This is a genomic window from Enterobacter sp. R-1.6.2, assembly GCF_035064085.1.
In the GTDB taxonomy this organism is placed as follows: Bacteria; Pseudomonadota; Gammaproteobacteria; order Enterobacterales; family Enterobacteriaceae; genus Enterobacter; species Enterobacter asburiae_B.
This window is the reverse complement of sequence record NZ_JASEYI010000003.1, coordinates 213,292-377,569: the sequence shown is the minus strand read 5'-3', so window position 1 is coordinate 377,569 and position 164,278 is coordinate 213,292. Positions and strand designations below refer to the sequence as shown.

Below are 164,278 nucleotides of genomic sequence, written 5' to 3'. Positions count from 1 at the left end.
GGTAAAACTGGACATATCAGGTATCTGTCCGGTACCTGTTCCGACATTCTTCGTTGCCGCTGTTCCCAAACCAAGGTTTGTGAGAGCAGTAGAAATCGCCGCTGCACCATCTGATTTGATATCGGCAAATGGGTTTGCACGGCTCAGTGTCAGTTTTTGAATGGCTTTTAAAACCTGAGTCATATCGTTAATGTCGAGCGCCAATCCTGCTGACTCTACGATATGCGCTAATTCTTCCTGCATGGCGTTAAACGCTGCAGCCCGCAGCCTCGTTGCGGCAATACCACCAGCAACACTTCCATCAGTATATTTGCCATCCTGCGTTGCAGTGGCTTCGACTTGCCCGATTCGGAGCATAGTTAATCCTCACTTAGTGTTAAGCGATAAAATCAGAGGGGGAAATATCAGTTATGAATAATTGAAAATGATGTTCAGATGGGATGGGGCAATTTTGTTGATTGAACACTCCAGTTGTTTATTGCCCCACGATGCGAGCGGATCGCCGCAGTAGGACGCGCCAGCAAGCGAATACTTGATTGTTGTTTGTGGCGCATTTATCCGCCAGGTAAATGGCCACTCGTCACCGTTAAGCGCATCACCGCATACTGACATGCCACTCATAGCGGGGCGGAACTGTGTGATAGTGATGGTATAACCAAGAGCTGCGGCCACCCGGATGTAGTAATCGCGGTTCAGACCGCCGGTGCTGATTAACTTTGCTACCACGGCGCGCTGGCGATCGCTGACGCCACCGGACTCACCAATCGCGCAATCATCTGGCAGCCCCAGAGAGCTTTCCCATTCTGGCAACATTACCGTCGCTGTAGGCGGAAAAGCGCCAGTAATCAGGCTTTGCGCATCGCTGTCAGAACGCTGAAACGAGCTACCCAGTGCCCGTAATACCGCAGCCTGTACCGTTCTTTGCGACCGGGGCCACGCCCTGCCCGTCGGTAGCAGCGCACCAAGCGCACCGGCATAATCATTTTTTGAAAAGAGGCTCATACAAAATTCACCCCGCCAAGCACCGGAATTTCGCCAACAGCAAAGGTGATATTGGTCGTCGGAGAGTTAAGAATATAGCCCGTCGTGCCGCTAACACCGCCGATACTCCCGTTAATATCAGAGAGGTAAACTTTCCCGGAACCATCAGGGTTAGCTTCATCAAAAAACAGCGCCGTCAGCGCGTCTTTTATCCCCTGAACTGTGGTGCTGTCGGCATTTTTGATCCCAGAGATTTCAATATTGATGACTTTCTTGATCGGGGAACATACGAAAACAATGGCAGTGTCTGTCTGCTGCGGATAGATGTGGTCGGCGACAGCGAGCTGGTCTCCGGATGCTTTAACAGCCCCCCAGTCCTCAAGTTGGGATATTCCGTCGGTACCGACCGGAAACCCACCATTGTCATTCCGATCACACATGATATACACGCCAACGGTCCCGGCCCCGTTCAGACGCCGCTTTACCCACGCGCGGGTGACGCCCGAAACCTCAAGCGCCCATTTTTTATAATCGGCGTCGCTTCCACCCTGAGGCGGATTCTGCCATGCCAGCAAGCCACGACTGCGAAAGTCCTCTTCCGTTTCAATATCGGCTCCGCCGGTCGCAGCGGACAGTAACGTTACCTGTGGATCCACGCCAGCAATATTCGCGTCCAGGGTCATTATGGTCCCGGCATCAGCGTTACCGCGCGCGCCTCCCCCCGTTACATCACTGGTAATATCCGGCAGTATGGCCGTCACCGCGACGATACCAAATCCATCTGCCTGAATTTTAAGATCTGCATCCGTCCGGTACTGGTATCCGTCCCCGCGGTTTATGATCGATCCAGCAGGGATAATACTGTCAACACTGCCACTAGCCTGTACCGCAGGCGACTTCGCCGCTGCAGCTGGTTTTCTGAATACCTGCTTAAGGGCCATCCACCCGGCGAGATACTCATCGGTAGAGGTAAACGGGTTTGTCTGCAGGGCAATATAGTCAAGGTAGGCGTAATGCAGATGCCCCATCCCCGCATCCATGTCAGCCAGCACCTTTAGGTTCGCGAAGCGCAGGAGCGCACCAACATCCTCAAGCTCCGCCTGCATAAATTTCCGGTTTCCGTCGCGGAGTTCGCTCAGCGTCGGTCGTTTAAACGGCATATTAACGTTGCTCCCATATCCAGTAAAACCTGAATTCCTGCCAGTCCTTCCCCGGTGCCTGATAGCGGATAATGAGATTGAGCCGGTCAGGCAGGACGATCCTGGCAACAGGAATAACCTCGCTGACAACGCCATCAACCTTTAACCAGTTGAGCGCTTCACTCGAGTATTCCTCCGCTTTTTTTGCTACATCCGGGGTCAGTTTTTTCCGCCGTAGCAGCCACAGCCGGGATCCCAGTTGGGATTCCTCCCCGGAATCCCCCCACCAGCCGCGGCGATCGCTATCCTCATAATCATCGTCAGCGCGCGCCAGCCTGTCAGTAAACAGGCTGTCCAGTATTGCAGTCTGTAAATCGTTCCCCGTGGTGAGTTCGCCCAGCCCTTTCTGCCAGTCAGCAAACATCTCATCCACATTCCAGAATGAAGCGATGTCACTCATGTCACCTGATCCTCTGTTTTTTGGCTGCGGATATTGTCATTGCCACTCTGGGCATTTTTAACCACATGATCATGGTCATTATGTGCATCCCGCAGCTCTTTCAGTGTTCGGGTATTGGTTTCACAGTTATCAACAATGTCACCCGTGCACCTCAGGATCGGGGTATTTGCAAGAATCCCCTGGCTGGCATTGATGGTCACGTTAGTGGCGTTATTGACCTCAACATTCTGGCCCTTTGCATCCAGGAAGATCCCCTTCTCCGTCAGGAGAATATTAAGACCCCACTGGTTATACATGACCGTTTCGCCCGCTTTCAGGCCTGTATGACGGAACCCCTGATGGTTGGAAGCAATTACCACCGCGCTGGAACGATCACCGCCAATAAAAGCCAGAACCACGTCAGTCCCTGATGGCAGACCGGATGAAAAGCCAAATTCTGCCATCCGCGGTGCGCTGGCCACCTCCAGCGGAGTCTGGTACTGGATTGACTGCACCACCCCACCATCTTTCATAGCCGTGATCCGGCCAATCCCCAGCATGCCGGCGATCCTTGTCGCTGCATGTTTAAATAGTTGCTTCATGTATTGAATCCCGCCAGGTTCTGGTAGAAGGCATATGGCTGAACGGCGAATGCTTCAGGCGGCATCAGCGTCATGCGTGCATGGGTGCCGTAGTCATCGCGCATATAGGTGACTTCTGCCAGTAGCAATTCAGTCTCCGGCAACCGTAAGGTGGGAAGATCAACGGGGATCAATGTGTTTGGTTCCCACAGTTTCCCGTCTTTATCCCGCCACGAATCGATGGTTACCGAGAGCTGTTTTGAACGTCCGTACCGCCGGTTCATTTCCCAGTCGATCGCACTTTGTGCCTGTTGAGTAGCCATCAGGGTACTTTCCACAATCGATATATGTTTCCGGTACCGCATGCGGGCGGCCTCCGGATCTCTCGCCGTCGCCAGAGTCACAGCGTCATAGGCCGTATCAGGCGAATACCCTGCAATTGGAGAAACGCTCATTGATACACCGACATAGTCTGAAAACCTGTCTGCCATCGATTTGCGGTAGTACGCCTGTTCGACATTTACCCCTTCGGCTATTCCGCTCGCTGCACGGCGTGTTCCCACCCGAGTCAGTAACAGGTTTCCATCGGGCTGATCGTAGTAAAGCAGAGCTGACCATCTGGCCACCCGATCGATGACTTCTTGCGGAGACTCACCCCAGTTCAGAGTGAATTTGGGTACCTTCACAAGTTCATCAACATCCGTGGTTACGGTGATGCCGTAGTAGGATGCCAGGCGAGAAGCAATTTCAAGCGCATTACTGGCATTAATGACGTTGTTAGGCCACTCAGCTGAGCAATCCACCAAGTCCTGACATTTGCTCCTGCCCGTGGCGCGGACCTCATGGCGGGAGCGCGATAGTGCGGGTTCCCAGTCATCAACATATCCCGTCAGTGTCAGATCATCTCCGATACGAACTTCACAGGACATTCCCTCTTCAACGAGTTGACGATCTTCGTTGCCAGGGAAGTAATCCATTAGCCCAAGATCGAAATCAGATGGAAAACGCTCAATACCCCGCGTTACCCGGACAGAATCCCACCCATCGATGATTTTGCCGTCGACCGTCAAAGAAACAACATCCAGATCGCTGTCTGCATTCATTGCCTCAGTACCTTCATGGTTGTCGGCATAAACGCCGGATGCGGTACGCGCGCTTCCTGCACCAGTTCATCTGCACGGGTGGCATCCTGGTATAATCGGTTTGCCAGCGTCAGCGCCGGAAGCGGCTGAGCGGTAGTAACCTGCAGAAGCTCGCTCAGACCAGAAGCACGCTCACTCATCGTAGAAAGGAATGCCGATCTGACGGCGAGAAGCGCGTTATACATATCATCGTCAGCGCGGTCTCCAGCCAGAACCAGCGCCGTATCAAGTTGCACAGAAACTCGTTGAGTTAACTCTTCTGCCTCGTCTGTACTGGCAGGTCTGGAGTCCGCAGCGGCACTGGTCATGGCACCAGTACATAGCACAACAATCAGCGTGTTCATGGTCGCCGAAATCGCTTTGCTGCTGTCGGACTGCTGGTACTCCGTGCTGATTGAATTAGCCAGTTTTTCCAGCGCAGTGATTCGGTCATTAACGCTGCCGGCGCTGTTAAGAATTGCGTTTACCACGTCGGCGACGCCCTGGACAAACTCATCAGGCGTGTTGGAGCGGCTAAGCTGGCTCGACATGTCGGTAACATTTTTCCGGTCCATTACCGACTGGGCTGTTACCTTGTCAGCCAGTGCTCTCTCATCATCCACATCAGCAACTGACGATTTGCCAGCAACAGCAGAGGAACTACCGCCCACAGAGCCTTTACTGTAACGTCCGTACCGGGTATTCCCGAACGTGGACTTCAGGACATTACTGAGATTCGTTACCTGGCTGATGGTATTGTTGACCATGTTAGTCCAGAACGTGACCGTGCCTCTGATGGTGTTTATAGCCTGTGTGACACCGCGGATTTCACTTTTAACCCTGGCAATCGTACTCAGCACAGCAGTGCTTACCAGTTTCAGATAGTTTGTTTTCACCGTAGCGCCTGCAACGGTACTGCCCGTGACGGCAAACACTTTAAGCCCTGATTCAATTGCCATCAGAGTAAATTCAAATACTCGCCCGTTCTCCATCGACCCGGAAATACGCAAACCATTTTCAGGGATGGAAACCGTTAATTCGCCCAGTGTCGGATGGACAAGCGTACCGCTACCTTTTTGTTCACAGGCTTCAATCAGTGACTGGCGCTGTGTGATTGCATCGCCGCCGCCGTAAACCTGGCTGTTCTGGATCAAGAAACCGCGAATAACAAATCGCCGTGTTGCCCGCCCGATATCCTCTATCCAGGCTGTATCACGGTAGGGATATTCATGTACCGCCTGGCGTCGACCGTGGCTACCTTCCTCAGCAACAATTGCAAATGGCACGCCTCTGAATGAGCTGGGCCGTAACTGCCCCTGCCAGTCATCGCTGGCATCTCCCCCCAAAAGAGAAGTTATTGCATCCTGAATAATTGACGGCATCGCGCCTCCAGAAAGAATAAGCCCGCGTATAAACGCGGGCTTATATTGAAATTTAATATTGTCGTTTAGGTTAGAGGTTATCAGTACACAACTTATTCGCTATTGCATAAGCTTGTTTGAAACCGTTTAATGAAAAATACATATTAGATGAACCTTTCACTCTTTTGTCACCACTAGAAGGGATCCAGACAGCAAGATTCCCATTACCTGGCGAACTCATTAGTTTCTGAACTGTTAACTGTTGGAATTTGAAAAATGCAAATTGATCATTTTTTTGCATACTCGTGTCGACCACCTCCACATCCTCTTTCCCTCCAGGGATTTTGAATGCCATAGGGACCTTGCCTCCATCAAGAGCATCATTATACCCCCCCATAAACATAACTATTTCAGCGGTTGTAGGCTTACAACTCTGTGGAGGCGTAAAATAAAAGCTAAGATATGTTTCTTTGAGGTTTTTATTTATGGCCTCTGTCGCCATCTTATAAACAAGCTGTTTGTCAGCAGCGAACTCAACAACAACCCAATCACCAGCCTGATAAGATTTAACTGCCTTATTGCTAAAATCATCCGAGTATGAGCGGAAAGGCAATGAACAAAATAACAGAGTAAAAATAAAAACAGAGAGCTTTGACATATATAACCCATCCAATATGAAATATTATCGTGCTCTATAATACCGCCTTAGTACGGCATTGGAAGCGTTATCCTCCCGCCGTTCTGTGTACTGTATTCTTTTCTGCCCCCCTTACTGTCAACCATGGTGATTTCAAGCTTCAGCTTTTGATCTTCGACAGCGCTTTTAAATGAGCTGGTGAGTTTATCGGCCAAAGCCTGATTTTGTTCTGTGCCAGGCTGTGGGGGCTGGATAATTCCCGTACCAGTCGACTTACTTTTAACCTCGCCATCAGGAGAAGCCGATTCTTCACCAGGTTGAACTGGAAGGTTAATACCCATAGCTGTTGATTGCTCATTAGCATGATTTTCAGGGATAGCATCGCGGGTCAGAGGTTCTTCATTAATGATTTTCTGATAGTGCCCAAGAACCGCCCCAGGATAAGCCCGGTTCTGCGGCCCCCAGCGACTTGTATCATAACCCCCGTTGTAATAACGAAGCGCCAGCGGGATATTACCACCAGAACTTTTCAGATTTTCGGCCATGATTTTTGCCCCGGCCATAATATTCTGCCGAGGGTCAGTCCAGTCTGTTACGCCGGTCGAACGGAAATTGGACGGCATAATTTGCATCAATCCTTTCGCACCAGCACTACTGATAGCATTGGGATTTCCACCAGATTCCTGAGTCATAATGGCTTTCAGTAGACGGGGATCAACACCGTATTGCTGTCCAGCTTCATTCAGCAAGTCATCGTACTGGCCATTCTGGCGGTAAGGCACATATTTGCTTCCGGCAGCACGTGGGCCCGTTACTGCAGCCATATCATTCTGCAATTGAATCGCAGAATCGGTCGCGCGGTAATTTGCATCGTACCGCTTTCTTACAGCATCAGTCATGAAACCCGCGTCAACCTGCCCACGTTCACTGCGGGGTAAACTGTTATAAAGTTCCTTATCGTTCTGAATGCGCCGTAGTTTCTCAGCATCATTGCTGTTGATAAAACCGAGAGCATGAGACAGCCCAGTAAAATCACCATTAGTGAACAGATCGGTAACACCTTCAAGGCCGTCTTTGACTGAACCATCCGAGAGAATGGTCTTAAGTGCCTTGTTTTTTGAACGTTGCCACAGACCATCCCAGGATGCGCTGAGCTCATTCATCGTGCCGTTCACTTCACTCAATTGCTGATTCAGTGCCGGATCCACAGTCAGACCAAATTCATCCGATTTCGCCAGCAGCTTTTTCATGCGCTCACCGTCACGCATTAGCGCCAGCAATTCGGGCGTCAGCCCAAGTGCATCAGCGGCGGACTTCTGCTGTTCAGGTCGCAAGGTTGGAAAAATTTTTGCGATAGACTCCAGTGTTTTAAGGGTATTTACTGAACCATCGCTGTTTTTTTGGATTTGCGCACCAATTTGCGCCATCGCGGCCATAACCCCCTCGTTTTTACCGCTGGCAGCCTCATTGAATGCTTTGAAAATACCTTCTATTGATGCATTAGCGCTCTCGCTGTCTGCTCCAAGAATACGCATTGCCCCGGAAAGTCGGGTAAAATCGTCAACGCGCATTCCCGCATTTTTTGCCGAGACATCAAGATTATAGGCCTGACGGGATGCCTCCCGAAATCCATAAGCGACCTGTTTCAGTCCGTAGCCGGCAGCACCGGCTAACCCCAGCGCCCCCATCTTCCCCGTGAGCTCCCCCACCATTTTCAGTGGGGGAACCATATCGCCAATAAACTGCACGTTATCCCGCGCGCTCTTCGACATATTCTCGAGGCGAGAAATAAAACCGCTCAGTCCGTCAGCTGTTTCCTGACCGCCTAACTTGAGCCCTTCTTTAGTTTTATCTAGCTTCGGCTCCAGGTCACGGACAGCCTCATTAATGCGGTCTATAGCCTCGCTAACCTGGTCGCTGGCCACCAGCTCAAAATCAAAAGAATTACTCATCGTCTTCAGGTTTCCTAAGCTTGTTTATCCGGGATGCCTGCGCCACCCACCATTTCAGCCGGGCGCGGGTCATTCCCCACGCCCTGTCCTCAGACCAGCGGAAATAGAAGGTGACGTCAGCGGCCATTTCCTGCCAGGTTGTCAGGGCTTCCAGGTCAAAAAACTGAGCAGATACTCCTCACACTTACGGAAGTCGAGAAAATCCATCGGCTGCAGCACGCTTTCACGCGTACCGGAAACCAGCGCAATAAGCAGGCGCATCGCCGCGAGCGACGTTGACGCAGCCTGTTTCTCATAAAACTGCTCCGCCTGGCTTAGCGTTGGCGCTTTCAGCTCCAGTTGCGTATAGGTGGTCTTCTCCGCGGCATCATCCAGCGCTACGGTTAAGGGAATAATTTTGACGCGTTCAATCTCAGCCATCTTAGTTCTCCGTTACGTCGCGGCCTTCCCAGCGAACATCAAATACTGCATCTTCGCTTTCCACTTCCTGGACGTTGACCGTCCAGAGTGAACGCCCAATGATAGTTTTCCCGTTAGCCAACTCGGCGATCACGTTGACGTTCGTCTGCTGGTTAAAGCCCTGCACATTCGTTCCGCCACTGTCACGCAGTCGGGCAGAAATGTATGGCGCCACAGGTTTTTCCTTATATCCGTGCACACCATCCATCCCTGTCAGGGTGGAACGGTTTACGGTGGCAGCCTGGTATTTAAACGAGCCCTCCACCATTACCGTCACACCGTTAACAGTGACATAGGCGGTTCCCGCCAGGCGGTTAGTAGTATCACCTGCCATCGTTTAAGCTCCTGTTGATTCAGCCCGAGTGCGGAACTGATTGAGCAGCGCGAAAATGCGCAACTGGTTCATGAGGGTTCCCGGCCACAGCACATCGACGCGGTTCGGATTTTTGGCGTTCTGCTCGACGATGATGTTTTTTGCGAATGCCTCCGCATCCTGTGCATAACCGTTCCATACCAGAGTCTGGTACTCGGCAATCTGATCGGCCTTGATGATGTTTGGCGTGACGATCGCCGCGCCAGGTGCAAATCGGGTCCCGTCCGCAGCAAGCTTCATGCGGCCAAACTTGCTGGTCACCGCCGTTCGCAGGTAGCGGGTCACAAACATCAGGCTGAACAGCGTCTCCACTTCCAGATAACTATCATCTGCATCGCCATAGCTGTTTTTCTGATAGGTGGTGATCAGGTTTTCAATGCGCACCGTGCCATCGTCATCGACCGTAAATGTCGAAATGCCGCTGTACAGCAGATTGTTACGCTCGGTCAGCTCAAAGCGATCCTGCAGTTCTGGCGCAAGTATCCCCTGAACAGCGAGCGACTGTAGCGGGCGGCCAGGGTCATTACGCAGACTCACCGCCGCTGCGCCGGTGTAAGCTGCAGACCATGCCCAGGAAGGGGACGGCGATTTATTTACGCCCAGCAGGGTCTCATGCTGGTTATTGCGCAGCTCACCTTTGGTACCGAGCTGGGCGTAAGTCCCAGTGGTGGTACCAAAGGAATGGCCATAAAGCTGCTTGTCCCATGCCCAGCGACCGCCTGTATCTGACAGGAACTCCTTCATCACATTCAACGAGGTTGTATCGTCGTAAGGGTTGATGATGAAATCGAATGTCCGATCCTGCAGGTTAGCCAGCGCGCCGGTAATATCCGGAGCCCCGACTCCGTTAGACATAGCAGTAATCGTCAGTTCCAGGCCCGCAGGTGTCGACTCGCCTCCCGGTAAGCCGAGGAAGTTCAGGCGAATGTCGATCCCGTTACCCGTAGCACCAAGGTTCTTCGCGGTCAGGGTTACGGTATCGGTAGCCGCGCTGGCGGTTACAGGTAGCGTGGTTTTTGCGTTAATCGCCGCGGCCAGAGAGGTGGCGATCGCTGCCACCGTATCTGTTGCTACAACGGTCAACTGAATGCGTTCACCAGCAATATAAAGGGAGATCACTCCGGTTGCCGTCGGTGCGCTGCTCACTTTAATGGTGCCGGTTGCAGCCACCATGGAATCGGAGTCTTCCTCCAGCGGCAGGATCCAGACTTCGGCTGCGGTATCATTTTTTTGATACGCCGCCATCATGGCCTGCAGAATTCCCCCTTTTCCGGTCAGCTCACCGACGGTATCCGAAGAGGAAACTCGCTGCGGAATACCTGGGGGGGTTGAGCCGGTACTGAGCATCCCACCGATAAGCAGGGTGCGCTGCGTGGCAGTGGCGTTATTCGCCATTGAGTTATCAAACTCAACGAAGAAAAGCCCTACCCGCAGGTTATCGGGAACACGAGCGAAAGGTACGGTCATTCATTTTCTCCCGTTTTTTTAGGTAAGGATTGTTTCTCTGGCGCGCCCTCATCCTTTTTAGAGAGGATCACGTCCCCATCGCTCAGACGGCGACGCCAGAAAATATTGTCAGGTACTTCCGCACCCTCTTTAGGCAATGGGATGCCCTTGACAGGGCAGCGAACGCTGAGCCCGTTGTTCGGCTTAACAAACATGGATTACTCCTGAAGATTGAGGCTGATACCCGGTTTAACTGTGCCGTCTGGCATGTCGACCGCAATATCCATGCCCTCAAGGGAAACCGACTGGACAGGATAAAAATCTTCCGGCCCCTGGTAATGCTCTATGTCGATCTCGAAAAGAAGCTGCCCCATATGGGCCTCCCCTTCTGAATCAACATTGATGGTTGAACGAACTTCCGCGTATTTCTGAATATTCCGCGTCAGTTCGTAGCTGTTGATCACCGCGCGCTCCACCTGCTCGCGAAGGCTTTCAAGCGCCAGCTCTGCCCGCATGGATCCATCATCCACTGTATCGCCGTCATACTCCTGAACGCGCCCAGTGATCCTGACAGTGGTGAGGGTGGTAAAAGCAGGGGTATTACGCCCCTGTGATTTTTTCTGTTCAAAAGGCGTCTGAACCAACAACACAGGATACATATCTGGTGAAGTTGACCAGTCGCGTGGAGAGAATACGCGGTCGCCCGCGCTGGTTGTCCCGGTTAGTGCAGTGACAACCATTTGCCGTATCGCTGCTGAATTCATCGCGGTTTTACCACATTGAGGACAAGACGAGATCCGCCATGACTGTCGGGTTCGACGTTTGACACAACAAATAACTGATTGATGATGTGACCACCGACCGTCTTTATAAATACCCGGTCAGATACAGCAGGTTGCGATTTACCCAGCTTGCGAAATTCAGCATCGCGCACACCCAGCATCGGGCTGGAGGTGTTAATTTCTGAATCGCCATCAAGGTTTTCAGCAACCTGCGCATAACCACGGTCAAAAATCCCGTTAATTGTAAAAGGAGTACCGTTACGTGGACGGTACTCGTGCTCATCGCCAAAGACATCATGCAGCGGACTCAGAAGATGAGAATCCCAGTCCACGCCCATGTCATTACCCTGTCGTAACTGAAACTGATGGCTGAGAAGCAAGAACTCGCTTACGAAGCACATCAACATCAGCAATAACGCCGGACTGCAGAAGACGCTCAGCATCTTTGCCGGTTACAGGGATGCGCATATTTTCGCGGTACATCTCCCCGTCATGACGAATGCAATTCCCTTTCAACACCACATACTCCTGCGATTCAGTGTCTCCGGATTTTTCGTCACCACCATCGTCATCAACAGACGATTCGGCATCATCTGTTTTGCTCAAAGGCTGTTTTTCCTGGGTGTTATCGCCCGCATTCAGGTCGTCAACGCTCAGGCCGTCTTTGGCAGATCCTTCTGCATTCAGATCATCAGCCAGCCCGGTATTAGGTTGTTTTGCCATATCAGACCACCGTTGCGCAGAGGGATGCATTTACCCGGCTCGGAATAACCAGCGGGGAGGATTGCATCAGGATAAGACGCTGGGCTGGATCTTCTTTCACCCAGGATTTTGGCGCATAAGCCAGCGGACCATAGTTGAAAGCCGGGTCCAGGATAACGCCAAAGGCGCGGGTACCCATCAGATCGGCACCACTCATAATGACAGCGCCATCGGGGATCATAGGCTTCTCGACGTTGTCCAGCGGGTCAATAAACCAGTCGTTATATAACCAGAGGTCAAAGTTACCCCAGCGCCCTTTATAAATTGCGCCCTTCATCACCTGTGGGCCGGCGTTAATCTGGTTACCAAACGGGCTCAGCGCCGGGAATGTAATGGCGTTATCCTTGATGGTGGTATCCAGTCGGAATGCACGCCATGACTTATTCGTAAAGACCAGATCCGTGGCGACAGAGCCGGACTCTTTCAGGAAAGTAGTCTGCCAGATTTCAATGTCATCTGATGGCTGGGTATTGGTAGCGCCTGCTGCAACGGTCAGTGGCCATTTATCCGAGCCGCTAAGAGTGATGGTCAGATCCGAAGCACGCCCGAAATCCACCACCTGAGTTTCATAGCCCTCCCCGGCGACGGTTACGGTCCCGGACACCAGCGCACTGGCCGCCATCCATTCCAGACGACGGTTGATCATGTCAATCTGGTCAGTCATTTCAAACTGAAGGTTCAGCATTTCGCGCTCGGCAGCGGTATATTCCCCGCCAATACGCTCACCAATCTGGCGGCGGATAGGTTTGCGCAGGTCCGGCGCGCGCTTATCTTTGATGTATGCCGGTTTGAAGGTATTGGTCTGGTATTTACGGGATTCGACCAGCTTACCTTCCACCAGCGGGGAGACGAACGGCGCCATACGACGCAGGCCGACATCAACATCAATCGCCACTTCTTCAGTCTCGTAAGTCACGACATTCGGGAAGAAGCGATCGAGCAGCCAGTTCTGACTGGTTTTCAGGTTAGGAACAACCTGCACCAGCACGCTGGTATCAAAAATATTTTCCATATTCAGTCTCTTGATAGTGCCAGCCGCAGCTGGCAAAAAATTTTAAACGAGCCAGCCCCTGCCGGTTAAAGCATTCGTCAGGAGAGCCGCGGGGGAAATCAGGAGGTGGTTACAGGTGCCTGGTCACTGTCTTTCAGGAAGATAGCCAGCGGTCGGAGCGCTTTTTTCAGGTCAGCTGTCGTCCAGGAGTTATCAAAAATAATTCGGTGCTGGTTGAATTCCCCCATCAGATACAGGCCGCCGTTCTGATCGGAAGACGATGCATCAACATCATCAACCAGAATAGCAACGGGTAACTGACTGCCATCTTCAGCCGTTTTCACACATTGCGTGTATTTCCCGCTGGCAGCCACCAGGCCCAGGACCGTACCACGCTTAAAGGCACCGCCCGTAATGATCCCGGTGTCAGTCACCAGCTGGAGCGTGCCAGCGACAAGCTGATCCGGAACAAACAGCGCGCTCTTCATGCCAGGCGCAAACGCATTCTGACCAAACTGATCCATTATTTCTCTCCTCTTGTGGAGTTGTAGAGGCCGGTCATTTTACTTACCAGCGCAGACTTTCCGGTCTCTTTCTGTCCGCTATCCGGATTAAGCCGGACCTGGTGGCTTTCCTGCATACGCTGATCGAGAGAGCGTTTACGGGATGGCTGAGATGCGGCTGCGGCCGGAGCCGAAGAGGCCAGGACATTAATTGCTGCCGCAGAACTCATCCCGGTATTGAAAGCCAGTGACGCGGCCAGCGAAGGATTCGTAGCTGCATGCTTACTGCCGAAAATACGGGCGCAGCGTTTACGCTCAGCAGCGCGTGCATTTTTTACCGCCTTACTCTCTTTGCGATCGTCGTCGCCGTCGTCTTCAGAATCATCATCTTCTGACGCATCCGGATCATCGCCGTCATCTTCAGCATCATCGTCGCGTTCGTCTTCTTCCGCGTCGTCGTCGGGCTCATCATCATCGGCATCATCTTCACGCTCGTCCTCTTCCGCGCGACGGGCTTTCGCTTTTTTGGCTTTTTTATCCTCTTCTTCCTCAGAAGCGGAAGGGCCAAGACCAATGAGGTGAGCAAAACTAAACGTCTTTTTCTTTGCCATTTCAGGCTCCTGTTTTTTCAAGTAAGTTTTTGAACGCAGCGTCAGGAGGACACACCTCATCAGCCAGTCCAATTTCTACGCCATCAGCAGCCATAAAACAGGCGGCCTGGGTACTTTTTATAACCTTTGCGCTAATCCCCCGGTTTCTGGCAACGGTGTTCACAAACAATTCGCCCATGGTGTTAATGTCCTGCTGGATGGCGGCCAGCGCTTCATCTGACAACTCTCTCAGCGGCGAACCTTCAGCCTTGCGGGATCCATAGGTGATGATCGTAACTTTAAGACCGTCATCTTTAATCCGCTGCGTCCAGTCAAGGTGCATGGTGATCACACCCACAGAACCCACTCCGCCGGTGCGCGGAACAGAAATCCGGTCCGCTGCACTGGCAATGGCATACGCAGCGGAATAAGCGCTTTCCGTCAGAATGGCATGGATAGGCTTTTTCCCCCGGGAGCCGTAAATGACATCAACCAGATCGAAGCATCCAGCGACCTCGCCGCCGGGTGAGTCGATATCCAGGCAAATGCCCGAAATGTCGGGATCTTCCATCGCAGTAAGAAACGCCTGACGAATGCCGTCATACCCTGTCATTCCACTGTACGGACGCAGACTGCCCAGTTTTTGCACCAGCGTTCCGCATATCGGGATGACGGCGACACCCAGCACATTGTCATAACCCGGATCACTACGGGATTCACGTCCCCGGTTATCGTCATATCCGTACCAGTCATCCTCCATGGCAAGAGAAGATTCGATTTTACTGATACCAAATCGGTCCATTACGGATGCCATGATGACTTCGGCTTTACTCGGGTGCAGCGCCAGCGGGGTGTTAAATAATCGCTGGGCCAGATGGGGTAGATTCACTTTTCCTCCGGATCGGTAATGGTCTGGCTCGCAAACTGGTCAGCCTGTGCCCAGCTCGGAAGCGGTAATCCGCGTTTAAGACATGACTCAATTTCTCTCTGGCGCTGATCAAGCACTTCTTCCCAGTCTTCACCGACGTTTTCACCCACCTCAATCTCGAGGGTGGAAAGTCCGGCATCCAGACCAAGAATGGCGCCTTTTTTCTCTGCAACCGGATCCACCCAGCCGCGCCCTGGCCCCATCCAGCGCGCGCGGGAATACGCGGCTCTGGCGTCAACAAAATCAGGTGCGCCTGCGGGCAGGGGTAAATCCTCATTGTCGTGAACTTCTTCAACAAAGGCGGTGAGAATGGGCTGAGCGAAGCCGGTAGAAAAATCGTCCCGGCGGCGAGTCAGTGTTTTCCATGCCTCCAGCAACGAGGAGCGTGCAGAACTGTAGTTAACGTCAGACCAGTCCTGGGTGACCTGCTGCGGGGACAACCCTGTTCCTGAAGAAAAATTACGGAGAACAGCAGATTCGAAGACTTCAAAATTGCTGTAGGGCCGCGCCGCGTTAACCGTCGTGATTTTCTCACCAGGATAAAGAATGGGCATTCGGGCACCATTCTGAAGTGTCAGACGCCGATCGTTATGGAACTCAACACGCCCGTCCTGATAAGTGCCTAACTCCGACTCGTCATAGGTCTCGCCCAGGGCAGACTGAACCATCGCAGGGTCATAGGGTGACTCAATGTAAGCGGCGAATATGGCATTAAGAATTGCTGCCTCAAGCTCACTCTGGTCATACTTCACCAGCATTTTCAGACGCTGAATAACCGGAGTCAGGATGCCGTTACCGCGGTGCTGCGCGCCACGCTCATGATCAAAATCGTGAACCACATGCGGGCGGCCCCAGTCAGTTTCACGCGGGATACGCTGCCACGTCATGGTTTTAGCCCCGCTCCACCAGTCACCGATATGGGCCTCCCTGATGTGGTAAGCAACCGGCGCACCGTCCGCATCAATTTCAACGCCACCACGGACATTTGGCATATCGAAATTCTGCTGAGGATTACTGAGGCGGTCAGGATCGACAATCTGTACCGTGGTGGCGTAACGCCCTCTTCCGGGACCAAGCCTGTCAGTTCTGTACTGGAGAATGGCCAGAGCATCCCCGTCAATAAGCTTGTGACGAAATCCCAGGCGTAACATCTGCGACACGGTGAGTTTTCGTTCAACATCACAATACCGGCCAGGATCGTTACTCCAGGTCCGCCAGTGCCCGTCCAGTGCTTTTCCGTACTCTTCCGCCCAGGACGCATCAAACGCCTTGTTTCCGGTGATCATTCTGAGAACACGGTAATCGGGTTTCATGATGGGGCGGAAGTTGGCACCAACCGCATTATCCAGCAGACGTGTGACCGCACCGTTTGCCCAGCCGTCATTACGGACCAGATCGCGTGCGCGGGACACGATGCGATCCCGGTAAATGTTAATTTCATTGTCCGGGGACCACAGCGCGGGTTGCCAGTTCGCCAGTTGATCGCTGAAAGAGTCAGCTGCGTCATAAGGTACGCGGCTCCCCCCCACCAGCATAGAGGGACGCTGCTGTCGCAACGGCTGCCCATCAGAGCCCAGTATCTGTACTTTATTCATCAGAATCTAAACCTCGCTGGTTTCCGGGGACGAGAGATAATCCCCAGTTGCGCCTGCAGAAGTTGAATCAGGGCCAGCAGATCAGCCAGGGTGCTTTGCTGATAGGACACTGATCGCGTCCCGTCTCCCTGCGTATAGGAAAACGAAACACCGTGGCTCCCGGTTGCTAAATCAATGTACGCCTGCTGAGCTTTCGCAAGCGCATCCCTGAGCTGATCGTCAGTCATTGCGCCGGCAAGCAGGCTGGTGTTCCGGTTGAACATGATTTTCCTTATTTCGGCAGGAGTTGCGATATTCGCTTACGTTTGACCGGCGCTGGTTCTTCAATAACCGCACCCGGCAGCTCGTAATTGATTTTTTCTTCCTGTCCAACTGGCGCTGGCAGGAACTTATCCGGATCGGCTTCGAGGTTGGCGGCCCGGACGTTGAGTTTTAACCCCATATGTTTGAGACCGCACAGCGCGGCATAGCTGTAAACGAGGCAGTCAAGCGCTTCGTTAGCTCGTCCTGGTATTGCTTCCCAGATACTGTACCGCTGCCCGGAAATGACTTTGTAAACCAGTCGCTCCGCCAGCAGCTGATTGAAGTACCCGAGATCGCGATCGTCAGGAAAATGCATATAACCCGCAGCGGCGGCGCCAGGTTTGGGTGGCTCAAGATGCAGGCGACCGCGTATCACGTCTTTCGCTGAGTTAACCCCCAGAATGACAGGGCGGAAACTGGCTTTGCTTTTCGATGATGGTCGTTTGGTCGGCCAGACAGGATTGCGTTTGCCTCCCTGTGCAGACTCCCCCTTAATTGCCCAGACACGACGGCCAAGACGCTCTTTGGCGAATTCGTATACCTTCTGCGTATGGTGGCCGCCGGAGTCCATGCACGTTGCCATGATATTCAGGCCGCGCCCGTCACCACGTCGCCAGATCTGTTTCAGGTATGCATCCAGTCGCTTCCAGGGTTCTTCCGTCTCAAGGTCACCATAAATAACGTCATGCGCGACCGACCACGATTCTTCATCTCTCCCCCAGCCGGTGATCGTAATTTCGAAGCGATCGTCCTGGGTATCAACTCCAGCTGTTAACAATGCCACCCCGTCCGGAACGACGGCCGGAAATATTTCCCGGCGCGCCAGCAGAACATCAACAGGGAGCTGTTTCCCATGATTAGGTCGGTGCGGAAGCCCCATCTGGGTATTCCACCACGCCTGTTCCTTATCCGGATCGCCCTTCGCATCGATATATTTTTTCGCAATATCCGACGGCTTATCTTTTTGCCAGGGGCTGAAAAGCTTGGATGCCTGGTACCCCGCGTGGTGGTTATCGACTGCCTCCTTTCCACAGGAGGGGCAGATTGCCCGATAGACCGCATGCCGTTCCGACTCTGACCATTGCCAGACCTTTTCAACGCTGCCCTCGTCTGCCGCCCGCCAGGCAAGGTCATAATCCATCAGCGGTGAATGCCGCTCCCCGCAGCACTCAAATGGGCGCGTCTGATGCCATCGGATAGTGTGCAGAGCTCTGAGGCGCTGTCCTTCGGACCAGCCACTACCACAGCATTCGCAATAGAGCATCGCCGATTTAGTCAGGTGTTTATCCCCCTCTTTCGGCCACTGAACGTGTTTGAAAAAGTCGGGGAACTGGCGGTGGCCACAGTGCGGGCAAACCACAGATGCCCGGCGCTGATCGGAGTCGGCGTAGCTGTCAGCAATGCGGCTCTCATCCTCCACCGTCGGCGAACAGGCGCGTACAGACAGCCAGGTAAGGCCAAATGTCGCTGTACGCTCTTCGGCCAGAGCAATTGGATCGCCTTCGCGTGTTATCGGGTACTTGTCCACTTCATCCGCCAGCAGGACACGAATCGGACGACGCGCAAGGTTATCAGGGCTACCAGCACCCGCCAGCGCCAGAAATCCGCCAGTGAATGCCTTGTAAAGAATGGTTTCTTTCGAGCTTTTCTGTTTCGAATCACCGATGATTTTACGCAGTACCGGCGTCACCCTTACCAGCGGGCTAATACGCTCTTTCGAAAACTGTTCAGCGGCTTCTTCTTTCGGCTGCAGCAGCAGTATCGGACAAGGATCGAGGTGGGCAAAATAGCCAAAAAGGTTTTCCAGCAGTGCTGTCTTCATCAACTGGGTACAGCACATTACAGTGATGATATGAACCCCGGACTCCGTCGCGGCAAGCATCGGTCCGCGGGCAATTTCTACCGTCGATGTTTCCCAGTTTCCCGAAGTGCTCCCAGCCTCTTTTGCCAGCTTACGATAGTCATCTGCCCACTGCGGCACACTGATACGCGGCGGGGGTGTCCAGCCTTTGCGGACGCTTAATTCAAGACGCTCAATCTTCTGCCGGGTTAAACTCTGGCTCTCCGAGGACTGAGATGTGTTTGTGGACATGTTCAATCAGCACCTCTGTCATCCTGTCCGCCGGTACATCCAGATCAGCAGCCATTAGCGGCGCCACCCTGGACGGCCAGTTAAGCCAGGCATCACGCTGTTGGCGAAAGGCGTTGAATAAAACCTCCTCGGCTGCTGTCAGCTCAATAAGCTGGCCGCTGTCTTTTTCATACTGCAGCTTTGCCTGCAGGGCCATGTAATTCTCGCGGATACGTCCCGCTTCCTCTCTCGAAAGATCTGCCCCTTCAGTGAGCATTATCTGGCGGACAGTTTTATTGATTTCATCACCGTCATCATCGTTATCGCTAACGACGGGAGTTTTCTTTTTCTTCGCGTTCGAGGCGCGCGGGTCTTTGCCATCGCGGTTTTTCTTCAATGCCGCATCGCTGGCCTCTACGTCAATCAGGTCTCCGTCCATCACAATGAAGCGCCCGGCTTTAATCCACCGGCCAATTGTTTTGCGATCCACACCTGAATGTTGTGCGTACTGACTCTGGTTCATCGTGGTCATGGGACATCACCTGGGACATTTTCTGGGGTGGGACATTCGCCTGGGACATTTTTGCCATGTCCCACCAGAATGTCCCACTGGAATAAACTGGAATAGCCAGAGCTGGCGAGGTGTCCGTAATGATCGCCAGAGGTGGGACATGGGACACAAATCTGAAAGTTGTAGCTAGGAAAACACCGCGGCGCGCAATGCCCGTACCTTACAAAAGTCTCAGGAAGGACCCATTTTTTTAATGGCTTCGACCATTCGCTCCGACTATGATTATTCCTATTCAATACAAGGAGAATGTAATGGGTAACAATATAATCAAAATAACTTTCGTAGCCGCAGTGCTGGCATCACCAATTGCTCATGCCCAGTGGGTAACTAATACTGAAGATGACCTTTTCTCTGGTGGTAAGAAAGCAATGATGCTTGGCGAGGTTTCATCCGACAATGGCGCCATTGTGTTTGACTGCACTAAAGAAAAGCTATCGGCGGCATACGTTGAAATGGATAAAAGCACCGAATCACTATCAGAGGTACCAATGGACCTGATAATGAAGGTCGACGGGAATACCGCAGTGAAGCTCGATGCTACCCTTTCAAGACGTAATGTTCAGAGCCTCCAGATTCAATCGGATGACGCGGACCAACTAAAAACAGTGCTTAAGCAGCTTCAGGGGGCGAAATCCAAAGTGTTAGTTGGTGTGCAAACAAAGGATGGCGGAAACCAGCATTCCATGTCAGCCAATGTTTCTGGATCGACAACTGCAGTAAACAGCTTCATAAAAGCTTGCGAAATTAACTTATAAGTTACTGCTTTTATTTTGCCGTCCTGATGGCTTCTGCTATCGCCTGATTTAAAGCAGACGGTAGCAGTGCGTTCGCCATGGTACGGGCCCTATCCATATACCCCAGCACTGGAGTCACAGGTAGCGCATCACCAAACCGGATCAAAAGCTTTGGAGAACGCTGTTTACGTTTCGGTCTTCGCGTCCCATTAGCGGAGCGCTTGGCCCGTCGCTTCTTAGCTTTCATCGGTTTCTTACGCTGCCAGACAGCGTTAACGCCATCCACCTCACCTACGAATACATTTTCCTTTGCTTTGAGCTGAGAGAGCTTATTACGCGGCAGGTTGCCGTATTTATTAAGCTTTATGTCTTTCGGGTTAAGCAAAGCACTACCATTGAGCTTATGCTCTCCGCCGAACTCGAAAGGTTCTAGGTAGCCAGCAGCAGTATCACGAACAAACACCTTTGCACGAAGGCTGTTTTTCCTGGCACCAACTGACCCTACCGATTTAACTGTAAAAGGTGTTGGATTATCCAGATGCCGCTCAAATGCTGTTTTTTGGGCTACCTCTATCTGGCGAACCACTTTAGTCATCGCCTGGGCAGTCGCAAACGGTATCTGCTTCTGCAGCTGTCTTAACTGACTGGAAAGGTCTTTAAGCGTCGCCATAACAGTCTCCGTAAGTATTGCCATTATCAAGCCCACTACTTGATGGGACTGTGATGTACGTATTAGCTCGGGTGTGCCGATCTTTAACCGGATAGCCATCGTAAAGGTGCGCTCGCCTTTTCCTTCTTATTTGACGATTAACACGTACACCACAATTCGTCATTATCGCAGGCACTCAGTGAATGCCTGCTGTAATGCGATGGTGAAGGCAATACAAAAGTTATAGTGGTTCTGAGACGCGTCTATGGTTTGAAATCCAACGGAAACTCCTCACCGATAAGGTCCGGCGTAAGGGGTAATAAACCATCATCACTGGCGGTCTGTATAGCTTTAACTGCCGCTTTACACAATTCCGGGTTCCCTTCTACTACATGCATATTGTTGATTTTATTTGTTCCTTTCGGCTGATGAACACGGATAGTGCATGTATCTCCGACATATCTACTGGCATATGGAAATCTACTTTCAACTGCCTCTTTAAATTTTACAGCCCATTGATTGATTATGGGGAACTCCTGTCTCTGCTTTGGTGTTAATGTTTGTTGTTTTGGCCCCTGACATCCCACCAGGAATAATACGAGGAAACATAAAAACTTACTCATTCTGCGCTCCTTACTAAATGTTTCCGAAGTTATAACATATATACAAACGAAGAATGAACGAGCTATTCTTGCTTTGTATTGCAGGCATCTACACAGGGCCTGATGTAATGCTTAACAGTCGGCAACTAGACGCTCTACAGCACGACATGCCCACCAGCAGGCGAGCTTTGTAATGGCTACGATTCCACCGCGTTATGCAGCACTTCCTGACGGTAAATATGCTCGTAACGAGATACCGTCTTCCCGTTCTGGTTCATCACGTAGGCGACCTCACCGGGTTTAAGGAAAACATTTTTGTCCATTCCAGATACCGCGATGCTCTGCTGTTTGGGATTAAAGCCAACGCTCAGGCCGCAATGAATCTCTTCGCCGCCGCCCGGCGACATCACTTTTACTGTTAACACGCTTCTTCTCCTTCTTCTGCTAATAAAAAGCCCCGCTATTGCGAGGCTATTGGTTACCCTGTTCGATGGGGCAGCGCGGGTTGTCACGAGGTTTATGGCGGAGAGTTCATTTAGGCCAGTTGATGAGAAACAGCAAGCCAATGAAGGCACAGAAAATAGCACCAATACCCGCAATGCCCATTATCAACCAGACCAGAATTGTTCCGATGGTTGCGATCACTTTGACCTCACTTCTTTTTGTTTCTGACAATTCGCCTGCCACGCTTTGTTATGCGCCAGGATGTCTTTCTTCGTCTGGCGGTCCATAACGTTGATGTCGTGATCAGTCAGGTAGACTGGCTTTACCCAGTCACAGCTGGTGTCGATGACTTCAACCTTTGCGGGTCCAGTTTCCGCGCAGCTCGCGATCAACATCGTCATCAGGCATACGGTTAACAGTTTGTTGTACATTGCTGGCCTCTTTGGTGGCTTGTACCCGGCGTTCTGCTGCTGCTTCAGTGGCAGCGGCCTTGTCTTCAGTGCGCTGCTGGTCTGCTTTGGCTTCCGCTTTACTGGCACCGCGTGAATGACCAATGCCAAAAGCTGCGGCGATAGCGCCAAGAATGGCTACTGCTACCGTGATGATTAACTGCACTGTGCTCATGCTTCCACCTTCGGTTCAAAGGATCGAACGTTCATGGGTTCCCCTGACGGGAAAGACCAGTTCAGCCAGGTGAAGGTCTTGAGCTCACACATACCGTCAAACATCTCGCCGGGATCGATATCTTCGTAGCTGCAGACGATATGAAGCTCATTACCTTGTGCCTGAAGAACAACCGTATCTGTCTCCCATCGCGGGAGTAAGATGCGCAGCCACTTTTTCATACCAGCACCGTTTTCGCTTGCCCGAAGCGTGCGCGACGATCTTCAAGTCCGTTCGTGCCGCCGTTAATAATCTTCGTCACCTGTATCAGGTCGCCGGAATACTTCAGGCATCCCTTAGTAGCAAAGAACCACGCTGCGCTTCTGGCTGCATAAATGGGCTCAGCTAACAGCTCAGGCTGTTGAACCAAATCTACCTTCAGGGCATTTCCGCAGTCACGATAGTTATCAAGGAACGTGATGCCGATGAGTCCACGCCCTCGGTATTTCCATCCATCACCAGGCGCATTGTTACCGTAGCGTTTGCTGTAGACCAGGTTTGCAATGGCACGCTGGCGCTCAATCGGTAATGCTCGTTCTTCAGGTCGACGGCCAAGCTCATTAGCCTGGTCTTGTGTGATGCGTCCTGCTCGAATGAAGTTTGCCAACCCCACTACGCTGTAGTTGAAGTTTTCCTGTAGTCGGGTGAAACCTAGCGACTCATGCCCAGCCTGAGCAATGAACATCGCCTGGTCTACCGGCTTGGTGATGCCGAACTCTTTCATCGCATCGCTCACTGGCTGAAACCAGCGCGCAGCTAACTCGGCGCTTAGCCCAGCCGCCTTTTGAAATTGTGATTGGTTCATTAGTGCCTCAGTGCGTCAACCAAGCGCGCAACGTTTCCCCGAGCCCATAGAACGGCGGCGCATATCAGGACGTTCACCAGCACCACGAACCAGTGCGATTCATGGTACAGGCCGAACAGGTAACGGAAAGGGACGCTGGCGTATACCAGCACCGTGAAATAAGCCATCAGCGATATCAGAGGGCGATGTCTCGCCCCGCCGCGCTGGTAGAACATCAGTGCAATAACGATCACAGCAGAGATAATTGCGTTTGCCATCGCACTCGGATCACTTGTTACCATTGCTGGCCCCTCCACCACGTAAACGCGAGAGAATTCCAAACAGGCTACCCAAATCCTGACTGTTGACGAACGTCAGCAGCTTAATAGCAATAGCGGCTACGATTACCGCGCCCAGCGCATCAAGTGGCCTGTCGCTATACCCCGTCCATTTGGAGAAGTAAGAGCCAAGCAGTGGAGCGCCGATAACGCCGAAGATGAATGAGGTGATGAAGTAGCCCACCAGCTTAAGGCGACTGATATTAACCGCCGTAGCGACGTAGAACACCGCACCAGCGAATGCGCCAAACACCACACCGTAATCTATGCCGGTTGCCAGGCCGAACATGCTGGCCCCCATCAGACCACCAGCCGCTACTGTCGTGCCAGAAACAGGATCGGACATCTAGTCCCCCTCTTATTGCCGTGAATCCTCTCAGTGATGAGGGGAATAAAAAAAGCCCGCTTTTGAAGGCGGGCTAATGAGTGACTATTAGTAAGTAAGGTAGGTAGTCGTGAGTCTTGCTAACTGACCTGAGTGAGACAGTATCGGGCTGGTTCACAACGGTTCAGGAGAACCATCAGGCAATTACCTTCAACACACATTTCAAGCGTAGCAGCAGTTTGCAAATTCATAAAAAAAGGCCTGCTTTTTACGGCAGGCTCTCAAGGAATTTGAAACTGTATTGTTGTTGTCATGGTGCCGGGTGCCTCCCGGTGACTCTACCCCAGTCAGCAAAGCCGCGCGCATACCTGCAGATAGCAGTTGACTGGAACGCCCTTTCGCTTAGAAAGGATTCACCACAATAATAAGTTACAACTAATCCATTCTAGCGGTCAATACATCATCGCCGTGAGTCCTCTCAGAACGAGGGGAAACAAAAAAGGCCGCCATTTGACAGCCCTTAGAAACAACAAAACCCCGCCGTAGCGAGGTTTTTTTTATATTTTCTTTCTAACCGTGGACATACAAAGCCATCGTTAGTGTCAAATTACATCAAAAACGGCAACATTGCAAGAAACGTGACGTTAAATTACGCGATATCCGTCAAATTATCGTTTCTTGTTACTTTTTTCAGTTGGGTGTTTGAATAGCTCTCTTCCTGAAAGCAGCGAGAAACAAGCATTTCGTAGAATGGCTTCCAGCTGTAACGCCAGGTGCGATCAGGAAGACTTGGCAGCTCAGAGAATATTCCCCGGTAAGCAACAGATGACTTTGGCCTGCTGTAACCGCGCCCTTCACAGCGCTTGCATTCCTTATAAACAGGTACGCCTTGCAGCTCCGTTGCTTTACGGTCCAGTGTCTTTCCTGTTCCTCCACACTGGCAGCGCTTACTTATTTTCCCGATACCGTTGCATTTTGCGCAGAGTGATTGCTCCACGTTCTTCACCTCCCGCTTCTTTTCGAAAGAAGATGGCGACTGTCCAAGGTCTTTTGCCCACTGAGGAATTCTCATTGTGTAATGGCTTTTGGTGACCGTACCGACTTTTTCAATAAGACCTTTACCGTTGCATTTTGGGCAATCGGATAAATCAGCGGCTGACGATGCATAGTCGTTATAGGCGAACTTAGCGAGGATAAGCATGCAGAGAGGGAATTTCTTTCCGGCGAGACGGCGTACTGCAAAAGGCGCGGATTGTTTGGCGTATTCAGCAAGCCAGTTAATCGAGGCGTCTCTGTCCTGCTTGCTTACACCTGCCTTGCCCAGATACATGGCAAGACCAATTCCGGCGTCTGCCTGTGTCATGCCCAGCGCAGCCATAACATCAGTCACCGTCAGCTGTTCGCTGGCAGTAGCGCGCACACTGTCGGAAATATGCATTCCCTTCGGGGCAAAAAATTTAACAACGTTATCGAGGTCCATGAGCGTCTCCACTTACGCCAGTACGCCGATTTCCAGCGCACGATCTAAAAACCGAAACAACAGCTCCAACTGGTCGCCGTGCTTCGCTTCAAATGCCACAGGATCAGCGTGCAACTCATCGTGATGCGCTCTGCACAGCGGTATCACAAACAGGTCATGCGCTTTAGTACCCATTCCACCCTGCCCGTGGCCTATCAGGTGGTGGGGGTCGTCTGCCGGGTTATTGCAGCAACTGCACTGCTGCGACTTCACCCAGCGGGTGTACTTATCGTTCTCCCAGCGGCGGCGCTTTGGCCTCAGCATGAAAGATTCGGGTGATTCAGGATCGACCTTCACCGAGACTATCTTCTTCACTTTCTCCTGGAGGATTTCAGTCGCCGGTAATGACGGAACAATGTCGCTTTCCCGCATCACTGAGCTGTGCGATTCAGGCTTAATCCTGAGTGCCAGGTTAGCCACTGATTCAGGAATAAGGTCAGCCAGATCGTTACGTACCATCCACCAGCAGAACTCCGGCAGCGTCAGGGTATGGTCAGCGCTGAAACCCAGCATAATATTTACTCTTTCGAGCAGCCATTTTACCAGGTTCTGCATGGCAATTCCTGCCAGTCTTTCAGTGGTTTGTTCACGCAGTTGGTTATCGCATCCCCAGCACAGGCGAATGCTGCCGGGGGCGTGGCGTAGCAGAGTGAAGTCCTTTGAGTGCCATTCGTTGTGCGGCCACTGACATTCGAATTTACGTTCCAGCCAGGCATCAAGGCCACTCAGTCCACCAGCACGCTGAATAATTCTCTCATTCAGGAAAAGTTCCTGCACACTGACATCATCCGTCAGTGGCTGGTGCGCTTCAGGAATCAGTCCAGATGGCAGGTGCTTGATTGCTTCGGAAGGCGTTTCAATCACCACCCGGCCACGACGAAACAGCCACAACAATTCGTTACCAGGGCGAAACAGCACCACCCCGGACAATGGCGCGACTTCAGGTGTCAGTATGGCTCTCACGCAATTTGCCCCTTAGCAATATGTTCAGCCCACAAGCCGCCAATCCAGCGCACGCCCTTTGCAGTAAAGCGGGACTGATTGAATGCGTAGTTAGTCTGGTTGGTAGTCCCTGTCTTAACTTCGAAGCGCCCTGCTTCGATGTGCTTGCTCTTTGGTGTAAGCACACGGTTTAACCGGTACATGATGCCGTTTTCAATGAGGAACATCGCGAACTCTGGTTCTTTGGCGTTAAGGAGCTTGGCAACCTGCCGGAACGTCATTGAGCCAGTGGCTTTGACATAACGATCAACAAATTCAGCCTTAGGCGCTGCTATGGCCAGTTCTTCACTCAGGCGTTGCTTCTGTTCGGCAAGGTCGGCAGCGAGGCGAAGTGCTTCAGGTAGTGTTTGCGGTACCACCAGCCCTGCCCCGCTCTCCAGTTCCTGCCAGCGGTCAACCAGACGGGCGGTAAACTCCGGGCACAGCTGCGCGACGATCACATAGCTGTCTCGCTTGTTAACTTCGTAGTAGTGGTAAACCTGCTGGTTCTGAGGGTGGGTGTACTGCAATGCAGCATACCCCCCAATTACGCCAGAATTCATGAGGCGCTCGATGGTTACACAGACGTTGCTGTGGCGCGAGTCGACCAACTTTGCAATCTCACGGCTGGACATCGTTATTTGCTGCCCCATGGCTGCGGCGTGGTGAGTCGGACACATTACGGTGATATTCATCTGATTCATGCTCTTCTCCACTTATCAGGCGGCTGCACCCGCCAGAGGTTCATGTTTCTTGATCGATATCTCTACTCGTCCACCAGGTACTTTCGGCCCCCACTCCACCAGCATTCTCTGCACCTGACTGTCATCCTCCCAGATGCCAGCGTGAGTAAGCGCGTCAAAGAGAGCCTTGTTGTAATTGTCGATGTCGCGGCGGCGTGCATCTGGTGGAAAGAGAAGTATCTCCACCGCAGCTGGTGACGATGATGGTTTTGGAAGGCAACGCAGCTGCTCAATAATCGCTGCACATGCCGCACTCTGATATGCCCTGCCTTTCTCACTGATAAGATGGCGGCCTTTTAACGGCCCCTTATTCGGGGCTCGCCAGTAGGTGTTTACGCTCGGAGGGAACGGGAGCACCAGTTTCATACAGTCACTCCCTGTTTTTTCAGCCATTCAACAGCGTTAACTCTTGCCTTGTCTCCACCGGATAACAGACCTTTAATGATCGCTACCGGATCAGCATCCAGTTCTGTTTTGACGACGGTAATGCCCCTGGCAGCGCCAGGAGCAATGGATAGGTAACCTTTTTTCTTTAGCGCCTTCACATGCTCAGCAGCAGCGTTCTGCGATGAGCAACCAATCAGTTCAGCAAGTTCGGACAATGTTGGTGGGAAGCCAACCCTTTCGATGTGAACCTTGATAGCTTCATATACTTCACTTTGGCGCGGCGTTAATTCGATCATGACTCGACTCCATAACGCCCGTTCAGGCGCCCGATTACGCTGTTGAACATCACCAGGCTTACGCCCATCGGTTTAACCTTCTCGTGGTACTCCTTCAGGATCGGAGGTACAACGACATTCCAACTCGGCTTAGGCTTTTTCTTCAGGGCTTTTTTAATGGCATCTGAGCATTGACGGGCAACGTCACGAACCGCGTTCTCCTGCTCGGTTGATAGTTTTATCATGCTGCATGCTCCCGGTTATTTGTGACAGGAACAGCAACACCGGGAATCAACTCGACTGCAGCTGACTCGGCCTGATTACCCCAGTGGTCCCAGCCAGGCGCACCACAGCGGCTGAACAGTTCGATTCGCGGAACGTCCCCGTAAAGCTTCTCCAGACGGAAACGCGCCTCGGCTGGCTTTTGGCTGTGCTCCCCGAGTGGGCTGTAGATTACCTGCTTGATGCTGGCGCACTGCCGTTCAAGTCCATTCCCCCTGGAGGCGATCAGCATGTCTTCGGTATTGGCTCGGGTGTAGTTGCCGCCGTTCATGCGGGTCTGTACGTTCAGCAGGTCGAGGAAGTCGTAAAAGTCCTCCACTCGACCAGCCTGAAGGGCTTTGTTGATGTGCTGCTCTGCCAGCTGGTTGAACTTAACCCAGGTGAATCCCTTCATAGTGCGGACCTTAAAGCCCCACGCCTCAGCCAGTTCGATTGCCTCGCGGGTGTGTGTACCTGTGAACCACATAGCCAGAACAGCATCATCGGCAGCAAGGTCCCACACTGGAAGGCGCTTCATGTCGATAAGCTTCATCGTGCCGTAGTGATTGGTGGCAGCGCCATTGCTGACAGTGTTGCCATATTCCCAGGCTGGGTCAGCGTAAATCAGAGAGTATTTCATCAGACGTTCCTCGCTCGGCCAGCCAGACACCATCCATCACCAGATGGTTTGGCACGCTGAACCATGTTCAGGCAGCGCTGGCGCTCCTCCATAATCTTTTCCCGCATCTCTTCGCTTTTGGAGCGGTTGAAGGCATCCATCAGGACAGTGGCGGCACGCAGATAAAGTCCCTTGTCAGATAACTCTTTAGCCTTGTCCATCATCGCAATGACAGCAGGGTTTGGTGCGCTTTCCTGTTTTGGCTCAGGCATCACTTCAGCTTTTTCTACCGGGTAGCGCGGGACAATAGGCCCAATTGGACCAACAGGTGCCTTTGCGTAGTAACGGAAGTTAGGACGCACACCTTTGCGCTCAGCGCGGTTAAGCATGACCAGGCGGCATACCGCACGCTGAACACTGTGCAAGGCATACTCCGGGAGTGCTGCAGCGATCTCTTTGTTCGTCAGTCCAGGGTTATTGGCTACGAATAACTGAATTGTTTTCAGAAAGCTCATTGAGTACCTCCGGAAACACGGAAACCTGAGTTGGCTGGAACGCTGTAATCAACGTTCTGGAAGTTGGCCTTAAAGTTTTGGTCAGCGCTACCGCCGAGTTGCCAACGCCCTTTGACACACGCAGGCCTTCCGCGCTTTTGCCATTTCTGAGCCTTGTCAAAATACTCAACGCAATTTTCTGGACCAAAGAGAGTGCTCGGGCGAAGGTAATCATCCATTTTTGGATCATCAGCCCATTTTGCTGTGAGATAGTCCACCACCAGCATCAGGTCTTCAGCGCTGTAGTTTTCTGACAGTCTCCCCCTGATGTATCCCAAAACGGTTTTATTGCGCCCGCCCTTCCCGTATGACGATCCAGTAACCTCGTTGAAATGGGATAAGACACGAATTGCCGGATCGATGTCGTCTGGTTGCGGCGCAACCGGACAAATAGGTTTTTTAATATCTGTAGTATTCTCTGTTGTATTCTCTGTAAGAACATCAGTGCATTTTGACCTGATGAGAGCGGTTCTTTTTGACCCGATGGAGCGTTCCACTTTGACCTCTTCCATCGGTTCATTTTGACCTGATGGAAGAGTGCATTTTGAACTCTTCGATTTGGTCACTTTGACATCATCTAAAAGCTCGCTTTCGTAGTTGATCGTGTAGTAGTTCGTCATGTCGCGCTGAGACTTGTTCAGCTGCTCAACTTTGAGCACGCCGAGGTTCTTCAGGCGGGTGAATGTGCGCTTCAGCGTAGACTCAGACCAGAACGGGAACTGCTCCAGCCACTGCTCGTTGGTGTTGTAAATCCAGCGCACGCCGTCACGCTCCAGTCCGGAGGTGGTTTCTTTAAGCCAGTAGTTAACCTGCTGCAACGCAATGGCCTCGTTCAGGCCAATGCTGTATGCAAGGTCAGGGTTTATCACTATCGGCCGGGATGGCATCAACAGGCTCATGGTAGTCCTTTAACTCTGTAAATTTACGCTGGAATTGTTCAAGAGGGCTGAAGCACTCATGATCGTACCCTTCGCGAAGGTATATAACGCGTCGGGTCTGTGGCTCCCATCTGATGACACGGACCGGGACGCCGTAGTGGTCTTTGAATCGCCGGTTAACTTCAGCCATTCCTCGCGCCCCTTCTCGTTCATCTGAGAAAAAGCCTCTACCATCGCGTTCTCAGGCTGGTAGTTGTTCGCACCAGTCTGGTCGTTTAATCTCTCCACATAGCCGAACGGGGAGTCTTTTCCCACCACTGGAAGGCATCTGAATTGCTTCGCTGGTCTCAATCGGTTTAAACTGTTCATGCGTTAGTTTCTCCACTGAATACGACACGCCAAGACGCCCGGAGCTGCACACTCGCGGGCGTCACTTTTTTTGGCTTTGCTTACGGCTAAACAGCGCGACAATCGCGCGGATTTCTTCTTCACGAGCAGCCAGGTGACGGCGGTGATATTCGTTAATTTCTTCCGCTTCATGAGGTTCTATCACTCCGTCTTCCAGTGCTTTTTGAATTACGGTATCGACACGTCCGCGTGCTGCTGATGTACGCATTGCGCGATCAAACAAGTCGACACGATCCAGGTCTTCCAGATGCGGTACGTCCACCAGCAATGCGCCGCGACGACGTGCAAAGTAATCTGCCAGGAGAGACGTGTTTGAAATGTCCTCCATCGCTTCCAGCTCGTTCACTTCGAAAAAGCGGCAGCCGTTCTTCTCGTACAGGTTGTTGTTGAACTGCGTCACTGACATGCCAAGAGCACCGGCCATAGCTTCACGGCCACCGGGGTACGCTTTGCACATCGCTTTGACTACTTCTTTCAGGCTTGGCTCTACCATGTTGTTTTTCCTTTGGTAGTTTTCAGACGGCTGCTTTCGCATTACGATTGCCTTTACCCGATGCGTCATCAGCAACCTGGTAGCGGCTCGGGTATAAAATATGTAATTCGCTGATCTCGCCTTTGAAGAACTTGGCTAAACGTTCTGCCAGTTCAACTGATGGAACCTGTTCACATCTTTCAATGCGACTTAAAGTTGCCGGGTCGACCTGTACGCCTGTTGCAACATGCAACAAGGTCATACCGTGCGATTTACGCAATTTTCTTAACGGTGATTGCATAAAGCCTCCTTTATTTGCGTATTACGCATGTTATTCCATGCAGGCGAATTGCGCAAGTTGCTTTGCACGACACGCAAAAAACACTTGTAATGGACGCATGAATATAGGATCTCGCATCAGACAACTTCGCCTCGCGAAGAACATGAAAATCGCAGAGCTTGCTGAAACTGTGGGGGTTGATGCTGCCAACATTTCCCGCCTGGAAACAGGCAAGCAAAAGCAGTTTTCAGAACAAACACTTAACCGACTTGCTCACGCTTTAAGCGTAAAAGTCCCTGACCTATTTACCTCGGCAGAAAATGAGGCTACTGTATATTTAAACAGTGAAAGTGATTCATCATCACGTAGGATTGGTGATGTTTATAGAGTCGAGGTACTTGATGTGAGCGCAAGCGCCGGAGCAGGACACATACAGAGCAGTGATGTTATTGATGTCATACATGCTATTGAATACAGCAATGATCAGGCATTAACTATGTTTGGAGGCAGGTCATCTTCTGGCGTTAAAGTTATTAACGTTCGTGGTGACAGTATGGCGTCAACCATCGAGCCAGGAGACCTCATTTTTGTTGACGTCAACATAAATGAATTTGATGGCGATGGTATATATGTGTTTGGTTTTGATGGAAAAATATACGTAAAACGGCTCCAGATGATTCCTGACCAGCTTCTTGTTATCTCTGACAATCCAAAATATCGGGAATGGAGTATCACAAAAGATAACGAGCATAGATTCTACATTTATGGAAAGGTTTTAATAAGCCAGTCGCAATCCTTTAAACGGCACGGCTAGCAAGATTTACAGGAAAAAAAGACCTCACGTGAGGTTTTTTTTTGCCCACAAAATTGCGTAATATGCATTTTAATACTTGCGTTACTCGCAATTAATGATTATCTTCTAGTCATCGGCATATGGCACATGTGCCGCAGCGGTCTGGGGATTCCTTAGGCAGTATCCCGATCCAGCGGGCAGCCGGAATGTGCAAGCCAGTTGTGTACGACAGCCAGAGACGTTTCACCAGCGTGGCGATCAGGTGACAGCCCAGACGATATCTGAGTGGCTTAAAAAACAGATGGGAGCCGGTGGAATCCCGGCACATAACATGAAAGCGCATTCCATCAACTATCGGTTGTGGATGACAGGTAAGTAAACAGGCGGAGTGCGCTTCCAGTTGTGATGAATTGCAGCCCTTTGAGGCAACCAGAAGATAAGCACCTGGCGTCACAGCACTATTGAACATGGCGAAAGCCGAAAGACTTGAAGGCGGTTTTCTCAGGTTGCGCGCTAAAGAATAGCGGGGAGAACCTGGGGCGGAGAGCAAACCCCGCGATGCAGGACTTGAAATACCTCACAGACCAATAAGCCGTCAGGCAGCGTAACTGCCCTTTACATCAGCCCCAGCGAGGTGGCGCCGCCGGACCGGGGCTGGTGAATCGCAACACAACATGAAAGCGCATTCCTCTTTTCACTGATGGGGATCGGTTTGTTACCTGGCGGAGTGCGCTTCCAGTTGTGGTAATGCGGCTCTGCGCACGTGACGAGGCCAATAAGTTTATTTCAACTTTGAAATGAATACGTTTCTTAAGGTGTAGCGTCGCCGGTTCTGGCCGGTCCGGCAGGTGGAGGCACCACCGCCACAACAAATTCATTGCTGTGTGTAGTCTTTGCCCATCACATCGATGGGCACCTTTTTTACACAAGAGACAAGGGCATCACCGGGCGACGGGCTCATTCCCCAATCCACCCGGGCGCAGAAATGGTGGTTGCAGCCGTCAGTGATACGCAGGTGCCCTTTTCTGTTGTGTATGGAGAAGTTCCACTGGCGGTGGCAGCCGCCTCACTGAGGGTTAAACCATGAGTAATGACCGCATGACCGTAGTGCCCGATTTCCTGGGCGAACTGGATGCCGGCGTGTTCATGAACAAGATCGCGGCAGCTTTAAACACTACCGCGCTTGGCGTTCTGAACAACGGTACCAAAGGCAAAGTAGTCCTCACCTTTGATATTGAGCGTATGGGTAACTCCGTCGAAGAGAAGCGCGTCAAGATCAAGCACAAGCTGAACTACGTCACCCCAACCCCGCGCGGTAAAGCCTCCGAAGAAGACACCACCGAAACACCAATGTGGGTTAACAAAGGCGGCAAGCTGACCATCCTGCAGGAAGATCAGGGGCAGCTGTTCGGGATCAACGGCGGCGTTGACGGAAAGCTTAAAGCGGCACAGTGATCCGCAGCAGACAAATCACTGATATCCCTTTGACCACATATTAAGGAAATTTTATGTCCCAGATTTTAGACGGCAATGCCCTGCAGCAGGTGAAAGACCTGGTTCTTTCCGGTTACCACCTGGAAGCAGCAAAAGTTACGGCATGCCCGACTGCCCTGCTTCCTCAAGGGGTTAACGTAGAAAGCCTCGAGCGTTTCGGACTGGAGCGTTTTCGCTTCCGTGGCGCCATGACCACAACCAGTATTCCTGATTTTGTGCGTTACGCCGCAGGCTACGCCAAAGCCGACGAACCAGCACGATGCTTTATCGATGCTGACAACATGACCGCACGCTCAGTGTTCAATATCGGTACGCTGGCTAACCCTGGCCATGCTGATAACGTCGCATCTATCACCCTCAAAAAGACAGCGCCATTCCGAGCCCTACTTCAGGTAAATGGCGATCGACTGGGCCAGAAAGAAATCGCTGAGTGGCTGGAAGACTGGGCCGACTACCTCACCGCATTTGATGCCGAAGGGAAGGTGCTGCCCATCTCACAAGCAGCTGGGGCTGTTCGCCGCGTCAACATTAAACAAGTCTCAGAATCAGCTCATGAAGACGAAGACTTTGGCGGCAAAAAGTCCCTGATGCAGAGCGTTGAAGCCAGCAGTAAAGACGTCATGCCGGTGGCCTTTGAGTTCAAATGCGTGCCATATGAAGGACTGGGCGAACGCCGCTTTAGCCTGCGTAACAGCCTGCTTAAAAGCGGGGAACCGGTGTTTGTACTCCGCATCGTTCAACTGGAAGCCCAGGAAGAAGCTATCGCCAACGAGTTCCGTGACCTGCTGATCGAGAAGTTCACCGACAAGCCGGTTGAAACCTTTATCGGTAACTTTAAAGCGTAATTTCTCTGCATTAAATCCCCGGCGCTGCGGGGATTTATTGAAGCGTAATTCCCTTTATTAATCGCCAATGGCGAGGGATTCGTACAACCAAAATCTGGCGCAGGTGCAGCTGCCAAATATGGAGAAGAAAAGACGATGAGTTATATCCAGACACTTTCAGGAAAGAAATTCGATTACCTCAATTCAACCGCTGACGATGTGGAGATCGAGGATATCGCGACCGCACTTTCCCACATCTGCCGCTTCACTGGTCATCTGCCGGAATTTTACAGCGTGGCCCAGCACTCGGTGCTGTGCAGCCAAATTGTGCCGCCAGAGTTTGCCTTTGAAGCCCTGATGCATGACGCGGCCGAAGCGTATTGCCAGGACATCCCTGCTCCTCTCAAAGCTCTTCTGCCGGATTATCAACGCATCGAAACGATGGTTGATGACCTGATCCGCACCAAATTCAGCATAACCTCTGATATGTCAGCGGTAGTGAAATATGCCGATCTGGTGATGCTTGCCACTGAACGCCGCGATCTGGATATCGACGACGGTTCACTCTGGCCTTGCCTCGAAGGTATTCCGGCCAGCGACATTATCCAGATCGTTCCTCTTCGCCCAGGCCAGGCATATGGCTTGTTCATTAACCGTTTCAATGAGCTTACGGAATCACGCGCATGCCTCGCATGAAGATAAAAGAACTGGTAGCCGCAGCCCATGCTGCGGCGGGGAAACTGCCACCAGCAGAAGCCTCTCTGATGCGTGAGGTAGCCACTCGCCTGGACGTTACATTTGCCGCCTTGACGGAATCGATGGACCAGCGAATGAGCCTTGACGCCGAAATTAACCATCTTCGTCAGGAGTCCGTCCAATGACCACCAACAAATACGCGACTCTCCGCGGCACAATCGCCAGAGCTAAACGCAACGACTGCCAGAAGGTAGTGATGCGTGTGACGTTAGTTGAAGAACTTCTCCTCCAGCTGTCAAACGCTGAGAAGCGGATTGCTGAGTTGGAGGCGAGCCACCGCAACCTTCGTGAGGCAATGGCTGGCATTCACAACACAATCACTGGCGGTGGGGCTCATACGCCGCTGGCGGCCATTCTGAATGCATCCAAACGCGCATACGAAGAGTCGGCCGCCGCAGCCGGCAAAGGAGAGGCATCATGATCACCTTCACCAAAGAACAGCTTATCGCTTCTGCGCACGCGCGTATTGAGTTTGCAGAGATGATGCTGGCTGGAGAGTTAGAGCCCCTCAAAGAGCGCACATGGTCAATTGAACTGGAGCTGGCGCGTATCGCGCTGGCATCGCTCGAAGCGGAGGCTGTGGCATTCAATCCTGCAATTCTGGATGTGGCATCTGAACGCCAAAGACAAATGTCCATCGAGGGATGGACTTCTGAGCATGACGACGCCTATCAAAATAGTGAGCTGGCAGATGCGGCAGCTTGCTATGCGATTAACGCACACAATCAAGGCTTCTCAACGCCTGCGCATTGGCCGTGGGATCCTGAATGGTGGAAGCAATCTGGGGCTCGTCGTGACCTTGTGAAAGCAGGTGCACTTATTCTGGCTGAAATTGAACGCATAGACCGAGCAGCCAAAGGAGAAAAGTGATGCTAACTGATTTAGATACATTACGCCTTCGATTCGAAGCTTCTGAGCGTGAGTCAGAACATGGATTTAACCTGCACAAATACGGTATTGCATACGCCGATGAGGCAACACAAGCAAGATGGGAAGCGTGGGTAGCCTGCCGCGCCGCCATGCTTCAGGGTGCCGATGGCAACTCTCTGGTGATTCCGGATGGTTGGGTGATGGTGCCGGTTGAGCCGACGGAGAAGATGGTTATCGAAGGCTTCGAGTCGGAGCCAGACGAATTCTTCAGTAAATCTGAAGTGTGGGAGGCGTATCAGAAAATGAGTGGCTGCGAACAAGCAGCGCATCGGGCCAAGTTATGCTGGGCAGCGATGCTCTCAGCAGCACCACAGCAGGAGATGAAGCTGTGACTAAATCAGAATTCCTCCAGAAGGTAGCGGTGCTGGCCGGTGAATGCCATAAGCTGGCCTGTGAGCTGGACATAGGCGATGAACGAATAGAGATGTTCGAGATTTATGAAGTGCTTCGCCGAATCCAGCGGAGTGGTGCAGCCGGTGAAATGCTGGCTGCAACAAACCCTTTACTATCCCCTGGAATACCTGAGGACACTGAATGGGTAAATTTCCATAAAGAGGATGATGCCTGATGCCTAAGACAATCATCATAACCATCGAAATTGATGTTCCGGATCACGCTACCGATAGCGACATATCAGATTGGGTAGACGTCGAGTACGGGCAGTGTGGTGGACAAAAATTAGATAACCCCTACCGTGGCGATGCCACTGAAGTAATAAACCATTCATGGAAATTTGAGAGCTAACGATGAACGATTTAATGATTGACCTCGAATCAATGGGGAAAAAGCCAAACGCGCCGATCGTCTCAATTGGTGCCGTCTTTTTTAACCCCCAAACAGGTGAACTTGGCCAAGAATTTTACACGGCCGTCTCGCTTGAAAGCGCAATGGCTCAAGGCGCGGTACCGGATGGAGATACAATTCTTTGGTGGCTAAAACAAAGCCCTGAAGCGCGCTCAGCTATTTGCGTTGATGATGCGATGCCTATCACTGATGCACTGTCGGAACTTAGCCATTTCATTCACCGGCATGCATATAATCTCAAATACATGAAGGTCTGGGGTAACGGGGCCACCTTTGACAATGTGATTCTGCGCGGAGCTTACGAACGCGCCGGACGCATTTGCCCGTGGGAATTTTGGAACGATCATGATGTACGCACGATTGTTACCCTCGGTCGCAGTGTTGGTTTCGATCCGAAGCGTGACATGCCTTTCATTGGCGATGTTCACAACGCCCTGGCTGATGCGCGCCATCAGGCAAAATATGTGTCAGCAATTTGGCAGAAAATTATCCCTGCCACCAGCACCAACGAGTAAACCACTCAGCCCGGGTGCAGCCGGGCTTTATGGAGAAGGAAACCATGGCAAAGCTAATGAAAGCGAGTCTCTGGAGTAAGCGCGAATTTACCAAAGACTCCATTCCTGACAACCGTACAATTAAACGTTGGGTCGAAAACGGATTACTCATGGGAAGGATTGTAGATGGTTCAGTTTTTGTCTATGAAACCGAAAAGTGGGGAGTTGACTCAATTGTTAATCAGGCGGTACGTCAGTTAATAATTGAGGGTTGACCATGGCAGCAAGGCCACGAAAAAAAGAATACCGCCATCTTCCTGATTATCTTTTTTTTGATAAAGATCGTGGCGTGTATAAGTTCACGCTTATAACTGGGAAAAAGAAAACTCTCGGTTCGGATCGAGTAATGGCTATCGCCATCGCCCGAGAATATAACCTGAGGATGCGCCCTGAAAATACACCATCGATAGATTCATTAATTCGGGAATCGGGAGGGCTGAATGGTGAAGCCCACCCGTTTTCTGAACATGTTGATCGCATTATGGAGAGAGCGATCAAAGATGAGCAGCCGTCTAAAAGCACACTTGACGATTGGAATAATGATGCCATCAGGGTTAAAGAATTTTTTAATAACATACCCGCATGCGACATTGAGCTTGAGCACGTAAATGCCTACATACGAAATTATCATTCTGAATCGTCGGCCAATGTTCAGAACCGAAAAGTTAGCTTCCTGAAAAAGCTATTCTCTTATGCTGTTGATGAATCGCTAATGATGGATAACCCTGCAACACGGAAAAAAATGCGGCGTGTCGATAAAAAGGTCCGCCGGCGACTTACTTTGGAGCAGTTCCTGGCCATACATGCAGCTGCTGAACCTTGGCTGAAGACTGCAATGGACCTTGCAATACAAACTACGCAAGCGCGCCTGGAAGTTTCCCGGATCCGGTACTCGATCAAGGAACCTAAAGAAGGGGTTTGCGGCTGTGTATGGTTCGATCAGGAAGAGGCTGGCATATTCGGAACGCTTTACATTCATCGGCAAAAAGTGCAGCACAAAGAGGCCTCACACGTAGCTATTCCGATCGGCATGGCCCTGAAAGAGATCATCGACAACAGCAGAGACAATGTGGCCAGTCCTTATGTTGTTCACCGGCTTCTGGAAAAGAGAAGCAATCCTATAAGCAAGGAAGTTAACCACCCAACACAGGTGGCCCCTGATTATTTGAGCAGGGCATTTTCAGAGCTGCGGGACCGGATAGGTGTAGCGGCAGAATTACCTATCAAAGAAAGGCCAACTTTCCACGAGATTAGAGCGCTGGCGGCTCATATTTTCGAAAGACAAGGTATCGATCCGCAGGCAAGGATGGCCCATAGTGATGCAAAATCGACAAAAATTTATACCCAGAACCATGTTGAATGGGTAGAAGTTCCTCATGCTGAAATTGTCTTTAAAGCCGGGTGATGTATGGGGAAAAACCTACCCGTAACTCATTGATGTATATAGTGCGGATTTTGCAAAAAATGCACTGTTTGCATATACAGTCAAACATGCCGTAGCACCAGTATTTACAAGGGTTGCAGCGGCTTTAACGCAGTGACATGGGGTGTCGGGGGTCGGAGGTTCAAATCCTCTCGTGCCGACCAAAAACATATTGAAAACCAGCCTGATGGCTGTTTTTTTTATTTCGCCTCGTCCGGCGTTTTGCGCAGATACACAAGCGTAGTCAGACAAATCACCGCTCCGGCATAAAACGTATATTCCGCGCCAAACGTTTCCCATATCGCGCCGGCTCCCACGCTGGCGATTAATAATCCCACGCCGCTGACCAGACTAAAAATACCGAAAGCCGTGCCGCGCAGATCGGGCGGTGCGGTTTTAGCGATCATTGCCGCCAGTAGTCCCTGGGTCATACCCATATGTATTCCCCAAAGCGCGACGCCTAAAATGCCCCCCATCCAGTGGCTGCTCAGCGCCAGAACAACATCTGCACCAATCAGCACCATTAGCCCCCACTGCAGAAGCCGGGTGTGGCTCATGCCATCAGAAAGTTTGCCAAAAGGGTATGCGGAAAGGGAATAGAGTACGTTCATGACCACCATCACCAGCGGAATAAGGGCCAGAGGAACGCCCGACTGCTGCGCACGAAGGACGAGAAAAGCCTCGCTAAACCGGGCAAGCGTGAACACTGCACCAAGGCCAATCACCCACCAGCACGCTTTACCCAGCCGCCTTAAATTCTCTCGTTTAATGGGATTAGTACGTTTATGTTCGAGGGGAGTTTTCGGCTCCTGAAGGCCAAAATAGAGCAAGGCAACTGAAAGCAGACCGGGGATAAGGGCTATCCAGAAAACAGTGCGAAAGTCGTTGTCCAGCAATAGCATTAAGCTTACGGCCAGTAATGGGCCAAGAAATGCGCCTGTGGTATCCATTGACTGACGCAGACCATATGCCGCACCACGCATTTCCGGCGGCGTGACGTCTGCAACCAGTGCATCCCGCGGTGCGCCCCGTATCCCCTTCCCCGTACGATCTATCAGACGTGCGCCTAAAACCATCCCGGAAGAGGAGGCTAATGCGAAAAGAGGTTTGCTTAGCGCCCCCAGGCCATACCCTAGCAGGGCCAGCCCCTTACGTTGACCCAGGTAGTCGCTTATCGCCCCCGAAAAGACCTTAATAAAAAGCGCAGTGGCCTCCGCCAGCCCTTCAATCAGGCCGATAAACAGCACGCTCGTACCGAGGGTGGTCATCATAAAAAGTGGCAGCAGGCTGTGAATACTCTCTGACGAGATATCCATCAACATACTGACGCCTCCCACAACCCAGACGCCTTTGGGGATCTGGCTGAGCACTGGAAATCTGGAACGCATCTACTGCTCCTGCTTTAAAAACAGTTGCCTGAATGCTTACAGGATAGGATATCGCGGATTAAAAAAACCTGAGGAGAGTGGGATGAGACCATAAAAAAAGCCATCCGGCAGGATGGCTTAGTTATCGCAGGTCGACGCCTAATGCTTCTCACGTCCGCCCAGGAAGAAAATGCCCAGCGGGATGGCCAGCAGAACGGTGAACACCAGGCTGTAGACGAAGATCATCGCCGACTGCAGGACATACATGCTGGTTGTCCAGGCTGAGAGGGGAATATTGTACTGTTCGATAACGCCAACAATGGTTGCCCGCCCTACGCACGCGGCTGCAATCATAAATACGACCAGCAGCGCCAGGAGGAACTTGCGGCCTTCAGGCGTTTTCAGTTTTGCACGAACCATCTCTCTTCCCTTTTACAGATGAATAACAATATATAGGGTCTAAAATAACACGAACTGGCACCCGACTCCACACCAGCATAAACAACCACTAAACAGGTAAATTAAAAGCGCATAACGCTACCTATAGTGAAAATGTAAGTAAATAACACCAATCATTCATCATTGTTATGTTAACCTGCGCAAGATCGTTTTGACATAAAGGAATGACAATGAAAAACGCACCTAAATTTGCCATCGCCCTCATCGCCGCCGCGTGCGTCAGCAGCAGCGCTTTCGCCAGCGAAACCCCAAAACAGCAGCCGCTGGAAAAAGTGGCTCCGTACCCGCAGGCGGACAAAGGGATGAAGCGTCAGGTGATTCAGCTGCCGGTTCAGCAGGATGAAGCGAACTTTAAAGTGGAACTATTAATTGGCAAGACGCTCGAAGTGGACTGCAACCAGCACCGCCTGGGCGGTCAGCTGGAAAGCAAAACCCTGGAAGGCTGGGGTTACGACTATTACGTCTTTGACAAAGTGACCTCTCCGGTCTCTACCATGATGGCCTGCCCGGACGGCAAGAAAGAGAAGAAATTTGTAACGGCGTATCTGGGCGACAACAGTCTGTTGCGCTACAACAGCAAGCTGCCGATCGTGGTCTATACGCCTGAAAACGTGGAAGTGAAGTATCGCATCTGGAAGGCTGATGAGAACATCGGACAAGCCGTAGTACGTTGAAATTAAGTCGGGTGGCGGCTTCGCCTTACCCGACCCCGAAAGGGTGCGCTCTGGTGCCCTCACCCCGCCCCTCTCCCACTGGGAGAGGGAGAAAACACTAAAAACGGTAACGGATGTTACCGTTTTGCTTTTATCTTACAGCGCGATATCCGCAACCGGTTTGTTTTCCGGCTGAGGCTTCAGCTCCGCTTTTGGCGCCGCATCCGCAGCCTGTGGCTTGATGTACTGCAGCTGCAGTACGCGGCTGGTGTATTCCAGCTCCTGCTCCGTCGCGCTCACGTTGCCGTTCAGCTTCGTGCCGTAGGATGGAATAATGGTTTTCAGCTTCGCCTGCCATTCCGGGCTGGCGACTTTATCTTTAAACACTTTTTCCATCAGGTGCAGCATGATTGGCGCAGCGGTAGACGCGCCCGGCGACGCACCCAGCAGCGCGGCGATGGTGCCATCCTTATCGCTTACCACTTCGGTACCCAGACGCAGCACGCCACCCTCTTTCGGATCGCGCTTGATGATCTGTACGCGCTGACCCGCCTGCCACAGACGCCAGTCTTCTTTTTTCGCCTGCGGATAGTACTCTTTCAGCGCCTCGAAACGGTCGTCGTCAGAGAGCATCACCTGGCTAATCAGGTATTTCACCAGGTCGAAGTTATCCAGACCCACGTCCATCATCGGCTTGACGTTAGAGGTGGTCGTGGCGCTGAGCAGATCCCACAGGGAGCCATTTTTCAGGAACTTGGTGGAGAAGGTCGCGAACGGCCCAAACAGCACCACGCGTTTGCCGTCAAGCATACGGGTGTCGATATGCGGAACAGACATCGGCGGTGCGCCAACGGAAGCCTGGCCGTACACTTTTGCCAGATGACGATTCACCACTTCCGGGTTATCGGACACCAGGAACTGGCCGCCCACCGGGAAGCCCGCGTAGTCGTCCGCTTCCGGAATACCGGACTCCTGCAGCAGCTTCAGCGCCGCGCCGCCCGCACCGATAAAGACAAACTTCGCCTTGATGACGTGCTCGGCTTCGTTGTTTTTCAGATCGGCGACGGTCACGCTCCAGCTGTTATCCGCGTTGCGCTTGAAACCGCGCACTTCGGTGCTGAGCTGCAGGTTGAAGTTCTCTTTTTTCTTCAGAGACGTCACCAGCTGACGGGTAATTTCGCCGTAGTTAACGTCGGTACCAATTTCGGTACGAGTTGCCGCCACTTTCTGGTTCGGGTCACGACCTTCCATGACCAGCGGAGCCCACTCTTTAATCTGCGCGTGGTCTTCAGAGTATTTCATCCCGCGGAACAGCGTGCTCTGCTGCAGAGCGGCGTAGCGCGCGCGCAGGAAGTTAACGTTCTGCTCACCCCACACAAAGCTCATGTGCGGCACGGTGTTGATGAAGGAGTGCGGGTCGTGCATCACGCCGCTGTTGACCTGATGAGACCAGAACTGGCGAGAAACCTGGAATGCTTCGTTGATCTCTACCGCCTTCTCGATACTAATGGAACCGTCCTTTTTCTGCGGCGTATAGTTCAGTTCCATGAGTGCCGAATGTCCGGTACCGGCGTTATTCCATCCGTTCGAACTCTCCTGCGCCACGCCATCAAGGCGCTCGACCATGGTCATAGACCAGTCCGGCTGCAGTTCTTGCAGATAGGTTCCCAGCGTGGCGCTCATGATACCGCCACCAATTAAAAGGACGTCCGTTTCCTGCTCTTTTGGTGCGTCAGCTTTCGCCGCCATGGAGACGGTGTTAAGCCCCACGGCCAGAGAAAAGAGCATGGCAGTCATTTTTTTCATAATTTATGCCTTAGTGTAAAAGTGCTTGATGCGTGGAAATTGCAGGTGAAAAAAGCTGCGGGGGCACGGTAACAACTTTTAAATATTGTTTAAAGGTTACGAAATTATTGTAATTGTGAAATTTAATGATGGATTGTTTGTGAGGAATTATCGATGCGTCTGGTAAAGCGCGGTTTTACTGGCTAATATGTTGCGTTTTGTGATCGCGCGCACGGAAGCCTGCCCTAACCAGCGAACTGTTATGTCCCTACCCCATTCTGCTGTATCCCCCGAAGACCGCGTAGCCAACGTGTTGCGTTCCCCAAAGCGGCTGACGCGTGAAACGCTGGCAGGCGTGATTACCGCCCTGGCGCTGATCCCCGAGGTTATCTCATTTTCGGTGGTGGCGGGCGTTGACCCGAAGGTCAGCCTGATCGCCTCCGTGGTGCTGTGTCTTGCCCTGTCTGTACTCGGGGGCCGTCCGGCGATGGTCACGGCAGCGGCCGGTTCCGTGGCGCTGGTCATTGGCCCGATGGTGCATCAGCACGGCGTACAGTACATACTTCCCGCCGTGCTGATGGCGGGCGTGATTCAGATTCTGTTTGGCGTGCTGGGCATGGCAAGGCTGATGCGCTTTATACCTCAGTCGGTCATGACCGGATTTGTTAACGCCCTGGGCATTTTGATCTTCTTCGCTCAGGTGCCGCATTTCTGGAGCCGAAGCCCGCTGATTGTGGGCCTGTTCGTCCTGACGCTGCTGATCGTGCTGTGGGTGCCGCGCTATATCAAAAGCATCCCTTCCCCGCTGATTGCGATTGTTGTGCTTACCTTGTTCACCGTTTCAACCGGTCAAACCCTGCCGACCGTGGGCGATGAAGGCTCCATGAGCGGAGGTTTGCCGGGTCTTACCGAGCTGCTGGTCCCGCTCAATGTGCAGACGCTGAGCATTATCTGGCCGTGCGCGCTGAGCATCGCGTTTGTCGGCCTGCTGGAATCCCTGCTGACGGCAAAGCTGGTGGATGAGCTGACCTCGACACCGTCAGGTAAACGCCGCGAAAGCATTGGACTAGGCGTCGGCAATATTCTGGCCGGATTTTATGGCGGGATTGCAGGCTGCGCGATGATCGGACAAACCATCGTCAACGTGGAGATGGGGAAAGGTCGAAGCCGCATTTCAACCTTTGCGGCGGGCATTGTGCTGCTGATCCTGGTGACGGCGCTCAGCGATGTGATGGACAACATCCCGATGGCGGTGCTGGCGGGTATTATGGCGATTGTCGCCGTCAAAACCTTCAGCTGGCACAGCCTTCAGCCAGCCACGGTGAAAACGGCCCCGATAGCAGAAACGGTCGTCATGCTGGTCACCGTTGCCGCCACGGTATCAACCGGCAATCTGGCGATTGGCGTGCTGGGCGGGATTATCGTCATGGCACTCCTCCCCGCCCGCATTAAGCGTCGACTTAAAGCAGAAAAATCGTCGCCAGCCCAAGAAAAATAAAGAAACCGCCGGTATCGGTGATGGCGGTGATCATCACGCTCGACCCCACCGCGGGGTCGCGCCCCAGTTTGGTCATCGTCAGCGGGATAATGACCCCCATCATTGATGCCACCAGCAGGTTCAGCACCATCGCCAGCATCATCACCCCACCCAGGGCCATATCGTCGTACAGCCACCAGGTGATGCCGCCCATAATCCCGCCCCACACCAGGCCGTTGATCAGCGCCACGCCCATCTCCCTGAAGATCAGAAAGGCGAAGTTACCGGGCTGAATATTTTCCAGCGCCAGCGCGCGGACGATCATGGTGATGGTCTGGTTTCCGGTGTTGCCGCCAATTCCGGCCACAATCGGCATCAGCGAGGCCAGCGCCACCAGCTGCGAAATGGTGTGTTCAAACCCGTCGATCACGCGGGAGGCGATAAACGCGGTACACAGGTTAATGGCCAGCCACGCCCAGCGCGTTTTCACCGCCTTGCCGACGGAGGCATGGACGTCATCTTCGGCGCTGATCCCGCCGAGCGCGCGCAGGTCGTTGTCGGTTTCTTCGTAGACCACATCAACGATCTCATCGATGGTCAGACGCCCCATCAGTTTGCCGACGGAATCCACGACGGCGGCACTCACCAGGTCGTCACGCTCGAAGGTACGCGCCGCTTTCTCCGCGTCGTCTTCCGGGGAGAAGACCATCGGCTCGTTTTCCATCACCTCGCTCACCTTCCGCTGGGTGCTGTTGAGCAGGATGGTTTTCAGCTCCAGCTCGCCAAGCAGGGTTTTATCCCGGGAGGTGACAAACAGTTTATCGGTGTTGTCCGGCATTTTACCCAGGCGACGCAGGTAGCGCTGCACGGTACCGAGCGTCACGTCCGGGCGCACCGTGATAACGCCGAACTCCATGATCGCGCCGACGCTGTTTTTCTCGTAGTGCATCACCTGACGCACGCGCGCCCGCTCCTCCGCAGGCAGCGACGCCAGCAGGCGACCGGTCAGGTTTCGCGGCAGATGCTGAACGAGGTAAATCTGCTCGTCGATATCCAGGGTTTGCAGAGCGTCGAGAATATCCCGGTCGCTCATCTCGTCGATCAGGTCGTCCCAGACGTTTTCGGAGGCCTCAAGCAGCACCTGCCCGCGCTCGTGATCCTGCACCAGACGCCACAGGGCGTGACGTTCTTCCGAGGGAAGCGCTTCAAGGGTATCCGCCAGATCCGGCGGGGGTAAATGAGCAACCAGCGCACCTACCTCAGCAATATCGTCGGCCAGGGTGCCGACATCATATTGCTCAGCCAGGGTGAGTTTGCCTAAAAGCGTAGAAGTGACCGCTTTATCGGTCGTGAGAAGCCAGATGAGTCGCGCGCGCTCCTGGTCACGCTGTCTGGCGCTGTTTTTCTTTAATACCGACATCAATCATAAATCCATTAAATGAGTTGGGGTTAAGCATAGCGCGGGGATATGTAAATAAGAATAAACAACGCGGCGGGATGGAGAAAAAAGCGGCATCGCGGCCACGATTTATCCCCTCTCCCAGTGGGAGAGGGCCAGGGTAAGGGCATCAGGCCGTGCGCGCTACCGCGTCACGCGAGGCCGCATCGCGCTCTTCACCGGTCAGCTCGCTCAGCTTGCCGTCACGCATCTCCAGCAGGCGGTCAGCATGAATGAAGTAGTGATCGTCGTGGCTGATGGCGAAAATGGTTTTGCCCATCTCCTGCATCAGCGGCAGCAGCACCTGATAAAACTCGCGGCGGAAATGCGGGTCCTGATCGGCCGCCCACTCGTCCAGCAGGATGATGTCACGCTCTTCCGCCAGCGCCAGCAGCAGCGCCACGCGCTTTTTCTGCCCTTTGGACAGCTTCAGGTTGAGGATCTTCCCGTCCTGTAACTCCAGCTTGTGCGACATCTGCAGCTGCGCCAGCCATTTTTCCACCAGCGCAGGATTGGCCGGTTGCCCTTCCGGCCCCAGCAGTTGGTCAAACAGCCAGACGTCGGTGAACACCGCCGAGAAAAGCTTGCGGTAATCCTCGGGCTTCTCCGCGCTCAGCGCCCTGCCGTCCAGCAAAATCTCGCCCGACTGCGGCTGATAGAGTCCGGTCAGCAGCATCGCCAGCGTAGATTTACCGCTGCCGTTGCCGCCGATGAGGAACAGCAGTTCACCGCGGCGGAGCGTCAGGTTGACCGGCCCCACGGAGAAGGCGCTGTCCTGATAGCGAAACGTGACGTTACGCAGCTCCAGCGTCTGCCAGTTCGGGAAGGTCTGCGGGCGCGGGAATTCGGCTTTAAACGGCGCGAGATCGAATTTTTTGAGCTTATTAAAGGCCACCTGCGCACTCAGCAGGGTGGGCAACGCACCGACCGCCGAGAGCAGCGGCGTGCGTAAAAACAGCAGCGTCAGCGAGTAGGTTGCCGCTACGTTGGTGTCCGCCCAGCCCAGGCCGTTCGCCATCCAGAATACCAGGCCAATGGCACCCAGCATCATAATGTTTGACCAGTTCACGGCGCTCAGGTGGAAGGTGTCGGCGCGAATAATATGATGACGGTATTCGCGCGCGTCCGGGATATAGAGATGATTAAAAATATGCTCGGCGCGCTCGCGGTTCAGGGTGAGCTCTTTGCGCCCTTCCAGCACCGTCTGGTAATCGTTATAAAGTTTATCTTCGGTTTCGCGCAGCACCGCCATGTGTTTATAGACGCGCGACACCAGCATAAAGCCGCCCCAGATGGTAATGGCAATCCACAGGGCGGTCACCGCCAGCATTTTGCTGGAGAGCCAGGCGAGATAGGCAGCCGATCCAAAGGTCAGAACGATCCCCTGCACCAGCTCCGGCAGCCGAACGAACGCGATGGTGATGGCGCGCACGTCGCTGGTCAGCCCCGCCAGCAGGGATGCGCTGCCGAGCTGCTCAACGCGCTCAACCTGAGTATCGAGGATCCGCTTGATAAACTCACTGCGCAAACGGAAAACGAAATGGTGCCCGAGCGCGGTCAGCGCCAGCTGGGAACCGAGCGTAACCGCCATCAACAGGAGCAGCAGGCCGAGAAACTCCGGCAGAACGGAGAGCGAGGTATCGACCATTTCAATCAACCGCACGTTAATAAACGCGATCAGGCCAATACCCAGCGCGGCGCTGGCGAGGCTTAACGCCATTACTGCAATGAAGGGCCAGCGATACTGACGCCAGACGAGGAGAAGTAGTTGCATGCAGGCAATCCGGACAATAAAAATCAGCCAGCAGTGTAAACTGCCCTGCGTGTACATCAAGAATAATTCTTATTTTAGTTTACTGTACCCCGCCTGACGAAAGGTCAGGTTATAACGGTACTCGCCCGTGAGCGGGTGAACCCCGGGCTTCAGCGGCTGAATGCCGTGATAATACAGCCGCGACTCCCTGCCCCACACCACCACATCGCCATGTTCCAGCATGATGCGCTTGAGCGGGTCGTTGCGGCGTAATCCCCCAAACTGGAAGACGGCAGGCAAACCTAACGATACCGAAACGATAGGCGCGCGCAGATCGGGTTCATCCTTGTCCTGATGCAGCGAGAGCTTCGCGCCAACGGCGTAGCGGTTGATCAGGCAGGCATCCGGCCGGAAGTCAGGATACTGCGCTGCTACGGCGGCCTCGTGGCAGAGAGCCTGAAAAACCGCGGGCATCGGGGGCCACGGCTGGCCGGTAGCGGGATCGTTAGGGGCATACAGATAGCCCCGCTCGTTCGTCGCCCAGCCCAGTTCCCCGCAGTTGGCCATGGCTACCGACATGATGTAGCCGCCCGGCGTCACCATATGGCGAAACGGCGAAACCGCCGTCACCTCGTCGATACCGGCCAGCAGCGCCGCCGCACGGGAGAGCGCAAAGCGGCGCAGGATCACAGCCCCCGGCGCAAGCGGCTCCTGCCAGGGTTCAGCATCCGCAAAAAGATCGAGCATTATCCCTCCTGGCGTTTCGCCTCGCGTTTCAGTAATAGCGCTTTTCGCGCCGTCCCCCAACGGTAACCCGACAGCGCGCCGTCGTTACGAACCACGCGATGACAGGGGATCACAATCGCCAGCGTGTTTGCCGCACAGGCTCCGGCAACGGCGCGTACCGCACTGGGCTGGCCAATCGCCTGCGCCACCTGCTGGTAACTTGCCGTTTCGCCGCAGGGAATGTTGCGAAGGGCCTGCCAGACGCGCTGCTGGAAAGCGGTTCCGCGAATATCCAGCGGCAGCGCAAGCGGTACGTCGCGGTTATCAATACTGGCAATCACCTGCTGGACCCGCTGCGCGAAATCCTCTTCCAGCGGCGCATGTGCTGCTTTTGGAAATTGCGCGGCAAGCTCTTCGGCTAATTCTTCATCGCTGTCACCCAGCAGGATCGCGCAGATCCCCCGCTCGCTTTCTGCCACCAGACAGCGTCCTAACGAACAGTCGCTGATGGCATAACGCACCGCCACATCCCCTTTGCGGTACTGCTTCGCCGTCATGCCCAGCGCATCGTTGGCTTTACGATAATAGCTGCTGCTGTCGGGAAACCCCGCTGCCAGCACGGCGTCGGTAATTTTGTCTCCCTGTGCAAGCGCGGTGCGCAGTCGCTGGCCTCGCGCCGCCTGCTGCCAGGCTTTTGGCGTCATGCCGGTCACGGACTTAAACAGACGGTGGAAATGGAAAGGACTCATGGCGACCTGCTGCGCCAGCCCCTCCAGGGTTAGCGTGGGATCCTGCTCCAGAAGACGGCAGGCGTGTTCCACTTTTGCCAGCTTCTGCTCCTGCGGATCGCGTTTGTCCGGCATGCAGCGCTTGCACGGGCGAAACCCTGCCTGTACGGCGTGGTGGGCATCGGGATAAAAGCGGACGTTTTTACGCAGCGCGTGGCGGGCACGGCATGACGGACGGCAGAAAATTCCCGTCGTCTGCACGGCGAAGACAAACCGCTCGTCAGCGCGCGGATCGCGGGCCAGCACGGCCTGCCAGCGATCCTCATCGGTAATAAAGGTCGGGTTTCTCATTATCGGCTCCTCATGTAAGCATACATAGAGCGTGCCTGAGCGCCAGTGATAAAAAACCCGCAACCTTGCTTTTTAATTTTTGTCGTGCACCAGGAAACTCTTGAACTGCGGCGAGCTCCAGGTTTTGAACCCGTCGCCCTCTTTGGTGATCATATAAACCGCCAGTCCTTCCTGGCGAACCACCTCTTTGGCTTTTTCCGGGCCGAGAACCATTAATCCGGTATCCCAGGCATCCGCTTCCAGCGCGGTGGGGGCAATGACCGTCACCGAGACCAGATTATGCGTGATGGGACGGCCGGTCTGCGGATCGATAACATGCGAAATACGCTTCCCGTCAAGCTCGTAATAGTTACGGTAGCTTCCGGAAGTACTGATGCCGTGACCGTTGATATCCACTATCGCCTGCACGGCATTTTGCCGATCGGTCGGTTTTTGAATCGCTACGCGCCACGGCTTATCGCTGGCGTTCATCCCCCGGCTGACTAACGCGCCGCCCACGGAGACCAGATAGCGGGAAATGCCTTCCTGGGCCATCAGCGCAGCAAGATGATCCGCCGCATACCCTTCCCCAACCGTCGACAGATCGACAAACAGATCGGGGATATCTTTTTGCAGGTACTGTTGCCCGTACTGATTGATCACCGTCAGATGCTGCAGCCCTGTCCGGGCGCGGGCGTCATCAATGGCCGCCTGTTCAGGCGTTGTCATCGGCTGTTTGTTAGGGCCAAATCCCCAGAGGTTCACCAGAGGTCCGACGGTCACATCCATCGCCCCGTTGGTTTTGTAACCCACGCGTATGGATTCGGTCACGATATCGGCCATCGCTTCGCTCACCGGCCACAGGGAGGTACTGGTGGAGAGATTAAAGCGCATCAGCGCCGAGTCATTTTTATAGGTTGAGAGCAGCTGATCGTCGGCATCCAGCTGAGACTGGATTTTGCCGCGAAGTTCATCTGTGCGCGTTTTATCGAGGTTCATCACGCTGACGCGCCAGAAGGTGCCCATCGTTTTGCCTTCGAGCACCGTCGCGGCGGGTGCGTCGGTTTTCGCCACGGGAGTGGGATCGTTACACGCGGTCAGGAAAAAAAGCATAGCCAGAAAGCTGGCGCGTAAAAAAGTCATGTCCATTCATTATTATCCTCATGCCAGGGCGGCAAGAGTACACCAAAACGGGTGAGTTGTGAGAATCCGGGAAGCACAAAAAAGGGGCCATCAGGCCCCTTACGTCACACGGTGAAGCGATTAGAACTGGTAAACCAGGCCCAGCGCGACGATATCGTCAGTACCGATACCCGCCTGACGGGTGAATTCATTTTCATCAACCAGGTTGATTTTGTAATCCACGTAGGTAGACATGTTTTTGTTGAAGTAGTAAGTCGCACCAACATCAACATATTTCAGCAGATCCTGATCGCCGTAACCTTCGATGTCTTTTCCTTTAGACTGCAGGTAAGCCACGGATGGACGCAGGCCGAAGTCGAATTGGTACTGAGCAACCACTTCGAAGTTCTGCGCTTTGTTAGCGAAGCCGTAAGCGGTAGTCGGGCTGCTGCCGTTAGAGGTACCGAAACGGGTTGCGTTGTAGGTCTGGGAGTACTGCGCTGCCAGATAGATGTTGTTGGCATCGTATTTCAGGCCACCAGAATAGACTTCTGCGTTATCGCCATGACCGTAAACGCTTGCGCCGTTCTGATCGGCGGTACGTTTGGAGGAGGACATTGCGCCGCCCACGCTGAAACCTTCGCCCAGGTTATAGGTCACGGATGCACCGTAGCCGTCGCCGTTCTGTTTCAGCAGGCTACGGCCACCTACGTTTTCACCGCTTACGCTGCCGTTTTTACCCTGATACTGCAGGGCAAAGTTCAGACCATCCACCAGACCGAAGAAGTCCTGGTTACGGTAGGTCGCTACGCCGTTAGCACGGGACTGCAGGAAGTTGTCTGCGCCGTAGGTATCGCCGCCAAATTCTGGCAGAACGTCAGTCCAGGAGGTTACGTCGTAGATTACGCCGTAGTTACGACCGTAATCGAAAGAACCCGCGTCACCGAATTTCAGACCCGCGAACGCCACACGCGTCCAGGCATCGTTTTCGCTTTCGGAGGTGTTGCCCTGGATCTGGTATTCCCACTGGCCGTAACCGGTCAGCTGATCGTTAACCTGAGTTTCGCCTTTGAAGCCAAGACGCATGTAGGTCTGGTCGCCGTCGGCACCCTTGTCGTCAGAGAAATAGTGCAGACCATCGACTTTGCCGTACAGATCTAATTTGTTGCCATCTTTGTTATAAATTTCGGCCGCATTTGCTGCGCCTGCCACCAGGAGTGCTGGTACCAGGAGGGACAGTACTTTAACTTTCATTTTATTAACCCTCTGTTATATGCCTTATAATTGCCACTGCTTACTGGTTAACCCTCATTAACCAGTCGGCAATTTCATTCTCCTCAAAATTACAGAATAATCCAATGCGAATATGATACGAAAACTTTGAAGATGTTTCATTTATCTATAAACATGTTTCAAAATGTAAATATCAAGGAACTTTTACAAAGCACAAATAGCTTAGAAAATTAGCACTTATAATCAAACGAAAAAACACCCCATAAACATCAGTAAGTTACAATAAAATCCGTTACAGCACTGAATGACAAAACAAGATCGCAGCTAATCTCTAAAATAACTCTCGCTATCATCATTAACTTTATTTATTACCGTCATTCAGTTTTGAATGTCTGTTTATCCCTAATTGAACCGGATGCTTCGCATTCGGTTTTTTTTTACCTTTCTTTACGTAACTTCTCTTTTTTTGTGCTACCGCACCGTAATTGTAACGACTATTAACTAAATTCTCGTCGGGTATTCTTCGAAGTCCATAAATTGGTGCAAAACTTAATTTCTTGTTAATTCGTGCTATTTATTGACGGCGTGGGTCGATTATTTGTACGCGCATGGCGAGTTTGTACATGTTTTCTGCACTCTCCGCCGCCGATATTGCCCGGAGAAAAAGTCGCCTCTTCCAGGACAGTCGCGCTGGAAATTCAGTTATTACCCTTTATACTGCCCTATCGCCACAGAGCACGACCATAACGGGTTAAAGATATCAATGAGTCAGACTGAAACTACCGCCCCGAGCAAATTCTCCCTTCTCCCCGGGAGCATCACCCGTTTCTTTCTTCTTTTGATCGTTGTGCTGTTAGTCACCATGGGGGTGATGGTACAAAGCGCGGTTAACGCCTGGCTGAAGGATAAGAGCTATCAGGTCGTTGATATCACTCATGCCGTGCACAAGCGCATAGACACCTGGCGCTACGCCACCTGGCAGATTTACGACAATATCGCGGCTGCCCCGACCTCCTCATCCGGGGATGGACTTCAGGAGACGCGGCTTAAGCAGGATGTCTATTATCTCGAAAAACCGCAGCGTAAGACCGAGGCTCTTATTTTCGGTTCTCACGACAGCGCGACGCTTGAGATGACGCAGCGTATTTCGACCTATCTGGATACCCTCTGGGGTGCCGAAACGGTACCGTGGTCGATGTATTATCTGAACGGTCAGGATAACAGCATGATCCTGATCTCAACGCTGCCGTTAAAAGATCTCTCGTCCGGCTTTAAAGAGACAACCGTGGGCAGCATCGTCGATTCCCGTCGGGCAGAGATGCTGCAGCAGGCGAACGCCCTTGATGAACGTGAGAGTTTCTCTTCCCTGCGTCGTCTGGCCTGGCAAAACGGCCATTATTTTACCCTGCGTACCACGTTCAACCAGCCCGGACATCTGGCGACGGTGGTGGCCTTCGATTTACCGATTAATGATTTAATCCCGCCGGACATGCCGCTCGACAGCTTCCGCCTGGAGCCAGACACCAGCACCCAGAACATGCGTGCGGCGTCTGACAAAGAGGCCGCAGAGAGCGTATCGATCTCCTTTAACGGCTCGAAAATCGAAATTGCCTCATCGCTGAACTCGACCGGTATGCGCCTGGTGTGGCAGGTACCGTTTGGCACGCTGTTGCTCGACACCCTGCAAAATATCCTGCTGCCTCTGCTGCTGAATATCGGTCTGCTGGCGCTGGCCCTGTTTGGCTACAGCACCTTCCGTTTCCAGACGGGTCGTCAGAGCGACGCCTCTGCGGTTCCGGCCGGCACCAGCAATGAGCTGCGCGTATTGCGTGCACTGAATGAAGAGATTGTTTCCGTGCTGCCGCTTGGGGTCCTGGTTCACGATCAGGAGGCGAATCGTACGGTGATGAGCAACAAAATTGCCGACCATCTGCTGCCGCATCTTAACCTGCAGAACATCACCACCATGGCGGATCAACACCAGGGGGTGATTCAGGCCACCATCAACAATGAACTGTACGAGATCCGTCAGTTCCGCAGCCAGGTGGCTCCCCGCACGCAAATCTTCATTATTCGCGACCAGGATCGCGAAGTGCTGGTCAATAAGAAGCTCAAGCAGGCGCAAAGGCTGTATGAGAAAAACCAGCAGGGGCGCGCCGCATTTATGCAGAACATTGGCGATGCCTTCAAGCAGCCGTTAAAAACGCTGGCGACCCAGGCGGCGGCGTTAAACACCTCTGAAAGCCACCAGCTTGCCTGCCAGGCCGATTCGCTGGTCAGAATGGTTGATGAGATCCAGCTGGCGAACATGCTGGAGAATGATTTCTGGAAGGGAACGCCAGCCCTCTTCTCCATTCAGGATTTGATCGATGAAGTGGTGCCTGAAGTACTGCCCGTCATCAAGCGCAAAGGGCTGCAGCTGCTGATCAATAACAATCTCCCTGCGAATGACGAACGCCACGGCGATCGCGAAGCGCTGCGCCGCATTCTGCTGATGATTATTCAGTACGCCGTGACCACCACGCAGATCGGCAAGATCACCCTTGAAGTCAGCACCGAGGAGTCAGCAGAAGACCGTCTGACGTTCCGCATCCTGGACACCGGGGAAGGCGTCACAACGAGCGAAATTGATAATCTGCACTTCCCGTTCCTGAATGACACGCAGAGCGATCGCTACGGCAAGGCCAATGCCCTGACCTTCTGGCTGTGCGATCAGCTGGCGCGTAAGCTCGGCGGCCACCTGAATATCAAAGCCCGTGAATCCCTCGGCACCCGCTATTCTCTGCACGTGAAAATGGCGGCCAATCCGCAGGAAGAAGATGAGGAACGTCTGCTGGATGATGTCGTGGTGATGGTCGACGTGACCTCGAACGAGATCCGCAATATTGTCGTTCGTCAGTTAGAAAACTGGGGAGCGGCCTGCATCACGCCGGATGAAAGACTTGCAAGTCAAGAATTTGATCTGTTTTTAACTGATAATCCGTCTAATCTTACTGCCTCCGGCTTGCTTTTAAGCGATGATGAGTCAGGCGTGCGGAAAATCGGCCCTGGCCAGCTGCGCGTCAACTTTAATATAAGCAATGCGATGCAGGAAGCTGTACTACAACTAATAGAAGAGCAGCTGGCGCAGGAAGAGATAACGGAGTCACCGTTAGGCGGCAATGAAAATGCCGAGCTTCACGCCAGCGGATACTATTCACTCTTTGTTGATACAGTACCAGATGATGTTAAGCGGTTGTATACTGAGTCCGCTGCGAATGATTTTGCAGCGCTGGCACAGACAGCACACCGGCTTAAAGGGGTGTTTGCCATGCTTAATCTGGTTCCCGGCAAGCAGTTATGTGAAACGCTGGAACATCTAATTCGTGAGAAAGATGCCTCTGGCATTGAAAAATACATCAGCGACATTGACGCCTACGTCAAAAGCTTGCTGTAGCAAGGTAGCCTTATACATGAACAATATGAACGTAATTATTGCCGATGACCATCCGATTGTACTGTTCGGTATTCGCAAATCACTTGAACAGATCGAGTGGGTGAATGTAGTCGGTGAATTTGAAGACTCTACAGCACTGATCAATAACCTCCCAAAGCTTGATGCGCACGTGCTCATTACCGATCTCTCCATGCCTGGAGACAAATACGGTGATGGGATCACGCTCATCAAATACATTAAGCGTCACTTCCCGGATATCTCGATCATTGTTCTGACCATGAACAATAACCCGGCGATCCTGAGCGCGGTGTTGGATCTGGACATCGAAGGGATTGTGCTGAAACAGGGCGCCCCGACCGATCTGCCAAAAGCGCTCGCTGCGCTGCAGAAAGGCAAGAAGTTCACGCCTGAGAGCGTCTCTCGTCTGCTGGAAAAAATCAGCGCGGGTGGCTACGGTGACAAACGCCTGTCCCCGAAAGAGAGTGAGGTTCTGCGCCTGTTCGCAGAAGGTTTCCTGGTAACCGAGATTGCCAAGAAGCTGAACCGCAGCATTAAAACCATCAGCAGCCAGAAGAAATCAGCGATGATGAAGCTGGGCGTGGACAACGATATTGCTCTGCTGAACTATCTCTCCTCCGTTACGCTGAGCGCAACGGACAAGGATTGATCCCGGACGGGTGTGTGGCCTGATGCCCTCACCCCGTCCCTCTCCCACGGGGAGGGGGTGAAAAAACGAAAAGGCCCTTGCGGGCCTTTTTTATATTCTGGTTTTTCTCACGCGATCCGCGTAAATCGACAACGTCTGCTTCAGCACGTCCAGCGTCACCGGTTTCGACAGACAGCTGTCCATGCCTGACTCCAGACAACGCTGTTTCTCTTCCGCCAGCGCGTTCGCCGTTACGCCCACTACCGGCAGCGTCAGGCCAAGCTGTCGGATGCGCTGCGTCAGACGGTAGCCGTCCATGTTTGGCATGTTGACGTCGCTAAGCACGATATCAATATGATTTTTACTCAGCACATTCAGCGCATCCACGCCGTCATTGGCGGTTTTGCATTGGTAGCCCAGCGATCCAAGCTGGTCAGCCAGCAGGCGACGGTTAATCGGATGGTCATCCACCACCAGAATCATCATATCGTCATTCACCGACGCCAGAGACTCCGGTGACGGCAATCCGCCCGCGCCGTCGCGCTCTTCCAGCTCCACTTTGTAGATGCGCGCCAGCAGGCTCAACAGCTCGTGCGGCGTTGCAACACTGTGTACCCATTCCCCGGGCGCGCGCTCGACAGGAATGCCGATGTGGCGACGGCAGAAGAGCACCGACCCTCTCCCCTGCCACGGCTGCTCCGGCATCTCGTCGGCGATCAGCACATCGTCCACATCCGGCGTTTGACCTTCATAGAGACACACCCTCACGCCGCTGTGGGCAAGCAGCGCCGTCAGGTAGTCATTCAGCGAGGCGTTATGCACCGCCAGCCAGCAGCGCTTGTCGCTCAGCCCGTCCACCGTCGCTTTTGCCGGATACTGCGCCGAATAGAGCGGAATACGGATGGTGAACTGGCTGCCCATGCCGGGCTCGGTATCCACAGAGATATCGCCGTCCATCATGCTGACGAGCTTCTCACAAATCGCCAGCCCCAGTCCGGTGCCCTGGAAGTTACGCTGCACGCCGGTCCCGACCTGGAAGAACGGGTCGAACAGGCGAACCACTTCCTTCGCCGGGATGCCGACACCCGTGTCGCGCACGCGAATGCTCAGGTAATCCCCCGCCCGGCAGACGTGCAACACGATACAGCCAACGTCGGTGAATTTGATGGCGTTGCTGAGCAGGTTAGAAATGACCTGCTGCAGACGCATCGGATCGCCGTGCAGCGTCAGCGGCACGTCAGGTTCAATGAAGCAGTAGAGCCCCAGCTGTTTACGCACCACCAGCGGCAGATAGTTGGCGCTGATGTGGTTCATCACCTCGCGCGGCGAGAACTCCCGCGGTTCGATTTTCAGCTGCTCAGACTCAATTTTAGAGAAGTCGAGAATATCGCTGATGATTTTCAGCAGCAGGCTGGAGGAGTTGTTCATTGCCGTCACCAGCCTGTCGACCCCTTTCGGCAACTCTTTGGTCTGCAGCAGGTCGAGGTTACCGATGATCCCGTACAGCGGCGTTCGCAGCTCGTGGCTGACGGTGGCAAGGAACATGGATTTCGACTGGCTGGCCTGCTCCGCGGCCTGCGCCATCTCCTGCAACGACTCTTCCATCTTCACGCGCGCGGAGACATCCACCAGCACGCAAATCGCCACGTTTTCATTGCGATAGCGGGAATGCACAAAGCTGATCTGCAGGTTGGTGTGCGTGCTGGTGAGCACATCGACAAAGTTAACCTGCTGACCGCAGATAATTTGCGTCAGCCTCTGGCGGTCCTCGTGCGTCAGCATGTTAAGGTAGTTATGCGCCAGCTCGTTACTCAGGATGTTGGTTCCGTCCTGGGTACGCAGAATGCAGATCCCCACCGGCGCCGACGCGACAATCTTACGGTTAAACTGCTCGTGTTCCTCCAGCCGCTGGGCGTCGCTTTCGGCCGGAATAAAGATTTTCCGCTCATACATGCGCGCCAGGGTAAACAGCGCCCCGCCCGCGATCAGGTTCAGCAGAATCGCATTCATGATGAGAATACGTATCCGCTCAAGCACCATATCCACCGGCAGCGAATAGACAATACTCAGTGACGAAGGCGGCAGGCTCTTCTTCAGCACCAGCTCGCGGAAGCCCGAGGTATAGCCAAACCACGACCGCTCCTGCATCCAGTGCGGTTCAACGTTTAACCGGTTATCCGGCCCGGCGAGTGAGATCAGCTGATGACCGTTTTCATCCAGAATGGTCACCCCCATAGGCAGGCTGCCCGGAGTGAAAAAGTTTTCCATACGAATGGTCTGCTCAATCCCCAGCAGCGCCTGCAGGCGATTGCCCAGATACACCGGCGTCAGGGCGTAGAAATAGCCCACGCCCGGGCGCGGGCCCTGGCTAACCCAGAAGATGTTATTCCCGCGCTCGTCCTGCGGCGCATTGCGGTATTTCACAATACGTTCATGCAGGCTTTTCAGCGCATCGTCACGCTCAACGGGCACGTCGCGCAGGCCAAAGTCAGCCATGCAGAGATTTTCACTGCCAATCAGGAATACGCGGTTCAGGTCATAGGCGGCGGAGAAATTGTCGCGCCAGTAGCGCATAAACCAGGCAAGGGATTCCAGCGACCCGCGCCAGGTATTGCTCATGGTGGAGCAATCGGAATCCGGGAACAGCGGCTGGAAGTCCGGGACTTCGGTTTTGTCGTTACGCCCGCGAAGCGCAAGGATGCCGTTTTCCGCCGTCAGACGATTTTCGGCAATATACTTCAGCTCCTTCATCACGTCAGACGTTCGCTGAATGTAGCGCTGGGCCTGGTCGGAGCTTAAGTTAAACTCCTGGCGGATCTCCGCTTCTTTCTGGTGTAGCGCGTTAACGATGTAAAACACCGAGAACAAGGCCACCAGCAGCCAAAGCAAGAGCGCCAGCGCCCGAAACAGATAGCGAGAAACTTTCAGCGTAGTACGAAAGGAGACGAGGTATTTCAAGGGGGCGAGGCTCCGCCGTCGGGGTCAAAAGAATGTGGTTAAGGTAGCGGTAAACGCGCCAGGTCGCAACGTTGACTTATCTGCTTGTGCAAAAGAAAAGGGCCGGAATCCGGCCCTTTTTTGCATCAGGAGACATTACTCGTCAGCGTCATCCGCTACGTCATCGTCGGTGTCGGCTTCCGGCGCGATATCATCATCGCCTTCCGCAACGCTACCGTCGATGGAATCGAGCTCTTCGTCATCCACCGGCTCAGCAACTCGCTGCAGACCCACCACGTTTTCATCTTCCGCTGTACGGATGAGGATCACGCCCTGGGTGTTACGCCCCACCACGCTGATCTCAGAGACGCGGGTACGCACCAGCGTACCGGCATCGGTGATCATCATGATCTGATCGGCATCGTCTACCTGCACCGCGCCCACAACGGAACCGTTGCGCTCGGTCACTTTGATAGAGATTACGCCCTGCGTGCCGCGAGACTTGGTTGGGTATTCCCCTTCCGCCGTACGTTTACCGTAACCATTCTGCGTCACGGTCAGGATAGCCCCTTCACCGCGCGGAATAATCAGAGAAACAACGCTGTCTTCGCCAGCCAGTTTGATACCACGAACGCCCGTAGCGGTACGACCCATTGCACGAACGGCGTTCTCTTTAAAGCGCACCACTTTACCGGCCGCAGAGAACAGCATCACCTCATCAGAACCGGAGGTCAGATCCACACCGATCAGCTCGTCGCCTTCGTTCAGGTTCACCGCGATGATCCCGGCGGAACGTGGGCGGCTGAACTCGGTCAGCGCGGTTTTCTTCACGGTACCGCTGGCGGTCGCCATAAAGACGTTCACGCCCTCTTCGTACTCGCGTACCGGCAGGATGGCGGTGATACGTTCGTTCGCTTCCAGCGGCAGCAGGTTAACGATTGGACGGCCACGCGCGCCACGGCTCGCTTCCGGCAGCTGATAGACTTTCATCCAGTACAGACGACCGCGGCTGGAGAAGCAGAGGATCGTGTCATGGGTGTTCGCCACCAGCAGGCGGTCAATAAAGTCTTCTTCTTTAATGCGTGCCGCAGATTTGCCTTTACCGCCACGACGCTGTGCTTCGTAGTCGGTCAGCGGCTGATACTTCACATAGCCCTGGTGAGACAGGGTGACCACCACATCTTCGCGGTTGATCAGATCTTCAATGTTGATATCAGAGCTGTTAGCGGTGATTTCGGTGCGGCGCGCATCGCCGAACTGATCGCGGACCAGTTCCAGCTCTTCACGAATCACTTCCATCAGACGCTCTGCGCTGCCCAGGATATGCAGCAGTTCAGCAATCTGTTCCAGCAGCTCTTTGTATTCGTCGAGCAGTTTCTCATGCTCAAGGCCGGTCAGTTTCTGCAGGCGCAGATCCAGAATCGCCTGAGCCTGCTGTTCAGTCAGGTAATACTGACCGTCACGCACGCCGAACTCAGGTTCCAGCCACTCAGGACGCGCTGCGTCATCGCCCGCACGTTCCAGCATCGCGGCGACGTTACCCAGATCCCACGGACGGGAAATCAGGGCGGCTTTCGCTTCCGCCGGGGTCGGCGCACGCCGGATCAGTTCAATGATCGGGTCGATGTTGGCCAGCGCAACCGCCAGCGCTTCAAGGATGTGCGCACGGTCGCGCGCTTTGCGCAGTTCGAAGATGGTACGACGGGTCACCACTTCACGGCGGTGACGCACGAACGCGCTCAGGATCTCTTTCAGGTTCATGATCTTCGGCTGACCATGGTGCAGCGCAACCATGTTGATACCGAAGGAGACCTGAAGCTGAGTCTGGGAGTACAGGTTGTTCAGCACAACCTCACCCACCGCGTCGCGTTTGATCTCAATCACAATGCGCATACCGTCTTTGTCAGACTCGTCACGCAGCGCGCTGATGCCTTCAACGCGTTTTTCTTTTACCAGCTCGGCGATTTTTTCAATCAGACGCGCTTTGTTCACCTGATACGGGATCTCGTGAACAATGATGGTTTCACGGCCGGTTTTAGCGTCCGCTTCCACTTCGGCGCGGGCACGGATGTAAATCTTGCCACGGCCGGTGCGGTACGCTTCTTCAATACCGCGACGACCGTTGATGATCGCCGCCGTCGGGAAGTCCGGACCCGGGATGTGTTCCATCAGCCCTTCAATGCTGATGTCTTCATCGTCGATATAGGCCAGGCAGCCGTTGATCACCTCGGTGATATTGTGCGGCGGAATGTTGGTTGCCATACCGACCGCGATACCGGACGAACCGTTAACCAACAGGTTCGGGATCTTGGTTGGCATCACATCAGGGATGCGCTCGGTGCCGTCGTAGTTATCGACGAAATCAACGGTCTCTTTTTCCAGGTCGGCCATCAGCTCATGAGCGATTTTCGACATACGGATTTCCGTATAACGCATCGCCGCAGCGGAGTCGCCGTCGACTGAACCAAAGTTACCCTGACCATCTACCAGCATGTAACGCAAGGAGAATGGCTGCGCCATACGAACGATGGTGTCATAAACGGCGGTATCACCATGCGGGTGATATTTACCGATGACGTCACCGACGACGCGGGCAGATTTTTTATAGGCTTTATTCCAGTCATTGCCCAATACGTTCATGGCGTATAGTACGCGACGGTGTACCGGCTTAAGGCCATCGCGGACGTCCGGCAGCGCACGGCCAACAATGACCGACATCGCATAGTCCAGATAGGAGCTCTTCAGCTCTTCCTCGATGTTAACCGGTGTAATTTCTCTCGCAAGGTCGCTCATCTAACCGCTATCCCTCTACTGTATCCCGGATTCAAAGGTCGCAAATTATAACACAGCCGAGGTGATTGAGGTAAACCTATACGCTTTATTCACGGGGATTGCCTGATATACTCCTTTGTCTTGCTAAATAAGGAGTAAAAGCGCCCATGAATGCCGAAAAATCCCCGGTGGCTCACAACGTTGACCACGAAGAGATTGCCAAATTTGAAGCGGTGGCGTCCCGCTGGTGGGATCTCGAAGGTGAGTTCAAACCGCTGCATCGCATTAACCCGCTGCGTCTGGGCTATATCGCGGAGCGTTCCGGCGGTCTGTTCGGTAAGAAAGTGCTCGACGTCGGCTGCGGCGGCGGCATCCTGGCTGAGAGCATGGCGCGCGAAGGGGCGAATGTTACGGGCCTGGATATGGGCTTTGAACCGCTGCAGGTGGCCCGCCTTCACGCGCTGGAGTCCGGCATACAGGTGGAATACGTGCAGGAAACCGTGGAAGAGCACGCGGCGAAACACGCCCATCAGTACGATGTGGTGACCTGCATGGAGATGCTGGAGCACGTTCCCGATCCGCAGTCGGTGGTGCACGCCTGTGCAAAACTGGTGAAACCGGGCGGCCAGGTCTTCTTCTCAACCATCAACCGTAACGGTAAAGCCTGGCTGATGGCCGTTGTCGGCGCGGAGTATGTACTGCGCATGGTGCCGAAAGGGACGCACGACGTGAAGAAATTCATCAAGCCTGCGGAACTGTTAGGCTGGGTTGACCAGACGTGGCTCAAAGAGCAGCACATCACCGGCCTGCACTACAATCCGCTGACCGATAAATTCAAACTCGCACCGGGCGTTGATGTTAACTATATGTTGCACACAACCGCCAAAAACGACTAACGTCATTCGTTATTCTTATAAAGATTGCGCGACATCATGTTGCGCAATTCTGACCTCCCGTTGAAGAAATCAGCACTCGATCAAATTTTGAATTTTTTTTCTTAATTATTGACATGTCTTCCAGGCCTTACGGTACGAGGACTTAGCCTTTTTTACCCTTTCACAACCTCAATTTAACGCCAAAATCAACCCTTGTGCTGAAAAGATTCGATACTAGAATACTCACCATATAGCGTTTTTCTTATCGCAAACCCCCTACATGTAGTATTTATCCACAGAGTTAGTCACAAGGCGGATCTGTGGATAAACGGGGGATATTTTTTATTTCACGGACAGGTAAAACCCACATGAATCAGAGTCTGCTGGTGACAAAGCGCGACGGTACTACCGAGCGTATCAATCTGGACAAAATCCATCGAGTTCTCGACTGGGCAGCAGAAGGACTGAACAACGTATCTATCTCCCAGGTTGAACTGCGTTCCCACATTCAGTTCTACGACGGCATCAAAACGTCTGATATCCACGAAACAATCATTAAAGCAGCGGCAGACCTCATCTCCCGCGAAGCACCGGATTATCAGTACCTCGCTGCACGTCTGGCGATTTTCCACCTGCGTAAAAAAGCCTACGGCCAGTTTGAGCCGCCGAAGCTTTACGATCACGTCGTGAAAATGGTTGAGCTGGGCAAATACGACACGCATCTGCTGGAAGACTATACGGAAGAAGAGTTCGAGCAGATGAACGGGTTTATCGATCACTGGCGCGACATGAACTTCTCCTACGCGGCGGTGAAGCAGCTCGAAGGCAAATACCTGGTTCAGAACCGTGTAACCGGTGAGATCTACGAAAGCGCCCAGTTCCTCTATATTCTGGTGGCCGCCTGCCTGTTCTCTAACTACCCGCGTGACACCCGTCTGGAATACGTGAAGCGTTTCTACGATGCGGTATCCACGTTCAAGATTTCTCTGCCGACGCCAATCATGTCTGGCGTGCGTACCCCAACCCGTCAGTTCAGCTCCTGCGTACTGATCGAGTGTGGTGACAGCCTGGATTCCATCAACGCCACCTCCAGCGCCATCGTGAAATACGTCTCCCAGCGTGCCGGTATCGGCATCAACGCCGGTCGCATCCGTGCGCTGGGCAGCCCGATTCGCGGCGGTGAAGCGTTCCACACCGGCTGTATCCCGTTCTATAAACACTTCCAGACGGCAGTAAAATCCTGCTCTCAGGGCGGCGTGCGCGGCGGTGCTGCGACCCTGTTCTACCCGATGTGGCACCTGGAAGTGGAAAGCCTGCTGGTTCTGAAAAACAACCGCGGCGTGGAAGGCAACCGCGTGCGCCATATGGACTACGGCGTGCAGATCAACAAGCTGATGTACACCCGTCTGCTGAAAGGCGAAGACATCACCCTGTTCAGCCCGTCAGACGTTCCGGGCCTGTATGACGCGTTCTTTGCCGATCAGGACGAGTTCGAGCGTCTGTACAACAAATACGAAAAAGACGACAGCATCCGCAAGCAGCGCGTGAAGGCGGTAGACCTGTTCTCCCTGATGATGCAGGAACGTGCCTCTACCGGCCGTATCTACATCCAGAACGTGGACCACTGCAACACCCACAGCCCGTTTGATCCAGTAGTTGCGCCAGTGCGCCAGTCTAACCTGTGCCTGGAGATCGCCCTGCCGACCAAACCGCTGGAAGACGTGAACGACGAAAACGGTGAAATCGCGCTGTGTACGCTTTCCGCGTTCAACCTGGGCGCAATTAAGAGCCTGGACGAGCTGGAAGAGCTGGCGGTGCTGGCGGTTCGCGCGCTCGACGCCCTGCTGGACTACCAGGATTACCCAATCCCGGCCGCTAAACGCGGTGCGATGGGCCGCCGTACCCTGGGTATCGGCGTGATCAACTTCGCCTACTGGCTGGCGAAAAACGGCAAGCGTTACTCCGACGGCAGCGCCAATAACCTGACGCACCAGACGTTCGAAGCGATTCAGTACTACCTGATGAAAGCCTCTAACGAGCTGGCGAAAGAGCAAGGCGCGTGCCCGTGGTTCAACGAAACCACCTACGCGAAAGGCATTCTGCCAATCGACACCTACAAGAAAGACCTGGATGCGATCGTCAGCGAACCGCTGCACCTCGACTGGGAAGGCCTGCGCGAGTCCATCAAGACCCATGGCCTGCGTAACTCTACGCTCTCTGCCCTGATGCCGTCTGAGACCTCTTCGCAGATCTCTAACGCCACCAACGGTATTGAACCGCCGCGCGGCCACGTCAGCATCAAAGCGTCGAAAGACGGCGTGCTGCGTCAGGTGGTACCGGATTACGAAACGCTGGGTAATAACTACGAGCTGCTGTGGGAAATGCCAAACAACGACGGCTACCTGCAACTGGTGGGTATCATGCAGAAGTTTATCGACCAGTCGATCTCTGCCAATACCAACTATGACCCGACGCGCTTCCCTTCCGGCAAGGTACCGATGCAGCAGCTGCTGAAAGACCTGCTCACCGCCTACAAATTTGGCGTGAAAACGCTGTACTATCACAACACCCGTGACGGTGCGGAAGACGCGCAGGACGACATGGTACCGTCAATTCAGGACGATGGCTGCGAAAGCGGCGCATGTAAGATCTAATGAAGGGCGGGGATATCCCCGCCTTTATTTCGTAAGACAGGACACACTCATGGCATATACCACCTTTTCACAGACGAAAAACGACCAGCTCAAAGAGCCGATGTTCTTCGGCCAGCCGGTCAACGTGGCACGCTACGATCAGCAAAAATATGACATCTTCGAAAAGCTGATTGAAAAGCAACTCTCCTTCTTCTGGCGCCCGGAAGAAGTGGACGTCTCCCGCGACCGTATTGACTACCAGTCGCTGCCGGATCACGAAAAACATATCTTCATCAGCAACCTGAAGTACCAGACGCTGCTGGACTCCATTCAGGGTCGTAGCCCGAACGTGGCGCTGCTGCCGCTGATCTCCATTCCTGAGCTGGAAACCTGGGTGGAAACCTGGGCGTTCTCCGAGACGATCCACTCCCGCTCTTACACCCACATCATCCGCAACATCGTGAACGATCCGGCTGTGGTGTTTGACGATATCGTCACCAACGAGCAGATCCAGAAGCGCGCGGAAGGCATTGCCCACTACTACGACGAGCTGATCGAGATGACCAGCTACTGGCATCTGCTGGGCGAAGGTACGCACAACGTGAACGGTAAAACCATCACCGTGAACCTGCGCGCGCTGAAAAAACAGCTGTACCTGTGCCTGATGAGCGTTAACGCGCTGGAAGCGATCCGCTTCTACGTGAGCTTCGCATGCTCCTTCGCCTTTGCAGAGCGCAAGCTGATGGAAGGCAACGCCAAAATCATTCGTCTGATCGCCCGCGATGAAGCCCTGCACCTGACCGGTACCCAGCACATGCTGAACCTGCTGCGCAGCGGGACGGACGATCCGGAGATGGCGGAAATCGCCGAAGAGTGCAAGCAGGAGTGCTACGACCTGTTCGTGCTGGCGGCTCAGCAGGAGAAAGAGTGGGCAGACTACCTGTTCCGTGACGGCTCCATGATTGGCCTGAACAAAGACATCCTGTGCCAGTACGTTGAGTACATCACCAACATCCGCATGCAGGCTGTCGGTCTTGACCTGCCGTTCCAGACGCGCTCTAACCCAATCCCGTGGATCAACACCTGGCTGGTGTCCGATAACGTGCAGGTTGCGCCGCAGGAAGTGGAAGTCAGCTCTTATCTGGTCGGTCAGATTGATTCTGAAGTCAACACCGACGACCTGAGCAACTTCCAGCTCTGATGTCACGCGTCACGCTACGTCTTTCCGGCACTGAGGTACTGTGTCGGGAGGAGCACCCTTCTCTGCTGGTGGCGCTTGAGGCGCATCAGGTAGAAGTAGAGTACCAGTGTCGTTCCGGCTACTGCGGCTCCTGCCGCTGCCGTCTGGTCGCCGGCCAGGTGGACTGGCTGACCGAGCCACTGGCCTTTATCAACGAAGGGGAAATTTTGCCCTGCTGCTGCCGGGCAAAAGGCGATATAGAGATCGAGATGTGATGTTGTCCTTATCCCCTCTCCCGGTGGGAGAGGGTTAGGGTGAGGGTATCAGGCCGCAGAGCCTGATTGTCGGGTGGCGGCTTCGCCTTACCCGACCTGCCAAACCTACTTCCGGTGAATGAATTCGACCGCTTTATCCGGGAAATCCGTAAACAGTCCGTCCACGCCCGCCTGGTTATACAACACCTCATAAAGCTGATTCACGTCCGTGGCATACGGCGGCAGCTGGTCTGCACGCACGGTATACGGATGCACCTGCATCCTGCTGGCGTGCGCCTCTTTCACCATCGCCGTCAGCTTCACGTGGCCCGGCGCTGAGCCTTCCGCCACCAGCATGTGGTAATCCGGCCCGATGCCGTCGGCGTACTGCGCAATCTGCTTCATCGCGCCCGGCTTAAACATCCAGTCGTAGCTGTAGTTCACCCACTTGCCGTCCGGCTGCTTCTCCTGGGTTTCATTCCAGTCGGTATAGGCAATCAGCTGCACCAGATTGAGGTTCATGCCCATCTTCGGCTCCAGCTCGGTTTTGATGCGCTTCAGCTCGGCGGCGTCAAAACACTGCAGGTAAACTTTGTCCTTCTTGCTGGTGTAGCCGTACTGTTTCAGCACCTCCAGCGTCTTCGCGGCAATATCTTTGCCTTCCTGATGGTGGAACCACGGCGCTTTGATCTCCGGGTAGATGCCGATATTTTTACCGGTTGAGTGGTTCAGCCCCTGAACAAACTCAATCTCTTCCTGGAAGGTATGGATCCGGAAGTCAGATTTGCCCATCGGGAAACGTCCCGGATAGACCTGCACCTTCTTGCCGTTTTCAATCTCAAAGCCTTCGGTAAACTTCAGGGAACGGATCTCCGCCAGCGTGAAATCAATGGCGTAGTAGCGACCATCTTTGCGCGCGCGGTCCGGGAAACGCTCCGCCACGTCCGTCACGCGGTCCAGATAGTGGTCATGCAGGACGACCAGCTGGTCGTCCTTGGTCATCACCAGATCCTGCTCCAGATAATCCGCGCCCTGGGCATAGGCCATCGCCTTCGCCGGAAGCGTATGCTCCGGCAGATAGCCGCTGGCGCCGCGGTGGGCAATAACGATTTTATCCGCCGCCAGCGCGGAGCCTGTCATCAGGCCTGCCAGCAGCAGGCCGGTTGTTACGTAAGATAATTTCATCGCAATGCTCCTTATTGACGACGCGCCAGCACTTCCGCGTGGTGACGTTTCTCACCGATCATGACCACAATGAGCAGCAATACCGCCAGCACGCTGCCGCCGATCATCACCATAAAGCCGCCGTCCCAGCCGAAGAAGTCAACGGTGTAGCCCACGATGGCGCTCGCCGCGACCGAACCGCCCAGGTAACCGAACAGACCGGTAAAGCCTGCCGCCGTGCCTGCCGCTTTTTTCGGTGCCAGCTCCAGCGCGTGCAGACCGATCAGCATCACCGGACCGTAAATCAGGAAGCCGATGACGATCATGCAGGCCATGTCTACTGATGGGTTGCCCGGCGGGTTGAGCCAGTAAACGACGGTCGCGATGGTGACCAGGGTCATAAAGAACACGCCCGTCGCGCCGCGGTTGCCTTTAAACACCTTGTCCGACATCCAGCCGCAAAGCAGCGTGCCCGGGATCCCGGCATATTCATACAGGAAATAGGCCCAGGAGGACTTATCCAGCGCGAAGTGCTTCACCTCTTTCAGGTAGGTCGGGGACCAGTCCAGAATGCCGTAGCGCAACAGGTAAACGAACACGTTCGCCACCGCGATGTACCACAGCAGCTTGTTCGGCAGGACGTACTTCATGAAGATCTGTTTTGCGGTCAGCTCTTCTTCGTGCTCCTTGCTGTAATCATCCGGATAGTCGTTTTTGTACTCTTCAATCGGCGGCAGGCCGCAGGATTGCGGCGTATCGCGCATCAGCGCGAAGGCGATAATCGCCACGACGATGGCGCCAAAGGCAGGCATATAGAGCGCAGCGTGCCAGTCGTTGAACCAGGCCATCCCCAGCAGGAACAGCAGCGGCGGAATACCGCCACCGACGTTATGCGCACAGTTCCACACCGACACGATACCGCCGCGTTCCTTCTGCGACCACCAGTGCACCATGGTACGTCCGCACGGCGGCCACCCCATCCCCTGGAACCAGCCGCAGAGGAACAGCAGCACGAACATGACGGCGATGCTGGAGGTTGCCCACGGCACAAAGCCCATGAACAGCATGACCGCAGCCGCCAGGATCAGGCCGGCGGGCAGGAACACGCGCGGATTCGAGCGATCCGATACCGACCCCATGATGAATTTGGAAAAACCGTAGGCGATTGAGATCCCCGACAGCGCGAACCCCAGATCGCCGCGGGAGAAGCCTTGCTCCACCAGATACGGCATGGCGAGCGCGAAGTTTTTACGTACAAGGTAGTACGCCGCGTACCCGAAGAAGATCCCCAGGAAAATTTGCCAGCGCAGACGGCGGTATAGCGGATCAATTTCTGCCTCTGGCAGACGCGCCCTGTGCGGCGCAGGTTTGAAGATACTGAGCATAACAGCCTCCGTGGCCTTGAATTGAATGGGCAGGTGGCTCGCACCTGAATTCCAGAGGCGGGGATGTTAAGAAATCACGGTGATTGTTACTGTGAATCAACGCACAGATTGTTACAGAAATATGACAGAATGCGCAAAAAAGCGCATGAAATCACGTTCCACTTTCGAATTTCGCGCGTTTATGTTCGAAATCAAACAAACCACACTATTGGTATGGCTAAATGATAAAAAAACGAACATAGAGGGTAAACAATGACCATTCACGATCCTCGCTACAGCGATGTGATAATCATTGGCGGTGGCGCAACCGGCGCCGGGATCGCACGCGACTGCGCCCTTCGCGGCTTAAGCGTCACGCTGCTGGAGCGCCACGATATCGCCACGGGCGCAACCGGGCGTAACCATGGTTTGCTGCACAGCGGCGCGCGGTATGCGGTTACCGACGGTGAATCCGCACGCGAATGTATTGCTGAAAACCAGATCCTCAAGCGTATCGCCCGCCACTGCATTGAGCCGACCGACGGCCTCTTTATTACTCTTCCCGAAGATGACCTCGCCTTTCAGGACACCTTTATTACCGCCTGCACTGCGGCGGGCATTCAGGCTGAGGCCATGGACCCGGCGCTGGCGCGGCGGCTGGAACCGTCGGTTAACCCGGCGCTTATCGGCGCGGTAAAAGTGCCTGACGGCACCGTTGACCCCTTCCGCCTGACCGCCGCCAATATGCTGGACGCCCGCGAGCATGGCGCGCAAATCCTGACCGGGCACGAAGTGACCGGGCTTATCCGTGAAGGTCATCGCATCTGCGGCGTGCGGATCCTTGATACGCAGTACAACGAACACAGCGAGCTGTATGCCGCCGTGGTGGTCAACGCGGCGGGGATCTGGGGGCAGCGCATCGCGGAATACGCGGACCTGTCGGTGCGCATGTTCCCGGCAAAAGGCTCGCTGCTGATCCTCGACCACCGCATCAATAACCACGTGATCAACCGCTGCCGCAAACCGTCTGATGCCGATATCCTCGTCCCGGGCGACACCATTTCGTTAATCGGTACCACCTCAACCCACGTCGACTACAGCGAGATTGACTACAACCGCGTGACCGCTGAAGAGGTCGACGTCCTGCTGCGCGAAGGGGAAAAACTGGCCCCGGTGATGGCGCAGACGCGTATTCTGCGCGCCTACGCGGGCGTGCGTCCGCTGGTCGCCAGCGACAACGACCCGAGCGGACGTAACGTCAGCCGGGGCATCGTGCTGCTCGATCACGCCGAGCGCGACGGCATGGACGGGTTTATCACCATCACCGGCGGCAAGCTGATGACCTACCGCCTGATGGCCGAGTGGGCGACCGATGCCGTCTGCCGCAAGCTGGGCAATACCGAACAGTGCGTGACGGCAGAACAAGCCCTGCCCGGCTCGCGTCAGTCCACCGAAAAAACGCTGCAAAAAATCATCTCCCTGCCCGCGCCGCTGCGCGGATCCGCGATTTACCGCCACGGCGACAGAACGCCGCAGTGGCTCGGTGAAGGACGCCTGAGCCGCAGCCTGGTGTGCGAGTGTGAAGCCGTCACCGCCGGTGAGGTGCAGTACGCGGTGGAGAGCCTGACGGTCACAAGCCTGCTCGATCTTCGTCGCCGCACCCGCGTGGGAATGGGTACCTGTCAGGGCGAGCTGTGCGCCTGTCGTGCCGCCGGGCTGCTGCAGCGTTTTCATACCACCACCGCCACCCAGTCGCTCGATCAGCTCAGCGCCTTTTTAAACGAGCGCTGGAAAGGCATTCAGCCTGTCGCCTGGGGCGATGCCCTGCGCGAAAGCGAATTTACCCGCTGGGTCTACCAGGGGCTTTGCGGTCTTGAGAAGGAGCAACGCGATGAAATTTGATACCGTAATCGTCGGCGGCGGGCTGGCAGGCCTGCTCTGCGGCATCAAGCTCACGAAGCAGGGGCTGCGCTGCGCCATTATCACCCGGGGCCAGAGCGCCCTGCACTTCTCGTCGGGCTCGCTGGATCTGGTGGACGAAGCGTACCGCGATAAGCTCCCGCCGGAGCATCCGTATCACCTGATTGGCGCCCAGCATATTGACCGCTTTGCGCTGGAAGCCGAAGCGCTGCTGGCGGACTGTGGCGCGCGTCTGAAGGGAAGCGCCCGGCTCAATCACCAGCGCGTCACGCCGCTCGGCACCCTGCGCTCTGCCTGGCTCAGCCCGGAAGAAGTGCCCGTTGCTCCCTTCAATGCCGCGCGCGTGCGGGTCGTGGGCATTAGCGGCTTTCTGGATTTTCAGCCCCATCTCGCGGCAGCGTCGCTCTGTCGCCAGGGCGTTAACGCCGAAACGGCAGAGATAGAGCTGCCTGAGCTTGATGTCCTGCGCGACAACCCGAGCGAGTTTCGCGCGGTGAATATCGCCCGTTTTCTGGATAACGAGGACAAATGGCCGCTGCTGTATGACGCGCTCAGGCCCCTCAGCGACAGCTGTGACGCCCTGCTGATGCCCGCCTGCTTTGGTTTACGCGACAACCGGCTCTGGCGCTGGCTCTCGGATCGTCTGCCCTGCTCGCTCGGCCTGCTGCCAACCCTGCCCCCTTCCGTCCCCGGCATTCGCCTGCACACCCAGCTCCAGCGCCAGTTTGTCGCGCTGGGCGGCGTGTGGATGGCGGGTGATGAGGTGAAAAAAATCACCCTGACCGACGGCGCGGTGAGCGAAATCTGGACGCGCAACCACGACGATATTCCGCTTCGTGCCCGCTTTACGGTGCTGGCAAGCGGCAGCTTCTTCAGCAACGGGCTGCTGAGCAGCCGGGAGGGGATCCGGGAAGCCATTATGGGGCTGGATGTTCGCCAGCGTGCCTCCCGCGCGGACTGGTATCAAAGTGATTTCTTCTCGCCGCAGCCCTGGCAGCAGTTCGGCGTGATTGTCGATAACCAGCTACATCCGCAACTTTCAGGTAAGCCCGTCAGTAATCTTTTTGCCATCGGCTCGCTGCTGGGCGGGTACGATCCGATTGCCCAGGGATGCGGTGGCGGGGTCTGCGCCGTCACGGCGCTGTATGTGGCAGAGCAGATTAGCCAGCGCACGGAGGCTGAACAATGAACGACACCCGTTTTGAAAGCTGCATTAAATGCACGGTGTGTACCACCGTCTGCCCGGTGAGCGGCGTGAACCCACGCTATCCCGGACCAAAGCAGGCCGGGCCGGACGGCGAGCGTCTGCGGCTGAAGGACGGCAAGCTGTACGACGAGGCGCTGAAATACTGCATTAACTGCAAACGCTGCGAAGTCGCCTGCCCGTCGGATGTGAAAATCGGCGATATCATCCAGCGCGCCCGGGCGCGCTACAGCACGCAAAAGCCGACGCTGCGTGACGCTATTCTGAGCCACACCGACCTGATGGGCAGCGTCTCGACGCCCTTTGCCCCCATCGTGAATGCCGCGACCTCTCTCAAACCGGTGCGCCAGCTGCTGGATGCCACGCTGAAGATAGACCATCACCGCAGCCTGCCGAAATATTCTCACGGCACCTTCCGCCGCTGGTACAAATCCGTCGCGGCGGAGCAGGCGCAGTACGCCGACCAGGTGGCCTTTTTCCACGGCTGCTATGTGAACTACAACCACCCGCAGCTGGGCAAAGATCTGCTGAAGGTGATGAACGCCATGGGAACGGGCGTTCAGCTACTGAACAAAGAGAAGTGCTGCGGCGTACCGCTGATCGCCAACGGGTTTACCGATAAAGCGCGCAGGCAGGCTCAGAGCAATGTCACGTCACTGCGCGAAGCGATTGTCGATAAAGGTATTCCGGTGCTGGCGACCTCGTCCACCTGTACCTTCACCCTGCGCGATGAGTACCCGCATCTGCTGGACGTGGATAATACCGGCCTGCGCGGGCACATCGAGCTGGCGACACGCTTCCTGTGGCGCAAGCTCGATAGCGGGCAGACGTTGCCGCTGGGGAAATTGCCCCTGAAAGTGGTGTATCACACGCCGTGTCATATGGAGAAAATGGGCTGGTCGCTCTATACGCTTGAGCTGCTGCGGTTAATTCCGGGCCTGGAGCTGACGGTGCTGGATTCGCGCTGCTGCGGGATTGCGGGAACCTACGGCTTTAAGCGTGAAAACTACGAAACGTCGCAGGCGATTGGCGCCCCGCTGTTCCGTCAGATTGAAGAGAGCGGCGCGGATATCGTGGTAACGGACTGCGAAACCTGCAAGTGGCAGATTGAGATGTCCACCAGCAAGCGCTGCGAACATCCAGTCACCCTGCTGGCGAAGGCGCTGGGCTGAACACGGCCGGGGCGAAACGCCCCGGCCAAGGTTTTACTCCACGAACAGCGACTCGACAACGTTAATCCAGCCGTGCTCGCTGGCAACCTCTTTGCCATTCAGCCAGCGGCGCAGCATGTTCAACGCCATCATGGCGCAAACCTCCTGACGCACCGCCAGGCTGTGGCGGGTAATGCTCATTTTTACCCGCAGGGCCCAGGTGCCTTCCGGCGTCGCCAGCGCGAAGTTAAGGTGTTCCTCATCCAGCCCCCCGACAAACAGCGCCAGACCGGCAAAATGCTTCACCCTTCTCTCGGAAGCCCAGCGGGCGGTCTGCGCCAGGGTCTCCTGCTGGAACGGCACCACTTCGCTGGCCAGCAGCGGCGCGTTGACGCGCGACAGCTGCAGCGCCAGCAGGCCACCGGTGAACTGCTCGCTTAAGGTCACGCTCAGCTGACGCGACTGCAGATGCGTCGCAATCTGCGTGGGCAGCCCTTCCGTCCCTTCAAAGATCAGGCTTTCGCCCGCCACGCGCTGCACCTCGGGCCACAGGGCCAGCATCGCCTCTTTCTGTTCGGCCGGACCTGTCAGCTTGAGCTCAATGATCGGCATGGAGGAGCGGTAGCCCATGGAGACGCCCGGCGGCAGCGGGAGAGGGTCAAGGCTCTGGGCCAGATCGCTTTCCGAGCGGCCAAAGGTGGTCAGACGCAGGCACAGCGGCGGTTCAGGCAGGGTAAAACGATCGCGAAGGCGCGGCAGGATTTGCTGCTCGACCATCACTTTAAATTCTGAGGGCACGCCCGGCGTGAAGAACATCAGGCAGCGGTTCAGCTGCATGGCAAACCCGCACGCGGTACCCACCGGGTTATCGACCAGCTCGGCGCTGGCGGGAATTTCAGCCTGTTTGCGGTTGCTGGGGGCCATGACGCGACCACGTTCGGAGAAAAAGCGCTCCATCTGCGAAAGCCACGCCTCGTGCAGCACCAGCCCTTCGCCTTTTGCGGTCGCGGCGGCCAGCGCGCTGAGATCGTCACCGGTGGGGCCGAGTCCGCCATTCACAATCAGCACGTCACAGTGTTCGCTGCGCTCGCGCAGAATAGCGACCAGCGACTCAAGATTGTCGCCCACCGTATTGCGGCGCGTTAACGGTAATCCTTGCTCAAAGAAAAGATCGGCAAGCCAGGCAGCATTGGTATCAATAATTTGTCCATGCAGCACTTCGTCGCCGGTGGATAACATCTCCACGTTAATCATTATGTTCTCCCGCTTATTTGGTCAAAACACTATAGCGCAAACGCGGGGTGGAGAAGAGAGAAACTGGCGCGACAGAACGCCGCGCCGGAGTGATTAGAAGCCTGCGCTGACGCCCACGTACGGGCCGTCGGCCAGCGCGTTGTCGCGGTTGCCGTCTTTGCCGGCCAGGTTCAGATAGCGATAGCCCGCTTCGATGGTAATCGGACGCATGATGGTCCAGCGCGCGCCGGCGTTGGCCTCTTCATAGCTTTCGATACCGCTTGAGAGGGAGTCCGGCGAATAGTAGTACTCACCAAACAGGCCGAAGCTGTCGCCAATTTTCCACTGCAGGCCGCCGCCCACTGCCGCCGCGTACCCTTCGTCACCGTCATTTGGGTTGGTGTAGATACCTTTACCGCCGACGGTGGCCAGGAACGGGCCAAGAGGAACGTTCAGACCCAGGCCGAGGCTCGCCGCGTCGCCGTCGTCATCGTTATGCGTCCAGCCGCCGGTCATTGCCAGACCGGAAGTCTCGGTACCCATGCCAAAGCCCAGGTGGGTATAATCCTGACCCGCCGAGCCGTTAATGCTGATGGCGTTAGCCGCCGCAGATACAACCATCAGGCCGAAGCCCACGAATGCCACTTTTTTCATTGTCGTGATCCCGCACAATTATTATAAAGAAGTCCCAAAACCGCGAGATTTTAACCGGAGTCTCCCGGGGATCAAGCACTCTGCGTGCGGCAGGTCAGTAGATTGTAATTATTTGAAACGGCTATTATCCCTTCAGCGAAGCGTTCACCCACTGCTGCAACGCGCGGCGCGAGACTTTAATGCCGCCATTTTTGAGTTCGGTCGGCAACAGCAGCCAGCGGACGGGTTGTTCAAAACGCGCCACCTTATCCCTGACCCAGTCAGGTAAACAGGTGATATCCGTTCCCGGCTCGCACTCCACCACCGCCACCGGACGCTGTCCAAACTCGGCGTCGTCCAGCGGGACGATAAACACCTGGTTAATCTGCGGATGGCGGGCGATAACGCGCTCAAGGCTTTCCGGCTGGATCCCTTCTCCGCCGCTAAAAAAGAGGTTGTCCATGCGGCCCAGGATCGTCAGGCGGCCGTCATGCCATTCCCCGCGATCGCGGGTAGCGAACCATCCCTGCGCGTTGGTCAGCGGAACCAATTCGCCGTTCCGCCAGTAGCCTGAGGCCATACTCTCTGCCCGGATCCAGACTTCACCGTCAACCACCTGCACCTCTCTGCCCGGCAGCGCATAGCCTACGTCCGGCTCGCCGTCCGCCGCTTTCGCGCAGACGGTAGAGGCAAACTCGGTCAGGCCGTAGCCGCAGAAGGTGCGAATCCCCTGCTCGCGCGCCTGCTGCGTCAATTCCACAGGGATGGCGGCCCCGCCCAGCAGCACCGCTTTCAGTGCGACAGGCTGGTGGGTGTTAAGCAGACGCCAGAGCTGGGTCGGCACCAGCGAAGCGTGCGTACAGCCGCGCAAAGCCTGCGCCAGCGGCTGTTTCTCGCGCACGGTTAACCGCGCGCCGGCCTGCAGCCAGCGCCATAAAATCCCCTGGCCGGAAACGTGAAACAGCGGCAGCGAAAGCAGCCAGTCGTCGTCTTCGCCGTAGGGCATCAGCGCCAGCACGCCGCGCGCGCTGGCGAGATGGGCGTCGCAGGTATGCACCGCCGCTTTCGGCAGCCCGGTGGAGCCGGAGGTTAGCGTCATCGACGCCAGCCGCGCCGGCTGCCACGCAACGCGATATTCCCCGGCGCGCTCGCGCATGCTCAGGGCAGGAAGACCGTCGCAGGTACCGTCCAGCGCCAGCGCAAAGCGCAGCGTCATCTGCGGGAGCAACACGTCCAGCAGCGGGCGAGGCAGCTGCGGATTGACGGGAAGAATGCGCGCCCCGCACTGGAGCAGCGCCAGCCACGCCAGCAGGGTTCGCGGATGATTATGGGCCAGCAGCAGCACGCCGTTGCCCTCCTCCACGCCCTGCAGGTGAAACTCTGCCGCAAGGCGGTCGACGCGGGCGCACAGCTGTTGCCAGCTGAGCACCTCGTCGTTCAGCCTGAGGGCCGGTTTATCAGCAAACTGCGCGCGCCAGTGCCGCCACGGCCAGTCGGTAAAACTCATAACAACGGCTCCAGCGCCGCGACGTTGAGGCACGGCAGCGCGCTGTCCGGCCACCTGCGGATAAGCTGAGCCTGCATCAGGTTCAGCGTGTCGAGGCCAGGGATCGTATCCGGCGTTAGCCAGGCGGCAATGCGCGCCAGCTGGGTCAGCCCAAGGCTGGACTCAATCGACGAGCTGATGACCGCCGTCAGCCCTGAGGCATGCGCTGCCGCGACCTGCTCTCGCACCTTCGCCAGGCTGCCGGTCAGCGTTGGTTTAATCACCACCGCGCTGACGCCGGGCTCGGCGACAAATTCAAATTCGTCCTCGCGCAGGCTTTCATCCCAGGCGATGGCAATCCCCGTTTCGCGGGCAAACGCGCGCGAATCGTCGCGGGTTTTGCACGGCTCTTCCAGGAAGGCAATGCGGCTGCGGTACGCCGGGTTGACGTACTTTGCAAACTGCTGCGCCTTGAGCGGCGTCCAGGCGCGGTTAGCGTCCAGACGCAGATGAAGGTCGGGGATCGCCTCCAGCAGCAGGTTAGCGACCATGCCGTCGCGCACCGCTTCGTAAAGACCGACTTTAATTTTCGCCACTTTCTCGCCCGGCATGGCGGAGAGCAGCGCGAACAGCTCGTCAGGGTCGCCCGTACAGAGCGGTGCCGCGCGGTAGTTAGCCTCTTCAGGCAGGCTGCCGTCGAGCTCCGCCAGGGCGCAGCTGATGCCAAAAGCCGCGGAAGGCACGTCCGGCAACGCCGGATCCGCGCCCTCACGCCACGCGTCTGCCCACGCCAGCAATACAGACTGCGCGTCATCCAGCGACTCCAGGCTAAAGCCCGGCAGCGGCGAAATCTCGCCCCAGCCTTCCCGCTCGTCCTGCTGCAGATGCACGACGAAACCGTCACGGGTTTTTAACCGCCGTTCACGCAGCACCACGCCCGCGTCCATCGGTATCTGCCAGCGGTAAACCTGCGCGCGACGCATTACGGATTCCGTTTGTATTTGCTGAAGTCCGGCTGGCGTTTTTCGTTAAACGCGTTGCGCCCTTCCTGACCCTCTTCGGTCATGTAGAACAGCATGGTGGCATTGCCCGCCAGCTCCTGCAGACCCGCCTGACCGTCACAGTCGGCGTTGAGAGCGGCTTTGAGGCAGCGCAGCGCCATCGGGCTGTTTTGCAGCATTTCGCGGCACCAGCGAACGGTCTCTTTTTCGAGATCGGCAATCGGAACCACGGTATTCACCAGGCCCATATCCAGCGCTTCCTGAGCGTTGTACTGACGGCACAGGAACCAGATTTCACGGGCTTTTTTCTGCCCGACGATGCGCGCCATGTACGAGGCGCCCCAGCCGCCGTCGAAGGATCCCACTTTCGGACCGGTCTGGCCGAAGATGGCATTTTCTGCGGCGATGGTCAGATCGCACATCATGTGCAGCACGTGACCGCCGCCGATGGAGTAGCCCGCTACCATCGCCACTACCGGTTTCGGACACGTGCGGATCTGACGCTGGAAATCGAGGACGTTCAGGTGGTGGGTACCCGCATCGTCCTGGTATCCGCCGTAGTCGCCGCGCACTTTCTGATCGCCGCCGGAGCAGAACGCTTTATCGCCTTCGCCGGTCAGGACAATCACGCCGATGTTATCGTCGTAGCGCGCATCCGCCAGAGCCTGAATCATCTCTTTCACGGTCAACGGACGGAAGGCGTTACGCACCTGCGGACGGTTGATGGTGATTTTGGCAATGCCGTCGGTAGATTTGTGGTAGCGAATGTCGGTGTAGCCTTCGGAGCAGTCCTGCCATTCAACCGGGGCGTAAAGCATGTTTTCATCAGGGTAGATCATAGAGTGTCCTTTATTCGATAACGCAGTATCTGAGCCAGACTCGCGATAACCGCATCGGGGTTTTCCCGGTGGGCGTTGTGTCCGGCGTCTGGAATGGCATGGCGAACGGCGTTCACTTCCGCGGCAAGGGCCGCGAACTTCTCATCCCGTTCGCCATAGAGATAGTCAAAAGAGAAATCGCGTGCGCTAAGCGCGGCACGCAGGTCAGGCTGCACGGCCAGCGAGGTCGTCTCAAGCATCATCGCCAGCGTCGCGCCGTTGTTCTGGCTTCGCAGGGTAATAAGCGCATCGCGCTGGGCGTCCGTGAGGGAGGCGAACACGGGCTGTTGGTACCAGTCAGCGAACACCTTCTCCAGCGGTTCGGTGCGAAAACGCGTTGCCCAGCGGCGGTCGGACGCCAGCCGCGCATTTCGCGCATCGGCATCCTGCAGGCCCGGATGTCCACCTTCAACAATCACCCCGAGCAGCCCCTTCGGCTGCTGGCAAGCATGGAACATCGCAATGCGGCCGCCGAGGGAGTACCCGATGAGCCAGAATTTAAGTATGTTGTAACTAAGAAGGGTTCGGGTGAGCAACGTGCTCATCTCGTCAAACCCCGTCACGCCCAGATTCCGGGATCCACCGTGACCCGGCAAATCCAGATACAGCCGGGGATAATCGCTGAGCCCTTCACCGACCCTCTGCCACTCGCGGCGGTCGCCTGAAAAACCGTGCAAAAAGACCAGCCAGGGATAGCCGGGTTTGCCAGCCTGCTGCACGCCAGAGAGGATCACAGCTGGCTCACCTGCGCCAGCAGGCTTTGCAGAGCCTGGGCACCGTCAGCCTCGTTCACCACCAGCTCAATCAGCGTCGCGCCCGGCTGTTTCCAGGCGCTGCTTAACGCCGCGTCCAACTGTTCCCAGCTTTCCGGGCGATGGTATTTCAGGCTAAACATCGCCGCGGCGTGTTCGAACTGCACGTTCTGCGGCATCAGATAGAAGCGCTCGCGCTCGCTCTGCGGCGTTGGCAACAGGGAGAAAATCTGCCCGCCGTTGTTGTTGACCACAATCAGCACAAACGGGGCTGACGCCTGACGCAGCAGCGCCAGCGCGTTGAGATCGTAGAGCGCGGAGAGATCGCCCACGATCGCCAGCGTCGATTTCGCGCTGGCGCGCTGCACGCCCGCCGCCGTGGAGATCAGCCCGTCGATGCCGCTGGCACCGCGGTTGCTGTACACCGGGTAGCCCGCGGGCAGCTTCGAGAAAGCGTCAATCAGCCGCACGACGAGGCTGTTGCCGACAAACAGCTGCCCCTGTTCAGGCAGGTACTGGCGAATGCGGTGCGCCAGCCCGGCTTCGCTAAACGCTTCGCAGTGCGCTTTGGTCAGTTCCCACGCCTGGCGCGAAAGGTCCGGTATAGCCACCGCCCAGGGCTTGCGTTTCTCAGCCGGATGAAGCGTCAGCCAGGCGTCGATACTGCTGACCAGACGACGGCCGCGGTGGTGCGCCGGGTCAAGCCGCCCTTCCAGCGAATCCACCAGCCAGTACTCTTCCGGCGTGCAGGTGGCCTGCCACTGCAGTAACCGTTTGCCGGTCAAACTCGATCCAAGCTGGACCACAATCTGCGCCTGCGCCAGTTCGGTGACCGCTTTCGCATTACCCAGCCAGAGGTCGGCGCACGGCAGCGGCTGACCGGTCTGGGAAAGCACGTCGCCAATCAGCGGCCAGCCGAGGGTTTGCGCCCATTCGGCGACCAGCTTGCCTTCGGCGGCGCTCATGCGCCCGGCAATCACCACGCCGCGCTTCTGCCGCCAGAAGAACCAGTCGCGCTGTTTCGCGCTCTCAAGATGCGTCTGCTCGCGTAGCCACGGTTTTTCACTCTGCCACCAGTCGCCGAGGGACTGCTGCCAGTCAAGACCGGTGTCGTCCAGCTCGCCGTAGAGCGGCTCGGCAAACGGGCAGTTGATATGCAGCGCCCCGCTGCGCAGCGTCTCCATGGCGTGATCGACAGTGGAGACCAGCCAGCTTGCCGGAATATCCTGGGTGGGACGCGGTAACGAAATCGTCTGCGAAGGATGCGAAGAAAAGAGCCCCGGCTGGCGAATGGCCTGATTGGCGCCGCAGTCGATAAGCTCAGGGGGACGATCGGCCGTCAGTAAGATCAGTCTTTCACCCGTTAACCCGGCTTCAATCAGGGCCGGATAGAGGTTCGCCACGGCGGTACCGGAGGTGACGATCACCGCCACAGGTTCTTTGCTGACTTTCGCCAGACCCAGCGCCAGATGGCCGAGGCCGCGTTCATCAAAGTGGGTGTGGTGAATCAACGCCCGGTTTTCTGCGGCCGCCAGCGTCAGCGGCGTTGAGCGAGAACCCGGTGCAATACACACGTGCCTGACGCCATGGCGCGTCAGGGCTTCAAGGATCACCGCCGCCCAGCGTCGGTTAAAAGAACTTACTGACATGAGATTGTCCGGTATCAAGAATGCGACACAGTATAAATAATAGAAAAAATTGGAATTTTGATATGAATCGGGATTGCGCGAATCTGTATTAATCCCTTAGGAGCAGAGAGCGCAATCCGGCGGCTTTATTTTCAATCTCCTGCCACTCCTGCTCCGGGTCAGACCCGCTGACAATACCGGCACCGGCGTAGAGCCGCAGGGAGTCCTCCTGAACGCGCGCGGAGCGCAGCGCCACGCAGAACTCACTCTGTTCGGGGGATAAGTACCCGGCCGAACCGGCATACCACTCGCGGTTAAAGGGTTCAACCTTCTGGATGAACTCGCGCGCGGGCTGTCGGGGTAATCCGGCAACGGCCGCGGTCGGCTGTAACATGAGCAGACACTGCTCGTCGTCGGCCTGTTTCAGCTCGGTCCAGATACAGCGGCGCAAATGCTGCACCTTACGCAGGCGTACCACCTGGGGCGGCAGTACCTCAAGCGTCTGCGTAGAGTGCTGAAGACGCTGGCAGATATCTTCCACCACCAGCATATTTTCGCGCTGGTTTTTATCATCGTTCAGTAGCCACTCGCCGAGACGCTGCGCCTGGCTATCATCGGTATGGCTGGCGACGGTTCCCGCGAGCGCTTCCGTGCGCAGCAGCTTGCCGCGCCGCCGCCAGAGACGCTCGGGCGTAGAGCCGAGAAACGCGTTGCGGGCGTCGAATACCATGCAGAAATGATAGCAATGTAAATTCAGGGCGCGGCTGGCGGCCATCAGCGCGACAGGGTTAACGCGCTGTGTGAACTGCAGATCGGTTGCCCGGGCGAGCACAACCTTTTCAAAATCACCGCGCGCGATGGTCTCCGTCGCCCTGCGGATAAGCTTCAGCCATTCGGCCTGCTGCGGCTGATGGGTTTCGTGCTCAACATGCACGGAGAGCGGACGGATAGATCTCGCAGGACGGAGCCGCTGTAAAAAATCCTGCGCGACGCGGGCATCCTCCACAAGCGAGCGGTCGCTCCAGAGCTGCAGGCGCAGCGTGGCGTGGCCGGCGGTACGTCGCCAGAGCAGTCGCGGTAAAAAGAGGCTCCCCTGTTCGGGATTAAAGGCGTTCAGGCCGCAGATGCGAGTATCTTGCGCCGCATTTTGCTCGCGCAAAAACTGCGAGGCTAATGCCAGAGAGGAAAATTGGTTGACCGCCCCCAGCGCGGCCAGCTCTTCATCGCCGTTACGCTGCTGCCAGTAAAACTGTGGATAACACTGCTGCTCGCCCAGCCAGGCGAGGGGATCGAAGGCGTCGTTTAACGGGAAAGAGACGTCGAAATGACGTATGCCGGGTGCTGCGGGTAACGCTTGCGATAGCTGGGTACGCAGTTGCTCCAGCGCGAGGAAAATCGAATTCACGCGAACCTCTCCCTGTTAAAACCTCGTATTATACGGGGTACTGGCCATAAATAGCAGTACCCACGTATAGGGAGTGGTTAAGCGGCTTAACGACGGGCTAACAGCAGCCCCAGCACCAGCCCAACGGCAGCACCCACCCCAATACCCTGCCACGGTTTTTCATGCACGTAATCATCGGCACGATACACCGCTTTTTTGGCACGGTAGTAGTAAGTATCTGACGCATGGCTGACGCGGTTTTTCACTTCATGCAGCGCCTGCTCGGCACGGGCTTTTAGCTCAATATATTTCTGATCGGCAGGGTCGCCGGAGGAACGTAACACCTCTTCCAGCGTTTCGCTCAGCAAGGCCAGGTCGTCGTCGATACGGGTATCCCAGGATTGAAATGACATATTTTTCTCCATGTTAGTACACCAGTCCGCTAACTATAGCCAACGAGATGCCATTACGCCTGTTTCACTTCTCGCGCCATGCCGACGTGCGGAATGCCATCTTCATCGTATACCTCCGTCACTGGCGCAAAGCCAAAGTGCCCGTAAAAGGATTGAAGATGCGCCTGCGCGCCGAGGTATAACGCCTTGTCCGGCCACTGTTTCCGGCACGCCTCCAGCGTTTTTTCCATCAGCTGATAGCCCAGTTTTTCCCCTCGCGCTTTGCCGCTAATGATGACGCGGCCAATGACGACGGGCTCAAAATCGTCTTCGCTTTTCAGAATCCTCGCATACGCCACCAGCTCGTTATCCCGCCAGCCGAGGATATGGCGGTTCTCACCGACAAGGTCATCGCCATCGATGTCCTGATACGGGCAGGTCTGTTCCACAACAAACACTTCACAGCGCAGCTTCAGCAGGGCATAAAGTGAATGAACGGTGAGTTCGCTATGATGTAAATCTTGCCACTGGATCATGTCAGTCTCCTTCCTGGGGTTCATCACGTTATACTAAACACCTCCCCGTTCGGCAAAGGGCTGATTGCGTTATGGAACTGATTTTTCTGGGTACGTCCGCTGGCGTGCCAACCCGCTCACGAAACGTGACGGCGATCCTGCTGGATCTTAAGCATCCCACCCGCGGCGGGCTGTGGCTGTTTGACTGCGGTGAAGGGACGCAGCATCAGCTGTTACACACCGCTTACCACCCCGGCAAGCTGGATAAAATTTTTATCACCCATCTACATGGCGACCACCTGTTTGGCCTTCCCGGCCTGCTGTGCAGCCGCTCGATGGCCGGTAACGCCAACCCGCTGACGATTTACGGGCCAGCGGGTATTCGTGAATTTGTCGAAACTACGCTGCGCCTGAGCGGGTCATGGACAGATTATCCGCTGGAGGTCGTTGAGATTACCGAAGGCCTGGTTTTTGATGACGGGGATTATCGGGTTACCGCTCAACCGCTCAATCATCCTGTGGAGTGCTATGGCTACCGCATTGAGGCGCATGACAAACCCGGCGCGCTGGATGCCGCCGCGCTGATGGCCGACGGCGTAAAACCCGGGCCGCTGTTCCAGCGTCTGAAGCACGGAGAGACCGTCACGCTGGAGGACGGACGCGTCATTAACGGCCAGGATTATCTCGCCGCACCGCAGCCCGGCAAAAAACTGGCGATTTTTGGCGATACGGCCCCGTGCCCAGCGGCGCTCACGCTGGCCCAGGGCGTGGACGTCATGGTGCATGAAGCGACGCTTGAAACGGCAATGGAAGAGAAAGCCAACAGCCGGGGCCATAGCTCCACGCGTCAGGCGGCGCAGCTTGCCCGTGACGCGGGCGTCGGGCGGCTCATCGTCACCCACGTCAGCTCGCGCTACGACGCGCGGGGATGCGCAAACCTGCTGGCAGAGTGCCGCACGCTGTTCCCGGAATGTGAGCTGGCCGAAGATTTCGCTCAGGTTAGCGTTTAGTCCTTCATTTTTCCCTCAGGATGCCGATAACGATTAAAAGGTCAGCATTTCTCTCGAGGGTAGAATGGATAATTTCCAGAAAGATATTGATGACAGGGCGAATCTGACCCTGTCGAACCGTTTTGAACTGTTGCTGTTCCGTCTTGGCACCTCTCTGAACGAAAATAAATCCGAGCTGTTTGGCATTAACGTCTTTAAGCTGCGTGAAATTGTGCCGATGCCGGAGTTCACGAAACCCGCCGGGATGAAGTCACCTCTGATGGGAATGGTGAATATACGCGATCAGGTGATCCCGGTGATTGACCTGGCCGCCGTGGCGGGCTGTAAGCCCACCACCGGGCTGAACATCCTGCTGATCACCGAATATGCGCGCAGCGTGCAGGCGTTTGCCGTGGAATCGGTTGAGAACATCATGCGTCTGGACTGGAAGCAGGTGCATGCGGCGGAAACCGCCGTCAGCGGTCGCTACATCACCAGCATCGCGTGTCTTGACGAGAAGACCGATACCAACGATCTGGCGATGGTGCTGGACGTTGAGCAGATCCTGTATGACATCACCCCGGCCAATCACGATCTGCACGCCACGAACCTGAAGACCACCAAATTCCATATCAAACCGGGCGCTGTCGCCATCGTCGCGGAAGACTCCAAAGTGGCGCGCTCGATGCTGGAAAAAGGTCTGCAGGCCATGGAGATCCCGGCACAGCTGCATATCACCGGCAAAGACGCGTGGGAAAAAATCGGCGTGCTGGCGGCGCAGGCCCAGGCTGAAGGGGTTCCCATCACCGATAAGATCGCTCTGGTGCTGACCGACCTCGAAATGCCGGAGATGGACGGTTTTACGCTGACGCGCAAAATCAAAACCGACCCGATATTGAAGGACATTCCGGTCGTGATCCACTCTTCCCTTTCCGGCAACGCCAACGAAGACCATATTCGCAAGGTGAAGGCGGACGGGTACGTCGCGAAGTTTGAGCTGAACGAGCTGTCGTCGGTGATTGAGGAAGTGCTGGACCGCTCGATGAAGAAGATTGACGGGCCGTTGATTAGCCGGAAGCAGCTGGCTTAGTCGGGTGGCGCTACGCTTACCCGACCTACAAAACCCGTAGGCCCTGCAAGCGTAGCGCCGCTGGGCAAACCATAAAAAAACCCGCCGAGGCGGGTTTTTTCGTTACGTGCGGGCTGGTGCCCTCACCCCGTCCCTCTCCCACCGGGAGAGGGCGCAAACATTAAAAAAGGCAACTTTCGTTGCCTTTTTGCTTTCACCTTACATCAGCGGCATCGCGCGCTGCACGATATCAATCAGCGGCTGCGGATAGATACCGAAGATCAGCACCAGCAGTGCGGAGATAAGCACGACGATACCACCGGCGCTGTACTGCCAGTTGGTTGGGGCATCACGGTTGAGCTGCTGAGGCGCGCTCAGGTACAGGCTCACGGCAACACGCAGGTAGTAGTAGAGACCAATCGCGGAGCCGATAACCACGCCCGCAGTCAGCCACCACAGGTGCGCCTGCACACCGACGGCCAGCACGTAGAACTTACCGATGAAGCCAAGCGTCATCGGGATACCTGCCAGAGAGAGCATCATCACGGTCATTACCGCGGACAGGATCGGACGGTGCCAGAACAGACCACGGTAGGAGAACAGTGAATCGGCATCCGGGCCACGGTACGGGCTGGACATCAGGCTCACCACACCGAAGGCGCCGAGACTGCTGAACAGGTAACCGGCCAGATACACGCCCACGGTTTCCATCGACATCTCGCCGCTCTGCAGCGCAATCAGCGCCACCATCAGGTAGCCCAGATGAGAGATAGACGAGTAGCCCAGCAGACGCTTGATGTTGGTCTGGCTCAGCGCCATCAGGTTACCGAAGATGATGGAGACGAACGCGATAATGCCCAGCACCACGCGAACCGCTTCGCTGTCACCCACTGGCGCGTACAGGAACAGACGCATGACCACACCGAAGATAGCGATCTTGCTCGCCGTCGCCAGGAAGGTCGATACAGGAGCCGGAGCGCCCTGGTATACGTCTGGCGTCCACAGGTGGAACGGCACCAGAGAGAGTTTGAAGCCAAGGCCAACAATCATCATGCCCAGACCTGCCAGCAGCAGCGGCTCATGCAGCATGCCGTCACCGAGGCTCTTGCCGAGCGCCATGAAAGAGAGGTTACCGGACTGTGCGTACAGCAGCGCAATACCAAACAGCAGGAACGAGGACGCAGCAGCAGACAGAATGGTGTACTTGATGCTTGCTTCCAGGGAGCGCTTCTGACGGAAGGCGTAACCAATCAGGCCGAACAGCGGCAGAGAGATCAGCTCAATACCGAGGAACAGAGCGGCCAGGTGGTTCGCATTCGCCAGCAGAATGCCGCCCAGCGCGGCAATCAGAACCAGCAGGTAAAACTCTTCTTTGTTGTCGTTGTAGCCTTCGAGCCACGGGTACGCAAAGGTACAGGTTGCCAGGCTCGCCAGCAGCACCAGACCGGTATACAGCATGGCGTAACCGTCAACGCGCATCAGCGGGGTGACGTCCATCGCCCCACCCTGGCCAACAAACCAGAGAGAGACTAACGCGGCGTTCAGGCCGATGACCGACAGCGTGGCATTCAGGAAGTGATTGCGTCGCCACGCAATGGAGAGCATCACAACCACCACCGTCAATCCGACGATCAGCAGCGGTAGCAGCGCGATCAGTTGTTGTGGAGTTATTGTCATGGCGAATTACGGCCTTGTAGTAGAAGCAGAATTAACAAACCACTGCTGGATGTTACCCATCGCGCTATGCGAGGTATCCAGAATCGGCTGCGGGAAGAAGCCCAGCAGCACCAGCAGTACGACCAGCAGCAGGATGATGAACAGCTCACGCAGCGACATCCCCGGCAGTTCTTGTGCAGCAATTTCGCTCTTCGCTTTACCGAAGTAAGCGCGATGCAGCATCGCCAGCGAGTACACGGAAGCGAACACCAGACCAAAGGTGGAGATCACGGTAATCACCGGAACCACTTTGAAGCTGCCGAACAGAATCATAAATTCGCCGACGAAGTTACCGGTACCCGGCATCCCCAGGGTAGCCACCGCGAAGAACATGGACAGCGCTGGCAGCCATTTAATTTTGCTCCACAGGCCCCCCATCATACGCATGTCGCGGGTATGCAGACGTTCGTACAGCTGACCGCACAGGATGAAGAGGCCGGCTGCGGACAGACCGTGCGCAATCATCTGGATCACCGCGCCCTGGTACGCCAGCTGGCTGCCGGTGTAGATAGCAATCAGCACGAAGCCCATGTGGGAAACGGATGTGTAGGCAATCAGACGCTTGATGTCGTACTGCGTGAAGGCCATCCAGGCACCGTAGAAGATACCGATCACACCCAGCCACATGGCAATCGGTGCGAACTCTGCGGAGGCATTCGGGAACAGCGGCAGTGCGAAACGCAGCAGACCGTAGGCCGCCGTTTTCAGCAAGATACCCGCCAGGTCAACGGAACCCGCCGTTGGTGCCTGAGAGTGCGCGTCTGGCAGCCAGCCGTGCAGCGGAACGACCGGCATTTTCACCGCGAACGCGATGAAGAAGCCCAGCATCAGCAGGTATTCAACGCCGTGGGACATTGGCGTTTTCAGCAGATCTTCGTAGTTGAAGGTCCAGGTTCCGGTCGCGTTGTGGTGAACAAACACCAGCGCCAGAATAGCAATCAACATCACCAGGCCACTCGCCTGGGTATAGATGAAGAACTTGGTTGCCGCCGTGATACGCGTTTTACCGTCGGACGCCTTGTGGCCCCACAGCGCGATCAGGAAGTACATCGGCACCAGCATCATCTCCCAGAAGAAGAAGAACAGGAACATGTCGATGGCAAGGAACACGCCGATCACGCCGCCCAGGATCCACATCAGGTTCAGGTGGAAGAAGCCCTGGTATTTTTCGATTTCTCGCCAGGAGCAAAGTACCGCCAGAACGCCGAGCAGACCGGTCAGCACCACCATCAGCAGCGACAGACCGTCAATCGCCAGGTGGATCGTAATGCCGAAACGCGGGATCCACGGCAGGATGAACTCAGACTGCCACTGCGGAATGCCCGCAGACTGGGTCAGTGAGTAACCGCCCTGCAACCACAGTTGCAGGCCAAGCGCGAGCGTCAATCCCATGGTGATCAGCGCGATCCAGCGCGGCATCTTCACGCCAAAGCGTTCAGTCTGCCAGCACAGGAAGCCGCCGATGAAGGGAATTAATATTAGCCAGGGTAGTAACATGGCGATTTACATTCCTTTTTAAGGCCCCCAGCAGGGGCCTGATTTTCAACGAATTCGAATAAAATTCACTTAACGATCAACGCAACACCATCAGCAGCGCCAGCACGACAACCGCACCGATGCTCATGGACGCCACATACCAGCGCAGGTAACCGTTCTCGCTGTACAGCAGGCCTTTACCTGCAAAGCGGGAAAGGATCGCCGGGATATTCATCAGGCTGTTCAGCGGGTCGCGCTTCAACAGCCACGCAATGCCCAGGAACGGCTTAACGAAGATCATGTCGTACAGCCAGTCGAAGCCCCACGCGTTGTACCACCAGGTGCCCAGCAGACGGCCCGGCGCACTGTTGGCAACGGCAGTCACCAGCGTACGTTTGCCCAGCCACAGCCATGCTGCAATCAGGATGCCCGCGATAGCGACCACACCGGAGGTGATTTCAAGCGTCAGAACGCGACCGTGCTCAAGCTCGGTGGTGTCTGGCAGTACGCCCTGCAGCGGTGGCACAATCATCGCGCCAACGAAGGTGGACAGTACCAGCAGCACAATCAGCGGCAGGTGGTGGGTGATCCCCTTCCCTGCGTGAGCGTGAATTTGTTCTTTACCGTGGAATACGATGAAAATCATACGGAAGGTATACAGGGAGGTCATGAACGCACCGACCAGACCCGCAACCATCAGATTGATATGACCATTCGCCATGGCACCCGCAAGGATTTCGTCCTTACTGAAGAAGCCCGCGGTGATCAGCGGCAGTGCCGCCAGCGCCGCGCCGCCCACCAGGAAGCAGACATACACCAGCGGAATGGACTTACGCAGTCCGCCCATCTTGAAGATATTCTGCTCGTGATGGCAGGCCAGGATCACGGAACCGGATGAGAGGAACAGCAGCGCTTTAAAGAACGCGTGCGTCATCAGGTGGAAAATGGCTGCGTCCCACGCCTGAACGCCCAGCGCCAGGAACATGTAACCAATCTGGCTCATGGTGGAATACGCGAGAACACGTTTGATGTCGGTCTGCACCAGCGCGGCAAAGCCTGCCAGCACCAGCGTGACCGCACCGACGATACCCACCAGATGCAGAATTTCCGGGGTCATCAGGAACAGGCCATGGGTACGCGCAATCAGGTAGACACCGGCGGTTACCATGGTCGCGGCGTGGATCAGCGCGGAGACAGGGGTTGGACCCGCCATCGCGTCGGCCAGCCAGGTCTGCAACGGCAGCTGCGCGGATTTACCCACGGCGCCACCCAGCAGCATCAGCGTTGCCCACCACAGCATGTTGTTGCCAGCAGCGAAGTGCGCCGGTGCCAGTTCCACCATTTCGCGGAAGTTCAGCGTGCCCAGTTCGTTGTAAAGAATGAACAGAGCGAAAGCGAGGAAGACGTCACCCACGCGGGTCACGACGAACGCTTTCATGGCCGCTGCGCCATTCTTCGGATCGGTGTAGTAGAAACCGATCAGCAGGTAAGAACACAGACCTACGCCTTCCCAGCCCAGATACATCAGCAGCAGGTTATCGGCCAGCACCAGAACAACCATGCTGGCGATAAACAGGTTGGTGTAGGCGAAGAAGCGGGAGTAACCCTCTTCACCGCGCATATACCAGGAGGCGAACATGTGGATCAGGAAGCCCACGCCGGTGACCACGGAGAGCATGGTCAGCGAGAGGCCGTCCAGCACCAGGTTGAAGCCGATATTGAAATCACCGACCGACATCCAGGTCCACAGCGGCACGCTGAAAGGCTGACGCCCGTTGTTAAAGAAGTCGATACCCGCATACGCCGTCACCAGCGCAGCCAGACCGATGGAGCCAATGCCCACGGTCGCAGACAGATTCTCAGACCAGCGGCCGCGAGAAAACGCCAGCAGCACGAAGCCAATCAGCGGAAAAATAATGGTTAAGGCAAGCATGTTCATCCACGCAACTCACTTACTGAATCGATGTTCAGGTTCTGGCGGCGACGATGGAGCTGCAGCAACAGCGCCAGGCCAATACTCGCTTCGGCAGCCGCGAGGCTGATGGCGAGAATGTACATCACCTGACCATCGGTCTGGCCCCAGTAGCTTCCGGCGACCACGAAGGCCAGCGCGGAGGCGTTAATCATGATTTCCAGACCGATCAGCATAAACAGCAGATTGCGGCGGATAACCAGACCGGTCAGACCCAGAACGAATAAAATCGCAGCGAGGATCAGTCCATGTGTTAAGGGGATCATGCGCGCTCCTCCGTTTTTCTTTTCGCGCGGTCGTCAGTGCGGTTGCTCAGCACCTCGCCAGCACGCTCTTCGCGGCCAACGTGGAAAGCAACAACCAGACCTGCCAGCAGCAGCATTGAGGCCAGTTCAACCGCCAGAACGTATGGGCCAAAGAGGGTAATACCGACCTCTTTAGCGCCAATCGGCGTGCCGTCGATGCCCTGATCGTTGACGCCCAGAATGGCGTAAACAATCACCGCCAGCATGATGGCCGACAAAATTGCCGGGCCAATCCACACCTGCGGTTTTAACCACTGACGTTCCTGCTCAATTTCAGAGCCGCCCAGGTTCAGCATCATCACCACGAACACGAACAGCACCATGATGGCCCCGGCGTAGACGATGATTTCCAGCGCACCGGCGAAGTGCGCGCCCAGTGCGAAGAACACCCCGGAAATGGCCAGCAGCGAGATGATTAAGTACAGCAGCGCATGCACCGGATTGGTGTGCGTAATCACTCGCAGCGTAGCCAGGATGGCGATAAGGCCACAGATATAAAAAGCGAATTCCATTGCCCTCTCCTTACGGTAACAGGCTCTTGACGTCGATAGGCTTAGCTTCGTTCTCTGCTTCGCCCTTATCTTTGCCGTCGATTGCCATACCCGCCATCCGGTAGAAGTTATATTCCGGGTATTTGCCCGGACCGGAAATCAGCAGATCCTCTTTCTCGTACACCAGGTCCTGACGCTTGTACTCACCCAGCTCGAAGTCTGGAGTCAGCTGAATCGCCGTGGTTGGGCACGCTTCTTCACACAGACCGCAGAAAATGCAGCGTGAGAAGTTGATGCGGAAGAACTCAGGGTACCAGCGGCCGTCTACCGTCTCTGCTTTCTGCAGAGAGATACAGCCGACCGGACACGCTACCGCACACAGGTTACAGGCAACGCAGCGCTCGGAACCGTCCGGGTCGCGCGTCAGCACGATACGGCCACGGTAGCGCGGCGGCAGATATACCGGCTCTTCCGGGTACATCCGGGTTTCGCGTTTGGCAAACGCGTGCAGGCCGATCATCCAGATACTGCGTACCTGGGTACCAAAGCCTACCAGTAATTCTTTTAAGGTCATGGTCTATAGCCCCTTATGGCTGCTGCCAGAGAATGACAGCCGCCGTTACCAACAAGTTGACGAGCGTCAGCGGCAGGCACACTTTCCAGCCGAAGGACATTACCTGGTCATAACGCGGACGCGGTAACGCTGCGCGAATCAAAATGAACATCATCATGAAGAACGCGGTTTTCAGCGCGAACCAGATGAACGGCGGTAAGAACGGGCCATGCCAGCCACCGAAGAACAGCGTTACCATCAACGCGGAAATGGTGACGATACCGATGTACTCGCCCACGAAGAACAGACCGAATTTCATACCGGAATATTCGATGTGGTAACCGTCGGCCAGTTCCTGTTCGGCTTCTGGCTGGTCAAACGGGTGACGGTGACACACCGCCACGCCCGCGATAGCAAAGGTAATAAACCCAAAGAACTGCGGGATAACGTTCCAGATGTCGGCCTGGTTGTTGACGATGTCGGTCATGTTAAATGAACCGGCCTGCGCCACCACGCCCATCAGGGAGAGCCCCAGGAATACTTCGTAGCTCAGCGTCTGCGCGGAAGCACGCATTGCACCCAGCAGCGAATATTTGTTGTTACTGGACCAGCCTGCGAACAGCACCGCGTAAACCGCGAGGCCTGCCATCATCAGGAAGAACAGAATGCCGATGTTCAGGTCAGCGACTACCCAGGTCGGGCTGACCGGAACGATAGCAAACGCCAGCAGCAGCGAGGTGAAGGCGATCATCGGTGCCAGAGTAAAGATCACGCGGTCCGAGAAGCGCGGGATCCAGTCCTCTTTAAAGAACATCTTGATCATGTCCGCGACCAGCTGGAGTGAACCACCCCAACCCACGCGGTTCGGTCCGTAACGGTTCTGGAACAGACCGAGCAGACGACGTTCACCAAAGCTCATGAACGCGCCGCAGGTGACCACCACCAGCAGGATAACAATCGCTTTCAGAATGCTCAGCAGGATGTCGATAAGATCCGGCGTTAACCAACTCATGCTTTTGCCTCCTGCAGATTATCAAGACGCGCACCCGCCAGAACCGGCGCGATGCCAGGCATACCCATCGGCAGACCCACCTGCCCTGCTGTCAGACCTTCGGAGATAATCAGCGGCAGGCTGATTGTCTGGCCGTCATAGCTAAAGGCAATGTTTGCGCCCGCGTTTACGCCAAGCTTCGCGGCATCCGCCGGGTTAAGCTTGATGTAAGGCTGCGGCATACGGGTCTGGAAGACCGGTGAACGCTGGGACAGCTCGTCGCTACCGAACAGATGGTAGTACGGCGCGATACGCCAGTTACCTTCCTGCGCCTGGAAGCTCGCCGGTACGGCGGTGAAGAAGTCCAGACCGGTTTCGGAGGCTTCAATCAGACGCACGCCCGGATCGCCGTGACGCAGGGAGCCACCCACTTCAGCCTGGAACTTGTTCCATGCCTGCGGGGAGTTCCAGCCTGGCGCCCATGCAAATGGGATTTGCGAACGCGGCGCAGACGGCTGGTTGTTCCCTTCCATAGAGAAGGCGAACATGGTGTCTTTATCCTGCGGCTGGCGCGGTTCGTGCACGCTGATATTGGCGCGCATCGCGGTACGGCCGCTGTAACGGTGCGGTTCACGCGCCAGTTTCTGGCCGCGAATGCGGAAGCTTGCTTCAGGCGCGGCATCTTTAATGCCTGCCAGCTGAGGCAGTTTTTCCACTACCGCGTCGATAACGTGGTCGAGCTGCGTCCAGTCCACTTCACGGCTCTGCACGGTGCTGTGCAGGGAGTGCAGCCAGCGCCAGCTTTCCAGCATCACGGTGTTGCTGTCGTAGTACGCCGGGTCGTAAACCTGGAAGAAGCGCTGTGCGCGGCCTTCGTTGTTAATAACAGTACCGTCGCTTTCTGCGAAGCTTGCCGCAGAGAGCACCAGGTGCGCTTTGTCCATGATCGCGGTGCGCTGATGGTCAATTACCATCACCAGCGGCGCTTTGGAGAGCGCGGCGTCAACGCGAGCGGCAGAGGCGTGGCGATGCAGGTCGTTTTCCAGCACCACAACGGCGTCAGCGGCACCGGACTCCAGTTCGCTTAACGCTTCTTCCAGCGAGCCGCCGCCGATCATGCCCAGACCAATGCTGTTCACCGCACGGGCAATCATGGTCACGCCGACGTCCGCACCGCGGCCTTTCAGGGCTTTGGCAACGTTGGCTGCCGCCTGAATGATCTCCGCGCTGCCGGCGTTGGTACCGGAAATAATCAGCGGTTTTTTCGCACCCGCCAGGGCCTGAACAATCACGTCAACCTTGTTCTGCAGGTCACGATCCAGTTCAACGGCCGGCGAGCTGCTGTCCAGCGCGTGGGCAATGGCAAAGCCGAGGCGCGCCTGATCTTCAACCGGCGCGCAGTAGGTCCACGCCGCGATATCGTCCAGACGGGTGTTGTCGACGTTGGTCACAAACAGAGGATGCTTCGCGCGCTGGCCGATGTTGAGGATCGCCGCAATCTGCCAGTCAGCCACTTTCTGCGCCGCTGCCATTTCACGTGCTTTACCCTTCACCGCCTGACGAACCGCCAGAGCCGCACGTGCGCCCGTCTGCGTCAGGTCTTCACCCAGCACCAGGACCGCATCATAAGATTCGATTTCGCGCAGCGCAGGGGTATGAATACCGCCTTCACGCAGCACTTTCAGTACCAGCTGCAGACGTTCCTGCTCGCCCTGGGCGATACCGGTATAGAAGTTTTCCGCGCCAACCAGCTCGCGCAGCGCGAAGTTGCTTTCGATGCTGGCGCGCGGGGAGCCGATACCGATCACTTTCTTCGACTGGCGCAGAATATCTGCCGCGCCCTGCATCGCCTGTTCAGCGTTCAGGGTAATGAAGTCGTCGCCACGGCGCTGAACCGGCTGACGCGGACGGTCTTTCAGGTTCACATAGCCATAGCCGAAACGGCCGCGGTCGCAGAGGAAGTAGTGGTTAACGGTGCCGTTGTAACGGTTTTCGATACGACGCAGCTCGCCGTAACGCTCACCCGGGCTGGTGTTACAGCCGAGGGAACACTGCTGGCAGATGCTTGGCGCAAACTGCATGTCCCATTTACGGTTGTAACGCTCGGAGTGAGTTTTATCCGTGAATACACCGGTCGGGCAGATTTCTACCAGGTTACCGGAGAATTCGCTTTCAAGCGTACCGTCTTCCGGACGACCGAAGTAGACGTTATCGTGCGCGCCATATACGCCCAGATCCTGACCGTCTGCGTAGTCTTTGTAGTAACGCACGCAGCGGTAGCAGGCGATGCAGCGGTTCATTTCGTGAGAGATGAACGGCCCCAGGTCCTGGTTACGGTGGGTACGCTTGGTAAAGCGATAGCGACGGAAGCTGTGGCCGGTCATCACGGTCATATCCTGAAGGTGGCAGTTACCGCCCTCTTCACAGACCGGACAGTCGTGCGGGTGGTTGGTCATCAACCATTCCACAACGCTTTCGCGGAACTGTTTCGCTTCTTCGTCATCAATCGAAATAAAAGTGCCTTCGGTGGCTGGCGTCATACAGGACATCACCAGGCGACCACGCGTGTCTTCCGCGTTTTGATATTGCTTCACCGCACACTGGCGGCAAGCACCGACGCTGCCCAGCGCCGGATGCCAGCAAAAGTACGGAATATCGAGGCCAAGAGACAGACAAGCTTCCAGCAGGTTGTCCGCCCCGTTGACTTCGTATTCTTTGCCGTCTACATGAATCGTAGCCATTAGCATGCTTCCAGTTGGCTCGGTCGAAACCGAGCGTTAATCAAAATTCTTGTCGTTACCAGCGCGCTTTAAGCAGGTTCGGCTGAATCCCATTAATCGCATGGGTATTGCTGAACGGCTGCTTGATGCCTGCTTCGAACTCGTCGCGGAAATATTTGATCGCGCTCTGCAGAGGTTCGACGGCACCCGGTGCGTGGGCACAGAAGGTTTTACCCGGGCCTAAGAATCGACACAGTTGCTCAAGCGTCTCGATATCCCCAGGCTGGCCTTCACCACGTTCGATTGCACGCAGGATCTTCACGCTCCACGGCAGGCCATCACGGCACGGTGTGCACCAGCCGCAGGACTCGCGGGCGAAGAACTCTTCCAGGTTACGCACCAGCGAGACCATGCCGATCTCGTGGTCGACGGCCATCGCCAGCGCCGTACCCAGACGGCTGCCTGCTTTACCAATGCTTTCGAATTCCATTGGCAGGTCAAGATGGGCTTCGGTCAGGAAGTCGGTCCCTGCCCCACCCGGCTGCCAGGCTTTGAATTTCAGGCCATCGCGCATGCCGCCAGCGTAGTCCTCAAGAATTTCACGTGCGGTGGTACCGAACGGCAGTTCCCAGACGCCAGGATTTTTAACGCGACCAGAGAAGCCCATCAGCTTGGTACCGGCATCTTTGCTTGAGGAGATGCCCTGATACCACTCCACGCCGTTGGCGAGGATAGCCGGAACGTTACACAGGGTTTCAACGTTGTTTACGCAGGTCGGTTTACCCCATACGCCGGAACTTGCCGGGAACGGTGGCTTGGAACGCGGGTTCGCGCGGCGGCCTTCCAGGGAGTTAATCAGCGCGGTTTCTTCACCGCAGATATAACGCCCTGCGCCGGTGTGCACGAACAGTTCAAAGTCAAACCCGGTGCCAAGGATGTTTTTACCCAGCAGGCCGGCTTCAGTGGCTTCGGCAATCGCGCGACGCAGGTTTTCCGCCGCTTCAATGTACTCACCGCGCAGGAAGATGTAGCCACGGTACGCTTTCAGCGCAAACGCGGAGATCAGCATGCCTTCCACCAGCAGGTGCGGCAGCTGTTCCATCAGCAGGCGGTCTTTATAGGTGCCCGGCTCCATTTCATCGGCGTTACACAGCAGGTAACGGATGTTCATGGATTCGTCTTTCGGCATCAGGCTCCACTTCAGACCCGTGGAGAAGCCCGCACCGCCGCGCCCTTTCAGGCCGGAGTCTTTCACCGCATTAACGATGTCGTCCGGCGCCATGCCGCCAAGGGCTTTACGCGCGCCGGCATAGCCGTTTTTGCTCTGGTATTCGTCGAGCCATACCGGCTGTTTGTCATCGCGCAGACGCCAGGTCAGCGGATGCGTCTCAGCAGTACGAATTACAGTTTTCATTTGTACTGCTCCAGCAGGTCAGGAATCGCTTCCGGCGTCAGATGGCTGTGAGTGTCCTCATCAATCATCATGGTCGGCCCCTTGTCGCAGTTACCCAGGCAGCAGGTTGGCAGCAGGGTAAAGCGTCCATCGAACGTGGTCTGGCCCGGCTTGATATTGAGTTTTTTCTCAATCGCAGCCTGAATACCCTGATAACCGGTAATGTGGCAGACAACGCTGTCACAGTAGCGGATCACGTGGCGGCCGACCGGCTGACGGAAGATCTGGCTGTAGAACGTGGCTACGCCCTCTACGTCACTTGCCGGAATACCCAGCACTTTCGCGATCTCATAGATCGCCCCATCCGGCACCCAACCACGCTGTTTCTGTACGATTTTCAGCGCTTCAATGGACGCCGCACGCGGGTCTTCGTAGTGGTGCATCTCGTGCTCAATCGCGGCACGTTCTGCTTCACTCAGCTCAAAAGCCTCGGTTTGTGGTTGTTGATTCTCGTGCATAATTAGCGGTCCACATCTGACATAACAAAATCGATACTACCCAGATACACAATCAGGTCGGAGACCAGACTGCCGCGGATGGCGGACGGGATCTGCTGCAGGTGCGCAAAGCTCGGCGTACGCACGCGGGTACGGTAGCTCATGGTGCTGCCGTCACTGGTCAGGTAGTAACTGTTAATACCCTTGGTCGCTTCAATCATCTGGAAGGATTCTTGCGCCGGCATGACCGGACCCCAGGAAACCTGCAGGAAGTGGGTGATCAGGGTTTCGATATGTTGCAGCGTGCGCTCTTTCGGTGGCGGCGTCGTCAGCGGGTGATCCGCCTTGAACGGGCCTTCCGGCATGTTGTTGAGGCACTGCTCAAGGATGCGCAGACTCTGGCGCAGCTCTTCCACTTTCAGCATCACGCGGGTGTAGCAGTCGGAAACGCCGCCGCCCACCGGGACTTCAAAGTCGAAGTTCTCGTAGCCAGAGTAAGGACGGGCTTTACGCACGTCGAAATCAATACCGGTCGCACGCAGGCCTGCACCTGTCGTACCCCACTCCAGCGCTTCTTTCGCGCCGTAGGCAGCAACGCCCTGGGAACGGCCTTTTAGGATGGTGTTACGCAGCGCGGCTTTCTCGTATGACGCCAGACGTTTTGGCATCCAGTCGAGGAACTCACGCAGCAGACGGTCCCAGCCGCGCGGCAGATCGTGTGCCACGCCGCCGATACGGAACCAGGCAGGGTGCATACGGAAACCGGTAATCGCTTCCACCAGATCGTAGATTTTCTGACGGTCGGTAAAGGCGAAGAAGACCGGGGTCATCGCGCCGACGTCCTGAATGAACGTGGAGATGTACAGCAGGTGGCTGTTGATACGGAACAGTTCTGACAGCATAACGCGAATCACGTTAACGCGATCCGGCGTAACGATACCCGCTAGTTTCTCAACGGCCAGCACGTATGGCATTTCGTTGACGCAGCCGCCGAGGTACTCGATACGGTCGGTATACGGAATGTAGCTGTGCCAGGACTGACGCTCGCCCATCTTTTCAGCGCCACGGTGGTGGTAGCCGATGTCCGGAACGCAGTCGACAATCTCTTCGCCATCAAGCTGAAGGATAATACGGAATGCACCGTGCGCAGACGGGTGGTTTGGACCGAGGTTGAGGAACATGAAGTCCTCGTTGTCGGTACCGCGCTTCATGCCCCAGTCTTCCGGCTTGAAGGTCAGCGCTTCCATTTCCAGGTCCTGTTTGGCTTTGGTCAGCTCAAACGGATCGAATTCGGTTGCACGCGCAGGGTAGTCTTTACGCAGCGGGTGGCCGGTCCAGGTCTGCGGCATCATGATGCGCGTCAGATGCGGGTGGCCGTCGAAGGTCATGCCGAACATTTCCCAGGTTTCACGCTCATACCAGTTCGCGTTCGGGAAAAGTTTGGTGATCGTCGGCAGATGCATGTCGTTTTCAGACAATGCCACCTTGAGCATGATATCCGTATTACGGTCTATTGAGATCAGGTGGTAGAAAACGGAAAAATCCGCAGCAGGGAGACCCTGGCGGTGGGTACGCAGACGCTCGTCCATGCCGTGTAAGTCAAACAGCATGACGTACGGTTTTGGCAATTTCTTGAGGAAATCGACAACTTCCAGCAATTGCTCACGCTTCACCCAAACAACGGGTACCCCGGTGCGGGTAGCCTGAACAGTAAAGGCATCCGGCCCAAAACGGTTGCGCAGTTCGCCAATGACTGGGTCATCCAGATGATCCCGGGTCTGCCAGGCGGCTTCTTGCGCGGTTAAGTCGGTCATATTGTTCACCATTGCAAATGGTCCGTGGTGACTGTTGAGCCTGGCTTCGCGCTATTTGAGTAGTGATATGCGAAGGTGTTCTCCAGGCCTACAGGCGCAAATTAAATTTCGTCAGGCGTACGCAGATTGGTGACGGCAATACGTTCACCACGTTTACGCTCGCGCTCAGACTGCATGTTCGCGCGATACACACCCTGATCGCCAACAACCCACGACAGTGGGCGACGTTCTTTACCAATAGATTCCTGCAGCAGCATCAGCGCCTGCATGTAGGCTTCCGGACGTGGCGGACAACCCGGGATGTACACATCCACTGGGATAAATTTATCTACGCCCTGCACGACGGAATAAATGTCGTACATACCGCCAGAGTTTGCACATGCGCCCATGGAGATAACCCATTTTGGCTCCAGCATCTGGTCATACAGACGCTGAATAACCGGGGCCATCTTGGTAAAGCACGTACCGGCAACCACCATCAGGTCAGCCTGACGTGGGGAAGCACGGAGTACCTCGGCCCCAAAACGCGCAACGTCATGCACCGCAGTGAATGACGTCACCATTTCAACGTAGCAGCAAGAAAGGCCAAAGTTGTAAGGCCAGATGGAGTTCTTACGACCCCAGTTGACCATATCGTGCATGGCATGTTCGAGTTTGCCCATGTACACGCTTTTATTGACTTCTTGCTCCAGGGGGTCGGTTACGATCTCCTGTTTTTGCAGGGGGTAACGGTCATTCTCACCGTTAGGATCTATGCGGGTGAGCGTATAATCCATCTTATTGCCTCGCTGTTACTGCTGACGATTAGAGATACTGTTTTCCGGGTTGATGTGTTCACGACGTGAACGCGCAGGCGTCCAGTCAAGCGCGCCAATACGCACCAGATAAACCAGACCGGCCAGTAGCACTAAAATGAAAATTGCGGCCTCGACAAAGCCCACCCAACCACTTTCGCGGATGGACGTTGACCATGCGAAAAGGTAAAGCGCTTCCACGTCGAAGATGACGAAGAACATGGCTACCAGATAGAACTTGGCAGACAGGCGTAAGCGAGCGGAACCTACTGAATCAATACCTGATTCGAAAGGTGTGTTTTTGTGCCTTGCACGGGCGCGACCGCCCAGGAACCAGCCGCCGACTAACATCAGGCAGCACAGGCCAATGGCTACAATAAGAAAGATTGCGAATGCCCAGTGATGAGCGATGACTTCTGTGGATGTTGACATACTCATTGCTTACTCATCAAAAGTGATACCAACGACACTGCTCTTGCTGGCAGATGGGCATCACATCGATTCATGGGGAGGAACAAATAACCTTACACTAACTGTCAGAAATGAGACGTAGACAGCAAAATGATGGGGTTTTTTACTCCTTTCTATAACCTATTGTCAACTTTAACAAAGGTTTCTTCACATTAAATTACATCGAGCGATTCTCATTAACATTTGGTGCCCTTTAACCCTGGTGGGTGCATGACTTTCCGTCAAATGTATGTTGTTGAATCGTGTCCGTTTCGGAAGTAAAAAAAATAACCCTCCTATTTTGACAGGATTTGCCAACGATTCCTCCCCCCAAATAGGAGTATTTTCTTGATCTGCGACACGCTTTTGTTAATTCAACATGGAAAACGGCAACATATTTCCTGTTTTTTTAACATGAGAGGGATATGGGCGAAGTTAGAACGGAAAACGGACAAGTTTTAAGCAAAAGCATTCAGCTTATTGATAAATAAGAGAGTATCCTGAAAACCCTTGCGCCATAAGCGGGTATTATTGCGTAAAAAAAGCCACTGCATGTGAAAATCACACGAGTGGCTGTTTTTTACACTTACATTTTGTTACCAGAATATTGAGCTATCGATCACTCAAAATCCCCTTCGACGATCAGGGAGTCATCCCCCCCTTCGGAGGTAACGCGCTCGAATTGCCACGGGTTATGGTAGTTTTCCATCGCCTCGAACACCACTTTGGCCAACTCGTTATGGCTGGACGAATTGTGGCAGAGCAGATACTCCGTATCCGGCAGCGCAGGAAGACCGTCGGATTTCCCCAGAACGCGCAGATCGGGGCTCATCATCTCTACCGGACGGGCCGTTACGCCCAGACCGGCCTTCACGGCGGCACGAACCGCTGGCAGCGTGGAAGCCACATACGCCAGACGCCACGGAATGTTGGCCTCATTCAGCGCCGTGAGCACCATATCGCGGAACGGGCTCGGGTCATCCAGCAAGACCAGCGGAACCGGCTCCCCTTTTTGCAGCACGTACTCGGCTGCGCAATACCAGTGTGTAGGTGATGTGCGCAGCGTCAGGCAATCAAACTGCCCGGGACGATGCGTCGTCACCACAAGGTCGACTTTGTGCTCATTTAACATCTCAACCATAAAGGCATTACGTTTTACGCTAACGTCCAGCGCAAGCTTCGGATAAACCGAACTAATACGGTTGAGAAGAAACGGCAATATAGTATCCGCTGACTCATCAGATGCACCTAACGTTAGCACCCCTTGAAGGTTGCTAAACATTAATGACATACATGCTTCATCATTAAAGCGAAGAATTTTCCTGGCATAACCCAGTAGCTGAATACCGTGTTCCGTTAAGAGCTTATTACGCCCGTGACGTGCAAAAAGCTCTTTACCAACCAGTTGCTCCAGCCGCTGCATTTGCTGGCTAACGGCGGACTGAGTTCGGCAAACGGCGGCAGCAGCTGCTGCAAAAGTGTTGAGATCGGCGACCGCAACAAACGTTCTCAGCAGATCGAGGTCGAGATTCATTATCGGACGATTTGCATTTATCATATCTATTCACTTTCAGGTTGCTCGTGCGGAGCTGCCCGGGTTGAAGCTGTGTGTAACAGTTAAGCAATTCCCTCTGAAGGTTTTCCCTCGCATCCCGGCCCGGCAGACTGCCTGACAGATAGTTATTGTGCTGCTTTATATCAACAGTCAGAAAGCACGTTTCATGACGTTATTTTTATTCTCTTAAACGTTCAGGATATTTAGATGTTCGCAGGTTTATGTAAATTACATTAAAGGTATAACACCTTTTCTGCCATCTTTATCGCAGCGCTGTCAACGTAGCAGGAGATGTGCGACACATTCCAGCCAGAGATAACTCCAACAATAACAATCAATTAATTCGAAAAGTCAGTGCCAGATATACAAAATTCTTGCATCTGTCCTCTGCTTTCCTGAAAGACATCTTAACCCAAATCCACTTTATTTATAAGTCTTATTGCAATATTGAGGATTAAAGAAGAATGTTAAGCTTCTAAACTAATTTTATTAAAATTAACTAAAGTTGCATTTTATAGGTTAATAATAAATAAATTTTAATTTAGATTAAGACCATTCATTAATGGCACTTAACATTAATTTCACATGAGTAACTTTTAGCCACATTACGCTTTTACAGGAACATGTATCAAGCATTCAGGTTTTACGAAAAGTCACGCAGGGTGATTGCTACCCTTGTCAGGTTCACCACTTATTTTTACCAGCACAATATACAGAATTCTGACAAATGAATAGCACATTTAACCTATCATCGTGCCATACGCACAACTTTAAAACAGTAAAAAAGCTAACGCACAGCGAAAAAGATTTATCAAAATTTTGCTCCCGGCACAAAATCTTCTACTGCACACCCTTCAAAACGAAGCGAGGGGGGAGTACATTATTCCGTGCTGACTTCCACGGCAGGGAGCGGCAATAATAGCGAAAAGGTTAAAGGTTCATGTCCCCTATCGAAAAATCCAGCAAGCTAGATAACGTCTGTTATGACATCCGCGGCCCGGTTCTGAAAGAGGCAAAACGCCTTGAAGAGGAAGGCAACAAGGTTCTGAAACTCAACATTGGTAACCCTGCGCCATTTGGTTTTGAAGCGCCGGATGAAATTCTGGTTGATGTGATCCGCAACCTTCCTACTGCACAAGGCTATTGCGATTCAAAAGGACTTTACTCCGCACGTAAAGCCATCATGCAGCACTACCAGGCACGCGGTATGCGCGATGTTACCGTTGAAGATATCTATATCGGCAACGGCGTTTCCGAACTGATCGTGCAGGCGATGCAGGCGCTGCTGAACAGCGGAGACGAAATGCTGGTTCCCGCGCCGGACTATCCGCTGTGGACGGCTGCCGTATCACTGTCGAGCGGGAAAGCCGTGCATTATCTGTGCGACGAGTCCTCCGACTGGTTCCCGGACCTCGATGATATTCGCGCAAAAATCACGCCCCGTACGCGCGGCATCGTGATCATTAACCCGAACAACCCAACGGGCGCGGTGTACTCAAAAGAGCTGCTGATGGAGATCGTCGAGCTCGCCCGCCAGCACAACCTGATCATCTTTGCCGACGAAATCTACGACAAGATCCTGTACGACGCGGCACAGCACCACTCAATCGCCGCGCTGGCCCCGGATCTGCTGACCGTCACCTTTAACGGCCTGTCTAAAACCTACCGCGTGGCCGGTTTCCGTCAGGGCTGGATGGTACTGAACGGCCCGAAAAAGCACGCCAAAGGCTATATCGAAGGGCTGGAGATGCTGGCCTCGATGCGTTTATGTGCCAACGTTCCGGCGCAGCACGCGATCCAGACGGCGCTCGGCGGCTATCAGAGCATTAGCGAGTTCATCGTTCCCGGTGGTCGCCTGTATGAACAGCGCAACCGCGCGTGGGAGCTGATCAACGATATTCCGGGCGTCTCCTGCGTGAAGCCGAATGGCGCGCTGTATATGTTCCCGAAAATTGACGCGAAGCGCTTCAATATTCATGACGACCAGAAAATGGTGCTGGATTTCCTGCTTCAGGAAAAAGTGCTCCTGGTTCAGGGGACGGCGTTTAACTGGCCGTGGCCGGATCACTTGCGCATCGTGACGCTGCCGCGCGAAGATGACCTCGAAATGGCCATCAGCCGCTTCGGGCGCTTCCTCTCCGGATACCATCAGTAATCTTAAAATCAGGCTACTTCGGTAGCCTGATTTGCATCTTTCCTCCCCTCCCCGCACAATGAACGCCTGTCGCAGTGAAGACAAAAGGTAACCTATGAGTCAGAGTCATTTCTTCGCCCACCTCTCCCGCCTGAAACTCATCAACCGCTGGCCGCTGATGCGCAACGTGCGCACTGAGAACGTGTCAGAGCACAGTCTGCAGGTTGCCATGGTTGCTCATGCGCTCGCCGCCATTAAAAACCGCAAATTCAACGGCCAGGTTAATCCAGAGCGCATCGCCCTGCTGGCGATGTACCACGATGCGTCAGAAGTGCTGACCGGCGACCTGCCCACGCCGGTGAAATATTTCAACTCGCAAATTGCGCAGGAATATAAGGCCATCGAGAAAATTGCCCAGCAGAAGCTGATTGACATGGTGCCGGATGAGTTGCGCGACATTTTTGAGCCGCTCATCGATGAGCATCAGTACACGGAAGATGAAAAGTCGCTGGTCAAGCAGGCCGACGCGCTCTGCGCCTATCTGAAGTGTCTGGAAGAGCTGTCTGCGGGGAATAACGAATTTTTACTGGCAAAAACGCGTCTGGAAAAAACGCTGGAATCCCGCCGCAGCGAAGAGATGGACTATTTTATGCAGGTGTTTGTGCCGAGCTTCCATCTGTCGCTGGATGAGATTAGCCAGGATTCACCGTTGTAATCTGTTTGCCCAGCGGCGCTGCGCTTGCAGGGCCTTCGGGTAGTAGGCCGGGTAAGGCGCAGCCGCCGCCCGGCAAAATTATCAGAACGGGAACAGGACCGGTATCAATACCACGCACACCACCATCACCAGCACGGTGAACGGCACGCCCAGCTTCACGAAATCACTGAACTTATAATTCCCGGGCCCCAGCACCAGCGTATTCACCGGTGAAGAGACCGGCGTCATAAATGCCGCGGAGGCCGCCATTGCGACCATCATCGCAAAGGGATACGGCGACACGCCCATGGATTTGGCCATCGCCAGCGCAATCGGCGCCATCAGTACCGCCGTCGCGGTATTGGAGATAAACAGACCGATGGTGGCGCACATAATGAACAGACAGACCAGCATCATGTACGGCCCATACCCGCCGCCAACGTCCATTAAGCCTTTAACAATCAGATCCACCCCGCCGGTTTTTTGCAGCGCCAGGGCGAAGGGCATCATCCCGACGATCAGGATAATGCTCGGCCAGTGAATGGCTTTATAGGCGCTTTCGGCGTCAATGCAGCGGAATTTGCCCATCAACAGGCAGGCGATGATTGCCGCGACCGGATTGGGAATTTCATCGGTCAGCATCAGCGCCACCATCAGCACCAGACAAAAAATCGCGTGGGGCGCCTGGCTGTGCGCAGGCGACGCGTCGCTCTCCTCGACAGGCATGTTGAGCACCACAAAATCGCGCCCTTTTTGCCCAAGCTGGCTAATTAGCTTCCAGTTACCAACAACAAGGAAGATATCGCCCAGCAGGATCGGCTCATCCACCACCGCCCCTTCCATCGCTACGCCATCGCGCTTCAGCCCCACGACATTCAGGCCATAGCGGGTTCGGAACCCCATTTCCCGCACGGTTTTACCCAGCAGTTCCGATTCCGGGATCAGCGATACTTCTGCCATGCCAACATCCAGCGCCTGATCGGAGAAATACTCCCCGCGCAGCACCATCGGTTCCAGCAGCTGCTCGCTGCAAAACTCGCGCAGATCCACGTCCGCGGTGGACATATCAATCAGCAGGACGTCCCGCGCGCGGAACTCCGACACCCCGTTGACGTTGACAATAACCCGGCGAAAACGACGCCAGCGCTCTACGCCAATCACGTTCGCGCCATAGCGCTCACGCAGCTTCAGGTCGTCAAGACGCTGTCCCACCATCGGCGAGCCGGGACGAATAGCCAGACGGCGCGCGCGCCCGGTGAGACGGTACTCTTTAATCAGATCGCGGAAGGTGCGTCGCTTCCACCCTTCTTTATTTTTGTCCTGTTTTTCACCTTTCAGGGCAAACCGGGTCAGCAGCATGTAGACCACGCCCATCACCAGAATGACCAGCCCAAGCGGGGTGACGCTGAAAAAACTGAAGCCCTGGAATCCTTCCCGGATCAGCTCGCTGTTGACGATCAGGTTCGGCGGCGTTGCCACCAGCGTCATCATGCCGCTAATCAAACCGGCAAAACTCAGGGGCATCATCAGGCGCGACGGCGAGATCTCCATCCGCATGGAGACGCTCAGCACCACCGGGATAAAGATGGCGACCACGCCCGTTGAGCTCATAAACGCTCCCAGCCCGGCGACGGTCACCATCAGGTAGATCAGCATTTTGGTTTCGCTGCTGCCCGCCACCTTCACCAGCCACGACCCCATGATGGTCGCCACGCCGGTACGCACCAGCCCATCACCAATAATAAACAGGGCGGCAATCAGGATAACGTTAGGATCGCTAAACCCGGAGAAGGCTTCCGGCAGCGTGAGCGTACCGCTCAGCACAAACGCGACGATGACAAACAAGGCGACGGCGTCCATGCGTACCTTGCCCGTTGCAAAAAGAAGGATGGCGATTAAAAGCAGGCTCAGGACCCAAATCAGTTCACCGTTCACAACATGTCCTTGTCAGTGGGAGATGAGGAATTTTGCCATAAAAAAGCCCCAGCAATGTGGGGCTATATCATGTGATTACATTTTTAGCGAGACGGTTACAACCCCGTCAGAGGCTTTCGAAACAGCCAGCGCCGTCAGGGAATCCAGCACAAAGTCTGCTTCCTCCAGACGGGGAGATCCCGCCGGAACATTCACCGCGATAACGTGGCTTCCGGCGTTCAGCCCGGCCAGTACGCCAGCGGCCGCGTCTTCCACCACCACGCACTCTTCAGGCTCGAGGCCCAGCAGTTCAGCGCCCAGTAAAAACGCGTCGGGCTCCGGTTTACCGCGCTTTACGCGCTCCGCCGTGATAAACACTTCTGGCGTCGGCAGACCTGCCGCCTTGTGACGGGCGTGGGCGACGGGAATGGAGCCTGAGGTAACGATAGCCCACGGGATCTGCGCTTCGTTCAGATGCTCAAGCAGCTCGCGCGCGCCCGGTAAGGCTGTGATGCCGTCCGTATCCGTGGCTTCAATATGTTCCAGGTATTTGAACTCCGCCTGAATTTCGTCCTCAGAGCGTCCGGCCAGGAAGTGCCGTAGCGAGGTGATGGCCTGTTTGCCATGGATAAAATTCAGCACGTCCTGATGGTCGATGCCATGTCTGTCAGCCCAATGGCACCAGGAACGCTCCACAACCGGCAGCGAATCCACCAGCGTACCGTCCAGATCAAACAGAAAACCTCTACACTGCACACGCACCTCCGTCAGGCATTAATGATTTGTTGAATTTCGTTGCTGCTTAAATGGTACTGGCGCGGGCAGGCGTGCCACGCGCTTAGCATTCGCTGATATTTATCCCACATAGGGGTCTGCGCGTTGAAGCCGTGGGTGCCCGCGTCAAAGTGGGTATAGCGCCCTTCTGTATTCACCATAAAGCGAACATAGCTCAGATAACGCGCTTCCGTTGCGGCATCAAAGCCTAAGAAGGTCACGCGGCGCTCGTCGATGGACTGCTGATCTTTGAGATTCGTCCAGGACACGTGCAGGGCGTGATACATCTCCATAATGTCGATCACGATGCGACAGGTTTCTTCTTTCAGCTCGCCAAACTCGCGGTCCAGTTCGCGCATTTGCAAACCAAAACCGCGTTCGACGATGGTTTGCAGGCGGCTGTAGCGCGCAGCGTTATCGGGATCAAGCATAGTCATCATCTTGTACTGGTTGGACAAAATCAGACGTTGAGCATGGGTCATTTCCATCTTTCGACTCCTGTAGCGCATTGCACTTTAAAAAAAAGACACGGTAACTGATTGTTACTGTGCCTTCTTTTCGTCGTCGTTTCGATGATCAATCACAAATCATCGAGGAATGTTTTATCCAGTTGCTTAAAAGCGCGCTTTAACGTGTCCGCCAGCGCCTGGTAGTCCGGCTTGCCTTCGACCGGGGCGAGCGCCTGTCCGGCCTCCTCCAGTTTTCCGCGCACTTCATAAAACCAGTGTAAAATAGAAGGGGGAAGCGGAGTGATGGACCGTTTACCTAACCACCACAGGCCCTGCATCGGCAGGCTTAAGGCGAAGAGCGCCGTCGCGACTGCAGGACCAAGCTGCCCGCCCAACGCAATCTGCCAGCACAGCGTAAAGACAGCGACAGGCGGCATAAAGCGAATCGCATAGCGCGTGGCGCGAATGGTGCGATTCTCAATGAACATCGGCGCAAGGCGCTTTTCCATCGGCCACGTCTTTGCGTAATGCTGTCCCCGACGAAACAGACTAAAGAAATTTACGGACGGGTTCTCTGGTGTCGACATGGCTGTACCTCAACTTCACATATAAAAATTAAAATTTTCGTGCAAAACCACAACAAGCTATGACAACGTTCAAAATATTTTGTCATCTCTACCCCGTATCGGGTATCCTGTGCCAGCCTGATAGGGCCCTAGACGAGAATCATTAACTCGTCAAATTATTGCACATTATGCCATTGGCTGAAAATTGTGCAAAATGGCATAAAATCATAGTTATTTCTTCCATCATGCCACAATGTTCGTTTGGCATGATGTTAATCATAAATGTCTGAGTCCTCATGCGTTACGCTGTTAGACTCACTGACGTTTTTTTAGCCACGTATCAATAATAGGTACTTCCATGTCGAGTAAGTTAGTACTGGTTCTGAACTGCGGTAGCTCCTCACTGAAATTCGCCATCATCGATGCGCTCAACGGTGACGAATACCTCTCTGGTTTGGCCGAATGTTTCCATCTGCCTGAAGCACGTATCAAGTGGAAGATGGACGGCAGCAAACAAGAAGCGGCTTTAGGTGCAGGCGCCGCTCACAGTGAAGCGCTGAACTTTATCGTTAACACTATTCTGGCACAAAAACCAGAACTGTCTGCTCAGCTGACTGCGATTGGTCACCGTATCGTCCACGGCGGCGAAAAATACACCAGCTCCGTCGTGATCGACGAATCTGTGATCCAGGGCATCAAGGACTCTGCGTCCTTCGCACCGCTGCACAACCCGGCTCACCTGATCGGTATCGCTGAAGCGCTGAAATCCTTCCCGAATCTGAAAGACAAAAACGTGGCCGTATTCGACACCGCGTTCCATCAGACCATGCCGGAAGAGTCTTACCTCTATGCCCTGCCATACAGCCTGTACAAAGAACACGGCGTACGTCGCTACGGCGCGCACGGTACCAGCCACTTCTATGTGACTCAGGAAGCCGCAAAAGTTCTGAACAAGCCGGTTGAAGAACTGAACATCATCACCTGCCACCTGGGCAACGGTGGTTCTGTTTCTGCTATCCGCAACGGTAAATGTGTTGATACTTCCATGGGTCTGACCCCGCTGGAAGGTCTGGTGATGGGTACCCGTTCCGGTGACATCGACCCGGCGATCATCTTCCACCTGCACGACACCCTGGGCATGAGCGTTGACCAGATCAACAAAATGCTGACCAAAGAGTCTGGCCTGCTGGGTCTGACCGAAGTCACCAGCGACTGCCGTTACGTTGAAGACAACTACGCAGAGAAAGAAGACGCTAAACGTGCAATGGACGTTTACTGCCACCGTCTGGCGAAGTACATCGGCTCTTACACTGCGCTGATGGAAGGCCGTCTGGACGCGGTTATCTTCACCGGTGGTATCGGTGAGAACGCGGCAATGGTTCGTGAACTGTCCCTGGGCAAACTGGGCGTTCTGGGCTTCGACGTTGATCACGAGCGTAACCTGGCTGCCCGCTTCGGCAAGTCTGGCTTCATCAACAAAGAAGGCACCCGCCCTGCTCTCGTTATCCCAACTAACGAAGAACTGGTCATTGCGCAAGACGCGCACCGCCTGACTGCCTGATTCCACACCGCCAGCAATGCTGGCGGTGCTGTTTTGTAACCCGCCCAATTGCGGCGGTAACGAAAGAGGATAAACCGTGTCCCGTACTATTATGCTGATCCCTACCGGAACCAGCGTCGGCCTGACCAGCGTCAGCCTTGGCGTTATCCGTGCTATGGAACGCAAAGGCGTTCGTCTGAGCGTCTTTAAGCCAATCGCCCAGCCACGTGCTGGTGGCGATGCGCCAGACCAGACCACCACCATCGTTCGCAAGAACTCCAATCTGCCAGCGGCTGAACCGCTGAAGATGAGCCACGTTGAGTCTCTGCTGTCCAGCAACCAGAAAGACGTGCTGATGGAAGAGATCATCGCTAACTACCATGCTAACGCGCAAGACGCGGAAGTGGTGCTGGTTGAAGGCCTGGTCCCGACGCGCAAACACCAGTTTGCCCAGTCTCTGAACTTTGAAATCGCGAAAACCCTGAACGCAGAGATCGTTTTCGTGATGTCTCAGGGCACCGACACCCCAGAGCAGCTGAACGAGCGTATCGAACTGACGCGCAGCAGCTTCGGCGGCGCGAAAAATACCAACATCACCGGCGTGATCGTGAACAAGCTGAACGCACCGGTGGATGAGCAGGGACGTACTCGCCCTGACCTGTCCGAGATTTTCGACGACTCTTCCAAAGCGAAAGTCATCAAAGTTGACCCGGCTAAGCTGCAGGAATCCAGCCCTCTGCCAGTACTGGGCGCGGTGCCATGGAGCTTCGATCTGATTGCAACCCGTGCAATCGATATGGCGCGTCACCTGAACGCTACCATCGTTAACGAAGGCGACATCAACACCCGCCGCGTGAAGTCCGTGACCTTCTGTGCGCGCAGCATTCCGCACATGCTGGAACACTTCCGCGCAGGTTCCCTGCTGGTAACCTCCGCAGACCGTCCTGACGTACTGGTTGCCGCCTGCCTGGCCGCGATGAACGGCGTGGAAATCGGTGCGATCCTGCTGACCGGTGCCTACGAGATGGACCCACGCGTCAGCAAGCTGTGCGAACGCGCGTTTGCGACCGGCCTGCCGGTCTTCATGGTGAATACCAACACCTGGCAGACCTCCCTGAGCCTGCAGAGCTTCAACCTGGAAGTGCCGGTTGATGACCACGAGCGTATCGAGAAAGTTCAGGAATACGTTGCGGGCTACATCAACGCAGACTGGATCGAATCCCTGACTGCAACCTCCGAGCGCAGCCGCCGCCTGTCTCCTCCAGCATTCCGTTATCAGCTGACCGAGTTGGCGCGTAAAGCGGGCAAACGCGTTGTTCTGCCAGAAGGCGACGAACCACGTACCGTTAAAGCGGCTGCTATCTGTGCAGAGCGCGGCATCGCGACCTGTGTGCTGCTGGGTAACCCGGATGAGATCACCCGCGTTGCGGCGTCTCAGGGCGTTGAGCTGGGCGCTGGCATCGAAATCGTTGACCCTGAAGTGGTTCGCGAGAGCTACGTTGCTCGTCTGGTTGAGCTGCGTAAGAGCAAGGGCATGACCGAAGCCGTTGCGCGCGAACAGCTGGAAGACAACGTGGTGCTGGGCACTCTGATGCTTGAGCAGGACGAAGTTGACGGTCTGGTTTCCGGTGCGGTTCACACCACGGCGAACACCATCCGTCCACCGCTGCAGCTGATCAAAACCGCGCCAGGCAGCTCTCTGGTTTCTTCCGTGTTCTTCATGCTGCTGCCTGAACAGGTTTACGTTTACGGCGACTGCGCGATCAACCCGGATCCAACCGCAGAACAGCTGGCAGAAATCGCTATCCAGTCCGCGGACTCCGCGATTGCCTTCGGTATCGAACCGCGCGTAGCAATGCTCTCCTACTCCACCGGTACTTCTGGTGCTGGTAGCGACGTAGAGAAAGTACGTGAAGCGACCCGTCTGGCGCAGGAAAAACGTCCTGACCTGATGATCGACGGCCCGCTGCAGTACGACGCCGCCGTGATGGCCGACGTTGCGAAATCCAAAGCGCCGAACTCGCCGGTTGCAGGTCGCGCTACCGTGTTCATCTTCCCGGATCTGAACACCGGTAACACCACCTATAAAGCGGTGCAGCGTTCAGCAGACCTGATCTCCATCGGGCCAATGCTGCAGGGCATGCGCAAACCTGTGAACGACCTGTCTCGTGGCGCGCTGGTTGACGATATCGTCTACACCATCGCGCTGACCGCGATCCAGTCTTCGCAGCAGCAGTAATGTTAAAAAGCCCGGTGGCGCCAGCGCTTACCGGGCAACAAAAAGGCGACCACTTAACGGGTCGCCTTTTTTATTTACAGCAGCTCTCGCGCCGCCGATACAATGTCATGTGCCGTCAGGCCATACTCCTTCTGCAGGAAATCCTGTGTCCCCACCTGGCCGTAACGCTCCTTGACGCCCACCCGCCGCATCGGTACCGGGCAGGTTTCCACCAGCACCTCCGCCACCGCCGATCCCAGGCCGTTGTGAATACTGTGGTTTTCACAGGTGACGATGCGACCGGTTTTCTCGGCGTAGTTTTTCACCAGCATCCGGTCGATGGGCTTCAGGGTAAACATGTCGATGACCGCCGCGCTGACCCCCTCCTGCTCAAGCTGGCGCGCCGCTTCCAGCGCTTCCGCCACCATGATGCCGTTGGCAATCAGGGTAATATCGGTTCCTTCGCGCAGCACGTTGCCTTTACCAATGGTGAAGGTTGAGCCCGGGGCATACACGCTCGGCGCCTGCTTACGGATGGTGCGTACCCAGTAGAAGCCTTCGAGGTCGATAAGCTGGCGCAGCACGTCCTCAAACATCACCGCGTCGGTCACCTCCAGCACCACCGAATGCGCCAGACCGCGTACGATGCCCATATCCTCAAACGACATATGCGTCCCGCCGTTATGGCAGGCCGTCACGCCCGCATCCGAGGCAATCACCTTCACGTTGTTGCGCTGATAGTCCAGGGACATAAACAGCTGGTCGAAGCAGCGACGGCTGGCAAACGCGGTGAAGGTATGAACGAACGGTTTACGCCCGGTAAGCGACAGCCCCGCCGCGGTGCCGATGACGTTGGCCTCCATAATGCCGCAGTTAATCACGTGCTGCGGATAATCGCGCGCCACGCCGTCCATCGCCATCGAGCTCATCAGATCCGCTTCCAGGGCGATAATCTCGCTTCCTGCCTCAATCTGCTTTGCCACGAAGCCCGCGTAGACCTTACGCATCTCAACGGCGTCTTTCTCTCCTGCCGGTGCAACCTTAATCATGTGAAGCCTCCAGTTGGCGAATCGTCTCGTTGAGGGCCGCTTTGCTCTCCGCGGTCAACCGCAGGTGGTGCGAGTTGCTGAGCTGTTCCAGGTACGGCACCCCCTGCCCTTTGATGCTGTCGAGGATGACGACTATCGGACGCGCGTCGGCAGCCGGGACCCGCGACGTCACCGCCAGCAGGCCCGGGATGTCGTCGCCCTTCACCGTCGCCACGTCAAAGCCAAAGGCGCGGAATTTCCCCTCCAGGTCGAACGCGCTGATAATTTCGTCCAGCTCGCCGTCGAGCTGCTGTTTGTTCCAGTCCACGAACACCGTCAGGTTGTTAAGGCGATGATGAGCGATAAACTGGAAGGCTTCCCAGCACTGCCCCTCGTTCAGCTCGCCGTCACCGACGATGCAGAAGACGCGGTTCGGTCGCCCCGCCAGCCTGTGCGAGAGCGCCATACCGCCGGCAATTGAGATCCCCTGCCCCAGCGAACCGGTGGTGGCGTCCACCCCGCGCGTTTTCAGACGGTCCGGGTGGCTTGGCAGGCGCGTGCCGTTCTGGTTCAGGGTGATCAGCTCTTCCACCGGGAAGTAGCCCTTGATCGCCAGCGTGCTGTAGAGCGCCGGGCCCGCATGGCCTTTCGACAGGACAAAATAGTCTCGCTCCGGCCAGTCCGGATCCGCCGGGTCGATTTTCATCACCGCGCCGTACAGCACGGCCAGGGTTTCAACCACCGACATACTGCCGCCATAGTGTCCAAAGCCCAGCTGCGTCAGGGATTTAAGCGTCTCAAGACGGATCTGACGCGCGAGTTCGGTTATCTCTTTCTCATTCATGATTTGGCTCCGGTGTTTTCCTGCGCGTTACCGCCCGCAGGTTTGTTTTTCGCGAAGACGTTGTACGCCACCAGCAGCGCGAACAACGCCACAACCAGTCCGGTGATGGCAAGCGGCGACAGGAAGCGCGCCAGGTTGCCGAGCACAATCCCGACCGCGCCGAAGTCGGCGTCCGAGAAGGTGGTGTTGGCAAAGCCAATTGCGCCCAGCACCGGCAGCAGCAGGACCGGCAGGAAGGTGATCAGCAGGCCGTTAGCAAAGGCGCCCATCATTGCCCCGCGGCGTCCGCCGGTGGCGTTACCGAACACGCCCGCCGTTGCGCCGGTGAAGAAGTGCGGCACCACGCCCGGGAGGATCAGCACCCAGCTAAACTGACCGCAGATGAACAACCCTACAATCCCGCCGAGGAAGCTGAACAGGAAGCCAATCAGCACCGCGTTTGGCGCATACGGATACACCACCGGGCAGTCCAGCGCAGGACGCGCGTTCGGCACCAGTTTTTCCGAGAAGCCGGTAAAGGCCGGAACGATTTCCGCCAGAATCAGGCGCACGCCCTGCAGGATGATGAACACGCCCGCCGCGAAGGTGATCGCCATGATGATGGCGTAGACCAGGTAGTTCTGACCGCCGCTGAAGGTGGCCTCCACGTACTCACGCCCGGCGCTCACCGCCAGGATGAGGTAGATAATCATCATGGTCAGGGAGATCGAGATCGAGCTGTCGCGCAGGAAGCTCAGGTTCTTCGGCAGGTTCATCTCTTCGGTTGAGCGGGAGCCTTTGCCAACCTTGCTGCCAATCCAGCCGGACAGCACGTAGCCCAGCGTGCCGAAGTGCCCGAAGGCAATCTCATCGTTGCCGGTAATGCGCTTCATGTAGCGCTGGGCAATCGCCGGGAAGAAGGCCATGATCAGGCCGAGGATCAGCGAGCCGGTAAAGACCAGCCCCACGCCCTCAAAGCCCGCTACCGTCAGGATCACGCCAATCATGCACGCCATATAAAACGTGTGGTGCCCGGTCAGGAAGATGTACTTCAGGCGGGTAAAGCGCGCGACGATAATATTCGCCACCATGCCGAAGGCCATAATAAGCGCGGTCGCTGCACCGTATTTTTCCAGCGCAATTGACACAATCGCTTCATTGTTTGGAATAATGCCCTGAATCGTAAAGGCATGCTCAAACATACCGCCCAAAGGATTTAATGACCCCACCAGCACCGTGGCGCCGCCGCCCAGCACAATAAAGCCGAGAATGGTTTTAATCGTCCCTTTCACCACGTCCGAAAACGCTTTTTTCTGCGCAACCAGACCAATTAGCGCAATTAAGCCGACCAGCACCGAAGGGACTTTTAAAATATCAACAACGAAATTCAGCGTTTCAAGGATAAACATATCCACCTCGCCTTATCAGGGTTATTGTCTTTCGAACCAGGCGCGCAGCTGCGCTTCAAGTTCGTTGATGTCGATGATGTTGTTAATCACCACCAGCTGGCTTTCCGGCACGCTGGCGCTGGCCGCAATGTCTTTTGCCATCACGAACAGATCGGCCGCGCCCGGCGTGGCCGAGGAGAGATCGGAATGTTCAACCTCAGCCTCAACCTCCAGCTTTTTAAGCACCTTTTTAATATTCATTTCGACCATAAAACTGCTGCCCAGGCCGGAGCCGCAAATAGCCATGATTTTCATTGTTGTCCCCTTATTTTGAGTAGAGCACGCCCCATCACGCTGTCGCGTAATGTTGTGAATAATCGGATTAAAGAATTAAATCAGAAGCGGTCAATAATCGTTTTAATTTCCTCCAGGGTATTCGCCTGATGCAGTTTCTCCATATCCTCATCGCTGGAAAATAATTCTGCGAGTGCGGATATCATTTCGATATGGCTATGTTTATCCGGTGCCGCGAGCATAATAATCACATCGACAGGGTCAAACTCACCGGCACCAAACGAGACGCCCTGTTTTAGTTTTAATAAAGACAAACCCAGTCCTTTGGCGCCTTCCTCCGGCCGCGCATGCGGCATCGCCAGCCCTGGTGCCAGCACATAATAGGGTCCTAACGTGTGGTGCTGCTGGATGATGGCCGTGACGTATTCAGGCTCAATCACCTGCAAATCCAGAAGCGGCTTCGCGCACAGCTCCAGCGCCTGCGGCCAGTTTTCCACGCTATCCTGTAGCGTGATGGTTGTATCATATATCCATTTTTTGAGCACTTTTCACTCCCGCTACACGCTAAAGATGAACAAACTTTATTCAACACATCGCTGGATGACTGCGATCGCGATCACAAAGATAGCGCTACCAATGGTTAACATGCAGAAATGTGATAGCGCTATCAAATTGCAATCACGGCGCTAAATCACAGCAAAAAAAGGGATTTAAGGCGTATACTGCCTGTCACGTGAAGCGAAGGAAATGATGAACGCGTCTGGTCAGCAGGAAGGTGTATGTCTCTAACCCGAAAACGGCGCAGTACCGGTAAAGTGACACTCGCCGATGTCGCACAGCTTGCCGGTGTGGGCACGATGACCGTGTCCCGTGCACTCCGCACGCCCGAACAGGTTTCCGATAAACTACGTGAAAAAATTGAAGCTGCCGTGCAGGAGCTGGGTTATATGCCTAATCTTGCCGCCAGCGCGCTGGCCTCGGCGTCGTCATGGACGATAGCCATGGTGGTGCCTAATCTCTCCGAAGCCGGCTGCTCGGAGATGTTCGCCGGACTACAGCAGGTGCTACAGCCTGCCGGGTATCAGATCATGCTGGCTGAATCCCAGCATCGTCTTGAGCAGGAGGAGAAATTGCTGGAGACGCTGCTGGCGTCGAATATTGCCGCCGCAATCCTGCTCAGCGTTGAACATACCGATACCGTTCGCCACTGGCTGAAAAACGCCTCTATTCCGGTGATGGAAATGGGTGCCATGCGCGCCGACCCGATCGATATGAATATCGGGATTGATAACGTAGCGGCCATGTATGAACTCACGGAAATGGTGATTAAGCGCGGCTACCAAAATATTGGCCTGCTGTGCGCCAACCAGGAGCAGTGGATTTTCCAGCAGCATTTGCAGGGCTGGTACAAAGCCATGCTTCGCCACCATATGTCGCCGAACCGGGTCATTAACGCGGCGATGCCGCCGAGCTTCTCGACCGGCGCGGCACAGCTGCCTGAATTCCTGCTGGCGTGGCCGGAGCTGGATGCGCTGGTATGCGTCTCTGACGAGCTGGCCTGCGGCGCGCTGTACGAGTGTCAGCGCAGGCGAATCAAGGTGCCGGACGATCTGGCGGTGGTCGGCTTTGGCGATAGCGACGTGAGCCGCGTCTGTCAGCCGCCGCTGACGACGATGGCGGTGCCGCATCGTAAGATTGGAATTGAAGCCGGGAAAGCGCTACTGGAGCGTCTGAATGACGGGGACTGGCGCGATCAAAAGCCCATCGCGTCCAGTCTGTGTCTGAGAGAGAGTTGCTGACGCTTACTCAGCCTCTTCCTCTTTCTCTGATTTGGTCGATTCGTTTTTGGCGTTGCGGGTCATCCACAGCGCCAGCGCTTTTAACGAATCCGGCGTGAACTCGTCGCAGCGCGCGGTGATCTCTTCTGGCGTCATCCAGCTGACTTCACTCACCTCTTCTTCCTGGAGAGCGAACGGGCCGTGGGAGACGCAGCTAAACAGCCCGCCCCAGACGCGGCAGTTTTCGTCTTCGAAATAGAACTGACCGTGCTCGGCAAACGGCACACCGGCGATGCCTAACTCTTCTTCTGCTTCGCGACGTGCGGAATCCAGCAGCACTTCATCTGCCTGAACAACACCGCCAGCGGTGGCATCCAGCATACCCGGGAGAAAATCTTTGGTGTCCGTGCGGCGCTGGACCAGAATTTTGCCCATCCCGTCATGCACAACGATGTACGTTGCGCGGTGGCGCAGACGCTCCGCACGCATTTGTTCGCGGCTGGCCTGCGCGATCACTTCATTCTCTTCGCTGACAATGTCAACCCACTCTGTACTTGCCAAATGACTCTGCTCCACCATCGGGAAACCTTCTCTTCTAAGCGCTCTTTCGGCGCGTTTGCAGTTGAGGTGTAACTTACGGATTAATCGCTACCTGCGCAATAACTTGCTGATCATTAAGTGCGATAACGCTCAGGGTATTTCCATCCAGCATGCCATAGCTCGCAGGATAACCGCCTTTCGGTATGCTGACCGAACCCGGATTGAAGTGATAAATCTCACCGCGTTTTTCAGCAACCGGAATATGAGTATGACCGTAAACCAGGACATCGCCAGCCGCGAGCGCCGGGAGATTATCCGGGCTAAAAAGATGCCCGTGCGTCAGGAACAGGCGGCTTTGTTCCAGCAGCACCTGTTGCCATGGCGCGGTAAGGGGAAAATGCAGCAGCATCTGGTCCACCTCGCTGTCGCAGTTGCCGCGAACGGCGACAATGCGCGAGGCAAACGGGTTGAGCTTTTCCGCGACCTGCGCAGGGGCGTAGCCCTCCGGCAGCGCGTTGCGCGGGCCGTGGCTGAGGACATCCCCCAGAATAATCAGCCACTGCGCGCCGCTTTGTGCAAACAGGGAAAGGACACGCTCGGTAGCGGGCAGCGATCCATGGATATCCGACGCAAACATCAGTTTCATCAGTCACTCCTCGGGAAAACAGACTGCCCCCATCATACCTGAAGCGTCAGGGCTTATCAGCCCGCGCGCCTGGCAGATAGTGCCACATAGCGCTGCACGGAGGCGCGTTGCCACTGAAACGCGGCATAATCCACCAGCAGCTGCGGCACCTCATCGCCGTTGAGGATCAGGCGGTTTAGCATCAACGCCAGATCGGCGTCGGCGATGCACCACTCGCCGAACAGGTTCGGGTTGCCGTGTGCGAGGAGCGAGGTGGCGGTTTCAATCAGTTTTTGCGCGCTTTCACGGCCTTCAGCGCTGAGCGCTGGCTTTTTGACCCCGGCAAACACGACATCAGTTGAGCGTTCCACGCGAATGGGCACCAGATCGCTCCGCAGCCACGCCTGGATCTGCCGCGCCCGCGCGCGTTTTTGCAGATCGTGAGGATAAATGCGCTCCCACTCAGGCGGCGCGAACCGATCTTCCAGATATTCATCGATCGCCGACGATTCGCTCAGGGCAAAACCGTCGATCTCCAGCACCGGCACGCGTCGGGTCAGGTCGTAGCCCTGCCACTGCGGCTTGAGATGTTCACCGCCGTCAAGATCGACGGTCTTCAGCGTAAAAGTGAGCCCTTTTTCGGCCAGCGCAACGTATACGCTCATAACATAGGGAGAAAAGAAATTCGCATCGGACCACAACATGATGACGGGCTGGTTCATAACATCCTCATAGGCTGATCGGTTTTTACTCAACATATAATCTCTTTGCCTCGCTGTCACTTGATGAAAACTCACGATTTACAACAACCACCTATACTCATTTGTCATGGCACCACTCTTAGCATGGACAGGAGTTGAGAATGATCGACCTTTATTACGCCCCTACCCCAAACGGCCATAAGATCACCCTTTTTCTTGAAGAAGCCGAGCTGGATTACAGGATCATTCGCGTGGATATCAGCAAAGGCGATCAGTTCAGCCCTCTCTTTCTGGCTATCTCGCCGAATAATAAAATCCCGGCCATTATTGATAACCACCCGGCGGACGGAGGCAGGCCGCTGAGCCTGTTTGAGTCCGGTGAGATTTTGCTCTACCTGGCGGAGAAAACCGGCAAACTGCTGAGCGGCGAACTGCGCGAGCGTCACCATACCCTGCAATGGCTCTTCTGGCAGGCAAGCGGGCTGGGGCCCATGCTGGGGCAAAATCATCATTTTACCGCTTACGCCCCGCAGCCCATTCCTTATGCAATAGAACGCTATCAGGTTGAGACTCAACGGCTGTATGACGTTCTGAACCGTCGGCTGGAGAAAACGCCGTGGCTCGGGGGCGATCATTACAGTATTGCCGATATCGCCTGCTGGCCGTGGGTGAATACGCATGAAAAACACCGAATTGACCTGGCCGCTTACCCGGCGGTGAACAACTGGTTTGAGCGCATCCGAACCCGCCCGGCCACCGAGCGGGCGATGCAAAAAATCCAGCAGATTTAGCCCTCTATGAGGCTGGGTGCCCGCGAGCCTCTCATGTATGATGAGCGTGAAATACTGACACGGAGAAGACCTGCAATGTCACAGCCAGACGCTATTATTCGCATAAAAAATTTACGCTTGCGCACCTTCATCGGCATCAAAGAGGAAGAGATCGCCAACCGTCAGGATATTGTCATTAACGTGGTAATTCACTATCCCGCAGACAAAGCGCGGGCCAGCGAAGACATCAACGACGCGCTGAACTACCGCACAATAACCAAAAACATCATTCAGTACGTGGAGAATAACCGCTTCTCTCTGCTGGAAAAATTAACTCAGGATGTGCTCGATATCGCACGCGAACATCACTGGGTCACTTATGCTGAAGTTGAGATCGATAAACTTCACGCCCTGCGCTACGCCGATTCCGTCTCCATGACGCTAAGCTGGCGACGCCAGGCGTAATCCTGGAGGTTGTATGAAGATTTTGCTGACCGGCGGCACGGGCCTTATTGGTCGTCACCTCATTGCGCGTCTGCAGGCCTTGCATCACGACATTACCGTGGTCACGCGCAGTCCGGAGAAAGCGCGCCAGGTGCTCGGGGCGGGTATCGATATCTGGAAAAATCTGGCCGAGCAGCAAAATCTGGACGGCTTCGACGCCGTCATTAATCTCGCGGGTGAACCCATCGCCGATAAGCGCTGGACGGAAGAGCAAAAACAGCTGTTATGCAGCAGCCGGTGGAACATTACCGAAAAGCTGGTCGAGCTGATCCGCAATAGCCACACGCCGCCTTCGGTGCTGATTTCGGGTTCAGCCGTGGGCTATTACGGCGATCTCGGCGAGGTGGTGGTGACCGAGGAAGAGCCGCCGCATAACGAGTTTACCCATAAGCTCTGCGCCCAGTGGGAGCGTATCGCCTGCGCGGCGCAGAGCGATCGTACCCGCGTCTGCCTGCTGCGGACCGGCGTCGTGCTTGCGCCGAAGGGCGGCATTCTGGCGAAGATGCTTCCCCCTTTCCGGCTTGGACTCGGTGGGCCGATCGGTAATGGCCGTCAGTATCTGGCCTGGATCCATATCGACGATATGGTCAACGGGATTCTCTGGCTGCTGGATAACGATCTGCGCGGGCCGTTTAACATGGTTGCGCCGTATCCGGTGCGTAACGAACAGTTCGCCCACGCGCTGGGTCATGCCCTGCACCGCCCGGCGATTTTGCGCGTGCCTGCCACGGTCATTCGCCTGATGATGGGTGAAGCGTCTGTGCTGGTATTAGGCGGGCAGCGGGCGCTGCCAAAACGGCTGGAAGCGGCCGGCTTTGCGTTCCGCTGGTATGAATTAGAAGAGGCGCTGGGGGATGTGGTGCGGTGAATATGTTACAGTGACAGGCCATGTTCCGAAGAAATGGCGTAACAATGGCAACCATCACCACACCCCGGCTTCACCTCACTCCTTTCGAACCCACTGACTGGGCCTTCTTCCGTTCGCTGCGTGAAGATCGCAGCATCATGCGCTACATGGCCGCCATCGCGCCGGAAAAAGAGACCCGACGCACGTTTGCCGCTCGGCTCACTGCTGCCCATGTGTTTGTTATTCGCTTGCGGGATGATGATACGCCGCTTGGCGATATCGGCCTGCAAATCAGCCCTGAGAATCGTGAAGAGGCCGATATCGGCTACACGGTTGTGCCTGCCGCGCAGGGAAAAGGGATTGCCAGCGAGGCGCTGCGCGCGGTGTGTGATTACGCGTTTAACCAGACCAGCGTGAAAGCGATTAACGCGTACGTGCTGGCAGATAACGGCGGTTCGGTGCGCGTGCTGGAGAAAGCCGGGTTTGTGCGTACGCAGGTGCTGGAAAAGGCGTATGAAATTGACGGCGTGCGCTATGACGACTGGGTGTATCGGCTGGAGTGCAGTGCGGCCTGATGCCCTCATCCCAACCCTCTCCCACAGGGAGAGGGAGAACACCCAGTCCGTAGGCCCGGTAAGCGAAGCGCCACCGGGCGATTGGGCTGCACTGCGGTCTGATGCCCTCACCCCGCCCCTCTCCCACAGGGAGAGGGGGAAAGGCAAAACCTACTTCAACGACCCTTTCAGGAACTGCTGCAGGCGCGGGCTTTGCGGGTTCGCCAGCACCTCGTCCGGGTGGCCCTGCTCTTCAATTTTCCCCTGATGCAGGAAGATAACGTGGTTCGAGACGTTACGGGCGAAGCCCATCTCGTGCGTCACCACCACCATCGTTTTGCCCTCTTCGGCCAGCTTCTGCATGATGCGCAGCACTTCGCCAACGAGTTCAGGGTCCAGCGCGGAGGTCGGTTCGTCGAACAGCAGCACCTCGGGCTCCATCGCCAGCGCGCGCGCGATGGAGACACGTTGCTGCTGACCGCCGGAGAGATGTACCGGGTATTTCATCTGCTGGCGCTCGTCGATACCCACTTTCGCCAGGTATTTCACCGCACGCTCGCGGGCTTCCTGCTTGCTCAGGCCCAGCACCTGAATCGGCGCTTCCATCACGTTCTCCAGCACCGTCATGTGGCTCCAGAGGTTGAAGTGCTGGAACACCATCGTCAGGCGCGTACGCAGCAGTCGCAGCTGGTGTTTATCCGCGACCTTCAGCTGGCCGTCTTTGTCACGGACCAGGTTAATATTCTGCCCGCTCACCACAATCGAGCCTTCGCTCGGCTTTTCGAGGAAGTTAATGCAGCGCAGGAAGGTACTTTTACCCGAGCCGGATGAGCCGATAATACTGATCACGTCGCCCGCATTCGCCTGCAGCGACACCCCTTTCAGCACTTCATGTTCGCCGTAGCGTTTGTGCAAATCAATAACGTTTAATTTGTTCTCAGCCATCATCTTTCTCAGTGCGTCGAAGAAGGTTTTATATGCTGCAACCAGCGTTTTTCAGCCTTACGGAACAGGCTAATCAGAACATAAGAGATAATTAAATAGAGCACCGCCGCAATGCCAAACGCGGTAAACGGCTGATAGGTCGCGGAGTTAATATCGCGCGCGATTTTGAGCAGATCCGGCACCGTCGCGGTAAAGGCGAGCGCGGTGGAGTGCAGCATCAAAATCACTTCGTTACTGTACGCCGGTAACGCGATACGCAGTGCCGACGGCAGAATAATGCAGCGATAAAGTTTCACCGAGGAAAAGCCGTACGCGCGCGCCGCTTCAATCTCACCGTAAGGGACAGAGCGAATTGCCCCGGCGAAAATCTCGGTGGTGTAGGCGCAGGTGTTGAGCGTCAACGCCAGCACCGTACAGTTCAGGCCGCTGCGGAAGAACGCATTCAGCATCTCAGTGCCTTTTACGATCTCAAGCGTATACATCCCCGAATAGAACACCAGCAGCTGCACGTACAGCGGCGTACCGCGGAACACGTAGGTAAACAGCCAGATCGGGAACTGGATAAATTTATTGTTCGACACGCGGCCAATGGCAAGAAACACCGCCAGAATGCCGCCCATCACCACGGAGGAGATCAGCAGCCAGAGCGTAATCGCCACGCCGGTAAAGCGGTAGCCATCCGTCCACAGCAGCGATTTCCAGTATTCCTGAATAATCTCAATCACAGGTCAGCCCTCTTCACACCCACGGAGTAGCGACGCTCGAGCAGAAGCAGCACACCATTGGAGGCGGTCGTAAAGACCAGATAAATCACGCCGCAGACCACCGCAAAGTAGAACGGCTCCCAGGTGCTCTTGCCCGCCAGCTGAGTCGCTTTCACGACGTCTTCCAGACCGAGCAGCGAGACCAGCGCGGTGGCTTTGAGGATAACCTGCCAGTTGTTGCCGATGCCCGGCAGCGCATAGCGCATCATGGCCGGGAACATAATCCGACGAAACGTTTGTGAAGAGGTAAAACCAAATGCGGTTGCCGCCTCAATGTGGCCTTTCGGAACGGCCATGTAGGCACCGCGGAAGGTTTCGGTGAAGTAGGCACCGTAGATAAAACCGAGGGTAATAATACCGGCCACCATCGGGTCTATATCAATTTGTCCCATGCCCATCGCGTCCGTTACGCTGTTCAGCGCAATCTGCAGACCGTAAAAGATAAGCAGCATCAGCACCAGATCGGGAACCCCGCGAATAAGCGTGGTGTAGCCTTCAAAAATAAGCGCCAGCGGTTTGTTAGCCGAAAGCTTCGCCCCTGCGCCTGCCAGACCTATCAGCACCGCCAGCACCACGGAGCTGATAGCCAGCTCAAGGGTGACAAGCGCGCCCTGTAAAATAACGCCAGAAAATCCGTACAGCATACCGCGAGCCCTGTCGTATCGTGAGTGGTGGAACCGTGTCTTTTCCCCTCCCGCACCGGGAGGGGCCGCACGTTATTTGACGGGGCGATTAGCCGCCGTAAACATTAAAATCAAAGTACTTTTTCGCCAGCTTGTCGTAGGTACCGTCAGCACGCATTTCAGCAAACGCTTTGTTCAGCGCCTCACGCAGCTCGTTGTCTTCTTTGCGCAGGCCCATGCCGGTGCCCACACCAAACAACTTCACGTCCTTAATGGACGGGCCGCCAAACTTGTAATCTTTACCCACCGGCGTTTTCAGGAAGCCTTCGCTTGCCGCGACTTCATCCTGGAATGCCGCATCAATTCGGCCTGCCGTCAGGTCAGCGTAGATATTTTCCTGGCCCTGATAGGAGACGATTTCAATCCCCTTCGGCGCCCAGTGTTCGTTGCCGTAGGTTTCCTGCGTGGTGCCCTGCAGCACGCCGACGCGTTTGCCTTTCAGGGACTCCAGCGTTGGCTGAATGTCAGAAGCTTTAGCCACCACCAGACGAGAATCGGCCGCGTAGAGTTTGTCGGTGAAGGCAATCTCCTGCTGGCGTTTTTCGGTGATGGAGAGCGAGGACATAATCACGTCGATTTTTTTCGCTTTCAGGGACGGGATCAGCGCATCCAGCGGGTTCTCAACGTAGGTACACTGTACTTTGATGCGTTTGCACAGCTCATTGGCCAGATCGATGTCAAAACCGACCAGTTCACCCTTTGAATTCTTCGATTCGAACGGCGCATAGGTTGGATCGGTACCAATCCGAATTTTCTGCGGAATGGCTGCGAATGCCGCGGTGGCGCTGGAAAAGGCCAGCACCAGAGATAGTGACAACACGAGTTTTTTCATATTTGTCCTCAACAAACTGTCTTCATACGGGATTTTTACGACGACGGGGTGGTGCTAATGTGCCATTAATCCACTCTTTCAGGCAAAGACTAATGCCCTTAAGGCGGGAATTTTTGCATTATAAATGCGTAAGTATGCACAAAGCGATCCAATACGGTGCAATAAATGCACCGCATTGGGTCAACCGCTCCCGGAACGCACCTTTGCGGTGCGTTAGCGTCAGGCATTATTCACCGTATACGTTGAAGTCGAAGTATTTCTTCGCCAGTTTGTCGTAAGTCCCGTCTTTACGCAGCTCTGCAAAGGCTTTGTCGAAGGCGGCTTTCAGCTCGGTATCATCCTTACGCAGGCCAATACCGGTGCCGTCACCAAAGTATTTTTTGTCTTTTACCGACGGGCCCGCAAACGCATAGTCTTTACCCGCAGGCTGTTTCAGGAAGCCTTCGCTCGCGGCGACTTCATCCTGGAATGCCGCATCCAGACGGCCTGCGGCCAGGTCAGAGTAAATCAGATCCTGGTTCTGGTAAGCCACCACGTCTACGCCCTTCTCACGCCAGGTCGCATTGGCATAACCTTCCTGCGTCGACCCCTGAAGCACGCCAACATGCTTGCCTTTCAGCGAGTCGATGGTGGGCTTAATCGGGGAGCCTTTCGGCGCAATCAGGCGAGAATCCGCGGCGTAGAGCTTGTCAGAGAAGGCAATCTCCTGCTGGCGTTTTTCGGTGATGGAAAGAGAAGAGATAATGGCGTCGATTTTCTTGGCTTTCAGCGACGGGATTAACGCGTCAAAGTCGCTGCCCACCCATGTGCATTTCACCGCAATGCGTTTGCACATTTCATTTCCCAGATCGATATCAAACCCCACGAAATCGCCTTTCGCATCCTTGGAAGAGAATGGCGCGTAGGTTGCGTCTGTACCGATACGAACCGTCTGTGGAAGCGCTGCGTAGCTACTTGCTGCCGCACTTAACCCCACGAGCAAAGACAGAGCCAGAACCGTCTTCTTCATACATTTACCCTCAAGTACCGTGATTTTATTATGTATTGTGTTGTGTGTTGTGTTGCAGGCTTCATCTTGCAGGTCTTATGCCACATTGCCGTCTGGTCAAAACTTCGACGTTAAATATGTTAATAAAACGTTGCGATATTGCCTTAATGGTGAAAGATAGCAGGTCTGCCGAACGAACCGGAAAGAGAAAAAGGGAAAAAACGAATTAAATGTCGAGGATATGATCGCCGTTGCATAATTGCCCTGAACCAGGGCAACGTCTCTTTTCATGCACTCTGTTTGTGCACAGATTCAGGCCCCTTGCCAGCGGGTGAAGAGATCTTCAGGCAGGTCGATGTCAAACTGATCCAGCACGCGGTTGACGGTCTGATTAATCACGTCGTCCAGCGAGGTCGGGCGATGATAAAACGCCGGAACCGGCGGCATGATGATGGCCCCAAGCTCGGCGGCCTGGGTCATTAAACGCAGATGGCCGAGATGCAGCGGCGTTTCCCGCACGCAGAGCACCAGAGGACGACGCTCCTTCAGCACCACATCCGCCGCGCGCGTCACCAGGGTGTCGGTATAGCTGTTCACAATGCCGGAGAGCGTTTTAATCGAACAGGGCAGGATAACCATGCCGGCCGTTTTAAACGAGCCTGAGGAGATGCTGGCGGCGATATCACGGGCATCGTGAACCACGTCCGCCAGTGCCTGAACATCGCGCAGGGAGAGATCGGTTTCCAGAGAGAGGGTCTGCCGTGCCGCCTGGCTCATCACCAGATGGGTCTCGACTTCCGCCACGTTACGCAGAACCTGTAACAGACGTACGCCGTAAATCGCGCCGCTGGCGCCGCTGAGCCCAACAATGAGTCGTTTCATGATTTTCGCCCTTACTGATTTCAGGGCAGACTGTGCAGGATTTTGCGGGGAGTTGCAAGTGAGGGCATTCGCCCTCACCTGCCGGAGCATCAACCTTCGTTGTGCATCTCTAAGCTTTCAAGATCGTTCTGCATCTGAACGGCTTTCGCATCGTCGTTGCGCAGAGAATCAAGATAGTCGAGGTACTGCTGGTCAACGTCTTTGGTCACGTAAATACCGTTGAACACGGAACATTCAAACTGCTGGATTTCCGGGTTCTCGGCACGCACCGCGTCGATGAGATCGTTTAGATCCTGGAAAATCAGGCCGTCGGCACCGATGATCTGGCGAATTTCATCCACTTCACGGCCGTGAGCGATCAGCTCGTTGGCGGTTGGCATATCGATGCCGTACACGTTCGGGAAGCGAATCTCCGGCGCTGCAGAGGCCAGGTAAACTTTCTTCGCACCCGCTTCGCGCGCCATCTCGATAATCTGCTCAGAGGTGGTGCCGCGAACGATGGAGTCATCCACCAGCAGCACGTTCTTGTCGCGGAATTCCGCGCGGTTGGCGTTGAGCTTGCGGCGCACGGACTTACGGCGCAGGTGCTGGCCCGGCATGATAAAGGTGCGGCCAACGTAGCGGTTCTTCACGAAGCCCTGACGGTATGGCTTGTCCAGAATGCGGGCGATCTCCAGCGCGATATCGCAGGAGGTTTCCGGAATAGGAATAACCACATCGATGTCGAGATCGTCCCACTCGCGGGCAATCTTCTCGCCCAGCTTGGTGCCCATGTTGACGCGCGCGCTGTAGACGGAAATCTTGTCGATGAAGGAATCCGGGCGGGCAAAGTAAACGTATTCAAACAGGCACGGGTTGCTGACCGGGTTATCGGCACACTGGCGGGTAAACAGCTGGCCCTTCTCGGTGATATAAACCGCTTCGCCCGGCGCAACGTCGCGCAGGAACTCAAAGCCCAGGGTATCCAGCGCCACGCTCTCAGAGGCAACCATATATTCGGTACGGCCATCGCCAAGGTCGCGCTTGCCGAGCACCAGGGGACGAATGCCGTTTGGATCGCGGAAGGCAACCATGCCGTGACCAATGATCATCGCTACGCAGGCGTACGCGCCGCGGATCTGGCGGTTGGTCGCGGCAATCGCAGCAAAGATGTTGTCTGCTTCCAGCGGGTAGTGACGGAAGTTATCCAGCTCGCTGGCGAACACATTGAGCAGAATTTCAGAATCAGAGGTGGTGTTAATGTGGCGACGTTTCTCTTCGAACAGCTTTTTACGCAGCTCATGCGCGTTGGTCAGGTTGCCGTTATGAGCAAGGGTGATGCCATACGGTGAGTTGACGTAGAAAGGCTGTGCCTCAGAGGCGCTGGAACTGCCAGCAGTAGGATAACGAACGTGACCGATCCCCATATTACCTTGCAGACGCTGCATATGGCGGGCTTCAAACACATCGTTTACCAGGCCATTCGCCTTGCGTAAACGGAAGCAGTTGTTTGCATCAATGGTGATGATACCCGCAGCATCCTGCCCACGGTGCTGAAGCACCGTTAACGCGTCATAAATCGACTGGTTTACCGGCATGAAACCGGCGATACCGACAATACCGCACATTCGTCTTTTCCTCGTTAAGCCACATCTCAGGGTTTATGCCCTGGGCAAAAAACTCGACGAGCTTTGCAGATAGTCAAAGAACCATCTGATGATGAAGCTGAACTCTGGAATGAGCTGCGATTTCTGCCAGTCTTCGCTTTTGGAGAACCCGGTGAAGGTATCCAGGAAGAACAGGATCGCGGCCACAATCAGCACGCCTCGTAACGCCCCGAAACAGATCCCGAGCACCCTGTCCGTTCCTGACAGACCGGTTTTCTCGACCAGCTGACCTATCACGTAATTCACGATAGCGCCGACAATCAGCGTTGCGATAAACAGCACCGCGATGGCAATTCCGTTTCGGACCAGTTCATCTTCAAAGCCCGTGAACCAGACAGACAGGTAAGTGTAGTAATGACTGGCAACAAAGAAAGCACAACCCCAGGTTACCAGCGATAACGCTTCACGAACAAAGCCACGGATCAGGCTAACCAGACAGGAAAAACCAATCACCGCAATGATGGCGTAATCAATCCAGACCATATGTGTCCCACGATTTAACGCCCTGTCATCCAGTTCGGGGCGAATTCTAACAGAAAAAGAAAACGTTTGCGTAGGGATTTCCTTCCCGCGCGTAAATAAAAAAGGCGCTGAAAAAATGTTCAACGCCACGGTCCATTTGACGTCTCTGTGGACGTCTGCTCCCCCTCACCCCGGCCCTCTCCCTCAAGGGAGAGGGAGCAAACCACTCCGAGGTTGGGTAAGATCTTATCAGTTCGCGCTGTAGCCCATCACCACACCGCTCAGGCCGGAGATCTGCTTCAGCTCGCCGAGCGAACCTTTAAGCTTATCTTTGGACGCTTCTGGCCCCACGAGGATACGGGTAATTTTACCCTGCACCGGCGTGGAAGGTGAAGTGTAAACACGATATCCCGCACTGCGCAGTTTGCTCACGACCTCGTTAACTTTGTCGGCGTTTTTCAGCGCGCCGAGCTGCACAACGTACGCTTTTCCGGTCGGTGCAGCGTCTTGTTTTGCCGGCGGTGGGGTTTCTGATGCGGCAGCCAGCTGCTCTGCAGCTTTATCCCGCTGCGGTTTCGGCTGCGGCTTCTCAACCGGCTTCGGTTTTTCAACGGGTTTAGGCTGCTCTACCGGCACCGGATCGATATCGCTGCTGCTCGCTGCCGCCAGACGAGACGGATCGAGCGACGGTGCGGCGGCATCGCCTGCACGCACCTCTTCCGCCGCACCTTCCGGCGGCTGAGCAGGCAGCGCCTGCGTCGCCGCTGGCAGCATATCCGGCTCATCGCGGTCACCCGGTTTCGGCACCAGCGGAATAGCGGCAAACTCGTCCTGATAATGCTTTTTCTGCCCGTCGAGCAGACCCGGGAGAATAATCACCCCGAGCGCGACCAGCACAATGGTTCCTGTTAAACGGTTCTGAAACTTACTCGCCACCGGTTCTCCCCGCGTCCATCACTTCCATGACATGTGCCACCGTGTGGAATGAACCACACACCAGCACGGTATCTTCTGGTTTAGCATCCGCCATCGCGGCATGCCAGGCCTGAGCCACGCTACTATAGATTGCGCCTTTGCCGAGATGTTCCATCAATTGCTCAGCCGTCGCGCCGCGCGGCCCCTCCAGAGGAGCACAATACCAGCTATCGACCACAGTCTCCATGCAGGCCAGCGTCCCGCCGATATCTTTATCATGAAGCATACCGATAACCGCCAGCACGCGCCCGGTTTTTGGTAACGATTTGAGACGTCCCGCGAGATACGCCGCTGCATGCGGGTTATGCGCCACGTCCAGAATCAGGCGCGGTGACTCGCTGACAATCTGGAAACGCCCGGGCAGAATTGCGCTCTGAATGCCGTCACGAATTGCCTGCTCGCTGACCACGAGGCCGCTGGCGCGCAGTGCCGCCAGCGCGGTTGCCGCGTTCGGCTGCGGCACCTGCGGCAGCGGCAGATTGTCCAGCGCGCCCTGGGCATCGCTAAAGCGCCAGCCGTTATCCTGAACCTCATACTGCCAGTCAACGCCGCGGCGCAGCAGACGCGCGCCCTTCTCATTTGCCACGTCAGCAATGGTGTGCGGCATGTCCGGCTCGCCGACCACGGCGGGTTTATTCGCCCGGAAAATACCGGCCTTCTCGCGGCCAATGCTTTCACGATCCGGTCCCAGCCAGTCGATATGGTCCAGCGCGATGCTGGTGACCACCGCCACGTCCGCATCCACCATATTGGTCGCATCAAGACGTCCGCCGAGGCCAACCTCAAGAATCACCACATCCAGCTGCGCCTGTTTGAACAGCCACAGAGCCGACAGGGTGCCGTATTCAAAATAGGTTAATGAGATCTCACCGCGCGCGGCTTCAATTTCCGCGAACGACGCCGTATGCGCCGACTCCGGCAGCTCGCTGTTCTGCACGCGAACCCGCTCGGTGTAGCGGACCAGGTGTGGAGAGCTGTAAACGCCTACCCTGTAACCCGCGGCCATCAGGACAGATTCCAGCGTGCGGCAGGTGGTGCCTTTACCGTTGGTACCCGCGACGGTGAACACGAAAGGTGCCGGTTTGAGCACATCAAGACGCGCGGCGACCTGGCTTACGCGCTCAAGCCCCATATCGATGGTTTTACTGTGCAGGTTTTCCAGATAAGAAAGCCACGCGGCCAGGGGCGACGTGGCTTGGGGAATGCTTTTATTTTCCATAATGCCCGGTTGTCATTAACAGATTAGAAAGCAAAAGGGCAGCGCCAAGCGGCCCTGCCCTTTTCAGTTATCAGGCCTCGGGTTCCTGATCCGGTACCACCACGCCTTCGCGCGGCTCATCCGGGTTCGGCGCTGGCAGATTCATCAGCTTCGCCAGAATGCTCGCCAGCTTCAGGCGCATTTCCGGACGGCGGACGATCATATCGATAGCGCCTTTCTCAATGAGGAACTCACTGCGCTGGAAGCCCGGCGGCAGTTTTTCACGAACGGTTTGCTCGATAACGCGAGGACCCGCAAAGCCGATCAGCGCTTTTGGCTCAGCGATGTTCAGGTCGCCCAGCATCGCGAAGCTCGCGGAGACGCCGCCCATGGTTGGGTCGGTCAGCACGGAGATGTACGGAAGACCGCGCTCCTGCATTTTCGCCAGCGCAGCAGAGGTTTTCGCCATCTGCATCAGCGACATCAGCGCTTCCTGCATACGCGCGCCGCCGGAGGCTGAGAAGCAGATCAGCGGACAGTTGTCTTCCAGCGCCTGCTCAACGGCACGCACGAAGCGCGCACCGACCACGGAGCCCATTGAGCCGCCCATAAAGGAGAACTCAAAGGCAGCGGCGACAACCGGCATCTCATGCAGGGTGCCTTTCATGACGATCAGCGCGTCTTTCTCGCCGGTCTCTTTCTGTGCAGAGGCCAGACGATCTTTGTATTTTTTGGAATCGCGGAACTTCAGCACGTCTTTTGGCTCGAGTTCGCTACCCAGCTCTACCAGAGAGCCTTCGTCCAGCAGGCTATGCAGGCGGTTGCGCGCCGACATACGCATATGGTGGTCACATTTCGGACACACCTCAAGGTTGCGCTCCAGCTCTGCGCGATACAGAACCTGACCGCAGCTATCACACTTCGTCCATACCCCTTCAGGAATGCTCGCTTTGCGCGTTGGGGTAATGTTGCTTTTAATTCGTTCAATCCAGCTCATTGATAACCTTTCTGCCTGAACCTGGTCGTATGCCAGTTTTGCTATAAGAGGCGAATAATGCCATTTTTGCCTCCAACAGACCATGAATGTTGCACATTAAAACATAACAGCCCGAAACTTTGGATAAAAAAGTGGTCGAACCGCCAGTGTGCATTTACTTCGCTTGTTTTGCCGCCGCACGTTTGTGACGAATGATTTCGATAACGCCAGGCAGTACGGAAAGCACAATAATCGCTACAATCAGTAACTTAAGGTTTTCCTGCACCACCGGGAGATCGCCAAACAGATAGCCTGCGTAGGTAAACAGCAGTACCCATAGCAGCGCGCCAACCACGTTGTATGCCGCAAAATGACGATAGGACATATGCCCCATTCCCGCCACAAACGGTGCAAATGTGCGCACAATAGGCACAAAACGCGCAAGGATAATGGTTTTCCCGCCATGGCGTTCATAAAACGCATGGGTTTTATCTAAATAGCTGCGACGGAAAATTTTCGAATCAGGATTGCTGAAAAGCCGCTCACCGAACACCCGTCCAATCGTATAGTTGACCGCATCACCGACAATGGCGGCAATCACCATCAGCACAACCATAAGATGCACGTTCAGATCGTTAGTGGGTAACGCCGATAGCGCCCCGGCAACGAACAGCAGTGAATCCCCTGGCAGGAATGGGGTAACGACCAGACCGGTTTCACAAAACAGAATGAGGAACAGAATGGCGTAAACCCAGACGCCATACTGCGCGACCAGCTCCGCCAGGTGAACATCAATATGCAGAATGAAATCAATCAGAAAACGTATTACGTCCATATTGTCTAAGCCCTAATTGCACCTTTGTTTAGTCCGCTAAAAACAGCGGGCCCATTGGCGGTTTCGGCAGGTCAAATCGATCCGGATAGTCTACTGAGACCAGATACAATCCTTCCGCTTTCGCCGTGGCTGCCGCAAGCGTTCTGTCCTTCGCTGCCAGCAGGTCTGCAATCCAGCTCTCCGGCTGGTGTCCGGCACCCACTTCCATCAGGCTGCCCACAATATTCCTAACCATATGATGTACAAAGGCATTGGCTTTGATATCCACCACCACATACGCGCCAAAACGGCTGACGTTTATGTGCATGACGTTGCGCCACGGCGTGCGGGACTGACACTGCACCGCACGAAACGACGTAAAGTCATTTTCACCAATCAGACACTGCGCCGCTTGATGCATACGTTCTGCATCAAGCGGTTCATAAAAATGCGTGACGCCCTGGCTTAACACCGCCGGACGCAGGCGCTGGTTGTAGATGACATAACGGTAGCGACGCGCCGTGGCGCTGAAGCGCGCGTGAAAATCATCCGGCACAGCTTTTACCCAACGCACCGCAATGTCACCAGGCAAATTCGCATTTACACCCAGCGTCCAGGCGGCATCCTTACGCACGGCGGTGGTTTCAAAGTGCACCACCTGCCCCGTGCCGTGAACTCCCGCGTCCGTACGTCCCGCGCACAGGACGTTAATCGGCTCGTTTGCCACCTGAGAGAGCGCTTTCTCCAGCTTCTCCTGGACGCTGCGCACCTCGTTCTGACGCTGCCAGCCATAATATTTACTGCCATCGTACTCAATTCCGAGAGCAATTCTATGGACCGGCTTTTGTTCCACGTCTGACATCAGTACAGGTACTCCTGCACCAGTTTTTCAGCGATTTTGACCGCCATCAGCGCGCCGCCGAAGCGAACGTTATCGGCAACGGACCAGAACTGAACCTGCTCCGGCATCCCGTAATCGTTACGCACGCAGCCAACGGAAAGATGCGCGCTGCCGGTGGCATCGCCAACCTGCGTCGGAAACTCGCTCTCTTCAGAGAGCACGATGTCTTCACCGCGGCCAAACGCGTCGCGCGCCTCTTCAGCCGCCAGCGGACGGAGGGCTTCAAAGCCGACCATCTGCGCGTGGCCGTAGAAGACCGGAGACTGCACGACGTTCGCGGAAATCATCAGGCCATCGTCCTGCAGAATTTTGCGCACTTCATCGACGATACGACGCTCTTCGCGTACAGACCCTTCGCGGTCCGGCAGCAGCGGCAGCATGTTGAACGCCAGCTGGCGGCCAAAGAAATCATCTTCGTCAATCGGGATACCGTTCAGCAGCTTCGCGCTCTGCCCGGCCAGGGCGTCAACGGCCTTTTTGCCGTTCGCAGACGCGGACAGCAGGCTGGTGACGGTAATGCGCGACAGGCCGCCGTCGTCGATCAGCGGTTTCAGCGCGGTCAGCAGCTGGCTGGTGAGGCTGTTCGGAACCGCAATGACGTTACGGTTGCGGTAGTCAGCCAGCACAAACGGGTTCACGTCCGGCACCACCAGCGGCACATCCGGCTCCATTGAGAACAGACCGCTCAGGTCGATCACCAGGCAGCCAGCGTTGGTCGCCTCTTCAACGTACGCAGCCGTCGCTTCAGCCCCCGCGGCGAAAAACGCCAGCTGCGCCTGCGTCCAGTCGAACGCGGCCGCGTCCTGGACCATGACGGATTTACCGTTAAAACGCAGATGCTCACCTGCGCTGTCGGTACGGGCCAGCGCATAGATATCGCCCACCGGGAACTGACGCTCAGCAAGGGTTTCGAGCAGGGCTTCGCCCACGGCACCCGTGGCACCTAAAATGGCAATGTTCCAGCCTTCAGACATGGTGGTTTACTCCAGAAATAAAAAAGCGTCCCTGTCGGAGTATCCGACAGGGAGCATTAAGAAGACATTAATGCGCCGGGTGATGAACGGCGTTAAATCCCAGCTTATGCAGCAGCGTCGCCGCCGACGCGTCGTCGCATATTACATACAGGGAAGACCACTCGCGGCGCTCAACGTAGTTCTTGCGCAGCTTATCAAACTCACCCGGGATCCCCGCCACTTTACGCAGCAGCGCATCATCGCGGCGCACATCATACACCAAATGCACCAGCCTTTTCAGCGTTGCCTGATCGAGCGGACCGTGCAGGGTAATGCGGCCAAATTCAGGCGCGGGGAGTAAGGTATCCAGCGCCACCTGCTGCGGATGGCCGATAAAAGCGCTGTAGGCTTCGAAGACCTGCGTCGTGCCGCGCGCTTTCCCCTCGAGGGTATAACCGGCGATATGCGCCGTGCCCACATCTACCTTGTTAAGCAGTTCAACGTCGAGATCCGGCTCCGGCTCCCAGACGTCCAGCACCACGCTGAGGTCTTGTCCTTCGTTCAGGCATGTCAGCAGCGCGGCGTTATCTACCACCGGACCACGGCAGGCATTTATCAGAATAGTGCCAGCCTTCAGACGACGGATCAGCGCCTCGTCAGCAAGATGCAGCGACTTATACGGCCCCTCTTTAAACAGCGGCGTGTGGAACGTCAGCACGTCACACTGTTCAACCAGCTCATCCAGCGAGCGGAAATCCCCGTCATCGCCGTTATCTTTACGCGGCGGATCGCACAGCAGCGTGCGGATCCCTAACGCTTCAAGGCGCTTTTGCAGGCGCCCGCCGACGTTACCCACGCCGACAATCCCCACGGTGCGGTCCTTCAGCGCAAACCCGTCGCGCTCGGCCAGCATCAGCAGGGAGGAGAAAACGTATTCCACAACGGCGATGGCGTTACAGCCCGGCGCGGCGGAAAAACCGATTCCGGCCTGCTTCAGCCATTTATCATCCACATGATCGGTCCCTGCCGTTGCGGTTCCGACAAACTTAATCGCTTTACCGGCGAGCAACGCCTCATTTACTTTGGTCACCGAGCGCACCATCAGCGCGTCTGCGTCATCCAGTTCGTTGACCGGGATCGGGCGACCAGGGACAGCCTTAACGTTACCCAGGCGGCTAAAAAGCTCACGGGCGTAAGGCATATTTTCATCAACGAGGATTTTCACGTCTGAGTACCTGTTTGAGAGGAAGAAAACCTGCCAAGTGTGCCATAATCTGGCCGCCAGGCATATATGTATGCCTGGTTTACGCTGAGTTTTGACTTTAAGGATTTTTGACGATGCAGCCCATTTCAGGTACGCCGCCACGCCCTCCGGGTGAAGGCCCCGTCACGCCAAACGTTGCCGGTGAACAACCGCTATCCACGCAACAGCGCACCGTGCTGGAGCGACTGATCACGCGCCTGATTGCGCTGACTTCACAGCAAAACGCGGAAGTCTGGGCCGGGGTAAAGCATGATTTAGGCGTGAGGAACGACGCACCGCTGCAGTCGCGCCATTTCCCTGCGGCCGAGCAAAACCTGAACCAGCGTATTAATACCGCGCAGCAGAACCACACCACGCGCCAGATTGTCGCTCAGCTGACCGAGCTGCTGGGCCAGGGCAATAACCGGCAGGCGGTGAGCGATTTTATTCGCCAGCAGTATGGTCAGACCGCGCTGGGCCAGCTGACGCCCGACCAGCTCAAAACCGTGCTGACCCTGCTGCAGAACAACGAGCTGTCTATCCCGCAACCTCAGGTGCGCCCGGCGACCGAGCGTCCGCTGCTGCCTGCCGAGCACAACACGCTCAAGCAGATGGTGACGAAGCTGGCTGCGGCCACCGGCGAACCGACGAAGCTTATCTGGCAATCCATGCTAGAGCTGTCCGGCGTGAAGGCGGGTGAGCTGATCCCGGCCAAACAGTTTACGCATCTGGTGACCTGGCTCCAGGCGCGCCAGACGCTCAGCACCCAGAATGCCCCAACCCTGCATACCGTCCAGGCGGCACTAAAGCAGCCGCTTGAGCCGCACGAGTTTGAAGTCATTCGGGATTACGCCCAGCAAAACTGGCAGGCCACGCCGCAAACGGTTCTGACCACCGCGCAGGTGCAGGATCTGCTCAATCAAATCTTCGTTCGCCGCGCCGAGCGCGAGGGCGGCGTGCCGGAGGTGAGAAACATTCAGCCGATCTACAGCCCGCTGTTTGCGCCGGTCGTCGAGACGTTCAGAACGCTCTCTGCGCGTCCGGGATTGATGTTTATTGCGTTACTGATTGCGCTGGCGATTTTCTGGCTGGTTGCTTAACACTGCCGGGTGGCGGCTTCACCTTACCCGGCCTACGGCTAGTGCGATTGTAGGCCCGGTAAGCGAAGCGCCACCGGGCAAAAACTACGATCTGCGAAACGCCACCAGCGTCACCACGATCCCAACCACTGCAGAAACCGCACCGGCCAGAAAGACGGACGGATAACCAAACGAGGTGGCTAACACCCCGGCCAGCGGCCCGGTTACCCCGTATGAGATATCCTGAAAGGCCGCATAGCCGCCCAGCGCCGTACCGCGCACCTGTGGGGCCACGCGCTTCACCACTTCAACGCCCAGGGCCGGGAAGATCAGTGAACAGCCGCACCCGGTCAGCGCCGCACCAAGCAGCGCAACGGAGGCCACGGGTGCATTCCACAGCAGCAGCAGACCGATGGTTTCAATCACCAGCGACGCCACCGCTACCTTCACGCCGCCAAAGCGATCCGGCATCCAGCCGAAGAAAACGCGCATCAGCACAAACGCGCCGCCAAACGCGGTGAGCGTAAAACCGGCCATCGCCCAGCCGCGGCTCATAAAATAGAGCGAGACGAAGGTACCAATCACCGCAAAACCCACGCCCTGCAGCGCCAGGCCAAGACCCGGCTGCCAGATTTGGCCAACCACGCTCCACAGGGAAGGACGCTCGCCTTTGTGCGCGGGCACTTTACGCACCGAGCCGTTAAACGCCCACGCCAGCAGGGGTAAAGCCATGGTGGTGGCAGCCAGCGTCGCAAACCCAAACTGGCTATTGATCAGCAGCCCAAGCGGTGCGCCTGCGGCCAGCGCGCCATAGATGGCCATACCGTTCCAGGACATCACCTTGCCGGAGCGTGCCGGCCCCACCAGCCCCATTCCCCAGGTCAGGGTGCCGGTCAGCAGCTGGCTTTCACCGAATCCAAGGATTAAACGGCCCAGCACCAGCAGCGCGAATTTATACGCGGCGTCTACCGGCAGCAGAGCAGCCAGCAGCCATGCGCCGCCCGCCAGCCCACAGGCAAACATCCCCTGTAGCGCCGAGCGTTTTGCACCGTGTTGATCCGCCAGCCGTCCGGCGTAACCGCGGGTCAATACCGTGGCTAAAAACTGAATGCCCACGGCAATGCCGACCATGGTGTTGCCATAGCCCAGCTCCTGATGAACGAACAGCGGAATCACCGGCAGCGGCAGGCCGACGGTCATATAGGTCAGAAATACCGCGAAAGCGATACGGAACAGCGAGACGTTCGCTGAAGGGGTTGTTTCTGTTTGAGTTACTGCAGTCATGCTTTACTCCGAAATGAAGAGTAAGGCGAGGAAATGCCACGCCCCCTCTACCTGATTATCAGGATTAAGGTGCGTTGGTTGACGTTAAACGCTTACGCATTATCGTGAGGATAATGTTGAGGGGTGAAGTTTGCCTGTGAGATCAGCCGCTTGTCAATGCATAAAAAAAGGGAGCCTTATGGCTCCCTTCCGGAATCAAACGTAAAACTTATGCTTTCAGCTTACGCATAACCAGCGTGGCGTTGGTGCCACCGAAGCCGAAGCTGTTTGACATGACGGTGGTCAGCGTCGCTTCCGTTGGTTTGGTCACGATGTTCAGGCCAGCAGCCTGCTCGTCCATCTCATCGATGTTGATGCTTGGCGCGATAAAGCCGTTTTCCAGCATCAGCAGAGAGTAGATCGCTTCCTGCACGCCAGCCGCACCCAGAGAGTGACCGGTCATGGCTTTGGTCGCAGAGATTGCCGGGCTGTTGTCGCCGAAGACTTCACGGATCGCACCCAGCTCTTTCACGTCGCCTACCGGAGTAGAGGTACCGTGGGAGTTCAGGTAGTCGATTGGGGTGTCAACGCCGTGCATCGCCATCTTCATGCAGCGCACCGCGCCTTCGCCGGATGGCGCAACCATGTCGGCGCCGTCAGACGTTGCACCGTAGCCCACGATTTCAGCGTAGATGTGCGCGCCACGTGCCAGGGCATGCTCCAGCTCTTCAACCACAACCATACCGCCGCCGCCCGCGATAACGAAACCGTCACGGTGTGCATCATAGGTACGGGAGGCTTTATCCGGGGTTTCATTGTACTTGGTGGACAGTGCGCCCATCGCGTCGAATTCACAGGCCATTTCCCAGCCCAGCTCTTCGCCGCCGCCAGCAAATACGATGTCCTGTTTACCCAGTTGGATCTGCTCAACAGCATTACCGATGCAGTGCGCGGAAGTCGCACACGCGGAGCTGATGGAGTAGTTCACACCGTGGATTTTGAATGGGGTCGCCAGGCACGCGGAAACCGCAGAACCCATGGCTTTGGTGACCACGTACGGACCTACTGCTTTCAGACCACGCGGGCTACGCATTGCGTCAGCGCCGAATACCTGCGCTTTTGATGAGCCGCCAGAACCGGCGATCAGACCCACGCGCGGGTTGTTCTGATAAACCTCTTCGCTCAGGCCGGAATCTTTGATCGCTTCCTGCATGGAGAGATAAGCATAAATAGAGGCATCGTTCATGAAACGAACCACTTTGCGGTCAATCAAACCGGTGGTGTCCAGTTTGACGTTACCCCATACGTGGCTACGCATACCTGAATCTTTAAACTCTTCAGAGAAAGTGATCCCGGAGCGTCCTTCACGCAGAGATGCCAGGACTTCCTGCTGGTTATTACCGATGCTGGAAACAATGCCCAGGCCAGTAATCACTGCACGTTTCATTCAATACCTCTGTAAGTCGCACTATAGTAAGTTTCGAGTCGCACAATAGCGTACACTTGTACGCCGAACAAGTCCGATCAGACATTTTCTGCGGAAATTTGCACCGATGGACTCACATCGTTAAGATCGTGCCACTGCCTGTCAGACGAGTAACTTACGTGAAACAAAACGCTATACAACCCGCCAACCTCAAATTCAACGCTGAGGGTACACCTGTTTCCCGAGATTTTGATGACGTCTATTTTTCTAATGATAACGGACTCGAAGAAACTCGCTATGTTTTCCTCGACGGAAACCAGCTCAGCACCCGCTTCCCGGAGCATCCGCGGAGCCTGTTTGTGGTCGCGGAAAGCGGATTCGGCACCGGGCTCAATTTTCTGACCCTTTGGCAGGCGTTTGACCAGTTTCACGCTGCCCAACCTGAGGCTACGCTACAAAGATTACATTTCATCAGTTTTGAAAAATTCCCGCTCACCGCGCACGATCTGCGGCTCGCTCATCAGCGCTGGCCAGAGCTTGCAGCCTGGGCGGAGCAGCTTCAGGCGCAGTGGCCACCCCACATTGGCGGCTGCCACCGTCTGATTCTGGACGGCGGACGCGTGACGCTGGATTTATGGCTTGGCGACATCAATGACCTGACCGATACGCTCGATGACTCGATGAATCAGACGGTGGACGCGTGGTTCCTTGACGGCTTTGCCCCCGCCAAAAACCCGGACATGTGGAGCCAGCATCTGTTTAGCGCGATGGCGCGGCTGGCACGCCCGGGCGCAACGCTTGCCACCTTCACCTCGGCAGGCTTTGTCCGCCGCGGGCTGCAGGAGGCGGGCTTTACAATGCAGAAAACCAAAGGTTTTGGCCGCAAGCGCGACATGCTGGTCGGCAGAATGGAGCAGACGCTGGACATCCCCGCAAGTGCCCCCTGGTTTGCACGCAGCGCCAGCGCATCCCGTGAGGTGGCGATAGTCGGCGGGGGGATCGCCAGCGCTCTGCTGTCTCTCGCGCTTCTCCACCGCGGCTGGCAGGTCACGGTCTACTGTGCTGACGACGCGCCAGCAAGCGGCGCGTCCGGCAACCGCCAGGGGGCGCTCTATCCGCTTTTAAGCGCGCACGACCCGGCCCTGTTCCGGTTTTTCCCGGCGGCGTTTACCTTCGCCCGTCGCCTGTACGACGCCCTGCCGGTGGCGTTCGATCATGACTGGTGCGGCGTGACGCAGCTCGGCTGGGATGAAAAGAGCCAGCAAAAAATCACGCAGATGCTGTCACTGGGCCTGCCTGACGAGATTGCACGCGCGGTAAGTGCGCAAGAGGTGGCAGACACCGCTGGCGTGGAAACCGGGTGTGGGGGCATTCAGTATCCGCTCGGCGGCTGGCTGTGCCCGGCTGAACTGACCGCGGCGGTCATTGCCCTGGCGCAGTCGCGCGGGCTGACGGCGCATTATGCTCACAAGGTTGAATCGTTGAGCCGGACAGAACGCTGGAATCTGCGTTTTGCTGATGGCAAAGAGGCGAGCCATGCCAGCGTTGTGCTGGCAAACGGACATAACATCAGCCAGTTTATCCAGACAGAGACGTTGCCGGTTTATCCGGTCGGCGGCCAGGTAAGCCATATTCCTTCCGCGCCCGAACTGAGCAAACTGCGTCAGGTGCTGTGCTATGACGGCTATCTGACGCCGCAAAATCCGTCTAACGGCCACCACTGCATCGGGGCCAGCTATCATCGTGGCGAAACGGATATGCGCTACAGCGACGCGGATCAGGCCCAGAACCGCCAGCGCCTGATTGACTGTTTCCCGGATGCGGCGTGGGCGAGAGAGGTTGACGTCAGCGAGGGTGACGCGCGCTGCGGCGTGCGCTGCGCCACCCGCGATCATCTGCCGATGGTGGGAAATGTGCCGGACTACGACGCGACGCTTGAGGCCTATCAGGATCTTGCTGATAACCGGGATAACGCGGTAAGCGCGCCGGTTTATCCGGAGCTGTTTATGCTGGGTGGATTAGGATCTCGCGGGCTCTGTTCCGCACCGCTACTGGCAGAAGTGTTAGCCGCGCAAATGAGCGACGAGCCGATTCCGCTGGACAGGGTTACGCTTGCGGGGCTGAATCCGAATCGATTGTGGGTACGGAAACTGCTGAAGGGGAAGAAGGTTAAGTAAGGTGCGGTCTGGTGCCCTCACCCTAACCCTCTCCCACAGGGAGAGGGGATATTCACAGGCCCGGTAAGCGCAGCGCCACCGGGTGAAATACGATGACTTAGCGTTTAGCCTGCTGGAACAAAGTGTCCCACATGCCCAGCACCAGAGACTGATCGCGCGGCGAGAGCTCCCCGGCCAGAATGGCTTTTTCCAGGCTGCGAGTGACTTCAGCGTGAACGGCGTCGGCAGAGTGATCGTCCCCCGCTTCCAGCTCGGCTACCGCGAGCGTCAGGTGACCACGCAGATAACCGCTGGCGAACAGCTCATCATCACTGGCGTGTTCCACCATGTCATCAATTAACGCCAGAATGCGTGATTCAAATTCTGCGATCATCTTCTTTCCTCTGTTAAAGATCTTCCGGCCAAGGGAAGCATTCCGCCGTGATAACCGGCGTGTGGTAATAATTCTGTAAGGCCTCGATCAGGCGTGCCGGACGTTCCGGGATGCCTTTCTCAAGATATTCCATCACCTGCGCGTGAACGCGGCGCTGGAAGACGATACGGTCTGGCTCGAAGTCGCCTTCGAGGTTGTCACAGCTGACGTTGAACGGGAAACCCGCCGCGACGCAGAATAGCCATTCCAGCGCCTGCGGCTTCACTTCCACATCTTCAAACTGGCCCTGAGTGGCGGCATCACGTCCATCGGGGCAGTACCAGTAACCGAAGTCCACCAGCTCGCGCCGCGCTTTCCCCGCAATGCACCAGTGCGAAATCTCGTGCAAGCCGCTGGCATAAAAGCCGTGGGCAAAGACGATGCGGTTATACGGAACCTCCGCATCAGCAGGAAGATAGATCGGTTCGTCGTCGCCTTTAATCAGACGGGTATTAAAATCGTCAGCAAAACAGCCGTCGAAAATCTCAATCAGCTGTTCGTATTTATGCGTACTGTTCATTAGTGCATCCCCAACCAGGTGAGGATCTCCTGTCCATGGCTGTCATAAAGAAGTTTGGCGCTCATTACGGCCGAGACGATGACGATCATCGGGCGAATAAGTTTTTGTCCTTTGCTTAATACCAGACGCGAGCCCGCGCGCGCGCCCAGGAACTGCCCTGCCATCATCACAAATCCGGTTGCCCAGATAACCTTGCCGCCGATGATAAACAGCAGCAGGCCGCCGACGTTTGAGGTCGCGTTGAGCACTTTGGCATGGGCGGTGGATTTGGCGAGGTTAAACCCGGCCAGCGTCACGAACGCCAGCGCATAAAATGAACCCGCCCCCGGCCCGAAGAAACCGTCGTAAAAACCCACGCTGCCCCCGGCAATCAGGGCAAACGGCAGGCCGTACAGGCGACGCTGGCGGTCTTCTTCACCGAGCTTTGGCATCAGCAGGAAGTAAAGCCCGATGCAGATGACCAGAATCGGCAGGATCTGGCGCAAAATATCGGACTGCACGTGCTGAACCAGCAGCGCGCCCGACGTGGAGCCGATAAAGGTCATCAGGATATTGAGCTTCTGATCGGCAAGGCTCACCACCTTGCGGCGGATAAAATAGAGCGACGCCGAGAGCGAACCGCCGCAGGCCTGCAGCTTGTTGGTGGCAAGGGCCTGCGCCGGGCTCATGCCCGCCGCCAGCAGCGCGGGCACGGTTAACAACCCGCCGCCGCCCGCGAGCGCGTCGATAAAACCAGCCAGCATGGCCACAAAGAACAACACCACCAGCAGCAGCGGCGACACCATAAACAGATCGACGAAATTATCCATTAAAGTACATGCTCATCCAGTAGCGCCTGGCAGGAAGGCGGCAACGGAGGCGGTGTCTTCTTCTCAGGCTTAGAGGTTCCAGGTTTTGCCGGCTCAAACCAGCTTTGCAGTTCCGCACCGCAGCCATCGCCTGGCGGTGGTAGCGGCTGATCTTCACATTCCAGGCTATTCGCCGGGCAGCGCAGACGAACGTGCATGTGCGCACGATGCTGGAACCACGGGCGCACTTTGCGCAGCCAGTCGCGATCGGTTCCTGCATCCAGGCAGAGCTGCTGCTTGATGGCCGGGTTAACGAAAATCCGCGTGACGTCGTTATCTTCTGCCGCCAGCTTGATCATGCTGGATACATCCCGCGTCCACAGGGACGGCACAACGCGCTTACCGTCGCTCGCCACCAGATCCAGCGCCTGCGGTTTCAGCAGTTGGGCGGAGGTCCAGCGCGTTTTCGGCAGCTGCAGGAAGATATCGACATCCAGTCCGGTCTGGTGGCTGGCGTGTCCACCGTTAAAGCGACCGCCGGCAGGCATCCCCATATCGCCAATCAGCATCGTGCCCAGCCCAAGGTTATGCACCTGGTTTCCCAGACGCTGGATGAACAGCACCAGGTCCGGGTGGCCGAAATAACGCCGCTGATCGGTGCGCATCACCTGATAGGTATCAGACTGGAGAGGAAGCTCCTGGGCACCGACGATACAGCCGTTGGAAAAGGCGCCAATGGACTGCGCGCTCCCCGCCACAGGGTGGGTGATTTTTTGCCATGGCGTCGCGGCCAGACTGGCTCCACTGGCAAGCAGCGCCAGCAGAGCAATTGCGGTTTTTTTCATGTTTACCAGCGTGGAATGGTGGTCGTCACATCCGCATTCTGCGCGCGCTGGCGCAGGAAGTGATCCATCAGCACGATCGCCAGCATCGCTTCTGCGATCGGCACCGCGCGGATCCCCACGCACGGATCGTGACGTCCTTTGGTGATCATCTCAACTTCTTCGCCATCGCGGTTAATCGTGTGGCCCGGCACGGTGATGCTGGAAGTTGGCTTCAGCGCGATGTTGGCAACAATCTGCTGCCCGCTGCTGATACCGCCCAGGATGCCGCCCGCATGGTTGCTCTGGAAACCCGCTTTCGTAATCTCATCGCGGTTCTGGCTGCCGCGAAGCTGAACCACGTCAAAGCCGTCGCCAATCTCAACGCCCTTCACTGCGTTGATGCTCATCAGCGCATGGGCAATGTCGGCGTCGAGACGGTCGAATACCGGCTCGCCCCAGCCAGCCGGGACACCGTCAGCTACCACGGTCACTTTCGCGCCAATGGAGTCGCCCTCTTTTTTCAGGCCACGCATCAGTTCATCCAGCGCCTCAAGCTTGTCGGCATCGGCGCAGAAGAACGGGTTTTGTTCAACCTGATCCCAGTCTTTGATCGCCAGCGGAATGTCGCCCATCTGGGTCAGACAGCCGCGGATAACGATGCCAAATTTCTGCTGCAGGTATTTCTTAGCAATCGCCCCTGCCGCCACGCGCATCGCGGTTTCACGCGCGGAAGAACGTCCGCCGCCGCGATAGTCGCGGAAGCCGTACTTTTGTTCGTAGGTGTAGTCGGCGTGGCCCGGACGGAAGACGTCTTTGATGGCGCCGTAGTCCTGGGAGCGCTGATCGGTGTTTTCGATCAGCAGGCCAATGCTGGTCCCGGTAGTGCGCCCTTCAAAGACGCCGGAGAGAATTTTGACCTGGTCCGGCTCGCGACGCTGCGTGGTGTAGCGAGAGGTGCCCGGGCGACGACGGTCGAGGTCGTGCTGTAAATCGGCTTCGGTCAGTTCGATGCCTGGCGGTACGCCATCAACGATACAGCCCAGCGCCAGCCCGTGCGACTCGCCAAAGGTGGTCACGCGGAATAACTGTCCAATACTGTTTCCTGCCATCACGGCTCCGATGTTGTAGTTTGTGTTTGAGCGTTGTGAAACGGGCCGAAGCCCGCTGGATTAATCTTTATAGATGCTGAAGTGTTCGCGCGCGTCGAGCAGCTGCGCTTTAGTCAGCATAAAGACGCCGTCACCGCCGTTGTCGAACTCAAGCCAGGTGAACGGCACATCCGGGTACTGCTCTATCAGATGTACCATGCTGTTGCCCACTTCACAAATCAGAACGCCGTCGTCGGTCAGGTAATCCGGCGCGCAGGCCAGAATGCGGCGGGTCAGCTTCAGGCCATCAGAGCCTGACGCCAGACCCAGCTCCGGCTCGTGACGGTATTCGTTCGGCAGATCGGACATGTCTTCCGCATCGACGTACGGCGGGTTGGTGACGATAAGATCGTACTGCAGCGTCGGCAGATCGCGGAACAGGTCGGAGCGAATTGGCGTAACGTGATGGATGAGCCCATGCTCTTCAATGTTGTGCTCGGTCACGGCCAGCGCGTCGGTGGAGATATCGACGGCGTCCACTTCCGCTTCCGGGAAGGCGTACGCGCAGGCAATCGCGATGCAGCCGCTGCCGGTACACATATCGAGAATGTGCTGCGGCTGATGGCCAATCAGACCGTCAAAGTGGTTGTTGATCAGCTCACCAATCGGCGAGCGCGGCACCAGCACGCGTTCATCAACATAGAACTCGTGGCCGCAGAACCAGGCTTTGTTGGTCAGATAGGCGACTGGAATGCGCTCGTTCACGCGGCGGATCACGCGCTCAACGATGCGGTGTTTTTCGCTGGAAGTCAGGCGCGCGGTGCGCATGTCTTCCGGAATGTCCAGCGGCAGGTAGAGAGACGGCAGCACCAGCTGTACGGCTTCATCCCACGGGTTATCGGTACCGTGACCGTACCAGATATTAGCGGCGCTGAAGCGGCTAACCGACCAGCGCAACATGTCCTGTATGGTATGCAGCTCGTTTACTGCTTCATCGACAAAAATTTTATCCACTCTTTCCTCCAGGGCATGCTCGCATAATTTTCGGCGGCTAGTTTGCCATGAAGACGGCGATAAATCAGCAATGACGCGTCGCGCTTGAGGTTAAAAAATGCGTTTAGTCGGGTACACTGTCGGAAATACGAGATGAGAATGACGAATGAAAAAGAAAACATCGCTCAGCGAGGAGGATCAGGCGCTCTTCCGTCAGCTGATGACCGGGACGCGTAAAATCACGCAGGACACCATCGTCCATCGCCCGCTGCGTAAAAAAATCAGCGAAGTACCGGTCAAGCGTCTTCTGCAGGAGCAGGCCGATAACAGCCACTATTTTTCAGATGAATTTCAGCCGCTGCTCAACACGCAAGGGGCTGTGAAGTACGTACGCGAAGACGTCAGCCATTTTGAGCTGAAAAAATTACGCCGCGGGGATTATTCGCCGGAGCTGTTTCTCGATCTGCACGGTTTAACGCAGATGCAGGCGAAACAAGAGCTGGGGGCGTTGATCGCCGCCTGTCGCCGTGAACATGTTTTTTGCGCCTGCGTGATGCACGGCCACGGTAAACATATCCTCAAGCAACAAACGCCGCTGTGGCTGGCCCAGCACCCACACGTAATGGCTTTTCATCAGGCACCGAAAGAGTACGGCGGAGATGCCGCGTTGCTGGTGTTGATTGAAGTGGAAGAGTGGCAGCCGCCAGAGTTGCCCTGACAGAATGGCGGGAAGCACATTGCGCCCCGCCATATCGCACGTCACGTCAGATAGCTTTTGCCATCTTCAGGTTGCACGGACTCATTTGCCAGTTGAAGACACCTTTGCCCGTTTCGTCGAGAGAAACATTGGCAATGGCGGATGTCGTGAACATCGGCGGGGTCTCGCCCGGGCACAGCTCAGAAACCAGATAGCCAACCAGTGGCAGGTGGGAAATGACCAGCGCGGAAGCGACACCTTCATTGCACAGCGCCTGAAGATAAGCGCTGACAAGGCCTACATCGCCACACGGGGTGAGTTCAGGCAGAACATCCACACTGGTCGGCAGGTTCATACACTCCCCTACCACATCCAGCGTCTGTTCTGCACGCAGGAACGGACTCACCAGAACGCGTTCGATGTCCACTTTTTGACCGTTAAGCCAGGTCGCCATCAGACGAGATTCGTCGCAGCCACAGACGGTCAAAGGACGTACTGAGTCACTGGCGGCATCGAGTGCCGCGTCGCCGTGACGCATGATAAAAACTTGCATATTGCACCGCTTTTGTTAACCAGAATCACCGGCGTTAACTACCCGCGATAAATGCTAAGAGGTAGAAAACCCGATGGCCGGGCATTGTGCCTGATCCATTCGGTGAATGAAACGCTGTTTTTTACCTCAATGGCGTAAGTATAGTCAATCTCTGTTTACAAAATCGCCAGAACAGGTCCATTCACTTCAGGATTTACCCTTCTTTGACCTCAGCTTACGAGGACAGTTTCCCTTGCAGGCCAAAATGTCTGGCCGCGTTCCGCCATCTGCAATAATTCGTCACACGGCGTAAACCGTGGACCATATTGCGAAGCCAGACGTTGCAGGATAGCAACCACTTCACCCGCGCCGAGCGTATCCATGTAACGGAACGGGCCGCCAAGGAACGGCGGGAAACCAATGCCAAATACCGCGCCGATGTCACCATCGCGTGCACTCTTAATCACCTGCTCATCAAAGCAGCGCGCCGCTTCATTGAGCATCATCATCACGCAGCGCTCAGCGCACTGAACGGCGGACAGTTTTCCCTGACCTGTGGTCGAAATGAGTCCATATACCGAAGGGTCGACCTGTTTCCTGCTTTTACGCCCTTTCGCGCCGTAAAGATAGAAACCGCGTTCATTTTTTCTGCCTTTGCGATCGTCCTTCAAAATCGCAGAAACAATGTTTGCAGGTGGGCTAAAACGATCGCCATATGCAGCTTCCAGCACTGGTATAATTTTAGTGCCGGTGTCTATTCCCACCTCATCCAAAAGTTGGATTGGGCCAACGGGGAAACCAAACTTTACCAGCGCCTCGTCGACGTGCTCAATCTTCTCCCCTTCCGTCAGCAACCGCATTGCTTCATTAATGTAGGGAGCCAGAATGCGGTTGACGTAGAAGCCAGCTTTGTCCGCTACCACAATCGGGGTTTTGCCCTGTTTTTTCGCCAGCTTCACCACGGTGGCAACAGTTTGCGAACTGGTAGTCGCGTGCGGAATAACTTCCACCAGCGGCATTTTTTCGACCGGGCTAAAGAAATGCAGCCCAATCACCTGCTCCGGGCGCGCGGCTTTCGCCGCGATATCGCCAATCGGTAATGACGACGTATTGGAGGCAAAAATGGTATGCGGGGCGCAATGTTGCTCAACGTCTGCCACCATCTGCTGTTTAAGCGCCAGATCTTCAAACACGGCTTCAATCACCAGATCGCGGTGCGCAAAACCGCTGTAATCCGTCGTACCGGATATCATCGCCAGGGTTTTGTCGCGCTCGCTTGCCTTGATATGGCGGCGCTTGACCTTTTGATCAAGGTTCTGCCAGCTGTACTGCAGCGCGTGATTGATCCCCTTAGGATTAATGTCTTTGATTCGTACAGGCAATTTGCCTTTGCTGGCGGTAACAAAAGAAATTCCGCCACCCATGAGCCCCCCACCCAGTACGCCAATCGCACGCAGCGGCGCAGGCTGCGCCTCGCTGCCCGGATCTTTTTTCACTTCCGTGCTGGCGAAGAAGATGCTGCGTAGCGCCTGCGACTGCGGCGTCATCGCCAGTTCGCCAAAGGCTTTGGCCTCCGCGGCATAGCCGCTGCTGCTTCCCTGCGACAGCCCGGTCTCGATCACTTCGAGGATCCGCTTTGCCGCCGGGTAATTGCCTTTGGTTTTTTGTTCGGTCTTTTTGCCCACCATGTTGAACAGGAGCGTTCTTCCCAGCGGGCCGGCCAGCACGCGCTCACGTACCGGCAGAGGACGTTTTGCCTGACGCCCTTTCAGCGCAAGCTCAACGGCGGCCTCCAGCAAAATGGACTGCGGCACGACGTCATCGACCAGACCGGCTTTCAGCGCCTGACGGGCGCGCAGCTGTTTACCGGTTAAGATCATCTCCAGCGCCGTGCTGACGCCCACCAGGCGCGGCAGCCGTTGCGTTCCGCCGGAGCCAGGCAGCAGGCCCAGCTGCACTTCCGGCAGACCCAGAATCGTTTTCGCATCGTCGGTGCAAATCCGGCTGTGACAGGCCAGCGCCAGCTCAAGCCCGCCGCCCAGACAGGCACCGTGGATCGCGGCAATAACCGGGATCGGCAGACCGTTGATCTCCGCCATGACCTGCTGGCCCTGACGCGCAAGCTCTTCGGCTTCCAGAGCGCTTTGCGCCCGGGCGATCATGTTGATATCCGCGCCGGCGATAAAGTTATCCGGCTTGGCAGAGATAAAGACCAGACCACGAATCGCTTTGTTGTCGCGGATCTGCTTTAGCATCGCGCGCACCTGAACACCAAATTCGGCCTTCAGGGTATTCATCTTTTCATCAGGCACATCGATCGTGATAACGGCCACGTTATCGAGGCGAACCGTCAGATTAAATGCAGATGGCATATCCATTATTCAGCCTCCAGAACCATTGCTGCGCCAAGGCCACCCGCCGCACAGGCGGTAACGAGGCCAAACCCGCCGCCACGGCGACGGAGTTCATGTAAAGTTTGCGTGATCATCCTCGCCCCTGTGGCGGCAAACGGATGACCGTAGGCGATAGAGCCGCCCAGCACGTTGAATTTACTCTGATCCACTTCGCCCGTGGCATGGGCACGGCCCAGCACATCGCGCGCGAAACGCTCGCTTGCCAGCAGCTGTACGTTTGCCAGGGTTTGCGCGGCAAACGCTTCATGCATATCAATCAGGGTTAAATCAGCCAGCGTCAGCCCCGCGCGCTCCAGCGCCAGCGGCGTGGACCACGCCGGACCTAACAGCATGTCCTGCCAGACATCAATTGCGGTGAAGGCATAGCTGCGTAAATAGCCGAGGGGAGTGATGCCCAGCTCCTTCGCGCGGGATTCGGTCATCAGGATCACGGCGGCGGCGCCATCCGTCAGCGGCGTACTGTTCGCCGCCGTCACCGAGCCGTGTTTGCGGTCAAACGCCGGGCGCAGTTTGGCGTAATCCGCCAGCGTTGAGGTGCCGCGAATATTGTTATCTTCCACAAGCGGTTCACGGTAGGGGGGAATATAGGCGGTCATGACCTCGTCGGCCAGCTTGCCTTCCGACCAGGCTTTTGCCGCAAGCTGATGTGAACGATGCGCCAGGGCATCCTGCTGTTCACGCGTAATGCCGTACGTTTTTGCCATCTGCTCGGCGGTATCGCCCATGCGCAGGCCAGTGGAGTATTCCGCTACGGCAGGTGGTACAGGCATAAGGTCGCGCAGGCGTAAACGCGAGAAGAGTTTGAGTTTCTGCCCCGTCGTGCGGGCTTTATTGGCATCCACCAGGATGCGAGCCAGCTTTTTACTGACCCCAATTGGCAGCACCGAAGAGGAGTCCGCTCCACCCGCAATCCCGGCGCGAATAGTGCCCGCCATCAGGCTTTCAGCGACGTTAGCCACAGCCTGGAAGCTGGTTGCGCAGGCGCGGCTGACGCTGTAGGCATCGGTATGCACGTTCATCCCGGTACCGAGGACGATTTCACGCGCAATATTGGGGGCTTCAGGCATCTGCACGACCTGACCGAATACCAGCTGTTCGATGACCTCAGGCGGAATTTCGCTGCGAGCCAGCATCTCCCCCACTACCATTTTCCCCAGGTCGACGGCCGGTATGCCATGAAACGCCGTTGCCTGACGCGCAAATGGCGTGCGCAATCCACTGACTATGGCAATGCGATCGCCCTGACGGGTAATAAGCGGTAATGCCTGACTCATAACACTCCCCTGTAAAAAATTTTCGCAAACATAAAGTGGTCTGACCTGATAATAGTCTTAACCATTTTTTTACATTCAGCCAATCGGGGAAACGAAAAAGTGCGAGCTAAAACACAGAGAAGAAAAAGAAAATGCCCCCAAGGAAAAAGCAAAACGGTAACCCATAGGTTACCGTTTTTAGTGTTTGCACCCTCTCCCGTGGGAGAGGGCTGGGGGGAAGGGCATCAGGCCGCAGAGATTAACGCAGGCCCAGCTGGAAAATCAGCGTTTCTGCTTCACAGGCAAAGACAAAGTCGATGTCCAGCTTCACGCCGCCTTCCACTTCGGTAAAGGTAGACTTGATTTCACACGGATCGGATTCAACGTCACGCGCACGCTTGCTCAGCGCGGTCAGGGTCTCTTCCGCTTCGGCACGGTTGGTGAATACACGGCTGTAAGAGGCGGTGCAATCGGTGTTGTCCATGATGGTCCCAACATCCATACAGCAGCAAACCGGGGTTTCATCAGCACTGCATTTACTCATAGCTCAATTTCCTCTGTATTCGCGCAGCGCGCGAGATAGACACGATGCTGATATTTTACGCCCCGGAGCGGGCGCTCTCCAGCCGTTAATGGCGCAAAATCGGAGAAGTGACCAATATCACACTAAAAAATGATCTAAAACAAAAACCACCCTTTTGGGTGAGTCGTGATGGTCACAATTTTGCCAACCAGATCTCGTTTCACGAAACATGTTTGAAAATATTAATAAACAAACTTGCAACATTCCGGCTGGTCAGACCTATACTCTGGCCACTGGTCTGATTTGTCTGTCATACCTCAGACCCTACACTTCGCGCTCCTGTTACGGTATGTAACAATTATTGAATAAAAATAACTCAATGAGGTTATGGTCATGAGCCAGAAAACCCTGTTCAACAAGACTGCGCTGGCAGTCGCAGTGGCACTCGTCTCCACTTCCGCCTGGTCAGCGGGCTTTCAGTTAAACGAATTTTCTTCCTCTGGCCTTGGCCGTGCGTATTCCGGGGAAGGCGCTATCGCTGATGATGCGGGTAACGCGAGTCGTAACCCCGCGTTGATCATGATGTTCGATCGTCCGACTTTCTCTGCCGGTGCGGTTTATATCGATCCTGATGTCAACGTTTCTGGTAAGTCGCCTTACACGGGTGCGAGCCTTAAAGCGGACAATATTGCCCCAACAGCATGGATCCCAAACCTGCACTTCGTTGCGCCTATCAACGAACAGTTTGGCTGGGGTGCATCCGTAACGTCTAACTACGGTCTGGCTACCGAGTTCAATAACAACTACCCGGCTGGTGAATACGGCGGTAAAACAGACCTTACTACGCTGAACCTCAACCTGAGCGGTGCGTATCGCCTGAACGATAACTGGAGTTTTGGCCTGGGCTTTGATGCCGTCTACGCTGATGCCAAGATCGAACGTTATTCCGGGGAACAGACTGCTCGCCTGCCTAAAAACAGCAATAAAATTGCCAGTCTTGAAGGTGATGAGTGGGGCTATGGCTGGAACGCCGGTATCCTGTACGAGCTGGATAAAAACAACCGTTGGGGCCTGACCTATCGTTCCGAAGTGAAAATTGACTTCGACGGCGATTACAAGAGCGGTATCCTGACGCCTGTGAACAATCTGGTTCCAGGTGCGGGCACTACCATTCCTTGGGGAACGTCCAACCAGACCGTTCCGGGTTCACTGTCGCTGCATTTGCCAGAAATGTGGGAAGTCTCCGGTTACAACCGCGTTGCACCACAATGGGCTATTCACTATAGCCTGGCCTATACCAGCTGGAGTCAGTTCCAGGAGCTGAAAGCGACCGGTACCAATGGTCAAACGCTGTTCTATAAGGACGAAAGCTTCCACGACGCCTATCGTATAGCGTTGGGTACCACCTACTACTACGATAAGAACTGGACTTTCCGCTCCGGTATCGCATTTGACGACAGCCCGGTTCCGGCAGATAAACGTTCCATTTCCATTCCGGATCAGGACCGCTTCTGGTTAAGTGCTGGCGCGACCTATGCGTTGAACGAGAATGCATCCATCGATGCGGGCGTATCTTATATGCACGGTCAGAAAGTGACGTTCAAGGAAGGTCCGTACGAGTTTACCTCTGAAGGTAAAGCCTGGCTGTTCGGTACGAACTTCAACTACGCGTTCTAATCGCGCTGGAATCAAAAAAGGTGAGCATTGCTCACCTTTTTTATTTACTCCGAATCGATATCTTTTAGTTCGTTTTCGATCGCCTTCGCGTTTGGATTCTCTTCCGGCTTCAGCTTGCCGCCGTTGGCAATAAAGTCATGATTCTGGAAGTACGCTTCACGCACCATAATGTACGGGTCAGAAGACTGGCGCAGCAGACCATCAGAGTCGAGCAGTTGCGCGCGGGTTTCAATCCCTTCCACCGTCCATTTACCCACCGACAGCGGCCAGGTCAGCCACGAAAGGACCGGATACAGCGTATCCACCATATCGCCGCCATCATCACGGAGGGTGAAGCTACCATAGAACGGTAAATGCACGTACGGACCATACCCGACGCCATAGTGTCCCATCGTGCTGCCGAAACGGTGTGGCTGTTCACGCTGCAGTTTCTGGTTAGCCATACCTGCAACATCAATAAAGCCACCCATACCCAGAATGGAGTTCAGGAAGAAGCGGGTAAAGTGGACCATCCCCTGATACGGGTCGCCCTGCAGGAAGTAGTTCACCATTACCGCAGGCTCTTCGAGGTTGCTGGTAAAGTTACTTAACCCGTTACGCGCGGGTTGTGGAACATAATCGCGCCATGCTACTGCCACCGGACGAACCACATACGGGTCCAGTACGTTGTAGTTGAAGCTATACATTGAGCGGTTAAATCCTTCGAGAGGATCGGAGCGTCCCGTTTGCTCACCGGAGCTGGCGCAGCCCACAAGCATCGTCGCGCCAAGCGCAAGCGCCGACAGCCGAAGTTTCATAAATATCTCCCTGTTCAGTATGGCTATCGTTGATTGCCATCCGTAACGGAGCCGTTGACGCTCCGTCTGTAAACGTGCAAGCGATTGTAACAGCACGTTTACCGATGTCTATGAGCACAATTACGGGCAGTAACCACCGTGACTCTGATCTCAGCATAGCCTGGCTTTTGGAATTCGTTTCGCTGGCAATTTTATAATGACTTTGAAAGAGATGTATCACCTTTGTTGTCATTGCCGCCAATTTAAGAGCATCCCCACAGGCATCCCGATAAAAGCCGCTACGCTTAACAGAAAGATCAACCTCCGGGAGCAGATATGAAAGATGTAGGCGAAGAAAAAATTGGCGAGAGCACTGAGGAGCTTGAAATTGAAAGCGAGGAGAAAGCGCGCGGCGAGAAGATAGAAATTGATGAAGATCGCCTCCCCTCCCGCGCAATGGCCATCCACGAGCATATACGCCAGGATGGTGAAAAAGAGATGGAGCGCGACGCGATGGCCCTCTTCTGGTCAGCCATTGCTGCCGGACTCTCAATGGGCGCATCTCTGCTTGCGAAAGGGATATTTCATGTGCAGCTGGAAGGCGTACCCGGTGGATTTTTACTGGAAAACCTCGGCTATACCTTCGGCTTTATTATTGTCATCATGGCCCGCCAGCAGCTGTTTACCGAGAACACGGTGACCGCCGTTCTGCCGGTGATGCAAAATCCCACACTCGGTAATTTCGGTTTATTGATGCGGCTCTGGAGCGTGGTTCTGCTGGGTAATATCATCGGCACGGGCATCGCGGCATGGGCGTTTGAATATATGCCGATCTTTGATGAACCCACCCGGGATGCGTTTGTGAAAATCGGCATGGACGTAATGAAAAACACGCCGGTCGAGATGTTCTCAAACGCCATCATCTCAGGCTGGATTATCGCCACGATGGTCTGGATGTTTCCTTCAGCGGGAAGCGCCAAAATTGTGGTGATCATATTGATGACCTGGCTGATTGCGCTGGCGGACACCACGCATATTGTGGTCGGTACCGTTGAAATCCTCTATCTGGTCTTTAACGGTACGCTTCACTGGAGCGATTTCTTCTGGCCGTTTGCCCTTCCGACGCTGGCAGGAAACATTTGCGGCGGAACGTTTATCTTCGCGCTTTTAAGCCATGCCCAAATTCGTAACGACATGTCGAACAAACGCAAAGCTGAGCTTAAGGCACGGGAAAATGATGATAAATCGACAAAAAAATCGACCTGAATGGTGACTCTTTGAGCAGTCAGGCGGCGATGTGCTTAACGCAAAGTGTAAATAAGGCTATACTCGTGCCGCCTCGTCCCCTTAGTTAAATGGATATAACGAGCCCCTCCTAAGGGCTAGTTGCAGGTTCGATTCCTGCAGGGGACACTTTACCCTCCCGCTTTTTCCAGCACATTCGTCTGTCTACCGCCAGAATTCACTGAGCAGAAGAATCCTGTTTTATTTGAGCGTAACGCGTTGCCAGCTGTTTAAGACGCAACTCCAGTTGAGTCTTTTCTGCTTCAGGAAGCGCATCTCCTGCTGGATGCTGTGACAGGCGCCTGAGTTGTTCTTCAGCCGGTATCGTCTGGTTAAATGACTGTATAGTCGAAAAAACCACCGATTTAAGCTCGCTTACCGTGATGTATTTTCCTTTTTGCTCATCCAAACTACTCAGCCGATGACTCAGTTGCTGAAGCGTCATCATTCCCTGATACCAGCTGTTCATTGCGTCGACAGGTAACGCTGCCGCGTTAAATTTTTGCTGCCACTGCATTGTGAGCGGTTTCGCCTCCTCCGGCCATAATGTCTGGAGCTGCTTTAACAGCTGAAGGCTGTAGGAAAGATTCCAGTCAGGAGGCAGTTTATCCAGGCGGGCAAGCTGCTGCTGCGTGTCTGTAATAAACGTGGACGGTAAAGTACCTCGCAGTGTTAACGCGTCTTGCTGCACAGGCGTGAGCACTTCAGGTAACGGAGCAAGAGAGGCAAAAGCCTGAGTCGCCAGGGGGTCGGGTCTGGACAAAGAAACCCATCCCCACGCCACAGCGATACAAACCACCAGCGTGGAACACATCCCGGTAATAAAGGGCTTCCACTGTCTGACAGGCACGGGGGCTGTCGTACGATCCTCCCCATTCGGCTGATTTTCCTGATGCACAACATATACCCATTTCACTTCTTCGATCGGTTCGGCTTTCTCCAGAGTCGATTCGCTATCGGGATTCATGTTCACATTCAAATCGGACGTGTCATTACTGCTTTCCAGCCGTTCAGTACTTGAACGTATCAACGTTCGTAACGTATCGAACTGGCTAAGGTGTTTAAGCTCAAGGCGCTGGAGCACCGCGCTCAGGCTGGTAAGTAACGCTTCAGCACGATAAAGCTCACTAAGATGGCTGCTGTTGAATGGCAGCATACGCATGCGCTGCTGCAGGCGCTGGCTAAGGCCGCTAAGGATTTCCATACGAGCGTGTTGCGTCTTCGGCCATAAGATGTCCCACTGGTGGCTAATCAGGGCCTCCAGAATCGCCAGCCCTTCATTCAGGCCAGCTAATCCAGACAGGTGAGTACGAGCAAGGGTGTACCAGGCTGCTGTCTGCAACTCCACACCGTTCTGTTCAAACATTGAGAGACAGAGTCTTTGGACATATTGCCAGTTCACATCAGGGCGAGCAGGATGTGTAAGCTTACTGAGTTCGTCGCGGAGGGCGGTATAATCTGGCAGCGTACGCGGGTCGCCGCCGGTTTTTAACGTTATATGTGTGGTCATTCTGCAGGGCCTGCATATCCGTGTCGGTTAATTTCGTCAGTTGATGTGTAAGGCAGTTTTGCGTGTAGAAACGCAATGACGAATAAAGGAATGAATGTTATTGCTATGACAGCAGCGCTAAAATCAGATCGAAAAAAACACCTTCATCAAATAGTTTTCCTGACTGAGGTGACCTATCAGGGGGAGTAAAGATCCAGTCATTTACGCTCCCCACCCGCATGAACAGGCGTCCTTGAGAAATCGCGCTGTACCCGGAAAAAAAGTCACCTCGACACAGCCTGCAACTCCCTGTCCATACAGAAATATCGGCATAAACTTAACCGCCCGGTAACCATAACGCAGGACAATACCGGAAATATCAAAAGCCCCGCCCTCCACCAGCAGGTCAGGAACGTATACCGTCAGTGGCTCTGCATTCAGTCCGGTATCTGTCAGCCACGCGTCCATTTGCTCCTGAAGCTGAGCCATTCGCATGCGAAACTCTGCAATATCGGCTTGACTCTTGCTAACTGCGGGAACAGGTGAAGGTTGTCGCGCCTGCAACTTCTTCAGGAACTGTGATTTTACTGACATGGTGTTAACTGACCTTATATACGAGGTGTTGTTTCGAGATACTGCTGTTGCCTGAGATGCCGCAACAGGACCCGTCCTTCGGGCATAAACTCAGTCCCATAACGCACCAGGCCAATCCCTTTAAGTTCAGCATCAATGGCATAGCGCAGCTCGCCGGGAATGTTCTGCTCCAGCAGAACAACGTCTATCTTTTTCAGGCGCGGTTCATACTTGAGCAGGACGGCAGACAATGTGCCCATGAGCTCATGGGCCGTTCCCGGCATGCCCTGCAGGATTTTTGTCATATCGGGCAGCCCGTAATCAGGCAGGTGCGCCAACGTGCCGGCGCGACAGTTGAGAACGCGCTGCATGTTGTCCAGAACCGAAAGGATGACCTGATTTTCTTCACTGACCTGTTTAAGGTCGAGGCCACCGCTAAAATTTCCGGTTAGCATTTCATACAGCGAAGGCGTGTTATGTCCCTGGGGCATCAGTCGTCCTTAAGCGGTTGCAGCGTCAGATGGTTCTCGCCGGCTTCCAGAATGCGCGGTTTATCGGGATCCAGATCGCTGCGCTTGATAACCTGCTTCCAGGTGTCGTTGGTCATGTCCGGATGGCGGAACAGCCCTACCACCGCGACAAACTTCGCCTCTTCTTCCATCGGCATATCAAGGCTTGCATCACCCCCCGGTTTTACCACGATATTACGACTGGCCAGCATGTCGTCTTTCAGAATACTGACATCATCCTGAAGCAATTGCTGATAAACCGTCTTATCAAAGGTTTTGCGGTCTTTGAGTTGGTAAACCCTAACCACGACAGGCTCAGACAGCGAGTTATTTTCGCGAGAGTCGGTGTTCAGAGCTTCGCGCGCGGTGAAATCCAGATGCAGGATTTTAATTTTTTTATAGAACACAGAATTAAACGCCGATTTGGTACCGTCGGTAACGCTCTGCGTCACCCCGCAACCGGTCAGAATAAGCGCCATGAGAGGCATCATCCAGCGCGCGGTTTTAGTTAAATTTGTACGTGACACGTCGGTTTCCTTGTTGTGGTTTCGCGGGCTCCAGCCCGCTGTAATAGCCCAGTTCTGTCGTAAAGGTTTCAGGAATGTCATCAGGATGGCTATCATCTTCTGCTCCCAGCACGCCGTTCATTCCCAGCCAGAAAGGGTTCTCACCCAGCGGGGGTACGGCCAGCAGTCGAACAGACGTCGTCAGGGTTATTCTGGCCTTAAACCGCCAGCCCAGATACACCCGCAGCATCACCAGGAAATCCATGTACAACTGGCCATCCGGTTTCCAGCCTTGCGCCTCATGTTCGTTGTCCGTCGCAAGCGCAATCAGCAGCTGGCTGCCGGCATCCATCGCTTCGTCACCCAGCGGCGTATTGCCATCAAGCAGAAAATCTTCGTCACCGTAAAAACCCAGCGGCCTGTCGATCTCTACAGGCCGCAGACAATACGGACTCACCTGCACCGTCGTATCGGGGGCCAACAGGCTCACCAGTGCCTGCATCCCTTCCTGAGTTTTGCCCGGTTGTTGCAGAACTCCCAACAGGGCCAGAAAGCGCGACACTGGCGTGGCAATGTGATTTGCCGTGCCCGGTATTCCAAGCCCCACCAGACCCAATAACGACTGCGAAATGTTGTCGGTTCCGCCGGGCTCAAACGTGGCCGGATACCAGCAGTTGATCCTTACCCGTTTTATTGGCGGCCTCGGCCAGCATCGCGAGGGAAAGTGGCAAGGCCATCTCTCCGGGAGGTCCAAAGGAGAGATCGATAGAATGCAGAGGTCTTTTCTCCGGCAGCGGCCAGTGATGAAGAGTTGCATATTGCATTATTTCTGTAGCAGCTTTTTGAGTCGCTCCCAACAGCCAAACGTATTCCAGACTCTGCTTATCGGGCTGAACATATTCGAATAACATATCTAACTCATTGTTAAGCTTACCCTCTTCCAGTGGCATCGTACGAGTTATGCCAGCGATAACAGGCAATGAATGCTGATGAGCATAAGCAGATGACGTAAGGAGCTGAGCAGAAATAAACTCACTTGACTGCCCGCTGCGCCGATGAGGCCAGTCCTGAAGACAAAGCATTAATACCAGCCCATCAAAATTCTTTTCATCATAGAAAGAATCTAGAGTCTTCATGGAATAGATTAAATTGGGAAGAAGATCCCATTGTTGAGAAATTAACTCAATGCGTTTTTCATCAATCCTATCTGGCGACTGGTAAACATAAACAGAGTGCAGGGAATAACGATATCCGGGATGTTGTAACTCCAGCTTTCTGTCTGTTTCCTTCATAAAATCTTGAAAGCTATGCTGGCAGTTGAATAATGGCCGAGCTTTTTTAGGAAATGCAGGAACCTTTTCCAACTCGTCCAGTAGTGCCTCCATTCCTTTCTCTTCCGGAGAAAACAAAACATTACCAACCACGGCAAGCTGCTGTCGACTCCAGTTGCGCCATTCAGCTTTGGTTTGTTCTCTTTCGAAATCCCAAGCCCGACTAGCTGCGACAGACTGCTCGTAGCGATTAAACAGCACCCCGAATAAGCATAACCAAATCAACAATGCGGGGAGAGCACCGTAGAAGAAAACTTCAGCATAATTTACCTTATTCCAGATCCATAAGCTGGAAATGGCCCCCACTATCAACATCAGTACCAATACTATTATCCAGAACCAGAACTTTGGTGGTGGAAGAGATTTTTTATCAGGAATATCAGGTATAGGCCATGCCATAGTAAAACTCGATATTTGTATGTTTTATTAAAGACTAAAAAAGAATTTAAAAAAATCATGCACAACGTTCCAGATTAACTGAATGTCATGCCATTCATTAAAAACTCAAATAAAATATTAACCATACGTTATTTTAGAGCTAGCGCTGTAGCGTTTCATTTTTCAGAGTAAGCCATTCTTTCCTGTAAGTTATCTTGAGAATATACACGAGAAGCTTATGCTTACACTTTTCGGCAAAACCGTTTTATTTCTATAGTCGCAAATATCAATCAATAACGCTTTTTTATCAAACCCACTCCATACCGAAGGTTCTGGGATCATAAGATTCGTGAAGCAAATGGGGCAACTTATTCAAATAAAAGCTCTTCAATTATAGTAACAGGGAAATTTTTCGCCATTGAGGAAATGTAATTGAAATCAACTTAGTTATCTAAAAATGTACCTGATAGTGCGCCACATAAATCGAAGTAAACTAGTTTATATTCCACGTTGTAAACTTCTCATTTTCCTTCAACGGACTACCTGCCGCTCAGTACGGATCTCTGCCCTGCTCATTACTTGACTGCCAGTGAACATTAGATTCCTTTTTCTCTGCAATCTCTATCATTTAATAATCTCAGGCTAATTTTGATATCTTTATTTTCAATTTCAGGAATTTGTAATGGATGACCATATTTATCCAGACGACCATAACAACCTTTATTTTCAGCAGTTATTTTATAGCATTGCCCATCAGGGCTTGAACCCGAGAATGGATTAACTATCTGAATGTTTTTATTACGTTCAACGGTGACCACTTTCGTTTGGCAAGCGGTGATGAAAATCAGAGATATCAGGCCGGCAAGCAATAAACTATATTGAGATTTACCCTTCATTAATCATTCCTTTTTATCTTCCACCTCAAGGGATGCAGTATTTGAATTTTTCAGTGGAGATGTTTTTTTTTCAAATATCCTTATATCTTCCTTAGGCCTTAGAATAACTATCCGGAATACCAGGTATAAATTTCGCGTGACATGGGCAGGAACTAAAGCTGTCAAGTGACCCTGCCAGAACCTGTCCTCCATCGAATGTATCTGCAGCTCCGCCTAAGATTTTGTACGTTCCCGGATGCTTACCGCAGTTAACCATATCTCCTTCTCTGGCAGCAGAAACGCCATACCATTGAAATGTTGGATCGCCGGTAAGGATCTTCCCACCACAGGTGGTGCTATCACCGACTCTTAAAAAATAACCGACACTCATTTCGCATCCTCTATTTTCAAATATTGTGGCTGTATACGGAAAGCATGACTAATTTTACCAGCGCTACTTATAACGAAGGGAATTCACTAGCCTGTCCCAGATTTCAATCATCTGCGCTTCGCTGTAACGCGTTTTTTTATACTCGCTGGTGAGTCCAATACCAAACCTTGGCTTATCTGCTGTAGCAGCATGCTCATTGGCTTTAAAATCAAAATCATAAAATGTATTTTTTTCATCCTGCCCCGTCGCCGGATTTCTGATGGTTTGGATACCACCAAACAACCATGATTCCGCCGGAATACCGTTCGGAGAAAGAGCTATTTTCTTTATGGTGTACTGATTTGAGGTTTTAAGCGCTTCATTAATTTGTGCGCTACGATTAAACAGGGTGTCCTCAGAACCAGGATATTTATTGTTTGTATATACACCTAAAATAAAGTCGTCATTTTCATAACTAAATGTAATTTTTTCCAGATGTTTTCCGCCATCATCCCGGATAAACCCATTCGGTATACACACACCTTTAGCAGATGGAATATCCTCATCTTTTCTGCCGCTTAACCGTGATATCAAAGACTGCATGGCCGCCAGCTTGGCTGGCTTCTCATTCATTTGAGCCTCGGTAAAACCAGCTTTAGTGTATGTTTTTTTCTTTCCCTATATTTAGGACTGGATAAATCAAGTATTTCCGTCGTAATAATAAAAGCTGTTGCATTTACAAATACATGTGCCTCTAAAACTCTTCCGAGGTCATCTCCCCCTGAAATATTTCTGTCAAAAATAACCCCATTACCATCAGGCAACGCAATTTTTTCTTTTATAAACGGTGCATTTACAGACTCATTTTCAGGCTTATTTATAGCATCACTCAGTTCCTGCTCTCTTAATTGCACCCGCTGTTTAAATGCAGGCGGATAGAGAGGTTTACTTTCAATTTTAAAATCATCGATAAAAATCATATCGTGAAGCCGGTTGTTAAACGACTCGGGAACGTCAATCACATAGCGCCCGATGCACTGTGGTTTGGTTTGCGCAAACAAAGTATTTATCACTGGGCTGTCCTTCTGCACTGGCGTGGATGCCGTTACAGGGGTAATACAAAGCATCCCGACAGCAACAAGCGCTAAGGCCATAAGTTTACAAATACATTGCATGGTGAGAACTCCTTTTCTGTACGCCTGGCGGGCTCTTCGGAAGAGACGGAGTGCAACGCCAGGCTCCATCTTTACCTGTCATTTATAGCGCAGGGAATTTACCAGCCGGTCCCAGATTTCAATCATCTGCTCTTCGCTGTAACGCGTTTTTTTATACTCACTGCCGAACCCAATGTTAAGATTCGGCTTATCCGGTGTGGCATCGCGCTCATTAGCATAAAGCATAAAATTATAGAATGTGTTCTTTTCATCTTTTCCCGTTGCCGGATTCCTGATGATTTGGACACCACCAAATAGCCATGACTCCGCCGGAATACCGTTCGGTGTGAGTGCAACTTTCTTTATGGTGTACTGATTTGATGTTTTAAGTGCCTCATTAATTTGCGCACCACGGTTAAACAGGGTGTCTCCCGAACCCTTAATTGTATTATCCATATCGACACCAAAAACAAAATCATCATTTTCATACCGAAATGTGAGACTTTCTTTATGCTTTCCGCCATCATCCCGGATAAACCCATTCGGTATACACACACCTTTAGCAGATGGAATATCCTCATCTTTTCTGCC

Annotated in this window: 173 protein-coding genes, 1 tRNA gene and 2 pseudogenes; 42 read left to right on the top strand and 134 right to left on the bottom strand. The window is 55.0% G+C overall.

Features of this window, described 5'->3' with window-relative positions:
• The 25 genes and pseudogenes from QMN93_RS05620 to QMN93_RS05500 form a co-directional block, all read right to left on the bottom strand.
• Positions 1-357 (bottom strand): annotated as a pseudogene (locus tag QMN93_RS05620) (hypothetical protein); the annotation flags it as partial.
• 51 nt (positions 358-408) lie between these two features.
• Positions 409-1,002 (bottom strand): YmfQ family protein, encoded by a 594-nt coding sequence (locus tag QMN93_RS05615; RefSeq protein WP_023294058.1) that lies wholly within the window; start codon positions 1,000-1,002, stop codon positions 409-411.
• On the bottom strand, positions 999-2,141 hold the full coding sequence (locus tag QMN93_RS05610; RefSeq protein WP_193139730.1) for a baseplate J/gp47 family protein: 1,143 nt from the start codon (positions 2,139-2,141) through the stop codon (positions 999-1,001). Before QMN93_RS05610 ends, QMN93_RS05615 begins: the two co-directional genes overlap by 4 nt.
• A 1-nt stretch (position 2,142) precedes the next feature.
• A complete protein-coding gene (locus QMN93_RS05605; protein ID WP_001279799.1) occupies positions 2,143-2,580 on the bottom strand; it encodes a phage GP46 family protein in 438 nt (145 codons plus the stop codon).
• Positions 2,577-3,161: a phage baseplate assembly protein gene (locus tag QMN93_RS05600; protein ID WP_023568807.1), complete on the bottom strand. Its 585-nt coding sequence runs from the start codon at positions 3,159-3,161 to the stop codon at positions 2,577-2,579. The genes QMN93_RS05605 and QMN93_RS05600 overlap by 4 nt, the downstream gene beginning before the upstream one ends.
• Positions 3,158-4,243: a phage baseplate assembly protein gene (locus tag QMN93_RS05595; RefSeq protein WP_323619158.1), complete on the bottom strand. Its 1,086-nt coding sequence runs from the start codon at positions 4,241-4,243 to the stop codon at positions 3,158-3,160. Before QMN93_RS05595 ends, QMN93_RS05600 begins: the two co-directional genes overlap by 4 nt.
• Positions 4,240-5,643 (bottom strand): DNA circularization protein, encoded by a 1,404-nt coding sequence (locus tag QMN93_RS05590; protein WP_193139734.1) that lies wholly within the window; start codon positions 5,641-5,643, stop codon positions 4,240-4,242. Before QMN93_RS05590 ends, QMN93_RS05595 begins: the two co-directional genes overlap by 4 nt.
• A gap of 70 nt (positions 5,644-5,713) precedes the next feature.
• The gene (locus QMN93_RS05585; protein WP_126287316.1) at positions 5,714-6,280 is read right to left on the bottom strand and encodes a hypothetical protein; all 567 of its coding nucleotides are present in this window, start codon (positions 6,278-6,280) and stop codon (positions 5,714-5,716) included.
• 47 nt (positions 6,281-6,327) lie between these two features.
• Complete coding sequence (locus QMN93_RS05580; RefSeq protein ID WP_193139735.1) at positions 6,328-8,211, bottom strand: transglycosylase SLT domain-containing protein; 1,884 nt, start codon at positions 8,209-8,211, stop codon at positions 6,328-6,330.
• Positions 8,204-8,338 carry a hypothetical protein gene (locus tag QMN93_RS05575; protein WP_000718562.1) on the bottom strand — a complete coding sequence of 45 codons (135 nt, stop codon included), beginning with the start codon at positions 8,336-8,338 and terminating at the stop codon, positions 8,204-8,206. Before QMN93_RS05575 ends, QMN93_RS05580 begins: the two co-directional genes overlap by 8 nt.
• Before the next feature lie 14 nt (positions 8,339-8,352).
• Positions 8,353-8,631, bottom strand: a complete 279-nt coding sequence (locus tag QMN93_RS05570; RefSeq protein ID WP_023294065.1) for a phage tail assembly protein — start codon at positions 8,629-8,631, stop codon at positions 8,353-8,355.
• 1 nt (position 8,632) lies between these two features.
• The gene (locus QMN93_RS05565; RefSeq protein ID WP_193139737.1) at positions 8,633-9,004 is read right to left on the bottom strand and encodes a phage tail tube protein; all 372 of its coding nucleotides are present in this window, start codon (positions 9,002-9,004) and stop codon (positions 8,633-8,635) included.
• Between the two features lie 3 nt (positions 9,005-9,007).
• The gene (locus QMN93_RS05560) at positions 9,008-10,510 is read right to left on the bottom strand and encodes a phage tail sheath subtilisin-like domain-containing protein (RefSeq protein ID WP_094644870.1); all 1,503 of its coding nucleotides are present in this window, start codon (positions 10,508-10,510) and stop codon (positions 9,008-9,010) included.
• On the bottom strand, positions 10,507-10,704 hold the full coding sequence (locus tag QMN93_RS05555; RefSeq protein WP_323619161.1) for a DUF2635 domain-containing protein: 198 nt from the start codon (positions 10,702-10,704) through the stop codon (positions 10,507-10,509). Before QMN93_RS05555 ends, QMN93_RS05560 begins: the two co-directional genes overlap by 4 nt.
• A gap of 3 nt (positions 10,705-10,707) precedes the next feature.
• Complete coding sequence (locus tag QMN93_RS05550; protein ID WP_193139739.1) at positions 10,708-11,253, bottom strand: ATP-binding protein; 546 nt, start codon at positions 11,251-11,253, stop codon at positions 10,708-10,710.
• On the bottom strand, positions 11,250-11,609 hold the full coding sequence (locus QMN93_RS05545; RefSeq protein ID WP_000537794.1) for a hypothetical protein: 360 nt from the start codon (positions 11,607-11,609) through the stop codon (positions 11,250-11,252). The genes QMN93_RS05550 and QMN93_RS05545 overlap by 4 nt, the downstream gene beginning before the upstream one ends.
• Before the next feature lie 4 nt (positions 11,610-11,613).
• Positions 11,614-11,994 (bottom strand): hypothetical protein, encoded by a 381-nt coding sequence (locus QMN93_RS05540; protein ID WP_226852655.1) that lies wholly within the window; start codon positions 11,992-11,994, stop codon positions 11,614-11,616.
• Between the two features lies 1 nt (position 11,995).
• Positions 11,996-13,045, bottom strand: coding sequence for a major capsid protein (locus tag QMN93_RS05535; protein WP_000427679.1), 1,050 nt, complete (start codon positions 13,043-13,045; stop codon positions 11,996-11,998).
• A 98-nt stretch (positions 13,046-13,143) separates the two neighbouring features.
• Positions 13,144-13,548, bottom strand: a complete 405-nt coding sequence (locus QMN93_RS05530; RefSeq protein WP_001472189.1) for a head decoration protein — start codon at positions 13,546-13,548, stop codon at positions 13,144-13,146.
• Positions 13,548-14,138 carry a hypothetical protein gene (locus QMN93_RS05525; protein WP_193139743.1) on the bottom strand — a complete coding sequence of 197 codons (591 nt, stop codon included), beginning with the start codon at positions 14,136-14,138 and terminating at the stop codon, positions 13,548-13,550. The genes QMN93_RS05530 and QMN93_RS05525 overlap by 1 nt, the downstream gene beginning before the upstream one ends.
• A 1-nt stretch (position 14,139) precedes the next feature.
• Entirely contained in the window at positions 14,140-15,006 is an 867-nt protein-coding gene (locus tag QMN93_RS05520) for a S49 family peptidase (protein ID WP_001052909.1), read from the bottom strand.
• Positions 15,003-16,640 (bottom strand): phage portal protein, encoded by a 1,638-nt coding sequence (locus QMN93_RS05515; RefSeq protein WP_001045359.1) that lies wholly within the window; start codon positions 16,638-16,640, stop codon positions 15,003-15,005. Before QMN93_RS05515 ends, QMN93_RS05520 begins: the two co-directional genes overlap by 4 nt.
• Positions 16,640-16,903, bottom strand: coding sequence for a gpW family head-tail joining protein (gpW, locus tag QMN93_RS05510; RefSeq protein ID WP_000483309.1), 264 nt, complete (start codon positions 16,901-16,903; stop codon positions 16,640-16,642). The genes QMN93_RS05515 and gpW overlap by 1 nt, the downstream gene beginning before the upstream one ends.
• Before the next feature lie 8 nt (positions 16,904-16,911).
• Complete coding sequence (locus QMN93_RS05505; protein ID WP_001515591.1) at positions 16,912-19,035, bottom strand: phage terminase large subunit family protein; 2,124 nt, start codon at positions 19,033-19,035, stop codon at positions 16,912-16,914.
• Complete coding sequence (locus QMN93_RS05500) at positions 18,977-19,546, bottom strand: hypothetical protein (protein WP_000210383.1); 570 nt, start codon at positions 19,544-19,546, stop codon at positions 18,977-18,979. Before QMN93_RS05500 ends, QMN93_RS05505 begins: the two co-directional genes overlap by 59 nt.
• Before the next feature lie 290 nt (positions 19,547-19,836).
• Here QMN93_RS05500 and QMN93_RS05495 point away from each other — a divergent pair, with 290 nt between their 5' ends.
• On the top strand, positions 19,837-20,340 hold the full coding sequence (locus tag QMN93_RS05495) for a hypothetical protein (RefSeq protein ID WP_001472855.1): 504 nt from the start codon (positions 19,837-19,839) through the stop codon (positions 20,338-20,340).
• A 10-nt stretch (positions 20,341-20,350) separates the two neighbouring features.
• Here QMN93_RS05495 and QMN93_RS05490 read toward each other — a convergent pair whose 3' ends face one another.
• From QMN93_RS05490 to QMN93_RS05390, 21 genes are all read right to left on the bottom strand, one after another.
• A complete protein-coding gene (locus QMN93_RS05490) occupies positions 20,351-20,989 on the bottom strand; it encodes a hypothetical protein (protein WP_045888937.1) in 639 nt (212 codons plus the stop codon).
• A gap of 242 nt (positions 20,990-21,231) precedes the next feature.
• Positions 21,232-21,591, bottom strand: coding sequence for a cell envelope integrity TolA C-terminal domain-containing protein (locus tag QMN93_RS05485; protein ID WP_045888909.1), 360 nt, complete (start codon positions 21,589-21,591; stop codon positions 21,232-21,234).
• 176 nt (positions 21,592-21,767) lie between these two features.
• On the bottom strand, positions 21,768-21,995 hold the full coding sequence (locus tag QMN93_RS05480) for a hypothetical protein (protein WP_045888911.1): 228 nt from the start codon (positions 21,993-21,995) through the stop codon (positions 21,768-21,770).
• Positions 21,996-22,101: 106 nt separating this feature from the next.
• On the bottom strand, positions 22,102-22,257 hold the full coding sequence (locus QMN93_RS05475) for a hypothetical protein (RefSeq protein WP_158002600.1): 156 nt from the start codon (positions 22,255-22,257) through the stop codon (positions 22,102-22,104).
• Positions 22,258-22,365: 108 nt separating this feature from the next.
• Positions 22,366-22,638, bottom strand: coding sequence for a hypothetical protein (locus QMN93_RS05470; RefSeq protein ID WP_049015390.1), 273 nt, complete (start codon positions 22,636-22,638; stop codon positions 22,366-22,368).
• Positions 22,635-22,859 (bottom strand): hypothetical protein, encoded by a 225-nt coding sequence (locus QMN93_RS05465; protein WP_049015387.1) that lies wholly within the window; start codon positions 22,857-22,859, stop codon positions 22,635-22,637. The genes QMN93_RS05470 and QMN93_RS05465 overlap by 4 nt, the downstream gene beginning before the upstream one ends.
• Positions 22,856-23,482 carry a glycoside hydrolase family 19 protein gene (locus QMN93_RS05460; protein ID WP_049015383.1) on the bottom strand — a complete coding sequence of 209 codons (627 nt, stop codon included), beginning with the start codon at positions 23,480-23,482 and terminating at the stop codon, positions 22,856-22,858. Before QMN93_RS05460 ends, QMN93_RS05465 begins: the two co-directional genes overlap by 4 nt.
• A complete protein-coding gene (locus QMN93_RS05455) occupies positions 23,482-23,763 on the bottom strand; it encodes a phage holin family protein (RefSeq protein ID WP_022648766.1) in 282 nt (93 codons plus the stop codon). Before QMN93_RS05455 ends, QMN93_RS05460 begins: the two co-directional genes overlap by 1 nt.
• Positions 23,750-24,145 carry a phage holin family protein gene (locus QMN93_RS05450; RefSeq protein WP_022648767.1) on the bottom strand — a complete coding sequence of 132 codons (396 nt, stop codon included), beginning with the start codon at positions 24,143-24,145 and terminating at the stop codon, positions 23,750-23,752. The genes QMN93_RS05455 and QMN93_RS05450 overlap by 14 nt, the downstream gene beginning before the upstream one ends.
• 628 nt (positions 24,146-24,773) lie before the next feature.
• On the bottom strand, positions 24,774-25,604 hold the full coding sequence (locus tag QMN93_RS05445; RefSeq protein ID WP_049015381.1) for an antitermination protein: 831 nt from the start codon (positions 25,602-25,604) through the stop codon (positions 24,774-24,776).
• Between the two features lie 12 nt (positions 25,605-25,616).
• Positions 25,617-26,606, bottom strand: coding sequence for a DUF968 domain-containing protein (locus tag QMN93_RS05440; protein WP_049015378.1), 990 nt, complete (start codon positions 26,604-26,606; stop codon positions 25,617-25,619).
• The gene (locus QMN93_RS05435; protein ID WP_338417353.1) at positions 26,603-27,319 is read right to left on the bottom strand and encodes a phage antirepressor KilAC domain-containing protein; all 717 of its coding nucleotides are present in this window, start codon (positions 27,317-27,319) and stop codon (positions 26,603-26,605) included. Before QMN93_RS05435 ends, QMN93_RS05440 begins: the two co-directional genes overlap by 4 nt.
• A 24-nt stretch (positions 27,320-27,343) precedes the next feature.
• Entirely contained in the window at positions 27,344-27,733 is a 390-nt protein-coding gene (locus tag QMN93_RS05430; protein WP_023293909.1) for a RusA family crossover junction endodeoxyribonuclease, read from the bottom strand.
• Positions 27,730-28,050, bottom strand: coding sequence for a LexA family transcriptional regulator (locus QMN93_RS05425; protein WP_086527745.1), 321 nt, complete (start codon positions 28,048-28,050; stop codon positions 27,730-27,732). The genes QMN93_RS05430 and QMN93_RS05425 overlap by 4 nt, the downstream gene beginning before the upstream one ends.
• Complete coding sequence (locus tag QMN93_RS05420) at positions 28,047-28,274, bottom strand: hypothetical protein (protein ID WP_049015371.1); 228 nt, start codon at positions 28,272-28,274, stop codon at positions 28,047-28,049. The genes QMN93_RS05425 and QMN93_RS05420 overlap by 4 nt, the downstream gene beginning before the upstream one ends.
• Positions 28,271-28,930 carry an MT-A70 family methyltransferase gene (locus QMN93_RS05415; RefSeq protein WP_323619167.1) on the bottom strand — a complete coding sequence of 220 codons (660 nt, stop codon included), beginning with the start codon at positions 28,928-28,930 and terminating at the stop codon, positions 28,271-28,273. Before QMN93_RS05415 ends, QMN93_RS05420 begins: the two co-directional genes overlap by 4 nt.
• The gene (locus QMN93_RS05410; RefSeq protein ID WP_323619168.1) at positions 28,930-29,424 is read right to left on the bottom strand and encodes a hypothetical protein; all 495 of its coding nucleotides are present in this window, start codon (positions 29,422-29,424) and stop codon (positions 28,930-28,932) included. Before QMN93_RS05410 ends, QMN93_RS05415 begins: the two co-directional genes overlap by 1 nt.
• The gene (locus tag QMN93_RS05405; protein WP_049015364.1) at positions 29,421-30,362 is read right to left on the bottom strand and encodes a conserved phage C-terminal domain-containing protein; all 942 of its coding nucleotides are present in this window, start codon (positions 30,360-30,362) and stop codon (positions 29,421-29,423) included. Before QMN93_RS05405 ends, QMN93_RS05410 begins: the two co-directional genes overlap by 4 nt.
• On the bottom strand, positions 30,319-30,531 hold the full coding sequence (locus QMN93_RS05400) for a DUF4222 domain-containing protein (RefSeq protein WP_075202225.1): 213 nt from the start codon (positions 30,529-30,531) through the stop codon (positions 30,319-30,321). The genes QMN93_RS05405 and QMN93_RS05400 overlap by 44 nt, the downstream gene beginning before the upstream one ends.
• A 240-nt stretch (positions 30,532-30,771) precedes the next feature.
• A complete protein-coding gene (locus QMN93_RS05395) occupies positions 30,772-31,242 on the bottom strand; it encodes a YmfL family putative regulatory protein (protein ID WP_049015358.1) in 471 nt (156 codons plus the stop codon).
• A gap of 22 nt (positions 31,243-31,264) precedes the next feature.
• Positions 31,265-31,522: a helix-turn-helix transcriptional regulator gene (locus tag QMN93_RS05390; protein ID WP_032675104.1), complete on the bottom strand. Its 258-nt coding sequence runs from the start codon at positions 31,520-31,522 to the stop codon at positions 31,265-31,267.
• A gap of 97 nt (positions 31,523-31,619) precedes the next feature.
• Between QMN93_RS05390 and QMN93_RS05385 the strand changes: the two genes are divergently transcribed.
• From QMN93_RS05385 to QMN93_RS05325, 13 genes are all read left to right on the top strand, one after another.
• Complete coding sequence (locus tag QMN93_RS05385) at positions 31,620-32,315, top strand: helix-turn-helix transcriptional regulator (protein WP_119312194.1); 696 nt, start codon at positions 31,620-31,622, stop codon at positions 32,313-32,315.
• Between the two features lie 1,062 nt (positions 32,316-33,377).
• Positions 33,378-33,749 carry a hypothetical protein gene (locus QMN93_RS05380; RefSeq protein ID WP_016247397.1) on the top strand — a complete coding sequence of 124 codons (372 nt, stop codon included), beginning with the start codon at positions 33,378-33,380 and terminating at the stop codon, positions 33,747-33,749.
• 53 nt (positions 33,750-33,802) lie between these two features.
• Positions 33,803-34,633 carry a YfdQ family protein gene (locus tag QMN93_RS05375; protein ID WP_193139756.1) on the top strand — a complete coding sequence of 277 codons (831 nt, stop codon included), beginning with the start codon at positions 33,803-33,805 and terminating at the stop codon, positions 34,631-34,633.
• 135 nt (positions 34,634-34,768) lie between these two features.
• Positions 34,769-35,308 (top strand): hypothetical protein, encoded by a 540-nt coding sequence (locus tag QMN93_RS05370; RefSeq protein WP_061091835.1) that lies wholly within the window; start codon positions 34,769-34,771, stop codon positions 35,306-35,308.
• Positions 35,296-35,493 (top strand): hypothetical protein, encoded by a 198-nt coding sequence (locus tag QMN93_RS05365; RefSeq protein WP_016247400.1) that lies wholly within the window; start codon positions 35,296-35,298, stop codon positions 35,491-35,493. Before QMN93_RS05370 ends, QMN93_RS05365 begins: the two co-directional genes overlap by 13 nt.
• Positions 35,490-35,789, top strand: a complete 300-nt coding sequence (locus QMN93_RS05360; protein ID WP_226852658.1) for a hypothetical protein — start codon at positions 35,490-35,492, stop codon at positions 35,787-35,789. Before QMN93_RS05365 ends, QMN93_RS05360 begins: the two co-directional genes overlap by 4 nt.
• A complete protein-coding gene (locus tag QMN93_RS05355) occupies positions 35,786-36,238 on the top strand; it encodes a hypothetical protein (RefSeq protein WP_226852651.1) in 453 nt (150 codons plus the stop codon). The genes QMN93_RS05360 and QMN93_RS05355 overlap by 4 nt, the downstream gene beginning before the upstream one ends.
• On the top strand, positions 36,238-36,630 hold the full coding sequence (locus QMN93_RS05350) for a hypothetical protein (RefSeq protein WP_193139760.1): 393 nt from the start codon (positions 36,238-36,240) through the stop codon (positions 36,628-36,630). The genes QMN93_RS05355 and QMN93_RS05350 overlap by 1 nt, the downstream gene beginning before the upstream one ends.
• Positions 36,627-36,866: a hypothetical protein gene (locus tag QMN93_RS05345; RefSeq protein ID WP_063157278.1), complete on the top strand. Its 240-nt coding sequence runs from the start codon at positions 36,627-36,629 to the stop codon at positions 36,864-36,866. The genes QMN93_RS05350 and QMN93_RS05345 overlap by 4 nt, the downstream gene beginning before the upstream one ends.
• Positions 36,866-37,042 carry a hypothetical protein gene (locus QMN93_RS05340; protein WP_193139762.1) on the top strand — a complete coding sequence of 59 codons (177 nt, stop codon included), beginning with the start codon at positions 36,866-36,868 and terminating at the stop codon, positions 37,040-37,042. Before QMN93_RS05345 ends, QMN93_RS05340 begins: the two co-directional genes overlap by 1 nt.
• Before the next feature lie 2 nt (positions 37,043-37,044).
• Positions 37,045-37,617, top strand: coding sequence for a 3'-5' exonuclease (locus tag QMN93_RS05335; protein WP_016240149.1), 573 nt, complete (start codon positions 37,045-37,047; stop codon positions 37,615-37,617).
• 44 nt (positions 37,618-37,661) lie between these two features.
• Positions 37,662-37,871 (top strand): hypothetical protein, encoded by a 210-nt coding sequence (locus QMN93_RS05330; protein ID WP_001515618.1) that lies wholly within the window; start codon positions 37,662-37,664, stop codon positions 37,869-37,871.
• 2 nt (positions 37,872-37,873) lie between these two features.
• Positions 37,874-39,061, top strand: coding sequence for a phage integrase Arm DNA-binding domain-containing protein (locus QMN93_RS05325; RefSeq protein WP_167818416.1), 1,188 nt, complete (start codon positions 37,874-37,876; stop codon positions 39,059-39,061).
• A 218-nt stretch (positions 39,062-39,279) separates the two neighbouring features.
• Here the strand turns inward: QMN93_RS05325 and QMN93_RS05320 are convergent, their stop codons facing one another.
• Both QMN93_RS05320 and QMN93_RS05315 read right to left on the bottom strand, forming a co-directional pair.
• On the bottom strand, positions 39,280-40,467 hold the full coding sequence (locus QMN93_RS05320) for an MFS transporter (RefSeq protein WP_182383818.1): 1,188 nt from the start codon (positions 40,465-40,467) through the stop codon (positions 39,280-39,282).
• A gap of 138 nt (positions 40,468-40,605) precedes the next feature.
• Complete coding sequence (locus tag QMN93_RS05315; RefSeq protein ID WP_008500962.1) at positions 40,606-40,866, bottom strand: DUF2534 family protein; 261 nt, start codon at positions 40,864-40,866, stop codon at positions 40,606-40,608.
• Between the two features lie 209 nt (positions 40,867-41,075).
• On the opposite strand from QMN93_RS05315, the gene eco reads away from it, so the two are divergent.
• Positions 41,076-41,579 (top strand): serine protease inhibitor ecotin, encoded by a 504-nt coding sequence (gene eco, locus QMN93_RS05310; RefSeq protein ID WP_033146052.1) that lies wholly within the window; start codon positions 41,076-41,078, stop codon positions 41,577-41,579.
• Between the two features lie 135 nt (positions 41,580-41,714).
• Here eco and mqo read toward each other — a convergent pair whose 3' ends face one another.
• Positions 41,715-43,364, bottom strand: a complete 1,650-nt coding sequence (gene mqo / locus QMN93_RS05305) for a malate dehydrogenase (quinone) (RefSeq protein WP_032646585.1) — start codon at positions 43,362-43,364, stop codon at positions 41,715-41,717.
• Between the two features lie 187 nt (positions 43,365-43,551).
• On the opposite strand from mqo, the gene QMN93_RS05300 reads away from it, so the two are divergent.
• Positions 43,552-44,841: a SulP family inorganic anion transporter gene (locus tag QMN93_RS05300; protein WP_182383819.1), complete on the top strand. Its 1,290-nt coding sequence runs from the start codon at positions 43,552-43,554 to the stop codon at positions 44,839-44,841.
• Here the strand turns inward: QMN93_RS05300 and mgtE are convergent.
• From mgtE to QMN93_RS05270, 6 genes are all read right to left on the bottom strand, one after another.
• On the bottom strand, positions 44,804-46,240 hold the full coding sequence (gene mgtE, locus QMN93_RS05295) for a magnesium transporter (RefSeq protein WP_069303099.1): 1,437 nt from the start codon (positions 46,238-46,240) through the stop codon (positions 44,804-44,806). The genes QMN93_RS05300 and mgtE overlap by 38 nt on opposite strands.
• Before the next feature lie 148 nt (positions 46,241-46,388).
• On the bottom strand, positions 46,389-48,032 hold the full coding sequence (locus QMN93_RS05290; RefSeq protein WP_182383820.1) for a multidrug ABC transporter permease/ATP-binding protein: 1,644 nt from the start codon (positions 48,030-48,032) through the stop codon (positions 46,389-46,391).
• 69 nt (positions 48,033-48,101) lie between these two features.
• Positions 48,102-48,758, bottom strand: a complete 657-nt coding sequence (gene alkB / locus QMN93_RS05285) for a DNA oxidative demethylase AlkB (protein WP_182383821.1) — start codon at positions 48,756-48,758, stop codon at positions 48,102-48,104.
• On the bottom strand, positions 48,758-49,816 hold the full coding sequence (ada, locus tag QMN93_RS05280; RefSeq protein WP_087823045.1) for a bifunctional DNA-binding transcriptional regulator/O6-methylguanine-DNA methyltransferase Ada: 1,059 nt from the start codon (positions 49,814-49,816) through the stop codon (positions 48,758-48,760). Before ada ends, alkB begins: the two co-directional genes overlap by 1 nt.
• A 72-nt stretch (positions 49,817-49,888) precedes the next feature.
• Positions 49,889-50,944, bottom strand: coding sequence for an FAD:protein FMN transferase ApbE (apbE, locus tag QMN93_RS05275; protein ID WP_033146056.1), 1,056 nt, complete (start codon positions 50,942-50,944; stop codon positions 49,889-49,891).
• A gap of 114 nt (positions 50,945-51,058) precedes the next feature.
• Positions 51,059-52,171 carry a porin OmpC gene (locus tag QMN93_RS05270; protein WP_047060579.1) on the bottom strand — a complete coding sequence of 371 codons (1,113 nt, stop codon included), beginning with the start codon at positions 52,169-52,171 and terminating at the stop codon, positions 51,059-51,061.
• 742 nt (positions 52,172-52,913) lie between these two features.
• Between QMN93_RS05270 and rcsD the strand changes: the two genes are divergently transcribed.
• Positions 52,914-55,586 (top strand): phosphotransferase RcsD, encoded by a 2,673-nt coding sequence (gene rcsD / locus QMN93_RS05265; RefSeq protein ID WP_039263201.1) that lies wholly within the window; start codon positions 52,914-52,916, stop codon positions 55,584-55,586.
• A gap of 16 nt (positions 55,587-55,602) precedes the next feature.
• Positions 55,603-56,253: a response regulator transcription factor RcsB gene (gene rcsB / locus QMN93_RS05260; protein ID WP_003859405.1), complete on the top strand. Its 651-nt coding sequence runs from the start codon at positions 55,603-55,605 to the stop codon at positions 56,251-56,253.
• Between the two features lie 90 nt (positions 56,254-56,343).
• Here the strand turns inward: rcsB and rcsC are convergent, their stop codons facing one another.
• A complete protein-coding gene (gene rcsC / locus QMN93_RS05255; RefSeq protein WP_039263203.1) occupies positions 56,344-59,190 on the bottom strand; it encodes a two-component system sensor histidine kinase RcsC in 2,847 nt (948 codons plus the stop codon).
• 135 nt (positions 59,191-59,325) lie between these two features.
• A complete protein-coding gene (gene gyrA, locus QMN93_RS05250) occupies positions 59,326-61,962 on the bottom strand; it encodes a DNA topoisomerase (ATP-hydrolyzing) subunit A (RefSeq protein WP_039263204.1) in 2,637 nt (878 codons plus the stop codon).
• Positions 61,963-62,108: 146 nt separating this feature from the next.
• Here gyrA and ubiG point away from each other — a divergent pair, with 146 nt between their 5' ends.
• From ubiG to yfaE, 4 genes are all read left to right on the top strand, one after another.
• Positions 62,109-62,837: a bifunctional 2-polyprenyl-6-hydroxyphenol methylase/3-demethylubiquinol 3-O-methyltransferase UbiG gene (ubiG, locus tag QMN93_RS05245; protein WP_029740919.1), complete on the top strand. Its 729-nt coding sequence runs from the start codon at positions 62,109-62,111 to the stop codon at positions 62,835-62,837.
• A gap of 347 nt (positions 62,838-63,184) precedes the next feature.
• Positions 63,185-65,470, top strand: coding sequence for a class 1a ribonucleoside-diphosphate reductase subunit alpha (nrdA, locus tag QMN93_RS05240; protein WP_064672873.1), 2,286 nt, complete (start codon positions 63,185-63,187; stop codon positions 65,468-65,470).
• Positions 65,471-65,519: 49 nt separating this feature from the next.
• Positions 65,520-66,650: a class Ia ribonucleoside-diphosphate reductase subunit beta gene (gene nrdB / locus QMN93_RS05235; RefSeq protein WP_023312514.1), complete on the top strand. Its 1,131-nt coding sequence runs from the start codon at positions 65,520-65,522 to the stop codon at positions 66,648-66,650.
• Positions 66,650-66,904 (top strand): class I ribonucleotide reductase maintenance protein YfaE, encoded by a 255-nt coding sequence (gene yfaE, locus QMN93_RS05230; RefSeq protein WP_023294104.1) that lies wholly within the window; start codon positions 66,650-66,652, stop codon positions 66,902-66,904. Before nrdB ends, yfaE begins: the two co-directional genes overlap by 1 nt.
• 105 nt (positions 66,905-67,009) lie before the next feature.
• On the opposite strand, the gene glpQ is transcribed toward yfaE, so the two are convergent.
• Positions 67,010-68,068, bottom strand: coding sequence for a glycerophosphodiester phosphodiesterase (gene glpQ, locus QMN93_RS05225; protein ID WP_069303104.1), 1,059 nt, complete (start codon positions 68,066-68,068; stop codon positions 67,010-67,012).
• 11 nt (positions 68,069-68,079) lie between these two features.
• Complete coding sequence (gene glpT / locus QMN93_RS05220) at positions 68,080-69,432, bottom strand: glycerol-3-phosphate transporter (protein WP_045888627.1); 1,353 nt, start codon at positions 69,430-69,432, stop codon at positions 68,080-68,082.
• A 252-nt stretch (positions 69,433-69,684) separates the two neighbouring features.
• Here glpT and glpA point away from each other — a divergent pair, with 252 nt between their 5' ends.
• The 3 genes from glpA to glpC are packed head-to-tail and all read left to right on the top strand — an operon-like array spanning position 69,685 to position 73,707.
• Positions 69,685-71,313 (top strand): anaerobic glycerol-3-phosphate dehydrogenase subunit A, encoded by a 1,629-nt coding sequence (gene glpA, locus QMN93_RS05215; protein ID WP_193139768.1) that lies wholly within the window; start codon positions 69,685-69,687, stop codon positions 71,311-71,313.
• Positions 71,303-72,520 (top strand): glycerol-3-phosphate dehydrogenase subunit GlpB, encoded by a 1,218-nt coding sequence (glpB, locus tag QMN93_RS05210; protein WP_064672876.1) that lies wholly within the window; start codon positions 71,303-71,305, stop codon positions 72,518-72,520. Before glpA ends, glpB begins: the two co-directional genes overlap by 11 nt.
• Positions 72,517-73,707: an anaerobic glycerol-3-phosphate dehydrogenase subunit GlpC gene (gene glpC, locus QMN93_RS05205; RefSeq protein ID WP_064672877.1), complete on the top strand. Its 1,191-nt coding sequence runs from the start codon at positions 72,517-72,519 to the stop codon at positions 73,705-73,707. The genes glpB and glpC overlap by 4 nt, the downstream gene beginning before the upstream one ends.
• Before the next feature lie 33 nt (positions 73,708-73,740).
• On the opposite strand, the gene QMN93_RS05200 is transcribed toward glpC, so the two are convergent.
• From QMN93_RS05200 to QMN93_RS05155, 10 genes are all read right to left on the bottom strand, one after another.
• On the bottom strand, positions 73,741-74,940 hold the full coding sequence (locus QMN93_RS05200) for a nicotinamide mononucleotide deamidase-related protein YfaY (protein WP_064672878.1): 1,200 nt from the start codon (positions 74,938-74,940) through the stop codon (positions 73,741-73,743).
• A gap of 93 nt (positions 74,941-75,033) precedes the next feature.
• Complete coding sequence (locus QMN93_RS05195; RefSeq protein WP_045354282.1) at positions 75,034-75,573, bottom strand: YfaZ family outer membrane protein; 540 nt, start codon at positions 75,571-75,573, stop codon at positions 75,034-75,036.
• A 124-nt stretch (positions 75,574-75,697) separates the two neighbouring features.
• Positions 75,698-77,059, bottom strand: a complete 1,362-nt coding sequence (gene menE, locus QMN93_RS05190; RefSeq protein ID WP_193139770.1) for an o-succinylbenzoate--CoA ligase — start codon at positions 77,057-77,059, stop codon at positions 75,698-75,700.
• Entirely contained in the window at positions 77,056-78,021 is a 966-nt protein-coding gene (gene menC, locus QMN93_RS05185; RefSeq protein ID WP_033146071.1) for an o-succinylbenzoate synthase, read from the bottom strand. The genes menE and menC overlap by 4 nt, the downstream gene beginning before the upstream one ends.
• On the bottom strand, positions 78,021-78,878 hold the full coding sequence (gene menB, locus QMN93_RS05180) for a 1,4-dihydroxy-2-naphthoyl-CoA synthase (protein ID WP_023312524.1): 858 nt from the start codon (positions 78,876-78,878) through the stop codon (positions 78,021-78,023). The genes menC and menB overlap by 1 nt, the downstream gene beginning before the upstream one ends.
• Complete coding sequence (menH, locus tag QMN93_RS05175) at positions 78,875-79,651, bottom strand: 2-succinyl-6-hydroxy-2,4-cyclohexadiene-1-carboxylate synthase (RefSeq protein ID WP_064672881.1); 777 nt, start codon at positions 79,649-79,651, stop codon at positions 78,875-78,877. Before menH ends, menB begins: the two co-directional genes overlap by 4 nt.
• Entirely contained in the window at positions 79,648-81,318 is a 1,671-nt protein-coding gene (gene menD / locus QMN93_RS05170; protein ID WP_048975386.1) for a 2-succinyl-5-enolpyruvyl-6-hydroxy-3-cyclohexene-1-carboxylic-acid synthase, read from the bottom strand. Before menD ends, menH begins: the two co-directional genes overlap by 4 nt.
• Before the next feature lie 88 nt (positions 81,319-81,406).
• Entirely contained in the window at positions 81,407-82,702 is a 1,296-nt protein-coding gene (menF, locus tag QMN93_RS05165) for an isochorismate synthase MenF (RefSeq protein WP_182383827.1), read from the bottom strand.
• A gap of 86 nt (positions 82,703-82,788) precedes the next feature.
• The gene (gene elaB, locus QMN93_RS05160) at positions 82,789-83,094 is read right to left on the bottom strand and encodes a stress response protein ElaB (protein WP_008500219.1); all 306 of its coding nucleotides are present in this window, start codon (positions 83,092-83,094) and stop codon (positions 82,789-82,791) included.
• A gap of 53 nt (positions 83,095-83,147) precedes the next feature.
• Positions 83,148-83,609: a GNAT family N-acetyltransferase gene (locus tag QMN93_RS05155; protein WP_064672884.1), complete on the bottom strand. Its 462-nt coding sequence runs from the start codon at positions 83,607-83,609 to the stop codon at positions 83,148-83,150.
• Between the two features lie 71 nt (positions 83,610-83,680).
• On the opposite strand from QMN93_RS05155, the gene rbn reads away from it, so the two are divergent.
• Both rbn and QMN93_RS05145 read left to right on the top strand, forming a co-directional pair.
• Positions 83,681-84,598: a ribonuclease BN gene (gene rbn / locus QMN93_RS05150; RefSeq protein WP_182383828.1), complete on the top strand. Its 918-nt coding sequence runs from the start codon at positions 83,681-83,683 to the stop codon at positions 84,596-84,598.
• 64 nt (positions 84,599-84,662) lie between these two features.
• Positions 84,663-85,667 carry a chemotaxis protein gene (locus QMN93_RS05145; protein WP_033146077.1) on the top strand — a complete coding sequence of 335 codons (1,005 nt, stop codon included), beginning with the start codon at positions 84,663-84,665 and terminating at the stop codon, positions 85,665-85,667.
• Positions 85,668-85,865: 198 nt separating this feature from the next.
• Here the strand turns inward: QMN93_RS05145 and nuoN are convergent, their stop codons facing one another.
• The 14 genes from nuoN to lrhA form a co-directional block, all read right to left on the bottom strand.
• Positions 85,866-87,323 (bottom strand): NADH-quinone oxidoreductase subunit NuoN, encoded by a 1,458-nt coding sequence (nuoN, locus tag QMN93_RS05140; RefSeq protein WP_023312531.1) that lies wholly within the window; start codon positions 87,321-87,323, stop codon positions 85,866-85,868.
• A gap of 6 nt (positions 87,324-87,329) precedes the next feature.
• Positions 87,330-88,859: an NADH-quinone oxidoreductase subunit M gene (gene nuoM / locus QMN93_RS05135; RefSeq protein ID WP_023312532.1), complete on the bottom strand. Its 1,530-nt coding sequence runs from the start codon at positions 88,857-88,859 to the stop codon at positions 87,330-87,332.
• Between the two features lie 76 nt (positions 88,860-88,935).
• Complete coding sequence (gene nuoL, locus QMN93_RS05130) at positions 88,936-90,777, bottom strand: NADH-quinone oxidoreductase subunit L (protein WP_014884634.1); 1,842 nt, start codon at positions 90,775-90,777, stop codon at positions 88,936-88,938.
• The gene (gene nuoK / locus QMN93_RS05125; protein WP_003861496.1) at positions 90,774-91,076 is read right to left on the bottom strand and encodes an NADH-quinone oxidoreductase subunit NuoK; all 303 of its coding nucleotides are present in this window, start codon (positions 91,074-91,076) and stop codon (positions 90,774-90,776) included. The genes nuoL and nuoK overlap by 4 nt, the downstream gene beginning before the upstream one ends.
• Positions 91,073-91,627: an NADH-quinone oxidoreductase subunit J gene (gene nuoJ, locus QMN93_RS05120; protein ID WP_023312534.1), complete on the bottom strand. Its 555-nt coding sequence runs from the start codon at positions 91,625-91,627 to the stop codon at positions 91,073-91,075. The genes nuoK and nuoJ overlap by 4 nt, the downstream gene beginning before the upstream one ends.
• A 10-nt stretch (positions 91,628-91,637) precedes the next feature.
• Positions 91,638-92,180, bottom strand: a complete 543-nt coding sequence (nuoI, locus tag QMN93_RS05115) for an NADH-quinone oxidoreductase subunit NuoI (RefSeq protein ID WP_003861491.1) — start codon at positions 92,178-92,180, stop codon at positions 91,638-91,640.
• Between the two features lie 13 nt (positions 92,181-92,193).
• A complete protein-coding gene (gene nuoH / locus QMN93_RS05110; RefSeq protein ID WP_008500211.1) occupies positions 92,194-93,171 on the bottom strand; it encodes an NADH-quinone oxidoreductase subunit NuoH in 978 nt (325 codons plus the stop codon).
• On the bottom strand, positions 93,168-95,891 hold the full coding sequence (gene nuoG / locus QMN93_RS05105) for an NADH-quinone oxidoreductase subunit NuoG (RefSeq protein WP_182383829.1): 2,724 nt from the start codon (positions 95,889-95,891) through the stop codon (positions 93,168-93,170). Before nuoG ends, nuoH begins: the two co-directional genes overlap by 4 nt.
• A gap of 55 nt (positions 95,892-95,946) precedes the next feature.
• Positions 95,947-97,284: an NADH-quinone oxidoreductase subunit NuoF gene (gene nuoF / locus QMN93_RS05100; protein WP_023312536.1), complete on the bottom strand. Its 1,338-nt coding sequence runs from the start codon at positions 97,282-97,284 to the stop codon at positions 95,947-95,949.
• Positions 97,281-97,781, bottom strand: coding sequence for an NADH-quinone oxidoreductase subunit NuoE (nuoE, locus tag QMN93_RS05095; RefSeq protein WP_006176513.1), 501 nt, complete (start codon positions 97,779-97,781; stop codon positions 97,281-97,283). The genes nuoF and nuoE overlap by 4 nt, the downstream gene beginning before the upstream one ends.
• A 2-nt stretch (positions 97,782-97,783) precedes the next feature.
• Positions 97,784-99,586 carry an NADH-quinone oxidoreductase subunit C/D gene (nuoC, locus tag QMN93_RS05090; protein WP_023312537.1) on the bottom strand — a complete coding sequence of 601 codons (1,803 nt, stop codon included), beginning with the start codon at positions 99,584-99,586 and terminating at the stop codon, positions 97,784-97,786.
• Positions 99,587-99,675: 89 nt separating this feature from the next.
• On the bottom strand, positions 99,676-100,350 hold the full coding sequence (gene nuoB / locus QMN93_RS05085; protein ID WP_003861482.1) for an NADH-quinone oxidoreductase subunit NuoB: 675 nt from the start codon (positions 100,348-100,350) through the stop codon (positions 99,676-99,678).
• 15 nt (positions 100,351-100,365) lie between these two features.
• Positions 100,366-100,806: an NADH-quinone oxidoreductase subunit NuoA gene (nuoA, locus tag QMN93_RS05080; protein ID WP_014171000.1), complete on the bottom strand. Its 441-nt coding sequence runs from the start codon at positions 100,804-100,806 to the stop codon at positions 100,366-100,368.
• A gap of 631 nt (positions 100,807-101,437) precedes the next feature.
• Positions 101,438-102,376 (bottom strand): transcriptional regulator LrhA, encoded by a 939-nt coding sequence (lrhA, locus tag QMN93_RS05075; RefSeq protein ID WP_029741933.1) that lies wholly within the window; start codon positions 102,374-102,376, stop codon positions 101,438-101,440.
• Between the two features lie 937 nt (positions 102,377-103,313).
• On the opposite strand from lrhA, the gene alaA reads away from it, so the two are divergent.
• Both alaA and yfbR read left to right on the top strand, forming a co-directional pair.
• The gene (gene alaA, locus QMN93_RS05070) at positions 103,314-104,528 is read left to right on the top strand and encodes an alanine transaminase AlaA (RefSeq protein ID WP_182383830.1); all 1,215 of its coding nucleotides are present in this window, start codon (positions 103,314-103,316) and stop codon (positions 104,526-104,528) included.
• A 94-nt stretch (positions 104,529-104,622) separates the two neighbouring features.
• Positions 104,623-105,222, top strand: coding sequence for a 5'-deoxynucleotidase (gene yfbR / locus QMN93_RS05065; protein WP_023312539.1), 600 nt, complete (start codon positions 104,623-104,625; stop codon positions 105,220-105,222).
• An 81-nt stretch (positions 105,223-105,303) separates the two neighbouring features.
• On the opposite strand, the gene QMN93_RS05060 is transcribed toward yfbR, so the two are convergent.
• The 4 genes from QMN93_RS05060 to yfbV all read right to left on the bottom strand — a co-directional run bounded on the left by QMN93_RS05060 (position 105,304) and on the right by yfbV (position 108,925).
• The gene (locus QMN93_RS05060) at positions 105,304-107,136 is read right to left on the bottom strand and encodes an SLC13 family permease (protein WP_182383831.1); all 1,833 of its coding nucleotides are present in this window, start codon (positions 107,134-107,136) and stop codon (positions 105,304-105,306) included.
• Between the two features lie 75 nt (positions 107,137-107,211).
• Positions 107,212-107,871, bottom strand: coding sequence for a sugar phosphatase (locus QMN93_RS05055; RefSeq protein ID WP_182071324.1), 660 nt, complete (start codon positions 107,869-107,871; stop codon positions 107,212-107,214).
• A gap of 11 nt (positions 107,872-107,882) precedes the next feature.
• Positions 107,883-108,377: a YfbU family protein gene (locus QMN93_RS05050; protein WP_008502874.1), complete on the bottom strand. Its 495-nt coding sequence runs from the start codon at positions 108,375-108,377 to the stop codon at positions 107,883-107,885.
• A gap of 92 nt (positions 108,378-108,469) precedes the next feature.
• On the bottom strand, positions 108,470-108,925 hold the full coding sequence (gene yfbV / locus QMN93_RS05045; RefSeq protein WP_023312543.1) for a terminus macrodomain insulation protein YfbV: 456 nt from the start codon (positions 108,923-108,925) through the stop codon (positions 108,470-108,472).
• A gap of 337 nt (positions 108,926-109,262) precedes the next feature.
• Between yfbV and ackA the strand changes: the two genes are divergently transcribed.
• Together ackA and pta are read left to right on the top strand one after the other, a co-directional pair.
• Complete coding sequence (gene ackA, locus QMN93_RS05040; RefSeq protein WP_023312544.1) at positions 109,263-110,465, top strand: acetate kinase; 1,203 nt, start codon at positions 109,263-109,265, stop codon at positions 110,463-110,465.
• 76 nt (positions 110,466-110,541) lie between these two features.
• On the top strand, positions 110,542-112,683 hold the full coding sequence (gene pta / locus QMN93_RS05035; RefSeq protein WP_023312545.1) for a phosphate acetyltransferase: 2,142 nt from the start codon (positions 110,542-110,544) through the stop codon (positions 112,681-112,683).
• A gap of 74 nt (positions 112,684-112,757) precedes the next feature.
• Here the strand turns inward: pta and QMN93_RS05030 are convergent, their stop codons facing one another.
• The 5 genes from QMN93_RS05030 to QMN93_RS05010 all read right to left on the bottom strand — a co-directional run bounded on the left by QMN93_RS05030 (position 112,758) and on the right by QMN93_RS05010 (position 116,740).
• On the bottom strand, positions 112,758-113,711 hold the full coding sequence (locus QMN93_RS05030) for a transketolase family protein (protein WP_023312546.1): 954 nt from the start codon (positions 113,709-113,711) through the stop codon (positions 112,758-112,760).
• A complete protein-coding gene (locus tag QMN93_RS05025) occupies positions 113,704-114,534 on the bottom strand; it encodes a transketolase (protein ID WP_182383834.1) in 831 nt (276 codons plus the stop codon). Before QMN93_RS05025 ends, QMN93_RS05030 begins: the two co-directional genes overlap by 8 nt.
• The gene (locus QMN93_RS05020; protein ID WP_182383835.1) at positions 114,531-115,922 is read right to left on the bottom strand and encodes a PTS ascorbate transporter subunit IIC; all 1,392 of its coding nucleotides are present in this window, start codon (positions 115,920-115,922) and stop codon (positions 114,531-114,533) included. The genes QMN93_RS05025 and QMN93_RS05020 overlap by 4 nt, the downstream gene beginning before the upstream one ends.
• 21 nt (positions 115,923-115,943) lie before the next feature.
• A complete protein-coding gene (locus QMN93_RS05015; protein WP_063450399.1) occupies positions 115,944-116,216 on the bottom strand; it encodes a PTS sugar transporter subunit IIB in 273 nt (90 codons plus the stop codon).
• A gap of 80 nt (positions 116,217-116,296) precedes the next feature.
• On the bottom strand, positions 116,297-116,740 hold the full coding sequence (locus QMN93_RS05010) for a PTS sugar transporter subunit IIA (protein ID WP_047060619.1): 444 nt from the start codon (positions 116,738-116,740) through the stop codon (positions 116,297-116,299).
• 234 nt (positions 116,741-116,974) lie between these two features.
• On the opposite strand from QMN93_RS05010, the gene QMN93_RS05005 reads away from it, so the two are divergent.
• A complete protein-coding gene (locus tag QMN93_RS05005; RefSeq protein WP_029741925.1) occupies positions 116,975-117,994 on the top strand; it encodes a LacI family DNA-binding transcriptional regulator in 1,020 nt (339 codons plus the stop codon).
• A gap of 3 nt (positions 117,995-117,997) precedes the next feature.
• On the opposite strand, the gene yfcD is transcribed toward QMN93_RS05005, so the two are convergent.
• Genes yfcD through yfcF form a run of 3 tightly spaced genes read right to left on the bottom strand, consistent with a single transcriptional unit; the run spans position 117,998 to position 119,860 of the window.
• Positions 117,998-118,552: an NUDIX hydrolase YfcD gene (gene yfcD / locus QMN93_RS05000; RefSeq protein ID WP_023312551.1), complete on the bottom strand. Its 555-nt coding sequence runs from the start codon at positions 118,550-118,552 to the stop codon at positions 117,998-118,000.
• A 55-nt stretch (positions 118,553-118,607) separates the two neighbouring features.
• Positions 118,608-119,159 (bottom strand): phosphodiesterase, encoded by a 552-nt coding sequence (gene yfcE, locus QMN93_RS04995; protein WP_323619180.1) that lies wholly within the window; start codon positions 119,157-119,159, stop codon positions 118,608-118,610.
• A gap of 56 nt (positions 119,160-119,215) precedes the next feature.
• Positions 119,216-119,860 carry a glutathione transferase gene (yfcF, locus tag QMN93_RS04990; RefSeq protein WP_193139774.1) on the bottom strand — a complete coding sequence of 215 codons (645 nt, stop codon included), beginning with the start codon at positions 119,858-119,860 and terminating at the stop codon, positions 119,216-119,218.
• 140 nt (positions 119,861-120,000) lie between these two features.
• On the opposite strand from yfcF, the gene yfcG reads away from it, so the two are divergent.
• The 4 genes from yfcG to QMN93_RS04970 all read left to right on the top strand — a co-directional run bounded on the left by yfcG (position 120,001) and on the right by QMN93_RS04970 (position 122,535).
• Positions 120,001-120,630, top strand: a complete 630-nt coding sequence (gene yfcG / locus QMN93_RS04985) for a GSH-dependent disulfide bond oxidoreductase (RefSeq protein ID WP_033146088.1) — start codon at positions 120,001-120,003, stop codon at positions 120,628-120,630.
• 75 nt (positions 120,631-120,705) lie between these two features.
• The gene (gene folX / locus QMN93_RS04980) at positions 120,706-121,074 is read left to right on the top strand and encodes a dihydroneopterin triphosphate 2'-epimerase (protein WP_023312555.1); all 369 of its coding nucleotides are present in this window, start codon (positions 120,706-120,708) and stop codon (positions 121,072-121,074) included.
• A 13-nt stretch (positions 121,075-121,087) separates the two neighbouring features.
• Positions 121,088-121,981, top strand: a complete 894-nt coding sequence (locus tag QMN93_RS04975; RefSeq protein ID WP_033146089.1) for a TIGR01777 family oxidoreductase — start codon at positions 121,088-121,090, stop codon at positions 121,979-121,981.
• A gap of 44 nt (positions 121,982-122,025) precedes the next feature.
• Positions 122,026-122,535 carry a GNAT family N-acetyltransferase gene (locus QMN93_RS04970; protein ID WP_182383840.1) on the top strand — a complete coding sequence of 170 codons (510 nt, stop codon included), beginning with the start codon at positions 122,026-122,028 and terminating at the stop codon, positions 122,533-122,535.
• Positions 122,536-122,685: 150 nt separating this feature from the next.
• Here QMN93_RS04970 and hisP read toward each other — a convergent pair whose 3' ends face one another.
• From hisP to pdxB, 15 genes are all read right to left on the bottom strand, one after another.
• A complete protein-coding gene (hisP, locus tag QMN93_RS04965) occupies positions 122,686-123,459 on the bottom strand; it encodes a histidine ABC transporter ATP-binding protein HisP (protein WP_023312558.1) in 774 nt (257 codons plus the stop codon).
• Positions 123,460-123,467: 8 nt separating this feature from the next.
• On the bottom strand, positions 123,468-124,184 hold the full coding sequence (locus QMN93_RS04960; protein ID WP_008502590.1) for an ABC transporter permease: 717 nt from the start codon (positions 124,182-124,184) through the stop codon (positions 123,468-123,470).
• On the bottom strand, positions 124,181-124,867 hold the full coding sequence (locus tag QMN93_RS04955; protein WP_023336422.1) for a histidine ABC transporter permease HisQ: 687 nt from the start codon (positions 124,865-124,867) through the stop codon (positions 124,181-124,183). Before QMN93_RS04955 ends, QMN93_RS04960 begins: the two co-directional genes overlap by 4 nt.
• A gap of 88 nt (positions 124,868-124,955) precedes the next feature.
• Positions 124,956-125,738, bottom strand: a complete 783-nt coding sequence (gene hisJ / locus QMN93_RS04950; RefSeq protein WP_064672894.1) for a histidine ABC transporter substrate-binding protein HisJ — start codon at positions 125,736-125,738, stop codon at positions 124,956-124,958.
• Positions 125,739-125,964: 226 nt separating this feature from the next.
• On the bottom strand, positions 125,965-126,747 hold the full coding sequence (gene argT, locus QMN93_RS04945) for a lysine/arginine/ornithine ABC transporter substrate-binding protein ArgT (RefSeq protein WP_182383841.1): 783 nt from the start codon (positions 126,745-126,747) through the stop codon (positions 125,965-125,967).
• 291 nt (positions 126,748-127,038) lie between these two features.
• The gene (locus QMN93_RS04940; protein WP_029740194.1) at positions 127,039-127,608 is read right to left on the bottom strand and encodes a UbiX family flavin prenyltransferase; all 570 of its coding nucleotides are present in this window, start codon (positions 127,606-127,608) and stop codon (positions 127,039-127,041) included.
• 89 nt (positions 127,609-127,697) lie between these two features.
• Complete coding sequence (gene purF / locus QMN93_RS04935) at positions 127,698-129,215, bottom strand: amidophosphoribosyltransferase (RefSeq protein ID WP_024908947.1); 1,518 nt, start codon at positions 129,213-129,215, stop codon at positions 127,698-127,700.
• A gap of 33 nt (positions 129,216-129,248) precedes the next feature.
• Positions 129,249-129,737, bottom strand: a complete 489-nt coding sequence (gene cvpA, locus QMN93_RS04930) for a colicin V production protein (RefSeq protein WP_000262116.1) — start codon at positions 129,735-129,737, stop codon at positions 129,249-129,251.
• Between the two features lie 228 nt (positions 129,738-129,965).
• Positions 129,966-130,652 carry a cell division protein DedD gene (gene dedD / locus QMN93_RS04925; protein WP_039263233.1) on the bottom strand — a complete coding sequence of 229 codons (687 nt, stop codon included), beginning with the start codon at positions 130,650-130,652 and terminating at the stop codon, positions 129,966-129,968.
• Entirely contained in the window at positions 130,642-131,910 is a 1,269-nt protein-coding gene (gene folC, locus QMN93_RS04920) for a bifunctional tetrahydrofolate synthase/dihydrofolate synthase (RefSeq protein WP_182383842.1), read from the bottom strand. The genes dedD and folC overlap by 11 nt, the downstream gene beginning before the upstream one ends.
• 70 nt (positions 131,911-131,980) lie before the next feature.
• Entirely contained in the window at positions 131,981-132,886 is a 906-nt protein-coding gene (gene accD, locus QMN93_RS04915; protein WP_003861408.1) for an acetyl-CoA carboxylase, carboxyltransferase subunit beta, read from the bottom strand.
• Between the two features lie 154 nt (positions 132,887-133,040).
• Positions 133,041-133,700 (bottom strand): DedA family protein, encoded by a 660-nt coding sequence (locus QMN93_RS04910; protein WP_039263236.1) that lies wholly within the window; start codon positions 133,698-133,700, stop codon positions 133,041-133,043.
• Between the two features lie 28 nt (positions 133,701-133,728).
• Positions 133,729-134,541: a tRNA pseudouridine(38-40) synthase TruA gene (gene truA / locus QMN93_RS04905; RefSeq protein ID WP_193139776.1), complete on the bottom strand. Its 813-nt coding sequence runs from the start codon at positions 134,539-134,541 to the stop codon at positions 133,729-133,731.
• On the bottom strand, positions 134,541-135,554 hold the full coding sequence (locus QMN93_RS04900) for an aspartate-semialdehyde dehydrogenase (protein WP_039263237.1): 1,014 nt from the start codon (positions 135,552-135,554) through the stop codon (positions 134,541-134,543). The genes truA and QMN93_RS04900 overlap by 1 nt, the downstream gene beginning before the upstream one ends.
• A 67-nt stretch (positions 135,555-135,621) precedes the next feature.
• On the bottom strand, positions 135,622-136,758 hold the full coding sequence (pdxB, locus tag QMN93_RS04895; RefSeq protein WP_182383843.1) for a 4-phosphoerythronate dehydrogenase PdxB: 1,137 nt from the start codon (positions 136,756-136,758) through the stop codon (positions 135,622-135,624).
• A 113-nt stretch (positions 136,759-136,871) separates the two neighbouring features.
• Between pdxB and flk the strand changes: the two genes are divergently transcribed.
• Complete coding sequence (gene flk / locus QMN93_RS04890; RefSeq protein ID WP_029740201.1) at positions 136,872-137,876, top strand: flagella biosynthesis regulator Flk; 1,005 nt, start codon at positions 136,872-136,874, stop codon at positions 137,874-137,876.
• An 84-nt stretch (positions 137,877-137,960) separates the two neighbouring features.
• On the opposite strand, the gene QMN93_RS04885 is transcribed toward flk, so the two are convergent.
• Both QMN93_RS04885 and fabB read right to left on the bottom strand, forming a co-directional pair.
• A complete protein-coding gene (locus tag QMN93_RS04885; RefSeq protein WP_064672898.1) occupies positions 137,961-139,139 on the bottom strand; it encodes an MFS transporter in 1,179 nt (392 codons plus the stop codon).
• A gap of 208 nt (positions 139,140-139,347) precedes the next feature.
• A complete protein-coding gene (gene fabB, locus QMN93_RS04880; protein ID WP_023336433.1) occupies positions 139,348-140,565 on the bottom strand; it encodes a beta-ketoacyl-ACP synthase I in 1,218 nt (405 codons plus the stop codon).
• Between the two features lie 158 nt (positions 140,566-140,723).
• Between fabB and mnmC the strand changes: the two genes are divergently transcribed.
• Positions 140,724-142,721, top strand: coding sequence for a bifunctional tRNA (5-methylaminomethyl-2-thiouridine)(34)-methyltransferase MnmD/FAD-dependent 5-carboxymethylaminomethyl-2-thiouridine(34) oxidoreductase MnmC (mnmC, locus tag QMN93_RS04875; RefSeq protein WP_182383844.1), 1,998 nt, complete (start codon positions 140,724-140,726; stop codon positions 142,719-142,721).
• Positions 142,722-142,818: 97 nt separating this feature from the next.
• On the opposite strand, the gene QMN93_RS04870 is transcribed toward mnmC, so the two are convergent.
• Genes QMN93_RS04870 through prmB form a run of 6 tightly spaced genes read right to left on the bottom strand, consistent with a single transcriptional unit; the run spans position 142,819 to position 147,367 of the window.
• A complete protein-coding gene (locus QMN93_RS04870; protein ID WP_033146100.1) occupies positions 142,819-143,094 on the bottom strand; it encodes a YfcL family protein in 276 nt (91 codons plus the stop codon).
• Between the two features lie 13 nt (positions 143,095-143,107).
• The gene (locus QMN93_RS04865; RefSeq protein ID WP_033146101.1) at positions 143,108-143,653 is read right to left on the bottom strand and encodes an elongation factor P hydroxylase; all 546 of its coding nucleotides are present in this window, start codon (positions 143,651-143,653) and stop codon (positions 143,108-143,110) included.
• Positions 143,653-144,462, bottom strand: a complete 810-nt coding sequence (locus tag QMN93_RS04860) for a sulfite exporter TauE/SafE family protein (protein ID WP_038417370.1) — start codon at positions 144,460-144,462, stop codon at positions 143,653-143,655. The genes QMN93_RS04865 and QMN93_RS04860 overlap by 1 nt, the downstream gene beginning before the upstream one ends.
• The gene (gene mepA / locus QMN93_RS04855) at positions 144,462-145,286 is read right to left on the bottom strand and encodes a penicillin-insensitive murein endopeptidase (RefSeq protein WP_024908935.1); all 825 of its coding nucleotides are present in this window, start codon (positions 145,284-145,286) and stop codon (positions 144,462-144,464) included. The genes QMN93_RS04860 and mepA overlap by 1 nt, the downstream gene beginning before the upstream one ends.
• 2 nt (positions 145,287-145,288) lie before the next feature.
• On the bottom strand, positions 145,289-146,374 hold the full coding sequence (gene aroC, locus QMN93_RS04850; protein WP_029742149.1) for a chorismate synthase: 1,086 nt from the start codon (positions 146,372-146,374) through the stop codon (positions 145,289-145,291).
• A 60-nt stretch (positions 146,375-146,434) separates the two neighbouring features.
• A complete protein-coding gene (gene prmB / locus QMN93_RS04845) occupies positions 146,435-147,367 on the bottom strand; it encodes a 50S ribosomal protein L3 N(5)-glutamine methyltransferase (protein ID WP_039023972.1) in 933 nt (310 codons plus the stop codon).
• A 145-nt stretch (positions 147,368-147,512) separates the two neighbouring features.
• Here prmB and smrB point away from each other — a divergent pair, with 145 nt between their 5' ends.
• Positions 147,513-148,064 carry an endonuclease SmrB gene (gene smrB, locus QMN93_RS04840; protein ID WP_033146105.1) on the top strand — a complete coding sequence of 184 codons (552 nt, stop codon included), beginning with the start codon at positions 147,513-147,515 and terminating at the stop codon, positions 148,062-148,064.
• A 46-nt stretch (positions 148,065-148,110) separates the two neighbouring features.
• On the opposite strand, the gene sixA is transcribed toward smrB, so the two are convergent.
• The 4 genes from sixA to QMN93_RS04820 all read right to left on the bottom strand — a co-directional run bounded on the left by sixA (position 148,111) and on the right by QMN93_RS04820 (position 152,786).
• Positions 148,111-148,596, bottom strand: coding sequence for a phosphohistidine phosphatase SixA (gene sixA / locus QMN93_RS04835; RefSeq protein ID WP_032659231.1), 486 nt, complete (start codon positions 148,594-148,596; stop codon positions 148,111-148,113).
• A 209-nt stretch (positions 148,597-148,805) separates the two neighbouring features.
• Positions 148,806-150,953 (bottom strand): fatty acid oxidation complex subunit alpha FadJ, encoded by a 2,148-nt coding sequence (gene fadJ / locus QMN93_RS04830; RefSeq protein WP_182383845.1) that lies wholly within the window; start codon positions 150,951-150,953, stop codon positions 148,806-148,808.
• Positions 150,953-152,263: an acetyl-CoA C-acyltransferase FadI gene (gene fadI / locus QMN93_RS04825; protein ID WP_069303132.1), complete on the bottom strand. Its 1,311-nt coding sequence runs from the start codon at positions 152,261-152,263 to the stop codon at positions 150,953-150,955. The genes fadJ and fadI overlap by 1 nt, the downstream gene beginning before the upstream one ends.
• A 238-nt stretch (positions 152,264-152,501) precedes the next feature.
• Positions 152,502-152,786, bottom strand: a complete 285-nt coding sequence (locus tag QMN93_RS04820; RefSeq protein WP_024907659.1) for a YfcZ/YiiS family protein — start codon at positions 152,784-152,786, stop codon at positions 152,502-152,504.
• Between the two features lie 372 nt (positions 152,787-153,158).
• Between QMN93_RS04820 and fadL the strand changes: the two genes are divergently transcribed.
• The gene (fadL, locus tag QMN93_RS04815) at positions 153,159-154,442 is read left to right on the top strand and encodes a long-chain fatty acid transporter FadL (protein WP_064672903.1); all 1,284 of its coding nucleotides are present in this window, start codon (positions 153,159-153,161) and stop codon (positions 154,440-154,442) included.
• 44 nt (positions 154,443-154,486) lie between these two features.
• On the opposite strand, the gene mlaA is transcribed toward fadL, so the two are convergent.
• Complete coding sequence (gene mlaA / locus QMN93_RS04810; protein WP_023312585.1) at positions 154,487-155,239, bottom strand: phospholipid-binding lipoprotein MlaA; 753 nt, start codon at positions 155,237-155,239, stop codon at positions 154,487-154,489.
• A gap of 315 nt (positions 155,240-155,554) precedes the next feature.
• Between mlaA and QMN93_RS04805 the strand changes: the two genes are divergently transcribed.
• Both QMN93_RS04805 and QMN93_RS04800 read left to right on the top strand, forming a co-directional pair.
• Entirely contained in the window at positions 155,555-156,484 is a 930-nt protein-coding gene (locus tag QMN93_RS04805) for a formate/nitrite transporter family protein (protein ID WP_029740160.1), read from the top strand.
• 75 nt (positions 156,485-156,559) lie between these two features.
• A tRNA-Arg gene (locus tag QMN93_RS04800) sits at positions 156,560-156,631 on the top strand.
• Between the two features lie 49 nt (positions 156,632-156,680).
• Here the strand turns inward: QMN93_RS04800 and QMN93_RS04795 are convergent.
• The 11 genes and pseudogenes from QMN93_RS04795 to QMN93_RS04745 all read right to left on the bottom strand — a co-directional run.
• On the bottom strand, positions 156,681-158,012 hold the full coding sequence (locus QMN93_RS04795) for a VasL domain-containing protein (RefSeq protein ID WP_193139778.1): 1,332 nt from the start codon (positions 158,010-158,012) through the stop codon (positions 156,681-156,683).
• A 201-nt stretch (positions 158,013-158,213) separates the two neighbouring features.
• Entirely contained in the window at positions 158,214-158,585 is a 372-nt protein-coding gene (locus QMN93_RS04790; RefSeq protein ID WP_226852659.1) for a hypothetical protein, read from the bottom strand.
• Between the two features lie 14 nt (positions 158,586-158,599).
• A complete protein-coding gene (gene tssE / locus QMN93_RS04785) occupies positions 158,600-159,055 on the bottom strand; it encodes a type VI secretion system baseplate subunit TssE (RefSeq protein WP_193139780.1) in 456 nt (151 codons plus the stop codon).
• Positions 159,055-159,600 (bottom strand): type VI secretion system lipoprotein TssJ, encoded by a 546-nt coding sequence (tssJ, locus tag QMN93_RS04780; RefSeq protein ID WP_074399142.1) that lies wholly within the window; start codon positions 159,598-159,600, stop codon positions 159,055-159,057. The genes tssE and tssJ overlap by 1 nt, the downstream gene beginning before the upstream one ends.
• Positions 159,578-160,249: pseudogene (locus tag QMN93_RS04775) on the bottom strand (type VI secretion system baseplate subunit TssG); the annotation flags it as partial. The gene tssJ and the pseudogene QMN93_RS04775, both read right to left, overlap by 23 nt.
• A complete protein-coding gene (locus QMN93_RS04770) occupies positions 160,230-161,309 on the bottom strand; it encodes a hypothetical protein (protein ID WP_193139782.1) in 1,080 nt (359 codons plus the stop codon). The pseudogene QMN93_RS04775 and the gene QMN93_RS04770, both read right to left, overlap by 20 nt.
• A gap of 575 nt (positions 161,310-161,884) precedes the next feature.
• Positions 161,885-162,184: a hypothetical protein gene (locus QMN93_RS04765; protein ID WP_193139784.1), complete on the bottom strand. Its 300-nt coding sequence runs from the start codon at positions 162,182-162,184 to the stop codon at positions 161,885-161,887.
• Between the two features lie 91 nt (positions 162,185-162,275).
• Positions 162,276-162,554: a PAAR domain-containing protein gene (locus QMN93_RS04760; protein ID WP_071789361.1), complete on the bottom strand. Its 279-nt coding sequence runs from the start codon at positions 162,552-162,554 to the stop codon at positions 162,276-162,278.
• Positions 162,555-162,617: 63 nt separating this feature from the next.
• Positions 162,618-163,166, bottom strand: coding sequence for a T6SS immunity protein Tli4 family protein (locus tag QMN93_RS04755; RefSeq protein WP_226852660.1), 549 nt, complete (start codon positions 163,164-163,166; stop codon positions 162,618-162,620).
• A complete protein-coding gene (locus tag QMN93_RS04750) occupies positions 163,163-163,708 on the bottom strand; it encodes a hypothetical protein (RefSeq protein ID WP_264884728.1) in 546 nt (181 codons plus the stop codon). The genes QMN93_RS04755 and QMN93_RS04750 overlap by 4 nt, the downstream gene beginning before the upstream one ends.
• Before the next feature lie 78 nt (positions 163,709-163,786).
• Positions 163,787-164,278 (bottom strand): T6SS immunity protein Tli4 family protein (locus QMN93_RS04745; protein ID WP_323619194.1); only part of this gene is annotated, 492 nt, incomplete at its 5' end.

Bases quoted from the DNA above. Each gene is read 5' to 3' on its own strand.
- QMN93_RS05615 (WP_023294058.1), bottom strand. From the start codon at position 1,002: ATGAGCCTCTTTTCAAAAAATGATTATGCCGGTGCGCTTGGTGCGCTG.
- QMN93_RS05610 (WP_193139730.1), bottom strand. From the start codon at position 2,141: ATGCCGTTTAAACGACCGACGCTGAGCGAACTCCGCGACGGAAACCGG.
- QMN93_RS05605 (WP_001279799.1), bottom strand. From the start codon at position 2,580: ATGAGTGACATCGCTTCATTCTGGAATGTGGATGAGATGTTTGCTGAC.
- QMN93_RS05600 (WP_023568807.1), bottom strand. From the start codon at position 3,161: ATGAAGCAACTATTTAAACATGCAGCGACAAGGATCGCCGGCATGCTG.
- QMN93_RS05595 (WP_323619158.1), bottom strand. From the start codon at position 4,243: ATGAATGCAGACAGCGATCTGGATGTTGTTTCTTTGACGGTCGACGGC.
- QMN93_RS05590 (WP_193139734.1), bottom strand. From the start codon at position 5,643: ATGCCGTCAATTATTCAGGATGCAATAACTTCTCTTTTGGGGGGAGAT.
- QMN93_RS05585 (WP_126287316.1), bottom strand. From the start codon at position 6,280: ATGTCAAAGCTCTCTGTTTTTATTTTTACTCTGTTATTTTGTTCATTG.
- QMN93_RS05580 (WP_193139735.1), bottom strand. From the start codon at position 8,211: ATGAGTAATTCTTTTGATTTTGAGCTGGTGGCCAGCGACCAGGTTAGC.
- QMN93_RS05575 (WP_000718562.1), bottom strand. From the start codon at position 8,338: ATGGCCGCTGACGTCACCTTCTATTTCCGCTGGTCTGAGGACAGGGCG.
- QMN93_RS05570 (WP_023294065.1), bottom strand. From the start codon at position 8,631: ATGGCTGAGATTGAACGCGTCAAAATTATTCCCTTAACCGTAGCGCTG.
- QMN93_RS05565 (WP_193139737.1), bottom strand. From the start codon at position 9,004: ATGGCAGGTGATACTACTAACCGCCTGGCGGGAACCGCCTATGTCACT.
- QMN93_RS05560 (WP_094644870.1), bottom strand. From the start codon at position 10,510: ATGACCGTACCTTTCGCTCGTGTTCCCGATAACCTGCGGGTAGGGCTT.
- QMN93_RS05555 (WP_323619161.1), bottom strand. From the start codon at position 10,704: ATGTTTGTTAAGCCGAACAACGGGCTCAGCGTTCGCTGCCCTGTCAAG.
- QMN93_RS05550 (WP_193139739.1), bottom strand. From the start codon at position 11,253: ATGAATTCAGCAGCGATACGGCAAATGGTTGTCACTGCACTAACCGGG.
- QMN93_RS05545 (WP_000537794.1), bottom strand. From the start codon at position 11,609: ATGGGCGTGGACTGGGATTCTCATCTTCTGAGTCCGCTGCATGATGTC.
- QMN93_RS05540 (WP_226852655.1), bottom strand. From the start codon at position 11,994: ATGGCAAAACAACCTAATACCGGGCTGGCTGATGATCTGAATGCAGAA.
- QMN93_RS05535 (WP_000427679.1), bottom strand. From the start codon at position 13,045: ATGGAAAATATTTTTGATACCAGCGTGCTGGTGCAGGTTGTTCCTAAC.
- QMN93_RS05530 (WP_001472189.1), bottom strand. From the start codon at position 13,548: ATGGATCAGTTTGGTCAGAATGCGTTTGCGCCTGGCATGAAGAGCGCG.
- QMN93_RS05525 (WP_193139743.1), bottom strand. From the start codon at position 14,138: ATGGCAAAGAAAAAGACGTTTAGTTTTGCTCACCTCATTGGTCTTGGC.
- QMN93_RS05515 (WP_001045359.1), bottom strand. From the start codon at position 16,640: ATGAATAAAGTACAGATACTGGGCTCTGATGGGCAGCCGTTGCGACAG.
- gpW (WP_000483309.1), bottom strand. From the start codon at position 16,903: ATGTTCAACCGGAACACCAGCCTGCTTGCCGGCGCAATGACTGACGAT.
- QMN93_RS05505 (WP_001515591.1), bottom strand. From the start codon at position 19,035: ATGTCCACAAACACATCTCAGTCCTCGGAGAGCCAGAGTTTAACCCGG.
- QMN93_RS05500 (WP_000210383.1), bottom strand. From the start codon at position 19,546: ATGACCACGATGAACCAGAGTCAGTACGCACAACATTCAGGTGTGGAT.
- QMN93_RS05495 (WP_001472855.1), top strand. From the start codon at position 19,837: ATGGGTAACAATATAATCAAAATAACTTTCGTAGCCGCAGTGCTGGCA.
- QMN93_RS05490 (WP_045888937.1), bottom strand. From the start codon at position 20,989: ATGGCGACGCTTAAAGACCTTTCCAGTCAGTTAAGACAGCTGCAGAAG.
- QMN93_RS05485 (WP_045888909.1), bottom strand. From the start codon at position 21,591: ATGAGTAAGTTTTTATGTTTCCTCGTATTATTCCTGGTGGGATGTCAG.
- QMN93_RS05470 (WP_049015390.1), bottom strand. From the start codon at position 22,638: ATGAGCACAGTGCAGTTAATCATCACGGTAGCAGTAGCCATTCTTGGC.
- QMN93_RS05465 (WP_049015387.1), bottom strand. From the start codon at position 22,859: ATGAAAAAGTGGCTGCGCATCTTACTCCCGCGATGGGAGACAGATACG.
- QMN93_RS05460 (WP_049015383.1), bottom strand. From the start codon at position 23,482: ATGAACCAATCACAATTTCAAAAGGCGGCTGGGCTAAGCGCCGAGTTA.
- QMN93_RS05455 (WP_022648766.1), bottom strand. From the start codon at position 23,763: ATGGTAACAAGTGATCCGAGTGCGATGGCAAACGCAATTATCTCTGCT.
- QMN93_RS05450 (WP_022648767.1), bottom strand. From the start codon at position 24,145: ATGTCCGATCCTGTTTCTGGCACGACAGTAGCGGCTGGTGGTCTGATG.
- QMN93_RS05445 (WP_049015381.1), bottom strand. From the start codon at position 25,604: ATGGACCTCGATAACGTTGTTAAATTTTTTGCCCCGAAGGGAATGCAT.
- QMN93_RS05435 (WP_338417353.1), bottom strand. From the start codon at position 27,319: ATGAATATCACCGTAATGTGTCCGACTCACCACGCCGCAGCCATGGGG.
- QMN93_RS05430 (WP_023293909.1), bottom strand. From the start codon at position 27,733: ATGAAACTGGTGCTCCCGTTCCCTCCGAGCGTAAACACCTACTGGCGA.
- QMN93_RS05425 (WP_086527745.1), bottom strand. From the start codon at position 28,050: ATGATCGAATTAACGCCGCGCCAAAGTGAAGTATATGAAGCTATCAAG.
- QMN93_RS05420 (WP_049015371.1), bottom strand. From the start codon at position 28,274: ATGATAAAACTATCAACCGAGCAGGAGAACGCGGTTCGTGACGTTGCC.
- QMN93_RS05415 (WP_323619167.1), bottom strand. From the start codon at position 28,930: ATGAAATACTCTCTGATTTACGCTGACCCAGCCTGGGAATATGGCAAC.
- QMN93_RS05410 (WP_323619168.1), bottom strand. From the start codon at position 29,424: ATGAGCTTTCTGAAAACAATTCAGTTATTCGTAGCCAATAACCCTGGA.
- QMN93_RS05405 (WP_049015364.1), bottom strand. From the start codon at position 30,362: ATGAGCCTGTTGATGCCATCCCGGCCGATAGTGATAAACCCTGACCTT.
- QMN93_RS05400 (WP_075202225.1), bottom strand. From the start codon at position 30,531: ATGGCTGAAGTTAACCGGCGATTCAAAGACCACTACGGCGTCCCGGTC.
- QMN93_RS05395 (WP_049015358.1), bottom strand. From the start codon at position 31,242: ATGGTAGAGCCAAGCCTGAAAGAAGTAGTCAAAGCGATGTGCAAAGCG.
- QMN93_RS05390 (WP_032675104.1), bottom strand. From the start codon at position 31,522: ATGCAATCACCGTTAAGAAAATTGCGTAAATCGCACGGTATGACCTTG.
- QMN93_RS05385 (WP_119312194.1), top strand. From the start codon at position 31,620: ATGAATATAGGATCTCGCATCAGACAACTTCGCCTCGCGAAGAACATG.
- QMN93_RS05380 (WP_016247397.1), top strand. From the start codon at position 33,378: ATGAGTAATGACCGCATGACCGTAGTGCCCGATTTCCTGGGCGAACTG.
- QMN93_RS05375 (WP_193139756.1), top strand. From the start codon at position 33,803: ATGTCCCAGATTTTAGACGGCAATGCCCTGCAGCAGGTGAAAGACCTG.
- QMN93_RS05370 (WP_061091835.1), top strand. From the start codon at position 34,769: ATGAGTTATATCCAGACACTTTCAGGAAAGAAATTCGATTACCTCAAT.
- QMN93_RS05365 (WP_016247400.1), top strand. From the start codon at position 35,296: ATGCCTCGCATGAAGATAAAAGAACTGGTAGCCGCAGCCCATGCTGCG.
- QMN93_RS05360 (WP_226852658.1), top strand. From the start codon at position 35,490: ATGACCACCAACAAATACGCGACTCTCCGCGGCACAATCGCCAGAGCT.
- QMN93_RS05355 (WP_226852651.1), top strand. From the start codon at position 35,786: ATGATCACCTTCACCAAAGAACAGCTTATCGCTTCTGCGCACGCGCGT.
- QMN93_RS05350 (WP_193139760.1), top strand. From the start codon at position 36,238: ATGCTAACTGATTTAGATACATTACGCCTTCGATTCGAAGCTTCTGAG.
- QMN93_RS05340 (WP_193139762.1), top strand. From the start codon at position 36,866: ATGCCTAAGACAATCATCATAACCATCGAAATTGATGTTCCGGATCAC.
- QMN93_RS05335 (WP_016240149.1), top strand. From the start codon at position 37,045: ATGAACGATTTAATGATTGACCTCGAATCAATGGGGAAAAAGCCAAAC.
- QMN93_RS05330 (WP_001515618.1), top strand. From the start codon at position 37,662: ATGGCAAAGCTAATGAAAGCGAGTCTCTGGAGTAAGCGCGAATTTACC.
- QMN93_RS05325 (WP_167818416.1), top strand. From the start codon at position 37,874: ATGGCAGCAAGGCCACGAAAAAAAGAATACCGCCATCTTCCTGATTAT.
- QMN93_RS05320 (WP_182383818.1), bottom strand. From the start codon at position 40,467: ATGCGTTCCAGATTTCCAGTGCTCAGCCAGATCCCCAAAGGCGTCTGG.
- QMN93_RS05315 (WP_008500962.1), bottom strand. From the start codon at position 40,866: ATGGTTCGTGCAAAACTGAAAACGCCTGAAGGCCGCAAGTTCCTCCTG.
- eco (WP_033146052.1), top strand. From the start codon at position 41,076: ATGAAAAACGCACCTAAATTTGCCATCGCCCTCATCGCCGCCGCGTGC.
- mqo (WP_032646585.1), bottom strand. From the start codon at position 43,364: ATGAAAAAAATGACTGCCATGCTCTTTTCTCTGGCCGTGGGGCTTAAC.
- QMN93_RS05300 (WP_182383819.1), top strand. From the start codon at position 43,552: ATGTTGCGTTTTGTGATCGCGCGCACGGAAGCCTGCCCTAACCAGCGA.
- mgtE (WP_069303099.1), bottom strand. From the start codon at position 46,240: ATGTCGGTATTAAAGAAAAACAGCGCCAGACAGCGTGACCAGGAGCGC.
- QMN93_RS05290 (WP_182383820.1), bottom strand. From the start codon at position 48,032: ATGCAACTACTTCTCCTCGTCTGGCGTCAGTATCGCTGGCCCTTCATT.
- alkB (WP_182383821.1), bottom strand. From the start codon at position 48,758: ATGCTCGATCTTTTTGCGGATGCTGAACCCTGGCAGGAGCCGCTTGCG.
- ada (WP_087823045.1), bottom strand. From the start codon at position 49,816: ATGAGAAACCCGACCTTTATTACCGATGAGGATCGCTGGCAGGCCGTG.
- apbE (WP_033146056.1), bottom strand. From the start codon at position 50,944: ATGGACATGACTTTTTTACGCGCCAGCTTTCTGGCTATGCTTTTTTTC.
- QMN93_RS05270 (WP_047060579.1), bottom strand. From the start codon at position 52,171: ATGAAAGTTAAAGTACTGTCCCTCCTGGTACCAGCACTCCTGGTGGCA.
- rcsD (WP_039263201.1), top strand. From the start codon at position 52,914: ATGAGTCAGACTGAAACTACCGCCCCGAGCAAATTCTCCCTTCTCCCC.
- rcsB (WP_003859405.1), top strand. From the start codon at position 55,603: ATGAACAATATGAACGTAATTATTGCCGATGACCATCCGATTGTACTG.
- gyrA (WP_039263204.1), bottom strand. From the start codon at position 61,962: ATGAGCGACCTTGCGAGAGAAATTACACCGGTTAACATCGAGGAAGAG.
- ubiG (WP_029740919.1), top strand. From the start codon at position 62,109: ATGAATGCCGAAAAATCCCCGGTGGCTCACAACGTTGACCACGAAGAG.
- nrdA (WP_064672873.1), top strand. From the start codon at position 63,185: ATGAATCAGAGTCTGCTGGTGACAAAGCGCGACGGTACTACCGAGCGT.
- nrdB (WP_023312514.1), top strand. From the start codon at position 65,520: ATGGCATATACCACCTTTTCACAGACGAAAAACGACCAGCTCAAAGAG.
- yfaE (WP_023294104.1), top strand. From the start codon at position 66,650: ATGTCACGCGTCACGCTACGTCTTTCCGGCACTGAGGTACTGTGTCGG.
- glpQ (WP_069303104.1), bottom strand. From the start codon at position 68,068: ATGAAATTATCTTACGTAACAACCGGCCTGCTGCTGGCAGGCCTGATG.
- glpT (WP_045888627.1), bottom strand. From the start codon at position 69,432: ATGCTCAGTATCTTCAAACCTGCGCCGCACAGGGCGCGTCTGCCAGAG.
- glpA (WP_193139768.1), top strand. From the start codon at position 69,685: ATGACCATTCACGATCCTCGCTACAGCGATGTGATAATCATTGGCGGT.
- glpB (WP_064672876.1), top strand. From the start codon at position 71,303: ATGAAATTTGATACCGTAATCGTCGGCGGCGGGCTGGCAGGCCTGCTC.
- glpC (WP_064672877.1), top strand. From the start codon at position 72,517: ATGAACGACACCCGTTTTGAAAGCTGCATTAAATGCACGGTGTGTACC.
- QMN93_RS05200 (WP_064672878.1), bottom strand. From the start codon at position 74,940: ATGATTAACGTGGAGATGTTATCCACCGGCGACGAAGTGCTGCATGGA.
- QMN93_RS05195 (WP_045354282.1), bottom strand. From the start codon at position 75,573: ATGAAAAAAGTGGCATTCGTGGGCTTCGGCCTGATGGTTGTATCTGCG.
- menE (WP_193139770.1), bottom strand. From the start codon at position 77,059: ATGAGTTTTACCGACTGGCCGTGGCGGCACTGGCGCGCGCAGTTTGCT.
- menC (WP_033146071.1), bottom strand. From the start codon at position 78,021: ATGCGTCGCGCGCAGGTTTACCGCTGGCAGATACCGATGGACGCGGGC.
- menB (WP_023312524.1), bottom strand. From the start codon at position 78,878: ATGATCTACCCTGATGAAAACATGCTTTACGCCCCGGTTGAATGGCAG.
- menD (WP_048975386.1), bottom strand. From the start codon at position 81,318: ATGTCAGTAAGTTCTTTTAACCGACGCTGGGCGGCGGTGATCCTTGAA.
- elaB (WP_008500219.1), bottom strand. From the start codon at position 83,094: ATGTCATTTCAATCCTGGGATACCCGTATCGACGACGACCTGGCCTTG.
- QMN93_RS05155 (WP_064672884.1), bottom strand. From the start codon at position 83,609: ATGATCCAGTGGCAAGATTTACATCATAGCGAACTCACCGTTCATTCA.
- rbn (WP_182383828.1), top strand. From the start codon at position 83,681: ATGGAACTGATTTTTCTGGGTACGTCCGCTGGCGTGCCAACCCGCTCA.
- QMN93_RS05145 (WP_033146077.1), top strand. From the start codon at position 84,663: ATGGATAATTTCCAGAAAGATATTGATGACAGGGCGAATCTGACCCTG.
- nuoN (WP_023312531.1), bottom strand. From the start codon at position 87,323: ATGACAATAACTCCACAACAACTGATCGCGCTGCTACCGCTGCTGATC.
- nuoM (WP_023312532.1), bottom strand. From the start codon at position 88,859: ATGTTACTACCCTGGCTAATATTAATTCCCTTCATCGGCGGCTTCCTG.
- nuoL (WP_014884634.1), bottom strand. From the start codon at position 90,777: ATGAACATGCTTGCCTTAACCATTATTTTTCCGCTGATTGGCTTCGTG.
- nuoK (WP_003861496.1), bottom strand. From the start codon at position 91,076: ATGATCCCCTTAACACATGGACTGATCCTCGCTGCGATTTTATTCGTT.
- nuoJ (WP_023312534.1), bottom strand. From the start codon at position 91,627: ATGGAATTCGCTTTTTATATCTGTGGCCTTATCGCCATCCTGGCTACG.
- nuoI (WP_003861491.1), bottom strand. From the start codon at position 92,180: ATGACCTTAAAAGAATTACTGGTAGGCTTTGGTACCCAGGTACGCAGT.
- nuoH (WP_008500211.1), bottom strand. From the start codon at position 93,171: ATGAGTTGGTTAACGCCGGATCTTATCGACATCCTGCTGAGCATTCTG.
- nuoG (WP_182383829.1), bottom strand. From the start codon at position 95,891: ATGGCTACGATTCATGTAGACGGCAAAGAATACGAAGTCAACGGGGCG.
- nuoF (WP_023312536.1), bottom strand. From the start codon at position 97,284: ATGAAAACTGTAATTCGTACTGCTGAGACGCATCCGCTGACCTGGCGT.
- nuoE (WP_006176513.1), bottom strand. From the start codon at position 97,781: ATGCACGAGAATCAACAACCACAAACCGAGGCTTTTGAGCTGAGTGAA.
- nuoC (WP_023312537.1), bottom strand. From the start codon at position 99,586: ATGGTGAACAATATGACCGACTTAACCGCGCAAGAAGCCGCCTGGCAG.
- nuoB (WP_003861482.1), bottom strand. From the start codon at position 100,350: ATGGATTATACGCTCACCCGCATAGATCCTAACGGTGAGAATGACCGT.
- nuoA (WP_014171000.1), bottom strand. From the start codon at position 100,806: ATGAGTATGTCAACATCCACAGAAGTCATCGCTCATCACTGGGCATTC.
- lrhA (WP_029741933.1), bottom strand. From the start codon at position 102,376: ATGATAAATGCAAATCGTCCGATAATGAATCTCGACCTCGATCTGCTG.
- alaA (WP_182383830.1), top strand. From the start codon at position 103,314: ATGTCCCCTATCGAAAAATCCAGCAAGCTAGATAACGTCTGTTATGAC.
- yfbR (WP_023312539.1), top strand. From the start codon at position 104,623: ATGAGTCAGAGTCATTTCTTCGCCCACCTCTCCCGCCTGAAACTCATC.
- QMN93_RS05050 (WP_008502874.1), bottom strand. From the start codon at position 108,377: ATGGAAATGACCCATGCTCAACGTCTGATTTTGTCCAACCAGTACAAG.
- yfbV (WP_023312543.1), bottom strand. From the start codon at position 108,925: ATGTCGACACCAGAGAACCCGTCCGTAAATTTCTTTAGTCTGTTTCGT.
- ackA (WP_023312544.1), top strand. From the start codon at position 109,263: ATGTCGAGTAAGTTAGTACTGGTTCTGAACTGCGGTAGCTCCTCACTG.
- QMN93_RS05030 (WP_023312546.1), bottom strand. From the start codon at position 113,711: ATGATTAAGGTTGCACCGGCAGGAGAGAAAGACGCCGTTGAGATGCGT.
- QMN93_RS05025 (WP_182383834.1), bottom strand. From the start codon at position 114,534: ATGAATGAGAAAGAGATAACCGAACTCGCGCGTCAGATCCGTCTTGAG.
- QMN93_RS05020 (WP_182383835.1), bottom strand. From the start codon at position 115,922: ATGTTTATCCTTGAAACGCTGAATTTCGTTGTTGATATTTTAAAAGTC.
- QMN93_RS05015 (WP_063450399.1), bottom strand. From the start codon at position 116,216: ATGAAAATCATGGCTATTTGCGGCTCCGGCCTGGGCAGCAGTTTTATG.
- QMN93_RS05005 (WP_029741925.1), top strand. From the start codon at position 116,975: ATGTCTCTAACCCGAAAACGGCGCAGTACCGGTAAAGTGACACTCGCC.
- yfcD (WP_023312551.1), bottom strand. From the start codon at position 118,552: ATGGTGGAGCAGAGTCATTTGGCAAGTACAGAGTGGGTTGACATTGTC.
- yfcE (WP_323619180.1), bottom strand. From the start codon at position 119,159: ATGAAACTGATGTTTGCGTCGGATATCCATGGATCGCTGCCCGCTACC.
- yfcF (WP_193139774.1), bottom strand. From the start codon at position 119,860: ATGAACCAGCCCGTCATCATGTTGTGGTCCGATGCGAATTTCTTTTCT.
- yfcG (WP_033146088.1), top strand. From the start codon at position 120,001: ATGATCGACCTTTATTACGCCCCTACCCCAAACGGCCATAAGATCACC.
- folX (WP_023312555.1), top strand. From the start codon at position 120,706: ATGTCACAGCCAGACGCTATTATTCGCATAAAAAATTTACGCTTGCGC.
- QMN93_RS04975 (WP_033146089.1), top strand. From the start codon at position 121,088: ATGAAGATTTTGCTGACCGGCGGCACGGGCCTTATTGGTCGTCACCTC.
- QMN93_RS04970 (WP_182383840.1), top strand. From the start codon at position 122,026: ATGGCAACCATCACCACACCCCGGCTTCACCTCACTCCTTTCGAACCC.
- hisP (WP_023312558.1), bottom strand. From the start codon at position 123,459: ATGGCTGAGAACAAATTAAACGTTATTGATTTGCACAAACGCTACGGC.
- QMN93_RS04955 (WP_023336422.1), bottom strand. From the start codon at position 124,867: ATGCTGTACGGATTTTCTGGCGTTATTTTACAGGGCGCGCTTGTCACC.
- hisJ (WP_064672894.1), bottom strand. From the start codon at position 125,738: ATGAAAAAACTCGTGTTGTCACTATCTCTGGTGCTGGCCTTTTCCAGC.
- argT (WP_182383841.1), bottom strand. From the start codon at position 126,747: ATGAAGAAGACGGTTCTGGCTCTGTCTTTGCTCGTGGGGTTAAGTGCG.
- QMN93_RS04940 (WP_029740194.1), bottom strand. From the start codon at position 127,608: ATGAAACGACTCATTGTTGGGCTCAGCGGCGCCAGCGGCGCGATTTAC.
- purF (WP_024908947.1), bottom strand. From the start codon at position 129,215: ATGTGCGGTATTGTCGGTATCGCCGGTTTCATGCCGGTAAACCAGTCG.
- cvpA (WP_000262116.1), bottom strand. From the start codon at position 129,737: ATGGTCTGGATTGATTACGCCATCATTGCGGTGATTGGTTTTTCCTGT.
- folC (WP_182383842.1), bottom strand. From the start codon at position 131,910: ATGGAAAATAAAAGCATTCCCCAAGCCACGTCGCCCCTGGCCGCGTGG.
- accD (WP_003861408.1), bottom strand. From the start codon at position 132,886: ATGAGCTGGATTGAACGAATTAAAAGCAACATTACCCCAACGCGCAAA.
- QMN93_RS04910 (WP_039263236.1), bottom strand. From the start codon at position 133,700: ATGGACGTAATACGTTTTCTGATTGATTTCATTCTGCATATTGATGTT.
- truA (WP_193139776.1), bottom strand. From the start codon at position 134,541: ATGTCAGACGTGGAACAAAAGCCGGTCCATAGAATTGCTCTCGGAATT.
- QMN93_RS04900 (WP_039263237.1), bottom strand. From the start codon at position 135,554: ATGTCTGAAGGCTGGAACATTGCCATTTTAGGTGCCACGGGTGCCGTG.
- flk (WP_029740201.1), top strand. From the start codon at position 136,872: ATGCAGCCCATTTCAGGTACGCCGCCACGCCCTCCGGGTGAAGGCCCC.
- QMN93_RS04885 (WP_064672898.1), bottom strand. From the start codon at position 139,139: ATGACTGCAGTAACTCAAACAGAAACAACCCCTTCAGCGAACGTCTCG.
- fabB (WP_023336433.1), bottom strand. From the start codon at position 140,565: ATGAAACGTGCAGTGATTACTGGCCTGGGCATTGTTTCCAGCATCGGT.
- QMN93_RS04870 (WP_033146100.1), bottom strand. From the start codon at position 143,094: ATGATCGCAGAATTTGAATCACGCATTCTGGCGTTAATTGATGACATG.
- QMN93_RS04865 (WP_033146101.1), bottom strand. From the start codon at position 143,653: ATGAACAGTACGCATAAATACGAACAGCTGATTGAGATTTTCGACGGC.
- QMN93_RS04860 (WP_038417370.1), bottom strand. From the start codon at position 144,462: ATGGATAATTTCGTCGATCTGTTTATGGTGTCGCCGCTGCTGCTGGTG.
- mepA (WP_024908935.1), bottom strand. From the start codon at position 145,286: ATGAAAAAAACCGCAATTGCTCTGCTGGCGCTGCTTGCCAGTGGAGCC.
- aroC (WP_029742149.1), bottom strand. From the start codon at position 146,374: ATGGCAGGAAACAGTATTGGACAGTTATTCCGCGTGACCACCTTTGGC.
- smrB (WP_033146105.1), top strand. From the start codon at position 147,513: ATGAAAAAGAAAACATCGCTCAGCGAGGAGGATCAGGCGCTCTTCCGT.
- sixA (WP_032659231.1), bottom strand. From the start codon at position 148,596: ATGCAAGTTTTTATCATGCGTCACGGCGACGCGGCACTCGATGCCGCC.
- fadJ (WP_182383845.1), bottom strand. From the start codon at position 150,953: ATGGATATGCCATCTGCATTTAATCTGACGGTTCGCCTCGATAACGTG.
- fadI (WP_069303132.1), bottom strand. From the start codon at position 152,263: ATGAGTCAGGCATTACCGCTTATTACCCGTCAGGGCGATCGCATTGCC.
- QMN93_RS04820 (WP_024907659.1), bottom strand. From the start codon at position 152,786: ATGAGTAAATGCAGTGCTGATGAAACCCCGGTTTGCTGCTGTATGGAT.
- fadL (WP_064672903.1), top strand. From the start codon at position 153,159: ATGAGCCAGAAAACCCTGTTCAACAAGACTGCGCTGGCAGTCGCAGTG.
- mlaA (WP_023312585.1), bottom strand. From the start codon at position 155,239: ATGAAACTTCGGCTGTCGGCGCTTGCGCTTGGCGCGACGATGCTTGTG.
- QMN93_RS04805 (WP_029740160.1), top strand. From the start codon at position 155,555: ATGAAAGATGTAGGCGAAGAAAAAATTGGCGAGAGCACTGAGGAGCTT.
- QMN93_RS04795 (WP_193139778.1), bottom strand. From the start codon at position 158,012: ATGACCACACATATAACGTTAAAAACCGGCGGCGACCCGCGTACGCTG.
- QMN93_RS04790 (WP_226852659.1), bottom strand. From the start codon at position 158,585: ATGTCAGTAAAATCACAGTTCCTGAAGAAGTTGCAGGCGCGACAACCT.
- tssE (WP_193139780.1), bottom strand. From the start codon at position 159,055: ATGCCCCAGGGACATAACACGCCTTCGCTGTATGAAATGCTAACCGGA.
- QMN93_RS04770 (WP_193139782.1), bottom strand. From the start codon at position 161,309: ATGGCATGGCCTATACCTGATATTCCTGATAAAAAATCTCTTCCACCA.
- QMN93_RS04765 (WP_193139784.1), bottom strand. From the start codon at position 162,184: ATGAAGGGTAAATCTCAATATAGTTTATTGCTTGCCGGCCTGATATCT.
- QMN93_RS04760 (WP_071789361.1), bottom strand. From the start codon at position 162,554: ATGAGTGTCGGTTATTTTTTAAGAGTCGGTGATAGCACCACCTGTGGT.
- QMN93_RS04755 (WP_226852660.1), bottom strand. From the start codon at position 163,166: ATGAATGAGAAGCCAGCCAAGCTGGCGGCCATGCAGTCTTTGATATCA.
- QMN93_RS04750 (WP_264884728.1), bottom strand. From the start codon at position 163,708: ATGCAATGTATTTGTAAACTTATGGCCTTAGCGCTTGTTGCTGTCGGG.